At 58.1% G+C, this 229536-nt stretch carries 195 protein-coding genes, 1 tRNA gene and 3 pseudogenes (2 of these 199 cut by a window edge); 95 read left to right on the top strand and 104 right to left on the bottom strand.

Going from position 1 to position 229536, the window contains the following annotated elements; all coding sequences use genetic code 11:
* A protein-coding gene (locus ACUZ79_RS13945; RefSeq protein ID WP_449251953.1) for an outer membrane homotrimeric porin crosses the window boundary here: on the top strand, positions 1-347 show its end. 1198 nt of this gene lie to the left of the window's left edge; the window shows 347 of its 1545 coding nt (coding positions 1199-1545); the start codon falls outside the window, past its left edge; its stop codon occupies positions 345-347.
* A 526-nt stretch (positions 348-873) separates the two neighbouring features.
* Here the strand turns inward: ACUZ79_RS13945 and hcp are convergent.
* The 5 genes from hcp to ACUZ79_RS13920 all read right to left on the bottom strand — a co-directional run bounded on the left by hcp (position 874) and on the right by ACUZ79_RS13920 (position 6186).
* The gene (gene hcp, locus ACUZ79_RS13940) at positions 874-2499 is read right to left on the bottom strand and encodes a hydroxylamine reductase (RefSeq protein WP_240825010.1); all 1626 of its coding nucleotides are present in this window, start codon (positions 2497-2499) and stop codon (positions 874-876) included.
* 60 nt (positions 2500-2559) lie between these two features.
* Positions 2560-2913, bottom strand: coding sequence for a cupin domain-containing protein (locus ACUZ79_RS13935; protein WP_240824839.1), 354 nt, complete (start codon positions 2911-2913; stop codon positions 2560-2562).
* 164 nt (positions 2914-3077) lie between these two features.
* Positions 3078-3767, bottom strand: coding sequence for a Crp/Fnr family transcriptional regulator (locus ACUZ79_RS13930; RefSeq protein WP_240824840.1), 690 nt, complete (start codon positions 3765-3767; stop codon positions 3078-3080).
* 139 nt (positions 3768-3906) lie between these two features.
* The gene (locus ACUZ79_RS13925; RefSeq protein ID WP_449251952.1) at positions 3907-5703 is read right to left on the bottom strand and encodes a polysaccharide biosynthesis/export family protein; all 1797 of its coding nucleotides are present in this window, start codon (positions 5701-5703) and stop codon (positions 3907-3909) included.
* Between the two features lie 96 nt (positions 5704-5799).
* Positions 5800-6186 (bottom strand): DVU3141 family protein, encoded by a 387-nt coding sequence (locus ACUZ79_RS13920; protein WP_449251951.1) that lies wholly within the window; start codon positions 6184-6186, stop codon positions 5800-5802.
* A 307-nt stretch (positions 6187-6493) separates the two neighbouring features.
* On the opposite strand from ACUZ79_RS13920, the gene ACUZ79_RS13915 reads away from it, so the two are divergent.
* The 10 genes from ACUZ79_RS13915 to ACUZ79_RS13870 all read left to right on the top strand — a co-directional run bounded on the left by ACUZ79_RS13915 (position 6494) and on the right by ACUZ79_RS13870 (position 19117).
* Positions 6494-7519, top strand: coding sequence for a molybdopterin-binding protein (locus tag ACUZ79_RS13915; protein WP_449252181.1), 1026 nt, complete (start codon positions 6494-6496; stop codon positions 7517-7519).
* 76 nt (positions 7520-7595) lie between these two features.
* A complete protein-coding gene (locus ACUZ79_RS13910) occupies positions 7596-10322 on the top strand; it encodes a molybdopterin-dependent aldehyde oxidoreductase (protein WP_449251950.1) in 2727 nt (908 codons plus the stop codon).
* A gap of 257 nt (positions 10323-10579) precedes the next feature.
* A complete protein-coding gene (locus tag ACUZ79_RS13905; RefSeq protein WP_449251949.1) occupies positions 10580-13093 on the top strand; it encodes a pyridine nucleotide-disulfide oxidoreductase/dicluster-binding protein in 2514 nt (837 codons plus the stop codon).
* On the top strand, positions 13090-13305 hold the full coding sequence (locus tag ACUZ79_RS13900; protein WP_192113326.1) for a DVU_1557 family redox protein: 216 nt from the start codon (positions 13090-13092) through the stop codon (positions 13303-13305). The genes ACUZ79_RS13905 and ACUZ79_RS13900 overlap by 4 nt, the downstream gene beginning before the upstream one ends.
* On the top strand, positions 13302-14147 hold the full coding sequence (gene trsM / locus ACUZ79_RS13895; protein ID WP_449251948.1) for a DVU_1556 family methyltransferase: 846 nt from the start codon (positions 13302-13304) through the stop codon (positions 14145-14147). Before ACUZ79_RS13900 ends, trsM begins: the two co-directional genes overlap by 4 nt.
* Entirely contained in the window at positions 14144-14608 is a 465-nt protein-coding gene (locus ACUZ79_RS13890; protein ID WP_449251947.1) for a DVU_1555 family C-GCAxxG-C-C protein, read from the top strand. The genes trsM and ACUZ79_RS13890 overlap by 4 nt, the downstream gene beginning before the upstream one ends.
* On the top strand, positions 14605-16074 hold the full coding sequence (gene trsS / locus ACUZ79_RS13885) for a radical SAM (seleno)protein TrsS (RefSeq protein ID WP_449251946.1): 1470 nt from the start codon (positions 14605-14607) through the stop codon (positions 16072-16074). Before ACUZ79_RS13890 ends, trsS begins: the two co-directional genes overlap by 4 nt.
* Positions 16074-17210: a DVU_1553 family AMP-dependent CoA ligase gene (locus ACUZ79_RS13880; protein ID WP_449251945.1), complete on the top strand. Its 1137-nt coding sequence runs from the start codon at positions 16074-16076 to the stop codon at positions 17208-17210. The genes trsS and ACUZ79_RS13880 overlap by 1 nt, the downstream gene beginning before the upstream one ends.
* Before the next feature lie 87 nt (positions 17211-17297).
* Positions 17298-18545: a DVU_1551 family NTP transferase gene (locus ACUZ79_RS13875; protein ID WP_449251944.1), complete on the top strand. Its 1248-nt coding sequence runs from the start codon at positions 17298-17300 to the stop codon at positions 18543-18545.
* On the top strand, positions 18542-19117 hold the full coding sequence (locus ACUZ79_RS13870; protein WP_449251943.1) for a histidine phosphatase family protein: 576 nt from the start codon (positions 18542-18544) through the stop codon (positions 19115-19117). Before ACUZ79_RS13875 ends, ACUZ79_RS13870 begins: the two co-directional genes overlap by 4 nt.
* Positions 19118-19165: 48 nt before the next feature.
* On the opposite strand, the gene ACUZ79_RS13865 is transcribed toward ACUZ79_RS13870, so the two are convergent.
* From ACUZ79_RS13865 to guaA, 9 genes are all read right to left on the bottom strand, one after another.
* Complete coding sequence (locus tag ACUZ79_RS13865; protein ID WP_240824851.1) at positions 19166-19705, bottom strand: hypothetical protein; 540 nt, start codon at positions 19703-19705, stop codon at positions 19166-19168.
* Between the two features lie 33 nt (positions 19706-19738).
* Complete coding sequence (locus ACUZ79_RS13860; protein WP_240825011.1) at positions 19739-20077, bottom strand: SMR family transporter; 339 nt, start codon at positions 20075-20077, stop codon at positions 19739-19741.
* Positions 20077-20469: a DMT family transporter gene (locus ACUZ79_RS13855; protein WP_449251942.1), complete on the bottom strand. Its 393-nt coding sequence runs from the start codon at positions 20467-20469 to the stop codon at positions 20077-20079. The genes ACUZ79_RS13860 and ACUZ79_RS13855 overlap by 1 nt, the downstream gene beginning before the upstream one ends.
* Positions 20470-20906: 437 nt before the next feature.
* The gene (gene hisA, locus ACUZ79_RS13850; protein WP_449251941.1) at positions 20907-21638 is read right to left on the bottom strand and encodes a 1-(5-phosphoribosyl)-5-[(5-phosphoribosylamino)methylideneamino]imidazole-4-carboxamide isomerase; all 732 of its coding nucleotides are present in this window, start codon (positions 21636-21638) and stop codon (positions 20907-20909) included.
* On the bottom strand, positions 21635-22294 hold the full coding sequence (locus ACUZ79_RS13845) for a hypothetical protein (RefSeq protein ID WP_240824854.1): 660 nt from the start codon (positions 22292-22294) through the stop codon (positions 21635-21637). Before ACUZ79_RS13845 ends, hisA begins: the two co-directional genes overlap by 4 nt.
* Positions 22294-22893: an imidazoleglycerol-phosphate dehydratase gene (locus ACUZ79_RS13840; protein WP_276612889.1), complete on the bottom strand. Its 600-nt coding sequence runs from the start codon at positions 22891-22893 to the stop codon at positions 22294-22296. Before ACUZ79_RS13840 ends, ACUZ79_RS13845 begins: the two co-directional genes overlap by 1 nt.
* Entirely contained in the window at positions 22890-23696 is an 807-nt protein-coding gene (tatC, locus tag ACUZ79_RS13835) for a twin-arginine translocase subunit TatC (protein WP_449252180.1), read from the bottom strand. Before tatC ends, ACUZ79_RS13840 begins: the two co-directional genes overlap by 4 nt.
* Before the next feature lie 374 nt (positions 23697-24070).
* On the bottom strand, positions 24071-24763 hold the full coding sequence (tatB, locus tag ACUZ79_RS13830; RefSeq protein WP_449251940.1) for a Sec-independent protein translocase protein TatB: 693 nt from the start codon (positions 24761-24763) through the stop codon (positions 24071-24073).
* Positions 24764-24772: 9 nt separating this feature from the next.
* Positions 24773-26308, bottom strand: coding sequence for a glutamine-hydrolyzing GMP synthase (guaA, locus tag ACUZ79_RS13825; protein WP_240824857.1), 1536 nt, complete (start codon positions 26306-26308; stop codon positions 24773-24775).
* Between guaA and ACUZ79_RS13820 the strand changes: the two genes are divergently transcribed.
* Positions 26309-26491, top strand: a complete 183-nt coding sequence (locus tag ACUZ79_RS13820; RefSeq protein ID WP_449251939.1) for a hypothetical protein — start codon at positions 26309-26311, stop codon at positions 26489-26491.
* A 126-nt stretch (positions 26492-26617) separates the two neighbouring features.
* On the opposite strand, the gene guaB is transcribed toward ACUZ79_RS13820, so the two are convergent.
* Both guaB and ACUZ79_RS13810 read right to left on the bottom strand, forming a co-directional pair.
* Entirely contained in the window at positions 26618-28075 is a 1458-nt protein-coding gene (gene guaB, locus ACUZ79_RS13815) for an IMP dehydrogenase (RefSeq protein WP_240824858.1), read from the bottom strand.
* A gap of 155 nt (positions 28076-28230) precedes the next feature.
* On the bottom strand, positions 28231-28371 hold the full coding sequence (locus ACUZ79_RS13810; RefSeq protein WP_449251938.1) for a hypothetical protein: 141 nt from the start codon (positions 28369-28371) through the stop codon (positions 28231-28233).
* A gap of 397 nt (positions 28372-28768) precedes the next feature.
* Here ACUZ79_RS13810 and ffh point away from each other — a divergent pair, with 397 nt between their 5' ends.
* From ffh to mutM, 5 genes are all read left to right on the top strand, one after another.
* Positions 28769-30313, top strand: a complete 1545-nt coding sequence (gene ffh, locus ACUZ79_RS13805) for a signal recognition particle protein (RefSeq protein WP_192113408.1) — start codon at positions 28769-28771, stop codon at positions 30311-30313.
* Positions 30314-30437: 124 nt separating this feature from the next.
* Positions 30438-30677 carry a 30S ribosomal protein S16 gene (rpsP, locus tag ACUZ79_RS13800; RefSeq protein WP_192113338.1) on the top strand — a complete coding sequence of 80 codons (240 nt, stop codon included), beginning with the start codon at positions 30438-30440 and terminating at the stop codon, positions 30675-30677.
* 220 nt (positions 30678-30897) lie between these two features.
* Entirely contained in the window at positions 30898-31128 is a 231-nt protein-coding gene (locus tag ACUZ79_RS13795; protein ID WP_192113339.1) for a KH domain-containing protein, read from the top strand.
* 129 nt (positions 31129-31257) lie between these two features.
* A complete protein-coding gene (gene rimM / locus ACUZ79_RS13790) occupies positions 31258-31836 on the top strand; it encodes a ribosome maturation factor RimM (RefSeq protein ID WP_449251937.1) in 579 nt (192 codons plus the stop codon).
* A gap of 149 nt (positions 31837-31985) precedes the next feature.
* A complete protein-coding gene (gene mutM / locus ACUZ79_RS13785; protein WP_240824861.1) occupies positions 31986-32846 on the top strand; it encodes a bifunctional DNA-formamidopyrimidine glycosylase/DNA-(apurinic or apyrimidinic site) lyase in 861 nt (286 codons plus the stop codon).
* 60 nt (positions 32847-32906) lie between these two features.
* On the opposite strand, the gene pbpC is transcribed toward mutM, so the two are convergent.
* From pbpC to ACUZ79_RS13760, 5 genes are all read right to left on the bottom strand, one after another.
* Positions 32907-35294, bottom strand: coding sequence for a penicillin-binding protein 1C (gene pbpC / locus ACUZ79_RS13780; protein ID WP_449251936.1), 2388 nt, complete (start codon positions 35292-35294; stop codon positions 32907-32909).
* Positions 35278-41019: an alpha-2-macroglobulin gene (locus ACUZ79_RS13775; RefSeq protein WP_449251935.1), complete on the bottom strand. Its 5742-nt coding sequence runs from the start codon at positions 41017-41019 to the stop codon at positions 35278-35280. Before ACUZ79_RS13775 ends, pbpC begins: the two co-directional genes overlap by 17 nt.
* 328 nt (positions 41020-41347) lie before the next feature.
* Positions 41348-42268 carry a Ppx/GppA phosphatase family protein gene (locus ACUZ79_RS13770; RefSeq protein WP_449251934.1) on the bottom strand — a complete coding sequence of 307 codons (921 nt, stop codon included), beginning with the start codon at positions 42266-42268 and terminating at the stop codon, positions 41348-41350.
* Positions 42269-42623: 355 nt separating this feature from the next.
* A complete protein-coding gene (gene ppk1, locus ACUZ79_RS13765; protein WP_449251933.1) occupies positions 42624-44807 on the bottom strand; it encodes a polyphosphate kinase 1 in 2184 nt (727 codons plus the stop codon).
* A 212-nt stretch (positions 44808-45019) separates the two neighbouring features.
* Positions 45020-47110, bottom strand: coding sequence for a methyl-accepting chemotaxis protein (locus tag ACUZ79_RS13760; protein WP_449251932.1), 2091 nt, complete (start codon positions 47108-47110; stop codon positions 45020-45022).
* A 302-nt stretch (positions 47111-47412) separates the two neighbouring features.
* Here ACUZ79_RS13760 and ACUZ79_RS13755 point away from each other — a divergent pair, with 302 nt between their 5' ends.
* The 4 genes from ACUZ79_RS13755 (at position 47413) to ACUZ79_RS13740 (ending at position 51368) form a co-directional block, all read left to right on the top strand.
* Positions 47413-48678 carry an Nramp family divalent metal transporter gene (locus ACUZ79_RS13755; RefSeq protein ID WP_449251931.1) on the top strand — a complete coding sequence of 422 codons (1266 nt, stop codon included), beginning with the start codon at positions 47413-47415 and terminating at the stop codon, positions 48676-48678.
* 206 nt (positions 48679-48884) lie between these two features.
* Positions 48885-49901: an ABC transporter substrate-binding protein gene (locus tag ACUZ79_RS13750; RefSeq protein ID WP_449251930.1), complete on the top strand. Its 1017-nt coding sequence runs from the start codon at positions 48885-48887 to the stop codon at positions 49899-49901.
* A complete protein-coding gene (locus ACUZ79_RS13745) occupies positions 49889-50590 on the top strand; it encodes a GTP-binding protein (protein WP_022659565.1) in 702 nt (233 codons plus the stop codon). The genes ACUZ79_RS13750 and ACUZ79_RS13745 overlap by 13 nt, the downstream gene beginning before the upstream one ends.
* A complete protein-coding gene (locus ACUZ79_RS13740) occupies positions 50580-51368 on the top strand; it encodes an ATP-binding cassette domain-containing protein (RefSeq protein WP_449251929.1) in 789 nt (262 codons plus the stop codon). The genes ACUZ79_RS13745 and ACUZ79_RS13740 overlap by 11 nt, the downstream gene beginning before the upstream one ends.
* A gap of 170 nt (positions 51369-51538) precedes the next feature.
* Here ACUZ79_RS13740 and ACUZ79_RS13735 read toward each other — a convergent pair whose 3' ends face one another.
* The 11 genes from ACUZ79_RS13735 to nadC form a co-directional block, all read right to left on the bottom strand.
* Complete coding sequence (locus ACUZ79_RS13735; RefSeq protein WP_192113350.1) at positions 51539-51730, bottom strand: hypothetical protein; 192 nt, start codon at positions 51728-51730, stop codon at positions 51539-51541.
* A gap of 87 nt (positions 51731-51817) precedes the next feature.
* Positions 51818-52822 (bottom strand): hydrogenase expression/formation protein HypE, encoded by a 1005-nt coding sequence (gene hypE, locus ACUZ79_RS13730; protein ID WP_449251928.1) that lies wholly within the window; start codon positions 52820-52822, stop codon positions 51818-51820.
* Positions 52822-53913, bottom strand: a complete 1092-nt coding sequence (gene hypD / locus ACUZ79_RS13725; RefSeq protein WP_449251927.1) for a hydrogenase formation protein HypD — start codon at positions 53911-53913, stop codon at positions 52822-52824. Before hypD ends, hypE begins: the two co-directional genes overlap by 1 nt.
* A 345-nt stretch (positions 53914-54258) precedes the next feature.
* Positions 54259-55314 (bottom strand): N-acetyl-gamma-glutamyl-phosphate reductase, encoded by a 1056-nt coding sequence (gene argC, locus ACUZ79_RS13720; protein WP_449251926.1) that lies wholly within the window; start codon positions 55312-55314, stop codon positions 54259-54261.
* Positions 55315-55408: 94 nt separating this feature from the next.
* Positions 55409-55723, bottom strand: coding sequence for a DUF1844 domain-containing protein (locus tag ACUZ79_RS13715; protein ID WP_240824873.1), 315 nt, complete (start codon positions 55721-55723; stop codon positions 55409-55411).
* Positions 55724-55823: 100 nt separating this feature from the next.
* Complete coding sequence (locus ACUZ79_RS13710) at positions 55824-57008, bottom strand: pyridoxal-phosphate-dependent aminotransferase family protein (protein WP_240824874.1); 1185 nt, start codon at positions 57006-57008, stop codon at positions 55824-55826.
* Between the two features lie 15 nt (positions 57009-57023).
* On the bottom strand, positions 57024-58205 hold the full coding sequence (locus tag ACUZ79_RS13705; RefSeq protein ID WP_240824875.1) for a class I SAM-dependent rRNA methyltransferase: 1182 nt from the start codon (positions 58203-58205) through the stop codon (positions 57024-57026).
* 3 nt (positions 58206-58208) lie between these two features.
* Positions 58209-59759 carry a hypothetical protein gene (locus ACUZ79_RS13700; RefSeq protein WP_240824876.1) on the bottom strand — a complete coding sequence of 517 codons (1551 nt, stop codon included), beginning with the start codon at positions 59757-59759 and terminating at the stop codon, positions 58209-58211.
* A 124-nt stretch (positions 59760-59883) separates the two neighbouring features.
* Positions 59884-61482, bottom strand: a complete 1599-nt coding sequence (gene nadB, locus ACUZ79_RS13695) for an L-aspartate oxidase (protein WP_240824877.1) — start codon at positions 61480-61482, stop codon at positions 59884-59886.
* Between the two features lie 10 nt (positions 61483-61492).
* Positions 61493-62539 carry a quinolinate synthase NadA gene (nadA, locus tag ACUZ79_RS13690; protein ID WP_227118804.1) on the bottom strand — a complete coding sequence of 349 codons (1047 nt, stop codon included), beginning with the start codon at positions 62537-62539 and terminating at the stop codon, positions 61493-61495.
* A 188-nt stretch (positions 62540-62727) separates the two neighbouring features.
* Positions 62728-63600, bottom strand: coding sequence for a carboxylating nicotinate-nucleotide diphosphorylase (nadC, locus tag ACUZ79_RS13685; RefSeq protein WP_240825013.1), 873 nt, complete (start codon positions 63598-63600; stop codon positions 62728-62730).
* Between the two features lie 418 nt (positions 63601-64018).
* On the opposite strand from nadC, the gene mgtE reads away from it, so the two are divergent.
* The 9 genes from mgtE to ACUZ79_RS13640 all read left to right on the top strand — a co-directional run bounded on the left by mgtE (position 64019) and on the right by ACUZ79_RS13640 (position 74211).
* Positions 64019-65470 carry a magnesium transporter gene (gene mgtE, locus ACUZ79_RS13680; RefSeq protein ID WP_240824880.1) on the top strand — a complete coding sequence of 484 codons (1452 nt, stop codon included), beginning with the start codon at positions 64019-64021 and terminating at the stop codon, positions 65468-65470.
* Between the two features lie 234 nt (positions 65471-65704).
* Positions 65705-66391, top strand: a complete 687-nt coding sequence (locus ACUZ79_RS13675) for a response regulator (RefSeq protein ID WP_240824881.1) — start codon at positions 65705-65707, stop codon at positions 66389-66391.
* A 1358-nt stretch (positions 66392-67749) separates the two neighbouring features.
* A complete protein-coding gene (locus ACUZ79_RS13670) occupies positions 67750-68880 on the top strand; it encodes a sulfite exporter TauE/SafE family protein (protein WP_240824883.1) in 1131 nt (376 codons plus the stop codon).
* A 37-nt stretch (positions 68881-68917) separates the two neighbouring features.
* Positions 68918-69346 (top strand): DUF1634 domain-containing protein, encoded by a 429-nt coding sequence (locus tag ACUZ79_RS13665; protein WP_449251925.1) that lies wholly within the window; start codon positions 68918-68920, stop codon positions 69344-69346.
* A 92-nt stretch (positions 69347-69438) separates the two neighbouring features.
* Entirely contained in the window at positions 69439-71199 is a 1761-nt protein-coding gene (locus tag ACUZ79_RS13660) for a sensor histidine kinase (protein ID WP_449251924.1), read from the top strand.
* 1 nt (position 71200) lies between these two features.
* A complete protein-coding gene (locus ACUZ79_RS13655) occupies positions 71201-71596 on the top strand; it encodes a response regulator (protein ID WP_449251923.1) in 396 nt (131 codons plus the stop codon).
* Positions 71593-72258 carry a sensor histidine kinase gene (locus tag ACUZ79_RS13650; RefSeq protein WP_240824886.1) on the top strand — a complete coding sequence of 222 codons (666 nt, stop codon included), beginning with the start codon at positions 71593-71595 and terminating at the stop codon, positions 72256-72258. The genes ACUZ79_RS13655 and ACUZ79_RS13650 overlap by 4 nt, the downstream gene beginning before the upstream one ends.
* Positions 72259-72297: 39 nt before the next feature.
* Positions 72298-72771: a response regulator gene (locus ACUZ79_RS13645; RefSeq protein ID WP_192113365.1), complete on the top strand. Its 474-nt coding sequence runs from the start codon at positions 72298-72300 to the stop codon at positions 72769-72771.
* Positions 72772-72996: 225 nt separating this feature from the next.
* Positions 72997-74211, top strand: a complete 1215-nt coding sequence (locus tag ACUZ79_RS13640) for a response regulator (RefSeq protein ID WP_449251922.1) — start codon at positions 72997-72999, stop codon at positions 74209-74211.
* 257 nt (positions 74212-74468) lie between these two features.
* On the opposite strand, the gene ACUZ79_RS13635 is transcribed toward ACUZ79_RS13640, so the two are convergent.
* The 9 genes from ACUZ79_RS13635 to ACUZ79_RS13595 all read right to left on the bottom strand — a co-directional run bounded on the left by ACUZ79_RS13635 (position 74469) and on the right by ACUZ79_RS13595 (position 84676).
* Positions 74469-74864, bottom strand: coding sequence for a PaaI family thioesterase (locus tag ACUZ79_RS13635; RefSeq protein ID WP_449251921.1), 396 nt, complete (start codon positions 74862-74864; stop codon positions 74469-74471).
* Positions 74865-75073: 209 nt separating this feature from the next.
* Entirely contained in the window at positions 75074-75988 is a 915-nt protein-coding gene (locus ACUZ79_RS13630) for a Tim44 domain-containing protein (RefSeq protein ID WP_449251920.1), read from the bottom strand.
* A gap of 214 nt (positions 75989-76202) precedes the next feature.
* The gene (locus ACUZ79_RS13625; RefSeq protein WP_449251919.1) at positions 76203-76958 is read right to left on the bottom strand and encodes an NADH-quinone oxidoreductase subunit B family protein; all 756 of its coding nucleotides are present in this window, start codon (positions 76956-76958) and stop codon (positions 76203-76205) included.
* A 9-nt stretch (positions 76959-76967) separates the two neighbouring features.
* A complete protein-coding gene (locus ACUZ79_RS13620; RefSeq protein WP_449251918.1) occupies positions 76968-78515 on the bottom strand; it encodes a hydrogenase large subunit in 1548 nt (515 codons plus the stop codon).
* 59 nt (positions 78516-78574) lie between these two features.
* Positions 78575-80071 (bottom strand): proton-conducting transporter transmembrane domain-containing protein, encoded by a 1497-nt coding sequence (locus ACUZ79_RS13615; protein ID WP_449251917.1) that lies wholly within the window; start codon positions 80069-80071, stop codon positions 78575-78577.
* A gap of 9 nt (positions 80072-80080) precedes the next feature.
* Entirely contained in the window at positions 80081-80704 is a 624-nt protein-coding gene (locus ACUZ79_RS13610) for a hydrogenase-4 component E (protein ID WP_240824893.1), read from the bottom strand.
* Positions 80701-81648 (bottom strand): respiratory chain complex I subunit 1 family protein, encoded by a 948-nt coding sequence (locus ACUZ79_RS13605; RefSeq protein ID WP_240824894.1) that lies wholly within the window; start codon positions 81646-81648, stop codon positions 80701-80703. Before ACUZ79_RS13605 ends, ACUZ79_RS13610 begins: the two co-directional genes overlap by 4 nt.
* On the bottom strand, positions 81645-83705 hold the full coding sequence (locus ACUZ79_RS13600) for a proton-conducting transporter transmembrane domain-containing protein (RefSeq protein WP_449251916.1): 2061 nt from the start codon (positions 83703-83705) through the stop codon (positions 81645-81647). Before ACUZ79_RS13600 ends, ACUZ79_RS13605 begins: the two co-directional genes overlap by 4 nt.
* Before the next feature lie 14 nt (positions 83706-83719).
* Positions 83720-84676 carry a UDP-glucuronic acid decarboxylase family protein gene (locus ACUZ79_RS13595; protein WP_240824896.1) on the bottom strand — a complete coding sequence of 319 codons (957 nt, stop codon included), beginning with the start codon at positions 84674-84676 and terminating at the stop codon, positions 83720-83722.
* 168 nt (positions 84677-84844) lie between these two features.
* Here ACUZ79_RS13595 and ACUZ79_RS13590 point away from each other — a divergent pair, with 168 nt between their 5' ends.
* The 5 genes from ACUZ79_RS13590 (at position 84845) to gcvPB (ending at position 90492) form a co-directional block, all read left to right on the top strand.
* Positions 84845-85678 carry a TatD family hydrolase gene (locus ACUZ79_RS13590; protein ID WP_449251915.1) on the top strand — a complete coding sequence of 278 codons (834 nt, stop codon included), beginning with the start codon at positions 84845-84847 and terminating at the stop codon, positions 85676-85678.
* Positions 85679-85919: 241 nt separating this feature from the next.
* Entirely contained in the window at positions 85920-87002 is a 1083-nt protein-coding gene (gene gcvT / locus ACUZ79_RS13585; protein WP_449251914.1) for a glycine cleavage system aminomethyltransferase GcvT, read from the top strand.
* Between the two features lie 97 nt (positions 87003-87099).
* On the top strand, positions 87100-87486 hold the full coding sequence (gcvH, locus tag ACUZ79_RS13580; RefSeq protein WP_022659599.1) for a glycine cleavage system protein GcvH: 387 nt from the start codon (positions 87100-87102) through the stop codon (positions 87484-87486).
* 229 nt (positions 87487-87715) lie between these two features.
* Positions 87716-89047, top strand: coding sequence for an aminomethyl-transferring glycine dehydrogenase subunit GcvPA (gene gcvPA / locus ACUZ79_RS13575; protein ID WP_240824900.1), 1332 nt, complete (start codon positions 87716-87718; stop codon positions 89045-89047).
* The gene (gcvPB, locus tag ACUZ79_RS13570; RefSeq protein WP_449251913.1) at positions 89044-90492 is read left to right on the top strand and encodes an aminomethyl-transferring glycine dehydrogenase subunit GcvPB; all 1449 of its coding nucleotides are present in this window, start codon (positions 89044-89046) and stop codon (positions 90490-90492) included. Before gcvPA ends, gcvPB begins: the two co-directional genes overlap by 4 nt.
* A 1133-nt stretch (positions 90493-91625) precedes the next feature.
* On the opposite strand, the gene ACUZ79_RS13565 is transcribed toward gcvPB, so the two are convergent.
* The 6 genes from ACUZ79_RS13565 to ACUZ79_RS13540 all read right to left on the bottom strand — a co-directional run bounded on the left by ACUZ79_RS13565 (position 91626) and on the right by ACUZ79_RS13540 (position 97105).
* Entirely contained in the window at positions 91626-92774 is a 1149-nt protein-coding gene (locus ACUZ79_RS13565) for a tRNA-specific 2-thiouridylase (RefSeq protein WP_449251912.1), read from the bottom strand.
* Positions 92775-92913: 139 nt separating this feature from the next.
* Entirely contained in the window at positions 92914-93660 is a 747-nt protein-coding gene (locus ACUZ79_RS13560; RefSeq protein WP_276612890.1) for an amino acid ABC transporter ATP-binding protein, read from the bottom strand.
* Positions 93647-94447, bottom strand: a complete 801-nt coding sequence (locus tag ACUZ79_RS13555) for an amino acid ABC transporter permease (RefSeq protein ID WP_240824903.1) — start codon at positions 94445-94447, stop codon at positions 93647-93649. Before ACUZ79_RS13555 ends, ACUZ79_RS13560 begins: the two co-directional genes overlap by 14 nt.
* A gap of 174 nt (positions 94448-94621) precedes the next feature.
* A complete protein-coding gene (locus ACUZ79_RS13550; protein ID WP_240824904.1) occupies positions 94622-95365 on the bottom strand; it encodes a basic amino acid ABC transporter substrate-binding protein in 744 nt (247 codons plus the stop codon).
* Positions 95366-95429: 64 nt separating this feature from the next.
* A complete protein-coding gene (locus ACUZ79_RS13545) occupies positions 95430-96173 on the bottom strand; it encodes a basic amino acid ABC transporter substrate-binding protein (RefSeq protein ID WP_215648050.1) in 744 nt (247 codons plus the stop codon).
* A 248-nt stretch (positions 96174-96421) separates the two neighbouring features.
* Positions 96422-97105, bottom strand: a complete 684-nt coding sequence (locus ACUZ79_RS13540) for an NYN domain-containing protein (RefSeq protein WP_449251911.1) — start codon at positions 97103-97105, stop codon at positions 96422-96424.
* A 189-nt stretch (positions 97106-97294) separates the two neighbouring features.
* On the opposite strand from ACUZ79_RS13540, the gene ACUZ79_RS13535 reads away from it, so the two are divergent.
* Positions 97295-98605 carry an O-antigen ligase family protein gene (locus ACUZ79_RS13535; protein ID WP_240824907.1) on the top strand — a complete coding sequence of 437 codons (1311 nt, stop codon included), beginning with the start codon at positions 97295-97297 and terminating at the stop codon, positions 98603-98605.
* 84 nt (positions 98606-98689) lie between these two features.
* Here ACUZ79_RS13535 and ACUZ79_RS13530 read toward each other — a convergent pair whose 3' ends face one another.
* On the bottom strand, positions 98690-99484 hold the full coding sequence (locus tag ACUZ79_RS13530) for an FAD-dependent thymidylate synthase (protein ID WP_449251910.1): 795 nt from the start codon (positions 99482-99484) through the stop codon (positions 98690-98692).
* Positions 99485-99761: 277 nt separating this feature from the next.
* On the opposite strand from ACUZ79_RS13530, the gene trpB reads away from it, so the two are divergent.
* Positions 99762-100973, top strand: coding sequence for a tryptophan synthase subunit beta (gene trpB / locus ACUZ79_RS13525; RefSeq protein ID WP_449251909.1), 1212 nt, complete (start codon positions 99762-99764; stop codon positions 100971-100973).
* Positions 100974-101109: 136 nt separating this feature from the next.
* Positions 101110-102999: an excinuclease ABC subunit UvrC gene (gene uvrC / locus ACUZ79_RS13520; RefSeq protein WP_449251908.1), complete on the top strand. Its 1890-nt coding sequence runs from the start codon at positions 101110-101112 to the stop codon at positions 102997-102999.
* Positions 103000-103082: 83 nt separating this feature from the next.
* On the opposite strand, the gene ACUZ79_RS13515 is transcribed toward uvrC, so the two are convergent.
* A complete protein-coding gene (locus ACUZ79_RS13515; protein ID WP_449251907.1) occupies positions 103083-104051 on the bottom strand; it encodes an RsiV family protein in 969 nt (322 codons plus the stop codon).
* A gap of 103 nt (positions 104052-104154) precedes the next feature.
* Entirely contained in the window at positions 104155-105375 is a 1221-nt protein-coding gene (locus ACUZ79_RS13510; RefSeq protein WP_240824912.1) for a sodium:calcium antiporter, read from the bottom strand.
* Positions 105376-105730: 355 nt separating this feature from the next.
* Between ACUZ79_RS13510 and ACUZ79_RS13505 the strand changes: the two genes are divergently transcribed.
* The 4 genes from ACUZ79_RS13505 to ACUZ79_RS13490 all read left to right on the top strand — a co-directional run bounded on the left by ACUZ79_RS13505 (position 105731) and on the right by ACUZ79_RS13490 (position 111657).
* Positions 105731-107005 carry a YIP1 family protein gene (locus ACUZ79_RS13505; RefSeq protein ID WP_449251906.1) on the top strand — a complete coding sequence of 425 codons (1275 nt, stop codon included), beginning with the start codon at positions 105731-105733 and terminating at the stop codon, positions 107003-107005.
* 8 nt (positions 107006-107013) lie between these two features.
* The gene (locus tag ACUZ79_RS13500) at positions 107014-107358 is read left to right on the top strand and encodes a hypothetical protein (protein ID WP_449251905.1); all 345 of its coding nucleotides are present in this window, start codon (positions 107014-107016) and stop codon (positions 107356-107358) included.
* Entirely contained in the window at positions 107355-108131 is a 777-nt protein-coding gene (locus ACUZ79_RS13495; RefSeq protein ID WP_449251904.1) for a hypothetical protein, read from the top strand. Before ACUZ79_RS13500 ends, ACUZ79_RS13495 begins: the two co-directional genes overlap by 4 nt.
* A 526-nt stretch (positions 108132-108657) precedes the next feature.
* Positions 108658-111657, top strand: a complete 3000-nt coding sequence (locus ACUZ79_RS13490; RefSeq protein WP_449251903.1) for a hypothetical protein — start codon at positions 108658-108660, stop codon at positions 111655-111657.
* Positions 111658-112052: 395 nt separating this feature from the next.
* Here the strand turns inward: ACUZ79_RS13490 and ACUZ79_RS13485 are convergent, their stop codons facing one another.
* A complete protein-coding gene (locus ACUZ79_RS13485) occupies positions 112053-113093 on the bottom strand; it encodes an IS630 family transposase (RefSeq protein WP_209817615.1) in 1041 nt (346 codons plus the stop codon).
* A 237-nt stretch (positions 113094-113330) separates the two neighbouring features.
* Between ACUZ79_RS13485 and ACUZ79_RS13480 the strand changes: the two genes are divergently transcribed.
* Positions 113331-114530 (top strand): iron-containing alcohol dehydrogenase, encoded by a 1200-nt coding sequence (locus ACUZ79_RS13480; protein ID WP_192113392.1) that lies wholly within the window; start codon positions 113331-113333, stop codon positions 114528-114530.
* A gap of 279 nt (positions 114531-114809) precedes the next feature.
* On the opposite strand, the gene yedF is transcribed toward ACUZ79_RS13480, so the two are convergent.
* Positions 114810-115415 (bottom strand): sulfurtransferase-like selenium metabolism protein YedF, encoded by a 606-nt coding sequence (gene yedF / locus ACUZ79_RS13475; protein WP_449251902.1) that lies wholly within the window; start codon positions 115413-115415, stop codon positions 114810-114812.
* A 98-nt stretch (positions 115416-115513) separates the two neighbouring features.
* Here yedF and ACUZ79_RS13470 point away from each other — a divergent pair, with 98 nt between their 5' ends.
* Positions 115514-117181, top strand: a complete 1668-nt coding sequence (locus ACUZ79_RS13470) for a bacteriohemerythrin (RefSeq protein ID WP_449251901.1) — start codon at positions 115514-115516, stop codon at positions 117179-117181.
* A 242-nt stretch (positions 117182-117423) separates the two neighbouring features.
* Here ACUZ79_RS13470 and ACUZ79_RS13465 read toward each other — a convergent pair whose 3' ends face one another.
* Together ACUZ79_RS13465 and ACUZ79_RS13460 are read right to left on the bottom strand one after the other, a co-directional pair.
* Positions 117424-119178 (bottom strand): lysophospholipid acyltransferase family protein, encoded by a 1755-nt coding sequence (locus tag ACUZ79_RS13465; protein ID WP_449251900.1) that lies wholly within the window; start codon positions 119176-119178, stop codon positions 117424-117426.
* Between the two features lie 109 nt (positions 119179-119287).
* Positions 119288-119683 carry a TraR/DksA family transcriptional regulator gene (locus tag ACUZ79_RS13460; RefSeq protein WP_240824920.1) on the bottom strand — a complete coding sequence of 132 codons (396 nt, stop codon included), beginning with the start codon at positions 119681-119683 and terminating at the stop codon, positions 119288-119290.
* Between the two features lie 247 nt (positions 119684-119930).
* Here ACUZ79_RS13460 and ACUZ79_RS13455 point away from each other — a divergent pair, with 247 nt between their 5' ends.
* From ACUZ79_RS13455 to ACUZ79_RS13440, 4 genes are all read left to right on the top strand, one after another.
* The gene (locus tag ACUZ79_RS13455) at positions 119931-120602 is read left to right on the top strand and encodes a helix-turn-helix transcriptional regulator (protein ID WP_449251899.1); all 672 of its coding nucleotides are present in this window, start codon (positions 119931-119933) and stop codon (positions 120600-120602) included.
* A 163-nt stretch (positions 120603-120765) separates the two neighbouring features.
* On the top strand, positions 120766-121140 hold the full coding sequence (locus tag ACUZ79_RS13450; protein WP_449251898.1) for a RidA family protein: 375 nt from the start codon (positions 120766-120768) through the stop codon (positions 121138-121140).
* Positions 121141-121216: 76 nt separating this feature from the next.
* Complete coding sequence (locus tag ACUZ79_RS13445) at positions 121217-122401, top strand: dicarboxylate/amino acid:cation symporter (protein WP_449251897.1); 1185 nt, start codon at positions 121217-121219, stop codon at positions 122399-122401.
* A 47-nt stretch (positions 122402-122448) separates the two neighbouring features.
* A complete protein-coding gene (locus ACUZ79_RS13440; RefSeq protein WP_449251896.1) occupies positions 122449-123732 on the top strand; it encodes an L-cysteine desulfidase family protein in 1284 nt (427 codons plus the stop codon).
* Between the two features lie 242 nt (positions 123733-123974).
* Here the strand turns inward: ACUZ79_RS13440 and pdxT are convergent, their stop codons facing one another.
* A complete protein-coding gene (pdxT, locus tag ACUZ79_RS13435) occupies positions 123975-124553 on the bottom strand; it encodes a pyridoxal 5'-phosphate synthase glutaminase subunit PdxT (RefSeq protein WP_449251895.1) in 579 nt (192 codons plus the stop codon).
* Positions 124553-125434: a pyridoxal 5'-phosphate synthase lyase subunit PdxS gene (pdxS, locus tag ACUZ79_RS13430; RefSeq protein ID WP_192113958.1), complete on the bottom strand. Its 882-nt coding sequence runs from the start codon at positions 125432-125434 to the stop codon at positions 124553-124555. The genes pdxT and pdxS overlap by 1 nt, the downstream gene beginning before the upstream one ends.
* A gap of 227 nt (positions 125435-125661) precedes the next feature.
* Here pdxS and ACUZ79_RS13425 point away from each other — a divergent pair, with 227 nt between their 5' ends.
* From ACUZ79_RS13425 to ACUZ79_RS13390, 8 genes are all read left to right on the top strand, one after another.
* Positions 125662-126582: a hypothetical protein gene (locus ACUZ79_RS13425; protein WP_449251894.1), complete on the top strand. Its 921-nt coding sequence runs from the start codon at positions 125662-125664 to the stop codon at positions 126580-126582.
* Entirely contained in the window at positions 126579-127271 is a 693-nt protein-coding gene (locus ACUZ79_RS13420; RefSeq protein ID WP_240824925.1) for an HAD family hydrolase, read from the top strand. The genes ACUZ79_RS13425 and ACUZ79_RS13420 overlap by 4 nt, the downstream gene beginning before the upstream one ends.
* Before the next feature lie 47 nt (positions 127272-127318).
* Positions 127319-127621 carry a YggT family protein gene (locus ACUZ79_RS13415; protein WP_240824926.1) on the top strand — a complete coding sequence of 101 codons (303 nt, stop codon included), beginning with the start codon at positions 127319-127321 and terminating at the stop codon, positions 127619-127621.
* 211 nt (positions 127622-127832) lie between these two features.
* Positions 127833-128060: a DUF465 domain-containing protein gene (locus ACUZ79_RS13410; RefSeq protein ID WP_240824927.1), complete on the top strand. Its 228-nt coding sequence runs from the start codon at positions 127833-127835 to the stop codon at positions 128058-128060.
* Between the two features lie 25 nt (positions 128061-128085).
* A complete protein-coding gene (ilvB, locus tag ACUZ79_RS13405) occupies positions 128086-129777 on the top strand; it encodes a biosynthetic-type acetolactate synthase large subunit (RefSeq protein WP_449251893.1) in 1692 nt (563 codons plus the stop codon).
* Between the two features lie 11 nt (positions 129778-129788).
* The gene (ilvN, locus tag ACUZ79_RS13400; RefSeq protein ID WP_022659634.1) at positions 129789-130277 is read left to right on the top strand and encodes an acetolactate synthase small subunit; all 489 of its coding nucleotides are present in this window, start codon (positions 129789-129791) and stop codon (positions 130275-130277) included.
* A gap of 346 nt (positions 130278-130623) precedes the next feature.
* Positions 130624-131625 (top strand): ketol-acid reductoisomerase, encoded by a 1002-nt coding sequence (gene ilvC / locus ACUZ79_RS13395; protein ID WP_240824929.1) that lies wholly within the window; start codon positions 130624-130626, stop codon positions 131623-131625.
* Between the two features lie 555 nt (positions 131626-132180).
* Complete coding sequence (locus ACUZ79_RS13390; protein WP_449251892.1) at positions 132181-133980, top strand: methyl-accepting chemotaxis protein; 1800 nt, start codon at positions 132181-132183, stop codon at positions 133978-133980.
* A gap of 146 nt (positions 133981-134126) precedes the next feature.
* On the opposite strand, the gene pdxR is transcribed toward ACUZ79_RS13390, so the two are convergent.
* Positions 134127-135578, bottom strand: coding sequence for a MocR-like pyridoxine biosynthesis transcription factor PdxR (gene pdxR / locus ACUZ79_RS13385; RefSeq protein ID WP_449251891.1), 1452 nt, complete (start codon positions 135576-135578; stop codon positions 134127-134129).
* A 109-nt stretch (positions 135579-135687) separates the two neighbouring features.
* On the opposite strand from pdxR, the gene ACUZ79_RS13380 reads away from it, so the two are divergent.
* A complete protein-coding gene (locus ACUZ79_RS13380; RefSeq protein ID WP_449251890.1) occupies positions 135688-136695 on the top strand; it encodes a DMT family transporter in 1008 nt (335 codons plus the stop codon).
* 79 nt (positions 136696-136774) lie between these two features.
* Here the strand turns inward: ACUZ79_RS13380 and ACUZ79_RS13375 are convergent, their stop codons facing one another.
* The 3 genes from ACUZ79_RS13375 to ACUZ79_RS13365 all read right to left on the bottom strand — a co-directional run bounded on the left by ACUZ79_RS13375 (position 136775) and on the right by ACUZ79_RS13365 (position 142076).
* Positions 136775-138532 (bottom strand): HAMP domain-containing methyl-accepting chemotaxis protein, encoded by a 1758-nt coding sequence (locus ACUZ79_RS13375; protein ID WP_449251889.1) that lies wholly within the window; start codon positions 138530-138532, stop codon positions 136775-136777.
* A 384-nt stretch (positions 138533-138916) separates the two neighbouring features.
* Positions 138917-140674, bottom strand: a complete 1758-nt coding sequence (locus tag ACUZ79_RS13370) for a HAMP domain-containing methyl-accepting chemotaxis protein (protein ID WP_449251888.1) — start codon at positions 140672-140674, stop codon at positions 138917-138919.
* A gap of 412 nt (positions 140675-141086) precedes the next feature.
* A complete protein-coding gene (locus ACUZ79_RS13365; protein WP_449251887.1) occupies positions 141087-142076 on the bottom strand; it encodes an ABC transporter ATP-binding protein in 990 nt (329 codons plus the stop codon).
* Here ACUZ79_RS13365 and ACUZ79_RS13360 point away from each other — a divergent pair.
* Positions 142075-142401, top strand: a complete 327-nt coding sequence (locus tag ACUZ79_RS13360) for a hypothetical protein (RefSeq protein ID WP_449251886.1) — start codon at positions 142075-142077, stop codon at positions 142399-142401. The genes ACUZ79_RS13365 and ACUZ79_RS13360 overlap by 2 nt on opposite strands.
* A 650-nt stretch (positions 142402-143051) precedes the next feature.
* On the opposite strand, the gene ACUZ79_RS13355 is transcribed toward ACUZ79_RS13360, so the two are convergent.
* From ACUZ79_RS13355 to ACUZ79_RS13330, 6 genes are all read right to left on the bottom strand, one after another.
* The gene (locus ACUZ79_RS13355; RefSeq protein WP_449251885.1) at positions 143052-143897 is read right to left on the bottom strand and encodes an MlaA family lipoprotein; all 846 of its coding nucleotides are present in this window, start codon (positions 143895-143897) and stop codon (positions 143052-143054) included.
* Positions 143887-144531: a Tgt2/MlaC family protein gene (locus tag ACUZ79_RS13350; protein ID WP_240824938.1), complete on the bottom strand. Its 645-nt coding sequence runs from the start codon at positions 144529-144531 to the stop codon at positions 143887-143889. Before ACUZ79_RS13350 ends, ACUZ79_RS13355 begins: the two co-directional genes overlap by 11 nt.
* A gap of 2 nt (positions 144532-144533) precedes the next feature.
* Positions 144534-144986 (bottom strand): outer membrane lipid asymmetry maintenance protein MlaD, encoded by a 453-nt coding sequence (gene mlaD / locus ACUZ79_RS13345; protein WP_240824939.1) that lies wholly within the window; start codon positions 144984-144986, stop codon positions 144534-144536.
* A 146-nt stretch (positions 144987-145132) separates the two neighbouring features.
* A complete protein-coding gene (locus ACUZ79_RS13340) occupies positions 145133-145948 on the bottom strand; it encodes an ABC transporter ATP-binding protein (RefSeq protein WP_240824940.1) in 816 nt (271 codons plus the stop codon).
* Between the two features lie 374 nt (positions 145949-146322).
* On the bottom strand, positions 146323-147060 hold the full coding sequence (locus ACUZ79_RS13335) for a YebC/PmpR family DNA-binding transcriptional regulator (protein ID WP_240824941.1): 738 nt from the start codon (positions 147058-147060) through the stop codon (positions 146323-146325).
* Between the two features lie 30 nt (positions 147061-147090).
* On the bottom strand, positions 147091-147771 hold the full coding sequence (locus tag ACUZ79_RS13330) for an RlmE family RNA methyltransferase (RefSeq protein ID WP_240824942.1): 681 nt from the start codon (positions 147769-147771) through the stop codon (positions 147091-147093).
* Positions 147772-147952: 181 nt separating this feature from the next.
* On the opposite strand from ACUZ79_RS13330, the gene ACUZ79_RS13325 reads away from it, so the two are divergent.
* The 12 genes from ACUZ79_RS13325 (at position 147953) to ACUZ79_RS13270 (ending at position 161215) form a co-directional block, all read left to right on the top strand.
* On the top strand, positions 147953-148489 hold the full coding sequence (locus tag ACUZ79_RS13325; protein WP_449251884.1) for a superoxide dismutase family protein: 537 nt from the start codon (positions 147953-147955) through the stop codon (positions 148487-148489).
* Positions 148490-148746: 257 nt separating this feature from the next.
* Complete coding sequence (locus ACUZ79_RS13320) at positions 148747-150384, top strand: glycosyltransferase family protein (protein WP_449251883.1); 1638 nt, start codon at positions 148747-148749, stop codon at positions 150382-150384.
* Between the two features lie 98 nt (positions 150385-150482).
* Positions 150483-150558, top strand: a tRNA-Ala gene (locus tag ACUZ79_RS13315).
* Positions 150559-150793: 235 nt separating this feature from the next.
* On the top strand, positions 150794-152200 hold the full coding sequence (locus ACUZ79_RS13310) for a phosphomannomutase (protein WP_449251882.1): 1407 nt from the start codon (positions 150794-150796) through the stop codon (positions 152198-152200).
* Positions 152201-152360: 160 nt separating this feature from the next.
* Positions 152361-153776 (top strand): mannose-1-phosphate guanylyltransferase/mannose-6-phosphate isomerase, encoded by a 1416-nt coding sequence (locus tag ACUZ79_RS13305; protein WP_449251881.1) that lies wholly within the window; start codon positions 152361-152363, stop codon positions 153774-153776.
* 147 nt (positions 153777-153923) lie between these two features.
* Positions 153924-155072: a GDP-mannose 4,6-dehydratase gene (gene gmd, locus ACUZ79_RS13300; protein ID WP_449251880.1), complete on the top strand. Its 1149-nt coding sequence runs from the start codon at positions 153924-153926 to the stop codon at positions 155070-155072.
* A 3-nt stretch (positions 155073-155075) separates the two neighbouring features.
* Entirely contained in the window at positions 155076-156005 is a 930-nt protein-coding gene (locus tag ACUZ79_RS13295) for a GDP-L-fucose synthase family protein (protein ID WP_449251879.1), read from the top strand.
* A 497-nt stretch (positions 156006-156502) separates the two neighbouring features.
* Positions 156503-157318, top strand: coding sequence for an ABC transporter permease (locus tag ACUZ79_RS13290; protein WP_449251878.1), 816 nt, complete (start codon positions 156503-156505; stop codon positions 157316-157318).
* A 9-nt stretch (positions 157319-157327) separates the two neighbouring features.
* On the top strand, positions 157328-158575 hold the full coding sequence (locus tag ACUZ79_RS13285; protein ID WP_449251877.1) for an ABC transporter ATP-binding protein: 1248 nt from the start codon (positions 157328-157330) through the stop codon (positions 158573-158575).
* Between the two features lie 72 nt (positions 158576-158647).
* Positions 158648-159340 carry an FkbM family methyltransferase gene (locus ACUZ79_RS13280; protein WP_449251876.1) on the top strand — a complete coding sequence of 231 codons (693 nt, stop codon included), beginning with the start codon at positions 158648-158650 and terminating at the stop codon, positions 159338-159340.
* A gap of 6 nt (positions 159341-159346) precedes the next feature.
* On the top strand, positions 159347-160246 hold the full coding sequence (locus tag ACUZ79_RS13275) for an alpha-1,2-fucosyltransferase (RefSeq protein ID WP_449251875.1): 900 nt from the start codon (positions 159347-159349) through the stop codon (positions 160244-160246).
* Between the two features lie 3 nt (positions 160247-160249).
* Positions 160250-161215 carry a glycosyltransferase family 2 protein gene (locus ACUZ79_RS13270; RefSeq protein ID WP_449251874.1) on the top strand — a complete coding sequence of 322 codons (966 nt, stop codon included), beginning with the start codon at positions 160250-160252 and terminating at the stop codon, positions 161213-161215.
* 557 nt (positions 161216-161772) lie between these two features.
* Here the strand turns inward: ACUZ79_RS13270 and ACUZ79_RS13265 are convergent.
* Positions 161773-161865: pseudogene (locus tag ACUZ79_RS13265) on the bottom strand (IS1595 family transposase); the annotation flags it as partial.
* A gap of 59 nt (positions 161866-161924) precedes the next feature.
* On the opposite strand from ACUZ79_RS13265, the gene ACUZ79_RS13260 reads away from it, so the two are divergent.
* A complete protein-coding gene (locus tag ACUZ79_RS13260) occupies positions 161925-163160 on the top strand; it encodes an ISL3 family transposase (RefSeq protein WP_096152604.1) in 1236 nt (411 codons plus the stop codon).
* Between the two features lie 48 nt (positions 163161-163208).
* On the opposite strand, the pseudogene ACUZ79_RS13255 reads toward ACUZ79_RS13260, so the two are convergent.
* Positions 163209-163796: pseudogene (locus ACUZ79_RS13255) on the bottom strand (IS1595 family transposase); the annotation flags it as partial.
* 78 nt (positions 163797-163874) lie between these two features.
* Here ACUZ79_RS13255 and ACUZ79_RS13250 point away from each other — a divergent pair.
* The 8 genes and pseudogenes from ACUZ79_RS13250 to rfbC all read left to right on the top strand — a co-directional run bounded on the left by ACUZ79_RS13250 (position 163875) and on the right by rfbC (position 171923).
* Positions 163875-164813 (top strand): glycosyltransferase family 2 protein, encoded by a 939-nt coding sequence (locus ACUZ79_RS13250; RefSeq protein ID WP_449251873.1) that lies wholly within the window; start codon positions 163875-163877, stop codon positions 164811-164813.
* Positions 164810-165742 carry a glycosyltransferase family 2 protein gene (locus ACUZ79_RS13245; RefSeq protein ID WP_449251872.1) on the top strand — a complete coding sequence of 311 codons (933 nt, stop codon included), beginning with the start codon at positions 164810-164812 and terminating at the stop codon, positions 165740-165742. The genes ACUZ79_RS13250 and ACUZ79_RS13245 overlap by 4 nt, the downstream gene beginning before the upstream one ends.
* Positions 165735-166718: a glycosyltransferase family 10 domain-containing protein gene (locus tag ACUZ79_RS13240; protein ID WP_449251871.1), complete on the top strand. Its 984-nt coding sequence runs from the start codon at positions 165735-165737 to the stop codon at positions 166716-166718. The genes ACUZ79_RS13245 and ACUZ79_RS13240 overlap by 8 nt, the downstream gene beginning before the upstream one ends.
* Positions 166719-166813: 95 nt before the next feature.
* Complete coding sequence (locus ACUZ79_RS13235) at positions 166814-167656, top strand: glycosyltransferase family 2 protein (RefSeq protein WP_449251870.1); 843 nt, start codon at positions 166814-166816, stop codon at positions 167654-167656.
* A 420-nt stretch (positions 167657-168076) separates the two neighbouring features.
* On the top strand, positions 168077-169387 hold the full coding sequence (locus tag ACUZ79_RS13230) for a nucleotide sugar dehydrogenase (RefSeq protein WP_449251869.1): 1311 nt from the start codon (positions 168077-168079) through the stop codon (positions 169385-169387).
* Between the two features lie 13 nt (positions 169388-169400).
* A pseudogene (gene rfbB / locus ACUZ79_RS13225) lies at positions 169401-170479 on the top strand (dTDP-glucose 4,6-dehydratase).
* 14 nt (positions 170480-170493) lie between these two features.
* Entirely contained in the window at positions 170494-171387 is an 894-nt protein-coding gene (gene rfbA / locus ACUZ79_RS13220; protein ID WP_449251868.1) for a glucose-1-phosphate thymidylyltransferase RfbA, read from the top strand.
* Complete coding sequence (gene rfbC / locus ACUZ79_RS13215) at positions 171378-171923, top strand: dTDP-4-dehydrorhamnose 3,5-epimerase (RefSeq protein WP_233483177.1); 546 nt, start codon at positions 171378-171380, stop codon at positions 171921-171923. The genes rfbA and rfbC overlap by 10 nt, the downstream gene beginning before the upstream one ends.
* A 72-nt stretch (positions 171924-171995) precedes the next feature.
* On the opposite strand, the gene rfaD is transcribed toward rfbC, so the two are convergent.
* The gene (gene rfaD, locus ACUZ79_RS13210) at positions 171996-172979 is read right to left on the bottom strand and encodes an ADP-glyceromanno-heptose 6-epimerase (RefSeq protein ID WP_449251867.1); all 984 of its coding nucleotides are present in this window, start codon (positions 172977-172979) and stop codon (positions 171996-171998) included.
* A gap of 291 nt (positions 172980-173270) precedes the next feature.
* Between rfaD and ACUZ79_RS13205 the strand changes: the two genes are divergently transcribed.
* Genes ACUZ79_RS13205 through ACUZ79_RS13195 form a run of 3 tightly spaced genes read left to right on the top strand, consistent with a single transcriptional unit; the run spans position 173271 to position 178646 of the window.
* Complete coding sequence (locus ACUZ79_RS13205) at positions 173271-174746, top strand: transporter substrate-binding domain-containing protein (protein WP_449251866.1); 1476 nt, start codon at positions 173271-173273, stop codon at positions 174744-174746.
* 33 nt (positions 174747-174779) lie between these two features.
* Positions 174780-176015, top strand: coding sequence for an ISL3 family transposase (locus tag ACUZ79_RS13200; protein ID WP_096152604.1), 1236 nt, complete (start codon positions 174780-174782; stop codon positions 176013-176015).
* A 60-nt stretch (positions 176016-176075) separates the two neighbouring features.
* Complete coding sequence (locus tag ACUZ79_RS13195; protein WP_449251865.1) at positions 176076-178646, top strand: response regulator; 2571 nt, start codon at positions 176076-176078, stop codon at positions 178644-178646.
* A 90-nt stretch (positions 178647-178736) separates the two neighbouring features.
* Here ACUZ79_RS13195 and ACUZ79_RS13190 read toward each other — a convergent pair whose 3' ends face one another.
* Entirely contained in the window at positions 178737-179438 is a 702-nt protein-coding gene (locus ACUZ79_RS13190) for an LrgB family protein (RefSeq protein WP_449251864.1), read from the bottom strand.
* The gene (locus tag ACUZ79_RS13185) at positions 179426-179818 is read right to left on the bottom strand and encodes a CidA/LrgA family protein (protein WP_240824967.1); all 393 of its coding nucleotides are present in this window, start codon (positions 179816-179818) and stop codon (positions 179426-179428) included. The genes ACUZ79_RS13190 and ACUZ79_RS13185 overlap by 13 nt, the downstream gene beginning before the upstream one ends.
* Positions 179819-179992: 174 nt before the next feature.
* Between ACUZ79_RS13185 and ACUZ79_RS13180 the strand changes: the two genes are divergently transcribed.
* Positions 179993-180880: a LysR family transcriptional regulator gene (locus ACUZ79_RS13180; protein ID WP_449251863.1), complete on the top strand. Its 888-nt coding sequence runs from the start codon at positions 179993-179995 to the stop codon at positions 180878-180880.
* A 127-nt stretch (positions 180881-181007) separates the two neighbouring features.
* Here ACUZ79_RS13180 and ACUZ79_RS13175 read toward each other — a convergent pair whose 3' ends face one another.
* The 12 genes from ACUZ79_RS13175 to ACUZ79_RS13120 form a co-directional block, all read right to left on the bottom strand.
* Positions 181008-182927, bottom strand: coding sequence for a sensor domain-containing diguanylate cyclase (locus ACUZ79_RS13175; protein WP_449251862.1), 1920 nt, complete (start codon positions 182925-182927; stop codon positions 181008-181010).
* A gap of 311 nt (positions 182928-183238) precedes the next feature.
* On the bottom strand, positions 183239-183925 hold the full coding sequence (locus ACUZ79_RS13170) for a CBS and ACT domain-containing protein (protein ID WP_240824971.1): 687 nt from the start codon (positions 183923-183925) through the stop codon (positions 183239-183241).
* A 96-nt stretch (positions 183926-184021) separates the two neighbouring features.
* Positions 184022-184804, bottom strand: a complete 783-nt coding sequence (locus tag ACUZ79_RS13165; protein WP_449251861.1) for a fumarate reductase iron-sulfur subunit — start codon at positions 184802-184804, stop codon at positions 184022-184024.
* Between the two features lie 10 nt (positions 184805-184814).
* On the bottom strand, positions 184815-186671 hold the full coding sequence (locus tag ACUZ79_RS13160; protein ID WP_449251860.1) for a fumarate reductase flavoprotein subunit: 1857 nt from the start codon (positions 186669-186671) through the stop codon (positions 184815-184817).
* A gap of 9 nt (positions 186672-186680) precedes the next feature.
* Entirely contained in the window at positions 186681-187310 is a 630-nt protein-coding gene (locus ACUZ79_RS13155; protein ID WP_240824973.1) for a succinate dehydrogenase/fumarate reductase transmembrane subunit, read from the bottom strand.
* Positions 187311-187403: 93 nt separating this feature from the next.
* Positions 187404-187967 carry a Fe-S-containing hydro-lyase gene (locus ACUZ79_RS13150; RefSeq protein WP_240824974.1) on the bottom strand — a complete coding sequence of 188 codons (564 nt, stop codon included), beginning with the start codon at positions 187965-187967 and terminating at the stop codon, positions 187404-187406.
* Between the two features lie 9 nt (positions 187968-187976).
* Positions 187977-188822: a fumarate hydratase gene (locus ACUZ79_RS13145; protein WP_240824975.1), complete on the bottom strand. Its 846-nt coding sequence runs from the start codon at positions 188820-188822 to the stop codon at positions 187977-187979.
* Positions 188823-188859: 37 nt separating this feature from the next.
* Positions 188860-190212 (bottom strand): SLC13 family permease, encoded by a 1353-nt coding sequence (locus tag ACUZ79_RS13140; protein WP_240824976.1) that lies wholly within the window; start codon positions 190210-190212, stop codon positions 188860-188862.
* A 718-nt stretch (positions 190213-190930) separates the two neighbouring features.
* Positions 190931-191554, bottom strand: coding sequence for a flavodoxin family protein (locus ACUZ79_RS13135; protein WP_240824977.1), 624 nt, complete (start codon positions 191552-191554; stop codon positions 190931-190933).
* Between the two features lie 329 nt (positions 191555-191883).
* Complete coding sequence (locus ACUZ79_RS13130; RefSeq protein ID WP_449251859.1) at positions 191884-192753, bottom strand: WcbI family polysaccharide biosynthesis putative acetyltransferase; 870 nt, start codon at positions 192751-192753, stop codon at positions 191884-191886.
* 78 nt (positions 192754-192831) lie between these two features.
* Positions 192832-193245 (bottom strand): 6-carboxytetrahydropterin synthase QueD, encoded by a 414-nt coding sequence (gene queD, locus ACUZ79_RS13125; protein ID WP_449251858.1) that lies wholly within the window; start codon positions 193243-193245, stop codon positions 192832-192834.
* On the bottom strand, positions 193242-193409 hold the full coding sequence (locus tag ACUZ79_RS13120) for a hypothetical protein (RefSeq protein ID WP_022657287.1): 168 nt from the start codon (positions 193407-193409) through the stop codon (positions 193242-193244). Before ACUZ79_RS13120 ends, queD begins: the two co-directional genes overlap by 4 nt.
* Positions 193410-193563: 154 nt before the next feature.
* Here ACUZ79_RS13120 and ACUZ79_RS13115 point away from each other — a divergent pair, with 154 nt between their 5' ends.
* Entirely contained in the window at positions 193564-194622 is a 1059-nt protein-coding gene (locus tag ACUZ79_RS13115; protein ID WP_449251857.1) for a DUF1848 domain-containing protein, read from the top strand.
* Positions 194623-194701: 79 nt separating this feature from the next.
* Here ACUZ79_RS13115 and ACUZ79_RS13110 read toward each other — a convergent pair whose 3' ends face one another.
* From ACUZ79_RS13110 to rfbD, 7 genes are all read right to left on the bottom strand, one after another.
* Positions 194702-195652: a radical SAM protein gene (locus ACUZ79_RS13110; RefSeq protein ID WP_449251856.1), complete on the bottom strand. Its 951-nt coding sequence runs from the start codon at positions 195650-195652 to the stop codon at positions 194702-194704.
* 54 nt (positions 195653-195706) lie between these two features.
* Positions 195707-196870 (bottom strand): metallophosphoesterase, encoded by a 1164-nt coding sequence (locus tag ACUZ79_RS13105; protein ID WP_449251855.1) that lies wholly within the window; start codon positions 196868-196870, stop codon positions 195707-195709.
* 6 nt (positions 196871-196876) lie between these two features.
* The gene (gene dnaE / locus ACUZ79_RS13100) at positions 196877-200365 is read right to left on the bottom strand and encodes a DNA polymerase III subunit alpha (RefSeq protein WP_449251854.1); all 3489 of its coding nucleotides are present in this window, start codon (positions 200363-200365) and stop codon (positions 196877-196879) included.
* A gap of 193 nt (positions 200366-200558) precedes the next feature.
* Positions 200559-201056, bottom strand: a complete 498-nt coding sequence (locus ACUZ79_RS13095) for a hypothetical protein (protein WP_449251853.1) — start codon at positions 201054-201056, stop codon at positions 200559-200561.
* Entirely contained in the window at positions 201053-201847 is a 795-nt protein-coding gene (locus ACUZ79_RS13090; RefSeq protein ID WP_449251852.1) for an HD domain-containing protein, read from the bottom strand. Before ACUZ79_RS13090 ends, ACUZ79_RS13095 begins: the two co-directional genes overlap by 4 nt.
* A 64-nt stretch (positions 201848-201911) precedes the next feature.
* Complete coding sequence (locus ACUZ79_RS13085; protein ID WP_449251851.1) at positions 201912-203081, bottom strand: DUF3179 domain-containing protein; 1170 nt, start codon at positions 203079-203081, stop codon at positions 201912-201914.
* Positions 203078-203965, bottom strand: a complete 888-nt coding sequence (gene rfbD, locus ACUZ79_RS13080) for a dTDP-4-dehydrorhamnose reductase (protein WP_240824987.1) — start codon at positions 203963-203965, stop codon at positions 203078-203080. The genes ACUZ79_RS13085 and rfbD overlap by 4 nt, the downstream gene beginning before the upstream one ends.
* Before the next feature lie 196 nt (positions 203966-204161).
* Here rfbD and ACUZ79_RS13075 point away from each other — a divergent pair, with 196 nt between their 5' ends.
* Positions 204162-204953: a sirohydrochlorin cobaltochelatase gene (locus ACUZ79_RS13075; RefSeq protein ID WP_240824988.1), complete on the top strand. Its 792-nt coding sequence runs from the start codon at positions 204162-204164 to the stop codon at positions 204951-204953.
* Positions 204954-204956: 3 nt separating this feature from the next.
* On the top strand, positions 204957-205796 hold the full coding sequence (locus ACUZ79_RS13070) for a hypothetical protein (protein WP_449251850.1): 840 nt from the start codon (positions 204957-204959) through the stop codon (positions 205794-205796).
* Positions 205797-206118: 322 nt separating this feature from the next.
* On the opposite strand, the gene ACUZ79_RS13065 is transcribed toward ACUZ79_RS13070, so the two are convergent.
* The 7 genes from ACUZ79_RS13065 to mqnE all read right to left on the bottom strand — a co-directional run bounded on the left by ACUZ79_RS13065 (position 206119) and on the right by mqnE (position 214133).
* On the bottom strand, positions 206119-206814 hold the full coding sequence (locus tag ACUZ79_RS13065; RefSeq protein WP_449251849.1) for a Crp/Fnr family transcriptional regulator: 696 nt from the start codon (positions 206812-206814) through the stop codon (positions 206119-206121).
* A gap of 88 nt (positions 206815-206902) precedes the next feature.
* Complete coding sequence (locus ACUZ79_RS13060) at positions 206903-207232, bottom strand: 4Fe-4S dicluster domain-containing protein (protein WP_192113735.1); 330 nt, start codon at positions 207230-207232, stop codon at positions 206903-206905.
* Between the two features lie 15 nt (positions 207233-207247).
* Positions 207248-209020, bottom strand: a complete 1773-nt coding sequence (locus ACUZ79_RS13055) for an adenylyl-sulfate reductase subunit alpha (protein WP_240824991.1) — start codon at positions 209018-209020, stop codon at positions 207248-207250.
* Positions 209021-209050: 30 nt separating this feature from the next.
* On the bottom strand, positions 209051-210598 hold the full coding sequence (locus ACUZ79_RS13050; protein WP_240824992.1) for an SLC13 family permease: 1548 nt from the start codon (positions 210596-210598) through the stop codon (positions 209051-209053).
* 301 nt (positions 210599-210899) lie between these two features.
* Complete coding sequence (locus tag ACUZ79_RS13045; RefSeq protein ID WP_449251848.1) at positions 210900-211751, bottom strand: menaquinone biosynthetic enzyme MqnA/MqnD family protein; 852 nt, start codon at positions 211749-211751, stop codon at positions 210900-210902.
* A 115-nt stretch (positions 211752-211866) separates the two neighbouring features.
* Complete coding sequence (mqnC, locus tag ACUZ79_RS13040) at positions 211867-212997, bottom strand: cyclic dehypoxanthinyl futalosine synthase (protein ID WP_449251847.1); 1131 nt, start codon at positions 212995-212997, stop codon at positions 211867-211869.
* A complete protein-coding gene (gene mqnE / locus ACUZ79_RS13035) occupies positions 212994-214133 on the bottom strand; it encodes an aminofutalosine synthase MqnE (protein ID WP_240824994.1) in 1140 nt (379 codons plus the stop codon). Before mqnE ends, mqnC begins: the two co-directional genes overlap by 4 nt.
* A gap of 84 nt (positions 214134-214217) precedes the next feature.
* Here mqnE and ACUZ79_RS13030 point away from each other — a divergent pair, with 84 nt between their 5' ends.
* On the top strand, positions 214218-215063 hold the full coding sequence (locus ACUZ79_RS13030) for a 1,4-dihydroxy-6-naphthoate synthase (RefSeq protein WP_449251846.1): 846 nt from the start codon (positions 214218-214220) through the stop codon (positions 215061-215063).
* Between the two features lie 493 nt (positions 215064-215556).
* Positions 215557-216963 carry an MATE family efflux transporter gene (locus ACUZ79_RS13025; protein WP_449251845.1) on the top strand — a complete coding sequence of 469 codons (1407 nt, stop codon included), beginning with the start codon at positions 215557-215559 and terminating at the stop codon, positions 216961-216963.
* A 159-nt stretch (positions 216964-217122) separates the two neighbouring features.
* Here the strand turns inward: ACUZ79_RS13025 and ACUZ79_RS13020 are convergent, their stop codons facing one another.
* The 5 genes from ACUZ79_RS13020 to ACUZ79_RS13000 form a co-directional block, all read right to left on the bottom strand.
* Entirely contained in the window at positions 217123-218709 is a 1587-nt protein-coding gene (locus ACUZ79_RS13020) for a response regulator (protein ID WP_449251844.1), read from the bottom strand.
* Between the two features lie 229 nt (positions 218710-218938).
* The gene (locus tag ACUZ79_RS13015; protein ID WP_240824998.1) at positions 218939-219337 is read right to left on the bottom strand and encodes a hypothetical protein; all 399 of its coding nucleotides are present in this window, start codon (positions 219335-219337) and stop codon (positions 218939-218941) included.
* A gap of 337 nt (positions 219338-219674) precedes the next feature.
* A complete protein-coding gene (locus tag ACUZ79_RS13010) occupies positions 219675-220289 on the bottom strand; it encodes a bifunctional nuclease family protein (protein WP_240824999.1) in 615 nt (204 codons plus the stop codon).
* The gene (miaB, locus tag ACUZ79_RS13005) at positions 220283-221638 is read right to left on the bottom strand and encodes a tRNA (N6-isopentenyl adenosine(37)-C2)-methylthiotransferase MiaB (protein WP_449251843.1); all 1356 of its coding nucleotides are present in this window, start codon (positions 221636-221638) and stop codon (positions 220283-220285) included. Before miaB ends, ACUZ79_RS13010 begins: the two co-directional genes overlap by 7 nt.
* A gap of 9 nt (positions 221639-221647) precedes the next feature.
* Positions 221648-222022 (bottom strand): hypothetical protein, encoded by a 375-nt coding sequence (locus tag ACUZ79_RS13000; protein ID WP_240825001.1) that lies wholly within the window; start codon positions 222020-222022, stop codon positions 221648-221650.
* Between the two features lie 426 nt (positions 222023-222448).
* On the opposite strand from ACUZ79_RS13000, the gene ACUZ79_RS12995 reads away from it, so the two are divergent.
* Positions 222449-222985 (top strand): hypothetical protein, encoded by a 537-nt coding sequence (locus tag ACUZ79_RS12995; protein WP_240825017.1) that lies wholly within the window; start codon positions 222449-222451, stop codon positions 222983-222985.
* A 109-nt stretch (positions 222986-223094) separates the two neighbouring features.
* Here the strand turns inward: ACUZ79_RS12995 and ACUZ79_RS12990 are convergent, their stop codons facing one another.
* Positions 223095-223373 carry a DUF5334 domain-containing protein gene (locus ACUZ79_RS12990; RefSeq protein ID WP_022657260.1) on the bottom strand — a complete coding sequence of 93 codons (279 nt, stop codon included), beginning with the start codon at positions 223371-223373 and terminating at the stop codon, positions 223095-223097.
* Here ACUZ79_RS12990 and moaA point away from each other — a divergent pair.
* From moaA to ACUZ79_RS12960, 6 genes are all read left to right on the top strand, one after another.
* Positions 223372-224451: a GTP 3',8-cyclase MoaA gene (moaA, locus tag ACUZ79_RS12985; RefSeq protein WP_449251842.1), complete on the top strand. Its 1080-nt coding sequence runs from the start codon at positions 223372-223374 to the stop codon at positions 224449-224451. The two genes, ACUZ79_RS12990 and moaA, sit on opposite strands and share 2 nt — an antisense overlap.
* A gap of 95 nt (positions 224452-224546) precedes the next feature.
* Positions 224547-224972 carry an SRPBCC family protein gene (locus ACUZ79_RS12980; protein WP_240825003.1) on the top strand — a complete coding sequence of 142 codons (426 nt, stop codon included), beginning with the start codon at positions 224547-224549 and terminating at the stop codon, positions 224970-224972.
* On the top strand, positions 224939-225460 hold the full coding sequence (locus ACUZ79_RS12975; RefSeq protein ID WP_449251841.1) for a MarR family winged helix-turn-helix transcriptional regulator: 522 nt from the start codon (positions 224939-224941) through the stop codon (positions 225458-225460). The genes ACUZ79_RS12980 and ACUZ79_RS12975 overlap by 34 nt, the downstream gene beginning before the upstream one ends.
* Before the next feature lie 123 nt (positions 225461-225583).
* Positions 225584-226195 carry a Holliday junction branch migration protein RuvA gene (gene ruvA, locus ACUZ79_RS12970; protein ID WP_240825005.1) on the top strand — a complete coding sequence of 204 codons (612 nt, stop codon included), beginning with the start codon at positions 225584-225586 and terminating at the stop codon, positions 226193-226195.
* Positions 226195-227187: a Holliday junction branch migration DNA helicase RuvB gene (ruvB, locus tag ACUZ79_RS12965; RefSeq protein ID WP_449251840.1), complete on the top strand. Its 993-nt coding sequence runs from the start codon at positions 226195-226197 to the stop codon at positions 227185-227187. The genes ruvA and ruvB overlap by 1 nt, the downstream gene beginning before the upstream one ends.
* 207 nt (positions 227188-227394) lie before the next feature.
* Positions 227395-227772: an ACT domain-containing protein gene (locus tag ACUZ79_RS12960; RefSeq protein ID WP_240825007.1), complete on the top strand. Its 378-nt coding sequence runs from the start codon at positions 227395-227397 to the stop codon at positions 227770-227772.
* Between the two features lie 147 nt (positions 227773-227919).
* Here the strand turns inward: ACUZ79_RS12960 and ACUZ79_RS12955 are convergent, their stop codons facing one another.
* Positions 227920-229536: the 3' portion of a heavy metal translocating P-type ATPase gene (locus ACUZ79_RS12955; protein ID WP_449251839.1), read on the bottom strand. It continues 393 nt past the right edge of the window; the window shows 1617 of its 2010 coding nt (coding positions 394-2010); its start codon lies beyond the right edge, outside the window — the gene reads right to left on this strand; the stop codon is at positions 227920-227922.

Genomic DNA, 229536 nt, shown 5'->3' with positions numbered 1-229536 from the left:
ACATGAGCTTCGTTGAAAACCTGAAGCACACGCTGCGCTTGAACGTTATTGGTGGCACCAATAACACCAAGATGGCCAGCTACATCGTCCGTCAGGGTGGCTCCCCCGTCAGCGCTGCTGCCGGCATGGATCCCCTGTACATGACCACCAACGATACCGCCATGGAAATTGGCCTGACCAACTCCTACAAGATGTATGACAACTTCACCATCATGCTGGATGCGGCCTACATCGCCACCTGGCTTGACCAGTCCCGCTCTGTGTGGGGCAACAGCCGCATGAACGGCCGTAGCGACCAGGAACGTGATCCCTGGAACGTTAACGTGAGCTTCGTGTACTCCTTCTAAGAGTACCTAGCCTTATGATTAAAAGGGGAGCCTTCGGGTTCCCCTTTTTTGTTGCCCTGCGTCCAACATGCGTCTGTAAGCCCGCAGTGCTAGTCATGCGGGCTGTCTGCCACTCTTTGAGTCTACCTTGATCTTCTCGCGGTATCCCCCTGCAAAGTGATGCGCTGCATTTTTTCGGTATGGCATTCTATGGATTATGGGTGCTTGCAGCTTGAATGGATGATACCGCTCTGGACATCGTGCAACTGTGCTCAGCATTAATAAACGCCGTGCTCCCGGTAATGCCCCCACCGCATTTCCTCTAGTATTTGCACGCGAGCGGCATACGCCCTAACGTGAGGCATCCATGTTGCGTGTCATCATGCGGCGTCATCCCCGGTTGCTGTATTTGTTGAGGCACGATCACAGCCCCGGGGGCATCTGCCCCATCCGTATAATGCCAAAAGGGCGGCGCACCCATTACAAGTGCGCCGCCTTTTGTATGATGGGGGCGGCAGAGCAAGCTGCCGCCCCTTTGAACTGAGGATTACCCGAAGAAAGCCTTGAGGTCGTCCTGCGGGGTGCTGATGCCGCCGATGCCGAACTGTTCCACCAGCACCTTGGCCACGTTGGGCGAAAGGAAGGCAGGCAGCGTGGGTCCAAGGTGGATGTTCTTCACGCCAAGGGCGAGCAGGGCCAGCAGTACGATAACAGCCTTCTGCTCGTACCATGCAATGTTGTACACGATGGGCAGGTCGTTGATGTCGGCGAGGCCAAACACTTCCTTGAGCTTCAGGGCCACAACGGCCAGGGAGTAGGAGTCGTTGCACTGACCGGCGTCAAGCACGCGGGGGATGCCGCCGATATCGCCGAGGTCAAGCTTGTTGTAGCGGTATTTGGCGCAACCGGCAGTAAGGATGACGGTATCCTTGGGCAGGCCTTCGGCAAATTCGGTGTAGTAGGAGCGGCCCTTGGCGCGGCCATCGCAGCCAGCCATGACCACAAACTTCTTGATGGCGCCAGACTTCACTGCGTCAACGACCTTGTCGGCCAGGGCCAGCACCTGATTGTGCGCAAAGCCGCCCACAATCTCGCCGGTTTCAATTTCCGTGGGTGCGGGGCAGGTCTTGGCGTGGGCGATAATGGCCGAGAAGTCCTTGTGTTCGCCGATTTCACCGGGGATGTGCTTGCAGCCGGGGAAGCCCACAACACCTGTGGTGTACACGCGGTCTTTGTAGCTGTCCTTGGGCGGCACAAGGCAGTTGGTGGTCAGCAGGATGGGGCCGTTGAAGGTGTCAAATTCTTCCTTCTGCTTCCACCACGCATTACCGTAGTTGCCCTTGAAGTGGCTGAATTTTTTGAAAGCGGGGTAGTAGTGGGCGGGCAGCATTTCGGAGTGGGTGTACACGTCCACGCCTGTGCCCTCGGTCTGCTCAAGCAGCATCTGCAGGTCGCGCAGATCGTGGCCGGAAATCAGGATGCCGGGGTTGGTGCCCACGCCAATGTTGACCTTGGTGATTTCTGGGTTGCCGTAGGTGCCGGTGTTGGCGGCATCCAGCAGGGCCATAACACTCACGCCCTTGTTGCCGGTTTCAAGGGTCAGCGCCACAAGATCGGCCACGGAAAGGCTGTCGTCCAGAGTCTTGGCCAGAGCTTCTTGAAGGAAGTTGTCCACTGCAGGATCATGCTTGCCCAGCACATCGGCATGCTTGGCATAGGCGGCCATACCCTTGAGGCCAAAGGTAACAAGCCAGCGCAGGGAGCGAACATCGTCGTCGCTGGTGGCAAGAACGCCCACAGTGGCAGCCTTGGCAAGCATGGCGGCCTTGTCGTCCGCTTCCCACAGGGCGGCGTCGGCCATGCCGTCGCGCGAGCCAAGCTCGGCCATCAGGGCTTTCTTTGCAGCACAGGTTTTGCGCACGCGCTCGGCGAGCATGTCGTCGTCAAAGTTGGCATTGGTGATGGTGCAGAAAAGGTTGCCCACAACCATTCGGTCGATTTCGTGATTCACGGTCTTGCCCTGGGCGCGCAGCTTGGTGGCGACCTGCGCAAGGCCCTTGGTCACATATACCAGCACGTCCTGAAGGGCTGCTGTTTCGGGCTTCTTGCCGCATACGCCGATCTGGGTGCAGCCTTTGTTGCCCACGGTTTCCTGGCACTGATAGCAGAACATGGCGTTACTCATGAGATGTCTCCTGATACTCCGCAACGCGGAGGCTGGGGGGTGATCCGCCTACGCGGGGGTCTTGGGGGTAGGAAAAACAACGGTAAGCAGCATCTTGAAGCGCTCTTGCGCGTGTACAGAGTGCGGCTGGCCGGCGGGCATGATAATCACTTCGCCCGCCTGCACGGTATGTGACTGGCCACTGATGGTTACCTGCGCCGAGCCTTCGAGCACGAGAACCATGGCATCGCCCGTGGAGGTGTGGGCGCTGATTTCTTCGTTGGCGTCAAAGGCAAACAGGGTGATGCCCACAGAGGCGTTTTGGATAAGGGTCTTGCTGGCTATCTGGCCAGGCTGGCACTCGACCTGCGCGGCCAGGGGCAGCGCGGCGGCGAATTCAAGGTTCTTGAGAATGCGGTCCATGAGGCCCTCCTTGTGTTGACGATTCCGTTCTATCAAGGCTGGGACAATGGTTCTGTAACAAATGTTACGGATGCTCAAGAAAATGAAAATATTTGGGGCGCTGGATAAAAAGAGGGAAAGTATGCAATAGCCTGAAATTAATTATAAAAAAGAATAAATTTCAATCAGGCCGGGAAATATTCGCATAAAAAATTCAGTGAGGCTATGTCCGGTACGCGAATGCTTCTACCCTCCATTTGCAGAAGCCCCTCGTCGCGCATGGCGGCGAGCTCACGTGAAAGTGAGGGGCGGGTTACACCCAGAAAATCAGCCATCTGTTCACGGTTCATTGCCAGTGAAACCATGCCGTCAGGGCGGCGGTGTTCCAGCAGCAGGGCTGCAAGTTTGCGCCGCAAACTGCCTGAAGAAAGCAGTGAAATGCGGCGTGTGAGAAAAAAAGCCTTGTGCGCAAAAATGCCGAGCATGTTACGAATCATGCGTGAATGGACGGAGCAGGCCTTTTCGCAGGTGGCGTAGAAAAACCGGGCGGGTATGCCCAGTACGCGTACAGGCGTTTCCGCCAGGACGCTGCAGCCATAGCTTGGGCGGCCCAAAAAAACATGCACCTCGCCAAACAGGTCGCCCGGGGCGTCAACGCGCGCCATGACTGCGCGTCTGCCTTCGGTTGATTCCCGGCACACGTTCACCGCACCTTCCAGCAGCACATACAGCCTTTCCGGCGGGTCGGATTCTGCAAAAATCAACGCGCCTTTGCCGTGCTGTTCCTCAAATGCGCCACTGCATGCAAGGCACAAGCGCGCCTCCTGCCCGCTCATTCCAGAAAACAGGGGGGATGCTTCCAGGGCGCGTTCCATGTATTCCTCTTGTAGATTCTGCATACCTTGTAAAACCATACCCCATATCTCGTTTGTGATGCAACCGCACGTTTGCACTTTGCGCGCATGAAATAAAAAAAGGGGGCCAAAGCCCCCTTTTTGCCGAATTATATAAAACTTACAGCGAAGGCATGCCCAGCAGCAACCGGGCGGAAACCACCACCTGCATGATAACCTGAGTGATGTCCTTGACTGCCTGCATGTTCTTGGATTCCACCTTGGGCAGTATCATCACCTGATCGCCGGGCAGAATATCATCGCCGTTCTGCGACACCGAGCCGTTCTGGTGTAGCACAAGGACCTTGTCGTGGTCTGCGCGGTTGGTGTAACCGCCAGCCCCCTTGATGTAGTCGTCCACATCCTTCTTTTTGCCCCACAGCATGGCCTGCGGCATCATAACCTCGCCGCTCACCAGCACCACGTCGCTCTTGGGCGGGATCACAATGATATCGCCGTCTTCCAGCGAGAGGTCGGCTTTGTCCGGCCCGCCGTCAAGCACAACCACGCCTTCCGGTTCCACGCTCTTGGCCCGCTCCACAAATTTGGAGACCATCTCTGCCTCCTTGGCGCGGATGGCCGCTTCATCCGCGCTGGCAGAGGAAGCCGTAAGGGCTGTTTCTTCCAGCCTGCGCAGGGAATCCGCAATGGCTTTTTTCTGCCGGGCGGCAACGCTCTTGCGCTTGATGTACATGGCCTGAAGGTTGGCGCGACCAGGCTCAACGGCAATGAAGTTCTTCACTTCCTGCAGGCGGGCGCCGCGCCGAACGGGAAAACGCGAAGCCCCGCGCACTGCGCCCTGCACCTCAACCATCATGGTATTGCCGGGCGCATCTGCAATAAACTGCACCTGATCGCCGTCTTCAAGCATCAGGTTGCGCAGTTCCTTGAGCGGCAGATAGGTGCTGTAGGGCGCGCCGTTGCGTGTGCCGGAAAGGGCGATGTGCGAGGCGCTGTTCTGAGGTTCCGCCAGTTCAATCAGGGCCGTGCCCGTGGATTTGCCCTTGGGGAATTCAAATTTTGCAGAGGTGCGCACCGCTCCTATGGCCGTGATGGTGGGGCCTTTGTCGCCCACCACAAGCGTGTCGCCTTCCTGCACGCGCACAGCGGGCAACACGCCCTTGCGGGCAAAGGGGTAGAGGTCGAGGCTGGCAACAGCCTTGCCATCGCGCATGAGGCGGATGTCGCGATAACTGCCGCGCATGGGGTCAAGGCCCCCGGCTTTGTCCAGAAAGCTCAGCAAAGGGTCGCCGGGGGTGCCGGTATAACGTCCAGGCCTGGCAACGCCGCCTGTGACAAAAACAGCCACAGGCCGGGCATCCAGCGGTGCCGCGTAAATCTGCGCATCGGCGTGTCCGTTGGCGGCAAGTTTGCTGCGCAGGGCTTCGGTCAGCTTGTCGTAGCCAAGGCCCGCCACAGGTATGGCCCCCACTTCCGGTACGTCCAGATGTCCGTCGGCGGCCACAGTCAGGGTGCTGTCCACCTTGAGGTCGCCGCCCCACAGGCGCAGCACCACCCGGTCGCCCGGTGCGATGATGGAGGCATCCTTTGCGTCCTTGGCGGCGTCCTTGCTCTGCGAAAAATTGCCCTGAAACAGGTTGGCAGCGTAGGGCTGGGGTGCGTTTTCGGCCTTGACCGCAGTGGTCATGGCAAAAAAGATCATCAGAAAAGTAACAATAGTTCTGTGCGACATGGCAGTGTTGATGCAATGGATTCGGGCTTGCATGGCCCCCAGAGGTGGTTCCGCAAACAGGCTGTATGGCCCCAGGGTTCCGTGGTCAATATCCTCGTAACGCCTTGTATCTCCAGTGTCTGAAGACGCTGAGACATGCTCAGGGCGTGTCGGTTCAACAGGGCTGCGAGGCTGCAACTGCAACAAGGAAAGCGCACGGGCGTGGTATTCGCCGTGCGCTTCCATAAATAATCACATTTGCCCGGTTTAGCCAGAGGCAATGCACCCTTGATCGTTTTTTGCCAAAGGGCATGCTGGCAATACGCCGGAGTCTCAGCCTCGCTACTGTGAAAGACCCTGGCCCCACACGCGGGGGGCCATGTTCCAGCGGCCTTTGTCGTCCTTGCAGATGACAATAACTTCCGCTTCACGCTGGCCTGAAAGCACGGTGCCGCGTTTGCAGTCCTCGCCCTTGGCCGAGGTGAAAAGCTCGTCCAGGCTCACACGTACCCCCTTGCCAAAATCAGGGTCGTCAACAGTCGCGGTTTCTCCCACTGCGGAGACGATCATGAAGCCAGTGACAGGGCCGGGGGGTGTTTCCGGCTGGGCCGGGGACCCGCCGAAGCCGCACCCGCCGAGCAGCAGAGCCGTAAGAACCGCCAGACCGGAAAGGCCCAGGCGGCCTTTGCCGAGCAGAGCCATCGGCCAATGAGCTGAACGCGTTTGCATGGCATTTCCTTTTAATGGCTGCCGTATTCTGGGCAAATACAGCGGCTTTTTTCCTTCCCTCTCGCAAAGAAACGCGCGGCTGTCAATGCCTCACGCGCTTGCGACCTTGGTTGAGTCCTGCTCGCAGGGATAATAGTCACGCTTTTTGTAAAAAAGAGGAATTTATCTGTTGATACCATGGTAAGCCGGATGGTTAGCAAAAGCACAATTAATAAATAAGGAATTTTATTTTGCAATTTGTTGTAAGGGTGGTATTTTATGCACAATCTAGAAGTCAGCTTCGGGAGAGGTCATGTCCAAACTGGCAATGAAAACCATCCATGTGCATGACGCCGTGGGCAGTATTTTGTGTCACGACATCACCAGGATTATTCCTGGTGAAAGCAAAGGGCCTGTTTTTCGCAAAGGCCATGTTGTGCGGGAAGAAGACGTTGAGGTGCTGCTGCAGGTTGGCAAAGAGCATCTTTATGTTTTTGAATCCCTGCCCGGCATGGTTCACGAAAACGATGCCGCCGCGCGTGTTATTTCTGCCGTTTCCGGCGGCAACCTGACGTGCACGGAGCCCAAGGAAGGGCGTATCGACCTCAAGGTCGCCTGTGACGGGCTGCTGCGGGTGGATGTGCCTGTTCTCAACCGTATAAACAGCCTTGGCGAAATTTCTGTCGCAACTATCCACTCCATGCAGCACGTGACCAAGGGGCGCTCGGTAGCGGGAGCCCGCGTGGTGCCGTTGATGATTGAGGATGAAAAATTGCGGCAGCTAGAATCTTTCGTCGATGGGCCGGTCGTTGAAGTTCTGCCTCTGCGTCGCGCCAGGGTTGGCGTGGTCACAACAGGCAGCGAAGTATTTTACGGGCGCATTCAGGATGCCTTTGGCCCTGTGCTGCGCAAAAAGTTTGCCGCTCTTGGCAGCACGGTGGTGGGGCAGACCCTCACCAGCGACGAAGTGCCCATGACTGCCGGAGCAATCAGGGATTTTCTCGAACAGGGCGCTGACTTTATTGTGGTAACAGGCGGAATGTCTGTTGACCCGGACGACCGCACGCCAACTGCCATCCGCGCTTCCGGAGCGGAGGTGGTCAGCTATGGCGCGCCTGTGTATCCGGGGGCCATGTTCCTTCTGGCCTATGCCCAGGGGGCGGCAGGACGGGTGCCCGTGTTGGGGCTGCCCGGATGCGTCATGTACCACAAGGCCAGCATTTTTGATCTCGTTGTGCCGCGCCTGCTGGCCGGCATTGAGGTGACGGCTGCCGATGTGGCCGCATTGGGGCACGGGGGCTTTTGCTCCCAGTGTGAAGAATGCCGCTATCCTATCTGTCCGTTCGGGAAATAGGAGGCGGAAATCTGACCCCGGGCGCGGATTTACCGCGCAGGCATATACCTTTGTTCATCATTAAAAGGAGTCGCGCATGGAAACAAAAACCCTTGTGATTAACGGCATTCCCCGGCGCTTGCTGGCTAACCCCGACGATATGCTTGTGGACGTGCTGCGCGATCAGCTGCAGCTCACCAGTGTCAAAGTTGGCTGCGGCAAGGGCCAGTGCGGTGCCTGCACGGTGATCCTTGACGGCAAGGTTGTACGCGCCTGCGTGGTCAAAATGAGCCGCGTGGCGGAAAACGCCGCCGTAACCACGCTTGAAGGCGTGGGTACGCCCAGCAACCTGCATCCGCTCCAGCATTCCTGGATTTACCACGGCGCGGCCCAGTGCGGTTTCTGCACCCCCGGTTTCATCGTTTCGGCCAAGGCCCTGCTTGATTCCAATCCCAATCCCAGCCGTGAAGACGTGCGCGACTGGTTCCAGAAAAATCACAACGTCTGCCGCTGTACGGGCTACAAGCCCCTGGTGGACGCGGTCATGGACGCTGCCGCCCTCATGCGCGGTGATAAAACGCTGGACGACGTTACCTTCAAGATGCCTGCCGATGGCCGCATCTGGGGTTCCACCATGCCCCGTCCTTCTGCCGTCGCCAAGGTGACGGGCACTGCCGAATTCGGCGCGGACGCGGCGCACCGCCTGCCCGCCAACACCCTGCACCTCGCCATTGCCCAGGCCAAGGTATCTCATGCCAACATCAAGGGCATAGACACCTCTGAAGCCGAAAAAATGCCCGGCGTGTACAAGGTGCTGACCCACAAGGACGTGAAGGGCAGGAACCGCATCACCGGCCTGATCACCTTCCCCACCAACAAGGGCGATGGCTGGGAACGTCCTATCCTTAACGATACCAAAATCTTCCAGTACGGCGATGCGCTGGCCATTGTCTGCGCTGACTCCGAATGCAACGCCCGCGCTGCGGCTGAAAAGGTCAAGTTTGACCTTGAGCTGCTGCCCGAATACATGAGCGCCCCCGAGGCCATGGCCCCGGACGCCATCGAAATCCACCCCGGCACCCCCAACATCTACTACGACCAGCTTGAGGAAAAAGGCGCGGATACCGCTCCCTTCTTCAATGATCCGGCAAACGTCATCGCGGAAGGCGATTACTACACCCAGCGCCAGCCCCACCTGCCCATCGAACCCGATGTGGGCTACGGCTATGTGAACGACAAGGGCCAGGTGGTCATCCACTCCAAGTCCGTTGCCATTCATCTGCACGCGCTGATGATCGCCCCCGGCCTCGGCCTGGAATTCCCCAAGGATCTCGTGCTGGTGCAGAACACCACCGGCGGCACCTTTGGCTATAAGTTCAGCCCCACCATGGAAGCCCTTGTGGGCGTGGCCGTTATGGCTACGGGCCGTCCCTGCCACCTGCGTTACAACTACGAACAGCAGCAGAACTACACCGGCAAGCGTTCGCCCTTCTGGACGACCGTGCGTTTTGCCGCCAACAAGCAGGGCAAGATTCTTGCCATGGAAACGGACTGGAGCGTTGACCACGGCCCCTACTCCGAATTCGGCGATCTGCTCACCCTGCGCGGCGCGCAGTATATCGGCGCTGGTTACGGCATCGCCAACATTCGCGGCAAGGGCCGCACCGTTGCCACCAACCACTGCTGGGGTGCGGCTTTCCGCGGCTACGGCGCGCCGGAAACCGAATTCCCCTCCGAAGTGCTTATGGACGAACTGGCTGAAAAGCTGGGTATGGATCCCTTCGACATTCGCGAGCTGAACTGCTACCGCGAAGGCGATACCAACCCCTCGGGTCAGGTGCCTGAAGTCATGAGCCTGCCCGAAATGTTCCAGAAAATGCGCCCCTACTACGAAGAAGCCAAAAAGACCGTTAAGGCCAAGTCCACCGCCGAAGTCAAACGCGGCGTGGGTATTGCCCTTGGCGTGTATGGCGCGGGCCTTGACGGGCCGGACACCTCCGAAGCCTGGGCTGAACTGAACCCCGATGGCAGCGTCACTGTGGGCAACTCGTGGGAAGACCACGGCCAGGGCGCTGACTCCGGCACTCTGGGCACCGCCCATGAAGCACTGCGTCCCCTGGGCATCAAGCCTGAAAACATCCATCTGGTCATGAACGACACCAGCAAGACCCCCAATTCCGGTCCTGCTGGCGGTTCGCGCTCCCAGGTTGTCACTGGCAACGCCACACGCGTGGCCTGCGAAATGCTTATTGAAGGCATGCGCAAGCCCACCGGCGGCGGCTTCTTCACCTATGAGGAAATGAAGGCCGAAGGCCGCCCCGTGCACTATGACGGCAAGTGGTCTGCTCCGGCCAAGGACTGCGACGCCAAGGGCCAGGGCGAACCCTTTGCCTGCTACATGTACGGTCTGTTCCTTGCCGAAGTGGCCGTTGAGGTCGCAACCGGCAAGACCACGGTTGAAAAGCTTGTGTGCGTGGCTGACATCGGCACCCTGTGCAACAAGCTGGTGGTTGACGGCCAGATCTACGGCGGCATGGCGCAGGGCGTTGGCCTTGCCCTGACCGAAGACTACGAAGACCTGAAGAAGCACAGCACCCTTGCTGGCGCGGGCGTGCCCACCATCAAGATGATTCCTGACGACATGGAAATCGTCTATGTGCAGACCCCCCGCAAGGCTGGCCCCTTCGGCGCTTCCGGCGTGGGCGAAATGCCCCTCACCGCGCCGCATCCTGCCATCATCAACGCCATCTACAATGCTTGCGGCGCGCGCGTGCGCCACTTGCCCGCCCGCCCCGAAAAGGTGTTGGCGGCCATGCCCAAGTAGCGTAAGATTGCGGTAAACATCTGGAGACACTGGGGAGAATCCTGATTGAAAAGGGGTTCTCCCCATATCCCAGCCCCATGTTTATTCGTCAGGTTTACCGCGCGCCGGGCCATGAGCGCCGTAACGGTGTGCAATGTTTTTGCAGCGGGGCTTTCGGGGGTATCTCTGAAAGCTCCGTTTGTATTTTCGGCGGCAACCTGCGCCGCCTGCCCCTTGCAGCAGCGCCTGTCTGCACCAAGCCAGCGAGAACAATCGCCATGATGGATCAACAACGTCTGCACGAAATAGAGTTGCACTGCACACAGGAAAGCCCGCCCCGTTGTCGGGTGGCCTGTCCTTTTGATCTGGATGTGCGCGCCTTCATGGCCCGCATGGCTGAGGGCAAGCAGGGGGAGGCCCGCAAGGTGCTTGAGCGGCATTTGCCCCTGCCCGGCATCATTGCCCGCATTTGCGATCATCCCTGTGAAAACTCCTGTCTGCGGCAGGATCTGGGCGGCAGCCTCGCCATGCATGGGCTTGAACTTTCGTGCATGCTTGCGGTGGGTACGCAGACCCGTATGCTGCCTTTGCCGCCCAAAAAATTCCGCATGGCCGTCATGGGTGCCGGGCTTGCCGGGCTCACGGCAGCCTGGGATCTGTCGCGCAAGGCTTACCCCGTTACAGTCTTTCACTCTGGCGCGCCGGGTGAATTTTTGCTGGCAGCGCATCCCGCACTGGCGGCAGACAATACGGCGGGCATTGCCAAGGATTTTCTGGCCGAAGACATGGAAGCTCTTGGCCGCCAGAAGGTCAGTTTTACTCAGGCAACGCTTGATGCCGCGCTGCTGGAAAAGCTGGCGGCGGAGTATGACGCCGTACTGGTGGATGCTGATGCCGTGCAGCAGCTTGCCCCCGGTCTTGCACCAGACGAAGCGCTGGTGGAGGCGGAAACCCTGCTCTGGCGCGACAATATCTGCTGCGCTGGCTGGCGAAGCCGCACTCCCACAGGTCACGCTTTCGCCTCACCTTCGCGTCAGGCGGGGCAGGGGCGGCATGCCGCCCAGACAATGGAGCGCGTGACCAGCGGCGTTTCCCTCACAGCCGCGCGGGACAAATCTCAGGGGCCGCTGCACACCGATGTGACAGGTATTGCGCCCGTGCCGCGCGTGGAACCAGCCGCGCAGGCTGTTTGCGGCGATCCGCTCTATTCGGCGGAGGAATCCGCGCGCGAGGCGGAGCGCTGCCTGCAATGCCAGTGTATGATCTGTGTGCGCGAATGCGTATATTTGCAGAAATACAAGGGCTATCCGCGCCTCTACGCACGTCAGGTCAATAACAACGCGTCCATCGTCAAGGGCCTGCACACGGCCAATGCCCTCATCAATGGCTGCGCCCTGTGCGGTCAGTGCGAGGAGCTGTGCCCGGAGAATTTTTCCATGGCCGAGCTGTGCCTTTCCGCACGGGAAGACATGGTGGAACGCGGCTTTATGCCGCCCACGGCCCACGAGTTTGCGCTTGAGGATATGGAAAGCGCCTCCGGGCCGGAATGCGCCCTTGTGCTGCCGCCCTTGTCGCCAGACGCAGAATCCCAGGGCGCTGACGCGAGTCAGGCGGTGGGCGAGCAGTGGCTGTTCTTCCCCGGCTGTCAGTTGGCTGCGGCCCGCGTGGAACAAACGGCGGCGCTTTATGATCTGCTGTGCGAAAAATTTGGCAACGGCCTGAAATCCGGCGTGGGCATCATGCTTTCCTGCTGCGGCATCCCAGCGCGCTGGGCCGGAAGAACCACCCTGTTCAAGGAGCATACGGACAAACTGCGCACCGCCTGGGAGGGTCTAGGCAAGCCGCGCATTATGGCGGCCTGTTCTTCATGTATTACGGCCTTGCACGAGGCCCTGCCGGAAGCGCAGACTGTTTCCGTGTGGGAGGTGCTGGACAGCTTGCCGTTTGAGGCTCCCACTGCTGGTAATTCACTGCCCTCGGTTTTTTCCATTCAGGATCCCTGCACCGCCCGGCACGATGCGGCCTGGCTTGCCGCTGTGCGCAGCCTGGCTGACAAATGCGGGGCAAAAATTGAAGAACCGCGCCTTTCCGGCGCATCTACAGCCTGTTGCGGCTACGGCGGCCTTGTGTGGTGCGCCCAGCCGGAAACAGCGCGAGCCATGAGCGATCACCGGGCCGCCCAGCTTGAGCACCCCGGCCTTGCCTCGTGCATCATGTGCCGTGACCGCATGGCGGCCAGCGGCAAGGAGTGCTGGCATCTGCTTGATCTGTTGCTGCCAGCGTCAGGCAAGGCTCAGTCCGGCGCGGCTCAAGGGCCGGGCCTTTCGGCGCGTCGCGTCAACAGGGCTGCCTTGCGCCGCAAACTGCTGGAAAAATATGGCAGCGCCGCCGGGCAACAGGCCCTGCTTGCAGACACGCCCGAGCCGACCGGAAAGGGCAGGGTGCTGGTGGCGGCGGATGTGTTGGCGCGGCTGGAAGAGCGGCATATTCTGCTTTCAGACGTGGAAGGGGCCGTTGTGGGGGCCGAGGCCAGTGGGCACTGGTTCGAGAATCTGGATGACGGGCATCGTCTTGGCTCGTGGCGGCCCAGAAAGGTGACTTTCTGGGTGGAATACGAAGCGCAGGGCGAGGTCTTTGTCCTGCACGATGCGTGGTGCCACCGGATGGTGGTGCCGGGTTCCGGCGGTCAGGAAGCTGCGGATGTCATCAACAGCCACCAGTGCTGCACCGATGGGCAGCGCCCCAACATGTTGGGCGCGCAAAATGGCGGGCAGAGAGGTGAACAGTCATGAGCATGGGGCCAAACTACGGGCCGGACGGCGGCCAGTGGGTGTGCGGGCGTTGCCGCGTTGCCCTTGAGCAGGTGAAGGTTCCTGTTTTTTATCTCAACAGCGCCTTTGACGTGTTTTTGCCGCGCTGCCCCAAGTGCGGGCTGACGCAGGTGCCCAAATCTCTGGCCGAAGGCAAGATGCTTGAAGTGGAAGCTCTGCTGGAAGATAAATGAACGCACTGTGGGAAAGACCGGACTTTCGCCGCGCAGCTGGTGACGCATGGCGTCCCGGTGGCGTGGAACTGACGCGTCGAGCGCTTGCGTGGTGCGCTTCTGCGGGCCTGCTTGCGCCCGGCGGGCTGGTTCTTGACCTTGGCAGCGGGGCAGGGGCGACATTGCACCTGCTCACGCAGATGGGCTACCGTGCCGTGGGGCTGGACAAACACGCTGAGGCCGGACTTCCTGTGGATGCAGCCCCTTCTGCTGACGTCCGCATTGTGCAGGCCGATCTTGAGCGCCCGCCGCTGACCGCAGACTCCTGCGACTGCATAGTGTGCGAATGTGTTCTTTCCCTGTTGCACAATCCCCTTGCGGCCTTGCGTGCCGCCTGCCGCGCCCTGCGCCCCGGCGGGGTGATGGTGGTCAGCGACCTCATGTTGCGGCCAGGGTATGAACGCCCCGGCAGCACCGGCTGCTCTGGTGCAGGCTCTTCCCGCTCCAGTTGTTCCTGTTCCGGTCACGCAAGCGCAGTACAATCGAACTCGTCCCAATCCATCCCGCCGACAACAGCGACAGCTGAGCCACTCCCGGAAAAATACGCCGCACCGGGTTCATCGTGCCTTGCGGGTGCGCGGCCTGAATCTGCGTGGCGCGGGCTTGTGGAAGCGGCTGGCTTGCACCTGCTGCATTTTGAGGACAACAGCCGCGCTCTGGTGGAACTGGCCGCCCGCATGATCTGGTACAGCGACGACGCAACCCGGCCCGTTCAAGGGTGCAAGTGCGGGGGAACCGCCCCCGGCAAAAGCTGGCGCGCCTACGGATACGGCCTTTGGATTGCCCGAAAGGAGACCCCATGAATCCCATGATGATGGAATTATTGCCCCTGGTGCATCAGGGCTATTGTTGCAGCCAGTTGCTGCTCCTGCTCATGTTGCAGGCTCAGGACAGGCAGAACCCCGGCGTTGTGCGCGCCGCGCAGGGCCTGTGCCATGGTATCGGCCAATCGGACGGCCCCTGTGGCCTTTTGACCGGCGGGGCCTGCGCTCTTGCTCTGGTCGCGGGTAAGGGGGCGGAAGATGAAATCCCGCATCCCATGCTCACCCCCCTGCTCAATGACTACGCCACATGGTTTTATGACCGCACGGAAGCTTACGGCGGTCAGCGTTGCGGGCAGATTGCGGTTGGGCTCGGCGCGACTTCCGGTGCTGCGGGCGAGCAGCCAAATCCTGTGGCCTGCGGCGACTTGCTGGCGGAATGCTGGGGGAAAATCATGGAACTGGTTCAGAGTTACGAGCTGGATCTGACGGAAAAGGCATGACCTTACGCCGCACCCAGAGCCTTTGCCCCGTGTGTCTGCGCCGGGTAGAGGCCACCTATGAACGTTCGGTCAAGGATGCCCTTACGGTTGTGCTGCGCAAAACCTGCCCGGATCACGGCACGTTCAGTGTCCCCGTATGGCGAGAGGCCAAGCCCGGTGCGGTTGCCACGCCGCCCTTTGCAGCATGGTCGCGGCCCAAAAGCCCCTCCTACCCGACCAACCCGTATACGCCCATCCGCGATGGCTGCCCCTTTGACTGCGGCCTTTGCCCTGCCCACGCCCAACATTCCTGCACGGGCCTGTTTGAGGTCACCATGCGTTGCGACATGTCCTGCCCTGTGTGCTATGCTTCTGCTGGTTCTATGTCGAACCAATCTTCCGGCGAGGCGGCAGACGTTCCGTTCAGTGTGATTGCGGCGCAGATGGACACCCTCAAGGGAGCGTCCGGCCCCTGCAACGTGCAGATATCCGGCGGAGAGCCGACCATGCGCCATGACCTGCCGCAGATCATCACACTTGCGCGGCAACGCGGCTTTGGGCTGGTGCAGATCAATACTAACGGACTGCGTTTGTCGCGCGAGCAGGGCTATGCCCGCGTGCTGCGCGAGGCGGGGCTTGATTCTGTCTATCTGCAATGGGACGGCGTGTGCGAAAGCAGTTTTACAAGCCTTCGGGGCAGGGAATGCCTTGATTTCAAGCGCCGCGCCGTGCGCAACTGCGCAGAGGCTGGGCTTGGCGTGGTGCTGGTGGCAACTCTCGTACGAGGCGTCAACGATGGTGAACTCGGCGATCTGCTGCGCATGGCGTTGGAGCTTGGCCCGGCGGTGCGGGGGCTGCACATGCAGCCAGCAGCATTTTTTGGCCGCTACCCCTGGCGGCTGGAGGAAGCCCCGCGCCTGACCCTGCCCGAAGTCATGGCAGCACTGGCCCATCAGGCACCGGAAATGGTCAGCCCTAGCCACCTGCACCCGCCTGGATGTGAAAACGAGCTGTGTTCCTTCAGTGCCGTGTACCGTCGGGTGCAAAAAAACGGTGTACCTTCGCTGGAATGGCTGGCCGATGCGGGGCAGTCGTGCTGCTCACCTGCGCCGCAGTCTGCTGGAGCGGAAGTGCCGCCATCAGCGGAGGACGGCGCGCGCAAGGCCAAGCAGTTTGTGGCCCTGCACTGGAAGGGCGGCACCGACGGCGGGGAATCTGCCTGCGCCTGTGGGGGCGCATCTGGCTCTGACGCTGGCAGCGCAGGCAGCAAGGCCAGTGCGGACGGCTTCAGCCGATTTCTGGCTCAGGCTGGGGCAGAGCAGCGTTTCACACTTTCGGCCATGGCCTTTCAGGATGCCCTGAGCCTCGACCTTGACCGTGTACGCGGCTGCTGCATCCATGTGGTGCGGCCTGACGGGCGCATGATTCCGTTCTGCTTGCATAACCTCACTGCCAGCGATGGCACGCGCCTGTATGGTGACGCATAGTGACAGATACCGCGAATCAACCTTCCATAACGGGTTTCGGCTCCTGCCCGCTTGATCGCTGGCTGGCCCGCCAGTGCGGGGCACGTAGCGCCGGGGAACTGCCCGGCAAGCTGGTGATTACGCAAGCGGCCCTGCTGCGCAGCACCTTGCGACAGGCCGTGCATGGGGCGTTTTATGCCAGACATTTGCGGGAGTGCGATCTGGATATAACCAGTGTGGATGATCTGGAGCGCCTGCCCTTCACCACTGCGGAAGACCTGCGCAACTGGGGTGATTTTTTGTGCGTGTCGCAGGGGGATGTGCAGCGTATGGTCACGCTGCACACGTCAGGCACCACGGGGCAACCCAAGCGGCTTGCCTTTACTGATGCGGATTTGGCCCGCACGCGTGATTTTTTTTCCGTGGGCATGAGCCAGCTTGTGGGCGCAGGGCAGCGGCTGGCAGTGCTGTTGCCCGGTGCGGAACGGCCTGATGGCGTGGCCGACCTGTTGCGGCAGGCTTTGAGAGCGTCAGATGTAGAGGTGCTGGCCCCACCGCCGGAAGTTCACGCGATCCCAGCGGCAAATACAGGCACTTGCGCAGAGGCGGGCGGCGAGCAGGGCAAAGCTCTTGCCCAGTGGCTGGAGCAGACAAAGCCCCATTGCCTCGTGGCCGCGCCCGCGCAACTGGCCCTTTTGCTGAAACATTTCCCCGAACGGGGGCCGCAGGGGCTTGCGGGCATACTCACCAGCGCTGAGCCGCTGGACGATGCGCTTGGTCTGGCCTTGCGCCGGGCGTGGCAATGCGAGATTCTGGATCACTACGGCCTCACCGAAACCGCCTACGGTTGCGCGGTGGAATGCCCCGCACATCAGGGTTTTCACGTGCGCGAACTGGACGTTCTGATAGAAATAGTAGATATTTTAGGGCGTAAAGTATTGGCCCAAGGCGAGGAGGGCGAGGTCGTCATTACCACGCTTCAACGACAGGCCATGCCCTTGGTGCGATATCGAACTGGTGATGTGGCCTGTCTGCTGCCAGCCCCTTGCGCCTGCGGCAGCCCCTTGCGCAGGCTCGGCCCTGTGCGTGGCCGCATTGAACGCAAAAGCGGGCAGCCGCCGCGCATCGTGCGCCCGGCCAAGGGGCGGGGTGTTTAGCGTCTGATGCCATGCCCAACAATGGGTATTTGTATCTGGCTCCACACAGTGATTGTTTTCAGCGCAACAAAGCGAAGAAGAAAGCACATGAAACCAGCCGTTTTGATTCTTGCCGCAGGCATGGCCTCGCGCATGGGGGCAGCCAAGGCACTGCTTTCCCTGCCCTCGCTGCCAGAAGGCGGGCGCTGCTCCGCCCTGAGGGGGCTGGTCAGTCTGTATCGTGCCCTTGGTGTGGAAGATGTGGTGATCATCAGCGGCTTCCATGCCGAAATTGTGGAAGCAGAGGCTCTGGCGCTGGGGCTGACCCCAGTGCGCAATCCCGACCCGCAGCGGGGCATGTTTTCATCTGTGCAGACAGGCGTGGAAGCTCTGGTGAAGGGCGGTTTTAACGGGCAATTTTTTGTGCAGCCTGTGGATGTACCGCTGGTGCGGCCCCTGACCATCAAGGCATTGCTTGATGCCGCAGGGCAGGAAGAGGCCAACCAGGCGGCAGAGCTGGCTGTGAGCGGCAAGGCCGCGTCCATGCCGGTGCTTGTGCCGACATTTGACGGACAGGAGGGGCATCCTCCCCTGATTCCCATGGCTTTGGCTCCGCATATTCTGGCGCACCAGGGGCAAAACGGGCTGCGTGGGGCGCTGGAAGGCGCGCCTTTGCGGCAGGTGCCTGTGGCTGACGCCCTGATTCTGGAAGATATGGACACCCCAGACGACTATGCGCGCCTGCGCGTGCTGGCTAGTGAGCGGCATACTTTGTCGCCCGTTGAGGCGGAATGCTTGCTGCGTATGTGCAACGTGCCGGAAAAAGGCTTGCGTCACGCGCGGGCAGTGGGGGCTGTGGCCTGTTGCCTGGCCGAGGCTCTCGCGCACGTGCGTGAGGCCGCAGGCTATGATGCCGGGGTGGATCCCCGCCTGGCGCTGGCTGGTGGGTTGCTGCACGATATCTGCAAAGGCCAGCCCAGGCATGAGGCTGCTGCTGGGGAATTTTTACGGCGGCTGGAATTGCCGGAGATGGCGCGTCTGGTGCAGGATCACCGTGATCTGTCCTTGCCGGAGGACGAGCCGGTCACAGAGCGCGAGCTGGTCTATTTGGCCGACAAATACTGTTACGGCGGCAACTTTGTGCCTGTGCAGCGGCGCTTTGGCCTCAAACTGGAGGCTTATGCCCAGGATGCCCCGGCCTGCGAGGCCATCCGGGGGCGGCTTGGTCGCGTCAAGGCTTTGGAAGAGCGCATTGCCCGCGAAATAGGCAAAGAACCCGCCTTGGTGGCGGAACGCGCCCTTGTGCGTAATTGCAATGCTGCGCGCGGCAATGTTGCCCGGCGTGAGGTTGCATGAGCGGCATCTGGCTGGTGCGGCACGGCATGTTGCCGCCCAATCCGGAGCGGCGCATGGTCGGCGCGAGGGATATTCCTTTAAGTGATGCGGGCCGGGAGCAGATACGGCTTTTGGCGAAGCAGTTCATGCCAGCGGTGCAGGGCGCGCTTGGCGCGGTCATCTGCTCGGATCTTGACCGCTGCCGTGAGACTGCCGCCATCCTGATGGAGGCAGTGCCGCAGGGGCGGCCCCCCTTGCATGTGGAGCCCGGTTTGCGCGAGATTGATCTTGGCCTCTGGCAGGGCATGACCAAGGCGGAAATTGAGCGCGCATGGCCCGGCGCATATGCCGCACGCGGGCAGGATATGGCGCATTTTTGCCCCCCGCAGGGTGAAAGTTTCATGCAGGCCCAGCGCCGCGCTCTGGCGGCTGTGGCGCGCTGGCGCAGGCTTTACCCCGGTGCAACCCTGCTCATGGTTTCGCATGCGGGTATTCTGGGCAGCTTGCTGGCCCACTACCTTGCCCTGCCGCTCAGGGATGTGCTACGCATACCCCAATACTACGGCTGCCGCGCCTTTGTGCCGGAATGGTAGCCCGCCCACAGCCGCAACCTGTACGCGCTGGCAGCACTCCCTTTTGCCTCAGATCCAGGCCGTGGGATTGTACACGCGGATGTGCAGCTTGATGTAACGGTCTGTGAGCACCTCTGCGGGCAGATTCAGGGCGATATGCTCCTGCTCGTGCTGGCTGAATTTCGCCAGCCAGTCCGCCGCTTCGCGGCCCAGCTCAGCCATGCGTGCCAGCGGTGTAAAGAGCGACGCCGGGCAAATCTGATAAAGATACATCTCGCCCGCGTTCAGCACAAAAGGAAAAAGCCCGCAGGCCACAGGCCGTTCAGGCCGGGGCAGACGGCAACCCTGATTGGTGCACGAGCGGCAACCCCGGCCGTCCATAAAGGCCGTATCCTTGTTGAGCAGATAAAAGTCGTTGGCAAGGCCGGGGCGCAACTGCTCGGGCAGCAGGCCCATGGGAAAAAGCTCGTTGGAATCCTGCGGGCCGCAGCAATAGCGGCAATCGCGGCAATAGCCGTTTTGCAGCCATCCTTCGCGCCAGCTGACGGCACGGCGACGGGGAAAGACCTTCTGCCAGTGCGACAGGTAGTCCCAAAAACCTTTGCTCATACGTTCTCCTGAAAGCAACTATCCGGCCCTAAATCAGCTCGTGTGCAGCAACACCATGCCGCAGACAAGCAGGGCAATGCCCGCAAATGCGCTAGGGTTGAGCTTTTGGCGCAGCAGCAGCCATCCGCCAAGGGAAGTGCCAAGTACGCCAAAACCGCCCCACATGGCGTAAGCCACGGCCAAATCCATATGATGAACTGCCAGTGAAAGGCAATAGAAAGCCAGCCCCACCAGCGCAAGGGCCAGCAGGCCCACGGCGCGGCGGCGGAAGCTGTCGGAGCGCACGAGCAGCATATTGGCGGTCACGTCCAGGGCGGCAGCCAGCAAAACCAGCGGCAGGGCGGCGTTCTGGAACAGGCTTGAAATATCCATCATCTGTTCCCTCCTGCGGCCAGGCCGTTATTCACGGCGGACGCTTCTGCGCGCTGCTTGCGGGCTTCAGCCTTGTTGCTGGCCGTGGGGGAGTCCTCGCGGCTGGGCTTTGGTGCCCCGTGCGCGGTACCATAGTTGACCAGCAAAGCACCAGACAGCACGCAGGCCAGACCCAGCGCGCGTCGCAAGGTCAGGGCTTCGTTCAGAAAAAGCACGCTGCCCAGAGTGATGCAGGTCAGGCCCAACCCCTCCCAGAAGGCAAAGGTCACGCCAACGGGAATGCCCGTAACGGCCTTGGACAAAAAATAGTAGGACATAGCGATGGCCAGCCACATGACAACCAGCCCCAAAACCTGCGCGTGGGGAAAATCCCAGCTCTGCGCCAGCTTCATGACAAGTGTTCCGCCTACCTCCAGAAATACGGAGGCAAGGAGGCAGCACCAATGATACGGTTTTGATCTAAGCATAAAAATCTCTCGCAAAAAATAGAAAGATAATCCTTCAGCATAGAAGGACAACAATGGCTATGACCAGAGGAAGTAGCGAGAGATGCTAGAGCAGGGAACGCCAGTAGCGTTCTTCAGGAAAGCCCGAAACGCATGGGCGTAAAAGAGGCATAAAAGCAGAGTTGAAGTGTAACATGGATAGAACATAAGGCCGTGAGATTGGGGAGTCAAGGTTGCAGTATGCGCTGACTATTTCTGGGGCTGATGAATGCAGCCTTGTTCAGGCTGACTCATGATTGCACATTGCAGGCGTAACCGATCGAAAGTTCATCATAAAAAAGGCGGGCCATGCGGCCCGCCTTGTCTCTGCAATTATGTGCCGCTTATTGGGCGGCGATCCAGGCGTTGGCTTCCTCAAGGTTGAGCGTGCCCTCGTACAGCGCCCTGCCGCTCACAGCGCCAGCAAGGCTGGTGCTGCGGGTGAGGGGATAGAGCTTCTGCACATCTGCCAGCGTCGCCACTCCGCCCGCCGCGATGACAGGCACCGTGGAAAGGCGCGAAAGATGTTCCAGAGCGGCCACGTTGACGCCGCACTGCATGCCGTCGCGTTCAATATCCGTATAGATGATGAATGCAGCGCCATCGGCCAGCAGGCGGGGCAGAACCCCGTCAACGGTCAGGCCGGTATCGGCAACCCATCCACGTGTCTTGAGTTTGCCGCCATCTGCATCCAGCGAAACGCCAATGCGGCCAGGAAAGGCGCGGCACATCTCGGCAAAAAGCTCGGGCTGTTCAAGAGCCAGGGTGCCGATAATCAGGCGTGAAACGCCCGCGTCAAAATAGGCCTGGGCTGTTGCCATGTCGCGGATACCGCCGCCAAGCTGCACGGGAATGGACAGCTCGGTGCAGATACGGCGCACGATCTCGCGGCTTTTCGCCGCGCCGTCAAAGGCTCCGTCCAGATCAACCACGTGCAGCCATTGAGCGCCTCGCGCTTCCCAGGCTTTGGCGGCGTCTGTGGGGTCTTCGGCAAAGACGGTGCTTTCATGGGCGCGGCCCTGCTTGAGGCGCACGGCCTTACCGTCCTGAATGTCCACGGCGGGAAACAGAATCATAAACCCATATCCTTTACTGCTTTGCGCATGCCGTCTTCGGTCAGTTCTTCAGCCGTGACCCACTGGCCGCGCCGTTTGAAGAACGTACCGACGTTCATCAGATTGTCCACAAGGCCTTCCTGCCTTTCTTCAAAGACGGAGCGCGACATGATGGAGCCGTTGGCAATGTTGATGAGGAAAAACTCAACGCGCACATGGGCTGGCTCGGTAACACCGGCCGTGGAACCCTGGCGCTCGTGCCAGTCAAGAATCTGCGGCACCAGCAGCAGTTGCGCGCCCTGCTTCTTGCCATAGGCAATCCAGAGCGGCAGCGCCTGCGGCTGCTCGGAACTGTGGAAGCGCGTAAGATCCCTGGACAGATCAATAGCGTCAATATACTTGAACTGACGTTTGGAATCGGCGGTAAGCACATTGTGGAACCGACGGTCAAGCGAGGGAAGCTGCTCATCGGCAATGCGGCCCTGATTATCAGGGATACGCCCGGTAATAAGCTGGCTTGCGTTGATCGGCTGGGTAAAGGGCGCAACCGATATGACATATGAAGGCGAAATAACGCGGGGAACGTCCGCCGTGCTTGTGGGACGGCGGCTGCAGGCGCAGGCGATCAGCATGAGGCAGAGCGCGGGCAGCAACAGCATACGAAGTCGGGATTGCATCAATCAAGACCTCCCTTTGTGCTTCTGATGGTTGTGCCGTTTCGGCGCACTGCCTGAGCCAGGGCAAGCCCCAGCCCCTTGGCCGCCGATTCCAGCAGATGATGTCCGTTCTGGCCATAGCGGAATTCCACATGCAGATTGCAGCGCGCACTGCTTGCAAATGCCTTGTAAAATTCCCGCCAGAGGTCTTTTTCTTCTCCGGCCAGAACCGGGGGCAGCAGTTCGCCGCCGCGCCACTCAAGCCAGGGGCGGCCCGAGATATCAACGGTGGCTTCCGCCAGGGCTTCGTCCATGGGAACACGCCCATAGCCCACGCGGGCAATGCCCGCCCTGTCGCCAAGGGCTTCAAGCAGCGCCTTGCCGAGCAGCAGCCCCACGTCTTCTGTGGTGTGGTGGGCGTCCACTTCCATGTCGCCCTCGCACACCAGCCGCAAATCCATACCAGCCCAAAAAGCTGTCAGCGTCAACATATGGTCGAGCAGGCCAAAACCTGTTTTCACGTCCGTAATGCCCTGACCGTCAATGTTCAGTTCAAGCCGGATGTCGGTTTCGGCGCTTTTGCGCTCTTGCGTGGAGGTTCTGGGGGCGATGTCACTCATGGATTCTCCGAGGTATTTTCATCCTTGCCCGGTTTTGTCTCGGTCCCGGCGGTTTCGCCGTCTTCGCCTTCGGGCTTTTCGTCGGACTCGTCTTCTTTCGCAGGCTTTTTGCCAAAACCAGCCGCCACAAAGATGCTCACTTCATAAAGAACAAGCATGGGCGCGGCCATGAGCAACTGCGAAACCACATCGGGCGGTGAAAGAATTGCCGCCACGATGAAAATGGCCAGAATGGCATAACGCCGTACACGGCGCATAAGCTCCGCCGTGATAATGCCCATGCGCGCCAGAAAGAAGGCAAACAGCGGCATTTCAAACACAAGGCCAAAGGCAAGAATGAGCTTGAGCACAAAGCTCAGATAATCGCTGATCTTGGGCATGGTTACGATGGTGTCGGTGGCGTAGCTCATGAAGAAGGCAAATGCGTTGGGAAAAACCACAAAGTAGCAGAAGGCCCCGCCGCTGATAAAGAAGAAGGCCGACATGACGGCAACGGGTATGATGCTCCGTTTTTCTTCTTCATACAGACCGGGGGCGATGAAGGCCCATACCTGATAAAAAATTGCAGGGCTGCTCACAAACACGCCAGCCACAAAGGCAATGTGCATGCGGGTGAAAAAGCCTTCGGGCAGGGTGGTGTAGATGGCGTGCGAGCCGTCAGGCAGAACGCTCAGCAGGGGGGCCACAAGGGCGTCAAAAATGGGATCAACCACGGCCCAGCAGGCTATAAAGCCCACCATGACGGCGAGGCAGCAGCGAACCAGACGGCCGCGCAGCTCCGAGAGGTGATCCATGAGGCCCATGGGCCTGTCGTCAGCCTCTTCTTCCTCCACCTCGTCTTCCGGCGTGGCAGGAGGCGTGCTTTCGCTCTGGATGGGCAGATTTTCAGGCTCTGCCGCAGGGCTTTGCACTGCGCCAGCCGGGGGAACAGGGGGCAGAGGAGGCTGCCCGTCAGCCTGTGTTCCCGGCGTGGCTTCCGGTGCCGTTTCGGGCGCCGTTGCTGCGGTGGGTTCTTCCGAAGGTTCTGCCGCTGCTACAGGCGTATCCGCAGGGGCCGCCCCCTGAGGGGACGGGTCCGCTGCGTTTTGATTTGTCTTGTTGAGGTCGGAATGTTCCCCTGCGGTCTCAGGGGTAGACGGGGATGCGACCACCTCGGGGCTCAAGGGTTTATCCGCACTCATGCCTTGCCGCCATTGTCAGGGGTGGCGGCGGCCTGAGGCGCACCTGCGGGAGCGGAGGCCAGCTTGGCTTCTGCGGCTTCGGCCTCGGCCTTTGTTTTGGCAAGGGCTTCAGCCAACGGGCTGCCAGCGGGCGGTGCAACCGGAGCTGCCCCTTCGGCGGATGCTGCCGTGCCCGCAACAGGCTGGGTCTCGGCCTTGCCCTCTGCCGCGTGGGCTGCATCCGCAACCGGAGCGTCGGCAATCGGAGCTTCCGCTACAGTGGGCTTGGGGGCCTCGGGCTGAGCCGTTGCTGTCGAAGCCGTGGCTGTGGTCTGCCCTGCATCGGAGGCAGGCCGGGTGGCCGTGGCGTCAATTACCGCCTCTGAGGCAGGAATATTATCAGCTTGTGCCGTTGCGGCAGGCTGGGCCTCGGTTGCCGCTGCGGCAGCAGCGGCCATTTCGGCGGCGTGGGCTTCCTTGGCTGCGGCAGCAGCTTCTTTTGCCGCTCTGGCGGCTTCCTGCTTGCGCTTACGCTGTTCCTCTTCCTCGGCCTCAGCATTCAGCGTGCGCTGAAAGTCTGTGGACACTCGGCGGAACTCGCCCATGGCCTTGCCCAGCGTGCGCGACACGTTGGCAAGGCTTTTGGGGCCAAGTACAATGAGAGCCACCACAAGGATGACCAGAAGTTCAGTGCTTCCTATCCCGAACATGCTGCCCCCTTATTCCCACTCAATTGTGCTCGGCGGCTTGGAAGAAACGTCGTACACCACGCGGTTGACGCCCTTGACCTCGTTGATGATGCGGCTCGACATGCGCTCGATCAGTTCCGCAGGCAGGCGCGCCCAGTCAGCGGTCATGGCGTCCACGCTGTCGACCACGCGCAGGGCGATAACATGCTCATAGGTGCGGCCATCGCCCATAACGCCAACGGTCTTGAGCGGCAGCAGCACGGCAAAGCCCTGCCACACCTTGCGGTACCAGCCGGATTCGCGCAGTTCCTGCTGCACGATCCTGTCGGCCAGGCGCAGAATCTGGAGGCGTTCTTCGGTGATTTCGCCAAGCACGCGGATGGCAAGGCCGGGGCCGGGGAAGGGATGCCGCCACACGATGGAATCGGGCATGCCAAGCTCTGCGGCAACCTTGCGCACTTCGTCCTTGAAGAGTTCGCGCAGGGGTTCGATGAGCTTGAGCTTCATGGTATCGGGCAAGCCGCCAACGTTGTGGTGGCTCTTGATAACGGCGCTGGGGCCCTTGTGCGAGATGGACTCGATAACGTCAGGGTACAGGGTGCCCTGCGCCAGAAAGTCCACCTGCGGCAGCTTTTTGGATTCTTCGTCGAAAATCTCAATAAAGGTGTGACCGATGATCTTCCGCTTCTTTTCGGGATCATCCACGCCAGCAAGCTTGGAAAGAAAACGTTCCTGCGCCTGCACGAAGTCGAGGTTGAGGTCAAAGTGTTCGCGCAGGTAGCTGACCACTTCATCGCCTTCGCCAAGGCGCAGCAGACCGTTATCCACAAAGATGCAGTGCAGGCGCTTGCCGATGGCCTTGTTGAGCAGCACGGCCACCACAGTGGAGTCGATGCCGCCAGAAAGGGCGCAGACCACGTGGCGGTCGCCCACCTGCTCGGCCATTTCGGCAACCACGCGCTCCACAAATGAAGACATGGTCCAGTCGGGCTTGATGCCCGCAACCTTGAAGAGGAAGTTGCGCAGCATGCGCTCGCCGTCCACGCTGTGGTGCACTTCGGGGTGGAACTGCACGGCGTAGATTTTGCGGGCTTCGTCAGCCATGGCGGCCACATCCAGAGTGGGCGTGCGGCCCGTCACGGTAAAGCCTGGCGGCGGCGCAAGCACCTTGTCGCCATGGCTCATCCACACGCGGCTGGTGGATTCGATGCCTTCCCACAGGGCGCAGGGCGCGGTGAGGGTGAGGTCGGAGGGACCGTATTCGCGCGTGAGCGACTGGGCAAGCTGACCGCCAAGGTTCTGGGCCAGCAGCTGCATTCCGTAGCAGATGCCGAGTACCGGCACGCCAAGCTCAAGAAAACCGGGGTCAAGAACCGGGGCATCGGCTTCGCCCACGCTGGCCGGGCCACCGGAAAGGATGACGGCAGAAGGCTTCATTGCCGCCACCTGAGCGGCGGTGGTGATGCAGGAATGTATTTCGGAGTAAACCCCGGCTTCGCGCACGCGGCGCGCGATGAGCTGGGTGACCTGTGAGCCGTAGTCAATAATTATGACTTTGCTGGGCATATGTGTCCTCGCCTGGTGCTGGCCGTGGCCTGTTGCTGTGCGCCGCTACTGCGCGCCCGGTTAATCCTGCTCCTGATCGTTCGCCTGATCTTTGTCGATCTTTTGCCCGATGGTCGTGATGCCGGGGCCTGTGGGCAATCTGCGGCTTTGTGGCCGCAGCGCTTTCCGCTTGTGTTGCCTTAGGATTTTTTGTCCTCCGCCAAATAAGACGCGCCTGCTTTCCCGGTTGGTGCTTTAGCGGCACGTTGCCGGAAAAGCAGGCGAAATCTGATGCCGCAGAGGGCAAAAGACCGCTGGCAGCGGTTTTGCCTAGTTCTCGATGCGGTAGTTCGGCGCTTCCTTCGTGATAACAACATCGTGGACATGGCTTTCGCGCAGGCCCGCAGGTGAAATCTCACAGAAGGTGGTATTTTCAAAAAGGTCGTTCAGATTGTGCGCGCCCACATAGCCCATGCCGGAGCGCAGGCCGCCCATGAGCTGGTACACGGCTTCCATGACCGGGCCGCGATAAGGTACGCGACCAACAATGCCTTCAGGCACGAGCTTCTTGCTCTTTTCCTGGAAGTAACGGTCAGAGCTGCCATCCTTCATGGCGTCAATGGAACCCATGCCGCGATAAATCTTGTAGGTACGGCCCTGATACAGAATGGTTTCGCCGGGGCTTTCCTCGGTGCCGGCAAAGAGGGAGCCGATCATCACCGAGTGCGCGCCCACCACAAGGGCCTTGACGATATCACCGGAGAACTTGATGCCGCCGTCAGCAATGCAGCAACGGTCCATCTCGCGCGCGGCGCGGCTGCCGTCCATAACGGCGGTAACCTGGGGCACGCCCACGCCAGCCACAATGCGGGTGGTGCAGATGGAGCCGGGTCCGATGCCGATTTTGACGGAATCAGCGCCTGCTTCAAGAATGGCCTTGGCGCCTTCGTAGGTGGCGACGTTGCCTGCCACGAGCTGGCAGTTGGGGAACGCGCCCTTGACCATGCGGATGGCGTTGAGCACGTTGAGCGAATGGCCGTGGGCTGAGTCGAGCACCAGCACGTCCGCGCCAGCCTCGATCAGCTGTTCGGAACGGGATTCGCAGTCGCGCCCGATGCCGATGGCGGCACCCACGCGCAAGCGACCGTTGGAGTCTTTGCAGGCGTTGGGGTACTTCTGGACTTTGTCGATGTCCTTCATGGTGATGAGGCCGCGCAAGAGGCCTTCTTCGTCCACCACCAGAAGCTTTTCGATGCGGTGTTCGTGCAGGTGACGCTTGGACTCTTCAAGCGAGGTGCCCATGGGCACTGTCACGAGGTTGGTGCTGGTCATCACTTCAGAAACGCGCACTGCCGCGCCGTCCTGCACAAAGCGCACGTCGCGGTTGGTAAGAATGCCCACCAGGCGGCCATTCTCAACCACGGGCAAGCCCGACACACGGAAGTCGGACATGAGGTCCAGGGCTTCCTGCACTGTGTTGTTGGGCGAAATGGTCACAGGGTCAAGGATCATGCCGCTTTCGCTCTTCTTGACCTTTTCCACCTCAAGACGCTGCCGCGCAACAGGCATGTTCTTATGGATGATGCCGATGCCGCCCATGCGGGCCATGGAAATGGCCATGGCCGCTTCAGTCACGGTGTCCATGGCGGCGGAGAGCAGGGGGATGCGCAGGGGAATTTCGGGGGTGAGCCAGGTGGAGATGTCAACGGCGTCGGGGGTGATGTCCGAAAAGCCGGGGACTAGCAAAATGTCGTCGAAGGTCAGCGCCTTACCGCGATTGGTGAACATGACGTCCTCGTAATTGGCTGTGATAATTATGCAAATTATAATCCAAAAGACTATCCCCTTGTGCCCCATATGTCAATGATGGCAGCGCTCGCCAGCCCTTGTGTTTCAAGGGGCAGCGGGTACGCGGGATATTCCTGCCGGTGGCGGTTTCAGCGCTAAAGCATGAAGGCGTGCTTTACGTCCGGGCGGTGCATGTGCTGACTGCGCAAGGCCCGCAAGGTGGGGCGCGTCAGCAGGCAATAGTGTTTGCGCCGCTGGGTGAAGGTAAAGTCAGCGCGACCAGAAATCAGAGGCATGTCAGGGCGGTGCTGCGCCCTTGGGCTACTGGTTTTTGTGTCAATCCGCTTGTGTATGCCGCTGTTATGCCACAGTGTGGCGCGGCTCTTGGCATTGAATTGCGGCAGTGCGTGGCGCGCTGCTGTAGTCCAATGGGGTGCTGGCGGCGTACAGCTTTTAGCAAAAATTTGCAAGGGGCCCGCCGTGTGTTGTATGGTGCGGCTCAGCAGGCGGCCTTCTGAAAAGCCGGGCTTCGCGCGGGCATTCTGCGTCTAAGGCTTGACGTGGTGCATCAAACAGCCTATGAATCAGCACTTCGACCAATGCGCGGCTGCACTGTGTGAACAGCGGCTGGCGCAGGGCGGGCGCGAGAGCGCCGATTTTTTCGCCGCGAGGCTGCGGCGCAATGGGGACTTCATGTTCGAGAGCCTTTCCGACAGACTTTCAGGCGTATTCCGCACATTCAGCGGGCGCGGGCAGCTTACCGAAGAAAATGTGCAGGCTGGCCTGCGCGAGGTGCGCCTTGCCCTGCTTGAGGCGGACGTCAACTTCAAGGTCGTTAAAGACTTTGTGGAAAGCGTGCGCGAAAAGTGCCTGGGGCAAGAGGTGCTCAAGGGCGTGAGCCCTGCCCAGCAAGTCATCAAGATTGTTAACGATGAACTTGTGCAGCTGCTTGGCGGCGAAACCGCCGGGTTGAATCTGCAAGGGCGCGAACCTGCGGTCATCATGCTTGTGGGCTTGCAGGGCTCTGGTAAGACGACCTCTGCGGGCAAGATCGCCAATATTCTGCGCAAGCAGAAGCTGCGGCCCTATCTTGTGCCTGCCGACGTGTATCGCCCTGCGGCTATTGACCAGCTGACCGTGCTGTCCAAGCAGCTCGACATGCCTTGTTTCCCCTCCACGGTGGACATGAACCCCGTGGATATTGCCAAGGCCGCGCTTGAAAAAGCCCGCGAAGAGCAGGCCACCGTGCTGCTGATCGACACTGCGGGCCGCCTGCACGTGGACGAGCCGCTCATGCAGGAGCTGGCAGCCATCAAGCAGGCCGTGCAGCCGCAGGAAATTCTGTTTGTTGCCGACGCCATGACCGGTCAGGACGCCGTGACCGTGGCCGAAAGCTTTAACGAGCGCCTTGGCATCACCGGCGTGGTGCTCACTAAGATGGACGGCGATGCGCGCGGCGGCGCTGCTCTCTCCATCCGTTCTGTTACGGGCGCGCCTGTCAAGTTTGTGGGTATGGGCGAAAAACTGTCGGAGATGGAAGTCTTCCACCCCGACCGTATCGCTGGCCGCATCCTCGGCATGGGCGACGTGCTCACCCTGGTTGAAAAGGCGCAGAGCGCCATCAACGCAGAAGAAGCCGAAGAACTGGCCCTCAAGATGAAGAAGGCCAGCTTTGATCTTGAAGATTTCCGCACTCAGATGCGCCGTATCAAAAAGCTCGGTTCGCTCGACAGCATCCTTAAAATGATCCCCGGCATGGGCGGCCTGCGCGACAAGCTGGCCGAGGCCAGCGGGGCCATGCCTGAAAAGGAAATGGCGCGCACTGAGGCTATCATCAGTTCCATGACCATGGCTGAACGCCGCAATCCCGACATCCTCAACGGCAGCCGCAGGGCGCGCATAGCAAAGGGCGCAGGCGTTACTGTTGCCCAGGTTAACCAGCTTGTGCGCCAGTTTGAGCAGATGCGCCAGATGATGAAGGGCATGATGGGTGGCAAGGGCGCCAAAATGCCCGCAATGCCGCGCATGCGCGGCATGCCCCCTGGCATGAACCTGCCCAAGGGGCTTGGCGGTATGCCCAATCTTGGCGGCATGGGCGGAATGCCCGGCATGCCGGGGATGGGTGGAATGCCTGGAATGCCCGGTATGGAAGGTATGCCCGGCGCTCGCGCTGGCGCAACCAAGGCTGCGCCTAAAAAGCGCAAGAAAAAAGAGCGTCCCAAGCGCAAGAAAAAGTAACAATATTTACGGGGCAAGGAGCGCCGCCACGCGCGGCGATGAATCTCTTTGCGCCAGGGCTTCCCGCCCTTGCCCTTTCCCGGGCGCAACGCTAACATAACATCAATCAAAGGGAGTTGGACTCATGGCAGTAAAGTTGAAATTGACCCGCCTCGGCAGCAAAAAGCACCCCTTCTACCGTGTGGTGGCCGCGAATGACGAAACCCGTCGTGATGGCCGTCCGCTGGAATTCCTGGGCTACTACAACCCCATGGTCAATCCGGCTGAAGTGAAGCTTGATGCCGCAAAGATCAAGGAATGGCTGGGTCGTGGCGCTGAGCCCACCAATACCGTGCGCGCTCTTATCAAAGAGCACCTGGGCTAGTTTATTGGGCTTATCTTTGCGGCAACGCAGAGCCTACGGCAAATCTCTTTCAGGCATGCCCTGAAGGAGAACTTTGCTGTTGGCTGTTTTTTGGGAAAGCTCAGGCAATATCTGTCCCGGTTCATCAGAACCGGCGGTGGTCTGCAAGCAGGCCCCGTTTGAGCCGGGGGCGCGCTTGGCGCGCCCGAGGCCCACTGGCTGACCCCCACTGGAGGTACACATGAAGGCCCTGATAGAATACATTGCCAAATCCCTGGTGGATAATCCCGAAGAAGTGCAAGTCAGCGAAGTGGAAGGCGAGCAGACTACGGTTCTTGAGCTCAAGGTCGCCAAAGAGGACCTGGGCAAGGTTATCGGCAAGCAGGGGCGCACGGCCAGGGCCATGCGCACCATTCTGAGCGCCGCTTCCATCAAGTGCAAAAAACGCACAGTGCTGGAAATTCTGGAGTAGCGCCGCGTTCTTTCCATGCTTCTGCTTCCTGAGGGAAGCGGGGAATGGGAAAAACCCGGTTCCGCCTGCTGCAATGCCTGGCATTGCAGCTACGCCTCAGCCCGCCGGAAACCCGGCAGAACTGGAAGTATGACGGAAACCTGGATTCATATGGGTACGCTGGCGCGGCCCCACGGCATCAAAGGGGAGATCTGCATCGACTGGCATGCGGACTCCCCCTTGCTTTTGGATACCCCCCTCTGGCTACAGAAGGGCAAGGACGCGCCGCGCCGTGTCAAGATTGCGGCTGTGCGCAGCCACAAGGAGCGGCCCCTGCTCCTGCTTGAGGGTGTAGCTGACCGCACAGCGGCAGAAGCCCTGCGCGGCTGCAAGCTGTTTGTGCGGCGCGAGGATCTGCCGGAGCCTGATGACGGCGAGGTCTATCTGGAAGATCTGCTCGACTGCGACGTGGTCCTGCCGGACGGTGCCCGCATCGGCAGGCTCGACCATTTTGAGTACCCTGCGGGCCTTGAAATGTGGGTCATCATGACTGATGACGACAAGGAAGTTCTCTTCCCTGCGCGGCCTGAATTTATTGCGGGTTTTGATCTGGAAATTCCCGCTGTGGTCATTGACCCGCCCGAGGGGCTGCTGGATATTTATCTTGCCGAGAGCAAGGCCGAGAGCAAGGCAGAGAACAAGGCCGAGGGCGAGTCCGAAAACAGTTAAGGCACGCGCCGCAAGATTTTTGCCGCTGCTCTGGCGGGCAAGATTTGATCGTGCGGCATGAGCCGCACTGAAACGGGGGAGGAGCTTTCGGCGGAAGGTTCTTCCCCCGAAGTCATTGTACGCACCGCCAGCCACACACAGGAATGACCATGCCGGAATTGCCAGAAGTTGAAACGGTGGCGCGCACCCTGCGCCCCCATGTGGAAGGCTGCGTCATCATGGGCGCAACCCTGCTGCGCGATTCCAGCCTGCATCCTCTGAGCTTGCGGCCCGAAGATTTGCAGGGCTGCGTCATCACTGGCGTGGGCAGGCGCGGCAAACTGCTGCTGCTTGAGCTGGACGCCGCAAAAGCTGCCAGGGCAGACCTGCGCGGCGCAATCGGCCTGCGCCTTGCGCTGCACCTGCGCATGACCGGCCGCCTCATGACTTACCCCGCCCACACTGCGCCTGGCCCGCATACACGCTGCGTGTTTGACCTGAAAGATGCTCAAGGGCAAACGCGCCGTCTTTTTTTTGACGATGTGCGGGCCTTTGGCCTGCTGCTGGCAGGAACGCCGCAAACCATGCAGCAGTGGAGCTTCTGGCGGGAGCTTGGCCCCGAACCGCTGGAACTGACAGACGCCGCCTTTTCTGCCCGGCTTGACGGCAGAAATTCGGCCATCAAGGCGGTGTTGCTGGATCAGAAGGTCATTGCGGGCGTGGGCAATATCTATGCGGATGAAAGCCTGTTTGCCGCAGGCATCGACCCGCGCCGCAAGGCTGGCTCGCTCTCCGCAGCGCAGCGCAGCCGTTTGCTGCGTTGCCTCAAGGATGTGCTGGAACTTTCCATATCGCAGTGCGGCAGCTCCATACGCGATTACCGTGATGCCAACGGCAATGTGGGAGCTTTCCAGAACAGTTTTGCCGTCTATGGCCGCAACGGTCAGGCCTGCAAGGCCTGTGGGCGCGCACTTGAAAAAATCAAGGTGGCGGGCCGCGCCACGGTGTATTGCCCCCATTGCCAGAAGTAGCATTCAGCGGGCGGTTGCTTCTTGCCCCCGCAACACTCCCGAACGTCAAACTACCCGCCCCTAGGGAGCAGGTCTCACACGGATGTTCCGCCGTGTGGCCCGGCCCGCATCGTCCACCACCCTCACGCTCACATCGCCTGCAGTGGCCTGCCAGAGTAGCGGCTCGCCCGGTGCGGTGCTGCCCACATAGCTATCGTTGGCAAACCAGAAAAGTTCGTTCACACCTGCCTCGGCATGGGCCATAAAAACCATGCTGCCATTTTGCGCGTCAGCAGTGCGGCGGTACACAAGTCCGCTCTTGGGCTGAATGATGGTGGGCGGCTGACCGGAGATTTTTTGCTCGCGGCGGCACTGCTCCTCAAAAGGTGGTGGCGGCGGCTTGGGCATGCCCGCCCGGGCGAACATGCGGGCCAGATCGCTGGGCCAGAACTCCCATACGCGCTGCTCCGTGCGGCCATCCTGCGGGGCGCAGGCCCGAAGACCGCTGGCCTTGTCTATCAGGATGCTGCGGAACACGCCTGACGGCGCAACAGGTGATACTCCGGGGATGAACCATGTGAGCGTGGTTTCCGGACAGAGGGACGTATCTAGATCGCCCGTTGCCACGCAGACGCGCAATTTTTCTACATTGAGGCCGGGGGCCGGATCGCGGAAAGGGTCAGTCATGGGTTCCGCCGCCGTCAGCTCGCGGGCCATATCCATAAACAGCGGCGCGGCCACCATGCCGCCCACCAGCAGCGGATTGGCGGTATTGTTGAAATTGCCCACCCAAACGGCCAGCACGTAGGGGCCGAACTGCCCCACGGCCCAGGCATCCCGAAAGCCGTTGGACGTTCCGGTTTTAAGCCGCACGGGCAGCACAGCGCCGCCCTGCGAGCGGGCTATCTTGTCCGGGTCCGGCGCTTCAAGCATGGAGAGGGTCACAAAGGCCGCCTCCGGCGTCAGCAGGGGGAGGGCGGGTGCTGACGGCGCTTCGTCTGATAGAAAGCGCAGGGGCCGCCATACGCCCTTGTTGGCAAGCATGGCATACAGGCCCGCCAGTTCGCGCATGCTCACTTCCGCCCCGCCAAGCACCAGCGACAGGCCGTAGTGGTCTGCGCCATCGGCAAACTCCACCCCGGCGCGGCGCAAAAATTCGTACAGGCTCGGGCGGGTCAGTTTGGCTGCAAGGGTTATGGCGGGCACGTTGCGGCTGGCGCGCAGGGCTTCAGCCGCAGAAAGGGGGCCACGGAACGCGCCGTCATAATTTTCCGGATCATAGCCTGCAAAGCTGTGCGGCGTGTCTGCCATCAGGCTTTGCGGATGGATGAGGCCCTGCTCCAGCGCAAGAGCGTAGATCATGGGCTTGAGGGTGGAGCCGGGGGAGCGCCGCGCGCGCGTGCCGTCCACCTGTCCTTCGATGGATTTGTTGAAAAAGTCGGCGGATCCAGCCAGCGCGCGTACTTCCATGCTGGGCCAGTGCAGCAGCAGGGCCGCGCAGTTGGTGAGGCCGTAGGCACTGTGCCGCGCTGCAAAACGGGCAAGCTGGCGCTCTGTGCGGCGTTGGGCCGTGGTATCCAGCGTTGTGCGCAGTATGTCCGCGCCGGGGCGTTGCAGCAGCTCGGTGCTGAGATGTGGCGCGATGAAGGGCATGTCCTGCGGGCCGTAGACGCGCAGGGGAGCGGATTCCTTTTTGCCGAACCACGTTTCGTTGAGCCTGCGCACGGCCTGGCTGAAGGCCTTGTTGTCGCGGGCCGGTCTGCGGCGGGAGGGGTTTTGCGGCACCAGCATGAGGGCGGCGCTTTCCGCAGGGGCAAGCTGGGCGGCTGTTTTGTGAAAATAGCACACCGCCGCCGCGCCCAGACCCTCCACATTGCCGCCGTATGGCGCAAGGTTGAAATAGGCCTCGAGGATTTCTTCCTTGCTGTAGTGCCATTCCAGTTGCAGGGCCAGCAGCATCTGCCGCAGCTTGGCCCCCATTTTGCCGGTTTCCAGCCCATATGCCAGCCGGGCCACCTGCATGGTGATGGTGGAGCCGCCCATGCGGCGGCCTCCCGTCATGATGCCTGCGGCAGCACGGAAGAGCGAAAGGGGATTGATGCCGGGGTGATACCAGAAAAATCTGTCTTCGTAGCGCAAAACAGTATCCACGGCAGCAGGGGGAATATCCGCCAGCCGTGTGCGGATGCGGTATTTCTGATCGGCGGAAAGGCTGACCCGCATGATGCCGCCGCGTTTGTCCAGCACCATGCGCGAGAATTCCACACCCGCCAGCGGGTGCGGGCAGGGAGCAAAGGCCAGCCAGAGCAAAAGAGCCGCCAGCGGCAGAGCCAGCATGCCTGCGGCAAGTGCCAGACGCCTTCTGCGTCGCAACAGGGCGCAGAAGGCGTCTGGCATATGGGCAGCCCGGTTCCGCACAAGCGGCAAAGCCATACGGAACCGGGCCAGAAGCTTATTCGACAGTGACATTACCGCCGCCCGTGCGGGCGTTTACAGCCGGGTTGTACATGGCTTCAGCAGTGGCTGCGGGCAGCACAAAGCGCCCTCTGGAGGCCGCCCGCACCTTGTAGGTAAAGGTCTGGCGGTCGCCGTTCAGATCCACAAAGAAGATGCCCCTGTCCTCGCGGCGTTCATAGCGCACCAGCCCGTCCTGAGGCTGACTCTGCCCGATCTTTTCCAGCACGGGTTCAAAGCCGCCGGGCAGCAGATCCAGCAACACCACGTTGTTGATTTCTCCACTGGCCTGAACCGCCAGTTCAACCGTGATGACATCGCCAAGCCTGGCTGCGGTTATGGTCTCGCCCTTGGAGTCAAGGTAGCGTCGTTGCAGGCTGATGCCATTGGAAGCATCGCTCATGACCGCGCGGTCAAAACCTTCTGTGGTTACCAGCAGGCTGAGCAATGGCTCGCCCTGCGGCATTTCGACGCGGTAGCGGGTGCAGCCCGGCGCATCAAGAACAAGCGCTCCGCCAAGGGGCGACGCCTTGCCCTCCGCCGGGGTAAAGCCCTGCGCGTACTGCTGGCAGGTCAGGCTGAGGTTGTCCGCCTTGAGGGCGGTTGCTTCACCCATGACCAGCAGGGTCCTAGCCCCAAGGCCCATATCCACCGTGGTGGCGTTAGTGCTGAAGGCGCTGTCCAGCAAGTCGGCCATACGCAGATTTTTTTTCTTTTCCGGGAAGTGCCGCACCACCATGAGGGCATGCAGCGCCCGGACAGCGCCATTGCTCATGAATTCGTCATCGCAGCGGGTGAGTGCCGCAGGCATTCGCTGTTCGGCCCTGCGCCGCAGCCGCAGCATATCGTAGCTGTCCGCCAGAAAGGCGGCGGCTATGTCGTTTTCCCATCCCTTGAAGTTGTCCTTGAGCCACTGCTCGATGCGCTCCAGATCCTGAGTCATGATGCGGCCATCACGTTGCAGAATCCAGGCCCCGTAGAGCTTGACGCGGGCATCGGCCATGTCGGTGGGCGAGCGGCCCACAATGGATTCAAGGGTATCGAGCAGGTTGTGCGAAAGCCCCTCGGGCGTGACGGTTCCGCTGTCCCGCAGGGTCAGCAGAAAGTCCGCCGCGTAGGCGGTGACAAAGTCATTGGCTGTGCCGCCGGGCCACAGGCTTACGCCTTCATACTGGGTAAAGTTGCCCATGATGGCGCTCAATGCGGCGCTGATAACCTTGTTGCCGCGCTTGAGCATGGTCTCGGGGCTGATGTTGGGATTGCGCAATACCTCGTGCCGCGCCTCGGGCGAACCCAGCAGGGCGGCGTAGGGCATGGCTCGGCTGATGAGCTGCTCCGTGCAGCCGTAAGGGTAGGTGTCCAGCCGCGCAAGCAGCGAACGCAGGGCAAGCACGGGCATGGCGCCCACACTGGCCTGTCCCTGGGCCTCAAAAGGATACAGGTTGCGCTGCACGTCAACGCTTGTGGGGCCGCGCAGCGGGGTAACGCTCTCCGTGCGCAGACGCGGCATGGGCGGGCGTATGGATACAGTCTGTGTGCGGATAACGGGCTTGCCTGCCTTGACGTTGTCTGGCCCGGCTTTGTCTGCTTTGGGATTTTCAAGGCTTGCCGTAAAGCGCACGGCGGCTTCGCCAAGGATATCCTGCGCCCGCATGCGGAAGTTGATGGTTGCCTCGCCGTTTTCATCCACGGTCACGGTTTGGGGTGCGGGTTCCTGAGCAAAGGCCAGCCCGCCGGAGGCGCTTTCCATCTTCACGCGCACCCGCGCGCCGGGGCCGCTGCCTTCAATGGTGTTGGCCACAACCAGCGCGCCGTCAAACTCGTCGCCGGGGGCGGCTGCCAGCGGCAGCAAGGGCTTGAGAATGAGCGTGCCGCGCACTTCCATGGAAGCCTCTGTTCTGCCCGCCAGGGCGATGCCCTGTCTGGGTGCGGCGCTGCCCACGGCCATGATGCGGATTTTGCCGCTGGCGTACTGCGGCACGGTAAAGCGCACCTCAGTACCCTTGGCGTCCACTGGCACAATTTCCTGCCACAGGGCAAAGGGAGGCTCGCCCCTGCGTTTGAAAGGATTAAGGAAGCGCCCGCCGGGGCCGGACATGTCGCCGCCGAAACCGGGAATGCGCCCGCGCAGGCGCGCATGGTCGGGCATGAGCAGGTCAAATATCTGGGCGGTGCTCACATCCAGCGCCCGGTCACCTAAAAGGTCGCGCAGCGGGTCTGGCGTGGTAAAGCCCGTGAGTTGCAGCACGCCCTCATCCACGGCAAAAATCAGCGCGCGGCCCGGCACCCGGGAGGTAAGCCGCACGGTGACGGTATCGCCCGGCAAGGCCCGCGCCGGGGCGGTAAGGGCAAGGCCCAGATCGCGCTGGTCAATGCCCGCCATAAAGGGAGCCACGGCGACCACGTGCGGTTTCATGTAGATCACGTCCGAATCCAGCGAACGGGCGTAGGAAACGTTTACATAGCCTCGACCCTGGAAGTCATCGGGAATGCGGATTTCCTGCACGCTTTCGCCAGCCTGCGCCGTGAACCATGCCTGAGCCAGCACGTTTTCGCGCTCAATGGTGATGAGGCCCGCGCCCGCGTAGGGCGTGGAAATGCGCATTTTGATGGTGTCGCCGGGGGAGTACTGCTGCTTGTCGAGCTTGAGGCGCAGATCGCCCTTGGCAAGAGATTCCGTTGAAAGGGCCGAAGGCTGGGCAAGTCTGTCGCCAGCCACTGTGTAGGGGATGACCGCCAGTACGGCCCCGTCTGTCTGACGCACGGTGAGCAGAAAATCACCCGCATCAGTGGTGGGCAGTGGCAGGGAGAGGCCCTGCGTTCCGAAATCAAGAGTTTTGCGCGTCAGTTCCGTATCGACGGGCGTGGCGTCATAGCGGTATTCGCCCCTGGAATCCGTTACCAGGCTGTTGACATAGCGCCGGGCAGAAAACACGGCTTCGGCCTTGGCAAGGTTTACGGGCGCAAGGTCGTTGTTCAGCACCAGCAGGCGCAGGGATGCCTTGGCGTTTTGCGGGATGTAGTCAAGGTTGTTGACCTCGCCTTCGGGCTTGTAGCCAAGAGCCACCACCAGAGGCGAGAACAGCGCGTCAAGCTGGCGGGTAACGGCCCTGCCGCCCGCAGGCTCAAAGCCTTCTATCTGCACGGCCCCGCGCAGAGTACCGGCCTGCAACCTGCCCAGAGGCAGGGCAAAGGCGGCTATGCCCTTGCTGTCTGTAAATGCTGCGGGCAGTTCCAGAGACTGGCCTTCGCCCTCAAAGCCCGCAGGCTCATAGAATGTATAGTCTTCGTATCCTGCAAAGTGCAGGCGGCTTTTTTCCGTGCGCAGGGTCGCTTGAACGCGGTGATTGACCGCAGGTTCGCCATACAGATTGTCCAGCCGCGCCTGCGCTTCCATAGCCGGGGCCTCCTGCCCGGTGCGTATCCAGCCCTTGGGCGCTGCGGGCGTAAACGAGGCTGCAAGGGCCAGGGTGTCGGGCTGGAATTCTTCAACGCGTACGCGGGTGCTGCCCAACACGGGCGAAGCGCCGGATCGGGCAGTGTCGCCCGGCAGGCGCACATCAAGCTGGTACGAGCCAACGGCGGCATCCTCGGGGCAGGCCCAGTCAAAGGAATTCAGGCCGTCTTCGCCCACGGTAAAGGCGCGGCGCATGACCTCCGCCCCGGTGGGGCTGACAAGCACCGCCTCCAGCGGCAGACCGGCGGGCATGGGCTGCCAGTCAAACCGCCGCACAATGCAGCCAAAGTGCAGGGTCTCGCCCGGCAGGTAGATGCCGCGCTGGCTGAAAACCGAGGCGCTGAGGCCATCCGCCGAGGTGTGGCGGCCAGAAATGGCAAAGTTGCTGTAATCCACCATACGGGTGGCATCGTCCAGTGAGAGCCACGCCAGATCCTGCGGGCCAGCGTCTTTGGTCGCATCGGCGGTTTTTCCGGCTGCGGGGGCCAGAGCCACCACGGCCACCGGGCGTTTTTCGCGTTCAAGGCCATTGGCGGGCGGCAGGTCGGCGCGGCCCTGCGCGTTGGTGACGGCGCTTTGCAGCGGCAAACCGTTAAGACCCAGCAGGCGCACTTCCGCGCCCTGCACGGGCTGGCCAGTGCCCAGATGCTGCACAAAGACCGTGCGCGCTCCGTCTCCCGCCATTTTAACGGTCAGGCCCATATCTGTAACCAGCAGCAGGCGAGCAGCATAGGCAATGGATTTATCACCGCTGTATCCGGTCAGCTCTATGCGCATGAGCCCGTGCACCGGCTCCTTGCCGCCGCGCAGCAGCGGGGCCAGATCAAGCACGGGAAAGGAAGAAGCGCCTGCCTGTTCCTTGCGTACTTCAATGCGGCCTTCCACCACATCGCTCATGACGTCCATATCCGCCGTGGGGTATTCAAAGCCGGATTCTTTTGCGGCAAGGGCCAGAAAAGGATCGCGGACTCGCTCGGCGCGCCAGGCCACGGAGGTAAGACCTGTGGCGTAAATATCCAGTTTTTTCTGGCCGCTCAGGGTCAGCACGTTGCCGGGCTGCAAAAAGCCCACTTCGGTGCCGAGGGAGGGCACTGTCATGATAAAGCGGCGAACCTGCGCTGTTTCCGGCCCTGCGGTGGAGGGCAGGCCCTTGTCCACGGCTGCCAGCAGCCCGCGCCCGGCCTCTGCGGGAATGCGCAGCAAAATACGGTCTGCCGGTTCATCGGCGGCCTGCATCAGCTCCGGCTTGAGGCGCGCGCCGTTTTTAACGTCTTCAGGGCTGATGGCGGGCATTTTTGTCCAGTCAGCATCTTTCCCTGCCTCGGCGGTGAGCTTGCGGGGCAACTGGATAAGCTCAAGCTTGCGCAGCAGCTCTGTAGGCAGGACGCGCAGGGTGGTTTTGACCTCGAGCTGAAATTTTTTGTCCAGCTTGTCGTCATAGACGGGATTAATGGTAATTTTAGCCACATCCATCAGGCGGGCGCGCCCGGTGATGGAGAAGAGGGCCTCCACGCTCGGCGGAGCCTTGGCGTCCTTTTTGGGCGCAACGACCACGCATTTGCCCGAGCCTTCGGCAAATGCGGGCAAGCCCTTGATGCTGATGCGGGCGGCGGCGTTGTTTTCCGGCAGGGCTGTGACGGGCGCGGTGACGACCACCTCGTCGCGGCGTTCGTTCCACACAAGGCGGGGCGCGCCAAGGGCAAGGCCGCTTTTAGCATCGCTGGGGGCAATGCTAATGCGCCCATCCATATCCTGCGTGCCCACGGGCCAGATAAAGCGCAAGGGCACGGAAACGGCGTGCGCGCCCTTGGGCGAGGGATCAATCCAGAAGGTTTCCTTGCCCACGCGCACGGCCTGGGGCTGGGTGGCGTATACGGCCTGCCGCTTGAGAGAGAACCGTCCCGGTAAAGCCATTTTTTCCAGCGAAATGGTGTAGCGGGTATCAGGCGACAAGTGCTCCTTGGGGGTAAATTCCATGGTGGAGTCGTCAACCCAGCGCCACACGCCAGCCACGGGCGGGGTCATGCGCACGCCATCCACAACGCGTCCTTCCTCGCCAGCCGGGGAAGAGGCGCACTGGCGCGACCAATCCGCGCCGTATTCTTTCTTGCAGCGGGCTTCATCCACCTGAAAAGTTATGGAAAACCCTTCGCGGCGCAGCCAGTTGTCCTCCTGCGGATTGCTGGGGGCGGCAACCCGGTAGGCAGGCCCGGCCAGAGCCGGAGCGGCTTGCAGAAAAACAGCCAGAATTATGAGCAGGAAACGCAGTGGCGTTGTCGGCATGATTCCTCCGCAGTGCGGTAAAGGGCAGGAGCGAAAATCCGGTGCCCGCATGGCCCGGAGCGCTGCAAAACAGGTGGAATTATGAAGGAAGCGCCCGCTAACGCTACGCGTTAACAGGTGCTATGCTATGAATGCCGGATTCGGCACTATTTGTCTACGGCAGTCATGGAACAGGGACGGGGGCTGCTGATTTGCGCCGGGGGGAGGCGCAATCCGCAAAGGTTGAAGAAGTATATAGGGCCGTGGGACACGGTGGTCTGCACACACAAAAAATGTGCGGAATCCACAGCCTAGTGCCTTGAGGCCGTGCCCTGAGATGTGTGTCGGCCTAGTGCGCCAGCCCGGGGCAAGCCCGGTCTTCAAGGCTGTCCGCATTGAGCCACATGTGACGGATAATGCCATCCACAAGGCCTATCTTGGGTATGATGAGCTGCTTTGCACCCGACATGTCAACCACGCCGAGGAATATGTCCAGTGCCGGAACAATAACGTCCGCCCGGTAGGCGTTGAGGCCGTATTTTTCCATGCGGCCTTCCAGCGGCAAGGCCAGCAGATCCTTGTAGAGGGCGCGCAGTTCCGGCGCGCCAACGGGCTTGCCGTCCCGTTTTTCGAGCAGCTTTGAAACTTTGTTGATATTGCCCCCAGAGGCAATGACGCATTCCGGCGCGTAGGTTTCACCCAGTCTGCGCATTTCTGTGGCAAAGCGTTCTCGTTCCGCCGGGTTCACCGCATTGGCGAGAATGCGCACCGTGCCGAGCTGAAAGGAAAAAGCCTCTTGCAGCTTGCCATCGCGCAGGGCGACCACCTCTGTGCTGCCGCCGCCCACATCCACATACAGGGCGCTGCTCACATCGGTGTATCGGGCAAGGGCATTGGCGTTAAAAAGAATCTGCGCTTCTTCCAGCCCGCTGATGATATCTATGCGCAGGCCTGTTTTTTCGCGCACAAGATTCATGATGTCCTGCCCGTTGGCGGCATCACGCATGGCGCTGGTGGCGCAGATGCGGTAGTGGTCAACCCCGTAGGCCCGCATGATGTGGGCAACGCCGATCATGGCGTCCACAAAGGCGGCCTGCTTTTGTTCAGAGATGGCCCCGTAAAGGAAAACATCCGTCCCAAGGCGAATGGGAATGCGAAGATAGGCGTTTTTTTTGACTGGCTTGTCGGGGCTCAGCTCTTCAACATTGCTGATGAGAAAGCGTATGGCGTTGGAGCCCACGTCAATGGCGGCAAGCATGCTGGGTTTCACTCTGTCTCCTCTAGAGAGTTTAACACTTGAAATACTCGCTTACGGCAGACAAAGCCTGCCTGCTCGCATTTCGCGGCAAGGATTTTCAGAAAAATCCTTGCAGAGCAGTTAACTCGCTTCATTCGTAAACTGCGCTTGCGGCAGTGGGTGAAATGCCTTGCGGTAGTTACCGCCCGCCCTGAGGCGCGGTTCGGTAAGACTACACCAAGACCGCAGGAATATACACTGGTTTTTAGGGCGAGGGGTGCAGGAAAACCTGCGACTTCAGGGTTTCTTTACATTGGATGCCTGCATGTCGGCGTAGATTTTTTCAGCACCCACGCCAAACAGTCAGGCCCTTGAATGGCAAGCAGCCCTAAGTTTCAGCTAGTGCGCCAGCCGTGTCGTCGCGCGCGGGCTTTCGGTTCTTGGTTGCAGGTGACCGTGACTTTTTGGCCCGGCTTATTTCGGTCTGAGCGGCAGGCGCATCTGTTGCAGGGCGTGCGGCCATGCGGCTGTAATATTCGTGGAGCACCGTCTGCGAGCGGCAGGGGGCCACGGATTCGCCCTTGCTGTATTTGTTGACCCCAGTGCCGTCAAGAATGCGGGCCTTGACGTTGTCCGCCCACTGGATGTCAAAAATATCCCGCAGATTTTGGCGTAGGGCCGGGCAGTGGACAGGGGCCGCCACCTCCAGCCTGCGGTCAAGATTGCGGGGCATCCAGTCGGCGCTTGAGATATAGGCCAGCTCGCTGCCGTTGTTGCAAAAGAGCGCAATGCGCGCATGCTCGAGAAATTTGTCCACAATGCTGATAGCCCGGATGTTTTCGCTCAGATCCTGAACCTGCGGCTTGAGGCAGCAGGCGCTACGCACAATAAGGCGTATTTCCACCCCGGCCTTGCTGGCGCGGTAAAGCAGCCGGATCATGGATTCATCGGTGAGGCTGTTGAGTTTTACGTGGATATAGGCTTTTTTCCCGGCTTTGGCATTGCGTATTTCTCGCTCAATGGCGTTGGTGAAAAAGGCGCGCATGCACTGGGGGGCCGCCACCAGCTCCCGGCACGAAACAGGCTTGTGCGATGCATTGAGAAAATTGAAGATGGTGCGGGCGTCTTCCGCAAATCCGGGATTGGCGGACAGAAGGCCCATGTCGCTATACAGGCGGGCTGTGTCTTCGTTGAAGTTGCCGGTGCCGATATAGACATAACCTGTTTTTTTGCTGCCCTCGACGCGCTCAACAAGAATGACCTTGCTGTGCACCTTGAGGTCTTTGAGGCCGTGGATAACGCGCACTCCGCCCTGATGCAGCATGTCGATGCTTTTGACGTTGCGCTCTTCGTCAAAGCGGGCCATGAGCTCCACGCAGGCCGTAACCCGTTTGCCGTTCTGCGCTGCGTTTATAAGGGCATTGATGATGCGCGAATGGTCGGCAGTGCGGTACAGGGTGATGGAGATATCCGTCACCTTGGGGTCGATGGCCGCCTCGCACAGAAATTCCACCACATGATTGAATGTGTGGTAGGGAAAGTGCAGCAGAATATCCTTGCTGCGCACCACCTTGAGAATGCTGGAAAAGGGTTTGATATCCGGATGGGTGAGGGCGGGCATGACGGCGTTTTCCAGATCTGGCCGCACGCGCGGAAAGTTCATGAGGCTGCGCATCATATGGTAGCGCGCGCCGGGGTCAAGCTCGCTTTTCTTGAGGTTGAGCTTTGAGGCCAGCAGAAAAAGCAGGTCTTCGGGCATGGCGCTGTCGTAGATAAGGCGCACGGGGCGGCCCCGCAGGCGGTGCTCCAGCCCTTCTTCCATCTTTTCAATGAGGCTTTTGGACACGTCGTCGTCAAGGCTCAGTTCCGCATCGCGCATTACCTTGAAGGTGTACGCGGAGATGCGGTCGTAGTTGAACATGAAGAAAATATTGTTCAGGCACAGCCTGATGATGTCGTCCACAAAGATGATGTCGTGGCAGCCGGGCGACGAGGGCATTTCCACAAAGCGCGGGCAGGCCGCGTTGACGGGGATGCGCAATACCGCATAGCGGCATTTGCCGGGTGCCGCGTCTGATTCCATCTTGACGGCATGGTATATCTGGCTGTCCTGCAGAAAGGGCAGCCGGGCGGATTTGTTCAGAATAAGCGGCACCAGCTGCGGATAGACCACATTGCCGAAATAGCCACGGCAAAAGGCATCCTGCCCTTCGCTGAGTTCTGTTTCATCGCGCACGCGTATTCCTTCGTGCTCCATGGCGTCCAGCACTTCCTCGTAGGTTTCGCGAAAGGCCGTTTGCGCGGTGGCGGCCTTGTCGTTAACGCGCTGCAAGGCTTCATCCGGCGTCAAGCCGCCCATGAGCAGCGGCTTTATTTTGCTTTTGGAGCGGGTAAGGCGCACAAGGGAAGCCACGCGAACCTTGATGAATTCGTCCTGATTGCTGGAAAAAATACCCAGAAAGCGCAGCCGCTGCATAAGCGGCGTGGAGTGGTCGCGGGCTTCCTGCAATATTCGTTCGTTAAAACTGAGCCAGCTCAGTTCCCTGTTGTTCATAACAGCCGAAGGCTTCATTGTATGCTCCCGTGGCATTGGTAAAACGGCAGGGCAATAACTACCCTCGCTTACGTCTGTTATGTATGATGGATTTGTTACAATTGCGTGGCGCAAGCCCGTATTTGCCCATGCAGCGGGCCATGCTTGCCGTATTTGTCACGCGCAAATAAAAAGGGCGTCCGCCTGTGCATGGCGGACGCCCCGATGGGTGTTGTAATGCCTGGGTCGCGTTAGCCGCGCTTCATGTCGGCTACCAGCTTGCTCAGGGTGTTGGCCTGGGTTGCCAGATCCGCCACGGAGCCGGAAGCGGCGTTCATGGCGTGGGCTGTCTGCTCAGAGCGTTCATTGACCTCAAGAATGGACTTGTTGATCTCGTCGCTGCTTGCGGACTGTTCCTCGCTGGCAGTTGCGATGGCGCGCACCTGATCGGCAGTGGAAAGCGCGTTGTTGACGATTTCGCGCAGGGCTTCGCCCGACTTGTTAGCAAACGTTGTGGCGGTTTGCACCTGTTCAAGGGCGTTGTCCATGCTTTGCACGCTCTTGGATGTGCTTTGCTGGATGGCCGCAATGGCGTTGCCCACATCGTTGGTGGAAGCCATGGTCTTTTCCGCCAGTTTACGCACCTCATCGGCCACCACGGCAAAGCCGCGACCGGCCTCGCCAGCACGGGCCGCTTCAATGGCGGCGTTGAGGGCCAGCAGGTTGGTCTGGTCGGCTATGTCTGAAATAACGTTCATGATGCGGCTGATGGCCTGGGCATGCTCGTTGAGAGTACCCATGTCATCCTTGAGCGCCATGGAAACAGAGTGCACGCGGTCAATGCTTTGCAAGGCCTGCTGCACGATTTTTTCGCCGTTTTCGGCATTGGCTCTGGTCTGGTCAGACATGTCTGAAGCGGACGAGGCATTGCTCGCCACTTCGCGCACGGTGGCGTTCATCTGGTTCATGGCTGTGGCAGCATCGCCGAGGCGCAGGGCAGACTCGCTCGAAAGGTGGTTGGCCTGGCCGATGTGGGCTTCAAGCTCGTTGGACGCGGAGGATATGACCTTCACCACTTCTTCCAGTTGCATGGCGGCAGAGAGCATGCCCTCGCGGCGGGCGTTTTCCGCCTCTTTGCGGGCGGCCTCTGCCTGCTCTGTGGCGGCTTTTGCCAGGGCGGTCTGCTGTTCGGCCTCCTCGCCTTTCTGGCGGGCGGTGGTGATCATTTCCTGCAGATTGCTCACCATGTTCAGCAGGGCAGCGTGCAGCTCGGCCAGTTCGCCGTAGAATTGCCGGGCGTCAAGGTTCACGTTGAGATCGCCGGTGGCGACCTTGTCGGCCTCCTTGACAATAAGGCTCAAGGGCCGATTGATGGAGCGCGCTATGACCCAGGCGATCAGCAGCATGATCAGGGCCACGCTGAGGGTAATGATTACGCTGGCGCGCACGGCGGTGTTGGTGGCCGCAAGAATTTCTTCCTCAGACTGGAGCATGAGGATCTTCCAGCCATGCGGCGTGGTGAGCACATTGGCGCGTACTTCGTGTCCGTTCACAACGGTTTGCAGCATGCCGTCCTTGGCGCCAAACAGCTTTACAAGGCCGGGATCCTGTATGTCCTTGCCAATGATTTTGCCCGTCAGATCCTTGTTGCGCGGGTCGCAGAGGATGCGCCCCGTGTTTTCGAGCAGCATGAAGTAGCCGGTCTTGCCGAAATTGAGTTCGGCAAAGCGCTGCGACAGGCCGTTGAGCGAAACGTCGATGCCCAGAACGCCCGTAAAGTCGCCCCGGCGTGAAAACATTTTGTGCGTGATGCCCACCACAAGTTCACCAGTGATGGAAAGGTAGCTGTCGGCCAGGCCGACCTTTTGCGACGAAGCCGCGCGCTGCGTGTACCAGGGCCGCTTGCTGGTATTGTAGCCAGCGGGTACCTTGGTATTGTCGGCAGAGGTCGCGTAGCTTCCGTCAGTGTAGCCTGCGTAGGCTTCCACGTAATCTTCTGAGCCTTCGTCAAGCCGCACCAGCGGCTGAACCGTTTTGAAGGCATCTACCGAAAGATCGGCTCGACGAAAAACGTCCGCTTCTTTATTGTTGGAGAAGTTGGGGAAAAGACCCACAGCTTCAGCAATGTAAGGTTCCTGCGCCAGAAGGGCGACGTCGCGTTCCGCCCCGCTGATGAATGTTTCCACATAGTTGTTCATGAGGCGCAACTGGGTTGAGGAATTGGAAGTATAGCTTTCCTCGGCATTGTTGCGCATGGTCATGATCATAAAGGGCAGGGTGCCTGCTGCCATCACAATAATTGTAAAAAGGAATCCAAGAATAACGCGCAGTCTGATAGTCATAGCAAGGCTCCTGCTCAATCTGAAGTGGACATGCGTCCAGTCTGGCGGATCTGACGCTAACAAGATTATCGGCTTGTTTTCTGGAATCTTAATATCTGAAATACAAATGTAACATGAAAAAAACGATGGGGGCAGATGACACATACGTAGTACTCCCCGTGCGCGCAAGAGGGGCAGGCCGCACTTGCCTGCTGCCCATGAGTGCGTATACCGTCAGATTGCAATACGGCAGCATCCGGTGTGTCTGCACGGTCAGTCTGCGCACCGCCGGTTAATCAAAATTAAAGATCGGGAAGGTTTGCATGTGTGCAACAAGCTTTTGGAGCAAGTGCAATGTGTCGGGCATTGCCCACAAGGGCGAAGAGTTCCTTAAATTTGTAGGGCCGGGGCTGCTGGTGACAGTTGGATTTATCGACCCTGGCAACTGGGCCGCCAATCTGGCTGCCGGGGCGGAATACGGCTATTCCCTGCTGTGGATGGTGAGCCTTTCCACCTTTATGCTCATTGTATTGCAGCACAATGCGGCCCACCTGGGTATTGTGACGGGCAAATGCATGGCCGAGGCCATAACGGAGTATTTTCCCTGCACCCTTGGTCGGCTTGTGCTGTTCAGCGCCTTTGGCGCTTCGGTCATGACCAGCATGGCTGAAATTCTCGGCGGCGCCATTGCCCTGCGCATGCTCTTTTCCATCCCCCTGCCCATTGGCGCAACCCTCACGGCTCTGCTCGCTGGCGGCCTTTTGCTGTTCAATTCGTACAATAAGGTTGAAAAGTGGATCATCGGTTTTGTGTCGCTGATCGGCATCGCCTTTCTGTATGAATTGTGGCTGGTGCCCGCCGGATGGCTCCCCCAGGCTGCGGTGGGCTGGGTGATGCCAGCCTTTCCCGAAGGTTCCATGCTGGTGATCATGAGCGTGCTTGGCGCGGTGGTCATGCCGCACAATCTTTTTTTGCATTCCGAAATTATTCAGAGCCGTCAGTGGAATCTTGAGGGCGACGCCTTTATCAAAAAAAGGCTCGACTATGAATTTTTTGACACGCTCTTTGCCATGCTGGTGGGTTGGGCCATCAACAGCGCCATGATCATTCTGGCTGCTGCGGTGTTCTGGACAGCGGGGGAGCATGTGACGGAACTTGAACAGGCCCGCGACCTGCTCAAACCCCTGCTGGGCGACAGCGCCTCCGTGATTTTTGCCGTGGCCCTGCTGTTTGCCGGGGTGGCCTCGTCCGTCACATCGGGCATGGCGGGCGGCATCATGACCTCGGGCATGGCGGGCGAACCCTACAATACCAAGGACAAGCACAGCGTCATGGGCATTGTTGGCTCGCTGGGCTGCGGCCTTGTGCTCATCTGGCTGACCAGCGACCCCTTCAAGGGCTTGCTGCTTTCGCAGATGGCTCTTTCGGTACAGTTGCCCATCACCATGGTTTCGTTGGTGGCGCTGACATCGTCCCCCAAGGTCATGGGCAAATACGCCAACGGCAAGGGCACAAAGCTGCTGCTCTACACGCTCACGGGCATCGTGACCGTGCTGAACATCATGCTGCTCTTCAGCGCGCTGGATTAGCGACATTTCTGAACCAGCCCAAGCATGTACCTGTCAGCGGACACAATATTGTATTGCCGTGTGGCTATAGTACAATATTGTCTGGATCGTGGATGAAGGTGAAAGGTAAATTAACTTACATATCGGCATGTTGAACGAAATCTTTCATCGGCATGTTCCTTGCTGTACCCAGAGCGGTTCCCAAACTTTTTGCGGAAAGAGGCACCATGAAAAGGCTTGAACATCTCATGCAGGCATTGCAGCAGCAGGATGATACCCCCGTCATGGGCAAAACAGACCTGCTGCTCTATGCCCCCTGCCCGGTAAAGCTTGTGGTCAAGGAGCGCATAGAGGCCATTGCCGCTGCGGCAAATCCTCCCCTCACGGCGCATATACCTATGGGCTGCACGTCGGTTGATCCTTATGACCCGCTGTATATGGAATCAGACGTGAACAAGCTGCCCGCCGTTATCGCGTCCATTGGCTACGGCGACTTCTGGCGCGGCGAATTTGTGCGGCGTTTTGTCAACACGGGCGTATTTGAAAGCGTACAGCCCCGCGTACTGAATCCCCTGTATGCCGATGCCGGGCTGATTGACCCTGCCGGGGCCTATACCATCTATGGCGTGACCCCGTATATTTTTCTGGTAGACCACAAAAAGCTGGACGGCCTGCCAGCGCCGAAAAACTGGGCAGACCTCATGAACCCACGTTATCGCGGGCAGATTGTCATGTGCGGCGATGGCGACGACATGGCCGATGCCGTGCTGCTCAACCAGTACAAGGATTTTGGCGAACCGGGCGTCACCGGGCTTGCCGCCAACATTAAAAGCTTCATGCACTCCTCGCGCATGGCAAAGGTCTGCGGCACAGCCGCGCCGGATGCCGGGGGCATCTTTATCATCCCCCTGTTTTTTGCCGAGAGTACCAAGCTGCCGGAACACGTGGAAATTGTCTGGCCTGAGGACGGCGCAGCCGCAAGCCCCCTCTACCTGCTGGCAAAAAAGTCTGAAAAAGCCCGTCTGGCCCCGGTGCTGGATTTCTTTGCCAATGGCTTTGGCGGCATAGACAGCGCCGCATGGTTCATCCCTGTGGACGGTTCGCGCCCCTCGCAGTTGCCCGCAGGGGCCAAGCTCAAATGGGTGGGCTGGGATTTTGTGGAAAGCAACGATGTGAACAGTCTGCGCGATATTCTGGCCCTGAAGTTCCGGCGTTTGCAGGCGGGCACGGCATGCGTCTCATAACCGTGGCGGGGCCGCCCGCGTGCGGCAAGACCTCGCTGGTGGTAAGGGCTGGCGCGGCCCTGAAAGCGCGGGGCGCGACCTGCGCCGTCATCAAGTTTGATTGCCTGCAAACCCGCGACGACGAACTCTACGCGGCGGCGGATATTCCCGTTTCCGTGGCACTTTCCGGCGGGCTCTGCCCCGACCATTTTTTTGCCACCAATCTGGAAGAAGCCTTTGCCTGGGCCGCAGAAACCGGGGCCGACATCTGCATTATCGAAACTGCTGGCCTGTGCAACCGTTGCTCGCCACATCTGCGCGGAGCCTTGGCCCTGTGCGTCATCGACAACCTCATGGGCATTGACGCGCCGGAAAAAATCGGCCCCATGCTGCGGCTGGCAGATGTGGTGGCCGTGACCAAGGGGGATCTGGTTTCGCAGGCAGAGCGCGAGGTCTACCGCTACCGCATCCGGCAGATGAACCAGCGGGCGGTTATCCGCCACGTGAACGGCCTGACAGGGCAGGGTTGCGCGGAGCTTGCCGCCATCATGGCCATCGCGCCGGACATTGCCTCCGTTACCGACATGCGGCTGCGCTTCGCCATGCCCGCAGCCATCTGCTCCTATTGCCTGAGCGAAATGCGCATTGGCGCGCGCTACCAGAAGGGCAACGTCAAAAAGGCGGAATTTGGAGAGGGCCATGGAGCGTGAAAATATGGAACTGGCCCTGCGCAGTCTGAGCCTGACCCCTGGGCGCGACAAGGCAGGCCAGCCGGAAAAGACGCAGATTCACTTTCGGCCCGGTGAAATCACGGCCCTGTTGGGGCCAACGGGCGCTGGCAAGAGCCGCTTTTTGAGCGATATTGAGTCGCTGGCCGCAGGCGATACCCCAACTGGTCGCACCGTGCTGCTCAACGGCGCGGAACCCGATGAAGACACGCGCTTTGATCTGCAGGGGCGGCTGGTGGCCCAGCTGACCCAGAACATGAATTTTGTGCTGGATATGGGCGTGATGGATTTTTTGCGCACCCACGCCCTGAGCCGCGAGGTGCCAGACCCCGAAGCCGCTGCGGCCAGGGTTTTTGCCGCCGCCAACGAACTGGCTGGCGAATCCTTTGACGGGTGTACGCAGTTGACCCAGCTTTCCGGCGGACAATCGCGCGCCCTGATGATTGCGGATACAGCCCTGCTCAGCTGGTCGCCCTTGCTGCTCATTGACGAAATTGAAAACGCGGGGGTGGACAAGCGCAAGGCCCTTGATCTGCTGCTGGCATCGGACAAGATTATTGTCATGGCGACGCACGATCCCGTGCTGGCTTTGGCGGCAGACAGGCGGCTGGTGTTCGAGCAGGGGGCCGTGGCATCGGTGCTGGCGCGTACCCCGGCGGAAGACGCCCTGCTGGCCCGGCTGGAAGAGATGGAGCGGCACTGGTCTGACGTGCGCGAGGCCCTGCGCAAAGGGGCGGACATGTCGCCCTGGGTTCTTTAGCTGGTATTTTTTGCGGGGGAAAACGCCCCGCACCAATCGTCATATGCTTTACTTGCAGTTTTAACAGGCTCTGTCTGAAGCAGAACAAGGAGCAAAATGTGCAAGATATACAAAGGCAGAGGCCGTCCCATGGGACGGCCTCTGCCTTTGTATATCTTGTGAAACGAACGTTATTTTTTTTCAAACATCTCGATCTGGGCAACCACCATGCGGCTGAACACGGCGGCAATGCTCTCTGCATCCACAGTGGCGGAGCCGGAACCGGCAAAGGCTTCGGCCACCTTTTGCGCATTGCTCACCATGGTGGAAAAAATCTGCGGGGTCACATTGGCGTTCATGGCGCGTTGGTAGGTGGAATCCATATTTTTTCCTTTCAGGCGGGAGGCTCCCGCATTCAGTTGAAACAAAGAGAACCGTTTCAGGGGGCAAAAGAACCGTAGTGGCATGCCCTAACAGATGCGGGGCAACTGCGCGCCCTCCAGCATACCCAGCAGGCGGCGGCCCCCTATGAGGGTTTGCAGCGCCACCTGTGCCTTGCCTTCCGTTACCGTGCCGATGCGGGCGGCTTCCTTGCCGTAGGGCGAGCGGTGCATGGCCTCAAGGGCAGCTTCTGCGCTGCTTTCGGGCACAATGCAGATGCATTTGCCTTCGTTGGCAAGGTACAGCGGATCCATGCCGAGGAAGGAACAGCCGTTGCGCACGGCTTCGTGAACGGGAACGCTGGCCTCGTCAAGCAGGATGGACACCTGCGACTGCTCGGCGATTTCGTTGAGCGTGGTGGCAAGCCCGCCACGCGTGGGGTCGCGCAGCACGTGCACCTCGCCCACCGTGTTGATGATGTCTTCAATCATGTGGTTCAGCGGGGCGGAGTCCGAGGCTACGTCCGTAAGGAAGGACAGGCCCTCGCGGCTGCCCATGACCGTGAGGCCGTGGTCGCCCATGGCTCCGCTGACTAGCACCACATCGCCGGGCCGGGCATTATGGCCCGAGGGCGAGGGCGAGGCAAACACCTGCCCGATGCCTGTGGTATTGATGAAAATCTTGTCGCAAGCACCGCGCGGCACAACCTTGGTGTCGCCCGTCACAATGCTCACCCCGGCCTCGCGGGCTGCCGCGCCCATGTCGGCCACAACGCGCTCGAGGGTTTCGAGGGGCAGGCCTTCTTCAAGGATAAATCCGCAGCTCAGGTAGCGGGGCCGCGCGCCCAGCATTGCAACGTCGTTGACGGTGCCGTGCACAGCCAGACTGCCGATGCTGCCGCCTGCGAAAAACAGGGGCGTCACCGTGTAGGAATCGGTACTCATGGCCAGCGGGCCGGAAAGATCGGTCAAAAGCGCCGCATCGTCCATGCGTTCCAGCAGGGGATTGGCAAAATGGCGCATGAAGCACTGGGCAATAAGGCGCTGCGAGGCTCTGCCGCCGCTGCCAGCATCAAGAAGAAGGCACTCGTCCATTATCGCTCCGAATATTTAAAGTAGGCCGCGCAACTGCCCTCGGTGGAAACCATACAGGGGCCAACGGGGTTGGCTGGGGTGCAGCGCTTGCCGAAAAGCGGGCAGTCCGGCGGGGTAATGCGCCCCTTGAGCACATCTCCGCAGCGACAGCCGGGCAGGGGGGGGACGTCCGGCAAGGTGAGGTCAAGGCGCTTCATGGCGTCCATGCTCTCATATTCCGGGCGCAGGGCCAGGCCGCTCTGGGGTATGCGGCCTATGCCGCGCCACAGGGCGTCCGCAGGTTGGAAAAACTGTTCCAGCAGGGCGCGGGCGCGGGGGTTGCCCGTGTCGTCCACAGCGCGGGGATAGGCATTGACCACATCGGGCTTGCCGTCGCGCATCTGCTCGGCCATGAGGCAGAGAGCCAGCAGAATGTCGGCGGGCTGGAAGCCGCCCACGATGCCGGGAACATGAAAATCGCGCGCCAGAAAGGCGTAAGGCTCCAGCCCAAGAATGGTGGAAACGTGCCCCGGCAGCAAAAAGGCTTCCACGCCGCACTGGCTGTCTTGAAGCAGGATGCGCAGGGCAGGGGGCACAAGCTTGTGCAGGGAGAGAACGCAAAAGTTGTTCAGCCCGCGCTGCTGGGCGGTGAGCAGGGTGGCGGCCACGGTGGGGGCGGTGGTTTCAAAACCAATGCCCAGAAAAACCACTGTATCGCCGGGGTTGGCCGCCGCAAGGGTCAGAGCGTCCAGCGGCGAATAGACAATTTCAACCCGTGCGCCTTGGGCCTGAGCGTGTTTGAGGCTGCGTCCACCGGGGCCGGGCACGCGCAACAGATCGCCAAAAGTGGCTATGATGACGCGGTCACGGCCCGCAAGCTCAAGAAAGGCGGCAACTTCCGCATCGTGCGTGACGCATACGGGGCAGCCGGGGCCGGAAAGGTGCGTTACCGACTTGGGCAGGAGCGAGCGCAGGCCGCTCTGGAAGATGGCAACTGTATGGGTGCCGCACACTTCCATGAAGCGCATTGTGCGACCATCAAGGGCGCGGTTAAGGCGATCAAGAAGGCTGTGGCACAGTTGCGGATTCTGAAAGGCGGTTTCCAGTTGCATGGGCATTCCTTTTTTGCGGCCCGCAGGGGATCGGCGGGCAAAACTCTGGCGGCATTCTCCGGGGCAAAGGCTCGGCCATTACTGGCGGTTCCGGCAAGGAGAAAGGCTTTTTACCTGCTGCACACGCGCTGTATCCAGCAGGAATAAAAGCCTTTCTGCCGAGCCTTGAATGTAAAATGGTTGTGTGTATCAGGTCCATGATATGTTAACAATATGAGAAATTTTGTTCCCTGCCAAGGAAGTAAGCCTTTTTATGGAGAGAGTGTACTGCTTCGGTACTCGACCGGAATAAAAAGGCTTCCTGACGCAGGCAGGGGGCAACAGGGCCATATTGTTAATATATCATTAGGCCAGCGGGGCCAAAGTATTGAGGCCTGTTTCTACCGGCAGCCCGCACATGAGGTTGGCGTTGGCCATGGCCTGGCCGGATGCGCCCCTGCACAGGTTGTCGATGGCAGAAACGATGATGAGCCGCCCCGTACGGGGGTCTACCACAAGACCCAGGTCGCAGAACATGCTGCCGCGCACAAAACGCGTTTCCGGCAGCGCACCCTTGGGCAGAATGCGAACCCACGGGCTGTGTTCCCACGTGCGGGTAAAGGCCTCGCGCACTTCGTCCAAGCTTGTGGCGGGGTTTTTGAGCTTGGTATAGATGGTGGACAAAATGCCCCTGTTGGTGGGCAAAATGTGCGTGTTGAACGAAACCCGCATGTCGTGGCCCGCCAGCAGGCTGAGTTCCTGCTCGATTTCCGGCGTATGCCGGTGCGTGGGCAGACCGTAGGCACGGAAATTGTCGGAAATCTCGCAGAACAGCGTAGGCACTGCTGCCTTGCGGCCAGCGCCCGTGGCCCCGGATTTGGCGTCCACTACAATGTCATCGGTATGCACGAGGTCATTCTTGATGGCGGCGTACAGGCCCAGTATCACCGAGGTGGGGTAGCAACCTGGGTTGGCGATAAGTTTCGCACCCGCGATTTCAGCCGCATATAGTTCGGGCAGGCCGTACACGGCCTTGTGCAGCAGATCAGTGCATACGTGCTCGCGCTTGTACCATGTGGCATATGTTTCTGGGTCGCGCAGGCGAAAATCCGCCGAGAGGTCAACAACTTTCACCCCGGCGCGCAGCAGCATTTCAGCCATGTCCATGGCTGTGCCTGCGGGCACGGCAAGAAAGACCACATCGCACTGACGGGCGGCTTCCTGCGGGTCAAATACGCTGATGACCACATCCGCGCCGGGCATGTGGTTCAGAAAAGGATAGAAATCCCCCAGCCGTTTGCCGGATTCCGCCCGCGAACAGGCCATGGCAAGCCGCATGGAAGGATGGCTTACGAGAAGCCGCGTCAGTTCCATGCCCGCGTAGCCGGTAATGCCCACCAGACCCACATTGATTGTCTTCATGCCGCCGATCCTTTGGAAACTATGGTCGATAGTAGTGACGAAGCCGCGCCGCGCAGACGGCAGATTGCCGCTGGCCGTGCCGCACCGCAGAGCCTTAAGCTTTTTTTGACTGGCAGGCGCAGTCCGGGCCGCACTTCATCACGAACTTCATGCGCAGCTCGTAGAGGATGCTCTCCAGCAGCTTTCGCTCCTGTTCTTCCAGTCCATTTTCAGTTTTGGCGCGCAGCATTTCCAGTACATCAATGCTGTGCTTTGCCAGCGGCAGGTTTGTTTCCGTACCGCCGGTTTCGGGATTGGGCACCTCGCCCAGATGCACCAATGCCGATGACGCCAGCGAAATGATAAAGGTCGAAAACGTCACTTCCGGCATGGGGCCATCGGCCTTGCAGCCGCAGTTATTGTCACTCATGGCGACCTCGTGGCACGTAAACGGTTACGGTAACTGCAATTTGCGCCAAATGCCTGCGTCCAACATACAAGCTTTTACCGCCAGCGCAAGGGCTTGCGCCCTAGCTGTGGATCAGCGGCAGCGGCTCGCCTGGTTTGCCCGCCAGGGCCATGCGATAAGCTGCCAGCGCTTCTTCAAGATAGTCACGCGAGCCGCAGTGTCCACCCGCTTCAATGATGCCCCGGTTAAGGGCATGCAGCCCGGCCACCAGATCGGCCCAGTCCACCCAGCCCATATGGCCTATGCGCACCATGCGGCCCTTCATGTGATCCTGACCGCCAGCCATGCACACTCCGTAGTTGTCCATGGCGATGCGCAGCACCTCGGCGCCGTCAACGCCCGCAGGCAGCATGACGCTGGTGATGCCCCAGGCAAAGTGGGTTTTGGCGTAAAGCTCAAGGCCCATGGCGGCAACGCCTGCACGGGCCAGCATGGTCAGCGCCCACTGCTTGGCGTAAATGGCTTCAAGACCGTTTTCCAGCAGCATTTCAAGACTTTCGTCCAGGCCGACCACAAGGTTCACCGCAGAGGTGAACAATGTTTGCCCCTGAGCGATCTTGGCTCGTTCCTTGGGCAGGTTGAAATAGAAGCAGCCGGGCGTGACGCTTTCGGCCCTTTTCCATGCGCGGGGCGAGAGCGCCAGCAGCGCAAGGCCGGGGGGCAGCATGAGGCCTTTTTGCGAGCCGGTGACAAGGCAGTCAATACCCCACTGATCCATGGGGCAGGGCGCGAGGCTCACGGCAGAGATGCCGTCCACCAGCAGCAGAGTGTCGGTATCGCGGGTGATGCGCGCCACTGCTTCCACAGGGTGCAGTACGCCGGTGGAGGTTTCGGAGTGCTGGATAAGCACCGCCGCGATGCCCGGATCGGCCTTGAGGGCCGTTGCAACGGCCTGCGGGTCAACGGCTTCGCCCCACGGCACTTCAAGTGTGGTGACTTCAAGCCCGCGCGAAACCGCGATCTCGCGCCAGCGCTGACCAAACTTGCCGCCCTCGACCACCAGTACCCGCTGGCCGGGGGTAAACAGACTGTACACCGCCGCCGTCATGGCGCCTGTGCCGGAACAGGAAAGGGGCAGAACCACATCTGCGGTGCCGAACAGCACGCGCAGGCGCTCCTGAACCCGGCCCATCACGGCCTTGAATTCGCTTTTGCGGTGGTGGATCATGTCTTTGGCAAGCACAAGACGTACGCGCTCCGGCAGAGGCGTGGGGCCAGGGGTGAGCAGGCGGACTTTGTTCAGCATGTCAAATCCTTCTAGTTACGCGCCCACTTGGGCGATAAAGCACTTCAGATAGGCCGTTTCGGGCATGGCGGCGTGGATGGGATGATCCGGCCCCTGGCCCCCGGCAAAAAGAATACGGGCATGCAGTTTGCGCTTGGCGGCGGCCTGCGTCAAGCAAGCGCGCAAAGACTGCGTTTCAAGATGGTGCGAACAGGACGAGGTTGCAAGTATGCCCCCCGGCGCCAGCAGTTGCACGGCCAGATCATTGGCCTGCTTATAGGCCGCCAGGCCAAGGGCCGCGTCCTTGCGGCGCTTGATGAAGGCCGGGGGATCAAGGCTGATGGCCTGAAAGCGGCGGCCCTCGTCGCGCATCTGGCGCAGCAGGTCAAAGGCGTCGCCGCACAGGGTTTGGGCTTCGCAGCCGGGGGCGTTGGCTCGGGCGTTTTCTTCCGCAAAGGCGAGCGCCAGGGCCGAGGCGTCCACAAAGGTGACGGAGCGCGCCCCCGCAGCTGCTGCGGTAACGCCGAACCCGCCAACATAGCTGAAAATATCCAGCACGTCGGCATCCTTGGCATAGCGCGCCAGTTCCGCCCTGTTGGGGCGCTGGTCGTAAAACCAGCCGGTTTTCTGGCCTGTGGCGCAGGGCGCGAAAAAGCGGCAGCCGTTTTCCGGCACTTCCAGCCTTTCGGGCAACAGGCCTTCGCTCTCTTGCTCGCGGGAGAGGTTTTCAAGCCCGCGCGCGGCAAGGTCGTTGGCCCAGAGAATGGACGTGGGGCGCAGCAGCGTGTGCAGGGCAGCTGTGAGCGCCTCACGCCTTTGTTCCATGCCCGCAGTGGTGACCTGTACGGTCAGGTGGTCGCCGTAACGGTCAATGACCAGACCGGGCAAAAAATCGCCCTCGCCGTGGCAAAGCCTGTACCAGGGGCCGGGATAGAGGCGCTGGCGCAGGGCCAGTGCCGATTCCAGCCTTTGGGTCAGCAGGGCTTCGTCCAGTTCCACATCGGGCTTGCGGCTGTGCAGGCGGGCGCAGATAAGCGAAGCCGAGTTGACGCACACGCTGCCAAGGGGCGCGCCGCGCCAGTCGCACAGTGTCGCGGATTCACCGGGGGCAAAGTCGGTGAGCGGGCTTTGTTTTACGTCCACCTCATTGGCGAAAATCCAGAGATGCCCGGCGCGCAGACGCCGATCTTCATTTTTTTTGAGACAGAGTTTGCGCATATGTTACTTTCCCGCTGCTTCGGCGGGGGCGGATTTTTGGGAGGTTTGCGCCGCAAGGGCGTTGATCTGTTCTTCCAGCGTTTTCTGACCGGCGACAGAGGAGCATGTAAACAGCGCGCCGGGGTCGTTCAGAGCAGCCAGTATTTGCAGAATACCTATACGCTGGCCCTTGGCGCTGGCGGCTTCAAGCTGACCGGGGCGTTGCACAAAGGTCAGCAGGGCCTGACGTATGGCGTTGTTCTGCTGGGTGGGGGCAAGATCCAGCCCCTTGTCCAGAGTCTGGTGCAGCGCCGTGGCCGCCGCGCGCCCGTCGTGGGAAAGATTGAGCCCAACCCAGGCCAGCGCGCCGTGATCCTTCACGGCGAGGTGCAGATCGCTGAAGCTTTGCATCAGCAGGGCCTGTTCGCTGGTGCTGATGATTCCGGCATCGTACAGGGTGAACGAGCAGTCCACGTCCGCGAGGCCTTCGGCCTTGATGGACATTGTTTTTTTGTGCGAAGCGGTGCTCAGACCAAGGCTTTCAAAGGTCATGCTGGCCTTGAGCGCCGGCATGGCAAGGCCGGAAGCATCCTCAAGCAGGCTTTTGGAGGCCGCAAGGTCGCGGATAAAGCTGGTTGTGTGGCGCGGCGAGTTGGAAAGCCAGTCAAAACCCACGCTGCCAACAGTCACGCTGCCGTTTTCCACAGCAAAGGTCATGCCCGAGGCGCGCACCTGCCGCACAAGGGGCGGGTCAGCAGCCAGAATTTCTTCCACAACCGGGCCAAGGGCCTTAACTGCTGCGTCCATGTCGTTTTCGCTCATGGCGGCTGCGTCCATAAGGCGGTGCAGCAGGCCCAGCTCCGGCAGGGTGAGGCCGTTGGCTTCAAAGCTCGCCATGCGCATGCTCTCGTGCCCATCAAGGCGGCTCTGCATGTCTTCAATGCGCATATGCTCGACTGATGCGCCGTCCCATCCCTTGATCAGCGATTCTTTAATGGTCAGCTGGGCCAGACCTTCCTTGCCGGGAAGGCTGACGCTCAGAAAAAAGCTGTGCGCCTTGTCTGCGCCCATGAGGTAGGTGGCGGCCAGCGCGTCAATGGGTGCTCCGTCAAGAAAACGCCCCACCAGTTCACTCTGACTGCGCAGTTCGTCAATTTCTTCGCGCTGCACCGAGCCTCGGGCCTCGGGCGTGCGCAGGGCCAGATTGCGCAGCACGATGTTTTCGGCCACGGGCATCATGCCCACATCCTTCAGCACCATGGGCCGCAAAGGGGTGTAGGCCAGCAGCATGCGCATGGGAATGCGGAGCGAAACCTCCGCCACTTCATACGCAAGTGGCCCCTGGGGAGTTTCGCCGCGCAGGCGCAGGCCGTACAGGGTCAGGGTGCGCGACAAGGGCGAAAATTCCACCCTGTCCACTGCGGCCTGCGTGGATATGCCGTCGCCGGAGATCCCGATGCTCTGGATGCCCCTCTGCACCTGCCCCTCCACCAGAGGGCTCAGGCCGAAAAACAGACCCAGAAAACCCGCCGCGATCAGAATAACCACGGCGGCTGGCAAATATGCTTTTTTCATTCAGGTTTCTCCAGCTTCAAAACTTCAGCGGCAAAATTTCAAGTGCGGGCTTGCGCCGCGCACCGCAGGTATTCAGCCGATTTTGCTAAAATGTGTTCGGCAAGGGCCGTGGCCCACATGCACTTTAATCCACCCGGTGGTGGCAGCCAATACTTACCTTGTTGCGCAACGCGGCCTGCGTGATGATGTACGAGGTCTGCGAGCCGTGGAAAAGATCCACCAGTCGCCGCGATATACGCGTGCGCTTGTAAAAGTCGTGGATATGCCGCACAAGGTCGCGCATGTCTTCGAAGGCGCGGCGCAGGCGCGCCTCTGTCCGGGCAATGCCCACGTAATTCCACATGGTATTGCGGATGTTTGCCCAGTCCTGAGCCACAAGGGCCGGGTCGTCCCTGCGCTCATCGCCTTCGTGTTTCCAGTCTGGGATGGCGGCGGCAAGGGCCTTGGGCAGGCCGCTTTCGGCCACCACGCGGTGGGACAGATCCTTGCCGCTGCTCACGCCCCATACCAATGCCTCAAGCAGGGAGGTGCTGGCAAGACGGTTGGCCCCGTGCAGGCCGGTGCAGGCGCATTCTCCGATGGCGTATAGCCCGTGCAGCGAGGTGCGTCCATGCACATCGGTGAGTACGCCGCCGCAGAAATAGTGGGCCGCAGGCACCACGGGGATGGGCTCCTTGAGAATGTCGATGCCGGCCTCGCGGCATTTTTCGTATACGGTAGGAAAGCGCGTGGGCACGTCCTGCTCCACGCCGCTCACATCCAGATACAGGCAGGGCGCGCCGGTGTGCAGCATTTCGTCCATCATGGCCTGGGCCACCACGTCACGCGGGGCCAGGTCGCCCCTGGGGTCGTGGTCGAGCATGAAGGCGCGGCCCTTGCTGTCAAGCAGGCGCGCGCCCTCGCCGCGCATGGCCTCGGTAATGAGCGAGCGGCGGTTGCTGCGTTCTTCGTACAGCGCGGTTGGGTGGAACTGCATGAACTCGAGGTTGGCAAGATCAACGCCAGCGCGAAAGGCCATGGACATACCCGTGCCCACGCAGCCGGGCGCGTTGGTGGAGTGCAGGAAGACCTGCCCCACGCCGCCGGTGGCAAGCACAGTCCAGTCCGCGAGGATGGTTTCCGTTTCGCCGGTTTCTTCATTGAGCACGTACGCGCCAAGGCAGCGGTTGCGCACCTCGTAGCGGTACTGCGAGGCCTTGGCGTGGTGGTGGCTGGTCAGAAGGTCGATGGCGGCGCGGCGGTGCAGCCGTGTGATGCGCGGATGCGCCAGCACCTGGGCGGTGAGGCCCTCCATGATGGCCCTGCCCGAAAAGTCGGCGCAGTGCAGAATACGCTGGGTGGAATGCCCGCCCTCGCGCGTGAGGTTGAACGTGCCGTCCTCGTTGCGGTCAAAGGGCACCTGGGCGCGCTTGATGAGCACCTCATCCACGCACTGCGGGCCTTGCGCGCACAGAAAACTGACGGCCTTGTTGTAATTATAATTGTGCCCTGCAACCAGAATGTCCTTTTCCAGAGCTGGCGCGTCCGAGGGATGTTCTGGCGTGGGATTTGCCTGATAGATGATGCCGCCCTGGGCAAGTTCGGAGTTGCCGTCAGCCAGCCTGTCTCCGGCGTTGAGCAGGAGAACGTCGCAGCCAGAGTCGGCAAGGGTAAGTGCAGCGGTACATCCGGCAACGCCCGAGCCGATGATCAGCACGGGCACATGACGGCGAATAGAATTCACGGCGCAAACCTCAGTTACCGCAAGCTTCAAGCATGCGGGTTAGGGAGAGACGGGCGGGGGGGCAGAGGTTCTCCTCAATGTGCAGAGGCGAAGCTGCTCCGGCGGCTACGCTTTGCAGCGTGGCCAGAAGCTTCTTTTCCGTAACCTTGGCCATGTTGCCGCAAATGGCATGGCCCAGCGGCAGGATGCGGCATTGGCCCGCATGGCGTTCAGCCAGACGGTACACAAGGTTGTTCTCCGTGCCGACAATCAGGGTCGTGCCCGGTTCTTCGGCGGCTACGCGGGCCGCCTCCTTGATGAGATATGACGTGGAGCCTGCGCCATCGCAGGCTTCAATGACTTCCTGCCTGCATTCGGGGTGGGCGATGACGCGGCAGCCGGGGTATTCGGCGCGGATGGCCTCCACATCATCGGGTTCAAAACGCGCGTGGATGGCGCAACAGCCGGGCCAGAGCAGCAGCTTGCGGTCAAGGGGCTGGGTTTCTGGCTGTACCAGCCCCGCAGCGCCCACGCGCAGCACATGGCGTTCGTCCTGGCTGATGCCCAGAGTTTCGGCGGTATTGTTGCCCAAATGCCTGTCGGGCAGAAAGAGCACGCCATCGCCCTGATCCAGCGCCCAGCGCAGCATGATCCTGGCATTGGCAGATGTGCAGACCGCGCCGCCAAATTCGCCCACCACGGCCTTAAGGGCCAGATCTGTGTTGACATAAGCCAGCGGAATGATCTTGCGGCCTGTGGCTGCGAGCTGCTCCAGCACCTTGCGGGCCAGGGGGGCCGGGGTCATGCGCGACATGAGGCAGTCTGCGTCCAGACTGGGCAGATGCACGCTCTGGCCGGGCTTTGCCAGCAGGGCGGCGGATTCACCCATAAAATAGACGCCGCAAAAAACAATGTGGGCCGCGTCAATGCCGGGAACGCGGCGGGCCAGCTCCAGCGAATCGCCGGTGATGTCGCAGTGGCGCACCACGTTGTCGTTCTGGTAGTGGTGCCCCATTATACACAGATTCGCGCCGAGCTGTTTTTTCAGGGATGCGATTGCAGCGCTTGTGTCTTGCATGTCAGGTTCCTCAGCAGGCAGTATGAAAAAAGAAGTGGCAAATGCGGAAATTTGTTCCGGTGATGTCACTGTGTTGTCGCAATGTCGCCGTATGGTTGCCGCCGTGGGTCAGCGTGTTGTTTCCAAGGCTGGCGGTTTGCGGTGTGCGGAAGTATGGCAGCAGAACGCGGGCATGGCTGTTGCTGCGGCTACACTGCCAGCAGGGTCATGCTGAAATCTGCCGACACTGCGGAATGGGTCAGACGCCCCACAGAAATAAAATCGGGCCTGCGCGGCTCGGTGAGCGCAAGGGAGCGGATGGTATCCAGCCGCACGCCGCCGCTCACTTCGGTTTCGATGGAGCGGGGCACAAGGGCGAGAGCCTCGGAAAGGCGCTGGCCGTCCATGTTGTCCATCATGATGCGGTCAGCCTTGGCGGCTACTGCTTCGTACACGTGGTCAAGGGTGCGGCACTCCACCTCGATGGGCGGGCAGGGCGCGTACTGCGCCCGCAGTTTGGCAACCGCCGCCGTGATGGAGCCAGCGGCATCAATGTGGTTGTCTTTGAGCATGAGCATTTCTGTCAGGTTTTTGCGGTGGTTGTGCCCACCGCCAGCCTGAACGGCGTATTTTTCGACCCAGCGCAGACCCGGAGTGGTTTTGCGGGTATCGAGCAGATGTACGCCAGTGCCTTCCAGTTCACGCACGTAGCGGGCGGTGAGGTTGGCAATGCCCGAAAGATGGGTGATGAAGTTCAGAATGACGCGTTCGGCCTTGAGCATGGCCGTGGCTGGGGCCGTGATATGCGCAACCTCTGTCATGGAGGGCACGGCGGCGGCTTCCCTGACCAGCGCGCGCCATGTGAACGGCGCGCCGAGGCTTTTGAAAACAGCGCCGATAATCGGCAGGCCCACAACCAGGGTGTCTTCCTTGGCGCGGATAACGGCGTTCATGGAGGATTCTGGAGCGAAAAGCCCCAGAGCGGTCATTTCAGGGCCGTCTTCCTCAAGAGCGAGATCGATGGATTTTTGGAGTAGCCGCTGACCTTCGGGAGAGAAAAATGCGGCCCAGGGCGTGAACATTGCGCTTGTCCCCATTTCTTGCACGTGCTAAGTGGAAACTCGCCCGTCAGGGCGCGCTCCGCACACGCTGCAAGACTGTAAATATGGCCCGATTGCGGCGGTTGCCCAATACGGGTGTGGTGTAATAGATAGAATGCCCCGTGTTTCGCGTCAAGCTGCCGGGACTTCATGAGTTTTTTCACAAGCATGACGTGCTGGTGACAATCACACGTTTTTTGCTTAACAGTCGGCAGTGTTTTGCGGCTGGCTGTCGGGGATCGTAAAAAATTGCCCCGGATTGCCGTGCCGCCCATCGTGTGCGGTTTTGGAGGCTGCCATCGGCTGTTGCCCGTGGCGGAGCTTTGCCGCTCCTTGTTGCAGGGTTGCGCCTTGGGCGCGACCATTCCACTTTGGCTACAGACTGGATTAAAGGCGCGCCATGGCAGATCAGCACAACGACAAATTCCGTACCGATCCTGCGGAACAGCCCGGCAGCGCGCAGCCCACTGTAGTACCTCCCCATCCTTCATCTGAAAAAGACACCCTGCCCACGGGCGCGGCCTCTCTGCTGACTGCGGAGCGGCCCGATGCCCATGATCAAGATTTTGCCGCAGAATACGCCGATGCCGAATTCGTGCATCCGGCTGACATGGCGGACCATCTGGAGAATTTGAGTCTCGAAAAGCAGGTCAGCACCCTGAGTCGCATGTCCAAGGAGGACGCCGCCGAGGCGCTGGCCGAACTGGACGAGAACATGGCCGTGGACGTGCTGGAAAATCTGGACGACGACGTAGCCGCCCAGATTATCGCCGAGATGTCGCCTGACGACGCCGCCGACGTGCTGGACGAACTGGACGAGGATCACCGCGACGCCCTGCTGGAAAAGCTTGACCGCGAAGATTCGGAAGAATTGCGCAACCTGCTCAATTTTGACCCGGATTCTGCGGGCGGTGTCATGAACACCGAGCTTATTCTGCTGGAAAAGAATTTCACGGCAGACGAAGCTATCGCCCATATCCGCAGCGAAATGGAAGACAAGGAAAGCCCCTACTACGCCTATGTGGTGGACGAACATCAGGTACTTGTGGGCGTGCTTTCTCTGCGCGACCTCATGCTGGCGCGTCCCGGCACCATCGTGGGCGACGCGGTTTCGGGACAGAGCGTTGTCAGCGTCACCTACGATACGGACGAGCGCGAAGTGGCAAGCCTGCTCTCGCACTACAATTTTATGGCTATGCCCGTTGTGGACAACGAGGGGCATATCCTCGGCGTGGTCACCTATGACGACATCATGGACATCATGCACGAAGAAGCCAGCGCCGACATGCTGGGCATGGTGGGCGCCGACCCGGAAGAAAGCGTGGATACCCCCTGGCTTGAGAGTGTGCGCAAGCGCCTGCCCTGGCTGTTTGTGAACATGATAAATTCCGCCCTCTCGGCCTCTGTGGTCTACATGTTTGAGGGTTCTATCGCCCAGATGGCCGTGCTGGCCGTGCTCATGCCCATGGTGGCCAATCAGGCGGGCAATACGGGGCAGCAGGCTCTGGCGGTGATGATCCGCCAGTTGGCCACAGACCGTTTTGACCAGAAAAAAGCCTGGATGGCTGTGGTGCGCGAGGGCAAGATCGGCATTGTCACTGGCATGGCCATGGCTGTGGTGGCCTTTTTCGCTGCATGGTGGTTCACGGGCCTGCCCATGGTGGGCGGCGTCATGGGCGGGGCGCTCTTGTGCGACATGCTTTTGGGTGCTGTGGCTGGCGGTTCCATCCCGCTTATTTTTCGGGCGCTGGGGCGTGACCCCGCGCAGGCTTCAAGTATTTTTCTCACCACCATCACCGATGGCGCAGGCTTTTTTATCTTTTTGGGCCTGGCCTCTCTGTTCATTTTATAAAAAATTTGTCACCCTTGGTCTGTTTGAGGGATCATGCCCCTGCAACGGCGCGGCTGTTACAGGGCAACCTTGCGTTGCTCCGTGTGCTGCATCATAGCCGCTGCGGCTTTCTTGCCGCGCGGCCAGGGCATGGAGGCCTTCCGGCTTTGTCCCCCATTGCCGGATTAGACGCCAACAGCCGCCACAGGGGAAGCGGGCCGAAACATCAGCTGCGAGAGCCGCAAAGCCGTGCCAATGGGTGATATTCCGGGCGAGGTCTGCCGCATTTTGCTGGTGGACGATCACAAGCTGCTTATGGAGGGCGTGCGCAGTCTGCTCGCGCCTTACGGGCATCTGCGCGTTGTGGGCATGGCCCAGAACGGAGGCGAGGCTGTGGCTCTGGCGGCATCCCTGCAACCGCATTTGCTGGTGCTTGACCTTGGCATGCCCGGCATGAACGGTCTTGAAACAGGGCGCGCCGTGCTTGAGGTGCGGCCCCAGACGCGTATTTTGGTCTATACCGGGCATGAAGATCAGCGCTGGCTGCCGGAGCTTATTGATCTGGGCATTATGGGGCATGTGCGCAAGTCTGAATCGCCCGGTGTGCTGCTGCGCGCCATTGAAAGTGTGCGCGCGGGCGAGATTTATCTGAGTTTTTCTGATCCGGGCGGCCGTGTGGCGGCCATGCTGCGGCAGCGGCGCGAGGCTGCCGATACGGCGAATGCCGATGCCGGGGCTGATCTGGGGGCGCTTTCGCCCCGCGAGAAAGAGATTTTTCGTTTGCTCGCTGACGGCATGAGCGTCAAGAGCATAGCCGCAGAACTGTATATCAGCCCCAAGACGGTGGAAACCCACAAGTACAATCTGCTTACCAAGTTGCAGGCCGGGTCTGTGGGGGATTTGGTCAAGATTGCCATCCGGCACGGTCTTGTGAAGGTGTAGCGGAACGGCAGAAAGCAAAAAAGAAGGCCAGAAAGCAGGAATGCGGCAGTCCTGGGTGGGGGAGAGAGCCTGTCAGGCTGATTTACGCAAACCCGTCTTTTCCGCCCTGAATGCGTCAGCGCCGGAATTTTGATGCTCACGTACTTGAGTACGCTGCGCTCAAAATCCCGGCGCTTCCTTTTCAGACCGCAAAAACCGTATTTTGCAAATTCGCCCAACACCAGCCGTCGCCTTCGCATTCGCTCCGGCGAGTTTAAGGAAGGCAACACAACGACCAGCTTTTGATGGCGGGGCGGAGGGAGTCAGAAAAGGCAAGAAAAGCAGAAAAGCTGGGAGAAAAAGGCAAAAGTAGGGGGAGAGTTTTTGCGGGATGGGTGAGCCTGTCAGGCTGATTTACGCAAACCCGGCTTTTACACCCTGAATGCGTCAGCGCCGGAATTTTGATGCTCACGTACTTGAGTACGCTGCGCTCAAAATCCCGGCGCTTCCTTTTCAGACCGCAAAAACCGTATTTTGCAAATTCGCCCAACACCAGCCATCGCCTTCGCATTCGCTCCGGCGAGTATAAGGAAAGCAACTCCACGACCAGCTCCTGGTGGTGAATATATTTTTTGACTCGCAAATTTCCTGTCTGGTCATGGCTGAACGGGAATTGGTGTCGTTACAAGTAACTTGTGGTGATTTTAGAATGTTTAGTGTTACTGAGAAAAGTACAAATGCAAACCCGAAACGAGCAATTTAACCAGTGGTACTTGGCTGAATGCGGATATTGATCGAAGCGAAAGCGTCCTCTGGCATTAACGCGGCGCGGAGGGAGATCACCTGAGCGAGCGTGGCGAGCGAGGGAAGCTCCCGCAGCAAGAGACGCGTTGCCCTCGCCACGCTAAGGAAGTTGAAAGCCCTTCTTATGGGGGTGCTTCGGGGGGGATGCAAGGGGGGCCGAGAAGGGGGCGTAGCCCCATAACCGGCCCCGCCTTGCCGCGCGCCGCGCAGGCGTCCCAAGCTTCGCCGGAGGGCGAAATAGAGTGCCCGCAGGGCAGCAAATACTCACAACACCACGCCGGGGAGGCAAAATTGCGCGCCGCGCAGGCGTCCCAAACACCGCCGGGTGGCGGAATCACATGCCCGAAGGGCAGTAAACTGCTTAAGCCCCACGCGGGGAGGCAAACCCCGCGCCCGAAAGACCGCAAATTCCCCGCACGCCAACAGGCTAACTCTCTCCCCCTCCCCTCTGGGGAAATCCCTTAGTCATTTTTTCACAATTCAGGATTCTCCTGATAGTACCCAACCCCTTTCCAAACTACCTTGGGCTAACCGTAAATAAACTTGCGTCGGCAAAAGGCCGCAAGGGGGAAACAATGGCTTTTGATTTCCAAAGAACCTTGAAGAGCGGGGCTGAGAATTCTGTGATGAAGTTCATTCTGCTGCCCGTGGTACTGTGTCTGTGGCTTGCCTGCCCGATGTCGGCGCAGGCCGCTGAGGCCCTTCCGGCTGCTCAGGCCGCAGTAACGGCGCAGGCTGAAAATGCCGCTCCAATCCAGACCCAGTCTTTTGTGGCTGTGGCTGCCGCCGAAACCTCGGTGCAGGCTGCGCCCGCTGAAGCCGCTCCTGCTGCTTCGCAAGCGACTGAAGCGGTGGCCATAGACAACCATCCGTGGTGGTACTGGCCGCTGGCCCTGCTGTTCTTCTGTTTTATCCTTGGTGTGATCGCCGTCATGGCAGGTGTAGGCGGCGGCGTTTTGTTTGTGCCGCTGGTGAGCGGGTTTTTCCCCTTCCACCTCGACTTTGTGCGAGGCGCTGGCCTGTTGGTGGCCCTTGCGGGCGCGCTGGCCGCTGGCCCCGGTCTGTTGCGGCGTAACTTCGCCAACCTGCGTCTGGCTCTGCCTGTGGCGCTGATTGCCTCTGCCTGCGCCATCGTGGGCGCCATGCTCGGCCTGGCGCTGCCGACCCATATCATCCAGACCTGCCTTGGTGCGACCATCCTCGGTATTGCCGTGCTGTTGCTGCTTTCCAAAAATTCCGTGCGTCCGGTAGTGACCAAGCAGGATGCCATCGGTCTTGCGCTCGGCATGAACGGCGTTTTCCTTGAACCCAGCACCGGCGAAGTGGTGGAGTGGAAAACCCACCGCACCCTGGCTGGCCTACTGCTGTTCATCGCCATCGGCATCATGGCGGGCATGTTCGGCCTTGGCGCTGGCTGGGCCAACGTGCCTGTGCTCAACCTGCTCATGGGCGCGCCCCTCAAGGTGGCCGTGGGTACCTCCAAATTCCTGCTTTCCATTACCGACACGTCTGCCGCCTGGGTGTATCTGAACCAGGGTTGCGTTATCCCGCTGATGGCCGTTCCTTCCATCGTTGGCCTCATGCTGGGTTCTGTGGTGGGTGTGCGTCTGCTTGCCAAGGCCAAGCCCAAGTTCATCCGCTACATGGTTATTGGCGTGCTCTTCTTCTCCGGGGCCAAGGCCCTCATGAAGGGCCTCGGCTGGTAATCCGCATCGGATACGCTTGAACTGAAGGGAGAAAACAATGACCACTGATCTGAAGAACGACATAAAGGCCTCCCCCGCGCAACTGCGCTATGCAGACACCCTGTTCTACGGCGCGCTGCTGGGCTTTGTGGCAATGCTTGTTACTTACGCGCTCTATGTTTTTGGCGTGCTGACGCCGCAGATTCCTCTGGACCAAATGCCGTACCTGTGGACGCAGAACGCAGCAGCCTACCGCGCTGCGGGCAATATTCCTCAAGGTTGGGGCTGGCTTGCCCTTGTGGGTAAGGGCGATATATGCAATTTCATTGGTATCGCTTTTCTTGCGGCGCTCACCATCATCTGCTTTGTGCAGCTTGCGATCAGTCTTGTGCGCCAGAAGCAGTGGATTATGACGATTATTGCCGTGCTTGAAGTGTTGGTGCTCAGCCTTGCGGCTTCGGGCGTTCTGGTGGCTGGCGGCCATTAGTCGGGGTTTTGCCTTACGGGGCCGGGGAACGTGCCGCCGTGGAGCTGAACCGCACCAGCGGGCTTGACGGCGGCGCAGACCTTGGAGGGCACATGTTTGCCACGATAAAAAACTACTTTGCGCATCTGCTGGAAGTTCCGGAGGCTGTGTCTCCGGCCCGGTACCGCTCACTGCGGCGGCTGATGACAGTGCTCATGGTGGCCGTTTCGGTTACGCCGCTACTGCTGCTTTCGGCCATCAGCCACGTGCAGTACATGCGTACCCTTGAGCGCGAGCTTGAAAGCCCGGTGTACGCCCTGGCCCGCAAGTCGCAGGCGGCACTTGAACTGTACCTTGGTGAACGTGTTTCCACGGTGAGTTTTCTGGCTCACGCGTACACCTTCAAGGATTTACTGGACGAACGAACTCTCAACCGCGTGTTTCTGGCCCTTAAAAGTGAATATCAGGGCTTTGTGGATATGGGCCTGGTGGACGCGGACGGCCAGCAGGTTGGCTATGTGGGGCCTTACAAGCTCAAGGGCGTGGATTACGCGGGCAAGCCCTGGCTGCGCGATACCGAGATAAAGGGGCGCTACCTCAGCAACGCAATTCTGGGGTATCGCGGGTATCCGCACCTTGTCGTGGCAGTCCACAGGCTTGAAGAAAACGGCGTTTCATGGACGTTGCGCGTGGCCACAGATACCCTGCGCATCCAGCAGGTTGTGTCCACCGTTGGGCCGGAGCATGATACTGACGTGTTTCTTGTGGACACGGAAGGCGTGCTGCAAACGGATTCCAATCTTTTCGGCAAGGCGCTGGAAAAACTGCCCATGGATTTGCCCCCGGCCTCGCACGAAACAGTGGTGCGCCGCATTGCAGACCCCAAGGGCAGGCAGCTCATGGTGGCCTCGTGCACGCTGGCAGGCACGGATTTCATGCTGCTGGCCGTCAAGCCCACGGAAGACGCCATCCGCCCCTGGCTGGCCCTGCGCACGGAATTGCTGCTGGTCTTGTGCGGCGGCATTGCCCTGATCTTTATGGTTTCTAATCTGCTCATGCAGCAGCTTATAAACCGGTTGCAGGCCAGCGATGAACGCCGGGTCGCTGTTTTTGCCCAGATGGAGCACAACCAGAAGCTTTCGTCCATCGGGCGGCTGGCTGCGGGTGTGGCCCACGAGGTCAATAATCCGCTGGCCGTCATTTACGAAAAGGCGGGGCTTGCCCAGGATCTTTTGAGCATGGGCAAGGTGTGCGGCGACGGCAAGGACAAGGAAAGGCTTTGCGCACTGCTGGAAGGCATTGAAAGCACAGTGGAACGCGCGCGCGGCATTACCCACAGGCTATTGGGCTTTGCCCGCCGCATGGAAGCCAACCGTCAGGCCCTGCACATAGAAGAAGTTATTTCAGAAACCCTTGGTTTTCTTGAGCGCGAAGCCAAAAATCGGGGCGTTAAACTTGAAGCGGAACTGCCGCCCAACCTGCCGGAAATTGTGTCCGACAGAGGCCAGTTGCAGCAGGTGTTCCTCAATATCGTGGGCAACGCGCTGGACGCGCTGGCCGGTGGCGAGGGGAGCACGCAGACTCCGCAGGGCGAAGAGCGTTTTGTTAAAATCCGCTGTCAAAGCCAGAACGGGCAGATGCTGGTGAGTGTGCAGGACAACGGCAAGGGCATGTCGCCCGAAGTGCTCCGGCATATTTTTGAGCCGTTTTACTCCACAAAAAAAGACAAGGGAACCGGGCTCGGCATGTTCATCACCTACGGCATCGTGCGCAAGCTTGGCGGCGAAATTCACGTGCAAAGCGAAGAAGGGCGGGGCAGCACCATAAGCATCACCCTGCCGCTTACTCCGCCAGATGTCGCGGTGGAGGTGTAGAATGTCATTACGCATCCTTCTGGCTGACGATGAAAAAGAATTTGTCGATACCCTGGCAGAGCGTCTTTCGCTTCGCGGATTTGCTACCTATGTGGTTTATGACGGCATCAGCGCACTCCAGGCCGCCACGCCGGAAAAACCCGATGTTGTGGTGCTTGATCTCTTCATGCCCGGTTTGTCGGGTGATGAAGTGCTGCGCCGCCTCAAGGTTCTGTACCCGGATTTGCCGATTATCCTGCTGACAGGGCACGAGGCCGTGGACGACAACGGCACAAACCCCGTGGCGCAGGCCTTTGCCTGCCTCACCAAGCCGTTGAGCTTCAATGTTTTTCTGGAAACACTGCAAGCTGCAGTGCGTGAAGGCAAGGAATGCTCAGCCAGCGGAGGCAAGTCATGAATGAAAGTCAGTGCATGGCCCGCTTGCTGGCTTCCGCCGTTCACGACATGCGCAACGTGCTGGCAGTGATACGTGAATCTGCCGGGCTTGCGCAGGATCTGGCAACGCTGGCTGGCGGCAAGGCTGTTGCCGCGCCTGGGGCAGAGCGGCTTTCATCGGCATTGAGTGAAGTGCAGCGTTCCATCATCCAGGGGGCGGCCCTTTCCGAAGCCATGGACTTCATGGCTCAGGCTGGAGGCATGGAGCCCGGCGGTGCTGGCCCCTGCGATCTTGCGCGGGTGAGCCGCAGTTTCTGTCTGCTGGCGGCGCGTCAGGCGCGCGCGGCGCAGATACACCTGACCAGCGGCGAAACTGAAGAACCCGTGTGGGCCAATGTGCCACCTTTGGCTGTGCTGCGGTCGCTGCTTGAAGTGTTTGATCTCTGCGCCTCGGTGGGCGGGCAGGTGAACCTGCGCCTTACCGCCGGGCGGCGGCAGAAGGAAGAAGGCATTATTGTTGAGGCACTGGAAGGGGCCAACCGCGAAATGGCCCTGGCGGCCATGACGGGCAGCCCCATGCTGGACGGCATGCGCCCCGGTTGGCGCGCCGTGCTTATGCCCTGGCGGGATGCCGGGCCAAGATTTTTCCTTTCCATTTCGGCCTGCGATAGCGAAGGCGAATAACCGGCGCCGGCATGTTGCCGGGCCTTCAAGGAGTATTCCATGACCAAGGAAGACATCAAAATCCTTCTGGTGGACGATGAAAAGCAGTTTGTGGACACGCTGTCGGAGCGCCTTGCCATGCGCGGCTTTGAAGCGCGGGTGGCCTATGACGGCCCCGAGGCCCTCAAGGCTGTGGAGCAGCCCACCGACGTTATCGTGCTTGACCTGCGCATGCCCGGCATGGACGGCTTTGAAGTGCTGCGCAACGTCAAGAAGAGCAATCCGCAGGTTCAGGTCATCATTCTTACGGGCCACGGCGGCGACGCTGAAGAACAGACCGCCTATCGCATGGGTGCGTACAACTTCCTCAGAAAGCCCATGGACATTGACGAATTGCTCAACAGCATTCGCATGGCCTACCGCGACAAGCTTGAGAACGCCATGGTGGCTGTTTCTCTGGCCGAAGGCGGTGATTTTGACTCCGCACGTGATGTTATGAACGAAAAGGACGTGCTGGAAGAGCACGGTAAATAGGCGCTGGTACAGCTTTGGCCGGGGAGGGCCGGATGGAGCGCATCCGGCCTGCGGCAAGAGTGTTTCTGTACGAAATGCTCTTGAAGGGGCTTGTCCCCCAGTCCCTGCCATAAACAGGCGTTGGCTGGTCTTGCCCGCCGCAAGGCGGCTGGTTCAAGCGTTAATTGTCCTGAAGCAGTTTTCTGAAACTGTCAGGGCGGCAGCGGTTCGCCATAGGAGTTCGCCATGCGTGTGCTTGTTGTGGATGACGAACCTGCCTTTTCGGAGCCTTTGGCCGAGCGTCTGGCATTGCGCGGCTACGAAACCGCAACCGCGCAGGATGCCGATGCGGCCCTGGCCGAACTGGCGCGCGGCCCCCGCGACCTCATATTTCTTGATGTGGGGCTGCCGGGTATGGACGGCGTGGATCTGCTGAAAATTCTGCGCGAGCACTACCCGCAGACTGATGTGGTGATGCTTTCCGGCGCAGGAGATATGGGCAAGGCCGTGCAGGCAATGCGGCGCGGCGCGTTGAACTGGCTTTCAAAGCCCGTGGGCATGGACGGCATCCTTGCGGAATGCCGCAAAGCGGCGGAACGCGCAGGCGCACGGCAGGAAGCCGCACGTCTGGCCGAGGCAGCCCGCTGGCGCAGCCTTGGCCGGGTAGCGGAAGGTGTGGCCCATGAGGTCAACAACCCGCTGAATATCATGGTGCAGGCCGCTGGCCTGATCCGTGACTGTCTGGAAGAGCCGGAAGCCCAAGCCCTGCCCGATATCGGCGAAGTGCGTGAAGCTGTGGACACCATCAGGACGCAGAGCCTGCGGGTGCGCGAGATTACGCGCAAGCTGCTCATGGTGGGGCACGGGCTTGACCCCCGTGTGGGCGCTCTTGATGTGGCTGTGGATGTGGCTCAGGTGCTGCGCCTGCTGCACGAACGCATGGAAAGCGCCCATGTGCGCTGCGATGTGCAAGTGCCGCAGGGCGAGGGCGCGCCCCGCCCCTTGGGTTCCGCCCCGGAATTGCAGCAGATATGCCTGCACCTGCTGGAAAACGCGCTGGATGCTCTCAGTGATACTGAATCCGCATCAGGAGCGGCAGAGCGCCCCGGCGGTCTGATTATCCTGACTGCCAGCACCAGGCGCGATGCGCAGGGGCAGGATTGGTATGACCTTGTGGTGCGCGATAACGGCCCAGGCATCGCGCCCGACATCATGCCGCACATATTTGAACCCTTTTTCAGCACGCGCGCCCTGCAAAGCCCGGTTGCCGCACATGCATCCGGCGGCAAGACGCTTGGCCGTTACGTCGGCCTGGGGCTTGCGGTTGCACGGTCTCTGGCGCACGCCCGAGGCGGCGAGCTGACAGCCGCCAACGCGGCTGATGGCGGGGCGGAATTCTGCCTCAGCCTGCCCCTGGCGGAATCTTTGGGAGAACACCCAACGCCCAAGGCAGAAGCATAGGACTCTGAAATTTTTCATATTGCGCGCAAGGTTCGATCTCTGACGTTTGCGCCACGCATCACCTCCATGCGCCCCAAGCGTTTACGGTGGAAGCCCCTTGCCAAGGGTTCGGCAAGGGGCAATTCTTTTATTGCAGGCCAACATAAAGCCCCTGCCGGAGGACAACCTCCGGCAGGGGCTTTATGTTAATGTTGTTGCGGGCTTTGCTCTTGCCCGGTCTGAATAATGGGGCGGGGCTCGGCGTGATTAAGAAAAAACTAATCCGGCAGCAGCACGTCGGTCTGAAATCCGGCGGCAACGCACTTGGCAATAAGATCGCCTGAACCGTCGTAAATTTTTACGTCGTAATTCAGGATATGCTTGCCGTTGCGCACCACAAAGGCCTCCGCCGTGAGGGGGGAAACCCTGCCGGGGCGCAGGTATTCAATGGTGGTATTCAGGCTTACCACGCCGTAATCCTTGCCCGCATTGGCGGCAGAGCCAAAGGCCACATCGGCCAGGGCAAAGATGGCCCCGCCGTGGGCCATGCCCATGCCGTTTTTGTGGTTTTCGGTGATCGGCATGGTTACCTTGGCATATTCCGGTGTGGCGCTTTCAATGCTCATATCCAGATAGCGCACCAGCTTGTCGTGCTTTTCCACGTAGTTTTTCATTTCCATCTCCACACGTACCCCTTGCCCTGGCGTTTAGCGAGTCGGCTTTGTCTCAGGCACATGCCTTGTTGCCGCACCACCGCGCCAAAGTTGGCGTTTAAAAAACCTTGAGAATACGCATTCTCAAGGCTGTTTTGCTCTTGTGAAAAAGAACGGGCTGAAGGCCTCGGCTTTCAGCCCGTGTTACATCAAACAAATGCAGATATGGTTTATTCAACCTGCTGGATGCCGTCCAGCTTCCAGTTGCCGCCTGTCACAGGGCGCATAAAGTGCCACACTTCGCGCGCGGAAGACGGCGTCTGCTGTTCAGGGCTTTCACGCAGGAGCACGTCAAAGAACACCTGTGCGTACTGCTCCTGACCTTCATCGGTCACACCGAGCAGCTGGGCATTGACCAGCAGAATTTCTGTGGTGCTCGGCTTGGGATCGGCTTCCATCTGCTCGCGCACTGATTTCTGCACGGCCTCGGTGGTGAACTGCGCGATATCGTTCATGTCGCGCTTGTCCCAGGCCGTCTGCAAACGGGTGTATGCCATCTTGGCCCCGCGCAAGAATTCATCGGCATCAAAACCGGGAGGCATCGGAATCTGCGGGCCGGGGGCTTCAGCTTCGCCAGCGCCGCCCTGCCCACGCAGTGCGTCCCAGCCATTGCTCGCACTGTCATTACGCATCATGCCCGCTTCGGGCTGCGCGGCCTGTGCGTCTTGCGCGCCTGCGGATGCTTGCGCTGGCCTCTGTGAGCCGCGAAAGGCGGCAAAAAGCTTGAGGCCGAGGAAAATCATCAGGCCGATGAGCAGGATATCCATAAAACCGCCGCCAGCAAAGCCATGACCGCCCAAGAGCGAGCCTATGAGCGTACCGGCAAGCAGGCCGCCCATGAGGCCGCCCATACCGCCAAACATACCGCCAGGCCGCGCGGCAGGGGCCACTTGTGCCTGAGGCTGAGCGGCGCTGGGCTTATTCTGGAAAGTGGTCTGTGGACGGGGCGCAGGCGTGCTCATAAAGGGCTTGCTGCCAAACGACCCCCCGCCTCCAAGACGAGCGGCAAGTGCGTCATCAGACAGGGCGAACATAAGCGAACAGCAAAGCAGAACAAGAATCGTCAAAAAAGCTTTTATTTGCATGAACATCTCCCATAAGGGCGGTGTTGGTCATCTCCTTGAGTGGCGATATGACCGGATAGTACTTTCTGTACAAGCCTTATCTACTATAATCATTATGCAGATTAAGGCAAGTCTGGGTAAAACGCGGCAAGGGGCGCAATTTTTTGCTCTCTGCGGCGTGGGCGGAAAAGTATTTTTGCAGATTTGAAGTCAGCAAATTCGGCGGCTTGGGGGATTATTTTTGCAGCGAGGTCAGCCCGTCAAGAATTGTCCACGGATTAGGCGGGCAGCCGGGAATATACAGATCAACGGGCAGCAGTTCGCTCACGCCACGGTTGCACTGCTCGCTCTCGCGGAACAGCCCGCCGGAAATGGCGCAAGCCCCCACGGCAATGACAACGCGCGGCTGCGGAGTTGCCTTGAAGGTGTCAAGCAGGGCCAGCCGCATGTTTTCCGAAACCGGGCCAGTCACGGCAATACCGTCAGCATGGCGGGGCGAGGCCACAAAATCGATGCCAAAGCGCCCAAGGTCAAACACCAGAGTGGTGAGCACGTTGCTGTCGGCCTCGCAGGCGTTGCAGCCTGCGGCGCTGACCTGCCGCAGCTTGAGCGAGCGGCGGAACAGGGAAAACCGGGACGGCGTGGGCTGCTCTGCAAACGCCTGACCGGGAATTACCAGCAGGCCCTCGCGGGTAAAGGACGCCATGCGGTGCTGCCCGGTAAAGGTAAAGGCACCCTTGGGGCAGGCGGCACGGCATGCGCCGCAAAAGGTGCAGCGCCCCATGTCCAGCGTGGGAGTACTGTCTTCGGCACCAGCGGTGGGCAGCAGGGCACCAGCGGGACAGACCGCGTAGCAGGCGCGGCACGAGCCGCAGGAAACCTGTGCAAGCTCGGGCCGGCCCAGATACCGGGGCGAGAGCGAGGGCTGGAGTTTGGGGTAATCCAGCGTGCGGTATTTTTGGTGCAGGCGTTCCTTGATAATACGCAGCATGTCAAAGCCTCACAGATCGTGTCCGCAGTACGAGAGGTTGAAACTCTTGTTGCAGAGCGGGAAGTCGGAAATCTGGTTGCCGCGCAGGGCCATGGCAAGGCCTGACCAATTGTGGAACGAAGGATCGATGGCCTTGTAGGTCAAAAATCTGCCGTCAGGCCCGGTAACAGCCACGTGGCAGATTTCGCCGCGCCAGCCCTCAACCTGCGATACTGCGAGGGTATCGGGCGGAAGGGACGCAAGGGCCTCTGCGTCTGGCCGTTCCGCAAGGGGGGGCAGGTTGGCGAGGGTGGAAAGATCCGCCTCAAGCAGGCGCAGGGAATCGTCAATCTCCTTGCTGCGTACGAGGGTGCGGGCCAGAACATCGCCCGTGTTTTCAACACGCGGCGCGCAGTCCCTGGTGGGCAGGTCGGCAAGGGGAAAGTGGAAACGCGCGTCAATTTTGAGTCCGCAGGATCGCGCGGCCATGCCCACCAATCCGAGATTCTGGGCAGTTTCCCTGCTGACGTAGCCCGTGCCCGTGAGACGTTCAAGCACGCTTTCGGTGTGCAGCATCACGTCCACAGCGCCGCGCACATCGCGCCCTGCCGCCTTGATGCGTGCGAGCATGTCTGCGCAGCCTTCCGCGTCAAGATCATAGGCCGTGCCGCCGGGGCGCAGCAGCCCCCTGCCAAACCGGTTGCCGCACAGACAGGCTGTGGTGTTGAGAAAATCACCGCGAATGCGGCCATTCCATGAAGCTGTCGGCAAAAAGCCCGTATCCCCGGCAATGGCCCCAAGGTCGCCCGTGTGGTTGGCAAGTCGCTCAAGCTCAAGGCCCACCCGCCGCAGACGGTGAGCGCGCGGGCCGACCACGCAGCCCGCAAGGCGCTCAAGCAGTACGCAATGGGCCGTGGCATGGCCTATGGTTGTATCGCCTGCGGCGCATTCCAGCAGGGGCAGACAGCGGGCAAGAGGGCCGCGCACAAGCATACGCTCAAGCCCACGGTGTTGATAGCCCAAGGCAATTTCAAGGTTCAGCACATTTTCGCCATGACACTGAAAGCGGAAATGCCCCGGCTCAATAACCCCGGCATGTACGGGGCCAACGGCAACCTCATGAATTTCTTCGCCTTCAACCCTGTAGAAGGGATAGGGCTGGGCAGCCTGTCCGGGCGCTGCGGCAAGCGAGCCGCCTTCGGCCTGCGTTCTGGCATTGGCTTCGGCGGCGTCCGGGATGCGGCGCACACTTTTGAGCCAGGGATGGCCCTCGGGTCGTATGCCCCATTGTTCAAATATCTCGCGTTCAAACAGATGCGTCTGAGGCGTGGCGGGCGTCATGGAAGCATAGGATTGCAAGGGGGCGGTGCGCATGGCGGCCAGATAGTGCGAACTGTCCTGAGCCAGTACGCAGCACAATCCCGCAGGGGCGTTTTCGTCCGAAGATTCCGGCAGGCCGAACAGGGCCAGCAGACGCCAGCCTTCGGCAATGTAGCGGCGCACAAAAGCTCCCAGTTCTTCAACAGAAACAGGGGGCATGCCCGACAGCGGCACGGTATCGCGGTAATCGAATAGCATCGGCCCTCTCACCGTTGGCAGCGCAAAACCCGGTGGGTTTTGGCATCAGCCTTTGGCGCTTACGCGCCTATGAGCGCAGCGGCGCGGTTAAGAAAATTCCACAGCCAGTCAGGAATCCACAGGCCCAGAGTCAGCACGGTCAGCCCCAGCACCAGCGGCGGCAGGACGCTCAGCACTGGCTCGGTGTTTGCGGGCGGCAGATCCACGGGGCGGTTGCCCTGCACCATGCGCAGCACCGACACGGAAAGCCCGACAAAGATTATGGCCAGCAGCACCAGATACCCGGCGGAAAGCCAGGGCAGGTCTGCTGCCAGCATGCCCTTGAAGATGAGCAGCTCGCTGACAAAAAGCCCAAAGGGCGGCGATCCGGCTACAGCCAGAAATCCTGCTGTCCACAGTGCCGCCGTGGCGGGCATGGTCCAGCGCATGCCGTGTACGTCGTAGCTGGAATAGGTGTGGTAGCGGGCAAGGATGTTGCCAGAAAGCAGAAAGAGCATGCATTTTGTGAGTGAATGGCAGACCGCATGCAGCATTGCGCCGGGCACAGCCACACCGCCCACGCCTATGCCCAGAGCCAGAATGCCCATGTGCTCAACGCTGGAATAGGCCAGCATGCGCTTGTAGTGGCCTTGCCCCACAATAAAGATGGCGGCTGTCATGAGCGAAAGAATGCCGAAAAACATGAGCATGCCGCCCGAAAGCCCGCCAAGCCCTGCAGCCAGCATGATCTGGTGCCCGCGCAGCATGCCCAGCATGGCGCAGTTGAGCAATGCGCCAGAAAGCAGGGCCGAAACCAGCGAAGGAGCCTGACTGTGGGCATCGGGCAACCAGTTGTGCAGAGGGGCGAGGCCCATCTTGGTGCCGTAGCCCACCAGCAGAAAAACAAAGGCCGCCTTGAGCCACGTGGGTTCGGCAAGGCCCGCATTACGCACAAACCAGCCCACCTGATCCATGCCGTCAGCTGCGCCAGTGGCGCCTTCCGCACCGTGAAACGACACGGCGAGCAATATGTTGCCCAGCAGGGCCAGGGCAATGCCCACAGAGCATATGATCAGGTACTTCCAGGTGGCTTCCAGCGAACTCTTGTGACGGTGAAAATAAATGAGCTGGGCGCTTGAAAGCGTGGTCGCCTCAATGCCCACCCACTGCGCGCCCATGTGCGGCGTGATGGTCACAAGCGTCATGGCCCCGAGAAAAAAGCACAGACAGGCTGTGAAGCGGCGCTCCGGCGCATTGGTGAAGCGCCCGTGATCCAGAATGTTGGTGTGTTCGCCGATGCGTTCTTCTTCCCGCAGGTAATGCACGGCATAGAACGACGCGGTAAGAAACAGCACGCTCGCCAACATCAGAAACAGCACGCCCAGCGCGTCTGGGGCCAGCAGCCCGCCAAGCTCTGAAGGGGCTTCTCCGCGCGCGACCTTGACGGCAATCGCGGCGGCAAGGGCTGTGTGCGCCAGTGCCGTGAGCGGCAGGCCGAGTCGGCAGATGACGGCGCGGCCCCAGAGCAGCATGATGCAGCCTGCGCACAGGGGGATGAAAAGAAGTGCTGTCAGCATGCGCTCGTCCTAATCCCTGAGGCTGCGGAACCGCGCCACGTCAATGGAGGCGAAGGAATCGCTGATATGGTTGATGGCTATGCCCATAACAAACACGGCCACGAAAACGTCCAGCAGAAGGGCCAGCTCAAACCACACCGTGCCGCCTGTCATGAGCGGCACGCCCAGCAGAAAAATGCCGTTTTCCGCCACCAGATAGCCGATGACCTGTGTGATGGCCTTGATGCGTCCCACGATGAGGATAAAGCCGCAAAACAGCGTTGTCAGCCCTGTTGGCAGCAGCAGGGGCGGATAAAGGCCCAGCGGCATGACCAGCTTGCCGTCCAGCCAGATGGAAAACACGAGGCCGGCCATGCCAGCCAGCACGCCGAAGCCCACGCGGCGGGCCGGGCAGATCAGGGCATCGGCGGGCAGCCGTTTTTGGGTGCGCCACAGCAAACCGGGCAGCAGCGCGCCCTTGATCAGCAACACAGCCCCGGCCAGCAGGGCGTGATCAAGGCTCAGCAGCAGGGCTGCCAGCAAAACGCCCTGAAAGGCAGTCAGGCGCGTCATACCCGCAACGCGGCGCGTTCCGAGCAGCAGAAAATTGCTTAATACCAGAAGGAAAAGGCAGGACTGTAAAAGCGTGGTCATGGCAACCTCGCCTGGGTCAGAATAAGCGTGAGCATGCCCATGCCCGCTGCTGCGCCCAGCAGATAGGGCACGCGCTCCATGCGCAGGCGGGCCATGATGGATTCCACAATGCCCACAACCACGGCCAGCAGCAGTACAATGCCAAGACGCACGCCCAGTTGCTCCCACAAGGGCAGCGCGGGAGTGATGAGGCCCGCAATGAGCGCGGCGAAAAACCACAGCTTGAGGGCAGCACCGTAAAGTATCAGGGCCAGATTGGGGCCGGAATGGTCAAGCACCATGACCTCGTGGATCATGGTCAGTTCAAGGTGCGTGTTGGGGTCGTCCACCGGGATACGGCAGTTTTCCACCAGCAGCAGCACAAAAAAGATCACGGGCAGGAGCAGCAGCTCGCCCTTGCCTGTCAGCCATGCCCCGGCAGTCTGCCCGCCAAACATGGTGGAGAGGCTGAATGCTGTTTCGGTGCCGTGCCCAAGACCGAGGCACAGGCTGGTGAGCACCATGAGCGCCAGAAAAAGAACGGGTTCCGCAAGGGCGGAGAATGTGGCCTCGCGGCTCGCTCCCATGCCTTCAAATGCCGAGCCTGTATCCAGCGCGCCCAGCATGACGGCAAAGCGCCCCATGCCCAGCAGATAGGCGGCCAGCACAAAGTCGCCAGCAAAGGCCAGGGGCGAAACCGCGCCGCCAAGGGGCAGCAGGGCCAGCGCGCAGATTGCGCCTGCCAGGGATATGGAGGGGGCGGCGGCAAATATCCATGTGGATGTGCGGCTGATCACCTCGCCCTTGCGCAGCAGTTTGGCGATATCATAGTAGGTTTGTAGCACGGGCTTACCGTGGCGTCCGGCAAATTTGGCCTTGACCCGGTTGATGATGCCGGGCAGCAGGGGGGCCAGAATCAGGGACAGGGCAAACTGCGCAAGATAGACTGCAAGCTCGGCTTTCATGAGTGCAGCCCCCACACGAGCAGCGCCACCAGCGTGGCGAGAATATACAGAATATACAGGTGGATTTTGCCGTGCTGGATAACCTTGCAGGCATTGCACAGGTTTTCCACCGCCGTAAACAGCGGTGTAAACAGGCCGCTGCGCAAGCGATCGGGCGCGGTGACGTTCAGCTGCCCGCCCGTGGGGAACAGACCGTCATCCAGTTGCAGGCGTGTCTTGAGGCCCATGACCGGAGCAAATATTTTTGCCGTGGGTTCGGAGAAAGCCGCGTCCGTATACTGGATGCGGGCAGAGCCGCCCTGAAAGCCGCAGCCCCAGGTGGGCATGGATTCTACAGCGCGTTTTTTAAGCAGGCAGCGCCGAACAAAAAGGATAATCAGGGTCAGTCCAAGGCCGGCTCCGCCGATTTTTGCCACAGCTGCAAGGCTTGTATGCGCCTGTGTCAAGCCAGCCAAACCAGCCTTCTGAAATGCCGGAGGCAAGGGCAGGGCGCTTTGCGCCGCACCTGCTGCCAGATCAAAAAAACAGGGGGCAGCCAGACCGCCAGCCAGACACACGGCGGCGGGTAGGGCCAGGGGCCAGAGCGTGCGCCATGAAAGCGGGTGCACACTGGCGGCAAAGCCGGAACGCGGCTCGCCCAGAAAGGCGATGCCGTAGGCCTTGGCGTACAGGGCTGCCGCAAGGCCGCTGATGCAGGCAAGGCCCGCCAGTGCAAGCAGCAAACCCACTTGACGTTCCACGCCAAAAAGCGCTGGGCCGTCCAGCAGGGAAAGGCCCATCACGAGTTCGCCCGCAAATCCGTTAAAAGGCGGCAGACAGGCGATAGCCGCTGCGCCTATGGCAAAGGCCGCGCCAAGCAGGGGCAGACGTTTTTGAAGCCCGCCCAGATGCTGCATGCGCACGGTTCCTGTGGCGTGCAGCACTTCGCCTGCGCACAGGAAGAGCAGCCCCTTGAATGCAGAGTGGTTGAGCATGTGCAGCAGCGCGCCGGAAAATCCCAGAACAGCAATCCACGCATTGCCGCAGCTCTGGCCGATAAGCCCGGCACCCAGCCCCATGACCATCAGGCCCATGTTTTCCACGCTGGAATAGGCGAGCAGCCTTTTGAGGTTGCTTTGGGCCGTGGCCTTTAAAATTCCCATGAGGCCCGTGGCAAGGCCCAGCAACAGTAGTGCCCAGCCCCACCATTCAGGTGCCGCGCCCGCAGGGGCCAACATGCCCACGCTACGGATCATGCCGTAAAATCCAGCATTGATCATGGCCCCGGAGAGCAGGGCCGAAACATGGCTTGGCGCGGCAGGGTGCGCCTCGGGCAGCCATACGTGCAGGGGGGCAAGCCCAGCTTTGGCTCCAAAACCGACCAGAGCCAGCACAAACAGCACCGTGAGCAGGCCGGGGCCGGAATAGCCTTGCGCCTGTTCAAGCACCCGTGCAAGCACAGCCCCGCCTTGGAGGGCGTCAAGCGAGGTGTCGCCCGTGACCTGCCAGAGCAGGGTAAAGAAGGCCATGAGGGCCACAGCGCCCAGGTGGGCAGCCACAAGGTAGACCCAGGAGGCGTCGCGCACCTTGCTGTCGCCGTCATTGAAATCGATAAGAAAGAAAGGCGCCAGCGACATGATTTCCCACGCCAGCATGAACAGCACGGCATCGCGCGCGGTCATCACCAGGGCAAGGCCGATCAGGAGCATATGAAAAAAGAACCAGTGCGCCGCAAGGTTGTGGCGCGCTGGTTCTTCATGTCGTAGGGCAATGCCGCCAGAGGCGGCGCAAACAAAACCCAGACCAAACACTGGCAGCAAAAAAAGACGGCTCAGGGCATCCATGCCCAGGGCGCAGGAACCCACGGGCAAGGCCAGAGGCAGGCGCAGGCTCTCCTGCCCGGCCCAGGGGCCGGAAGCAAGAGCGCACAATCCGACAAAACAGCCCGCAAAGGCCCCGATAACGCCAGCCGCATTGGCCGCGCGTCCGGTTGCCTTTGAGGGCGGGCGCACGGCCAAGAGTGCGCACAGGGCGGCTGTTGCCGCCAATATGCCGATGGCCGTGATAAAAAGGAACATGACTGCCGGAATACCTACGCCAGGCCGTCTTTCAGCTGCTTTTCAAAGTAGGCGATGGTTTTAACCAAGCCTTCTTCAAGGGCTACCTTTGGTTCCCAGCCAAGCTTTTCGCGGGCCAGGGTGATGTCGGGCTTGCGCTGCTTGGGGTCGTCGCAGGGCAGGGGTTCGTAAGAAATCACGGACTTGCTGCCGATCATTTCCACGACCTTTTCCGCCAGTTCGCGAATGGTGAATTCGCCGGGGTTGCCCATGTTCATGGGGCCCACAAAATCATCGGGCGAGGCCATGAAGCGGATCATGCATTCCACAAGATCATCCACATAGCAGAAGGAGCGGGTCTGGGAGCCATCGCCGTAAATGGTGATGGGTTCGCCCTTGAGCGCCTGAATGATGAAGTTGGAGACCACGCGACCATCGTTGGGGTGCATCTTGGGCCCGTAGGTATTGAAGATGCGTCCCACCTTGATGGGCAGACCGCCTTGACGCCAGTAGGCAAAGAACAGTGCTTCGGCGCAGCGTTTGCCTTCATCGTAGCAGGAGCGGATGCCGTTGGGGTTCACATGGCCCCAATAGCTTTCCTGCTGCGGGTGTATCTCGGGGTCGCCGTACACTTCACTGGTGGACGCCTGATAAATGCGCGCGCCAAGTCTCTTGGCCAGACCCAGCATATTGATGGCGCCGTGAACGCAGGTCTTGATGGTCTGCACCGGGTCATGCTGATAATGGATGGGCGAGGCCGGGCAGGCCAGATTATAAATTTCATCCACCTCTACAAAGAGGGGAAATGTCACGTCGTGGCGGATAAGCTCAAACCTGCGGTTATCCATGAGCGCTTCCACGTTGGCGCGGGCGCTGGAAAAGAAATTGTCCACGCAGAGCACTTCGTGCCCTTCGTTGAGCAGGCGTTCGCACAGTTGCGAACCTAAAAACCCGGAACCGCCGGTGACAAGAATGCGTTTGCGGAGATGCATGATTCCCCCGAAAAGAGTATAAGAAACCAGTAAAAACTGGCAAATCCCCAAAAGCATAGCCCCATTGTCCGGGCATTGCAATGGTGACTGGGTGTAGGGGGTGCTGCCGAGGCTTGCCCCTTGCCTTTCGCCTCCCCCCGTTGCTATGTATCGGCCGCGAGGTAAACCATGTCGAAAAAATCAGCCGTCCGCATTGATCCCCTGACTCTGGCCCTGCCCCTTGCCGGGGTGGACAGCCACGCGCACCTTGATGGTCAGGAATTTGATGCGGATCGCGATGCCGTGCTTGAACGCGCCCGTGCGGCAGGTATTGCCCAGGTGGGCAACGTTTTTTTGGGACCGGAAGAGTATCATGTCCGCCGGGCCTATTTTGATGCTCACCCCGAGGTTTTTTTTCTTATGGGGGTACACCCCTGTGATGGGCAGAAGTGTACACAGGAGCGTCTTGCCACCATGCGCGCGGCCTTTGCCGCTGACCCCAGGCTCAAGGCCGTGGGCGAAATAGGGCTGGATTTTTACTGGCCTGATTGCCCGAAGGAAATCCAGTATCAGGCTCTGCGCGATCAGCTTGCCCTTGCCCGCGCCGTGGAGCGTCCGGTGGTCATTCACTGCCGCGATGCAGAAGAAGAAACGCTCATGACGCTGGAGGCCGAGGGCTTTGCCGGGTATCCGCTCTTGTGGCACTGTTTTGGTCAGGGGCCGGAAATTGCGCGGCGCATCTTGCGCAACGGCTGGCACATATCCATTCCCGGCCCTGTCACGTACAAGGCCAATGAGGCCCTGCGCGAGGCCGTGGCCCTTATCCCCGCCGACCGTATGCTGCTGGAAACCGACGCCCCCTATCTTGCACCTCTGCCGTGGCGCGGCAAACGCAACGAACCGTCCTATACGGTGTTTACCGTGCGGGCCATGGCCGAAGCGAGGGGAGAAAATCCCGAAGAACTCTGGCGTACCTGCGGCGACAATGCCCGCCGGTTTTTCGGTCTGCCAGCGCAGGAATGATGCGGTGCTGACCCCCGCCAGCCCTGCTCGCGCGGCTGGCCTCGCACGGGTCTGTTCTTGTGTCCACATGGCAGAAGTGATACCATGTCCAAAGCCGCTCGAAACGGTGGCTTGGTAATTTTTTTGATAGATATTTTCAGTGCTTTGTCCGGCCTGCCGCAGCGTATTGCTGCGGCAGGCCGCCCCGGCGCGTCCTCTATAGCGTCAGCGCAAGCTGTTTGCCCAACTTCAAGGAGATTCCATGTCGGATCTGCGTACCCCCCTCACTGCCTGGCACGAGGCGCATGGCGCAAAAATGGCCCCCTTTGCCGGGTGGCTCATGCCCATCCAGTATGAGGGTATTATTGTCGAGCATCAGCACACCCGCCAGCATGCAGGCCTTTTTGACATCTGCCACATGGGTGAGTTCCTTATTGAAGGCCCCGGCGCGGACGAAGCCCTGAGCAAGGCCGTGAGCCATAACCTCCAGACCCTTGCTCCCGGCAAGTGCCGCTACGGCTTTTTGCTCAACGAAAAGGGAGGCGTGCTGGACGACGGCATCATCTACCGCTTCGGCCCTGATTCCTTTATGGCCGTGGTCAACGCAGCCTGCGCCGCCAACGACTTTGCCGTGCTGCGCTCCCGCCTGCCCCAAAGCGTCAAGATGACCGATATTTCCGCAGAAACCGGCAAGATCGACCTTCAGGGGCCGGAATCCCTGGACGTGCTTGAAAAGTTGCTGGGTCAGAATTTTCATGATCTTGGCTACTTCGGCTTTCGCGAAACCACATGGCAGGGTACGCCCCTGCTGGTGAGCCGCACCGGCTACACCGGCGAGCTGGGCTATGAGCTGTACATTGACAGCTCCGTGACCGAGGCTTTCTGGAGCGCCCTGCTGGCTGATGAACGCGTCAAGCCCATAGGCCTTGGCGCACGCGATACCCTGCGCCTTGAGGCTGGTCTGCCCCTGTATGGGCACGATCTGGACGAGAATCACAGCCCCGCCGAGGCAGGCATGGGCCGCATGATGACCAGCACAGCCGATTATGTGGGCCGCCAAGGCGCGCAGAACATTGCCGAAGTGCTGGTGCCCCTGCGCATTGACGGCCGCCGCGCCGCCCGCCATGGCGATGTGATAGCCCTTGCTGACGGCACGGAAGTGGGCCACGTGACCAGCGGTTCGTTTGCGCCCTCGCTGGGTTATGTGATCGCCTTTGCCTGGGTCAAGGCCGCGCATGCCGGGGCCGAAAATTTTGTGGTTCGCGCCGCCAGAACGGAGCTGCCCGCCGCGCGGGTTGAAGCGCCGTTCTACACCGAAGGCACCGCGCGTAAAAAACTGGCCTGATACGGTCGTTGATCTCTGGGGGCCGCATCGCACGGTACATCCCGCAGAACAGCGTAATTTTTATAACGATTGAACCCAATTTTTCAGGAGTTTGCACATGGCTACCAATCCCGCCGATATTCTGTACAGCACCAGCCACGAATGGACCCGCATTGAAGGGGACGAGGCCGTCATCGGCATCACCAGCTTTGCCCAGGAATCCCTTGGCGATATCACCTACGTGGAACTGCCCCCTGTGGGCGATCAGCTTTCTGAAGATAAGGAATTCGGCTCTGTGGAATCGGTCAAGGCCGCAAGCGACCTGATTTCTCCCGTTTCGGGCGAAGTGATAGCCGTGAACGAAGCTCTGGAAAACACCCCCGAGCTTTGCAACAGCGATCCCTTTGGCGAAGGCTGGATTGTGCGCGTCAAGCTGGCCCACAAGCCCGGCGGCCTGCTGGACGCGGCGGCTTACGAAGCTCATTGCGCCACCGAAAAGCATTAATCCGTCATGCCGTGTGACATGGGTAGCGCAGTTTAACCACGTTACCCTTGTATGATTTGGGGCTGCCTGCGCGCTGGCAAACTTTTGCACCGAGTGTGTAACAGCCTGAAATTTTTTCTTTCGCACCGGCTGGAGCAGCGTCGTACAACGGCGGGTTCCAGCCGGAGTCCCTTTCACAGCGGCTGCCGTCGCACAAGCGGTACAACGTGTCCGGCGGCAAGGAGCTAGTATGCCATACATTCCTCATACGCCGGAAGAGTTGCATGAAATGCTCTCCGTAGTTGGCGTGCGCAGTCTGGATGAGCTTTTTTCCGACATCCCATCCAGCATGCGCCCCCAGAGCTTTGATCTGCCCAAGGGGCAGAGCGAAGCCGCCGTCTGCGGACACCTTGAAGAGCTGGCAGCCAAAAACTGCCCCGGTCATGTGTCCTTTCTCGGCGCGGGCTTTTATAATCACGACATCCCCAAGGCTGTGGACGCGCTCTCTGGCCGCAGCGAATTTTACACCGCCTACACGCCCTACCAGGCAGAATGCTCGCAGGGCACCCTGCAGGCCATTTTTGAATTCCAGACCGCCGTCAGCCGCCTGATGGAAATGGATTGCGGCAATGCCTCCGTGTATGACGGCGGCACCGCCATTTTTGAAGCCGCCATGATGGCCGTGCGCTCCACGCGCCGCCGCGTGCTGGTGGTGGACGAAGCCGTCAACCCCATCTGGCGCTCCATGCTGGAGGCCTATGTTTCCAGCCTTGATCTGGAAATCAAGACCGTCCCCCAGCAGAATGGTTGCAGCGATATGGACGCCCTCATGGCTGCCACCGACGCTACCTGCGCTGCCGTTATCGTGCAGAATCCCAACTTTTTCGGCGCGGTGGCGGACTACACGGCCCTGTTTGCCAAGGCCCGTTCCAACAAAGCCTTTGGCGTCATCTCCGTGTATCCGGTCATGCAGTCTGTGCTCAAAACCCCTGGTGAAATGGGGGCTGACGTGGCCGTGGCCGAAGGCCAGAGTCTTGGCATGAACCTCTCGTTCGGTGGCCCCTACCTCGGGCTCATGGCCTGCCGCAAGGAACACATCCGTCAGTTCCCCGGCCGCATTGTGGGCCGCACCACCGATGTGGACGGCAAAACCGGCTACGTGCTGACCCTGCAAGCCCGCGAGCAGCACATCCGCCGCGCCAAGGCTACCTCCAACATCTGCTCCAATCAGGCTCTCTGCGCCCTGCGCTCGCTCATCCACATGAGCCTGCTTGGCCCGCAGGGCCTCACCCGGGTTGCCGAAAACAACATGGCGCTTGCCCGCTACGCCGTTGAACGCCTTACCGGCCTCAAGGGCGTGGAACTGCTCAACAGCGCCCCTTACGGTTCGGAAGTGGCCCTACGCCTGCCCATGCCCGCTGCCGAAGTGGTCAAGGCCATGACGCCCAAGGGCGTCGTGCCCGGCTATCCGCTGGGCAAGCACTATCCCGGCATGGAAAACGTGCTGCTGCTCTCGTGCACCGAGGCCAACAACCGCACCCAGATAGACAAGCTGGCCGAAATCATGGGAGGTCTGTTGTGAAAACCATTTTCGCCAAATCCGTTTCTGGGCGCACTGCCTGCTGCCTGAACAGCGACGCCCCCAAGGCTGAGGCCATGTTGCCCGCAGACCTGCTGCGCAAAAAAGCTCCCCGTCTGCCCGAATGCTCGGAACTGGACGTGGTGCGCCACTTCACCCAGCTCTCGCAGCTCAACTACAGCGTGGACGCCAATTTTTATCCCCTTGGCTCCTGCACCATGAAGTACAACCCCAAGTTCATGGAATACGTGGCGGCGCTGCCGGGCTTTACCCACCTGCACCCCATGATGGCCCAGCTTGAAGGCGGGGCCGACTGCGCTCAGGGCGCGCTGCAATGCCTGTATGAAGCCGAAAATTTGCTCTGCGAACTCACGGGCATGAAGGCCTTCACCTTCCAGCCCATGGCCGGGGCCAACGGCGAGTTCACCGGCGTCAAGCTTATTGCCGCCTATCATAAGGCCAAGGGACGCAACCGTAAAAAGATGCTCATTCCCGATGCGGCCCACGGCACCAACCCTGCCTCCGCCGCCCTTGCAGGATTTGACACCATCAATATCGAATCGCGCGACGGCATGGTGGATCCCGAAGCCATCGTGGCGGCCATTGCCGAACACGGCGAAGATGTGGCGGGCCTTATGATGACCTGCCCCAACACCCTCGGCCTCATGGAAGTGCACCTGCCCCGCATCGTGGCGGAACTGCGCAAGGTCGATGCCCTGCTGTACTACGATGGCGCGAACATGAACGCCATCATGGGCAAGATGCGCATGGGCGATGTGGGCTTTGACGTGGTGCACCTCAACGTGCACAAAACCCTTGCTACCCCGCATGGCGGCGGCGGCCCCGGCGCTGGCCCTGTGGGTGTCACTGACCGTCTGCTGCCCTTTATGCCCGCCCCGCGCGTGGCAAAGCACCCTGATGGCCGTTTCTTCCTCGATTACAATCTGCCGCAGACCATCGGCCCCATCGGCCCCTTCTACGGCAGTTTTGGCGTGGTTATCAAAGCCCTGGCCTATATGCTTCGCCTCGGCGGCGAAGGGCTCACCCGCGCATCTGAATACGCGGTGCTCAACGCCAACTACCTCAAGAAAAAGCTTGAGAAAGTGCTGGAGATTCCCTTCAAGGATCGTTTCTGCGCGCACGAATTTGTGGCGTCCGCACCCGAGGGACTGCGTGCGCTGGATATCGCCAAGGCCCTGTTGCAACGCGGCATCCACGCGCCCACCATCTATTTCCCGCTCATCGTGCACGAGTGCCTCATGGCCGAACCCACGGAAACGGAAAGCAAGGAAACCCTGGACGGTTACGTGGAAGCCCTGCAGGAAATTATCCTCACGGGCAAGGCTGATCCCCAGTCTCTTCAGGAGCTGCCCACCAATCTGCCCGTGCGCCGTCTGGACGAAACCGCCGCTGCGCGTCAGATGGTGCTGACGGAAGATATGGGGTAGGTAAAAACTGATGGGGGCAGGGGCGCTTTTTGAAAAAAGCGCCCCTGCCCCCAAACCCCCATCCCCGCAAAAACTTTTATAACGGGCCTTGGCTGATGCTGAGGCCTGTTTTTTGTCGTTGCTGGTGGGGGATATTTGTAGCATTGCTACCCTTCGGGCACAGGGTTCAGCCTCCAGCGAAGTTTGGGACGCCTGCGAGGCGTGCGTTTTCGCCTTCCCGGCGTGGTGTTGCGAGTATTTGTCGCCCTGCGGGCACACCATTTCGCCCTCCGGCGAAGCTTGGGACGCCTGCGCGGCGCGCGTTTTCGCCTTCCCGCGTGGTGTTGCGAGTATTTGTCGCCCTGCGGGCACACCATTTCGCCCTCCGGCGAAGCTTGGGACGCCTGCGCGGCGCGCGGCAAGGCGGGGCCGGTTATGGGGCTGCGCCCCCTTCTCGGCCCCCCTTGCATCCCCCCCGAAGCACCCCCAAAGAGGAATCTTCAATTCCCTTCGCGTGGCGAGGGCAACGCGGCTGTAGCTGCGGGAGCTTCCTTCACTCGCTGCACTCGTTCAGGTGATCTCCCTCCGCGCCGCGTTAATGCCAGAGTACACATTCGCTTTGGATGATTTTCCGTTTCAGCTGGATAACATCAGTGACTGTGACGTTGCAGTGTTTTCTTTAAATCTGACAATCATTGGCACTTGGAGATCTCGGTTAGCCCTCAGTCCGGTATGCAAAGTATTTTCAGCGGGTCAAGGCAAATGTCGTCGAGATGTAGCTGAAGTGACAAAAGCGGGGTGAAATCGTTCGCTAGGTACGGGAGCAGATGACAATATCGAGTTTCATTCAGCTAGGGCAAGGCGGATAACTTGCGCGCAACTGGAACTCGGCACGTCATCAAAAGCTGGTCGTGAAGTCGCCTTCCTTAGACTCGCCGGAGCGTAGCGGAGGCGATGGTTGGTGTTGGGCGAATTTGCAAAATACGGTTTTTGCGGTCTGAAAAGGAAGCGCCGGGATTTTGAGCGCAGCGTACTCATGTACGTGAGCATCAAAATCCCGGCGCTGACGCATTCAGGCCGTAAAAGTCGGGTTTGCGTAAATCAGCCTGACAGGCTCACCCGCACTACCGTATGGGGAAATTCTTCTTCTTGCCCTATGCCATCTCCTCCACAACGCCAGCAGCCAGCACTCGGCCTTCTTCGTCATAAACCGCTGCCACCTGACCGGGCGCCGTGGGAAACTGAGGTTCAGCCAGCATAATGCGCAGACACGCATCCTCTACCTGCACTCTCGCCGGGCATGGCCGCTGCCGATGCCGCAGCCGTACAAGCAACCTGTCAGGCCAAAGATGCGGCGGCAATGCGATATTTGCTGGCCCTGTCACGCAGGTGCGTATGCCCAGCAAAGCACGCGGCCCGACCACAAGTGTGTTGGTGGCGCTGTCCTTGGTCAGCACAAAAAGCGGCTCCGTATGAGCGATGCCAAGGCCCTTGCGCTGCCCCTCCGTATAGCGCCACAGGCCTTTGTGCTGGGCAATTTCGCGCCTGTTGCCCGCAGCGTCCAGCAAGAGCACTGGCCCCGGCCCAGGCGCGATGGTGCCAGCTGCCTGCCAGTGCCGCTCCAAAAAGGGGCGATAGGCTTCTGCGGCAGACATGCCAGCCTGCGCTGTGGGCGGGGCAAAACAGATATCCTGGCTCTCGGACGGCAGGGGAACTGCCAGCCCTGCTGCCGCCACAATGGCGCGGGTCTGCTCCTTGTTCTGCCCGTAAAGCGGAAACAAGGCGCGGCTCAACCGTTGACGCGGCACAAGGCTGAGAAAATAGCTCTGATCCTTGGCGGCATCCGCAGCGGCGGCAAGCAGGGGATAGGCTTTGGAAGTTTCATCCTCGCCCACAGTTGTTGGCGCGTCTGGGGCGGGAACAAGGCGGGCGTAGTGTCCGGTGGCAAGCTTGTCCGCACCGAGAGCAAGGGCGGTGTCGAGCAGCACGCCAAACTTGATGGCCCGGTTGCAGTAGGCGCAGGGGTTGGGGGTGCGCCCCTGGGCATAGGCGGCGGCAAAGGGGGCCAGCACTTCGCGCTGAAAGGCTGCGCGCAGGTCGGCCACATGCAGAGGAACCCCTAGCGCGGCGCAGGCTTCGGCCAGCCCTGCGGGGGCGACAGTTGGGCCGTCTGGTAAAAAAAGACCGTGCAGGGCCAATACGCGAAAACCCGCATTGCGCAGCATGACCACTGCACACAGGCTGTCCACGCCGCCGCTCACGGCAACGGCTACAGTAGGGCTATGTGTATGGGGGGCGTTCATGGATTTGTTCACTCCCTTGCAGTTTTCGCCGTGGAGGGCGTAGCTGCTGACGCAGCGCGTAAGGGATGGCGGGAAAGAGGGAGGGGATACGACAGGAGGGACCCCTTGCGGGCAATGGCCCCTCCTGCCCAAAAGCGAACTACAGAATCTGGTTCAGGAACTGCCGCAGGCGCGGATGGCGGGGGGCAGTGAAAAGCATTTCGGGCTTGCCCATTTCCACAATCTGGCCCTGGTCCATAAAAATGAGGCGGTCAGCGACCGTGCGCGCAAAGCCCATTTCGTGGGTTACGCAAACCATTGTCATGCCTTCTTCTGCCAGCTTCACCATAACGTCCAGCACTTCGCCCACCATTTCGGGGTCAAGGGCTGATGTAGGCTCGTCAAAGAGCATGATGGAGGGCTGCATGGCCAGAGCGCGCGCAATGGCAACACGCTGCTGCTGCCCGCCCGAAAGCATGGCCGGGTACACATTGGCCTTGTCGCTGATGCCGACCTTTTTGAGAAGACTCAGGGCGCGGGCGTCAGCCTCCTCGCGCGAGAGCTTGCGCAGGTGGCGCGGGGCAAGAGTGAGGTTTTCCAGTACCGTCTTGTGCGGAAAAAGATTGAACTGCTGGAAAACCATGCCCAGATTCTGGCGCATCTCGTTGATGTTGTTCTCATCGCTCTGGATATCCTGCCCCTGAACAATAATGCTGCCCTGGTCGATCTGTTCCAGTCTGTTGATGGAACGCAGCAGGGTGGACTTGCCGGAGCCGGAAGGGCCGATAATGACCACACGTTCGCCGGGAGCAATATCCAGACTCACATCCTGCAAGGCAGGCAGCGAACCAAAGTACTTCCAGACGTGATTGATGGAGATAATGGGGGCGGCGCTATTTTCCGTCATAGTAGTTCAGCCTGGATTCCATGATGCTCACAGCCTTGGAGAGCACAAGAGTGATAATCAGATACATAATTGCCACTATGGTGTAGGTCTCAAAATACAGATATGTGGTGCCCACAAAGCTGCGCGCGCGTTGCATGATGTCCGGCACGGCCATGATGGATACAAGCGAGGTATCCTTGAGCATGGCGATACATTCGTTGCCCACGGGGGGCAGAATGGTGCGCATGGCCTGGGGCAGCACCACAAGGCGCATGGTCTGGTAGCGGTTGAAGCCCAGCGAGCGTGCGGCTTCAGTCTGGCCCTTGTTGATGGCCGTGATGCCCGCGCGGAACACTTCGCCCATGTAGGCGCCGTAGCAAAAACTGATGGCAACCACCGCAGAGGTCACGCCGCTCACCTGCACAAAGCGCGAGAGTGCGTAGTAGATGTAAAATATCTGCACAAGCAGGGGGATGCCGCGTATCACTTCCACATAGGTGGAGGCGATGAGATTTATGAGGCGGTTGTCCGAAATGCGACCAAGCCCTGTGAGCAGCCCCAGCGGCACCGCACAGCAGATGGAAAGCAGGGTGATCTTGAATGTGATCAGTATGCCGTCCGGCAGGTAAAGCAGAATGCGCAGGTATGGCTCGGGCCAGAGCGTACAGAGGGTAAACAGGGTGCCGAGCGCGCCCACCAGGGCGATAGACCATGCGTTTATCAGGCGCCATTCACGCGGGTCGGGGATGGACGCGCCATCCGTGACCATAATGATGTTGCCTTTGCTTCCATCTTTTTTATCGTGCATCGCAGTCCTTCATGACAAGGCGTTTGAGGCTGGCGGCAGGCAACGGGCTGGGCCGTCTCGAGATGCCGCAGGTTATAACGGGCTGGCCCTGTGGTGTAAGGCATTGCCCTGGTTTGTGCAATGGCTTCCGGGAGTTTTCCCGGAAGCCAGCAAAATATCGCAAAAAAAAGCAAGCTAGTTGGAAGCGCCCATCCATTTCTGGAGCAACTGGGCTTCCACGCCGGAAGCTTTCACGGCCTTGATGCCCTTGTTCAGCTTTTCCACCAGATCCGGGCGGCCCTTGCGCACGGTAAAGCCGTAGTATTCCTTTTCTTCGGTCTTGAAAGAAATGTTCAGCTTGCCGGCGGTGTCGGCCTTTTTGTTGACGTAGTAGAGCGCAACCGGGTCATCGCAGATAACGGCGTCAAGGCGTCCGCCCAACATGTCCTGAATGGCCAGGCCCACATCGTCGTATTCCTTGAGATCAACCGTCACGCCAGCCTTGCGGATAACGAACACGCCGGTGGTGCCGATCTGGCCGCCGACCTTCTTGCCCTTGAGGTCGGCCAGGGTCTTGATGCTCTTGCCAGCGGGCAGCACCACAGCCTGGGCCACTTCATAATAGGGATCAGAGAAGTCAAACTGCTTCTGACGTTCTTCAGTGATGGTGGTGGCGGAGGCTACGATGTCGTACTGTCCGGTGGCTACACCGCCGAAAATGCCGTCCCAGGCGATGTTGCGCACGTCAACTTCAAAGCCGGCAGCCTTGGCGACAGCTTTGATGAAGTCCACATCAAAACCTTCAGGCTGCTTGTTGGCATCCAGCATTTCCATGGGGGGCCAGGTGCAGTCGGTGGCCACAACAAATTTTTCAGCAGCCATAGCCTGGCCGCACAAAAGGGAAACGGCAACAAGGGCCAGCAACAGACGACGGATCATGTCCACTCCTTAAAATACGGCGGGGCGCCCAGGCCAAGCCCGAACGCCCCGCGAAAACGGAACGTTAGTTGGATTTACCAAGCCACTTTTCAGCAATTTTGCGGTCTTCGCCAGAAGCCTTCACAGCGGCAATGCCCTTGTTCAGCTTTTCCACCAGGTCCTTGCGGCCCTTGCGGACGGTGAAGCCATAGTATTCCTTTTCGTCGGCCTTGAACGAAATGTTCAGCTTGCCGGCGGTGTCAGGCTTTTTGTTCACATAGTACATGGCAACCGGATCGTCGCAGATAACGGCGTCAAGACGGCCGCCCACGAGGTCCTGAATGGCCAGGCCCACATCGTCATATTCCTTGATGTCCGCGTTGACATTGGCCTTGCGCATAACAAAGATGCCGGTGGTGCCGATCTGGCCGCCGACCTTCTTGCCCTTAAGGTCGGCCAGGGTCTTGATGCTCTTGCCAGCGGGCAGCACCACGGCCTGAACCACTTCATAGTAAGGAGCGGAGAAGTCAAACTGCTTTTCACGCTCGGGGGTAATGGTCACCGAGGAAGCCACGATGTCGTACTGTCCGGTGGCCACACCGCCAAAAATGCCGTCCCACGCGATATTGCGCACTTCAACCTCAAAGCCTGCGGCTTTGCCCATGGCGCGGAGGTAGTCGGTGGAGAAGCCTTCAGGCTGCTTGTTGGCGTCCAGCATTTCCATGGGGGGCCATGTGCAGTCGCTGGCAACAATGAATTTTTCGGCGGCGGCCGCCGGCCCGCAGAGCAGGGCAAGGGTAATCAGGGCAAGAATAACACGGCGAAACATAGGACCTCCTAACCAGGTTTTATGATTCAGGCCCGCCGCTGTATGCGTCATGGGGGACGCCTGCGCCGTAATCATGCGGCCGTAATCACTGAAAACGGCTACAGGCTGCGGCGGTCCGTGGTTCGCCGGTAAGCGCGGGGTGCACCAGTAGGGCGGGCTACCAACCAGAAAAGAGCGTCTCACTTTTTAGCGTTGGCGGCTCCCGGCGTCAAGCGCTCCGGGCTGTTGGACTGACAGTTTGCGGGTATTTACCACGCATTGCCGGGCGCTGGGCCTTCGTCTTCATCCTCAGGATTCTTTTCGGGGGCGGGCGGCGCGACAAGCGCGGTGCGGGCAATGGATGGTGCGGGCGCTACAGGAATGGGCTGGTCGTCCACATCATCGGCGCGCTCGTCGCGCAGGGCCTGCTGCAAAAACCAGTCTTCGCGGATGCGCCAGGATGCCGCAGCCGTATAGGCGGGCGAAGAATAGCCCACAGAAAGTACCAGGGTGCGGCGGGCATGTTCCTGCAGGCGGATGAGCAGGGGGGTAAAGTCCGCATCGCCGGAAAGAATGATGAATTCGTCAAAGTGGGTGGAGTGGGAAAGGTCGTCCATGCAGTCCATCACCAGATGGATATCGGTGCTGGTTTTGCCGCGTGTGGTCAGCGGCGGGCAGTCCACCACCTGAAATGCGCTGCGGATGAAGGGATTGCGGTATTCCTGATAGCGCTGGGGGTTGAGGTAACACACGCGTTTGAGGATGCGGCGGCGCACGCCTTCGCCGTACAGAATGCGCAGCGCATGGTTTTCAATCCAGCGCACCCACCGGTATGGAACAGAGCCAAAGGCCCTGGCAGCCTCGGGGTCAATTTCAAGAAAGCGGGTGTAAATATTGTCGAAGTCAACGTAAAGAGCACTGAATACTTCGTCAAAACCGGTAAATCTGGCCATAGTATACCTCAATGGTGAAATAATTTATCGCAAAAGTATATTTTGCCTGTTCCCCTAATGCAAGGACTTTACGGCTACTTGAATTTATGCCCGCCAACGGATACACCTTGCGCCATAATCTGTATCCAAACAAAGGGCGCATGAGCTGTGCTGAATATATATAATGAAGCAAAAAAACAGGGTTTGCACGTGCGGGAGCACCTGCTTTGCGCACTGCGCAATCCGTCTGATGTACAGTGGCATCGTTGCCTTTTCTGGTCGTTCTGGATTTCGCTGGCCTCCTTTCCCATAGGGTACGGTGCGCGTGAGGTCTTGCCAGTCATCTGCTTTATTTTTTTGTTGCTCTATTATCGCTACAACTGGGCAGAAAGTGTTTTGCACAGGCTTGATGCGCGTCCGTTTTTTTATTGCCTGTGGGCCATGATCGGTATTGGCGTGTTTTTTTCAGAACACATATGGACTTCACTTCTCCACGCGGGCACAGGCATTAACAAGGGTTTTATTCTGCCGTTCATCGGCATGGAATGCGTGCGGAGCGAAAAAGACCTGCGCCGCCTTGTGTGGGCCTGTGCGCTGGCCTGCTTCTGGGAAGGGCTGGACGGCCTGCATCAGGCGCTGACCGGCACGGATTTCATCATGGGCTATGCTCTTAATGCGGGCAGGCTCACGGGGAGCCTCGGCGATTACACTGTGGGCAACTACATAGCCCTGGCGCTCATCCCTGCCTTTTCCCTCTGGTTCATCTTGCGCCGTGCCCTCTCGCCTGCGGTTTCGGCCCTGCTGTGGTTCGCAACGCTTTGGCCCGCGTTTTTTCTGCTGATTGGCGCAAGCAGCCGTAGCGGCGCGCTGGCTGTGGCAGCTTCCTTTGGTTTGTGGGTGCTGCTGCGCGGGGGCCGTGGACGCTTCAAACTTGCCGTGGGCTCGCTGGGCATTCTGCTGGCGGTGCTCCTGCTGCAGGGGCGGGCCGGGCTGGGCGCGGTGGAGAGCGATGGCCGCTGGAGCCTGTGGCATCTGGCGTGGCAGGTGTTTTGTGAGCATCCCTGGCTGGGAGCCGGAGCGGGCCGTTATAACGAGGCCTTCCGCGCGCTCGGTCTTGCGCCTGAAAAAGACGTTATCACCATCAGCCATCCGCACAACCTTTATCTGGATATGCTGTACGCGCATGGTATTGTTGGCTTTGTGCTGGGTATGATTTTTCTGCTGGGCTTTATCTGGTGGGGCTACAAGCGTATACGCCCGCGCCTGCTGGCAGAGCTTGAAAGCAAAAGCCCCAGCATCTACTGGCGCTTGACTGCCTGGTTCTGGATCGGTTTTGGCGGTTGGCTTGTCAACGGCATCTTTGGACATGACTTTTACCGCATCTGGTGGTTGGGCCTTGCCATGAGCCACCTTGGGGTCATGATCGGGGCTGTGGTCAACGGTCTGGACGCCGCCCCGGAAGACCTGGCCGAGCAGGCGCGTCAGGATGAAGCCGTAGCGGTGGGCAAAACATTCTTTTAAGAGTCCCATACGAGCAAAAGAGAATGCGGTTCCACACACTGTATGTGGAACCGCATTCTCTTTTGCAAGCCTTTTGGGAAAGCCTTACTGATCGGTAAAGTCTTCAGCGCTGGTCTGCTGCCCGCCATGCGAGCGCAGCATTTCAAGCGCCTGCTCCTTGGTGAGCACGCGGCCCACGCACCGTGTGTGCTGGCGCTTGTTTTCAGGGCAATAGCCCATTTGCACGCAGCTTGGGCCAGCCCCTGCAAAGAGGTCGGGCGCGGCCTTGCGGCTGAGGCGCAGTATCTGCCACGCCAGATGGCGAATTTCGTGCTGTGCGTTGCGGCAGCAGCGGATGGCAAACCAGTCGAGCAGGGCGTGGGCGTTCATGCCGATGATGGCCTTGAATTCCGTGGCCTGTGGCTTCAGGTAGCGCAAGTCTTCTTCAGGCAGGCCCGCGTCAAGGCCAGCATCATACCACTGGCGTGAAATGTCAGCCAGATCGTGCCCGCTGAGGGTTGCCGTGTGCCCGTCGGGCAGGGTCACCTGCGCGGAAAATTCGGCAACGCTGCGCGGATACACCACGGAATAGCGGCGCTTGCCGCCCAGTTCCGCCCGCCCGGATTTGATGAGGTACGAGGCCAGCCGCTTGCGCACAAGCTGGGTTTCGGTAACGCGCGAATAGCCCTCGACGCCAAAGAGAAAAAAGTCGAACTCCAGCGCGGCCCTGTGGCCCGAATCGAGAATATTCTGCACTATCTGGCGCGAGTAAGGCGAGGCCACGATTTCTTCCAGATCGCGCTCACTGCGCACAAACCGGGCGGCGATATCCGTATAGATTTTTCCGCCGCCTGCCAGCAACACAACCTTGCCGTTGCCAGTGTATTTTTCGTCAAGCATGGATTTCCGCCTAATCTAATATGGGTCAGTACAACAGAGGCAGACTATAGGGCAAAGCGCCCCTGCGGGCAAGGTTGCGTACTGCACTACGCAAAACACGGAGATATCAAAAAAGGCCCGCCCTGAGCGGGTATTTGGGGCGGCATCTTGACATGGCGCGGGCAACACGCCAGAGTGACGGAGTTTTTTGAAATGCCGCCGCCGGATGGCCATTCATAGGCTGAAAACCGCGCAGGCCGCAGATATTGCAGAAACCCAGCATGAAGAAGGAGATCGCATGAGCCAGCATTCCGCCCCTTACGGCATTCCTGACAGCAAGGGCTTTTTTGGGGCCTACGGCGGGCAGTTCGTACCCGAGCCTCTCAAGGCCCGTCTGGACGAAGTGGCCGAAGCCATGAAGGCCGCCGAGGCGGATCCGTCCTTCCAGAAAGAGCTGGACTATCTTTGCTCCCACTACACAGGGCGGCCCAATCCGGTATTTCACTGCGCCAACCTGAGCCGTCACCTTGGCGGCGCGCAGATATGGCTCAAGCGTGAAGACCTCAACCATCTGGGCGCGCACAAGATCAACAATACCCTTGGACAGTGCCTGCTGGCAAAACGCATGGGCAAGAAGCGCGTTATCGCAGAAACCGGCGCAGGCCAGCACGGTGTCGCCACAGCGGCCACAGCAGCCCTGATGGGGCTGGAATGCACCATCTGCATGGGTGAAGTGGATATTGAGCGCCAGCACCTCAATGTTATCCGTATGGAGATGCTCGGCTCGCGCGTGGTGGCGGCCAAGAGTGGTCAGCGCACCCTCAAGGAAGCCGTGGACGAAGCCCTGGGCATGTGGATTGAAGATCCGGAAATGTTCTATGTGCTAGGCTCTGCCGTTGGCCCCCATCCATACCCTTATATGGTGCGTGTTTTTCAGTCGGTGGTTGGGCGCGAGGCCCGTGCCCAGATGCTGACCGAAACGGGCCGCCTGCCCGATGCCTGCCTTGGCTGCGTGGGCGGCGGTTCCAACGCCATCGGCCTGTTCGCGGGTTTTCTTGACGATACGGACGTGCGCCTTGTGGGCGTGGAACCCGGCGGTCGCGGCAACAGCTACGGCGAACATGCCGCATCCCTCTGCCTTGGCGAACCCGGTGTCATGCACGGTTTCAATTCCTATATGATCAAGGATCCTGCGGGCGAGGCGGGCGAAGTGTATTCCATTTCCGCCGGGCTTGATTACCCCTCAGTGGGGCCGGAACACGCACTGCTCAAGGATATGGGCCGCGCCGAATACGTCAGCGTGACAGACAAGGAAGCCCTGAACGCATTTTTTGCCCTTTCGCGGCATGAAGGCATCATTCCGGCGCTGGAATCTTCCCACGCGCTGGCCCACGCCATGAAGATGGCCCCCGCCATGCCTGTGGACGGCATTTTGCTGGTGAACCTCTCTGGCCGTGGCGACAAGGACGTGGCCCAGGTTGCCGAAATGATGCAGAAGGGCCTGATTTAGGGCAATTCTTAAAATTGCTCTGGCGGCTGTGTGAGCAGACGCCCGCCAGTTTTGCAGGAGGAGCGCGGGGGAAGGAAGCCTTTTGGCTTTTTCCCCCGCACTTGCTTTTTTTCTTTAACTCCCCATTCTTTTTGTCATGCAGAAGCCCGAATCATCCAGCATTCCCATTACTCCCGGTGTTTACCTGTACAAGGACGCCAAGGGCCGCATTATCTATGTGGGCAAGGCGCGCGTGCTGCGCCGCCGGGTGCTCTCCTATTTTCGGCCAGAGGGGCTGCCCGCCAAAACGCGGGCCATGCTTTCGCATGCCGAAAGCATTGAGTATCTGACCACCACCACGGAAAAAGAGGCCCTGCTGCTGGAAGCCAGTTGCATCAAAAAGCACAGGCCGCACTACAACATCGTGCTGCGCGACGACAAACAGTACGTGCTTTTTCGCATCAATCCCAAGCATCCCTTTCCCCGGCTGGAAATCGTGCGGCAGGCGCGGCGCGATGGCGCGCGTTATTTTGGCCCGTTCACATCCGCTCTGGCGGCGCGTGAAACGTGGAAGCTCATCCACCGCGCCTTTGCCCTGCGGCGCTGCACCGACAAGGCCATGAAAAACCGCGTGCGCCCCTGCCTGTATCATTTTATGGGGCAATGCCCGGCGCCCTGCATGGGCATGGTGACATCGCAGGAATACAACGAAAATGTGCGCAAGGTGACGGATCTGCTTCAGGGGCGTTCCGCCGAGCTGCTTGGCGGGCTACGCGCCGCCATGGAACAGGCCGCCGAAGAACTGGAATTTGAAAGGGCCGCCAGCCTGCGCGACCAGATCCGCGCAGTGGAAAGCACTGTTGAGCGGCAGGCCGCCGTGCTGCCCGGCGGCGGCGACATGGACGTGGTGGGCCTGTTCTCTGCGGACAAGGGTCTGGCGCTGGGGCTTATCTTTGTGCGTAACGGGGCGGTGACGGACGGGCGGGCTTTTTACTGGTCGGGCCTGACCTTTGAAGACGCGCCGGAGCTTTTGTGGTCGTTCATGGGGCAGTATTACAGTCAGGCCACGCCGCCCCCGCGTATCCTGCTGCCCTGGATTCCCGCCGATCAGGAAGAGGAGCCAGCAGAAGAAGGCGACAAGACAATTGACAGTAACGGACAGGCAGGCGAAAGCGGCGCATCAACCCGCGAAACTCTGGAGCAGACTCTTGCAGACCGCCGGGGCGGAGCCGTGCGCATTGTGCCGCCGCAGAATGCGGGCGACAACCAGCTCATAGACCTTGCGCAGGCAAACGCACGGGAGGAAGCCCGCCGTCAGGAACAGAAGACGGATCAGAACATTCTGGAGCGTCTGGCAAAGGCCCTGCACCTGCCCGGCCCGCCCATACGGATTGAATGCGTGGACGTGTCTCACACTGGCGGGCAACAGACCCGCGTGGGTATGGTTGTTTTTGAGGACGGCAAGCCCGAACGCTCGCAGTATCGGGCCTATGCCATGCCCGACAGCGGAGATGACTACGCAACCCTGTACGCCTGGGTGTCGCGTAGAATTGAGAGCGGCCCGCCGTGGCCGGATTTGCTGCTCATAGACGGTGGGCGCGGGCAGCTCGGCTCCGTGCAGCGCGCTCTGCGCGAGGCAGGGCAGGAAGATATGTTTGCCCTCGCGGCCATTGCCAAGGCCAGGGATGAGGAGGGCCATGCCGACCGCCGCGCAGGCAATGTAGCTGACAGAATTTTTGTGCCCAACCGCGCAAATCCGCTGCCCCTGCGCGAGGGCGGCCCGGAACTGCTGTTTTTGCAGAACGTGCGCGACAACACCCACCGCTTTGCCATTGGCCGACACCGCCGGGCGCGGCAAGGTGCTGCTTTGTCTGGCGAGCTGATGCGTCTGCCGGGCATCGGCCCTGCCACGGCGCGCCTGCTCTGGGACAACTTTGGCAGTGTTGAGGCCATGCGGGCCGCAGGGGTGGAGGATTTGTGCAAGATTCCCGGCATCGGCCCTGCCAAGGCCGCTCTGCTGCGCGAAAAGTTACGCGGTCTGGATTGATGGCCGCAGGCACTGACGACTGCTCACAAAAAAAGCCCCGGAAGGGGCTTTTTGCATATATGAGCGCGCTACGGCGAGGGGCGTTATTTGCCCCAGAGCAGCATCAGGGGATGCGCAGGCTGGAGTTCTTCAATGGGGATTTCCACCTTCTGCGCGCCAGCCATGCCAGGGGCCACCTGATAGGGCTGAAAGTTGATGCGTATGCCCGAGGGCGTCAGGGTCAGGCTGGCGAAGTTTTCCGGCACGGGATTAAGACCTGTTCGCAGGTACTGCTCCTGACGCATGCCGCCCAGACGCTGGAAAAGCTCCCTGCGCGACCATGCGGACATGATGGCAAGGGCCGCGTCCGGGTCTTCAAAAATATCCACCAGTCCAAGGCGTTGGCCTGTCAGCAGGCTGTAGTTCAGGGTCATGATGTCCAGATTGCCCTGTGCGCCGCCCGTGTAGGTCCAGACTTCAAAGGTGATGCTCAGCGCCTTGTCCGAAGGATGGCTTAGAGAATAGGAACACCACAGTTCAGGAACCGGGCGGTTTTCATCCGGGTACAGACCGGGAGAATTGAAGGTTTCTTCAAAGGCGTCGGCTATGCCCGTGGCCCATTCGCGGATATTGGCGTCAACAGAGCGGATGCCGACCGAGGGATAGCTGAGATTGATATCCGGCTTGTCTTCCCGGTTGGTGCGCACGATCTGGTGTTCAATGATGCCAGGGCGGCGCGAACCGGAAATGATGGCTGCCGCAGTCTTTTCATCCGCTTTTTCCACAGCTTTCAGCGCTGGTGCGGCATCTGTCGCGGCAGGGCTGTCTTTGTCCGCATTGGCCACTGGCTGGGGGATCTGGCCCGCACCCGCATTGGGGTCTGCAGCGGCCAGCGAAGTGGCAGGCGTGTTCGCGGAATCCTTGCGGGCCGGTATTATTTTAATGCCCTGAGCCGGAGTTTCAGCTTTTAGTGATCCCGTTGCCTGCACTTCGGGCAGGCGGGCGGCAAGGGCGGCTTGCGCGCATGCCAGCAGCGGCAAAAGCAGAAGCAGAAAAAAGACTAGGCGGGGCATATTCATCCATTGTAGCGGTCAGAAAAGTCTGACCGACGGGGTTTCGCGGCAAAGCCCGCATGTGCTGGCACAGGAACACATGCGGGCGGTAAATACAATAGCTTTAAACCTTGAATCCTTCACGCAGGCGCAGAAGGCCGCGCCAGTTTCTGAGCAGCAGCACTGCCGCCAGCACCAGATACACCTGCGCAAAGAAATAGTGCAGGCGTAAAGGATCGTGCGCAAGCCCCAGCAGGGCTTCAACCTGGGTGTCGTAGAGAGGCGAGAGCAACTGGGCTGCAAACAGAATGAACAGCCACAGGGCCTCGCGTACATGCAGGCGCAGATCCACCAGCAGGGCCACGGCAAAAAGGGACTGCCCGGCGGTCAGTAGTATTTCCTGAAACTGGTGAGTGTCAAGGTTTATGGAAGGTGAAAGCGAGCCGGATGACGCGGCGTAGACGCCGGGGATCATGCCCACAAGCAGGGTCCACTGGTTCAGTTTGGACGAAAGCAGGCTGCCCAGAGCCAGTGAAGCATTGCCCCGCGCGGCAAACATGAGGGCAATGATGAACTCGGGAGATTCAGAGGCAAGAGGCGCAAGCCATTGCACCAGCAAAAATTCGTTGATGCCCAGCAGTTTTCCGCTGGCAACCAGACTTTCGCTGAAGGGCTCGGCATTGCACAAAATGACCAGCGCCGAAAAAAGGAAAATAAGGATAACGCTGCGCAGGCGCACCTTTTTGGCAAAATGGGCCAGCAGGGCTGCGGGGCCTTCGGGTTCTTCCTCTTCCACGGGTCTGCGGGCGATAATGCAGATGTACCAGATATAGATACCCAGCAGCACTGCGCCGTCAACCCAGGTCAGCGAACCCTTGAGCGGAATAAACAGGGCGTAAATGGTTGCCAGGCCGAGAAAGAGTACGTCCGTGCGTTTGTCGTCCGGCAGGGACACCCCCGAATGGAACCGTCTGGCAAAAACAAGTACAATGGCCGACCAGCCTACGCCGATGAGCAGCCTGTTGGCCCCGGTCATGTTGGCAATGGCGTAGTGGGAGTACGCGCTTTCGGGGTGCTGGCCTGCCATCCAGGTAAAGTACATGTCCACGGCATATTCGGGCAGCACGGCGATAAAGGCCACCACAGCCACGGCTACAGCCTGCGGAATGTCCATCTGGGCCACTTCGCACGCCCAGGTGAGCAGAAAGGATGCGCCCAGAATGGCCATGCCCGAGAGCAGGGCCACCAGAAGCGGCGAAACGTCAGGGTGCAGAAAACGTAGCCCAATGCCTGGCAGGGTCATGCCCACGGCAATGATGTAGGGGCGCAGTGCGCGAATGGTCATGCTGTTCTCCTTAAAAAATAAAAAAGACCTTGGCGATGTAACGCCAAGGTCTCACTAATCGGCTGTACCGACGGCGACACCAGGCCTGAGGCCATGCTGTTGATGTCGCCCGGGTTTCAAGAACCCAGTTACTCCCCTTGAACTGCCAAAATAGACGTTGTTCACGGTGCTGTCAACAATTCCACCGGGCGCTCAGCGGCATGCAGCGCTGCATAGTCAGGGACACAGGCTTTGCTGTCCGAACCATGCGCCGCATTGTTGCAAGGGGGCAGGCGGCACTTGCCAGTATGGGTGCCTGCGGCTAAAGTGACGATGAATTATGTGCCGGCGTAGTCGGCCAGCCTAGGAGCTCTTTGTGAATATTACTTGCCCGCGTTGCGGCTTCAGCCGCGAATTGCCCGCCGATCGTCTGCCCTCCAAGGCAGTTATAGCTACATGCCCGCACTGCGCCTGCCGGTTCCGTCTGGTTCCCGGCGTTGGCGTCATGGATGTGCTGTCCGAACCGGAACACCCCATTGAAAATCCTGCACACAACGGTGATTCCCAAGTCGCCGCTGCGCGGCCTGAAAAGTTGGGTGCGGAACCGCATGGGCGGGGAGCCTGGCAGTCGGGCGATGATGATCCATTGCCCCCTGGGGCCATTGTTCCCGGTCATTCCGTGCAGAAACCTTCCTATTCGGATGACGAGCGGGACGCGAACCGTGAACCCGCGCAAAAGCCGCAGTCTGGCAGAAAATTCCCCCAGGCGGATGCTGGAGAAGAAAAGCATATAGGTAATCTGTGGGGGCTGCTGGGCGGCAAAAATATTTTTGGCCAGCGCGATGACAAAAGCAGTGAAAAGCGTGCTGGCGAAAGGGATGACGACAATCAGCAGAAACGTAATTCGCAGCGCGGACTTTTTGGCCCTGCTGACGATGATGCTGATGAAAGCCGTAACGCCAGCGCGGCCTATGCGCGTGAGTCTGCGCGTTTTGAAAACGACCACGACGCCAGTCAGGACGATGCTCAGCACGGCCCGGCCAATCCCTGGGATGCCGCGCCTGAACCTGATGGCTGGATACCCGCCTTTTATCACACCTGCATGCGGGTCATGTTTGGCGCACACAACTTTTTTGCCCATATGCGGGCTGAATCCTCGCAGGTGCGGCCGCTGGTGTTCTATCTGATCATCAGCGTGATTCAGGTTGTTATTGAAAGGGTCTGGTCGGGCATCTTTCTTTCGCTCATGGCACCCAGCGCCGCCTCTGACCCCGAGCTGGAAAAAATGCTCATCCTGCTTTCGCCCCAGCTCAGCCTGCCCATGACCATCCTGATCAAAACAGGCGTTTCTGTGGTGCAGCTCTATGTGCTGACGGCGCTGATGCATTTTACCTATGGCTTTATAACTGGCAAAAGGCCCGAATTCTCGCTGGTGTTTCAGGTGGCGGCCTATGCGGCGGCCCCCTCTTTGCTGTGCGTGGTGCCTTTGCTGGGTTCCATTGTTGGCTTTATCTGGATGGTTGCCTGCGTCCTTGTGGGTTGCCGCACGGTTCTTAATCTTACGTGGCCGCAGACCTTCATGGGTTTTGCCCCTGTTGTGCTGCTGCTCGCGCCGCTGTTGTTGCAGGTGATGAAGGCTGCCCAATTCTGAGGATTGCCATGGCCCGCTTTTGGCGAAAAATTGCGCTATTCTGGCATGAATTTCGCAATGGTCGTAAATATGGCGCAAGCATCAGGCCAGACACCATTCGCGCCAAGGCCGAAGACCTTGGGCATCTGGCGGAACTGGCCGGAAGAAGTATTGCGCTGACGGAAGCGGAATCGCTCCATCTGGCCCAGTTGGAGCGGGAAATGCGCAGCCTTGTGCAGATGACCCGCCAGACCTCGTTTTGCACCATCCCGGCAGAAAAACGCCGCGATCTGCACGACAGCCTGGCGCAGGCCAGGGAAAAGCTGCTCGATTCCATGCAAAACGCATGTCTGGCCTCGGAGAAAACGCAATGAACCATCTGTATACTCGGTTTTGCGGCTTGGGCGGCGCGGTGTCGCGCCAGCGCGGGCCACTTGCGCTGGTCGCAGCTACAGTTCTGGCAACGCTTTTGTTTACGCTTCTGGGCGGCTGCTCTTCGCCGCCGGACGACAGCCGCAGGTCTGTGAGCGTCACCGGCGACTTTGGCACGCCTTTTCAGTTGCAGATAAACAACTTTGTGCGGCGTCAGCCTCCTGCCATTTACGTGGCTCCGCAGATGGTTCTGGGGCGGCGACCCCGCGCCCTGTTCGTGCCTTTGCGTGCCACGCAGCAGATAGCCAATGCCGTGAGCTTCAGCGAGATGCTTTCACGGCAGATATGGCAGGTCTGGCTTTCGCTCAATGCCTTTCAGGCCCTTGAGTATGCGCCGCAGGGCGCGCCGTATGAACCCTCCCGCGCCATAGCTCTGGCCCGCCAGCGCGGTGCGGAAATGGTGGTCGGGGGGTACATCAATCACTACATGGACGGCGGCAGCACCGGCTCAAGCTCGCTTTCGTTGGCTATGGAAGTGTACGACGCGCGCTCCGGCACCTTGCTCTGGTCCATGGCGCAGGGTGGCCTGATGGAAGCCCGACAGGTGCACGATTTTTATCTTTTCTCCATCAGGGAGCGCAATCCCGGCGACCCCTCGGGCTTTATCGCCCGCTCGCTGGCGTGGGATATGGGCCGCGAGGTTCTGGCCTGGGTTGATCCTTCGTCCAAGGAAAAGTCGTTCTGGGATACGGTGTTTGGCACAAAGGCCTTTTAGGTGTAGAGTAATCCGTTGCCGTTTCTCACATGGCGCATGGTTGTACTTTTTTGAACTTTCTGTGGGGTGGGCAACTGTAGTTTCAGGTTTACCTTGTGGGCTGGTTTGTCGTACAAAGGCGGATACTGTCTGAAATATTGGAAGGATAAGCTTTGAGTCGCGGCTTTGACATTCTGGCTTTTGATCTTTTCGGCAAGGCTGTTTTGTCGCCGCCGATAAGCTTATAGCCCGTCATGCGGGTTTTGCCATCAAACAGGAGCGGGGTAGTGATGCCCCGCTCCTAACTTTTTGAGTGGTAAGGAAAAAGCTCTGTTTGACGAAGCCATTGTCACAGGGTAAGTAATAAGAAATACTAGGGCTGTTCACTCCGTCACAAGCAGGTTGCGCGCTGCTTCACCGCGCCGCATCCGTCTTGGGTTCGGCCTTTTGCCAGCAAAAGGCCGTGCAAATATGTGGGAACAGTTCCTTGCCGATCATTCCCCCAATGGATTTGGCTGAATGGGAAGCGGCAGAAAGGAGATCCGCCGTGTGCGCGAAGATGCAAGGTCTTTATTTTGACAAGCAGGACAGGGACATCCTGGCTCTGGTCAACCGTATTCTGGAATCCGACGGCAAACAGTCGGACACATTTCTTTTTGATCCCAGCCTGCATCCGCACGGCATCAAGGAACTGGTGGCCTCGCCTGTGTCGCGTATGGCGTATGCCGTCATAAACCTGCTGCGCAACCTTCAGGCGGGCCGTACACAGGCTCGCGACCGTCTGCTTGCCCTCAAGACCCTGTATGACGAAGTGCTCAACAGTGCCCACTCGGCCCTGCGGCGCAATACTGCGCGCGCCCTCATGCAGATCATGAAGAGCATGGTGCGCGCCCACGGCAACCAGCTTGAGCAGCTCAAGCTGGCGCACGACTTTCGCCGCACCGTGCAGGGTACGCCGCGCGTGGTGCGCCGCATGCTTGCGCGCTATCACCTGCCTGAAATGCCCGAAAGCTGGAATCAGCTTGCCTTTGACGACCATGTGTATGACGCCAACACCAAGGGGCGCAAAACCCCCACCCATCTGATCATGGACGCGTGGATCAAAGGGATGCGTTCCCTTACCGTGGCCTATGAATACTGGGTGCAGCCCGAGGCAGCGCGTGAAATTCTGCGTGCAGCGGAAATCACCGGTATCGGCGTGCGTATCGGCCTGGAATTTCATCTGCCTTTTTACGGGCGATTCATCAGCCTGTTCTGGATTCCCCGTGGCTTCAGCTCCAACGAGGATTTTCTGGAGTTTTTGCACAGCCCCAAGGTTGCCGAACTTATGAAGCGGGGCCGCGAGGTGCTGCGCTGGCGGCGTGAACGCGTGCTCGAAAGCCTTGCACTCTGGAACGAAATTCAGCGTCCACAGCTTGAAGCCCAGTGGGGAGTAACTGTGCCGGAACTGACCGGCGAGGGGTTTTCGCGGCATGTGGGCCGGGGGCAGGCCTCTGGCCTGCATCTTGCCGAGGCGCTGCATGCGCATGTGCAGCCATCGTTGCGTGAACGCGCAGCCCTGCTGCGCGAGAGCGATAGCGAGGAGGCCAGGGCCGAACTGGTTTTTCTGGATAACCTGAGCGCTGAATACATCGCCGACCACTGGCTTTCCCCCCTGGAACACCCGGAAATGCCCGACCTCAACAAACCCTGCGCGCACGGCGACCTGCCGCCGCTCATGCAGCTTTCTGTGGGTGATATTACCCGCGAACTTTCCGAACTGAACCCCGGCTACCGCCTTGTGCTGACCACCAAGGGGCTGAGCGTGGAAGACGTGGCGGAACTTTTGTGGGACAGCCGGGGCAGCATCAGCCATCTGGAAATTTTCAACATGCGCGGCTGGATGGAAGGCAAACACTCCTGCCTCAAGGCTATCAGCGAGTTGCAGCAAGCTCTCAATGAAGGGCTTGGCCCGCGTGTGAAGCAGATGATCCGCACGATGGTACGCCGCATGAGCACCCAGGACGAGGAGCGCGCGGCAAAGTTCCGCCATATTCTGCACAACGTGCCGAAATTGTGGGAGCACTATCGCAACAAGCCCCTTGGTTCACGCCTTGGCACAAGCTCGGTAAGCCGTGATTCTTATGGCATGGGTTTTGTGCTGCGCGAGACCCTGCCCGCCCGCAGCCGCAAATTTTACGCAAGGGATCAAAAGCAGCCGGATATTCCCGTGTGTTCGCCGGTTGAAGAATGCGTGCGTTACAGCAAACCCCGCAATCCTTCGCCCTGGCAAAAGGCCTTGCGCCTGTTGCGCCATCTGCCCGGCTGCCGCCATCTGGGTATGGAACGCCAGTCTGTCTGGAAGACCGCCAGCGTGGACTTTCGCATCTGCACCAAGGGCAACGTGCTCAACCTTGGCGGCTTGAGCCTTGCCTGCGGCAACGGCCTGCTGGGCAAAACCTGCGAAAAGGGCAGCAGCGAATCTCTGGGGCCAGCATATTTCAACAGCTTTGTGAGCAACTGCCTCAAGGTGCTCATGGGCTTCTGCCCGGCGTTTTTCTCCTTTATGTACACGCAGAACTGGTGGTTCCTCGCCTGGTGCGGCACCTTTATCTGGTTTGGCATCACCGGGTTCCGTAACGTGGTGCAAATGGTCATGGCCGCCAAGGGGGCGACGCGCTCCACGCTCATTCACTGGAAAGATCAGGTCAACGTGAGCCGCTTGTGCGATTCCCTCATGTTCACGGGTTTTTCGGTGCTACTGCTCGAAATGCTGGTGCGTGTGCTGCTGCTCGATAAAACACTTGGCATCACAGCGGCCCAGAATCCCTGGGTGGTGTTTGGCGTGCTCAGCCTCGTTAACGGCATTTATTTGTGCGCGCACAATGTGTTTCGCGGTTTTCCCAAAGAAACATCCATCGGCAATCTGTTCCGTAGCCTTCTGGCCATCCCCGTGTCGTCGCTGTACAACTGGGTGCTGTATCAGGTGGCCTTTCTGCTTGGGGTGGATAATCCGGCCATGTATCTTGTGCCGAGCGCTGCGGTTATTTCCAAGATGGCCTCGGATTCGGTTGCCGCTCTCATTGAAGGTTATGCGGACAGCCAGGTAAACCTGCGCATGCGCAGATGGGATTATCGCAGCAAGCTTGCCAATGTTTTTGACTGCTACACGCGGCTGGAATTGCTGTTTCCTGACGAAGACGCACTGATCAAGCTTGCGAAACCCGGCGGCCTGCAGGGCAGCGGCGGGGTGATGGGCAAGGAGCTTGAACGGGCTTTCATCATTAACGCCCTTGACCTCATGTATATATGGTTCTACCAGCCACGTGCGCAGGATGCATTCCGGCAGATTGCCAGAACCATGCCTGAGGCTGACCGCAATGTGCTTGCACGGGCGCAGCTTGTGCTGACGCGTGAGCGCGAGGTCAGCCAGATGCTGGTGGACGGATTGCTTGGACGTAATTTCTCCCGGCCACTGGCTTTTTACCTCGATAAGCGGAAAGAATATCTGAGGCGGTTAAGCCGCCTGTGCCGTCCGGGAAAGATGCGGGAGCCGGTAACCTTCTGAAACCGATCGCCGCCGATACCGGAAGGCCAGAGTAGGCAAAGGATAGCAAGGGAACAGGTATTGCCTGCTACGCGGGCATCATCTGAATAAAATCATACAGCGGGCGCGGCTTTTGCCTTTGCGCCGGGCACAGGGCGCTCCTGCCTGACAGGCAGCGCCAGTACACACCGGAAGTATGGGAACGACGCGGTTCCCGTCTTCAAACCACCGTTGCAGGTACGCTTGCTCCGGTGGTTTTTTGTTGTTGCGGCAAAAGTACAAGGTAAAACTGTTAGTGATCTGTTTTTTCACGTTTTTATTTTAAGCGAGTGCATTGTGTGGTCAATCAATCAAAGATGTGCTTGTGCAAAAAATAATTTTTTACTCTAGTGTTGCGTCCACGAAATTGATCCATATCAAGCGGTCAACGGTTTTCCCGTGTAGGTCCACTTGAATGGTTTGGCCCAGAGCTGGTTGTAGCTCTTGATGTAGTCCATGATCTGATCAACCAGTTCCTGTTTTGACTTCCAAATTCCGCCTCGAATCACGTCTCGGCTGAATATATTGAACCAGATTTCTATCTGATTCAGCCAGGAAGAATATGTTGGCGTAAAATGCAGCGTGATCCGCCTCTTGCCTGCCACCCAGTCTTTGATTTTCTGGTGCTTATGGACAGCCAAGTTGTCTACGATCACGTGCAGATGTCTGCCAGGATTCTTTCGATATAACTGCTTCAAAAACAAAAGAAATTCTTCATGGGTTGCGCTGTCAACACAGCGACCTGAGACGGCACCACTGTGGACAGCCAAGGCCGCCAACAGGCAGGTGGTGCCGTTTCTTTTGTACGTTGCCGTTAGCCTTCGGCTTGCGCCGGGCTTCATGGGTAACAAGGGCTGCGTCCTGTCCAGAGCCTGTATCTGAGATTTTTCGTCAACCGACAGAACCAGCGCGTTTTCCGGCGGATTCATGTAAAGCCCGACAATTGCCGCCTGCTTTTCTTCAAACTCGGGATCAGGACTTTTTCCACACCAATAGGCGGTCTTGTGCGGCTTGATGACAGCCTCAGACAAGATTTTCTGCACTGTGGACTTCCCGTGTCCCGTCACCTCCGCCAATTTGCGCACACTCCAACGAGTGCTCCCATCAGGCGGAGTGGTGCACGCCAGCGCAACTACGCTCACTCGCTCATCTGCTGAAATTTCTTGAGGTCTTCCACGGCCTTGCTTGTCTTTGAGCCCATCAAGGCCTTGCTCCAAGAAGCGTTTGCGCCATTTCAAGCAGCTTTGCCAGTTCAGTCCGGTTTTTTCAGCAATATTATGCAGGCTCAAACCTTCTGAGGCCAGCAAAATCACCTTCGCCCGCAAGGCAAGTCGTTGCTCTGTTTTTCCTGAACCAACCCACATCGTCAGCGTACTTGCTTGCTCCTGATTCAAATCGACCCGGACTCGTGCAGCCATAAACACCTCCTTGGATGGGAGGCATTATTATCTATTTATTTGAAGGACGCAACACTAGTTGCTTGTGCAAAAAGGAACATTTAAATGTGAAACTAAAAGGAAAAAAAGAACTAACTAAATGCTGTGTTATGCTTGCATTGGTTTTTTATATGGTATATTTTTTCCCACAGGAGTCTTTCATACATACGACAGAGCATTTCACACTGATATCGTTCTGTATAACAAAAGGAGTTACGAATGAGTACGGATCTTAAGAGCATGCATATGGGTCAGATCACCTCGTTCTTTATCCCCAACGTCACCCTGGTGGGCGAGGGATGTTCCAAAGAGATTCCTGCTCGATTGAAGAGCATCAATGGTGCGAAGCCGCTGGTTGTAACTGACCAGGGTATCGTCAATGCCGGTATCCTTAAAGTGATCACCGACATCCTTGATGCCGCCAAGATGAAGTATGCCATATACGATAAGACCATCCCGAACCCCACGGATAAAAACGTTGCAGAAGCTTTTGACCTGTACAAAAAGGAAAAGTGCGACAGCATCGTTACCCTTGGCGGCGGCAGCTCGCATGACTGCGGCAAGGGTGTAGGCTTTTTGGCTGGCAACGGTGGCAAGATTCATGACTATGAAGGCGTGGACAAGTCCAAAAAGCCCTTCCCCCCGTATGTTGCTGTTAATACCACCGCTGGCACCGCCTCTGAAATGACGCGTTTCTGCATTATCACCGACACCTCGCGCAAGGTGAAAATGGCCATTGTTGACTGGCGCTGTACCCCCAGCGTGGCCATTGACGATCCCGTCCTGATGATGGGCATGCCCCCGGCCCTGACCGCAGCCACCGGCATGGACGCCCTGACCCACGCCGTGGAAGCCTACGTTTCCACTGCCGCCACGCCCATGACCGATGCCTGCGCTGAAAAGGCCATGGAATACATCAACCGGTACCTGCGCCGCGCCGTTGCCAACGGCCGGGACAAGGAAGCCCGCGAAGGCATGTGCTATGCCCAGTATCTGGCTGGTATGGCCTTCAACAATGCCAGCCTCGGCCACGTGCACGCCATGGCTCACCAGCTTGGCGGCTTCTATGACCTGCCCCACGGCGAATGCAACGCCATTCTGCTGCCCCATGTGTGCGAATACAACCGCATCTCCAGCCGTCGCCGCTTTGGCCGCATTGCCCAGCTTCTGGGCGAACTCACCCAGGGCATCAGCGCAGACGAAGCCTCTCGCAAAGCCATCACCGCCATCAACATCCTGTCCAAGGACGTGGGCATCCCTGATGGCCTGATCGCCCTTGGCAAGAAATACGGCAAGGAAGTACGCGAAGCCGATATCCCCACAATGACCGCCAACGCCCAGAAGGACGCCTGCGGCCTTACCAACCCCCGCTCCATGACGGATGCGGCTGTGGCGGCTATCTACAAGGCGGCCCTGTAATACAGTGTCCTCCAGAATGTAGGCCGTTTGCCTGATCCCCCATTGCGGGGCAGGCCTTTGGCAGACATCGCGGTATGAAAAACGGCGCGGACTTTCCGCGCCGTTTTTCTTGCTCTTTGCGTTGTGCTCTATGCCAAGCCTCACGGCGCATTTTTGTTCCGCGTATCTGGCGGGGCATGAAATGAAAAACTGCGTGGCTTTGCCCCATAACAAAAAAGCGGCATGGAACCCATGCCGCTTTTTGCGTGTTAAGGCAGCCCATGCCCGAGGGGCAGCGGCTCAGGGACGGATGACTTTGTCTGCCAGGTCAAGGCTGGTGACAATATCAAGCATGTTTGAGGTGTCGCCCACTTGCTTGGCTTCCAGCAGACCAAAGTGCGCAAGGCAGGTGCCGCACACAAGCACAGAAACGCCATCGGCTGCCATTTTTTTCAGGGCATCCAACGCAGGGCCAGGCTGGGATGCAAGTTTAACGCCGCCGTTGATCAGTACAATACGCCACAGGCGAGGCCCGAGCTCCGGCAAGGTTGCCACAAAATTGCCCATGAGTTTGGCGCCCAGCCCGTCATCGCCACGGCCAATGGTCTCAGTGGTGATGAGCACCAGCGTCCGGTTGGTTTCACCCAGAGGGCGTGATGCTTCTTCGGCCTGCTGCGGAGCGGATGCCGCAGATTCACCAGCACTCGCCGTGATGCGCCAGCAGTCGGGGCCATCCTGGCTGGCAGCAACAGTAAAGCCGCGACCTTCCAGAAAGCGCCGCACGTTTTCTCGGGCAGGCTCGTTGTCCACCAGTACTTCCAGGGCATTTGCTCCTGCTGCCAGGGCATCGCGGGTGCGCATGACGGGCTGGGGGCAGGCCAGCCCTCTGCAATCAAATAGTTCCATGAATATCCTCCTGATCATGATATCTGCGATTTACAACTATTAGGGGTAAGGGTAGTTAGAAAAAAGCCGATAAGCAAGACAAACTAAGGTAGGCATATATGGGCATTGCGCTTCAGGTAGTAATCATTGCCGCTTTGGGCGGTTTGGCCGCTTTGGGTGGTATACAGGGTATGAGCTGGTTGGTGGTCGGCATTATTTTTGTCTGCGCCGGTGCAAACATCTGGCTCTGGCTGAGCGGGCGTTCCCGCGCTGCCCGTCTGGCGCAGTATCTGGACGCTCAGGCAGCAGCACCATCTGCTGATGGCGATGTGGAACAGCGGGCCATGCAGTGCATTGAAAGCCTGCGTGAAACGCTGAAAACCAAGGCGGACACTCAGGTTGTGGAATCCTTGCAGGCGCAGAACAGCGAACTCGCCAAGCAGCTCAAGGAATCTGAGGAACTTGTCGTAACCTTGCGCGGGCGGCGCGAAAAGGGCGTTATCGCCCTGCACAAGGCCCACTCGGTGTGCACCAGACTTTCTGGCGACATGCGCAAGCTTGCCAGCCTCATTACGGACGTGAACGGCGGCGTTGCCGTGCAGCGTGACAGGCTGGAGGAAACAGGCGCGGCAATGGAGCGCGTGGCCGATTCTGCCAGTCAGGCCTCCCTGCGTGTGCGTGAACTTTCCGAGAGCGCCCAGAATTCAAGCGCCAGCGCAGCCACGGGCGAGCAGGAAGTGGAAGGCGCTGTTGGCTCCATTGACAGTGTGCGTGACACCATCGTGCAACTCAAGGAAGCCATGGCTGGTCTGGGCGAAAAAGCCAGCAATATCGGTCAGGTCATGAGCGTCATCAACGAAGTGGCGGATCAGACCAATCTGCTGGCCCTCAACGCCGCCATTGAAGCGGCGCGCGCTGGCGAGGCCGGGCGCGGATTTGCCGTGGTGGCCGACGAGGTGCGCAAGCTGGCTGAAAAAACCATGGGTGCCACCAAGGAAGTCGAGGAGGCCGTAAAGGCCATTCAGGATGAAACACGGCGTAATGTGCAGACTGTGGACAAGGCCGCGCAACTGAGCGTGGACGCGGCAGACAAGGCCACCAATGCCGGTGATGTGATGCGTACTATTCTGCAAAGCATGGCGGATACCGCCGGGCACCTTGCCAGCATCGCTGCCGGTGCCGCCGAGCAGTCCGAGCAGAGCGCCGGAACCAGCGGAGCGCTGGAAGAAGTCCGAGATGTGGCAGAGAGCACCTCCAAAAACATGGAGATGTTTACTGCCTCGCTGCTGACGTTCCAGAGCGGCATGGAAGAGCTGGATATGATCGTCAATGCGCTTGTTGCAGGCGACTTTGATCAGGCCCTCTCCGACAAGTTCGTGGAGTGGACGCCCAAGCTTGAACTGCATGTGCCCCTGGTGGACAGAGAACACAAGCTGCTGGTGGAATACATCAACGAACTGCATCAGGCCATGACGCATAACAAGCCTGTGTCTGAAATGATCACGGTGCTCAAAAAGCTGCGCGATTACACGGCCACCCACTTTGGCGATGAAGAAAGGCTGTTCAATGTTCCCGCCTACAAGGCCGCAGCGGAGCATATGAAGATTCATAAAAAGTTTGTCGCCAAGCTGGATGAGGTGGAAGAGCAGTTGCGCATGGGCACCGCCACTGTGAGCATGGATCTGCTGACCTTCCTCAAGGATTGGCTGGTACAGCACATCATGGGCACAGACCCCACCTATTTGCCCTACCTCAAGCCTGAGGACAAGGAACCCGCTAAGCGGTAGTCATAAAATCAAAGATTTTTTATGCAAGCAAAGAAGCCCCGAAAGGGGCTTTTTGCTTGCGTGCGGAACCCTACAAAAAAGGGGCCGTCACGCCGGGCATGCGTGATTGCCCCTTTGCGCAGGTGGCGCTTCAGAACAATATTTTTTCCTGTCCCCTTTCTGAGCCTGGAATAAAGATAAAAATTCAGAGGGAGGGGACGAAAGGGGCACGCTTTCACAGAACATCCCGATGCAGGTCTGCCCTACGCGGGCCAGCTGCCCTCGCGAAGTCTGCGCATGCCTTCCTCTCCCACATAGCGGCGCAACTGCTTGTCAGGGGCATTGAGCAGATCCACCACCAGCAGGGCATCAAGGGTCCCAAAGGTTCTGTCTTCGTGAAAGGCGGCAATGCGCCCACCCAATTGCAGGTAGTGCTTAAAAAGGATGGGCAGGGTGCGCCCGCCCTCCATCTGCCGCACCAGCGCGTTGACGGACTTGTAATCAAGATGCTGGGCAAAGGGCAGTTCTTCCCGCAGCTTGCGGGGCTGTTTGCCGTGCACCAGACTTGCCAGAGGCGTATCCCAGTGGCGCAGGCGCAGGTGCCGCCAGAGCAGGTCTACCGATTGCGGGCGATAGTTGAGACCAATGCTGGCAGGGCCAAAGAGGGTACGCACGCCATTACGCAGGGCCATCTGCCCAATACCCTTCCATAGCAGAAGCAGGGGAGTGTAATCGCGCTGATATTCAGGGCAGACAAAGGCGCGTCCAAGCTCCAGCGCATTGCCGCATTGGTGGAAAAATTCCGGCTCGTACTCAAAAAGCGAGGCAGTGTAGAGGTGTTTTTTGTCATACTGCCATGTTCCTTCTGGTCGCACCACTCGTGCCCGGTATGAACCGGCAATATTTTTGCCTTCTTCGTCCAGAAGCAGCAGGTGTGAATATTGCGGGTCGTAGCGGTCTGTATCCCGCGCCTGCCCAGATCCTTCCCCCAGCGCGCGAAAGGCCTCTTCGCGTCTTCTGGTCAGTTCGTCCAGCAGCAGGGGAGATTCGTTGCCCTCAAGCAGATAGACGCCGTAGCGGCCTTCGCGGGCCAGCATGCGGTTTTCCGGCAGGGCGGCAAGGCTGACCATGATATCCATCTTGGCAGCGGCAGGGGCCAGGGGCAGGCAATTGGCTGCATGCCCGGCTGCACCGTGTTCAGAACCCAGGGCAGAGCGGCAAAGCCCCAAACAGTGGGTGCGCTGCTCGTGGTTCAGCCCGGTCAGAATTTCTGCGGGGATGGCCTCGCCCACGATCATGCGGGCGGTGCTTCCCCTTTGTCTGAACAAGGTATTGGGCAGCAGAACCTCGCCGACGTTTTCCTTGAGCGCTGTTGCAGCGATAAACAGGGCGTTCTGCCGTACGCCCATATGCAAGGGAACAAAATTCAGGCCGGGGATATCGGCATTGCGCCCGCCAAGCCTGCTGAGCAGGCGCGACCATGGCTGCTCAGCAATGCCGCGTCCCAATTGCCAGCGGGCCACGCGCCCGGAGGGGAAAATACCCAGTGCGCCGCCCCCCCGCAGATGGGTCATGGCTGCGCGCAACACTGCGGCGTTGGCGGCTGCGCCGCCAGAAAGATTCAGGGGCAACAGCATGGGGGCAAGTTGCGCCAGTTGGGGAATGCGCAGCAAGGCATCGCTGGCAAGAATTTTGAGATCGGGACGTGCCTTGCCGCAGAGCGCTGCAAGCATCAACCCTTCAAGCGCGCCGGAGGGGTGGTTGGCAAAAAGCACCACCGGTCCGTGGGCAGGAATGCGCTCCAGATCGCCGCGCAGGCATTCCGTACGGACATCCAGCGCAGTGAGGCAGGCGGTGGCAAAGGTTTGAGGGTCGCCGCACTGGGGCAGTGTGTCGGCCATTTTTTCCAACCGGGCGAAACCCGAAAGCTGACGGGCCAGGGCGCGGGCCAGCCGCCCGACGCTTCTGACCAGCGGGCGGCCAGGTGCAAGGGGTAAAATATCAGCATTGCCGGGCATGGGGATTCTCCTGTGCTTGGGCTGGGCATGCGCGTGGGCGCATACCCGGCTGGTTCCGTTTCCTGCGCGTGGCGGCGAGCCGGGCCGGGCGAGGGTACTTTTCGTATGTCTAACAGTATTCGGCGCACACTTCCTGAGGAAGCGGCGTGGCCTTCATCTGGATCATATTTGTGCGCAGATCGTTTTCAATGTTCTGCTGGCATTCGCAGCAGCGGGTCGCCCCTGGTGCGGCCATGAGGCGGGCTAGGGGAATCTCTTCGCCGCATTCTTCGCAGCGGCGGGGGCCGCCGTGCCGCAGGAGCGCCACAAGGCTCTGGAGTTCACGGATGCGCTGGGAGCTGCGGCGGGCGCTGCAATGGGCTATGTGGGCCGCCTCAAGGTGGCTGGCTGCGTCCAGTTCGTCCGCGCAGTGCTGAGCCTGAAAAACATCGCGCAGCAGGGTGAGACGGTGCATTTCTTCGTTCAGTTCGCCCTGAAGACGCTGCAAAGTGTGCAAATTGTCCATGTCTGCCTCCTCCGGAGATTTTCCGATGGTTGAACTGTTGCTCTTGGGGCATCATGAATGTGCTGGTTTGCGTTATGGTGACGCCCATGTGAACTTGTGCGTCATGTTGGCGGCAAAGTGGTGGAGGCGGGGCCTGTGCTTTCTGAACAGATGCAGCTCAAGGGAAGATTTGTTGACAGGGGGGTGTTTGTGCAATAATTTTCTCATGCATATAATTTATCATCACGATGTAGCCAAGGAGGAAGTTGTGTCCGAATATAGAAAGCCCTCAACATTAGAGCGGTTTATCCCTATTGTGGACTTTCTGGGCGCTTTTTTGGGTGCGGACTGTGAAGTTGTGCTGCACGATGCCACCAGGCCGGACAGCTCCGTGCTTGCGATAGCCAACAGCCATATAAGCGGACGCCGTGTGGGATCGCCCATTACGGATATGGCGTTGCGGCTTATCAAGGACGGTACCTGGATGACCGCGCCTTTTATTACGGGCTATAAAACGCAGAGCAAGGATGGTCGTCAGCTCCATTCGGCAACATATTTTATCCGTGAAGACGATGGTTCCTTGGCGGGGATGTTATGTCTCAACATGGATGCGGCCCCGCTGATTGAGGCGCGCGATCTGCTTGAGCGCTTCATATCGCGAGCGCGAATGGAAAAGCCCAGGTCAGATGTTGAAAATGGGCATCCTCTTGAAACATTCGCTGAATCGCTGGAAGACCTGACCAGCAGTATTATCCAGCAAGCAGTGAATGGCGCGGATATACCGCCGGATCGCATGACGGCAGATGAAAAAATAGCTATTGTACGCACCCTTAACGAAAAAGGCGTATTTTTGCTTAAAGGTGCGGTGGCGGTTGTGGCGCGCCATCTGGCAGCATCTGAGGCCACCGTTTACAGGTATCTGCAACGGGTTGCTTCCTGAAGTGTTTTCCGCACGCATGATTTTTTTCTATCATATTGACAAAAAATTATTATCAAGATAATTTTGTTTCACTGCGATAGCTGTGCTTGCAGGGCGTGTGGTCTCCTTAACGGGGCAGCGCATAACATATTGTTTTAACAACTTGTTAAGGAGAATCCGTCAAATGTCTCAGCGTATTGCAACGGAAAAGGCCCCAGCAGCCATTGGCCCGTACTCTCAGGGTATGGTCTGCGGCACCCTTCTTTTTACATCCGGTCAGATACCCGTTGATCCTTCCACCAAGGCTGTGCCCGACGATGTGGCTGCTCAGGCCCGGCAGTCGCTGGAAAATGTCAAGGCCGTTGTGGAAGCTGGCGGCAGCAGCATGGACCGCGTGGTAAAAACTACGGTGTTTCTGGCTGATATGGGTGATTTCGCCACTGTGAATCAGGTGTACTCCACCTATTTTGCAGAGCCTTTTCCTGCCCGGAGTTGCGTACAGGTTGCGGCCTTGCCTCTTGGCGTAAAGGTCGAGATTGAAGCAATCGCCGCCCTGTAGGCGTAAGTGGGCTTAGCTGTCTGAGCATCGGCGGCATGGGGCCGCTGAACGGTACTTCATCGTCAGGAGACACCACATGTCCAAGAGCAAGAACGAATTCGGTCTTATTCTCAAGCTGCTGGCAGGCATTGTCATTGGCGCACTGATCGGTTTTGCGGCCAATGAAAATGTCATGCAGGTTGTAATGTCTCTCAAGTATGTTCTGGGCCAGATAATCTTTTACACCGTGCCGCTCGTTATCATTGCGTTCATTGCGCCTGCCATTACCCGGCTTGGACAGAACGCCAGCCGCATGTTGATTGCGGCGCTGGTCATTGCTTATATTTCTTCAGTAGGCGCGGCCACCATGTCTTGTCTCGCCGGATACGCCATTATTCCCCATTTGTCCGTTCCCACGGCGGTGGCGGCCCTGCATCCTCTGCCCGATGTGCTCTTCAAGCTGGATATCCCCCCGGTCATGCCGGTCATGACAGCCTTGGTAACGGCTATTCTCATTGGCATAGCATCGCTGTGGACACGTGCTGAAATCATGGTGCGCCTGCTGGACGAGCTGGAATCCATCATGCTCAAGATCGTGAGCAACGTGGTCATTCCCCTGTTGCCGCTCTTTATTGCCGCCACCTTTGCCGGACTCGCCTACGAAGGTAGCCTCACGCGGCAGCTTCCCGTATTCTTGAAAGTTATCATTCTTGTGTTGCTCGGGCACTACATTTGGCTTGCCGTGCTGTACTCTATTGCCGGTATTGTGTCTGGTCGCAATCCCCTTGAGGTGCTGCGCCACTATGGCCCGGCCTACCTTACTGCTGTTGGCACCATGTCCAGCGCGGCGACGCTGCCAGTTTCCCTTTCCTGCGCATCGCGATCTTCCGTACTTTCCAAGGAAATGGTGGAGTTCGCCGTGCCGCTTGGGGCGACAATCCATCTCTGCGGCTCCGTGCTGACGGAAACTTTTTTTGCCATGACTATTTCCATGTTGCTGTATGGCTATTTGCCCAGCCCGGCGACAATGGCGGTGTTTATTGCCCTGTTTGGGGTGTTCGCCATCGGTGCTCCTGGCGTGCCTGGCGGTACAGTAATGGCTTCTCTTGGCATTGTGGTGAGTGTGCTTGGTTTTGATCCTGCCGGGGTGGCCTTGCTGCTCGCCATATTTGCCCTTCAGGATAGCTTTGGCACTGCCTGCAACGTTACCGGCGATGGCGCAATGGCCCTGATGCTGGAAGGCCTTTTCAACCGGTCAAAAGGCAAGGTCAGCCAAGCCTGAAAATCATGAATATAACAACCCCCTGCAATAAATGCGAGGAAGCATACATGCCCAATTCCCAATGGCCCAGTTTTATTGAACTGCTGCATAAGGAAGTAGTGCCCGCTCTAGGTTGCACAGAGCCAGTAGCCGTGGCGCTGGCTGCTGCCCATGCCGTTGAGGCTCTGGGTTGCCAGCCCGAGAACATAAAGGTGCTCGTTAGCGGTAATTTGCTGAAAAACGGCATGGGTGTTGGTGTGCCCGGCACCGGTGCCACGGGTATGAATATTGCCGCTGCTGTCGGGGCGATTGGCGGAAAGGCTGCGCGCGGGCTTGAAGTGCTGGCGGAGCTTACGCCCGAACAGGCCGAAGCGGGCCGCAATATGGTCGAAGCAGGCCGTGTCCATGTGGACATTGCCGAAGGCTCGCCCCTGCTGTATGCGGAAGTTCTTGTGGAAGGCGGGGGCCATACAGGCCGGGCTGTGCTTGAGCATGAGCACACCAACATTGTGCGTATTGAGCGCGATGGCAAGGTACTGTTCAGCCGTGAAGAGCCAGAGGGCGCGGCAACTGCAAAAAGTGACGAGTGGCCGCTGTCCATTGCCGCCATTCACGAGTTTGCCACGCAGGCACCTTTTGAAGACATCAGCTTTATTCTTGAAGCCGCAAGGCTCAACGAAGCGGTGGCTCTGGAAGGCCTGGCCCGGGAATACGGCCTGCAGGTAGGACGCACCATTGATGGCAATATCCGCAAACGTCTTATGTCCGACGATGTGACCACCCTGGCGGTCAAGCTGACGGCTGCCGCTTCCGATGCGCGCATGGACGGCGTGATGATGCCTGTGATGAGCAATTCCGGCAGCGGGAATCAGGGCATAACCTGCACCATGCCGGTGGTGGCCTTTGCCATGCGGCTGGAAGCAGGGGACGAGGCTCTGGCAAGGGCGCTGATTATGAGCCACCTTACCTCAATTCACGTCAAGCATCGTCTGGGGCGGCTTTCGGCTTTATGCGGCGCTACGGTTGCCAGCATGGCCTCCGCCTGCGGTATTGTAATGCTGCTTGGCGGCGGGATAGAGCAGATTGACCGTACCATCCGCAATATGGTGGGCAACGTGGCGGGCATGATCTGCGATGGCGCCAAGACCGGTTGCGCCATGAAGGTTGCTTCGGCGGTAGGCGCGGGCGTGCAATCTGCCATGCTGGCTATGGATGGCATGGGCGTAACCCGCAATGAAGGCATTGTTGAAGACGATATTGAACAATGCATTGCCAATCTGGCCCGGCTGGGCTGCGACGGTATGGCTCAGGCTGACCGCGTGGTGCTGGACATCATGGTGGCGAAAAGCTGAGTTTGCTGTAGCGGCATTCCCTCAGTAGCAAAAGGCCAGAACTGAGCTGCAAGGGTCCCTTCCTGTCGTTGCCTTTACCAGTAATGGATAAGGTGCGTGGAAGGGGCCTTTTTTGTGATGCGGTAAACCCACAATCTGTTCAATGAGTTCTGGCTGCTTTGCGGGCTTCTGTACGCAAAAGCCCGTCCCGCATTGCGGGACGGGCTTTATATCAGGCTTTGTCGGCAGATTGCCGCAGCGGCCTACTTGCCGCAGAAGGACAGAAAGTAGCTGTGCATGCGCGTGTCTGGCGTAAGCTCGGGGTGGAAGGACGTGGCCAGAATATTGTTCTGGCGCACGGCTACCGCCTGACCGTCAACCTCTGCCAGCACCTTTACACCCGCGCCCACGCCGATAATGACAGGAGCGCGAATGAAAACTGCCGGGAGGGGTTCTGCCCCGATCTCGGGTATGCTCAGATTGGTTTCAAAGCTGTCCACCTGCCTGCCAAAGGCGTTGCGTCGCACGGTGGCGTCAAGCACGCCCAGGCGGGGCTGATCCGAGTTTTCAATGTCGCGGCACAGCAGTATAAGCCCGGCGCAACTGCCATAAACGGGCATGCCGTCGAGTATGCGCTGGCGCAGGGGCTCAAGCATGTTCCATTCATTGAGCAGTTTGCCGATGGTGGTGCTTTCGCCGCCGGGAATGATCAGGGCATCAATGCCCTCAATATCCTTGAGCTGGCGCACCTCGCGGGCCGTTGCGCCAAGGCTGGCAACAGCGGCCACATGCTCGCGAAAGGCTCCCTGAAGAGCCAGAACGCCTACGCAAAGCTGCGACATTACCAACCCCGTTCCTGCATGCGTTCGGCAGAAGGAATGGTGGAAATTTCAATGCCCACCATGGGTTCGCCCAGATCGCGGGAGATTTCGGCCAGCATGGCGAAATCGTTGTAGTTGGTCACGGCCTGCACAATGGCCTTGGCGCGCTTGGCCGGGTCGCCGGACTTGAAGATGCCGGAGCCGACGAACACGCCGTCGCAGCCGAGGTGCATCATCATGGCGGCGTCAGCGGGGGTGGCAATGCCGCCAGCGGCAAAGTTCACCACGGGCAGGCGGCCTTCCTTGCGCACGGCGTAGCACACTTCAAGGGGAGCGCCGATTTCTTTGGCGTAGTTGGCAACTTCGGCTTCGGGCAGGCTGCACAGCTTGCGCACATCGTCCATAACCTGACGGCAGTGGCGCACGGCTTCAACCACGTTGCCTGTGCCGGGTTCACCCTTGGTGCGGATCATGGCTGCACCCTCGGCGATACGGCGCAGGGCTTCACCCAGATTGCGGCAGCCGCACACGAAAGGCACGGTAAAATCGCGCTTGTCGATATGGTACTTGTCGTCAGCGGGGGTGAGCACTTCACTTTCGTCAATATAGTCGGCGCCCATGGCTTCAAGGATACGGGCTTCAACAAAATGACCGATACGGGCCTTGGCCATGACGGGAATGCTCACCACTTCCATGATGCGCTTGACAATGGTGGGGTCGGCCATACGGGCCACGCCGCCTGCGGCGCGAATATCGGCAGGTACGCGTTCCAGGGCCATGACTGCGCAGGCTCCCGCTGCTTCGGCGATTTTAGCCTGTTCGGGAGTGGTGACGTCCATGATCACGCCGCCTTTGAGCATTTCAGCAAGGCCTGTCTTCAGGCGGATGGTGCCCTGTTCCATATCTTTCTACTCCTTCTGAGCCGGAGGCCGGCTGGTGATGATGTCTGCATGCCGCACATGCGGCGGCTTTGCTGGCGTGTATATATGTCAATAAGCCGCACCTGACAATATGATACCTGACATGCTCCGCTACAGGACAGCCGACGCAAAAAACTTCCGTCATTGGTCCATGCGGCTTGCGCTTCGGGCGTCCTCTGGCTATGCTTAAGGACTCAAAAGGAAGTATGATGACAGAAAGTTTCCCCATTCTTTTGCCATTGCTTCGCGGCCCACTGCCTTTGCACGCTTTTGAAGCGTCCGCTCAGTCCGGCCAGGCCCCAGCCGCCGGAAAAGGATCAGACCCACACTGGGCTGGCGCTTTGCGTCTGTGGCCCGGTTTGCCTGACGCGCCTGCCGAAGGTTTTTTTTGCCCGGATACCTATCCCTTTTCACCCCGCGAGGCCGTGGCCTGCCTTGGCGATCTGCAACAGATGGGCGATGCGGCCCTTTCCGGCCTGCCGGTTGGCGCAGCCGCCGCTGGCAACGCGCGCGCCGCGCGCCGCAGCTCAGAAATGGCCATGCTCTCCGGCCTTGAAAAATCTGATGGCGATGCCGCAGCCGCTCTGGCGGCAGAAGCGGCCCGCAAGGAGCTGCTTGCGCGCACTCAGGCGCAGAAGACCCTGCTCTGGGTCTGGCAGCAGGAGGAAAGCCTGGCTGATCTGGCGGAGCTGACAGCGAGTTTTGCCAAAAATGCGGGCAGCCTGACAGCTTCTCTGGGGGTTGACCCGGATGAAGATATGGCCGGGCTGACGCCGGATGCCCTTACGGGCGACCTGGTGCGCCTTGGTTCGCCCATTGCGCTTGATACTGGCCTTGTGCCGCCGTGGCGGCTGGTGATGGCCAACGCGCTCTATTTTGTGCCGCCCCATGCGCCCATTATTATTGAAGGGGCCATGCGTGAAGATGTGCTGGATATGCTGGAATTTGTCCCGGCCCCAGAACGTCAGGGCCTGCTTGGCGCGCCGGAGTCGGCCTCCGCAGGCGCACCGCTGCCCGTGGCGGTAGAAGCCCGCGCCCCGGGCTGGAAACTGCTTGGGCATACCCGCCCCACAGGGCAGCCGCCGCTTGACGCCGAGCGGGTGTGGATCACCTGGAGGGCCGGAGCATGAACAGCCAGCAGGCGCAGTCACTCACCGCGCAAGGTTTGTTCCCGCACGGCATTGCTGGCGTGATCTTTGACTGCGACGGCGTGATGATTGATTCGCGCGAGGCGAACAACATCTTTTACAATCGTGTTCTCGCCTGGTTTGGTCTGCCGCCCATGACCATTGAACAGGAAAACTACTGTTTCATGGCTACATCGCGTCAGGCATTGCTGCATATTGTGCCGCAGCCTCTGCACGGGCAGATCGACCATGTCATCCGCCACGAGGTTATTTACCAGCGCGATATTGTCCCCATGCTGCGCTTACAGCCCGGTTTTATGGACTTTATCGGCAATCTGCGGAGCAGGGGGGTGCGTATGGCCGTGCACACCAATCGAAAGCTCGATGGAATACAAACGGTTCTGGACATTTTTTCCCTGCCCTCCTATTTTAATCCTGTGGTCGCGGCGGATACAGCCGCACCCAAGCCTTCGCCCGAGGGTACGCGGCACATATGCGCCGCGTGGCAATGCCCTCCTCAGCAGGTGCTTTTTGTTGGCGACAGCGAGCACGACAAGGAGGCGGCCCGGGGGGCGGGCGTGATATTTGCCGCATTTAATGGCGGCCCGTTACGGGGAGAGATTACGGCGGCGGATTATCCCGGTCTGCACAATGCGCTGGCCGCAGTGCTGCCGCCTGTTTCAGGCCTGTAAGGCCTGGACCCGTTGCGAATATAAAAGAAAGCCACGCTGGAGGGCGCATGATTGTTGTTGCCAATACCATGAGCGCTATTGCCCTGGTGCTCGGGTCTCTGCTTAGTCTGTATTTCTGGATTGTCATTATCGCGGCTGTGCTCACGTGGGTGCGCCCCGATCCGTACAATCCTATTGTGCGCACCCTGCGCACGCTTACGGAGCCTGTGTTTTACCGTGTGCGCAAATGGTTGCCGTTCACCTATTCAAGCGGCATGGATTTTTCGCCTGTGGTGGTGCTGCTGGCCATTGAGCTGTTTAACAGAATTGTCATTACCTCGCTGGCCCAGTACGCGATGACGCTTCATTAAAAGAACTGGCACCGCCGGAGGACTGATTTTTTACACATGCTCCATGCGGATGTCTGAGAATCCGCGCCAGGAGAACAAGCCCATATAACCTGTAGCCGCGCTGCACAAAGCCACATCGGCGCAGCGGCACAGGCGGGCTGATCCCCTTGAGCAAAAGCCTCAGTTGATGCGCAGGCAAAAGCCTATGAACATCTAACAATGGAGATTTCTTATGGATCAGCAAGAACTGGAACTGCTGGAAAAGTACGCTGCCACTGATCCGGAGCTGAAATCCCTTTGGGAAGATCACGTGCTCTACGAAAAACAGGTGGAAAAGCTCGAAGGCAAGGCCTTTCGTTCGCCCACTGAAGAGCAGACGCTCAAGCAATTGAAAAAGCAGAAGCTCGAAGGAAAAACCCAGCTCATGGCCGTTCTTGATCGTCTGAAGAAACAAGGATAGCCGGGCTTTTTTTAAGGAGTCGGACATGGAATGTACTGGTGCGCAGATTCTCCTTGAGTCCATGAAGCGAGAGGGCGTGGATGTGCTGTTCGGTTATCCGGGCGGTGCGGTCATTGATATTTATGATGAACTACCGCGACATCCCGAGCTACGCCATGTGCTGGTACGGCACGAGCAAGGAGCTGTGCACGCGGCTGACGGCTATGCCCGTGCCTCGGGCAAGACCGGCGTATGCCTGGTCACCTCGGGGCCTGGAGCTACCAATACGGTCACGGGCATAGCCACAGCCTACTCTGATTCCATTCCTCTGGTGGTGTTCACCGGGCAGGTGCCCACCCAGCTGATCGGCAACGATGCCTTTCAGGAAGTGGATATCGTGGGCATCACCCGGCCCTGCACCAAACATAATTTCCTGGTCAAGGATATCAGTAAACTGGCGTTGACCATCCGTCAGGCCTTTTACCTTGCACGTTCGGGCCGCCCCGGCCCGGTGCTGGTGGACCTGCCCAAGGACGTCATGCAGAAGCGGGCTGAATTTGTCTGGCCTGAAGACGTCTACATGCGCAGCTACAACCCCACTTACAAGCCCAACCTGAACCAGTTGCGCCGCTCGGTGGAAGAACTGGCAAAGGCCGAGCGTCCGGTGATTCTGGCGGGCGGCGGGGTTATTCTGTCCAACGGTGCGGAGGCCCTTACCGGGCTTGCGCGCAAGCTGAACATCCCTGTTACCTGCACCCTCATGGGGCTTGGGTCTTTTCCGGCCACAGACCCCCTGTGGCTGGGCATGGTGGGCATGCACGGCACCTACGCGGCCAACCTTGCCATCAATAACTGCGATGTGCTGATGTGCGTGGGCGCGCGCTTTGACGACCGCGTTACCGGCAAGCTGGCGGCCTTTGCGCCCAAGGCCCGCATTGTGCACATCGACATTGACCCCACGTCCATTCGCAAGAATGTGGAGGTGCATGTGCCTGTGGTTGGCGATTGCCGCCTGGCGCTGGAAGGCATTGCCGAAATCTGCGATGCCAAGCTGGAAAACAAGGACTGGGCGGGTGAACATGCCGCCTGGATTGCCGCCGTGGCCGAGTGGAAGGCAAGCAAGCCCCTGTGTTACCAGTGCAACGGCAACATCAAACCGCAGTCGGTCATTGAAGCTCTTTACGACATCACCGGCGGCGATGCCATCATCGCCACCGAGGTGGGACAGCACCAGATGTGGGTGGCCCAGTTTTATTCGTTCACCAAGCCGCGCACCCTGCTGACCAGCGGTGGCCTCGGCACCATGGGCTACGGTTTTCCCGCTTCGGTGGGGGCGCAGTTTGCCTTTCCGGATAAAAAGGTCATTGCTGTGGCAGGCGACGCCTCGCTGCAGATGAACATTCAGGAGCTGGCAACCGTAGTGGCCAACAAGCTGCCTATCAAGGTCGTCATTCTGAACAACCGCTATCTGGGCATGGTGCGCCAGTGGCAGGAGCTCTTTTACAACAACAACTACAGTTCCACCAACATGGAAGCCCAGCCCGACTTTGTGAAGCTGGCCGAGGCCTACGGGGCCGAAGGCTATCGCATTGAAAAGGCTGATGACATGCGGGCCGTGCTTGAAAAGGCCCTTGCTTCGCCCAACCCTGCCTTTATTGACGTGGTAGTAGAGCGCGAAGAAAACGTGTACCCCATCGTGCCCGCTGGTGCGGCGCTTGATGAAATGTTGCTGGTGTAAGGGAGATGGCTATGCAACGACATGTGCTTTCCGTGCTGGTGGAAAACGAACCCGGTGTGCTTTCCCGCGTGGCTGGCCTGTTCAGCGGGCGCGGCTTCAATATCCATTCCCTCAATGTGGCTCCGGCTCTGGAAGAGGGCGTTTCGCACATGACCATCACCACCGATGGCGACAGTCTTATTCTGGAGCAGATCATGAAGCAGCTCCACAAGATTGTTTCGGTCATCAAGGTGGTGGATTTTGCGGATATTCCCGCTGTGGCACGCGAAATGATCTTTGTTAAGGTGCAGGCAGAAGGCCCCATGCGGGGCGAAATTCTGCGAACTGTTGAAATATTCCGCTGCAAGGTGGTTGATGTCAGCCCCAATGAAATGACCATTGAGGCCACTGGCGACCAGAACAAGCTGGACGCCATCATCAGCCTGTTGCAACGGTTTGGAATCAAGGAACTGGCGCGCACAGGCGCAGTTGCCATGCGTCGTTCCAAGAAAACGGATTAGGGTTCCGGGACGCGAAGGACAGCCTTTTGCCGGGGTGTTTGACACAAGACACCCCACGAGGCATGGCTGCCCCTGCGCGTAAAGAACCCGGTCGCGCGGCCATGCGCCGCGAGATTACAGGAGCGTTAGCCCGTGAGCGTGTCAATGGCCCACAAGGTCTCCTTGACAGCGCGCATGAGGTCGGGGTGGTGCGTATATCCATTCAAACCAGCCCGGGTCATTGGCAAAGCGTCCCACAGGCGGCCTTGCCCGCCGTATCCAGTCGGCCCCCCTCTGTCCTTGCCGCAAGGGCGGGAAGGAATGTATTTTTTTTGTCTAACCGTGAGTGATCTCAGAGGATGTTCAGATGAAAGTTTATTACGATCAGGATGCAGACCTTAATTGTTTGAAAAACAAGACCGTGGCCATCATCGGTTATGGCAGTCAGGGCCATGCCCATGCCCAGAATCTGCGTGATTCCGGCGTCAAGGTTGTGGTGGGTCAGCGCCCCGGCGGCGCCAACTACGAGTTGGCCAAGGAACACGGCTTCACCCCCGTGTCTGCTTCCGAGGCCGCCGCTCAGGCCGACCTGATCATGATTCTGCTGCCTGACGAAGTGCAGGCCGCCGTGTACGAAAACGACGTGAAGCCCCACCTGACCAAGGGCAAGGCCCTGTTGTTCGCCCACGGCTTCAACATCCATTTCAGCCAGATCCAGCCGCCCAAGGATGTGGACGTGTTCCTCATCGCCCCCAAGGGCCCCGGCCATCTGGTGCGCCGCACCTTCACTGAAGGCGGTGGCGTGCCCTGCCTCGTGGCCATTCATCAGGACGCCACCGGCGAAGCCCTCAAGATTGCTCTGGCCTATGCCAAGGGCATCGGCGGCGCTCGCTCCGGCGTTATTGAAACCTCCTTCCGTGAAGAAACGGAAACCGACCTCTTCGGTGAACAGGCCGTGCTTTGCGGCGGCGTTTCCGCCCTGATCAAGGCCGGTTTTGAAACCCTCGTGGAAGCCGGTTATCAGCCCGAAATGGCGTACTTTGAATGCATGCACGAAATGAAGCTCATCGTTGACCTCATGTACGAGGGCGGCCTTTCCCGCATGCGTTACTCCATCAGCAACACCGCTGAATACGGCGACTACGTCACCGGCCCCCGCCTGATCACCGAAACGGTGAAAAAGGAAATGAAGGGCGTGCTCAAGGACATCCAGAGCGGCGTGTTTGCGCGCAACTTCATTCTTGAAGCCCGCGCCAAGTACCCCATGTTCCTCACCACCCGCCGCAACGAATCTGAACACCAGATCGAAAAGGTGGGCAAGGAACTGCGCGGCATGATGTCCTGGCTCAAGAAGGACAAGAAAGACTAGTTCCGCTGTTTCAGCCGCAGGCTGAAAGCGTTTTGTTGGGGCTTTTCGCGGTATTTCCGTGAGAAGCCCCATTTTTTTATCCGCTGAAAAATAACAAAGCCGATGTCCTTCATGGAGCCTGCCCGTAGAGGATTGGGACGCAGCCGACATGATTCTAGGCTGACAGGGGATATTGCCATAGTAAATTGATCAATTTTATCGACTTCTGCATGTTGCAAAAATAGTTACTGTTTGCCACAATCAGGCCATACAGCTTGTATATAAAGTTGTTGTCTTCCATGCGCCGGAGCATCCTGCGGGCTGCCTCGGTGTGCCGTATTTTACGGGCATGGCCTTTCCGCTTTTGGTTTTATCATGTGTGCATTGCTTCCCGCCTTTGCCTTGCGACCGCCCATTTACGTAGCCAGTTACGCTGGTATGACCTGCTCTGGCATTGTGTCCGCGCTGTACTTTTTTGCGTTCCGCGCCCGCTGCAACAGCGCGTGCTTGCGCAGGAGGGTTGGTGCGGCTTTTCGGCGTGTCGGTTTGCACCTTGATTTTTCAGGAGATTAAGACGTGCTCAGAAATTTCAGCATCAGTCAGCGAATTATCTTTTTTGTCATCATCATGATCGCTCTGATTATTTCCATCGCGGGCCTGTCCGTGCGCATGACGGAAGGCGTCATTGCTGACGGCACGGCACTTGCCAAAGAAATGCTGCTCGACTCCCAAAGGGCGCGCATCAAGGATATCACGCACTCCCAGGCGCTTGGTCTGGCGGCCTTGACGCAAGGCCAGTCCGAGGCCGAGCAGTTGCGCATCATTGCGCAGTATGTGGACAGCGCCCGGTTTGAGGATGACAGCTCCGGGTATTTTTATGTGTACAAGGGCACGCTCAGCGCGGCCCATCCCTTGCAGAAGCAACTGATCGGCAAGGATCTGGCTTCAACCGCTGACAGCAGGGGCGTTCACTATGTTAGTGAACTGTACAAGGCCGCGCAGCGCGGCGGCGGGTTTGTGGATTTTGTGTTTCCAAAGCCCGGCTCTGGCGACGTGTTCAAGCTGGGCTATGCGGAAGCTATCGCGGGCACGCCCTTCTGGATTGGCACGGGCGTGTATATCGACAATGTGGACAAGGCCGAAAGTCGCCTCATCACCACCATGCGCTCCATCCTGCACAGCCAGCTGGCAATCTATGGCGGTGTTTTTTTGGCGATACTGTTGCTGGTGGTCTGCCCGCTTTCTTATGCTATGGTCGTGTCCATAACTCGCCCTCTTGCGGGCATAACCCGGCATGCTCGCGCCGTGGCGCAAGGCAATCTTGATGAAGAATTTGAAACAACAGGGCGCGATGAAGTGGCGACCCTGCAACAGGCCTTGAGCGCAATGGTTGTGAAGCTCAAGGAGTTTATCGGTCAGGCCGAGGAGCAGAGCCGTCTTGCTGGTAAGGCCGCCAGTGAAGCCCAGCAGGCGCAGGCGGAGGCTCTCGAAGCCGAGCTCAAGGCAAAGGACAAAGCCGCGGCCATGCTCCAGGCTGCGGAAAGGCTGGAGCGGGTTGCCCAGGCTGTGAGCACTGCCTCTACCCAGCTTTCGGCCCAGATAGAGCAGTCGGACAAAGGGGCTGTGCATTCCGCCCAGATGCTTGCAGAGGCCGCAACAGCCATGAACCAGATGAACGCCAGCGTGCAGGAGGTGGCGCTCAGCGCCGCAACCGCATCTGACGCGGCCAGCCAGACACGTGAGCGCGCTCTGAGCGGAGCGGGCATTGTGGAAAAGGCCGTGCAGAGCATTGGTCATGTGCACGAGGTCTCGTTGCGGCTCAGGGATGGCATGGCCGAGCTTAACGACCATTCACAGGCCATTACGCGCATCATGGGCGTTATTTCGGATATTGCCGACCAGACCAACCTGCTTGCGCTCAATGCCGCCATTGAAGCTGCCCGAGCGGGCGATGCCGGGCGCGGCTTTGCCGTGGTGGCGGATGAAGTGCGCAAGCTGGCGGAAAAAACCCTCGCCTCAACCCAGGATGTGGGCAACGCCATCAAGGCCATCCAGGAAAGCACGGCCAAGAGCGTTTCGGACATGGACAAGGCTGTGGGGCAAGTGGAGCAGGCCACGGATTTTGCCAATCAGTCGGGCAAGGCTCTGGAAGAAATCGTGGCTACTGTAGAAGCCACCGCCAACCAGGTGAACGCCATTGCCGAAGCCAGCGGGCAACAGTCTGCTGCCAGCGAAGAAATCAACCATTCAATTGATGATGCCACAAAGGTCGCCCACCAGACGGCGGAGGCCATGGACGAAGCCCAAAAGGCCGTGGCTGATCTGGCAGTTCAGACCAGGGGGCTGGCCGATCTGATTGTGGATATGAAAAACTAGGGGCTGTCTCATTGTAACACTGCGGGTCTCTGTGCGGTGCAAAACCGTGCAGAGGCCCTTTTGCATTCAGGGTGCGGAAGCCTTCTGGAAGTATTCTGCGGGTCGTCCTCTCTGGTCCTCCTGGTGCTGGCGGCTATTTGCTCCTCTCAATGCAGCCATTCCGCCCAGGCCGTTTTAAGCCGCGTCACGCAATCTGGTATGTCTTCAAGGCGAATTTTGCCAAACCCCAGAAACAGCGTGTCGGGCGGGCAGTCGGCCTTGTCCTGCCAGAACTGCATGGTGGGGTAGACCCGCACCCCCTGCTCCAGGGCTTTTTTTATGAGCAATTTCTGATCAATACCGGCAGAAAAACGCAAAAGAAAATACTGGCCCGTTCCGTTGCCTGTAATGCGCAGGCCCGATCCAAGACGGGAAAATTCCTGAATGAACAGCTCAAGGCGGTTTTTGAACACATGGCTCAGACGGCGGATATGCCTGTCGTACTGGCCGGTTTCGAGCAGGCGACCAATGATATACTGGTTCAGTACGGGGACGGTGCTGTTGTATTCGTCAAACATTTCGCGAAAAGCGGTGGCAAGCTGCGGCGGCAGAATCATGTACCCCATGCGGATGGAAGGGGATATGCCCTTGGAAAATGTGCCAAGATAGATGACCCGCGCTTCCGAATCTATGGACTGCAGCGAAGGAATGGGCTTGGAATAGTAGCGCATCTCGCTGTCAAAGTCGTCTTCAAGCACGTAGACGTTGTTGCTCTGCGCCCAGCGCAACAGGGCATGTCTGCGCCCGATGGGGAGCGTGACACCGGTGGGGAACTGGTGGGATGGCGTGGTATAGATGGCAAAGGCCTGCGGCCTGTGGGGCAGGTCGGCCACTTTCAGGCCGTTTTCATCCACGGGTACGGTCTCAATGGGCAGGTGGTTGTTGCGGAATACAGCGGCCGCCTTGTTGAAGCCGGGTTCTTCCATCAGAATTTTTTGCCCGTGCCGGGCTGCTATTTTGCACAGATATTCCAGCGACTGCTGCAAACCGCAGGTTATGACGATCTGGTCTTCCGTGCAGTTCACGCCGCGAATGCGTTTGAGGTAGGCCAGCAGGTTTTTGCGCAGGTAGGGTTCGCCCTGCATGACCTGCAAGGCAGAAATTTTTTCTTCTCTCTCCAGCATCTCAAGGCATTCAAAGGTGTATTTTTTCCAGAGGCTTTTGGGAAAAAGGTCAACCGTGTGGCTGCTGTTTGTCAGGTCGTAAACCAGGGGCTGCCCGTGAATCTGCGCCTGCCTTTGGGCATAAATTTCTGGCTGCGCGGGGCGCTGCGCAGGTTGTGGCGCTGTGTGCCCTGTTGGCGCGGCTGGGGCATCAATGATGGGAACATGCTGCACCACAAATCCTAGCCCCGTGCGGGCGGCTATATAGCCCTCCGCCACCAGTTGACTATAGGCATTGTCCACAGTATTGCGGCTGACCCCCAGCATGGATGCCAGCGTCCTGCTGCCGGTCAGGATCGTGCCCTCTGCAAGCGCGCCGCAGGCAATATCCTGCTTCAACTGGCTGTATATCTGCAAATACAGCGGCCCGGAGCCGTTCTTGCCCGTGCTGATCATGTCTGCCCCCAGGTGGCACCATAAAATATGTATCATGTGGCACTTTTGATGGTGCCATGCCCACTGTATCAAAGGGGGCAGCAAACACAATAAAAGGATGGGGGGCTCCATGTCCACGCAAGACGATACTGCGCCGCAGGGCGGAATGCGGCGGGGGAACGGCACAAAATATGTTCTGCTGGCGGTGCTGGCAGTGGCCTTTTTGGCCACCGGGGGTATCTTTGTGCGCCAGAGCGGTCTGTCGCCCATCAATACGGGCATGTACCGCATGCTTTTTTCTATCCCGCTGCTCTGGCCGTTGGCCTATGGCAGGCTTGGGCGGCTCAGCGGCAGGGATGTCGTCCTGCTGCTGTTATCCGGCCTGTTTCTGGCGGGCGATGTGGCCCTGTGGAACACGGCATTCAGCTATACAACGGTTGCCAATGCCAACCTGCTCACCAATCTGACGCCGTTCACGGTTATTCCGGTCTCATATTTTCTGTTTCACGAGCGGCTGCCGAAGCTGTTCATTCCCGGCGCGGCTGTTACCCTTGCCGGGGTGGTGCTATTGGTGGGGGGCAAGGCCAGCCCTGTGCCGGGCAACTATTTTGGTGATTTTCTGGCACTGGCTGCGGCCTTTTTTTACGCGGGATTTCTGCTCATTGCCTACCGCCTGCGCGACAGGATGGAAAGCAGCGTCATCATGCTTGGCAGCGCCGTTGGCGGGCTTGTGGGCCTGTTTTTTGCCTCGTGGGGTGTGGAGGGTTTGCAGATTCCGCGAAGTTGGGATGATCTGTGGCCCATACTGGCTCTTACGCTCTGCGTGCAGGTAATAGGGCATAACATGCTCACGCATTGTCAGGGCAAGCTCAGCGTCAATCTTTCTTCGGTGATATGCCTTTGCCAGCCTGCCATTGCAGCTGTGTACTCGTGGGCCATATTTTCAGAGAAATTGTCTGGGCTGGAAGTTATGGGCATAGGGGTTGTGCTGGTGGGCGTCTATATTGTCAAAAGGCAGTATACGCCAAGCAAGGATTGCGTTGCCGGGGCCGGACAAAAGGGCGCTGGCTGGCTGCCCCCTGTGATCGCCCGCTGGCTGGGCAGGCGGTGCAAGCCTGCCGTGGCGGAAGAGCCGTAGAAAAAAAAATATTTCGGGCCGATGGGGCTTTTCCGGCAGAGACTCGCATTGTCCTGACGGAACAGCCCCTTCTTTTGTGCTACTGTTGCATGCTGGACATGAGATCCATAAGATTTTGGGTCTGCCCTGCCAGTTCGGCCACGGCATCTGCCGCTTCGCGCATGGCGGCAGAGGTCTGACGCGACATTTCGCTTATCTGGGTTATGGCGCGGCTTACTTCATCGCTGGCGGCAGACTGCTGCTCGCTTGCGGCGGCAATGGCATTGACCTGGTCCGCCGTGCCCTCAACCGTGGCCACAATATCGGTCAGGGCCGCACCAGACTGGCTGGCGTAGGTATTGGCTTCTTCAATCTGCCTTGCGGCCTTGTCCACAGAATCCATGCTCTGGGTAGCGCTGGACTGGATGGCCTTGATGGCGTTGGCAACGTCATGGGTGGAGGCCATGGTTTTTTCCGCCAGTTTGCGCACTTCATCCGCCACCACGGCAAAACCGCGCCCGGCATCGCCAGCTCGGGCAGCTTCAATGGCGGCATTGAGCGCAAGCAGGTTGGTCTGGTCGGCTATGTCTGAAATAACGCCCATGATGCGGTTGATGTTTTGGGTGTGTCCGTGCAGTTGGGCCATGTCGTCCTTGAGTGTCATGGATGCCTGATGCACCTGATCAATGCTGCGCAGTGAACGCTTGACGATTTCTGAGCCGTTTTCCGCCTTGGCGCGGGTTTCTGTGGAGGCCTGCGAGGCAACGGACGCGTTGCGCGCCACTTCCTGCACAGTGGCATTCATCTGCTGCATGGCAGAGGCCGCCTCGCCCAGTCGGGCCGATGTCTCTTGCGCGCCTTTATCTGACTGTTCAATCTGCGCGGCCAGGCGCGCGGTGGCTGCACTCACTATCCGGGCCACCTCCTGAAGCCTGGCGGCGGCCATCCGCAGAGATTCGCTTTTGTTTTGGGCTTCTATATTGGCGGTTTCCGTCTGGCGCAATGCTTCGGTTGCCTTGGCGGATTGCTCCCGAGCCACCAGCGATTCGCGTTGAGCACTTTCGATGTGGGTTTTCAGCGCCAGCACCATGGCGACTATGGAAGCGTACACGCCGATGCTGTCGCTATTTGCGTCATGAATGTCGTAGTCTCCGGCGGCAACACGGCTTGCCACTGCCTGGAGTTCGCCGGGGTCTTTGCCAAGTTGATGCTTTATGGAGCGCGAAAGTGCAAGAGAAACGATGATGCTGAAAAATACGGCGGCAGCACTGAGCGCATATGCGCCTTTAACGGCGCTTTCGCCTGAGGCAACGGCATCGGCAGACACCTGTTTGCTGTCTGACTTGGTAAGTGCCATCAGTTCTTCATAGAGTGGCTCAATGCTGTTGAATAAGGGCGTGTATTTCTTTTCAAATATGTTTATTGCCTCTCCGCGTTCTTCACATTGCACAAATGCAAGGATTTCTTTGCGTACAGTGTTGAGCTTGCGAGAAATTGCATCAATTTTTTCTATCAGTTCCTTTGCCGCTGCATGATGCTGGTCTTCGGATTCACCCACAATGGAAAAATATCTATCATGATTTTCCCTGATTGAATCCATCGTGCTGGTGATGTTGGAGGAATAGCGTTCGATCTCTGCTGGCGATGTTTGTGAAATAAGCGCCAATACGTCAGAGCGAATAATCCAGAATTTCAGATGCATTTCCTGAAGTTCTATGAGCGATGGGAGTAACGATGTATCTATTTCAATGAATCTTTTATTCATTGCAGAAATGTTTTTGATCGACATGCCACTCATCGCAAGCAGAACAAGTGTAATGAAAAAGAATGATAATCCAAGTTTTACAATCAGTCGCATAAGCTTTCACCTCCTGGGTTTGTGCTACAGACACTTGCGATGAATGTATAACATATGCAAAGAGCGTGCTAAATTTTTTCAATGGCATGAAGGACAAAATATACAACAAAGCGGTGGTTTTTTTGAACCACCGCTTTGTACGTGCCATGCAGTGTGTGGGGGATGCCGTCGCAAGCTGGGATCAATCGTGATTCATGGCTTCTGCCAATTGCATGAGGTTGCTGGCCTGGGCGGAAAGGTTGGTTATGGCCTCTGCCGCCTCGCTCCTAAAGTATAATGGCAGTTGATCAGACTCCCAGGATGACACAGCAAACAAAAACGCCGACCCGGAGGTCGGCGTTTTTGCAACGAATGTTGCAGACATCCAGGGATGCCCTGAAAAAACTACTGGGCGCGCATCTGCGCAATAAGGCCCGAAAGCCCGTTGGCCTGGGCCGCCAGATCTTCCACAGCTTCAGTGGCTGCACGCATGGCAGAGGCTGTTTGACGGGACATGCCGTTGATCTGGTCAATAACGCTTGTGACCTGATCGCTGGCGGCAGACTGCTCCTCGCTGGCAGAAGAGATGGCGGTAACCTGATCAGAGGTGGATTCCACCATCACAACGATATCTGTCAGCGCTTGCCCGGATTGCTGGGCAAAATCATTGGCCTGCTCGATCTGAAGGGCAACGTTATCCACAGAATCCATGCTCTTTGCGGCACTGTCCTGAATGGCTGTGATGGCGTTGGCCACGTCATGCGTGGAATTCATTGTTTTTTCCGCCAGTTTGCGCACCTCATCAGCGACCACGGCAAAACCGCGCCCGGCATCGCCAGCTCGGGCGGCTTCAATAGCGGCATTAAGGGCAAGCAGGTTGGTCTGGTCGGCAATATCCGAAATAACGTTCATGATGCGGTTGATATTTTGCGTATGTTCCCGGAGCTGCGCCATATCGTTCTTGGTCGCCAGCGAAACATGGTGCACCTCGCTGATGCTGTGCAGGGAGCGCTTGACGATTTCCGCGCCTTGCTCGGCTTTTTGGCGCGTTTCCAGCGAGGCGGCATTGGCGGCTGCGGCGTTCTGCGCCACCTGAAGTACGGTTTTGTTCATCTGCTGAATGGCGCTGGCGGCCTCCGTCAGCCTGAGCGACGTTTCGCATGCTCCCTTGTCAGACTGCTCAATGTGCGCTGCCAGTCGCGTTGAAGCGTCGCTCACAACCTGCGCAACCTGCTGAAGACCCTCAGAAGCGGCGCTCATTGCTTCGGCTTTGCGCTGGGCTTCAACGCTTGCTGCCTCCGCCTGCCGCAGGGCTTCTTCTGCCCGCTGGGCGCTTTGCCTGGCATTTTCCGATTCCTGGTGCGCCCTTGCCATGTTTTCCTTAAGCGTCTGCGCCATGGAAACCATGTCTGCATACACGCCGGTTTTGGCACTGCCATCGTCAATATCGTAATCGCCGTTGGCAACCCGGCGGGCTATGACGGCCAGTTCGCCGGGGTCTTTGCCCAGTTGCCGCCCCACAGAACGCGTGAGCAGCCAGGTAATGCAGGTGCTGATGATAACGGCAGCCAGAGTGATGGCAATGGACATGTTGCGGGTTTTTTGCCCTGCATCGGTGGCGCTTTGGGCCGCAAGCTTGCTGCCTGTGATGTTCATATGTACGACTTTGCCATAGGTTTCGCCAAGTTCCTGAAACACTGGGCGGTATTTTTTGTCAAAGGCCACGTTTGCCACGCCGCGCCGTCCGTCCAGCACCCCCTTGATGATGCCTTCGCGCGCCTTGCTTTCCTGCAAGGAAAGGTCGGCAATGCGGGCCATAAGGGCCTTGCCTTCCTCACTATCCATGCCGGGGGTGGCGCTGCGCAGTTGCAGATAGGCAGCCTGATCACGTTGGATGGAATCCATGGAATCCTGAAGATTTTTTTCGTACTTGCGGATCTCGTCGGCGTAGGTTTGCGACATTATTGACGCAAGATCGGCGCGGAGCGAATTGAGCTGCACATTCATAGACTGGATGGCAGTGACAGAAGGCAGCCATGCCTCGTCAATCTCGCGCACCTTGCCGTTCATTTCGCCCACGTTGTGCATGGTGACGGCAGAAGACACCAGAATGACAGCGATGAGACTGCCGAAAGAGAGCACAAGTTTTGCGCCTAGTTTCATGTGAGGCATCCTCCACGTTCAGCTGAAACTGCCCTGTTTGCCCAGGGCAGCGCTGTTGACAGCATAGAGCAGATGAACTTGAACAAGTTTGTCTGTTCACGCGGATTCTGAAAATCCGCGCCACGAAATGCTCTGGTGGGCCGTAGGGGGGCGGCCCAGAAACTGACAGTCTGGCGGAATGCTTGAATACGCCGAAATTCAGAAGTCCGATTGCCAAACGTTGCCAGTAGGGGGCAACGCGATGGGGGGAGCAATCAGATGCGGCATGGCGCGGCAGCAGGAATGAGCCGGACAGAGCCACTGTCTGAATTTACGGAGAACTGGAAAATAAGTTTATAGCAGAGGCAATATATCTGCGCAAGGTGGTCTGCTGCAATGGCTGGGCGTGATGCTTGCCCGCGAGGGGCTATCGCTATAGCTGGCCGACCAGCCAGCAGGCCGTGCTGTGTGCGCCGCTGGCAGCTGTGGGCGGCATTTCGGCGGCGCAACGCGCAAGGGCTGACTTGCAGCGGGGGTGGAATGGACACCCCGTAGGCATCTTGGCAAGGGATGGAACTGTGCCTGGTATGGTTGGCAGGCGCTCAAGGCCGCGTGAACGGGCGCTGGGCGCAGCGTGCAGCAATCCTTGAGTGTAGGGATGGCGCGGGTCAGCGAACAGCTCCTGGGCCGGGGCGCATTCTACCAGACGCCCGGCGTACATAACGCCCACCGTATCCGCCATCTGGGCGGCTACGCCGAGATCGTGGGTAATCAGCAGTACGGCCATGCTGCGCTCGCGGCAGCGGGCCGCCAGCAGACGCAGAATCTGGCCCTGAATGGTAGCGTCCAGCGCAGTGGTTGGCTCATCAGCCAGCAGCAGGGCAGGTCTGCACGACAAAGCCATGGCGATCATGACGCGCTGACGCATGCCGCCCGAGAGCTGATGCGGGTAATCGTCATAGCGACTCTGCGGCGCGGGGATGCCCACTTCCGTCAGCAGCTCTATGGCAGCCTCCCGGGCTTTTGAGCGGTTCATGCCCTGATGCAGTCGCAAAGGTTCCGCCACCTGATCGCCAATTTTGAGCACCGGGTTGAGAGAGGTCATGGGCTCCTGAAAGATCATGCCCACCTGACGACCGCGCACGGAGCGCATTTCTTTTTCTGAAAGCTCAAGCAGATTCTGACCGTGCAGCAGAATACGCCCGTCAAGCACCGCGTTGGGCGGGGTGAGCTGCAAAATGGCTTTGGCCGTGAGACTTTTACCGCAGCCGGATTCACCAACGAGGCAAACTGTTTCGCCCTCATGCAGACAGATGTTTACGCTGCGCACGGCGGGCAGCGGGCCGTCTGCGGTTGCAAAGGTCACAGAGAGGTTTTCCAGTTGCAGCAGGGGGCTTGAGGCTTGGGTGGACGGATTGTTCATGGGCGGAGCCTACCAGAAGGTGCTGGCAAAAAAAAGTCTTGGGGCCTGGGGTGCTGCGGCAGAGGGGAAGGTAATGGAAGGCAGGACGGGAAAGAAAAGGCAAATAAGGGGAGATGTTTTTTGCGGGGTGGGTGAGCCTGTCAGGCTGATTTACGCAAACCCGACTTTTGCGCCCGGAATGCGTCAGCGCCGGGATTTTGATGCTCACGTACTTGAGTACGCTGCGCTCAAAATCCCGGCGCTTCCTTTTCAGGCCGCAAAACGCGTATTTTGCAAATTCGCCCAACACCAGCCATCGCCTTCGCATTCGCTCCGGCGAGTTTAAGGAAGGCAACACAACGACCAGCTCCTGATGGAGTACAAATTTTTCTGACTCGTAAGGTATTCCTTTGGTCATGGCTGAATGAAACTTGTCAGTATCACATGCACCTTGTCGAAGTGGTGCATGTCTTTGTTTGCTATCAGAATTTATCCACGCGTAGTGCTGCCAGAATATTCAGAGCAACTAAAAAGGTACAAGGCTCATTCTCTGGCAGCAATAAAATCAATGGTAGTTGGCTGAAGCGGAATTCCATTCGGAGCGGAAATGTTCTCTGGCATAAACGCGGCGCGGAGGGAGATCACCTGAGCGAGTGCAGCGAGCGAGGGAAGCTCCCGCAGCTATGGCCGCGTTGCCCTCGCCGGTTTGTGGAAGCTGAAAACTCAAGGGGGTGCTTCGGGGGGGATGCAAGGGGGGCCGAGAAGGGGGCGTAGCCCCATAACCGGCCCCGCCTTGCTGCGCGCCGCACAGGCGTCCCAAACCCCGCCGGAAGGCGGAAAATTGCGCCCGAAGGGCAGAAAAAAATAGTATCGTACAGATCGGCCGAAAACGCGCCGCATCTACGCCCAAAATATATCCCAAAACGTAAAAAGCCCCCGGCTCAGAAACTATATGGTTTCCGCCGGGGGCTTGCATTCTGGCTTACAGGGCAAGGTCTAGTGCAATACCTGCGCCTTGCGGAAGTTCACATAGGCCTCGCGCATGGCTATGTAGGGGTCAACAGCCACGGTGTTCAGGTCTTCATACAGGGGCAGCACATCTCCAAGGGCGTTGAACCGCAGGCCGCCGCCAATCCCAAGGCTCAATTCCGTGGGTTGCAGGTAGAACAGCGGGTCGGCAAACAGATCGCCAGCACGGCCTACAGTGTCGCGCGCGGAGCTTGGGCCAATGATGGGCCAGACAATATAGAAACCATGCCCAAGGCCCCAGCGTCCAAGAGTCTGACCAAAGTCTTCGCCTGTGGGATCAACGGGCACAATGGTTTTGTGTCCTTTTGCCACGTCGGCAAAGCCCGCGCTGGAAGTGGTGTTGATGACAAAACGCCCAAATTCCACCCCCGCTTCAAAAAAGCGGAACTGCAGAATGTTGTTCACAAAACGCACAGGGAACAGAAGGTTGGAAAAGAAATTTTTCAACCCGGAGCGCAACTGGTGCGGCGTAACTGCTTCCCATGCTGTGTAGGCGGGCTTGGCAACATAGAGAAAGAAAATATCATTGAAATGGAACCAGAACCTGTTCCACGGTTCAATGGGGTCGGAAATACTCTGGATCGGCTCATTGTCGTAGTCGTCCAGGGTACTGTCTGCATTCATTGTCCCGTAGGGCGTTACTGTGATGGCCCCAGGCTGCAGCTGGGGCGCTTTGCCGTACACAGTGGAGGGCGCAGGCGCCTGACTGGGGGCCGCACTGGCTGGCGCATGCCACAAGCAAAGCAGTGCGGCCAGCAGAAAGCCGGGCACATAGAGATGCCCTGGCAGTGTTGATGAGTAGTTACTGGCCATTGCCCTGCCGGACCTCCTGCGCCTTGGCCTTGACCTTGGCAATAAGCTGGTCAGGGCTGCCGGTGTTCAGAATGTCCTGAAACTGGGTGCGATAGTTTTTGACCAGGCTGATATTTTCAATCAGCACGTCATAAACAAGCCATGATCCGTTTTTGGGGAGCATGCGGTAAGCAACGGGGACTTTTTTCGAGTCCTTCATGGTGATGATTGTGCGCACTTCGGTGCGGTCGCCCTTGGGGGACGAAACCTCGCCAGTGTACACCACCTGCTCGCCATTGTATCCGTCAATCTTGCTCAGGTAGGTATTCAGGAGCAGTTCTGCAAAGGCATCGCTGAACTGCTGTTGCTGCGCCGGGCTGAATGTGCTCCAGCGCGGCCCCACCGTGCGCGAAGAAAATTCTTTGAAATCAAATATGTGCAGGACTTCATCTTCAATCTGCTGGCGCAGCGGGCCGCGCGTGGCAGGATTGACGTAGTCGGGGTTCTTGATGGAGCCGAGGATGCGGCTGATGGAAGTTTCCAGCGCCAGTTGTGCAGGAGAACTTGCACTGGCCGCGCCGGGCAACAGGGCAACTGTCAGCAGCGCAAGCAGAAAGCCTGCGGCTATATGGCGTGTGGTCGCATGAATGGTCATTGTTATTTGACTCCTCCGAAGGCGTACTTGCCGATGAGGGAACCGAGGTCAACGGCGGATTCCGTTTCAGTAATTGTGTCGCCAGCCGCAAGGACATGCTCCGAACCTCCGCGCGAAAGGCTGACATATTTGTCGCCAATGAGGCCACTGGTGCGGATGGAGGCGATGCTGTCTTCCGAAAGTTTCAGGTCTTTGTCGAGCCGCAGGCGCACCACTGCCTGATTGCGCACCGGGTCCGGGTCAAGACCAATGCTTACCACGCGTCCCACCGGCACCCCGGCCATTTCAATATCCGCCCCGACCCGCAGGCCGGAAACAGAATCAAAGTTGGCAGAAAGTTCAAAGCCCTGCTGGCTGAAAACTTCCATCTTGCCCAGCTTGATGGTCAGGTAGGCAACGCATACAAGGCCGAACAGGACAAAAAGGCCCACAGCGGTTTCACGAACAGTACTCATAAGGTTCAGGTAGCTCCACAGATAATTCGGCAATAAGATCAAATCTCAGTATAAGTGCGCCATGACAAAGTTTCAAGCCCTACTGTTGAGTAGGTAATCGCGAATCGCCAGGTTATCGCAATTTTTATTATACAGAGGCGCAGTTTTTATGATGCCAGCCAGCGGTCAAGGGCCTGCCGCACCGCCGGATCTGGCGCTTCGCCCATGGCGGCCTGCGTGTCGCCGGGTTCACGCAACAAAAATTGGCGCAGATATGGGTCATCGCTTGCTTCAAGCTCGGCCAGCGAACCGGAAAAAAGCGCGCGGCCTTCGCCCAGTACCAGAACATGGTCGGCAATGGCCCTCAGGCTGGCAAGGTCGTGGCTGACCACAACCACTGACATGTCGGTATATTGCTTGCGCATGGCAAGCAGCAGTTCGTCCATACGGGCAGCGGTGATGGGGTCAAGACCGGAGGTTGGCTCATCGCACAGCAGAATGCGCGGTTCGGCCACAATGGCCCGCGCAAGGCCCGCGCGTTTGCGCATGCCGCCGGAAAGCTGGTTGGGATAAAAATCGGCAAAATCCTCAAGACCCACCATGCGCAGCACGCGCAGGCCAGCCTCGCGGACAAGCTTCTTGGGGAGATTCAGATGCTCCGTGAGGGGCAGCGTGACGTTTTGCACCAGCGACAGAGCGCCCAGCAGCGCGCCGTCCTGAAACAGCACGCCCATGTTGCGGCGCATGCGCCGAAATTCTTTTTGCGGCAGGGCAAAGAGGTCTTTGTCGCCTATGAGCACATGGCCAGCCTGCGGGCGCGAAAGGCCGATGATATGGCGCAGCAGGGTGGACTTGCCACAGCCGGAACCGCCAAGAATTACAGAAACCTTGCCGCCCGGGAGCACCGCGTTGACATCGCGCAGAACCACATGCTCGCCGTAGCCCACGCTGAGATCCCGAAATTCAATGTCCCATGCCTGCATGAATACCGCCTGTCGCCTCTGATATGGATTATCGATTGGAGCAGATTATCATTGAAGGTATGTCTCTGCTCCGCACATTTTTTTGTAAAATTTCCGTTGAAAAATATTTGTCAGGCGACCCCGTATCGCTCGCAAGCAAGTATTTCAACGTGAGAATGCCTTGATGTCGAAGCGCCGCCAGCAGGTGGATGGCCTGCGGGCCTTCTGGCGCTTTTGCAGCATAACGCAGGGAGGCAGGAGGAACAAGTGCGGATGATGCGCCACGCTGCGGGCGCGGTTGGCGAGATTTTGCGAAGCTTGGCTGGCTGCGCGGGGGAATGACCCTTCTTACAAACGGGATTCTCCCCCGCCAGACAACTCAAAGTGAAAACGCGTTAGTCAGTGGGCATATCGTCGGGGAAGTCCGCGTTGGCATAGACATTCTGAACGTCGTCATTGTCGTCCAGCGCGTCCATGAGGCGCAGTACCTTCATGCCCACTTCGGCGCTCACAGCCACAAGATTCTGCGGAATCATGGCCAGTTCAGCTTCCTGCATGGCAATACCGGCTGCTTCCAGCGCATCACGCACCGAGGTGAAATCGGCCATGGCGGTGTGGATGGTCCACACGTCCTCATCGTCAATGACATCGTCTGCACCGGCTTCAAGAGCTGCTTCCATAATTTTGTCTTCGGGGTAGGCGGCCTTGTCCACGGCAATAACGCCCTTGCGGTCAAACATCCAGCCCACGCTGCCGTTTTCACCCATGGCCCCGCCATGCTTGGTGAAAAGGTGGCGAACTTCAGCCACGGTGCGGTTTTTGTTGTCAGTGGCAACTTCCACCATGATGGCGATGCCGTTGGGCCCGTAGCCTTCGTAGAAGGTTTCTGTCAGATCGCCGCCTGCGTCTTCACCCGTACCCTTGCGGATGGCAGCCTCAATCTTGTCCTTGGGCAGGTTGACGGCCTTGGCTGCGGCAATGGCCGCGCGCAGGCGGGAGTTGCCCACAGGGTCACCGCCGCCCTTGGCTGCGATGATGATTTCTTTGGCGGCCTTGGTGAAAATCTTGCCGCGCTTGGCGTCCTGGCGACCCTTACGGTGCTGGATATTGGCCCATTTACTGTGACCTGACATAAAACCTCCGAAACCTAGTGTAGAGTATGTTTATATACCCGGCGGCGCGTCGTCGGCAACTTCGTGTGAAGTTTCTCCGGCGGCTTCGCCCGGCACGTGCGCCGTTGGGGTAGCGCCCGCCTGGCCGCGAAAACCAAGGCCGACAAAAAATGTTTCCTTGCTTTCGGCCCGCGAGCTTTTGGGCTTGAACGATTTGACCGCATCAAAAGCCTTGCGCATGGGCGCGAGCAGCTCCTGAATATCTGGCCCCATAAAAATTTTGACCACAAAACTGCCGCCCTTTTTAAGGTGCAGACAGGCTACAGCCAATGCCTCAACCGTAAGCTCAAGCGAACGGGCCTGATCCGTAAAGCGCGTGCCCGTTGTGCGCGGGGCCATGTCGCTGATGACAACGTCAAATGGCCCCAGCTCCTTGAGTTTTGCTTCAAACTCGGCGGAGCGGTTGAACACGTCTTCCTGCATGAATGTGACCTGCGGCGGGAACACCGTTTCGGTGCTCTGAATGTCGCAGGCAAGCACAAGTCCACGCGTACCGACCTTTTCCGCCGCGCCCATGGACCACGATCCGGGGGCAGCGCCAAGGTCGAGAACCCGCTGGCCGGGGCGCAGCAGGTGGAACTTGGAGTCCAGCTCCTTGAGCTTGTAGACCGAGCGTGCGGGATAATTCTCGCGCTTGGCCTTCAGAAAATAATGATCTCGGTATTCTTTCATGGTAAATTCCAACAGGTGACCATACCCTTTTTTATTGCGCTCGCCAAGTGCGCAGTGCAGCCCTTCGTGACGAGCCGCGCAAAATCGCCGAACAGGTTGACCTCTGGGGTTTATCAGGATATTTTTTCAATAAGTTTCCAGAACCTTTGATCTCGCACACTATCACCAGTAAGGAGAGGCTATGAAACGGATTCTTTTGGCCGCTTGTCTTGCGGGTTGCGCGCTCGCATTTGGAGCGCAGACGGTACTGGCGGAAAGCATTAAAGTTCCTGTGAACAAGATCAGCAGTGAAGGCGTTGGAGAGGCCATCGGCTTTGTTGCTTTTGAGGATGATGGCAAGGGCGGTATGGATATCATGGTTGATATCGCTGGCATACCCCAGGGCGACCACGGCATGCACGTGCATGAAAATCCTTCGTGCGCACCCGCTGCCAAGGATGGCGCCAACGTGGCTGGCCTAGCCGCAGGGGGACATTATGATCCCACCCATGCAGGCAAACACGAAGGCCCAGGCAAGCATGGGCACAAGGGCGATCTGCCGCTTATCACCGCCGATGCGCAACAGAATGTGAAGGCCAAGTTGCATGTGACCGATCTGACCACATCTGACATCAAGGGCCGCTCGCTCATGATTCATGCTGGCGGCGACAATTATTCCGACCAGCCAGCTCCTCTTGGCGGCGGAGGCGCACGTATCGCCTGCGGCGTGATCAAGTAGGATTATGTTTTTTGCGTTCACGCGGCAAAAAATTTATCTGTTCGCGTGGATAGATCATGTCCTCCCTTGTGCGGGTCTTGCAGTTCTGGCAAGGGCGCGTCATTATCGGCGCAAAGTATTGCCAGCCACAGGGGAGAGCCTCCGACTGCCGTAACCGGCGCGGAGTTTGGGATTATTCTGCCCCGCTTGCTTGCCGCAGCGGGGCTTTTTGTTTGATAGGACAGTTTCGCAAGGATCCTGCATTGGTGGAGAGAAATATGGCCGACCAAGACAAACGCCCCCAGCGGGTTCGTTTGCCTGACTTTACGGGGCGGGGTGTGAGCCTGCCCGATGGCCCGGACGCCTGGACCTGCCGGGGTGAAGGCGATGCCGTGCTGCTGCTCGGGCTGGGGCCAAAATCAGGAGCAAACCTGCCGCAGGTTTTGCCCCAGCTTGCCAATGCCCCCGCCGTATACTGGCTGGAATCCCCGCAAGTGACCCGTGCCCTGGAGGCATGGAGGCTGGAGGCAGAAATTTTGCCGCGCGAACCGTTGCCCGCCCATTGGCGCGCGGTCACCGCAGAGCAGGCTGTGGCTCTGGCAGGGCAGTGTCATTGCTACATTTACTCGCCCGGCCTACGGCTTGATCCTGAATTTTGGGGGCCGTTGCTGGGCCGGGTGGATGCGGCCCTTGCGCTTCCTGCATCCGCTGCGCGGGCGAGTGCGTCCATAATGGCCGAGGGTGTTCGGGGGGCAGTTCTGTTGCCCGGCAATGATGGGCAACTGCTGCATCAGGAATTGTGCACGGCTCTTGCCGAATGCGGTTTCGGGCCGGTGGTGGACGCTCTGCCTCAGCCCGCGTCTGGCATGGGCGGAGCGCAGGCTGGCCGTGAGGATGATTTTTTGCCCCGCTGGCGCGATCTCTTGAAAGGGGGAAAGCCCGTATTTCTGCTTTCAGTAAACCTGCGCGGGTTGGATGCCGACGGGCGCGTTTTTGAGCTTTGCCGGGCCCTTGGGATTCCCGTTGCCCTGTGGTTTGTGGATAATCCCTGGCATATTTTGTCTGGTCTGCGGCTGCCCTGGTGGCGGGATGCCCATATTTTTGTGACGGATGCCGGTTTTGTTGATGGTCTTAGAGCGTATGGCGCAAGCCGGGTCTTTCATCTGCCCCTGGCTGTTGCGCCCCACATGTGGCGCGAGCTGCCGGATATTGCTCCATCCTCCGTTACAGTGGAGCCGCCCCTGTTCGTGGGGCGCTCCGCCTTTCCTGAAAAAGAGCGCTTTTTTGCTGCGGCCTGTGTGCCGCAGGCTTTGGAGGCTGATGCCGTGAGGCTGCTTGAGGCCAGCACCGGCCCGGGGGATGCGCCGCATTTTTTTTGGTGGCAGGACAAACTGGGAGGCACGCTGTGGCCTGGCTATGATGCGCGCCGTCCGGGCCTTGGGGCAGAGCGCTGCGCACAGGCCAACAGACGGCGCTGGCTCTTGACCGCAAGGGCGGGTTCGGTTGGCGGGCTGCGCGTCATCGGCGATGACGGCTGGAAATCCCTCTTGCCCAACACGGAAATACTGCCGCCAGTGGATTACTACACGGCACTGCCCGAAGTGTATGCGCGGGCCGAAGCCGTGCTGAACGTAACGAGCCTCCTGTTGCCGCAGAGCCTGAGCCAGCGCCATTTTGACGTCTGGGCCAGCGGCGGGTTGCTGCTCAGTGACGCCACATCCGGATTGGAAATCTTCCCTGCGGAATTGACCGAACCCATGACATTGCGCGGGCCCGACGACTTTATGGCCAGATGCGCATGGTTTCGGGTTCATCCGCAAGCCGCGCATGATCTGCGGCAGGCATGGCGTGGGAATCTGCGCGCTCACCACGGCTATAAGCAACGTATTCAGCTGATTATTGAAACACTTGTCTGAAAAGTGGCGAGGGCTGGATGCATAGCTGGACAGGAGAAAGGCTTGACAAGTCGTGCGCTTTTGCCTATTGCTCATTTCCTGCGTTAAGCTTTCCATGTGGGGAAGTAGCTCAGCTGGGAGAGCATCGCCTTCGCAAGGCGGGGGTCGAGGGTTCAAATCCCTTCTTCTCCACCACAATATCAAGGGGTTACGGATAATACCGTGGCCCCTTTTTTTATGCGTTGCACATCTGTAAAGACTTCGGGATGAACGGTTCGGCTTGTGTGCACAGCGGCCATTTTTCGTGTGGAATCTGTACGCGCCAAAATACATTGGCAATCGCGCTGCAAGTTGGATAAAAAGTATGCATTGCCCTTTTGGACTGGAATGGAAAGGGCAGTGCTTCAATAAAAAGCAGAAGAGGGACGTCATGGGCAATTCACTTTCATGCTTCAAAGCCTACGATATTCGGGGCCGCGTGCCGGGTGTTCTCAATGCGCCGCTGGCCCTTGCTCTCGGCAGGGCCGTTGTTGAAATCCTGGGTGCAAAAAGCGTTGTGATTGGCCGCGATGCCCGGCTTTCCGGCCCCGAATTGCGCGATGCGCTGGCCTTGGGCTTGCGTGAGGCCGGGGCGCAGGTGACGGACATAGGCATGTGCGGCACGGAAGAAATCTATTATGCCGCCGCCAACCAGCCCTTTGGCGCGGGCGTCATGATCACGGGCAGCCACAATCCGGCGGACGAGAACGGCTTCAAACTGGTGCGCGGCGGGGCCATACCCATCAGCGGCGATTCTGGCCTGTTTGCCCTGCGCGATCGCGTGGGGGCCATCCTTGCTGAGAACGGCGACACTGCCGAATCCCGTGAAGTACCCCCTCTGCACAATGCCTCGTTCCGGGCCGACTATGTGGCCTGGCTGCTTGAATACAGCGGTGCAGCACAGCTTGCGCCAACTGCTGGCCGCAAGCCCTTGAAGATTGTGGCTGATGCGGGTAATGGCTGCGCCGGACTGGTGTTGAAGGACCTGATGGCCTCGTTGCCCTTTGAATTTGTCTGCCGCCAGATGCAGCCGGACGGAACTTTTCCCGATGGCGTGCCCAACCCCTTGCTGCCGGAACGGCGAGCGGCCACAGCCGCTGCCGTGCGCGAATCTGGCGCGGATATGGGCGTTGCCTGGGACGGCGATTTTGACCGCTGTTTTTTTTATGACGCGGACGGTAATTTTATTGAAGGCTATTACTGCATAGGCCTGCTGGCGCAAGAGCTGCTGCGGCGTGTGCCTGGCGGCAAAGTGGTGCACGACACCAGAGTGTACTGGAACACCCGTGAGGTGGTGCAGACCGCAGGCGGGCAGCCCGTCATGGGCAAGACCGGCCACGCCTTCATGAAGGAACGCATGCGTGCCGAAGATGCCGTGTATGGCGGCGAGATGAGCGCGCATCACTATTTTCGCGATTTTGCCTATTGTGATTCGGGCATGCTGCCCTGGCTGCTGGTGGCCTCGTTGCTGCACCGTACTGGCAAACCTCTGGCAGAGCTTGTGGCAGAGCGCATGGCGGCCTATCCGTGCAGCGGTGAAATCAACCGAAGGGTGCAGGATGCCCCAGCCCTCATGCGGCTGGTGAGGGATCGTTATGCGCCTTCGGCTCTACACGAAGATAGCATGGACGGCGTTAATCTGGAATTCGCCGACTGGCGTTTCAATTTGCGCATGTCCAATACTGAACCCCTGCTGCGCCTGAATGTGGAGAGCAGGGGAAAACATTCGCTGATGGAAGAAAAAACGGCTGAAATACTAGCTTTTCTGGAAGAGCAGGGTGGGGCCGTGCCCGCCTGAGGTAGCCGTTGCGGTTCTGCCGCTTACAGACGGAGCAAGGCCCGATAGGCAAGATCGCAAGCTTGTTTGTGAACGCTTGACGCCGTAGTATGGAATCGTTTGCCCTGCTGGCAGTGTATCAGATTGGTGTTCCAACATTGACGCAATGGTGAGGAAATTCATGCAGAAAATTGCTCCTGTGATTCTGTGCGGCGGTAGTGGCACGCGTTTGTGGCCGCTCTCGCGCGAGACATACCCAAAGCAGTTTGTGGATCTGGGCGACGGGAAAACACTGTTCAAGGATACAGTGCTTCGGGCGCAGCATATGCCGGACAGCATGGAGCCTGTTATTGTGTGCAATGAGGCTCACCGCTTTTATGTGACCGCAGAGCTGTACGAATGCGGCGTGCATGGCAAAATCCTGCTGGAGCCCGCGCCGCGTAACACTGCTCCGGCTATTGCTCTGGCGGCCTTTGCCTTGAAGGAAGACGGCGCAGATCCGCTCATGCTGGTATTGCCCTCTGACCATGCCATTGGCGATGAAGGTGTCTTTTTTGAAGGCGTAAAGCGCGCGGCGGCCCTGGCGGAACAGGGGCGTATTGTCACCTTTGGCATAGCCCCCACTGGCCCGGAAACAGGCTTTGGCTACATCGAACAAGGCGAGGCCCTCGGAGCTAATGGATACAGGGTTGCCCGTTTTGTGGAAAAACCAGATGCGGAAAAAGCCACGGTCATGCTGGCCAGGGGCGGTTATTCGTGGAACAGCGGCATGTTTTTGCTGCGGGCTTCTGTATATCTGAAAGAGCTGGAGCGTTTTGCTCCCAAGATATACGCCGCCTGCAATGCCGCATGGAAGGGCCACAAGGATGATCAGGCCTTTTTCCGCCCGGACAGCGAGGCATTCCTTTCCTCCCCGTCTGATTCAATAGACTATGCGGTTATGGAGCAAACGGATCTGGCGGCTGTTGTGCCGCTTGGCGTCAGCTGGAGCGACCTTGGCTCATGGGAGGCCTTTTATCAGTTAGGGCAGCAGGATGACTCCGGCAACGTATGCTCTGGCGATGTCATGACCGAGGGTGCTGAAGATTGCTATTTTAACGCCACCCACAGGCTGCTGACGGCTATTGGTGTGAGCGGGCTTGTGGTGGTGGAAACACAGGATGCCGTGCTTGTTGCGCCGCGCGACCGCGTGCAGGACGTCAAAATGATTGTTGGCCGCCTGCAAAGCGCTCAGCGGCCCGAGTGCAGGCAGCACCCCCTGGTCTATCGGCCGTGGGGCAGCTATGAAACTCTTGTCATGGACGGGCGGTTTCAGGTCAAGCGCATCATTGTGAACCCCGGCGCGGAGCTTTCTTTGCAGATGCACCACCACCGCGCCGAGCACTGGGTTGTGGTGAGCGGCACTGCGGAGGTGACCAATGGTGATCTGGTTAAATTGTTCACGGAAAACCAGTCGACCTACATACCACTCGGCACCATGCATCGGTTAAAAAACCCGGGGGTTATCCCTCTGGTGCTTATCGAAATACAGTCCGGCTCCTATCTGGGTGAGGACGATATCGTGCGTTTTGCGGATGTGTACGGGCGGGAAGGGTAGCACTGCTGCCTGTATGGTTGCTGCACGACCGCTGTTTCGACCAGTGGACAATGGTAGCCTTGCAAGGTATTTTATCCGCCTCCTTGCTCACAGCTGGGAGTTTCAGCCCTTGTAGCTTCACCATTAAAACGATAATATACTGAAATTATGAAAAAGGCGCTTATAACCGGCATCACCGGACAGGATGGGGCTTACCTTGCGGAGTTTCTGTTGCAGAAGGGCTACGAAGTGCACGGCATTAAACGGCGCGCCTCGTTGTTCAACACTGACCGCATTGATCATCTGTATGAAGACCCTCATGCCAATCGGCGGCACTTTATTCTGCATTACGGCGATCTGAGCGACTCCAGCAATTTGGTGCGCCTGATGCAGGAAGTAAAGCCGGACGAAGTGTATAATCTGGCGGCGCAGAGCCACGTGCAGGTTTCATTTGAGTCTCCTGAATACACTGCGGATGTGGATGCCCTCGGAACCTTGCGTCTGCTTGAGGCCATTCGTATTGCCGGGCTTGCTGAGACCACCCGTTTTTATCAGGCCTCTACCTCTGAACTTTTCGGTCTGGTGCAGGAAGTGCCGCAAACGGAAAAAACACCGTTTTATCCTCGCTCTCCCTATGCCTGCGCCAAGCTTTACGCCTACTGGATTACGGTCAACTATCGCGAAGCTTACGGCATGTATGCCTGCAACGGTATCCTTTTCAACCACGAGTCGCCAATCCGTGGTGAAACCTTCGTGACGCGCAAGATCACCCGCGCTATGTCGCGTATGGTGCTTGGCTTGCAGGATTGCCTGTATCTCGGCAACATGGACGCCAAACGCGACTGGGGCCACGCACGCGATTACGTTGAAATGCAATGGCTTATGTTGCAGCAGGAAAAGCCTGATGATTTCGTGATCGCCACCGGACGGCAGTTTTCCGTGCGCGATTTTGTCAATGCCGCAGCCGCAGAACTTGGCGTCTGCCTCAGCTGGCAGGGCACTGGCGTGGAAGAAACCGGCACCGTAACAAGCGTTGATGTGAGCCGCTTGCAGCAGGTTGCTGGCAACCGTCAGGGGCTGGAATGCCATCTCAAGCCCGGCGATGTTATTGTACGCGTTGATCCCCGCTACTTCCGCCCCACAGAAGTGGAAACCCTGCTGGGCCAACCGACCAAGGCCAAGGAAAAGCTGGGATGGGAGCCGAAAACCTCCTTTGAAGACATGGTGGCCGAAATGGCTCGTGAAGACCTTGCCCTGAGCATGCGCGATGCCGTGTGCAAGGTGGCGGGATTTAAAACCTTCAGCCATAACGAGTAGGCCATGCGTAAGGATGCTTTGGTCTATGTGGCGGGTCACAGGGGGCTTGTAGGCAGTGCCCTGTGTCGTGCCTTGACGCGTTCCGGTTATGAGCGGCAGGTCACCCGCACACATGCGGAACTGGATCTGTGCGATCAGCCCGGAGTGCGAGCTTTTTTTGCCCAGCACAGGCCTGAAGTGGTGATCCTGGCCGCTGCCAAGGTGGGGGGCATCCACGCCAATGCCACATATCCTGCAGAATTCATTTACCAGAATCTGCAAATCCAGAACAACGTCATCGACAGTGCATACCGCAACGGCTGTAAAAAACTGTTGTTTCTCGGTTCATCGTGCATTTACCCCAAGCTGTGCCCGCAGCCCATCAAGGAAGAGTATCTGCTCACCGGGCCGCTGGAGCCAACCAACGATGCGTACGCTCTGGCTAAAATCTCGGGCATCAAGATGTGTCAGGCCTACCGCAAGCAGTATGGCTTTGACGCTATCAGCGCCATGCCTACCAATCTGTATGGCCCTGGAGACAACTATCATCCGGAAAACAGCCATGTAATCCCTGCGTTGATCCGCCGTTTTCATGAAGCAAAGGAAAGCGGAGCTGCCAAAGTGACCATTTGGGGTACTGGCAAGGCTTTGCGCGAATTTTTACACGTGGACGACATGGCGGAAGCCTGCGTGTTTTTGCTCGAGAACTATTCTGACTTTGAACACGTGAATGTGGGCTGCCAGCAGGAATGCACCATTATGGAAGTTGCCCGGCTTATTGCCAGGGTCGTGGGCTTTAACGGCGAAATTGATACGGATTCTGCCAAGCCGGACGGCACGCCACGCAAACTCATGGATTCGGGCAAGCTCTTTGGCATGGGCTGGAAACCTCGCGTTGGGCTTGAGGAAGGCCTGGGCGATGCGTACAGCGATTTTTTGCAAAACCAGCAGTAGGGGGATTCCTCTTCTGTCGGTGTAGTCCTTCAGTGTTCTTTTGGGATTGCGGAGTACGGGGCTTCCCCCCTGCCTGTGCGCAGAGCGGGCGACCTGCAGTATTCATTTTGCGGCCTAGGGAGTCAAGTATGCTGGCTGGAGCGGATTCGCCGATACTTTTGCCCTTTTGGTATACGTTTGCACTGTATAATGGGGTGCCAGTAACTTCTGCTGTAAGTTGCTAAGTGTCCTTCAGTTATAAACAGGCGGGGACAGCATATTTTATCGATGTAACATCCATGCGCTGAATATTTTATTTGAAATGCAAATATTTATGCGTATATATGTGAATTTCCCAAGAGATTCCTCCATTTTTTTGCTGATGCCCATAAAGAGGGTTGATAATGCGTTGTTGGAAACATGCAGAGGAGTTTGGCCGTTGATGGAGTGATTTATTGATTCCCGAGGCAAGAGTTAAATCAAAAAATATATAAAAAGCAGTACGCATTGGTATAGTCATGCAGCTGGTGTTGGAAGCAGGGCGCACTGAGCGCGAATACTGGAAGGATTTGTGGCGTTATCGTGAGCTGTTTTTCATTCTCACGTGGCGTGATGTGGCTGTGCAGTACAAACAGACGGTAGTTGGCATTTTGTGGGCGGTCTTGCGCCCATTTCTCACCATGCTGGCTTTTACCTTTGTGTTTGGCAAGGTTGCAAAGCTTCCGTCTGAGGGGGCGGCCCCATACGCTCTCATGGTTTTTGCAGCAATGCTGCCCTGGCAGCTATTCTCCACGGCTCTTGGCACTTCTGCCAATAGTCTTGTCACAAATGCCAACCTTGTTTCCAAGGTGTACTTTCCCCGCGTGCTGGTTCCTGCATCTTCCGTGGGGGTGGCGGTGGTGGATTTTGCCATTTCCTTCGTACTGCTTGGGCTGGTTATGGTCTGGTATCAGTATCTTCCGCCCGTACAGTTTTTTGCTGTTATTCCACTGACTCTTTTGGCTGGTTTGGTGGCTTTGGGCCCGGGGCTTATCCTTTGTTCTCTCAACGTAACCTACCGCGATTTTCGTATAATAGTGCCATTTATTACGCAATTTGGTCTGTATGTTTCCCCAGTGGGTTTTTCTTCTTCGGTTGTGCCGGAGCAGTGGCAACTGCTTTTTGAATGTAACCCCATGGTGGGAGTTATTGATGGCTTTCGCTGGGCAGTGCTGGGAACCGTTGACTTTCCTGGCCGGGCCTTGCTGATATCTTGTCTGTGTGCAGGCCTTTTTTTGTGGTGGGGCATACGCCTTTTCCGCAAGACTGAACGCAACTTTGCCGATGTGATTTAGGAGCTGGGAATGAAACCCATTATTTCGGTAGAAAACCTTGGCAAAAAGTATGTCATCCGGCATGAGGGTAATAATCCGTACAAGTCTTTGCGCGAGGAAATTTTTAAGCTCCCCCAAAAGATACTTTCTCGGCAGGAAGAAAAGGAGGAGTTTTGGGCGCTGAAAGACGTAAATTTTGACATCATGCCGGGCGACCGCGTGGGCATTATTGGTCGTAATGGCGCGGGCAAGTCCACCTTGCTCAAGCTTCTTTCACGCATCACAGAACCCAGCATAGGGCGCATCACCATGCGCGGGCGAGTGTCCAGCCTTTTGGAAGTGGGCACTGGCTTTCACCCGGAGTTGACGGGCCGCGAAAATATATATCTCAACGGGGCTATTCTGGGGATGACCCGCGCGGAAGTGCGCCGCAAGTTTGATGAAATAGTTGATTTTGCCGGGGTGGAAAAGTTCCTGGATACCCCCGTGAAGCGATATTCATCGGGCATGTATGTGCGCCTTGCCTTTGCAGTGGCCGCGCATCTTGAGCCTGAAATTCTCGTGGTTGACGAAGTGCTTGCCGTTGGTGATGCGGAATTCCAAAAAAAATGCCTCGGCAAGATGGAAGAAGTGAGCAAGGGGCAAGGCCGAACCGTGCTTTTTGTGAGTCATAACATGAATATGATCCGAAGTTTATGTAAGCGAGGACTGCTTTTGCGAGAAGGTGTTGTACAATGTGACGCTTACGACATAGCCAGTGTCACCAGTGTTTACCTACAGGGAGAAGGAAAATCGTCTTCATTTTGGAAAGCCGATTCACCTCGGAAGATAGACTGCCTTACTCCTCTTTCTATGAAAATAGTTGATGAAGATGGCATGATTGTTTCTTCTGTGCATGGCTCTCGGGATTCACTTTATCTCGTAATTGAATTTGAGCTGCATGAAATTGCAAGTTCTTTTACTATTGGTTGTGCTTGCTTTGACCAAGAAAAAAATGATTTTTTTTGGTCGTATACTACAGATGCCGCAGAAAAGATGTGGCCAAAATTGAAGTTGGGAAAAAATACTTTGAAAGCCAAATTACCTCAGGGGGTATTAAATAAGGGAACATATACTTTTCACCTGATGGCAAGTTACCATTTTATTAAGTGGATAATTGAACCCGGGCAAGGTCCATCAGTAAGTGTAGATATAGATGGCGGATATAGTGATTCTCCCTTTTGGCAGGTATCTCGGCCCAGTGTCATTGCTCCTACATTGGTATGGAATGCAACCTAAATTATGAATCGTAATGCGGCTATGTTCTCGTGACGATATCTTTATGAGTAAAAAAAATGAAGGAAAATTGCAGTGAATTTTAAGAAAGCGCTAAAAATGATTACACCATATGGTTTGGTACTCTTTTTCCAAAAATGCAAAAATTATAAGGTTGATAGAAATAGTGCTTTGTCTCAATGGCTTGTTGAACGAGGCGATGAAACATACAGGCTTGATTATCCATTTTTGAACCCCAATAGCACCGTGGTCGACTTGGGTGGATACAAAGGGGAATGGAGTAGAGATATCTACGCAAAATATAGCACGAATATTTTCATCTTTGAGCCTATTCCAAGCTACGCCGAGGCACTCAGAAAATTTTTCCAGAAGAATAATAAAGTAACTGTGCTAAATAAATGTGTGTGTCTGTCCTCTGGCATTGTGCAAATGGCAATTGCAGAAAACAGCAGCTCGGTATTTAAAGGAACTGGAGACCTCGTTGATGTTAAGGCGTGCAAAATTTCTGATTTTTTTACAGAATTTAATGTGGAATGCATTGATTTGTTAAAAATCAACGTAGAGGGTTCAGAATATGAAATTCTTGAAGACTTATTTGTATCTAATAAAATGCATCTTGTAAAAAATTTTCAAATACAGTTTCATAACTTTGTAGACGATGCGGATAAAAAAATTGAAAGAGCTAGAGAACTTTTATCAGAAACACATCAACAAGTTTGGAATTTTGAATTTGTTTGGGAAGGCTGGACTCTAAAAGGAAAAAGTTAAAATAACTTGAGTAACGATATGATTTGCATTTCAATTTGTGGTGGTCTTGGCAACCAGATGTTTCAATACGCGGCTGGTTTCGCCCTTGCATTTCGTCTTAACGCACGGCTTGTGCTAGACATCTCATGGTTTTCGAAAAAAAAAGGTGAAAATGAGACACCGCGAACCTTTGCGCTAGAACTTTTTCCTTTTATAAAAGAGCAAATTGCACAAGGTGCAATAGATTTGCGGCTAAATTCTGCACCACGTTCTTTGCTTGAACGAATAAAGAAAAATTTTTTCGCTAAGAGAGATGAATCCCCCAGAGTAACGGAGCGAGAAATTCCCAATTTAGAAATTTTTCGCAAATTAACGGCGCCACTAGAGTTAACCGGCTACTGGCAAAACGAAGCTTTCTTTCTCGATGTGGCCACTTTGGTTCGGCATTTTTTTACTTTTTCACCGCTTCAGAGCGCGGGCCAGTGTTTAGCAAATGACATCATTGCTCGTCCGAACTCAGTTTCCGTGCACGTGCGGCGTGGGGATTATGCCAATAATGCACACACCAATGCCGTACATGGATTGTGTTCTGATAAATATTATGCAGCTGCTATCAACCATATTAAGGTCCATGCGCCAGATTCCCATATCTATATTTTTAGCGATGATCCGGCTTGGGTGCGTGAGAACTTTGATCCACATGGATTGCCATTTACTGTGGTAGATCTGCACAGTGAAAATGAAGCTCATCATGATATGCATCTTATGTCACTTTGTCGGCATCACATTATTGCCAACTCATCTTTTTCTTGGTGGGGTGCATGGCTGACTATCAATACTGGTATAAAGATTGCCCCGAAGCAGTGGTTTGTTGACTCCTCAATGTCACATTTAGACCCTTGTCCCTCAAGCTGGCTCCGTATGTAGACTATGAAAAGATCTCCTGACATATCTGTTATTATGCCCGTTTATAATGGGGAAGAACACCTTGCGGAAGCCATTGACTCAATTCTTGCGCAGACTTTTTCTACTTTTGAATTTATCATCATTGATGATGCTTCTACAGATAGAACTCCCTGCATCCTTCGACAATATGCGGAAAAAGATTCGCGTATTCGTATTATAACTAATGAAATGAATAAAAAAATTGCGGTTAGCCTTAATTCTGGGATTGCTGAGGCTCGGTCGCCACTTGTCGCTCGTATGGATGCTGATGATTGGTCGGCCCCCGAGCGCCTAGAAAAGCAATTTACGTTTATGCAGGCAAAACCTGAAGTGGGCATATGTGGAACATGGCTTGAAACTTACGAGGCGGGAGATATATGGAAATGGCCCAGCACTGACGAAGGAATAAGGGCGCACATGCTGTTTAACTCGCCCATTGCGCACCCTACTGCCATGATACGTCGAGATCTTTTAGTGAATTTAGGCTGTTATGCATTGGATATGCCCCCTGCAGAAGACTATGATCTATGGGAAAGATTTTCACGGCTCAATGTCGTTTTTGCCAATATTCCCGAAGTATTGTTACATTACAGATGGTATCCCCAAAAAGACCGATCTGCTTATAAAGATGCTCAGGTCCGCCGTGCAGATGTTGTGCGGCTACGCCAAATACAAAGGCTTGGCCTTGAACCAGATGAGCGCGAGCGCCTCGCTCATAGTATGCTTTCCGGGGCACGAGAACCAACTTGTCTAGGTGATGTATGGTTGGTCACGCAATGGGTGAAAAAGCTGCTAGCGGCAAATGCACAAAAAGAAGTTTATGCCCTCGCTGTGCTAAGTGAACTTCTGCGCAACCTACAACGTGGGGTAGTGCGTCGTTTGCTACGGTGCAGATGTCATGCGTGCTGGCAAAAATATATGCCGGGTTGGTTGCAGCGCTCTTGCCTATAGGCTAAGGCATTGATTTGCAGCAGTTCGGCACACACCTTGTCGTTGCAACTGGAAAGCTCCGCTATCACTAGTGCAGTAGTATAGTTGATTTTGTCGGTATGGGCGGTATCTGAGCCTAGTTCGAACTGCTTGTATAAACACAGCGGGGAGGTGAGAGTTTGTTTCCTGTTGTGTTGACAGCAAGGAATATCTCTGTGTCTTTCCCATGTCAATTTATTAGAAGTTCATTGTTTGCAGGAAATCGATTCAATCTTGAGTTCAAGATTGGAGGTGGCTCCGATTAGTGGAGGTCAAGCATCATGGCCAGTCTGGCAATCGTGCCTGAAAAGTTTACACTTGGAGATTGCTCCTCTAATTTTTCAACAGACTAGCGTATTATCGCAGGAAAATTTAAGATAAGTAATATATTCTATGATCGGGTCGGTGTCGGGATCATTTTTTGCCCTTTTTGAACTAATTTCTGCATGATCCAAAAATTGTTACGCAAGCAACTCTTGCGCCGGAAGTTGGGGCCATACTTGATTCTTACTCATATATTAATAAAATTGGGGTCATGCCTAGCTGAGAGGTTTTTTTCTGAACATTCTGAGGACGTGTTTTTCAAGGTCCTCATTTCTGTGATTAAACCGGAATTCGCATTCTTTTAAATGGGCTCTTCCGGGTTTTCCGTGGGTAGCTGATCTGCTAATGTCCTTCCCGGAGGGCACCAATGAAGGATACGGACCTATATTTTCGGATTCTCGGGCTGACCGAGCCCTGGTTTGTTGAGGCTGTTGAACTGGACACGGCGGAAGGTCGGGTAGACATCCGCGTGGAGCATGGTCCTGGTGTTCGCTGGTTTTGCCCTACTTGTGGTCGAGAGCTGGCTTGCCGCGACCATGCCGAGCCTCGTGTCTGGCGCCATCTGGACACGTGCCAGTTCAAGACGTTCCTGCATGCTCGGATTCCCCGAGTGGACTGCCCCGAGCATGGCGTCCTTCAGGTCAACGTGCCTTGGGCCGAGTCCAAGGCACGTTTCACCATATTGATGGAGCGATTGATCATCGACGTGCTGACCGAGTGCGCCACCGTAACAGGAGCGCGGCGCATCCTGCGCATCACCTGGGACGAAGCATGGGGTGTCATGGAAAGGGCGGTGCGCCGGGGCCGGGAGCGCAAGCAATCGAATCCCTCGCGGTATCTTGGCGTTGACGAGAAGGCATTCCGCAAGGGGCACGACTATGTGACCGTGGTTTGTGATCTGATCGGCAGCACGGTGGAGTATGTGGCCGACGAGCGTAAGGCCGAAAGCCTTGAGGGGTACTACCTTCAGTTCACCAAGGCGCAGTTGGAGCGGATCAAGGCCGTGGCCATGGACATGTGGGAGCCCTATTTTAAAGCTACGCTCAAACATGTGCCGGACGCGGCGGGGAAAATCGTTCACGATCGGTTCCACGTCATGAAACACGTAGGCGAGGCTGTGGACCGGGTACGCAAGCAAGAGCACCGCGAACTCACAAGTCAGGATGACCATCGACTCAAGGGCACGAAATTCCTCTGGCTATACCGGGAGGAGAATCTGCCGGACAAACACCGGCCAGCCCTGGAGGCCTTGAAGACAGCGAACCTCAAGGTGGCCAAGGCCTGGGCCATGAAGGAAAGCCTGAACGACGTCTGGAAGTACCTGAGCACGGGATGGGCCAGACGTTTTGTGAAGCGATGGCTGGTCTGGGTGAACAGGTCAGATCTTGCCCCAATGCGCAAAGTGGGCGGACTGATTCAGAGACATCTTGAGAACATCCTGACCTTCTGCCGCCACAGGATCACCAACGGCGTGGCCGAGGGCCTCAACAGCAAGATCATGGCCATCAAGAGGAAGGCTTGCGGTTATAGGAACCGGGAGCATTTCAAGACAGCCATCTACTTCTTCTGTGGCGGTCTAAACCTCTACCCGGCCAGTTCCTGACAGGGGTTACCCACGGAAAACCCGGAAGAACCTTTAAATGAAAGTAAAATGTTTTGCCAACCCACTAAAGCGCACAAGGCGCGTTTTGGCGAAGGCCCAGAAGCTTTCAATGTCATTAATTATAGTGCTTACTGGCAATTTATTGTTGCCATGTTGCACTCTGAAGTGCTTAATACCCCAAGTCGACCAGAGCATCATAGTCGCGCCAGCCGTCAGAGTGGATAATACTTCCGAGTTCTCCCCGACCACGAATTATGCCCTGGAGCGTGGCCTTTGAGCAATCGGGAACAACTTCTGTGAGACTCCGTCATTTCGTTTGAAAAGGCCAAAAACAATAGTGTTTCCTCTGGCTCCACGACCTCGACGGTCCCTAGCTCGGCGAGCGCCGAAGTAGCTCGTCAACCTCAACTTCTCCCTTTACAGGAGATTCTGCCTCGCAGAAATGGGCAATGCGTACGCGAAATGCAGCCAAATACCTGTTACGGTATTTCGGTTAACATCTGCGATTTGCGCAATCTGCAAGGCATCCAGGTCAACGGCAAACAGTCTCACTATTTGCCGGATTTTAGTTTCTGAAATTTTTAAACGAATTGCATACTGTTTTTCATTGGTGCACCTAGCTTTGAAGCCAATCATGAATAGCTCAGCTAGGCAAGACCCTAAAATTTATATTTCGTGCATAGCATTAAGCTTTATAACGAAGACGAGAATAATATGTCTGAACCTAAGTTAACCATCGCAATTCCTACATATAATCGTTCAGGGATGTTGATGCGGGTGGTGGAATCTCTTTTTCGGCAATCTGCAACTGCTGACTGTTTTAGGTTAATGGTTGTGGATAACGCATCTACAGATGACACGCGGTGCAAATCGGAATATTTTGCAATAATGTTTCCTCATTTTGAGTACATTTTTGAAGAAAAAGCTGGCTCTAGCAATGCTAGAAATGCTGCTTTGTGCAATTGTAAAACACCTTGGATTGCTTTTTTAGATGATGATGCTTTGCCGGATTATATATATGTTGAAGAGTTGTTGAACGCCATTGATAGAAATGATTATGATGTTATTGCAGGTGGCATAAAACCCTGGAAGCTTCACCCGCTTCCTGTCTGGTTTTTGGATGAATACGAATCATTTCCAGCTGACCCTTATCGGGCTGCTGGCTTGTTGCTCAAAGACGAATATGCCTATGGCGGGAATATGGCTTTGAGGATGGAAAAAATTCTCGAAGTTGGTGAGTTTAATCCGGATTTTGGCGTTCGTGGTCGGGTTGTGCCTTTTGGCGAAGACACGGAACTGCAGATGCGCATCCGCAAAGCCGGGGGGCGCTTGTATTTGCTGCCATCGGCATCTGTGGCACATTGTGCTGTGCCTTCCAAGTACACAATTGTGAAGCAATGGCAAATACGTTTTCTTGCGGGCAAATCTACGCAAATTTTTAGTGAACTGCGAGGATGGCAGCAACTGGCAATTGTTTGTATAAAATTCCCATATAGATTTTTGTGTTCAGCGTGTCGCAGTATAAAAAAGTTACTGCAGGGAAAATATAGATGGCAAAATGCCGCTATTGATACTATTGGTGAAGTTTATTTTGTAACTGGTCTTTTTTGCGGATGGCTTTGGCTGCAAATGCACAAGGAGTGGCATCCATGAATGCTCCTCTCGTGTCTATCATTATGCCCGCCTATAATGTTGAGCGCTGGATAAGGCAGGCGCTTGACAGTGTATTGATGCAGACATTTTGTGATTGGGAATGCATCGTCATTAATGATGGTTCTTCTGATACAACTCCATTGATTGTTTCTTCTGTTGCTGATGCTCGAATCCGTCTGATTTCACAAGGGAATGGCGGGGTGGCTGTAGCCAGAAATAAAGGCCTGGAGGTTGCGCAGGGGCAATACATTGCTTTCTTGGATGCAGATGATGTGTGGCATCCTCAAGCTTTGGAGCATATGTGTTCGGCGTTGGATGCAAATCCATGCTACGATCTTTGCTGGGCTGACTTTGAGCGTTTTGACGATGAAAGCAATGCTAGATTGCCATTGCCTGGCACTAGGTTGTGGCATACTGGAAACGTTTGGGAAGATATGCTGGTCGACTGTTTTATGCAATTTGGGGCGCTTTGTGTGCGTGCGGAAGCTGTTAAAAATATATATTTTAATACGTCCCTAAAAATTTGTGAAGACAGAGATTGGCTTTTAAGGGTGCTGCGATCTCGGGCAGCTATTCATGTGCCCCATGTTGTACATTTTTACAGGCAAAGATCTGGTAGTGCGATACGTGATTATGGCAAATTTTTAGATGATGAAGAGTCTATGATCCGGGCTCATCTTGACAGTGGTGACGTTTCACCGCGCCTTGTGAGACGGGTTTCTTCAGCCTTGCAGTTTCACCGGGCAGTGCTTTTGTCCAGAATTCCTGGACGTATGGGAGAAGCCTTGCGAGCCTATGGCAGGGCGTTGATATTGGACCCACTGTATTGTGACAACTATCTAAAACCACTTCGTAAATTGTTTTTTATCGCTCGGCGCTTGCTTTGCGGAAAATCTTTCTCCCCCGTGAGCGGAGTTGCAAATGGATAAAATTTCTGTTGGTTTTTGTGATTTTTGGCATGGCTTTGACGTCACCGATAATTTTTTTCTCAATATTTTAAGAAAAAAATATGTAGTCGTAATCAACAACGATACTCCAGACTTTCTTTTTTGTTCAATTTTTGGTAAAAAATCGTTAAGCCTGTCGTGTACTAAAATTGTTTTTATGGGGGAAAATGCTACCCCAGATTTTAATATTTTTGATTATGCATTGGGATTCGATTGGATGAATTTTGAAGATAGATATTTTAGACTGCCACTTTACAGATTATATATGAATAAAGATGATGGTGTATGCCACGATGCTAATTTTTTTTCAGAAGAGGCTGCATCGAAAAAAAATTTTTGTAACTTTTTATATTCAAACAATAGGTGTGCGCATCCTTTGAGAGAACGTTTTTTTGACCAGCTTTCAGAATATAAAAGAGTTGATTCTGGTGGGAGTGTTCGTAATAATATTGGATATCGTATCGATGATAAGTTGGCTTGGCAACGCACTTACAAGTTTTCCATCGCTTTTGAAAATTCATTGAAACGTGGTTATTCAACTGAAAAGCTCTATGATGCTCTTCGTGCGCACACCGTGCCGATTTACTGGGGTAACCCTTTAGTTGGATTGGAATTTAATACTAAGCGTTTTATTAATGTTCACGAATACGCCATGTTGGACGATGTTGTGGAGCGGGTTCGAGAACTTGACAATGATCCGCAGCAATTTCTTAAGATCCTTTCTGAGCCATATTTTGTAAACGCCACACCGCCGATGCTGGATGATGATCCTGCGCTGGAAAATTTTTTGGTAAGCATCGTCGCTCAGGGGCCTGAAAAGAGTAAGAGGGTGACACGCGATGGATATTCACGTGATTATTATACTGGCTTGAGGGTAACAAGTATTCTTCAGTCCGGGGTTATGTCAGTAATTCGTGGTAAAAATTATTTGCAGAGAGCATTGAAAAAAATGAAATGATACTTGTGCAAAACTATAAAATAACATCGTGGTATGATCTTTCTTGCTGCATGTAGTTTGGATTACTGTAGCTATGTTGCATTACGGAGAACATAGTGCTTTTATCTCAAGATCTGTCTATGGCTCCGGCAATTGATTTGCTTGTGGCGACAGTTGGCCGGAGCAACGAACTTGACCGTCTGCTCACATCGCTCGAAGTACAGACATACAAGAATTTCCGTATACTTTTGGCTGACCAAAATCCTTCTGGCTACTTGGACGATATGCTTGCCCACCATCCCGGCTTGCCCATTATTCGCACGATGCTGCCCCCGCAGGGTGTTTCTGTGGCCCGCAATGTCTTGCTGGAGCTAGCCAGTGCAGACATCATTGTTTTTCCTGATGATGATTGCTGGTATGCGCCGGACACCCTGGAGCGCGTGTGTGAAACGTTTGCGGCCTATCCTTCTTGCGGAGCATTGCTGGGAGTGTGGACCTCATCACCCGGAGTTTATGCCTCAGGAGTGACCGAGGGAGTCGTCAGCCGGGCAGGGCTGTTCCAGCTTGCGGGAACATGCGTACAATTCTACCGCAGAGATGCCGTGATTGGTATCCGATTTGATCCTCTGCTTGGGCCGGGAACTGGCTTGCCCTACGGTTGCGGCGAAGATACAGACTACCTTTTGTACGCTTACGCCCGCACAGAGGTGCGCCGGTATGCGAAAATTCGAGTGTTTCATCCTTCGCCGAAAGAAATTCAGCCCTCGCCGCAAAAGGTGGCAAGCTATGCAGCCGGGCGCATGTATTTGCTGAAAAAGCACAAGTTTTCATGGCTGTTTGTGCTCTTCAATGTGTTGTACCCCCTCTGCGTGGCCCCCTTGGACGCCCTGCGGTATGGAAAAGCGCAGGGTGCCTATCGGTTCCGCATGTTCGTTGAGCGTCTGCGCAACTGGCATTAGCTGGTGAGGAATCGCTCCTAACCCGTCTGTGTAGCGTTTGTTTGTGGTGCTGGAGGCTGTTCATTTCTCTCTTTTCAATGCGCGGCCATTAGTGTAATTTTCTTTGCTGCATTGCCCATGTTTGGCTGCACAATATACAGAGCCGTTGAGTGTATGCAGGCTGCCATCCAGTGGTCAGCCCGAATATTACTCGCTGCTGTAGAGGCCCACATGACCAGGGCCGTCTAAACGGGATGATCTGAAAGGAAAGCATTCTTATTTTTTTGTGAAAAACAGGTGGTTATAGAGTGTTCAAAAGTGTTGCAGTGTTACCGCTCATACGGCATGTTGGGCAACTCTGCGATGCGGACTTTTTTACTTCACACAAGATTGCGTCTGTGGTTCCGTTAGAAGGAATCCAGTAGTATTGAGGACAATCAGATGGTTTCATTTGAAGACCTGTTGGCAAAGAAATCTTCCGTGGCAGTGGTTGGTCTGGGGTATGTTGGCTTGCCTCTGGCTGTTGCCCTTTCCCATCACTTTGATGTCATTGGCTTTGATATCAACGTGGCGCGGGTAGATGCACTCAACAAGGGGCAAGATGCCACCAATGAGGTTGACGATGCTTCCCTTGCCGCCAGCACGGCCCGTTTTACCAGCGATGCAGCCGAGCTTGCCAAGGCTGGCGTGATCATTGTGGCAGTGCCTACCCCGGTAGACAGCCACCGCCAGCCCGATCTTACGCCTGTGGTGGGTGCAAGCCGCACCGTTGGCCACCATATGCCCAAGGGCTGCGTGGTGTGCTATGAGTCTACGGTGTACCCTGGCGTTACCGAGGACGAATGCATCCCCCTGCTGGAAAAAGAATCCGGCATGCGCTTTCCTGCGGATTTTACCGTGGGGTATTCGCCCGAGCGCATAAATCCCGGCGACAAGGTTCACCGGCTTGAAACCATCCGCAAGGTTGTTTCCGGCTCAGACGCTCCTACCGCAGACCTGCTGGTTAAGGTCTATGGTGCGGTGGTGACGGCGGGCATCCACAGGGCCTCGTGCATCAAGGTGGCCGAGGCCGCCAAGGTTATTGAAAACACGCAGCGTGATATCAACATCGCCCTGATGAACGAACTGGCCCTTATTTTCAACCGCATGGGCATTGATACGCTGGAAGTGCTTGAAGCCGCAGGCAGCAAGTGGAACTTCCTGCCGTTCCGTCCAGGTCTTGTGGGTGGGCACTGCATTGGCGTGGATCCCTATTACCTGACCTACAAGGCCGAAGAAATCGGCTGCCACCCCGAGGTTATCCTTGCGGGCCGCCGCATCAACGATGGCATGGGCAAGTATGTGGCAGAAATTTGCGTCAAGCGCCTCATCAATGCGGACAAGCACGTCAAGGGCGCGCGCGTGGGCCTGCTGGGCTTTACGTTCAAGGAAAATGTGCCTGACATACGCAATACCCGCGTGGTGGATATCATCGCAGAGCTGAAGGAATACGGCATCACGGCTCTGGTGCATGATCCCGAAGCTGATGCTGCGGAAGCCCATCACGAATACGGGCAAACACTGTTGCCCCTGAGCGATCTCAAAAATCTGGATGTTCTTATCCTGGCCGTATCACACGAGAGTTTCCGCCAGCTTGATCATGCGGCCATACGCGCCATGTTTGCCAGCGATGCAGTCACTCTTATGGATATCAAGGGTTTCTGGAACAAGCAGGAAATGCTTGTTGCCGGGTTTGATCTCTGGAGGCTGTAATTTGAGCGAGCGCATGCCCTGTCAGCTGGTTACTGGTGGTTCGGGCTTTATCGGGTCCTGCTACGTTCTTCAGGCCCGGCGGCAGGGTGTGCGCGTCATCAACCTCGACAAGCTGACCTATGCGGGGAATCCTGCCAATCTTGCCGCGCTGAAAGACGATTCTGATTACGTCTTTGTGCGCGGCGACATTGGCAATGCCGAGCTGGTTGCCTGGCTGCTGGAAACCTTCCAGCCCGATGCCATCGTGAATTTTGCTGCGGAAAGCCACGTTGACCGTTCCATTATCGACCCCGATGCTTTTGTGCACACCAATGTGCTGGGTACGGCCACGCTGCTGAGAATGGCTGCCCAATGGTGGCGCGCGCTGCCTGCGGAGCGCGCTTCAGCCTTTCGTTTTCTGCACGTGTCCACCGATGAAGTCTATGGTGCGTTGCAACCGGGCGATCCGTCTTTTACAGAGGCGACCCCCTACAATCCAAACAGCCCATATTCTGCTTCCAAGGCCGCCAGCGACCACATGGCGCGCGCCTTTCACGAAACCTACGGTCTCCCGGTGCTGCTCACCAATTGTTCCAACAATTACGGGCCGCGCCAGTTCCCTGAAAAACTCATTCCCCTGATGATTTGCAATGCCCTTGATGGCAAACCTTTGCCTGTCTACGGCAAGGGGGCCAATATTCGCGACTGGCTGCATGTAGAGGACCATTGCGCTGCCATAGCCCGAGTGCTTGAAGCGGGCAGGGTGGGCGGTGTTACAACATCGGCGGGCATGCGGAAAAGACCAACCTTGAGGTTGTGCAGACCGTGTGCGCCATCCTTGACCAATTGGTTCCTTTGGCTCGCGGGCCTTATGCCGATCAAATCGAATATGTGGCCGACAGACCTGGGCATGATTTTCGGTACGCCATAGACTGCAGCCGAATAGAAGCGGAACTTGGCTGGAAGCCGACCCACAAGTTTGATTCCGGACTGCGTGAAACCGTTCGCTGGTATCTTGAAAATATTGCGTGGGTTGAAAATGTCCGCAGCGGCGCTTATAGGGAATGGATCGCGGCCAACTACGCCCATCGCACTTGCGGTGGGGCCAACTGAAAGAAGGGGGCGGCATGAACGGCTGGAAAGGCATTGTTCTTGCGGGAGGCTCTGGCTCGCGCCTGCACCCATTGACTCTGAGCGTGAGCAAGCAGCTCATGCCCATCTATGACAAACCCATGATTTACTACCCGTTGTCTATTCTGATGATGGCGGACATTCGGGATATCTGCTTTATTTCCACCCCTGAGCACCTGCCCCTTTACAAGGCTTTGCTGCACGACGGCTCGCAACTGGGCTGCAAGTTCAGCTACGTTGTGCAACCCCGCCCTGAGGGGTTGGCCCAGGCCTTTTTGTTGGCGGAAGATCATATTGCGGGGCATAATACCTGCCTGATTTTGGGTGATAATGTTTTCTTCGGTCATGGATTGCCAGCACTTACACACGCTGCCATGGCCCGCGAATCCGGAGCGACTATTTTTGGCTACCATGTGCGCGATCCTGAGCGTTACGGAGTGGTGGAATTTGACAATGCGCGGCAGGTAGTCAGCATTGAAGAAAAACCCGTCCTTCCAAAGTCCAACTTTGCGGTGACAGGCCTGTATTTTTATGACCAGAAGGTGCTGGATATCGCCCGCGCTGTGCGTCCCTCGGCCCGGGGCGAACTGGAAATCACAGATGTGAACAACGCCTACCTGCAACAGGGCGATCTGCATGTGGAGCTTATGGGGCGGGGCATTGCCTGGCTTGATACCGGCACGCATGATTCCCTCATGGATGCAGGGGCCTTTGTGCAGGCGGTAGAAAAACGCCAGGGGCTCAAGGTGGCCTGTCTGGAGGAAATAGCCTGGCGCAACGGCTATATTGATGCGGACGCCGTGCGCGCACTGGCAAAGCCCATGGCCAAGACCGGTTACGGGAAATATCTTCTTGAACTTGTGGATGCGGGGATTGGGCTGTGGAAGTAGTTCAGACGCCGATTGCCGGGGTGCTCTTGATCAAACCCAAGGTGTGGGGTGACCAGCGCGGCTATTTTGTGGAAACCTGGCAGCAGCAGCGCTACGAGGCGGCAGGCATTGATATGCCCTTTGTGCAGGATAACCATTCCATGTCCGCCCGTGGCACTCTGCGCGGCCTGCATTATCAGAAAACACGCCCTCAGGGCAAACTGGTTTATGCTTCGCTGGGCAGCGTATTTGATGTGGCTGTGGATATTCGGCGAGATTCACCCACGTTTGGCAAGTGGTTCGGCGTAGAGCTTTCGCAGCAGAACCAGTGGCAGATGTGGGTACAGCCCGGCCTTGCGCACGGATTTGTGGTAACGAGCGAAATCGCCCACTTCCACTACAAGTGCACAGATTACTACTGTCCAGAGGACGAAGCGGCCATCCGCTGGAACGACCCGACCTTGGGCGTTGTCTGGCCCGTGGACGAACCTCTGCTTTCCGCCAAGGATCAAACAGCTCCGTTGTGGGCTGAGGCCATGCAGGCCGCAGGCCGTTGAGCCTCTAAAGGCTGGCAGCGGCATACCCCCATCAGGCTTTTACCCGCTTGAGCGTGCGGCCGCTGCATTTAATCACGCGGGCATTTCAAGATAGGGATCGCTCTGGGCCATATAGTTGCCCACATAATCCGCAATGCCCTGTTCCAGCGACGCAAAGCTCATCGGGCAGTTTTTTTCCTGCATCCAGCTCATATCCGCCTGGGTGAAGTTTTGATATTTTCCGCGCAAGGCTTCCGGCATGTCCATATACTCAATCTGAGGTTCTTTGCCCAATGCGGCAAATATGGCACAAGCCAGATCGTTCCAGCTTCGAGCCTTGCCCGTGCCCGCATTGAGGATGCCGTTGGCTGTCGGGTTTTCAAGCAGCCAGAACATCAGCTCCACGCAATCCTTCACGTAGACAAAATCGCGCATCTGGCCGCCGTCGGCAAAATCCGGCGTGTTTGATCTGAAGAGCCGCAAACGCCCCGTAGTGCTGATTTCATGAAAGGCCTTGCAGGCGACGCTGCGCATGTCGCCCTTGTGGTATTCATTGGGGCCGTAGACGTTGAAAAACTTGAGGCTGACCACGCTCTCTGTAAGTTTGTTATCCAGCAGCCACAAATCAAAAAGGTGTTTGGAGTAGCCATACATGTTCAGGGGCTTGAGGCGTCTGGTCGTTTCTGGCCTGTCAGAGAAACCCTGTGAGCCATCCCCGTAGGAAGCGGCTGACCCGGCATTGATAAAGCGCGCTCCGTGTTCCAGGGCAAATCTGCACAGTTCCACAGTATAGGCCGTGTTGTTGGCCATCAGAAAGTCTGCGTCTTTTTCTGTGGTGGAAGAACAGGCCCCCATGTGCACGATTGCCTCTACCTTGCCGCCCAGCGTGTTGTCGCGCAGCATTTCCAGAAATTCAGACCTGTGTACATAGCGGGCATATCGCCGGTTGACGAGATTTTTCCACTTTTCCGTTGAACCGAGGTTATCCACCACCAGTATGTCAGTTATGCCTGCCTGGTTCAGCCGCCAGAGCATGGCGCTGCCGATAAAACCTGCGCCACCAGTGATAATATACATACAAACCTCATTGATCCAGCATGTGGGCTCCTTGCGGAGCAAGGCGTAGAACCCGCGTCTGCGCTATCGCGCGCACCGATCATATCCCTGTCGGGCCAGACGCGTCAAAGCGTGCTCCGGGGCCTGATCCGAGCAGATATTCATATGTGGTTGCGCGTATTTTTGCTCCTGCCACCCTTTTTGCAAAAAAAAATTTGGCGATGGCAATGGCAAGGGGAGAATATTGCAATGCGGCTGTTACTGCTATAAGAAATTAAGTATAACTCCTGCAAGAGAACCAGCGAGGTAGACATGGTCAAATTTTTCCACACCGCTTGCTGCTGCCTGCTTCTGCTGCTTCTCGCCTGTGCGAATCTTGCGCTGTGCGCGACGGATTCTTCCACGGCAGCCAGCGCTGACCCCATTACCATTGCCTGCATGAAGGATAACGAACCGCTGTCTTTTGTTTCAAAAACAGGAGAACCTGTTGGCCTGATGATTGATCTGTGGCGTCTGTGGGGCGAAAAAGTAGGCAGACCTGTGAAATTCATCATGGGCGACTGGCAGGATTCGCTTGATGCCCTCCATTCTGGGCGGGCCGACATCCACTTCAGCATGTACATCACTCCCGACAGGGCCCGCTGGGCAAAATTTGGCCCGGCCATTTCTCCCGGCATGGGGGGGCTTTTGCTCTCAACATCTGCCGGGCAAAAAATTACTGACCCAAGCCAGTTGGGGGATGCGACCATTGTTGTGCTTGAAGGCTCGTTGCAGGAAGATTACATGCGGGAGCACTTCCCCAAGGTTCAATTGGTGGTGGTGCGCAACGGGGCAGAAATGTTCATGTCGGTGGCCAATGGGCTGGCAGATGGCATTTCGAGCAACTTTCCTTCGGCTTATGGCACCATTGACCGGTTGGGCCTCAACAGCTTTTTTATGCCTCAGGCATTCCCCCTTTTTTCTCGCAACCTTCATCCGGCAGTGCTGCGTAACAGGGATGACCTTGCCCGGTTGATGGATGAAGGGCTTTCGCGCATATCCCGCGCTGAAATGGTGGCGCTTGAAGAAAGGTGGGTCCGTAATCCGGCGCACCGCGTTTGGGGCGACATGCCTCGCTCCCTGCTGCTCACCCCAGCGGAGAGGGAATGGCTGGCAAGCCATCAGACCCTGCGTGTTGCCCTGGAGGATGATTGGCATCCCATTGAATTTATGGACAGCGAGGGCACATACAACGGCATTGGTATGAACCTCATGCAGGTTGTGGGGCGATACCTTAATGTTGCCATACAGCCTGTTTCTTCCAATGTGCTGAAAGAAACCACAGGCCCCCGCCGGGCGGACGTGGAGCCTTTTCTGGAAGGGACGCCGCCAGAGGGTGGCCCCTGGTTGTTTACCAATCCTTTTTTGCAGCTGCCGCTGGCGGTTGCAACGCTTGACTCCGAGCGTTTGGTCACGAGCCCTGGCGACCTTGCCGGCAAAAGTGTGGCAGTGCATGATCACGCAGGTCTTGCAGGGTATTTGCGCGCCCAGTTGCCGCGATCAAAAATCGTGGAGGTCTCCAGCCTGACTGCGGGGCTTTCTGCGGTGCAGGGTGGGCAGTTCGACGCTATGGTGGGCATTGCACTTTCTGTGGAATACGCGGTGGTGAACAAAAACCTGCGCGATCTGCGCGTGGGCCTGCTGCCCCAGTTGCAGTATTCCGCCCGGGTAGCCGTACGCTCAGACTGGCCCCAGCTTGTCGAAATCATGAATAAAACACTGGGGCTCTTCCGGGTTTTCCGTGGGTAGCTGATCTGCTAATGTCCTTCCCGGAGGGCACCAATGAAGGATACGGACCTATATTTTCGGATTCTCGGGCTGACCGAGCCCTGGTTTGTTGAGGCTGTTGAACTGGACACGGCGGAAGGTCGGGTAGACATCCGCGTGGAGCATGGTCCTGGTGTTCGCTGGTTTTGCCCTACTTGTGGTCGAGAGCTGGCTTGCCGCGACCATGCCGAGCCTCGTGTCTGGCGCCATCTGGACACGTGCCAGTTCAAGACGTTCCTGCATGCTCGGATTCCCCGAGTGGACTGCCCCGAGCATGGCGTCCTTCAGGTCAACGTGCCTTGGGCCGAGTCCAAGGCACGTTTCACCATATTGATGGAGCGATTGATCATCGACGTGCTGACCGAGTGCGCCACCGTAACAGGAGCGCGGCGCATCCTGCGCATCACCTGGGACGAAGCATGGGGTGTCATGGAAAGGGCGGTGCGCCGGGGCCGGGAGCGCAAGCAATCGAATCCCTCGCGGTATCTTGGCGTTGACGAGAAGGCATTCCGCAAGGGGCACGACTATGTGACCGTGGTTTGTGATCTGATCGGCAGCACGGTGGAGTATGTGGCCGACGAGCGTAAGGCCGAAAGCCTTGAGGGGTACTACCTTCAGTTCACCAAGGCGCAGTTGGAGCGGATCAAGGCCGTGGCCATGGACATGTGGGAGCCCTATTTTAAAGCTACGCTCAAACATGTGCCGGACGCGGCGGGGAAAATCGTTCACGATCGGTTCCACGTCATGAAACACGTAGGCGAGGCTGTGGACCGGGTACGCAAGCAAGAGCACCGCGAACTCACAAGTCAGGATGACCATCGACTCAAGGGCACGAAATTCCTCTGGCTATACCGGGAGGAGAATCTGCCGGACAAACACCGGCCAGCCCTGGAGGCCTTGAAGACAGCGAACCTCAAGGTGGCCAAGGCCTGGGCCATGAAGGAAAGCCTGAACGACGTCTGGAAGTACCTGAGCACGGGATGGGCCAGACGTTTTGTGAAGCGATGGCTGGTCTGGGTGAACAGGTCAGATCTTGCCCCAATGCGCAAAGTGGGCGGACTGATTCAGAGACATCTTGAGAACATCCTGACCTTCTGCCGCCACAGGATCACCAACGGCGTGGCCGAGGGCCTCAACAGCAAGATCATGGCCATCAAGAGGAAGGCTTGCGGTTATAGGAACCGGGAGCATTTCAAGACAGCCATCTACTTCTTCTGTGGCGGTCTAAACCTCTACCCGGCCAGTTCCTGACAGGGGTTACCCACGGAAAACCCGGAAGAACCAACACTGGATAATATCCCCCATGAGCAGATGGCCGCGATCATAAAGCGCTGGGCCAATCTGCGTATTGAGCGCGCCATGAACTGGATGCTCGTCTTGCAGATCGGCGGGGTGGTGACAGTGTTTCTGGGCAGCCTGCTTGCGGTCATTTTGATCTGGAACCGCAAGCTCGCGCAGGAATCGGCAGAAAGGCAAAAAGCTCTGGAAGCGGCCAGAGCCAGTGCTTCAGCCCTGTGGCAGCGCAAGCAGCAATTGCGCAGCATTGTGGATAATCTGCCAAGTCTCATGATGCTTAAGGATTCGCAAGCCCGCTACATCATGGCGAACAAGTATTTTGAAACATTTACCGGCTATGCCGAATCCTACGTTGTGGGAAAGAACATAGCCGATCTGCTTTCCCCTGAACTTGCAGAACAGGGAATGCGCTTGGACAAACTGGTCATAGAAACCGGAAAAGTACATAAAACTGAAGAAGTCCGGTATGATGCAGTGGGAGAGGAACATGTCCTGGATGTTGTGCGCGTTCCGCTGTTTGAGCCGGACGGCACAGTTTACGGCATGGTCTACATGGGGACAGACGTGACAGAACGCCGGGCCGCAGAACAGGCGCTGCGCCGCGCCCAAATGGAAATGTCGCAGATATTCAATGCCGCTGGCAGCGCCATGCGGGTTATTGACCGCAGCCTGATAGTCAAGGAAGTCAACGATACCTACGTAAACTGCTTTGGCTATTCACGTGAAGAAATGGTGGGCCGCTGGTGCGGCGAATACCCCAGTGGATCAGATTGCGGCTCTGATTGTGTGGGCAAGCGCATTCTTAACGGTGAGCCTCGGGCTGCCATCCGTCAGCAGCGGCAAAAAAAAGACGGGACATGGGTATTTTGCGATCTGGTTGCCACGCCATTTCTTTCGCCTGATGGCGAGCTTCTCGGCATTATCGAAGATTGCCGGGATATTACCGACCTTGTGGAAAGCCAGCAGGCGGCGGAACAGGCCAGCAGGGCCAAGAGCGAATTTCTTGCCAATATGAGCCATGAAATCCGTACCCCCATGAATGCCGTTGTGGGACTTACTCATTTGACCCTGCGTACTTCTCTTAATGCAACGCAGCGTAATTATTTGAAAAATATAGACAGCTCCGCAAAATCCCTTTTGCGGATCATTGACGACATCCTTGATTTTTCCAAGATTGAAGCTGGTCGCATGGACATGGAATATCTGGACTTTAACCTGGAAGAAGTCCTTCTTGGTCTCTCAAGTCTGGATACAACCAAATCCGGCGGGAAAAATATTGAGCTCTTGTTGCGCATCGATCGGGAGGTCCCCTTGTTTTTCAAGGGCGATCCTTTGCGGCTGGGGCAGGTACTGGTCAATCTTGTGGGCAATGCCATCAAATTTACCCCTTCGGGCGAGGTTGTGGTGCGCGTTGCGCTTGAGGAGCAGAAAGACCAGAAGGCGCAGTTGCGTTTTACCGTCACAGACACAGGCATTGGCATGGGGCAAGAGCAGCTGGACAAGCTGTTCCAGGAGTTTACCCAGGGGGATTCATCCACAACACGGCGTTTTGGCGGCACCGGCCTTGGCCTTTCCATCAGCAAGCGGATTGTGGAGATGATGGGGGGCGAAATAGGCGCAGATAGCGAACTGGGCAAGGGCAGCACGTTTTACTTTACCGTCAATCTGGACTTGCAGGAAAATCCCCAGCGAAAGCCAGTCCCGGCCATGAAAAACCTTTCCGAGCGCAGGGTGCTTGTTGTGGACGATTCCTTCTCAAGCCGCGAAATTCTCCGGCAAGAGCTGGAAGATATGGGGCTGCGGTCGGGCACGGCTGACTGCGGCGATGCCGCGCTGGAAGAACTGGTGCGCGCCGCCGAAAGCGGCGACCCCTATGATCTGGTGCTGATGGACTGGAAGATGCCCGGCAATAACGGCATTCAGGTGGTGCGGCTGCTGCGCGGCTGCCGTGAGCTGCCCTACATTCCTACCGTCATCATGGTTACGGCCTATGGGCGGGAAGAAATCATGGAAGAGGCTCAGGCCGAGGGCATCAGCCATTTTCTCATCAAGCCTGTCAGCCCTTCACTCTTGCAACACGCCATTCTGGATGTTTTTGGGCAGCGGGTAGCTGATGAAGATGCATCCGGCTTGCCCCAGGAATTGCGCATCCCTGCCAAATACAGAGGCCGCAGGGTGCTGCTTGCCGAAGATAACGAGGTTAATCAGCTGGTGGCCAGAGAATTGCTGGAATCATCAGGCTTTGTTGTGGACATTGCCATTTCCGGTCTTGAAGCGCTGCAAAAGGCGGAAGGCACTGACTACGCAATGGTGTTTATGGATATCCATATGCCGCTGATGGACGGCATCGAAGCTGCAAAACTGCTACGCGCCCAGGCGCGCTATGCCCATACGCCGATCATTGCTCTCACAGCCGACAGCATGGTGGGCGATCGGGAAAAAAGCCTTGCAGCGGGTATGAACGACCACCTTGCAAAACCCATTGATCCCTACCGCCTGATTGAAGTGGCAGTGCAGTGGCTGGAATGGGGAGCAGATCAGATTGCCCAGGCTGGTAATTCAGGCCAATCCGGTCAGCCTGAATAAATCAGACAAACTGAAAATATTCTGTAAAAAGCTGATGCGGTCGGCAAGCCGACCGCATCACAAAAAAGTTTGATCTCGTAATCGCACTGGCTACATCAACGGCAGCCGCTGTACTATCCAGACTGCCACAGGCGCCAGAGCCGCAGTAAGAATACCTGCCAGAATCATGGCCAGACCGCCCATTGCTCCCTGTTCCTGCCCTTCCTGCAATGCAACGGCTGTTCCCTGAGCATGCGAAATTGTGCCCATGGTCAGCCCCCGTGCAAAGGGATCCTTGATGCGTATGACATTCAGCCCCCACAAACCCAAGAGGGAGCCGAGCGTACCGGTAGCCACCACAAAGGCCGCAGTCAGGGACGGGATGCCGCCATACATGGAGGCCACCTCAACGGCAAAGGGGATGGAAACCCCCTTGGGGAGAATGGAAATTACCACGTCGTCCGGCAGGCCGCCCAGTTTGGCAATAACCCCGGCAGAGAGCATTGCTGCAAAGGCCCCCGCACACACGCTTGCAAGAATGGGCAAGGCATTGCGGAGGAGCAGGTGGCGATAGCGGTACAAGGGCAGCGCAAGGCTGACCGTTGCTGGGCCAATGAGCAAGGTCATGATCTGTCGGGCTGGCTCATAGGTTTCATAGGGAACATCGCACAGCACCAGCACTGCGATGACTATGGCGGCGCTGCCAGCCACGATGTTGATGAGCGGATGCTTATAACGCATATACAGGCTGCGCACCAGCGCATATGCCAGCACGGTGCCCGCTGAGCACAAAAGTGTGTTTATGATCTGCATGGTGCTTCTTCCTCTTTCTTTTCAGGCGTAGCGCGGCGCAGGGCCCGGGCCATAAAGCCCACAATCACCAGCGGCAGGGCTGTACTGCCCACAATGGCAGCCGCAAGCACCCATCCGTAATCATAAAAAACGCTCCCCCATTGCATCAGCCCTACCGCAATGGGCACAAAAAAGAACACAAGATGCTTCAGCAGAAATTCCGCCGCCATGCTGATATGGCTTTCTTTCACAATACCGGTGAGCAGCAGAAAAAACAGTACGATTATGCCCAGCACGTTGCCGGGGATGGGAATTCCTGTCAGCCGTGTGAGTTGATCGCATCCCCAGAATATGGCTGTCAGAATTGCGGTCTGCCAAAGCAGCTTCCATGTTGCGCGCATAGGGTCTTCCTGATGTTCAAGGTTTCTGCCGCCTCCCGTTGCCGTTGGCAGAAATTTGGCAAGTGAGGGTTTTTCCTGCCAACGACAACGGGCGGCTTGCGGCATACGCTATGAGATGATAGCCATCATGGCAAATGAATAAAAATGAAATAAACAGTCACAAATGGTGAACAAATGGAAGTGTCAGACCTGCGCACGTTCATGGCCGTCATGGAAACCGGCAGCATAAGCCACGCCGCCAAGGCTTTACACCGGGTGCCCTCGGGCGTTACCGCCCGCATTATGCTGATGGAAGAAGAACTGGGCATCCAGCTGTTTTTGCGGGAGAAAAAGCGCTTGCTGCCCACGGCAAGGGGACAGACGCTTTACACCTATGCCCGCCGGATAACCGCTCTGATGGATGAAGCCGAGCTGTGCGTGAAGGGCATGGAACCGGGCGGCAGGTTACGCATTGGCGCACTGGAAAGTGCTGCTGCGGCGCGTTTGCCCGAAGTTCTGGCCCGTCTGCATGCGGAATATCCCAGCATCGAGCTCGAACTTGTAATAGGTACCAGCAGCTCCCTGTACGGGGATATTCTTGAAAACAGGCTCGATGCGGTATTTGTGGTTGATGCGCCCACAGATGAACGGCTGGAGAGGATGGAGGCCTTTACTGAGCGGCTGGTGCTGATTGCCACCAGGGAGCATCCACCCATCCATACGCCGGACGACATAGGGCGTAAGGCCGTGTTGGCTTTTCAGGGAGGGTGCGCCTACCGGAACAGGCTGGTGAACTGGTTTCGGGCCTACGGGTGGGAACCGCAGCATATCGTTGAGCTGGCTTCGTACCACGCCATTGTGGGGGGCGTTATTGCGGGCATGGGGGTTGGCGTGGTTCCGGCATCGGTTCTTGAGCTGTGCCGCACCAACGGCATGCTTTCCGTGCACGCGCTCGAACACCCCCTGTGCAATGCCGTAACCGAGCTTGTGTGGCGTAAGGGCATGGCCTCTGCCAACGTGGCGGCTGTTTGTCGCTGTCTCGCAAATTGTGAGCAAAAAACGGATGTTATTCCCGCAGGGTAGCTGTAGAGTCATCCACCCCTTGAGCATTGCCTCAAAATAGTCTGCGAACCGGCCAATGCATGTTGTCATCTGTGCAGTCTGAATTGCCCCCGAGCCGGCGTGTCTGCTGGGGGGGGGCAGTTCTGGCTTATGCCAAGGACGCGGTTTCAAAAAATGTATACGTGTCCTTGCCTTTCTGCTTTGCGCGGTACAGGGCGGCATCTGCACTTGCATACAGCTCGCTGAAGTTTTTGCCATGCAGGGGAAAGAGCGCCACGCCCATGCTTGCGGCAAGGTGGTGTTGTCCTGCGCCTCCATATGTGGTGTGGCGGATGCGATTGCAGAGTTCTTCAAGCTTTGTGGTCAATGCCTCACTGCTATGCTGGCACGTAAGAACAATAAATTCATCACCGCCGATGCGGCCCACCAGATCACCGGGCGCAAAGGCCGCCCTCAGACTCTGGGCAAATTCCTGAATGATCCTGTCGCCCGCAACATGGCCCAGCGAGTCGTTGAGCTCCTTGAAGTTGTCTATATCAAGCATAATCATGGCAAGGGCGCCAGCATCGCACGGTTGCTCCGTCAGGCGTCTGTCAATAAGCGCTTCTGTGGTCATTTTGTTGTAAAGACCCGTCAAGCCGTCCTTTTGGGCCATATCCTGAAGGCTGAGTTCCTGCCTTTTGTCGTGGTCAATGTTCTGGCGGCAAATGACAATGTGGATGGAGTCATTCTCCGCCCAGCGCAAGATATAGCCAGTTTCCCTGAACCAGATGTATTGGCCGTTGCTCTGCATGCACTGGAAATCGCAACTCAGCTTGTTGCGCTGCTCCTGCAGGGCTGCGCGTATGGATTCCGGGCTGAAGGTTTTCAGGTACAGGTTCACGTGCTCGGGCAGAATATGCTTTGCCACAATGGTTTGCAGCATGGTGCTGTATGATGTGTTTGGTTTGAGGCCCAACTGCTGCATAAACTTTTTGGTGCCCTCGCCGCAGGCAACATCGTTGGTTATGTCAAATTCAACAATGCTGTCATAAATATGCGACGTGGCATTTTGGAGTATGGCGTGGTATTTCAGTTCTTCAGCAATGGTGAGGGAGATTATCTTGTTTTTATATCTACGTATTATTGCTGTTACAATAAAAATGACAATTATCATTGTAAAACAAACAACAATAGCGCCGGTGTAGTATTTTGTTCTGATCTGTCTGATTATTTCAGAGGTGTTTTTGTCTGTAATGAGGAAAAGATCCGGGGCAGGAAGGTAGCGCGTGACAGCATAGCCATCTGTGCCATGACCAGAATACCACGTGTCTGAAATTTTTGTGCTGTTCTTCTTCAGGGTATTTTTTACTGCGGCAAAGGTTTGCGCGGAATAAATATCTTCGGCAGACCTGCCCTGCGCGGATGAAGATATCTGGATGGCCCCATCAGCGTTCACAAGGTAGGATTTAACCGCAAATTGCTGCTCATACTTGATAAGCATGGCCTGAATGGAGGTTACAGTAAAGCCAACACCCACTATGCCCACGGTTTCATTATTCTTGTTTTTAACGGCGCAGTTTACAAATACCGTGATGGTGTCGTGCGCAGCTTTGTCATTATCAATATTGAGTGAAAATTCCTGATTGCTTGCAATAAATTCCCGTACCCATTTGTTCTCAGGATTAGAATGGTCAACAATGCGGTCAACACCAGAAAAATTGTAGTAACGGTCTGTCTGCATGGAGACAAGAAAAACGGAGTCGTAATTGTATTTTTTCCTGTAGGCAGCAAGGTATTCCCTGATGTTCAGCGTATATGCCGGGTTTTTCAGGTTTTCTTTTTCCTGCGAAAGAAAATTGATCAAAAAACTGTCGTGCGCCATTGTCAGCGAAATATGTATGGATTGGGCAAAAATGGCGTCAATCTGATACATCATGCCTTCTGAAGCCAGGCGCGTCACGCTTTCCGCTTCTTTTTTCAGGGTGTCCACATTGGAACGGTAGCCTATTACAGACGTGACAGAAAAGCCGATAACAATAATCAGGCAGATTATGAAATTGGTTCGGAAGGCGTAGTTCTTATGCATGGAACGTCCTGAAGCGTGAAGGCAGATATGTCTGCAACGAGTGATAAGACGGGATCCGGATGTGCCGAAAATGCATGCGCCGATGCTGGACGGGCAAGGCCTTTGCCCTGTGCGGGGCATGGCCCCTCCCTGCAACACGGAATGCCGTTTTGTATATCGTATTGCAGAAAGGAAGCCAAGGCATCTGCTTGGAAATATGCCGATGGGTACAAGAAAAACCGCCACGGCGCAGCAGCCGTGGCGGCACGTATACAGCTTGTTCGCGAGGCCTGCCCCGCAGCCAGCGTTCCCAGAGCCGGGCAGGGTGATACTTAGCCCAGATTCACGTTGGACTTAAGGTAAAATTCGTCATCGCGCGCCCAGTAACGCAGTCCGGGATGGTCGCGGAACTGCTCAAGTGCCATATTTTGCGACATGGCATCGGGGCCCTTGAAGCGTATCTTGACCTGTCGCATGCCATCGTTTGAAGCCGACGACAATACAGAAATAATGCTCATGCCATGCGCCTTCAGCCTGTCGAGCAGTTCGCGCAGGGTTCCGGGCTGATAGGGGACTACAAAGCCCACCTCAACGCCGGGTTGTTCTGCGCCGCTTATGTCGAGCAATGCCTTGAACACATCCCAGCCGGTGATGATGCCCACCAGTTTTTCTTCGTCATTCACCACGGGCAGGCAGGCAACGTGCCTGTCGATCATCCTTTTGGCAGCTTGTTCAATAGTGCTTTTGTACGTGATGGTCACAGGATCGACCACCATGACATCCCTGACCTTGGTTTCGCTCATGATTTCCAGAAGCTCAATGATTTCGAGCCCAGTGGACTTGTTGGGAGCAAAACTGCGGACATCGGAAGACGAGATGAGCCCAACCACGACATTGTTGGCGTCAACCACAGGGAGTCGGTTTATTTTGTGTTCCTTGAACAGCTTCCGGCACTGGAGCAGGGTTGCGGTCGGCGGAATGGAAATTACCTTGGATTGCATCCAGTCGAGTATCAGCATGGCATCCTCCCTGATGGTAGTGCGAGGGTTGCCCCTCCCGTCTGGTGGGAATGGAATGGGCGGCTTACGCCAGCCCATTCCATGAGGCAAGCGTTGTTATTTGGAACAGCCGCATCCACAGCCCTGCAATTTGTTGCGTATAAACTCGGGCAAAATACCGCGCACAGATTCCATTGTCACCATGCGGCGCATGATGCCCAGTTGATCCTGAAGCGGCAGTTGCTTGGGGCAGACGTTGTCGCAGGCAAGTAACCCCATGCAGCCAAATACGCCGCTGTCATCGCCGATCAGGTCATAATAGTCCGCAGGGGTGCGGTTGTCGCGCGGGTCAATGTAGAAGCGTGCCATACGGTTGATGGCCGTTGCGCCAATAAAGTCCTCGCGCATGCGGGCCGTGCCGCAGGCCGCCACGCAGCAGCCGCACTCAATGCAGCGGTCAAGCTCGAATATCTGGGTGGCCAGCTCGTTGTCCATGCGCTCTTCTTGCGCCTTGGGGTCAAACTCTTTTGTGGTGTGTATCCACGATTCGATCTTGGCTCCCACATTGCGAAACCACGTACCCGTATCCACCGAGAGGTCGCCCAAAAGCTTGAACACCGGCAGGGGATGCAGGGTAATGTGGCTTGGCAGGTCGCTTGTCTGCGTGTGGCAGGCCAGACCGGGCCGCCCGTTGATGACCATGCCGCACGAACCGCAGATTCCGGCGCGGCAGCAAAAGTCAAACTGCAAGGAGGCGTCCTGCGTTTCGCGGATCATGTTCAGCGCAATAAACAGCGTCATGCTGTTGTGTTCTTCAAGCTGGAATGTCTGCATATGGGGATGCGAGAGCGGATCCAGCGGATTGTAACGGAATATTTCAAACGTCAGATTGCGTCCCATATGGCTCTCCTTACCCCTGTTGTGCGTACGGTACAATTTTTTCCGGGCTGATGTCGGCGGTTATGATCTTGCCGCCGCCGTATCCACGGTCGCCGGGGGGCAGAATATAGAACGGCGTTGCCGGTTCGTACTTGAGGGTGGGCAGGGTGTCGCCTTCCTTCCAGTAGGCCAGGGTACGGTTGAGCCATTCCTTGTCGTTGCGCTCGGGGTAATCCTCGCGGGCGTGCGCGCCACGGCTTTCTGTGCGCATCAGCGCGCCGTAGGCCGTGCACAGGGCCAGCTTGAGCATGCCCGGTACGCGCAGGGCCATGGAAAGCTCGGCATTGGGGCCGGGGATGTTGCCGCTGGCAAGGCGCATGTTCTTTGTGCGCTCCAGCAGTTCCTGCAACTTGGCAACGCCTGCTTCCAGATCCTTGCCGTTACGGAAAATACCCACATGCTCCATCATGATGTCCTGCATGGCGTTGCGCAGGGTGTAACAATCATCGCCGGTACCGCGCAGCAGGGCAGAGATGCGCTCCTTGACCTTGGTGGCGGCGTCCTTCATTGCCTGGGTGGAGAAAACAGTTTCGTAACCTTTGAGGAATTCCACCAGCTTTGCGCCAACAATGCGGCCAGAAACAATGGTCTCCGCCAGTGAGTTGCCGCCCAGACGGTTGAATCCGTGCATGTCCCAGCAGGCTGCTTCGCCAGCGGAGAAAAGTCCTTCAAGGCCGTAGGCGTGCCCGTCCTTGTTGATGCGTACGCCGCCCATGCTGTAGTGGTGGGTGGGCCGCACAGGTATAAGCTGGTGGATGGGGTTTACGCCCAGGAAGTGCGTTGAGATGTCGTACACTTCGCGCAGGTTTGTGGTGATGTGCTTTTCGCCCAGATGGCGAATATCCAGCCACAAGTGCTCGCCATAGGGGCTTTGTACGCCAAGGCCCTTGCGCATGTGCTCGGTCATGCGGCGCGACACCACGTCGCGGGAGGCAAGTTCGGCTTTTTCCGGCTCATAATCGGGCATAAAGCGGTATTCGTTCACGTCCAGCAGGGTGCCGCCGTCGCCACGGCAGCCTTCCGTGACCAGAATGTCCGTGGGCACGGTGCCTGTGGGGTGAAACTGCACGGCTTCCATATTGCCCAGCGGCACAACGCCTGTTTCAAGGGCCGTGATCTGGCCGCCGCCGTCACAGATGATGGCATTGGTGGTGGCCCGGTAAATGCGGCCATAACCGCCCGTGGCGATAAGCGTGCCCTTGGCGAAATAGCCCACCAGTTCGCCGGTGCGCAGATCGCGGGCAACGCAGCCCATGCAGCGCTGTCCATCATGAATCAGGGCCTCGGCCTGCATGCGGTCATGCACGTCAACGCCCAGTTGCAGCAGACGGTTATCAAGGGTGAACAGCACGGCGTGGCCTGTGCCGTCAGATGTATAACAGGTGCGCCACTTGGCGGTGCCGCCAAAGGCGCGGGAGTGGATCAGCCCCTCGTTTTCCTTTTTTTCCGTTGCCTGAAAGGGCTTGCCGCCCTTGTAGTAGGTGTGCTCGCCAGGCACAACGCGGCTCCAGGGCACGCCCATCCAGGCCATTTCGCGCATGGCGATGGGGCCTGTCTCTGCAAACAGGCGGGCCACTTCCTGATCGCAGCCCCAGTCGGAACCCTTGACCGTATCGTTGAAGTGCACCTCTGGGCAGTCGCCCTCGCCCATGATGGAGTTGCCCAGCGCCGCCTGCATGCCGCCCATGGCGGCTGACGAGTGCGACCGCTTGGGCGGCACCAGTGAAAGACAGATAACGCTGAAACCCGCCTGAGCCGCTTCCACGGCAACGCGTTCCCCGGCCAGGCCGGCGCCTATGCAAAGAACATCGCTTTCAAAAACTCGCATACGCACCCCCTATCCCAAGAACCACACGCGGGTCAGAGCCGCCGCGCCGAGCAGAAGATAACAGCCCATGACAATCCAGGTCCACTTGCGCCACGCCGGGCGCGTGGCCTTGACGCACACGCCGAACTTGACGGCCAGGCGGTACACGCCAATGCCCGTATGCAGAATGACGCAAGGCAGAAAGAACACGTAGAAGGCCAGCCAGCCGGCGTGCAGGCGTTTGGCGCTGCCCGCCACATTGATGGGCAGGTCGGTCATAACGCTGTACACATGGTAGAAAGCGCCTGCCAGAATAACGATGGCCGTAAAAACCTGCACCAGCCACAGCCACGTATCCACTTCCTTGAGGCCCTTGCTGTGCTGCACAAACACGCCAAGCTCATTGGCGCGGAAGGGCATTTTGCGGGCTGCAATGTAAAAATGGAACAGGATCAGCAGCATGATGACGGGTGCCGCCACCTGCGCGAGCATGGTTACTTCAAGCAACCATGCAATGCCGTTGGTCAGTGCGGGGCTAAGGACGACCGTCCCTTCCAGCACGAGATGGACGCACACAAAAAGCGCCAGCACCGCGCCAGAAGCCGCTTGCCAGAAATCAAGGCGGGTTCGGTCATCGACAGGGGATCTGCTCAAGGCCATACCAACTCCTTCATAAAGATATCAGGCATTATAAAACGGCGCGGCAGCCCGCGCCACGTTTCAGCACTCGGCATGCACAGGGGCGGCCGCAGGTCAGGATCGTCTGTACGGGGCCTGCCCTGTCTCGTAGTAATTGTCGCCCGTGCTGTCGATGACCACAATGGCAGGAAAATCCTCCACTTCCATGGCAGCCACGGCTTCCGGCCCAAGGTCTTCGTAAGCCAGCACTGTGTATTTTTTGATGCTGCGGGCGATGAGGGCGCCTGCGCCGCCCACGGCGGCAAGATACGGCACGCCATGCTTTTTCATGGCTTCCACCACTTCGGGCTTGCGGTAGCCCTTGCCGATCATGCCTTTCAGGCCTTGATCAAGCAGACGCGGGGTGTAGGCATCCATACGCCCCGAGGTGGTTGGCCCGGCAGCGCCGATCACTTCGCCGGGTTTGGCCGGGCTTGGCCCCACGTAATAGACCACTGCGCCCTTCAGATCCACGGGCAGGGGTTCGCCCCTGTCCAGAGTCTCTACAAGACGTTTGTGGGCCGCATCGCGCGCGGCAAGAATGGTGCCCGAAATCAGTACCCGGTCGCCCGCGCGCAGTGAACGCGCGGTGGCTTCGTCAAAAGGAGCGCGTATTTTTTTCATCTGGTTTTCCGACATGGGGGCCTCCTACAGCGTAACTTCGGCGTGGCGCGCCGCGTGGCAGTTGATGTTCACTGCCACAGGCAGGGAGGCAATGTGGGTGGGCGCCCATTCCACATGCACTTTCAGCGCCGTAGTCAGCCCGCCAAGGCCCTGAGGGCCAATGCCGGTCTTGTTGATAAGCTCAAGCAGTTCTTCTTCAAAGGCCGCGTAGCGCGGATCATGGTTGCGGCTTTCAAGGTCGCGGGCGGCGGCGCGCTTGGCGCAAATGGCGGCCATTTCCATGGTGCCGCCAAGGCCAACGCCCACCACCATGGGCGGACAGGAGTTAGGCCCTGCTGCCAGCACGGCATCCAGCACCACCTTACGCACGCCTTCAATACCGTCAGCGGGCACAAGCATTTTGACCACGCTCTTGTTTTCAGAACCTGCCCCCTTGGGGGCCAGGCGCAGGCGCAGAGAGTCTCCTGGCACAAGACGGGTGTGGATGACGGCAGGAGTGTTGTCGCGCGTATTTTTGCGTTCAAACAATGGCTCCGCCACACAGGATTTGCGCAGGTACCCGTCCACATAGCCCCGGCGCACGCCCTCATTGACGGCGTCTTCAAATGCGCCGCCCACAATGCGCACATCCTGCCCCACATCGGCAAAAATGACGGCAAGGCCGGTATCCTGACAAATGGGGATGCCATCGCTGGCCGCGATTGCCGCATTTTCCAGCAGTTGTTCAAGAATGTTTTTGCCCACGGGCGAGGGTTCCGCCTCATGCGCCTTATGCATGCCGTCCACCATATCCTGCGGCAGGCGGCAGCAGGCCCGCACTGCAAGGTCGGCAACGGCGCGCGCTATGTCCTCAACATTGATTTCCTTCATGTCTTCCTCTTTAATAAGTACGACTGCTGCTGGCCTATCAATGGAAAGGCCAGATCAGCGGGATAAGCAGCCAGCACATAATGAGCGAAATTAACTGCAAAGGCCAGCCAGCCTTGACGTAATCCATGAAGCTGTATCTGCCGGGGCCGAGCACGATGGTGTTGGGCGGGGTGGCAATGGGCGTCAGGAAGCAGCACGAGGCCGACATGGCAATGCCCATGGCGATGGGCAGGGGCGAAATGCCGCTGGCCATGGCGATGGGCAGAGCCAGCGGGGCCATCAGGGCCGCAGTGGCGGTATTGGACATGAAGTTGGTGATGGCGGCTGTGAGGGCGCAGCACACAAACATGAGCATCCACGGGTCATTGACCGTGCTCACCACGGCATTCGCCACGATGGCGGCTGCGCCGGATTTGTCCATGGCGGCAGACATGGAAAGCATGCCCGCGAACAGAAAAATTGTTGTCCAGTCAACGCTGCGGAAGGCTTCACGCATGGTCATGCAGCCTGTAATGACCATAAGGCAGGCGCCCAGAACGGCGGCGGTGGTCAGGGGCATGACTTCGCTGGCCATCATGGCGACCACAAAGGCGAAGATCAGCACGGAATGCCACATTTTGTTGTCGCGGCGTACCTTGGCATCAACTTCAATGTCGTCTTCGCCATCGAGTTGCATTCTTTCGGGCAGCAATTTGTGGCCCGCAATGGCATAGTAAAGCAAGCCCACAACCAGCAGAGGCATGCCGATAAGGCCGAATTCAAAAAAGCCAAAGGGGCTTTGCCCTGTCTGGGCCAGCATGGAGTTTATAATGCCGTTGGGCGGCGTGCCCACAAGGGTTACCGTGCCGCCCAGTGACGAGGCAAAGGCAACGGGCATAAGCACCTTGCCGGGGGCAAGCTTGGCCTTCATGCACATGCCAAGCACCATGGGCACGGCCACAACTGTGGTGCCGGTGTTTGAAAGCACGGTTGAGAGCAGGCCAATAGCCGCCATGGTGTATACGATCAGTTTAACCGGATTGCCTTTGGAAAGCTTGACGGCAAGGCCGCCTACCTTGTCTGCAAAGCCGGTAATAAACGTGGCTTCGCCCACAATGAACATGGCCATGAAGAGCACAACGGTGGGGTCGCCAAAGTAGCCAAAAGCAACCTTGGACGAAACCACATTTGTGAGCGAAAGAGCCACCGGCACAAGCAGGGCCGTGATGGGCAGGGGGACAATTTCCGTAAAAAACATCACTGCTGCAACCAGCAGGATGCCCAGGGTGATGTATGCCTTGGTGGGGTCTTCTGGTAGTTTGATGCCAAGACTGGAAGCTGCAAAGGCCTCATGTCCGGCAAAAAGAACAATCGCAAGCAGCATAAACGCCCATAGAGCTGGTCTTTTCATCCGCCAACCTCCTGCATCATGAAATTTACGGCGTCCCTGCGTGTTTTTTTGCGTTCATGGTATACAATTGCAGGGAAAATAAATGGATACCTGAAACAATGCCAGATATGAAAAATCGTGGCAACAATATTATGCTGAATGATTGATCAATCTTTATAATTTATTCAACGTATGCAGTATGAAAGATGGTAAAATTTTTTATATCAAGTAGTATGTAATAAAAATCACAAATACGCATGTTATGCGGTATGAATATTTATCGGTCATAAATATTGTAGTTGTTTGATCTTCATTAAATGTCTCTTTATATAAATTTTGTATCGCAATTTTTAATGAAGGTATGCTTTTTTGTGCAAGACACATATTCAGCGCGAACTAATCTGTATGGAAGCCCAAAGATAAAGCGCGAATGCGCGGACAAAGCTTTACCAGCCTTACTGGGGACATTGAGATTGCAGCCGCCAGTGTACAGCGCGTGTGAAAAATTCTGTCAGAACGCCTAGAAGGCTTATGCGCGGCGATCATCCAGACAAGATATGCTCTTGCATAAAGCAGGAGCATATAAAATGAACAGCCAGACAATAAAAAAGGCTGTCCGAAAATATTTTAGGACAGCCTTGCTCACTGATATTTGCCTGTTACTGTAGTTGTGCGTTTGCCCTGCAAACGGGTAAATATTGCAGGAATATCTGCACGGTATCTCACATAGTGTCTGGTTCTAGCGAATAAAGTTGGTGGGATCCCACGGTTCCGGGGTTGGGGTTGCCACGCCAGCGGCCTTGCCAGCGGCAATGCACTTGAGCAGCCACGCCATGTTGTCGCCAAGGGTGCGCATGATCTGCAAGCCTTCCTTGTCCTGCAATACCTGTTCCGGCGTATTGCCGTGCACGGCGTTCCAGTACTGGGAAGAAACCACGGGCATGCGGGCAATGGTAAAGTACTTGTTCAGCCGGTCAAAGGAGGCGCTGGCCCCGCCACGGCGGCAGCTCACCACGGCGGCAGCGGGCTTGAAGGCATAGTGGAGGGACTTGCCATAGAACATGCGGTCAAGAAAGGAGCACACGCCGCCATTGGGGCCGGCGTAGTAAACAGGAGAACCCACAACAAAGCCGTCTGCCTCGCGCAGCAGGTCAATGGCCTCGTTAACGTGGTCGGCATTGAACACGCAATGCCCTGTATCCTTGCACTTGCCGCAGCCAATACAGCACTGTATGGGCTTTGTGCCCAACTGGAGCATCTGCGTTTCAACGCCGTTTTTTTCAAGCTGCGCCGCAACCGTGGACAGTGCGGTAAAGGTGCAGCCCTTGGGATGCGGGCTGCCGTTGAGCATGAGTACCTTCATGAAAATCTCCTTTCGGGTCCAAATGGCCGCCCTCGCAGTGAGCGGAACGGCGAGGCCAGTGACCCCGTATGATTTTGTTGGTAAAAGCCAGCCAGATGTTGACGCTTGGGCGCGTCAGGTCAGCAGATGTCGGTCTGTGCAGGCTAGGCGAGTACTTGCAAGCCTGAGCGTAATTTCGTCCGTAATTTCTTGGCCTCCAACAGTACGCAATGCCCTTCACGTGTGCAAGCCACGCTGGAGTCTGCCTCCATTGGCCCTGTGTGTGCGCCGTCTGCCCGCGCCTCTGCACCAGCCTTGGCTCCTGAAGCAGCCATATCTGCAAGTCAAAATCAGCCTGTCATATCTTTTGCGACCAGCCTCAGGGCATCCGGCGAGAGGTTTTTCAGAAAGGTCAGAAAGTCGGGCACATTGCTTGCGCGGCAGGCCATGTAGCACAGGGTATATTCCCTGTGCGTGAGCAGGGAGTGGAAGATGGGCCAGCGTTTGTCTACACTGGCAAAGGGCAGGCCCAGCGCGCTCCCCACCGCAGGATGGATGGGCAGCCAGAAATCTTCAAGCGGGTGGACATATGCCCCGCGTGTGGATGGGGGCAGAACGCCAAGGCCCAACAGGCGCAACAGTCTGTCTGCCATGTGGAACAGCAGTTCACGGCCTGGGTGGTTGACCGTGATGAACATCTGTTGATCACGCCAGCGCTCGCGCAGCAGGGGCGCACAACGTATGGGGGCATCGGCCTCCTTGGCTTCCTCACGCGCAAGCGATTCTTCAGCCTGTGCGTTGAGCGTATCGGCATTGCCCAGCAGCGAGGCTGCGCCGCGCAGATAGAGGGTCAGCGCCTCTTGCGGTGTGACTTTTTGCAGCAGCGTCTCCAGCAGGCTGTCTGCAAAGTTGATGCGGTCATCGCGGGACCAGAAGGGCCAGTAACCCTTGAAAAACAGATTGGGAATCTCAATGGCCTTGCAGTGTTGCGGCAGGCGCGGCAGCATTTGTTCTGTGGAGAGGTCGCCCCATTTTGGCGCAAGGCGCTGGTAGAGAAAAAGCTCGCAGCGTTCAATATCGCTGTCTGCAATACTCTGCCGCGTGTAATTCACATACTGGCGGATATAAAACCGGCTGGCAAAGGCCGGAGTGTTTTCCAGCAGGGGCCGCAGGGCATCGCCCTGGCAGTTGGCGTGCAGAAGGCACAGAGCCTTGGTCATGCTGGTTCCGTCTGTCTTGGTGTGAAGGGGGCGTGTTCCTGGGGTGCGCCAACGTCCATCCCCATTCGCGTCCCTGAATCAGTCGTCCACTTCCATGTAGGTGGCGCTTTGCGCGGCTTTTTCAGATACTGTGACGCTGTAAAGCCGCACTTGCCGGGCCTGTGGGTCGTCATGTGCTGCCAGCAGCTCCGCCATGCCCCGCCAGATATGCCGGGCAAGATTTTCTGAAGAAGGATTCATGACGTCAAAGGGCGGCGTTTCGTTGAGCAGGCGGTGGTCGAGCGCGTCAAGCACTGTTTTAAGGCCGCTTTTGAGCGTTTTAAAATCAAGCAGCATTTCAGTATCCGGGGTTAGGCGCTGCCCCTGCACAGTCAGTTCCACCGCAAAATTGTGGCCGTGCATGCGTTCGCACTTGCCCTCATAATGCCGCAAGGCATGACCAGCAGAGAAATCGTCCCGCACGGTCAGCCGCCAGAAAGCGCCCTTTGTCATGACAGTATCCAGTAGACCACGAAGGCCGAAATAATGACAACAATGATCGCCAGCATGATGCGGGCGTTCTGGTTCCATTCAAAGCCTGGATGTGGATCATCCAGATCAGGGTCGCCAGTGGAGGGCGGCGTGAAGAGGCTTTGCATCCAGGAAAAGAAAGACATGAATTTCCAGTTTGTTACAGGTTATTGATTGTGCTTGCCCTTAAGCATAACAATTGCGCCGGATAAGTCAAAATACACGTCAGAGCCATGGTTTCAGGCAGGCCGCATGCCCCGTGCAGTTGACGAAGCCGCGCAGCCCTGAAACACTTTGGGCATGAAGTGGCCTACAGTACAGATAACCACCGCATCGGGGCAGGCAAGCGCCGTTGCTCCAGAGATCATTGCGGCCAGCCGGGCAACGGATATCCCGGCTTTTTACGCGCCCTGGTTTGTCAACAGGCTACGCGCCGGATACGCCCGCTGGATCAATCCCTTCAACGGGAGGACCCAGTTTGTGTCCTTTGCCAACACGCGGGTTGTCGTGTTCTGGAGCAAAAATCCGCTGCCTTTGCTGCCCTTGCTGCCGGAAGTGGAGGCGCGGGGCCTCGCCTGGTATCTGGAATTTACGCTCAATGATTATGAGGCTGAAGGCTGGGAACCCAATTTACCGCCGCTTGCCCAACGCATCGACACCTTTCGCCGTTTTGCGGATGCGGTGGGGCCGGAAAGGGTCGTGTGGCGCTTTGACCCCCTGATGCTGGCCGGGGAACTGGCGCAAAATCCTGACGGTTGCCATGTGCTGCTGGAAAAAATGGCCCGCATCGGCAGAGCCCTGAAAGGCTGTACCCGCAAGCTGGTGTTCAGTTTTGCCGATATTGCCGACTACCGCAAGGTGCGGGAAAATCTGCGCAGGGCGGGCCTTGCCTGGCGTGATTTTACGCAGGCGGAAATGCAGGCCGTGGCAGCGGGGGTGGCCGCTCTTGCTGCGGAAATGGGCGCGGAACCCTGCACCTGCGGTGAAAAGGGCGACCTCTCGGCATGGGGAATCAGCCATAACCGCTGCACAGACCCGGAACTTATCCTCAGGCTCACCAACAGACACCCGGACATGCTGCGCCTTTTTGGCATTGCGCCGCAGCGACAACTGGGCCTGCCTCTGGAAATGCCCTCAGGCGCAAACCTTGCCAGCACGCCGCATGAGTATCCGCGCGACACAGGCCAGCGTGCCGTGTGCCTGTGCGTACCCTGCAAGGATGTGGGCCAGTACGACACCTGCCCCCACGGCTGCGTGTACTGCTACGCCAATACCTCACCCGCCGTTGCGGCCCGGAATTTCCGGCGGCATGACCCGGAGGGGGAGAGCATTTTTGCAGAGCCGGAGAGGACAGCCTGACGACCGGCCTGACATTGGGCCTGATTCATCTACCTGATTCCTCTGGCTGATTTTGCGCGGGGCGCAGAGCCTGTGCGGGCTACTGAAAAAATTTGCCGCGTGCGCGGTCAATGCGTTCACGCAACGGTGCATCCACAAAAAACAGCTCGCAAGCAAGAGCCAGTTCCTGCGCCCGGTGCATAAAATACGCAGCTGCGGTAATGGAATGCTCACTGACCGCGCCAGCATTTACTTCCAGAAAATTGAAGGACAACTGTACCTTCGCTGCACCGAATCGGCGGCAGATCTGGAAAAACTGCTCCACGTCGGCGATCTTGTTATTTTGTTCAAAAATTATGTATTTGATATCAATTTGTTCTGGTGTGATTGCTGCAATAAAATACTTTTCCATCGAAGCCATCACATCATTCCACCAGTCGCCGCCCTTAACGCGGGCATAGGCTGCGGCGTTGCCGGAATCAAGACTGATGTTGATTTTGCCGCCGCCGCTGGAAAGCAATTCGTCAATCCAGGCAGAATGCCGCAGCGCATTGGTATGTACGTACTGAAAGTAGTCATGCTCGCGCAGCCAGCGGCCTGTGGCTTCAAAATCGGGCAACAGGGTGGATTCTCCCCCGCCCCAGCTTATGGCGCAGTTCTTTTCCAGTGCGTCCTGCTCATACAGACTCTGGATGGCAGGAAGAATGGCAATGGGGCGCGGGTGCTGCCCGGGCTTCCACAGGTCGCAGTAGATGCAACGGCAGTTGCAGATGTGCCTGTGATGATTCAGGGAAAGAACGGCAAATTGCAATTTGGGCACACAGACGGAATGCGAAAGAGGAACAAGATCGGGGCAGCCCGCGCATACCTGGGGATTCTGCTTCTGCACTTCCTGCGCAACGCTGCCCATATGGCGGGTATATGCCTCCATATCCACCGCGCCGCCTTCAAAAGAAAAACTCGGCACCACGATGTTGTGCGTATTGCAGCAGGGTTGCAAGGCCCTTTCTTCAAACACAAGTTCCCGAACAAACCTGGAGCAGAATAACATGCGGCCTCCTTCCGGAACCAGATGTCCGGGGTGTCGATCATCCCATGCCGATGGCTATGGAGCGGCATTGTCCGCAGAAGTAAAATGCACCGTAACCAGCAAGACCTCAGCGCGGCCTGTGGTACGCAGGGGCGGCCCCCATGTGCCAGTGCCTGCGCTGACGATAGAGTGGAAGTTGCCTTTTGTCAGCAGGCCCAGCGGGTTTTCGTATCTTAGTTCCGTCACAAAGTTAAAAGGCCAAAGTTGCCCGTTGTGCGTGTGACCCGACAGCATGAGCGCAGTGCCCGCCTGACGGGCTTCGTCAAGGGCGGCGGGCTGGTGATCCATGACCATAAGGGGCAGGCTGCGGTACTGTTCTGGCAGATCGGCCAAAATTTCCTCCATGCTGCCCCTCTGGATGCCGGTAAAACCGGGCTTGCTCAAATCATCCCTGCCAGCAAGCACGAAGCTGTTGTCCACCACCGCCCACTGGTCGCGCAGCACCTGCATACCCACAGCGCGCAGAAAATCCAGACTTTTGTCGATGGAACCAGAGATATACTCGTGGTTGCCCGGCACAGCCCAATGCCCAAGGCGCGGCTGGGCCACAGCAAGCGCTGCGGCGGTGGCTTCGGCATCCAGTTTTATGTGGTCGTCAATGATGTCGCCAACATAGAGGATTGCGTCCGGCTGCTCCGGGGCCAGTAGCTCTACTGCTCGGCTCAGCCGCCCTGCGGTGATGAGGCGGCCCAGATGCATATCGGTAATAACGCCCAGTTTCAGGGGCTTGTCCACGTAGGTGCTGGGTACTGGGCCTTGTGAGCGGACAGTGATGTCGTAGTGCCGCAACGCGGGAAATGCCGCGTTGAACCAGCTGCCCACGCCCAGCAGCAGGGGCAGGCCCATGACCAGCAGCACAGCGCCCCAGCGTGGGGTGACGGGCGGCAGTGCGCCAAACAAACGTGCGGCAAGGCCCCATATGTCGGCAAGCAGCACAAGCGCAAAGGCGTAGAAAGCCACGCCCATCCAGAATGCCCCTGCCCGAATCAGCCACACGTGGGCAAGGGTATCGCCATGCCCCTTGTAGAGCAGGGGGAAGGCCGCGCCCAGAGCGAGCACAAGGATGCAGAGCGCGATGCGCAGCCAGCCAGTGCCGGAAAGCGCGCGCCACAGCCACCAGGATATCCAGCCGTTAATAATGGCCAGGCCTATGCCTGTTACCAGAAAAAATCGGAACATATGGTTTTATGAAGCCCAAGCGGCAAGAGCTTTATCCAGATCCGGCCCGGGGCGTACTTTCAGAGTGTTGTCGAGGTGCAGAATGCACACGTGCCCATCAAGAAAAACCTGGGCATGCGCTTCTACCGGGCCGGGGAATTTTTCCAGAAGGTTGCGCAGAGCCAGCATGTCTTCGCGCCCAAGGCGGTGTTGCGGTATCTGCACGCATATGGGGGTGTCGCTTTGCCCGCAGGCTTCAGCCAGCGAGCGGGCGGTCTGGCCCAGCAGCTTGATTTCGCGCGGGCCTTCGTCTGCTTCTTCATCCATATCGCCATTGTCGCCGTTGTCGGTCTGGCTGTCGAGCCGCGCCACAAGGCAGATGGGCTGTTCAGAGCGCAAAAGATCGCGGCATTCGGCGTAAGGGCGGGGAAAAAACGTCACTTCAGCGTGGCCGGTGAGGTCTTCGATCCCCACAAAGGCCATGCGTTCGCCCTTGGACTTTGTCAGTACTTCCTTCACGCTGACAACCAGCGCCGCGCAGCGGATTTCCGCACCGGGGAACAGTTCCCGCGCGTCTTCCAGCGTGGTGAGTCCCAGGCGGCGGATCTCGCGCGAGAAGGGTTGCAACGGATGGCTGGTCAAAAAGAAGCCCAGGGCCTCCTTTTCTGCCCGCAGTTTGTCGTCGTCAGCCATTTCGGGCAACGAGGCTTCGGGGCAGTCCAGGCCGATACCGGGTTGGGGCGCGCTTTCCACCACCGGGGCCATGGAGAGCAGCGAAACCTGGTTGGATGTTTTGTCCTTGGCCTTTTTTTGCGCGCGGGCAACCACAATTTCAATGGCCGCCAGCATGGCGGCGCGGGGTACGCCAAAGCAGTCGCAGGCGCCGCCCTTGACGAGCGATTCAAGTACGCGCTTGGTGACTTTGCGCAGGTTTACCCGGCAGCACATGTCGAACAGCGAGGCAAATTCGCCGCCTTCGCCCCTGGCTTCCACAATTTCGCGTATGGCTTCATCGCCCACGTTCTTGATGCCGCCAAGGCCAAAGACCACCTTTCCGCCGTGGGCCGTAAATTCGCGCTGGCTCTGGTTTACCGAGGCCTGCACCACATTGATGTCCATGTCCTTGCAGCACGAGACATACTTGAGCAGCTTGTCCTGATTGCCCATTTCCGAGGTGAGCAGGGCGGCCATGAACTCGACCTTGTAGTGAACCTTGAGAAAGGCCGTGTAGTACGAAATAAGGGCATAGGCGGCGGAGTGCGACTTGTTGAAGCCGTATTCGGCGAACTTTTCCATCAAGTCGAAAATTTCGTTGGCCTTGTCCTTGTCGATGTTGTTCTTTTCCGCGCCGGTGACAAAGTTGACGCGTTCCTTGGCCATGGCCTCGGCTTTCTTTTTGCCCATGGCGCGGCGCAGCAGGTCGGCCCCGCCAAGCGTATAGCTGGCGATGATCTGGGCGATCTGCATGACCTGTTCCTGATAGACGATGACGCCGTAGGTATCGCGCAGGCATTCTGTAAGCGACTGGTGCGGATACACCACGGGCACCTGCCCGTGCTTGCGCTTGATGAATTCGTCCACCATGCCAGAACCGAGCGGGCCGGGCCGGTACAGGGCCAGCATGGCGATGACGTCTTCAAAGCACGAGGGCTTGAGCATGCGCAGATACTGCCGCATGCCCGAACTTTCCACCTGAAACACGCCGTCCGTGTCGCCACGGGCGTAAAGCTCGTAGGTTTCCGTATCCGTAAGCGGCAGGTTGTCGAGATCCGGCGGTTCATGCCCCTGAAGGGTGATGTTGTCCAGGGTGTCCTGAATCAGGGTCATGGTTTTCAGGCCAAGAAAGTCGAACTTCACCAGCCCGGCTTTTTCCGTCATGGGGCCGTCAAACTGGGTCACAAGTTCGCCGCGTTTGCCCTGATAGAGGGGGAGGTATTCCTCCATGGGCTTGTCTGAAACCACAAGCCCGGCGGCGTGGGTGGAGGCGTGGCGGGCCAGACCTTCAAGGCGGCGGGCCGTGTCCAGCAGGTGTTTGACCTTGGGGTCGGAGTGGTAAATGTTTTCCAGCTCCGGCTCTGCCTCCAGCGCCTTTTTGATGGTCATCTTGAGGTCGGCGGGCACCAGTTTGGCGATGCGGTCAGTTTCCGCAAAGCTCATGCCCAGGGCGCGGCCCACGTCGCGCACAACGCCCTTGGCCTTCATGGTGCCGAAGGTGGTGATCTGCGCCACCGAGCCTTCGCCGTAGGTTTCCACCATGTGCTTGATGACCTCGACGCGGCGGCGTTCGCAAAAGTCCACGTCGATATCGGGCAGGGAGACGCGTTCGTTGTTCAGAAAGCGTTCAAACAGCAGATTGTAGGGGATGGGATCAAGGTTGGTGATGCGCAAAGCCCACGCCACCAGCGAACCGGCGGCAGAACCGCGCCCCGGCCCCACGGGAACATTGTGGTTTTTTGCCCAGTTGATGAATTCCTGCACGATGAGGAAGTAACCGGGAAAACCCATTTCAAGGATAACGCGCAGTTCGTACTGCAAGCGGTCCCGGTAGAGCTGGACGTCTAGCGTGTCTCTGTCGGGGTGTTTTTCCAGCCGTTTTTCCAGCCCTTCTTCTGCCAGCCGCCGAAATTCGGAATCAAGGCTGGCCCCTTCCGGCAGCTTGTACACAGGGAAGTAGTGGTGGCCGAAGTCCAGCTCCACATTGCACTGCTCGGCAATGCGCATGGTGTTGGCCAGGGCTTCTGGCACGTGGGCAAAGGGCTTTTCCATCTCTTCGATGGATTTGTAGTACAGCTCATGGGTGCCAAAGCGCATGCGCTTGGGGTCGTCCATGGTGGTCTGCGTCTGAATGCAGAGCAGCACTTCGTGGGCTTCGGCATCGTCAGCGGTGAGATAGTGGCAGTCGTTGGTGGCAACCAGCGGCACGCCCGTGGTTTCCGCCAGTTCCAGCAGGGCGTTGTTGGCCTTGGTCTGCTCCGGCAGGCCGTTGGACTGCAACTCAAGATAAAAACGGTCGGGGTAGATATCGGCGTATTCCCGCGTGAGGCTCAGAGCCTTGTCCATGTCGTCCGCAAGAATGGCGCGGGGGATTTCGCCCGCAATGCAGGCCGAAAGGCAGACAAGGCCCTCGGAATACTTGCGCAGCAGGGGTTTATCCACTCGGGGTTTGTAATAAAAACCCTCAAGATAGCCCTGTGTGACCAGCTTGACCAGATTGTGGTACCCCGTGGTGTTCTGGGCCAGCAGAATCAGGTGGTTGCGGCGGCGCGCCAGAGGTGAATCCGTGCTTTTATCCTTGTGGTCGTGGCAGACGTAAACCTCGCACCCAAAGATAGGTTTGACGCCGTAATCCTTGCAACCCTGATAAAAATAGGCCGCGCCAAAGAGGTTGCCGTGGTCGGTGATGGCGCAGGCGGGCATGCCGAAATCCTTGGCGCGGGCGCACAGGTCCTTGATGCGGATGGCGCCGTCAAGCAGGCTGTATTCGGTATGGCAATGAAGATGGACAAAATCTGACATGAAAACTCCAGAAGCGGAAAAGGCGGGCGTTACCGGCGCAAATGCCTGACAGGCGAGCGCCTGCACAGGGTGCGGCAGCGCCAGAGCAGCTTATAGCACAGGCAGGGTGGCCCTTCAAGGCGGGGCCATGAGGCCAGAAATGCGGGTTTAGCCGCGAGGGTTCGCGAGGGGCCGCGTGGAAAGGTTCAAGATCTCAGGCGCGTTGCAAATGCAGCAAGGCCGCAGCGCCTGCAAAAATGGGGCGGCGCTCGTGCACCAGCGCATTGCATTGGTGCACAAGCCCCTCAATGCCGCCCCTTTGAATAAAACTTGCTTGAGGCGCCCCGTCTGCCGCCGCTGTTCTGCGTGCTTTTGTCAGCGCCATGAGGCCGCGCGCCGCCAGCGTTGCGGGCAGCTCAAGGTTGCGTTCCGCCAGCTTGAAATCAGCCACCAGAACTACTTCAGCGCTTTCAAGCGCGAGCCGCAGCAGGGCTTCTGCCTGCGCCGCAGGCAGATAAAACAGCGTAAAAGCCAAGCGCGCACAAGCCAGGGGCGCATGGCTGGCGCTTCGCAGTGTCAGCATATCTGGGTTGAGCGGAGCATGCGCGTACGCATCCGGCCACGGCACCCGCCGCGCCAGCGCCTCCTGCGGAAAATATGCAGGGCAGACAGGCAAAGCGTCAAGACTGGCTGTCATGCGCGCTGACGTCACTGCGCGCTCTCCAGAATATGCAGCAGGCAGTCGCGGGCTCCGGCCTGCGGAACGCCGTCCGGCATGCGATGCAGCAGATTTTGCGCATGCCCGTCCGCAATGAATTTACGGCGGCTCGAAGCAAAGTGCAGATCAAAAAACCATGTCCCAAGCAGCAGGCGAAAATCGTTGACGCAGCGCAGATCCACATAGGCCGCCACGCGCTTTTCGCGTACAGCCTTGAGAACCGCCTCGCTGGCGATGGTGGGGTCGTCCGGCTGTTGCAGCACCACCGTGGGATTATACGGGGCTGGGCCGCTCAAGTGTTCATCCATGACCCGCAGAATGTCCAGCTTGTCCGCGTCACGCACCACATTTGTGACCAGAGCGATATCCTCCGGCGTCCCCTTGGGCAGGGCAAAACGGTTGTGCATGCCCACAGCAGCCATGACCAGCTTGCGCATTTGCGGTGTCTCGCTGACGAGACGGTGTTCGGCCTTCAGAACCCGCACGCCCATCTGCCCGTGATTGCACGATTCCCTGTCCCTGAACGTGTGGTAGCGCAGGTACTGCTCAAACCGGCCCACGTCATGGTACAGTGCTGCCAGCAGGCAGGCCCGCGCAGTCTGAGGGGCAAAACCCTCGCCTTCAACGGTGTGCCGGGCATTTTCCAGCACTTCGAGGGAGTGCCGGAGTTTGAGATCCATGGGCGAGGCATCGCCCTGTTCCATGGCTGTTTTGGCGGCGGCATATGCAGTAAACCACGCCAGATGCAAGGATATGTCGGCGGATGCTGTGACAGTGCAGTTCATGGGAAATCAAATACGCTCTGGTTTTACGCAATGCAAATGGGCTGACCCCGCTTGGGCTGTGGGGTTATTCCCCCGGCGGAGCTGGCGAGAGCAGCTTTTCCGGCACCTCGCCGGGGCCGGGAATGACCAGTGTTTCCGGATTCATGCTGTACCATGCAAACCACATGGAATACGCGCCGTAAAACTGCGGCATGGACGCGCCCTTCATGTTGCCGTCAAGCGCCACGCCCGTGGCAGGATCCCACTGGCTGCGCGTGGTCAGATCCATGAGCTTGCCGTTTTGGGATATGAAGAGGAATGGCTCGGCCCATATCTGGCGGTTAAAAAGACGCACCACCTCAAGGCCCCGGTCATAAACTGCCAGAAGGGCATTGGGCCCCACAAAAAAATTCACGGCCCCTTTTTTGCGCACATAGCCTATGTCGATAGCCAAAAGGTATCCCTCATACTCAATGCACAGCATGGGCGTTTTGCGGGCAAAACGTTTGTCCATGCGTTCCACTGGATAAATGAGCCTGTCGTTATCGTAGTAGGTTCCCTTGCGCAGGTAGTTGCCGTAGGGATCGCGCCCGTAGGGCTTGTTGCCGTTAGGTTTGGCAAGCACCAAGGCATGCGGAAAGGTGCGCTTTGCCGCGCCCCAGGTTGTCCAGTATACGGGCACCATGGGGAGCCCTCGGCCCAGCAGGGGGCCGTCAAAGGCCATGCCTGTTTCCTGCAGCCAGAGACTGCCGGAATTGCGGTCAATCAGAACGCTGTTGCCGTCGTAGAGGCGGCCTTCCGTGTCAAAAATAAGGTTCAGGCCCCCCATGGAAGAATCGTAGGCCATGAAGGTGCCGGTGGTGGGACAGTAGGTGATGGCGTAGGCCTTGTCGTCCACGATTTCGTTGACAACCTGATGCCAGACCATGATGCGCTGCGGGTATACGCGCGCCCCCCCTTGCAGCATGGCGATGAACACCACCTCGTCATCGCTGAGGCTCAGGTTTGCATCCTGAATACGGTCGTAGCGCGGGCGGTACAGGGAAGGGATGGAGCCATATTTGACGCCAGTTTCAATCAGTTTGCCGTTGATGGCGGCAAGCTCCTGCAAGCTGCGCGGCCTGGCCTGAGCGTCATCGGCATTCCAGAGCGCCGCGAGAGTGAACAGCGCGAGGGCCGCCGTGATCAGGCAAAGCGCCCGCCATTCGGGCTGGCTGGCTGGAATCCGCGCCGGGCAAGGGCCTGGTATTGTCACTGCGTCCCGCCTTTGCTGGCGTGCGCGGGCAGATAGTCGCTGAAAACATAATCTCGTAGGGCCTGGGGCCACGGGCGAGGAGACTTGCCAAGAAAGGCGGCCAGCTTGCTGTTGTCCAGCACGGAAAACACAGGTCGGCGAGCTTTTTGAGGCCATTCCGCCGAATCAATGGGCACAACCCGGCACGGGGCACCTGCCAGAGAAACAGCCTCGCAAGCCAGATCACACCAGCTTGCCTGCCCGCCGTTCACCGCATGCCAGATACCAGTGGCCCTTTTTTCCGCCAGAGCGATGCTCCAGTGCGCCAGATCAAGGGTATAGGTGGGCGAGCCTGTCTGGTCATGCACCACGTTGATGGAGTCGCGGCGCTGGCAGGCTGCGAGGATGGTATCCACAAAATTTTTGCGACCTGGGCCAAAAAGCCATGCCGTGCGTATGACGCACGAGCGGTCAGGCAGTGTTTCCAGAACGGCCTTTTCGCCTTCAAGTTTGGTGCTGGCGTATACAGATGCCGGTTGGGGCGTATCTGTTTCTTTCCACGCGGTTTCGCCTGCACCGGAAAAAATGAAGTCCGTGCTGAACTGCACAAGAAATCCGGCCCCTTGCGCCTTGATACAGCGCGCAATGGAGGCGGGCAGGGCGCGGTTGAGCTGGCAGGCTTCGTCCTTGTGGTCTTCGGCATCATCAACAGCTGTCCATGCCACAGTGTTGAACACCACATCCGCCTGCGCCTCTGCAATGGCAGCTTGCAGAAAGGCCATGTCCAGCAGATTGCCGTTTTCACGGCCCAGTGTTGCGACTTCCCACTCGCGTGCTTTAAGCACTCGCGTCAGGGCCTGGCCCAGAAGGCCAGTTGCCCCCCCAAGTACCAGAGCTTTTGCCATGCGACCCCCAAGGTTTGCCCGCCAGCGCTGTGCTGGTGGTATCCAGGCCATTCTCCGGCACATTATCCCCGCATTGATGCCCGGGTCAATACAATACAGACAGGTCAACATCAATTTCATACGAAGCCGCTTGGGCATTGCCTGCCGCAAGCGCCGTTCTTGCTTCAAGGGCGCAAGTGACGTACAAAAAACCCCCATGAGACACGCTATTCTTCTGGTCGCCTTTGGCGCAAGCAGCCCGCAGGGGCAGAACGCCCTCAAAGGATTTGACGCCCTTGTGCGCCAGCGTTATCCCGGTATTCCGGTACGCTGGGCCTACACTTCGCTGCTCTTGCGCGAGCGCATGGCGCAGGCCCGCCAGAAGAGCGATTCAGTGTTCAAGGCGGTCTGCCGTCTTGGGCTTGAGCGGTTCGAGGCCGTGGCGGTGCAGCCCTTGCAGACCATACCCGGTCAGGAGCATGGTGATGTGCGCGCCATGGTTGAAGAGGCCGCCGAACACGAGCATCTGCTCTGCCGGGTTGGGGCGCCCCTGCTGGCCACAGCGGACGATGTGCGCGCGACGGCGCGGGCGCTGGTGCGGCATCTGCCCGCAGAGCGCAACGTGGATGAAGACGTGGTCTTTATGGGGCACGGCGCGGAACACGAGGCGGTTGCCCGCTATGTGGATCTGGCCAGCGCCGTGCACGAGCTTGACAGCCGCGTGCATGTGGGGGCCATGAACGGCGCTGTGACGCTTGAAAGTATTTTGCCCAATCTCGCTTCACGCCGGGTATGGCTTATGCCGCTTTTGTCGGTGGTGGGCCGCCATGCTCTGGAGGACATGGCGGGCGAGAACGGGCACAGTTGGCGCAGTCGCATTGAGGCCCAAGGGCACCAATGCCTGCCCGTGCTCATGGGGACGGCGGAATACGCCGATGTGGCTGAAATATGGCTGCGGCATCTTGAGGATGCCGTGCAATCCCTTGCCGCTGGCTGGGAGAAGAGGTGACGTATGCGCGGATTTTTGGCGGCTATACTGGTTTCAGGTTTGTTGGTGGGCGGGTGCGGCGCTATGGGCACGGGTGATACAGGCCCCAAAGAAAAGGTGAACCTTGCGGCTGGCGTGCAGAACGCCAAGGCCAATGCTTTTAACCCCTACTTGCGTACTTCCTTGCCCAACCTGCGCACAAACGATGCGGAGAGTCAGGCCATGCTGCAAAAAATGGGCGGGCGCGTTACGTCCATCGAGGGCGAGGCCGCCTATCGGCCCCAGTGGAAAAACGAGATCTATCCCGTATTTTTTGGCGAGCCCAAGGCTCCTCACGAAGTTCTGGTGCTGCTTGATTTTGCCTCGCCGCAGAGCGAGAAGGTCTGGCATGCCGTGGCTGAGGCCAGCCGCTCGGTTTCGCCCCAGCAGTGCAAGGTGGCGGTTTTTGCCAACAGCAAGGAATACTACGGAACCGACCTCATGGGCATGGGCATCTGGATTTCTTACTCCCGCCCCGGTCAGGGCATGGCCTACATGACCTACGCGCTCTCGCGCTGGAACGAGATCAAGGCTGCCCAGAAGAAAAAAGGACACGTTGTGGCCTTTAACAATGAATATGACGCCACGGCGGAATCCTCTGACTTCCCCATCCACTACAGCTACATGAGCAAGCTGCGGCCTCCGGTGAACCCCGCCGAGGAACTGGCCGTGGGCAAATACTGCTACAATGCGGGCAATGTGAACCTGTATCAGGCCCAGCAGATTGCCCAGTATTTTGGCATCAAGACCCTGCCTGCCGTGATTGTTGACGGCAATATGCTGTCGTCCGTCTCTGCCAGCAGCATTCTCAAGGCCATGGAATAGCCGCCTGACGCAAAACATTCGGACGGCCTTTGGCCTTTTGAAACTGCACGTATAATGCCGCAAAGCCCGCTCGAAAGAGCGGGCTTTGTTTTTACCTTTCACGGACGGCAAAATCCGTTGCAGGGGCAGAAACCGGAATGGAGTGGAATGAAGGGGCCGCAGACAGCCACATGGCAGGCACTGGGTGCAGCCCTTGTTCTGATTTACCATTTACCGGCAGGGCAGACTATAAGCTGCAAGATTATTGGACCTGCGGCAAGTTTTCTTCTGCGCAGAAGTGTTGGCTAGCGCGCCCGTAGCGCCGGAGTGCGTGGTGGCGCGGCTACAGCAGGTTGTGGTCGAGGCGGTAGATCATTTCAATGGGATTGAGCAGCACAATGCGCCTGCCCGAGCCAACAATAAGCCCTGCATTACGAAACTGCTGCAAGGTGGCGCTGACTGTGGGCTGGGTGGAGCCGACCATGGAGGCCAACTGTTCCTGGGGAATGCTCAGCGGGATTTCGCAGGGCTTGTTCCAGCCCTCAGTTGTGCGCAGGGTTTCGTAGGCCAGAGAAATGAGCAGGCTTGCCAGCCTGTTGGCAACGTCGCTGTTCTGGCGGCGCACCAGGTCGCCCATCTGGCGCAGTCTGCGCCCAAGCAGGGTAATGACGCTGCGCGCCAGCGGATAATGATCTTGAAGCATGCTTTCAAAATCCTGCCGGTTGATGGCGTACAGCACGGATGCGCTGGCAGTCTGCGCGCTTGCCTTGCGTGGGGAATTGTTCAGCACTTCTGAAATGCCGAATATTTCGCCCTTCATGCGCAACGAGAAGGTCATTTCCTTGCCTGCGCGGTCCATACAGAAGATGCGTATCAGGCCGGATTCTATATAAAAGCAGGAGTCTCCCGCGTCACCTTCAAGAAAGACCATCTCATTCTTGGACAGTTCAAGGCGCTGGGCGTTTTTTAAAAAGGCGCTCTTGGCCTCGTCAATGCCCTTGAAAAAGTCTTCCTTTTCCAGATGCCAGAATGTGTCCATGAATGCCCTTCCCTGTGTGATGCGCCAGCGTCCCGCCGTGCAAAGACGGCGGGACGCTGGTGACTATTTTCAATACTACTCTGCGCTATCAGGCCTTGTCCAGCCTGTTTACATAGCGGTAGGTCTGTTCCTGCCCGTTGATGTCGCGGCACTTCCAGATAATGAAGTTGGAGCCCATGATGGGGCGCAACGTGGCCTTGAAGTAGCCCAACTGGTAGGGCATCTTGATTTCAAGCGCGCCTGCAGGGCAGGCCTTGATGCAGGACATGCAGTCCCAGCAGTCGCGGGCGGCCCGCAAGTAGGCCTTGCCCGTGGCGGGGTTCAGAGCCATGAGATCGCCGGGGCAGATTTCTTCGCAATGGGTTTCTTCGCGCCCGTTACAGCCGTTGCATTTGTGCGTGTCGATTTTTGGCGGCATTGTCTTTCTCCTGACTTAGGGCTTGTACCTGTCGCCGGGCAGCAACTGCTCGTAGGGACGGGTAAAGGTTGTCATTTCTCCTGTGGCGGGATCGCGGCGCGACTCCACAAAGCAGTCAAAGTTTTCATCGTCGCGCTGGGGGTAGTCCGAGCGGGTCTGCCAGCCAGCCCAGCGGGTTTCCTTGCGGGCCTTGAGGTGGTGCACCACGGCTTCGGCCACGTCCACGCGATCCATGGTTTCGTTGGCCTGCATGAGGTCGTGCAGATCCTTGGCGCGCAGATGCTTGAACTGGCTTTGCAGAATCTTGATGTGCCGCAGGGCGTAATCAAGCTGCTGCTCGTTGACGCGATAAAACTGGCTGGAACCGCCAGCGTATTCATCCATAAGCCTTTGCAGACGTTCCTTCATTTCCAGCGGGCTTACGCCTTCTTCTTCGCGCGTGAGCAGGGGAGCGTACACGCGTTCCTTTTCCTGCGCGATCTGGGCGGCATCAAGCTCCGGCGCATCGGCAACGGCCATATATGCAAGAGCGCCGCGCGCGGCCAGTTTGCCCTCGGCGCAGCAGCCGCCCACAAACTTGTTGGGGTTGCCGCCTGCGGTTTCGCCCGCTGCAAACAGGCCGGGCAGGGTTGTCATGCGTTCCATGTCCACCCAATAGCCGCCGCCTGTGTGCCCGCCCATGATGTAGGGATCGGAACCGAAGATTTCGATGGGTTCCTTGGACGGATCCTGCCCACGGCTGGCGAGGAAGAGCACGAAGGAAGGACGCTCGTTGAGGTAGTCTTCCATCATGGCCTTGGTTTTTTCCGGGGTCATGTTGGTGGTGTCGCAGAAGCATGGGCCGCGACCAGCCAGCCATTCCTCCATGGGAGCGTTGGCGCGGATGTAGCGCGGGGCCGCATCGCCGCCAAGGCTTGCGTAGCGGCTCATGACGCGCTCGCCCAGGGAGTTGATGATGGGCGCGCCGTAACCCACGGAGATGGTATCCACCGGGCCGCAAAAATCTTTGGTGCGCGTGGCGACCCAGCGCTGCTCAAGACTGCTGAGTTCCGCGCCCTGGCGCAGGCCCATGGCGTAGCCGGAACCAACGCAGTAGGGGCACATCCAGATTTGCGAACCGCTGTCGGTGGAATCGGCGGTGTAGGACTTGTAAAGCGTGCCCGCGCCGCCGGTGCTCACCACAGTGGCCCGTGCGCGGAACACGTAGAACTTGCCGTCGCGCACGCCAAAGCCCGTGGCCCCTGTGCAGCGGCCATTGTGCACCAGCAGGCCCGTTGCCGCCACGCGGTTGTAGACATCCGCGCCGGTTTCAAGGGCTTTTTCTGCCATGATGGGCTTGAGCTGCTCGCCGTGGATGGAAATATCCCACTTGCCACGGTAGCGGATGTTGCCCTGCTCATCGCGGAGAATGGGCAAGCCCCAGCGCTCCAGGTCTTCAACGCATTCGTTGAGTTCCTGAGCGTTGGAGAGGGCCAGGTCTTCGCGCAGGGGGCCGCCGCCAACCTGCGAGCGGCTCCAGCGCACGAGGTCTTCGGGCGTCTTGTTGGGCGGAATATAGGTGTTGATGGCGTCCATGCCGGCAGAACACGCGCCGGAACGCATGATGTCGGCCTTTTCCACAATAACGATCTTGGCTGCGGGGTTGAGACGCGCGGTTTCCGTTGCCACAAAGCAACCGGCATTGCCGCCGCCGATGATCAACAGGTCGGCGGTTACCTCGACGGTTTCAATATCGTTCAGGCTGGTTGGCCGAAAATCGACCGCATGTGTTGTTTTTATGCGTGCCATAATGTCCTCTCGGGCAAAGGGTTGGGGCGATTAAAAAGGCCAGGCTGCGGCGGGGTTCCACACGGGCATGCCGAGCAGCGCGTACCAGGGGGCCATGACGCAGACGCCGTAGGCGATAGCGATAAGCACGGCCACAGAACCCACCTTGGCGTAGTCAGCTGTGGAGAAGGTTTCTGTGCTGTGCGCAATGACTGCGGCGGTAATCTGCGTGGGCAGCAGGTAGGCGAAGGTGTCGGTATCGCAAACCAGCAGGGTAAAGGCCACAGGGTGCAGCCCAAGCTTGGGCGCCATGGCAAATACCACCGGGGCAAGCATGGCCACGGCAGCCACGTTGGAGAGCATGCCAAGGCGGATAATGTGCGTGCCCACCATCATGGTCAGCACGGTCTGCCACCAGTTCATACCCACAACCATGCTGTGGATGTGGTCGGCAAGCCACTGTGCCACGCCAGCCTGGGTCATGGCGGTGGTCATGGTCATTGCGCCGCCCAGCAGCAAGAATGTGCCCCAGATGGTCTTTTGCTGCACGGCCTTCCATGAGCAGGGCATCATGCCGGGGGCAAACAGCACCATCATACCAACAAGACCGATAACGCCCAAAGGCTGGCGGTGCAGTTCATAAATAAAGCTGCCCTTGCCCGTCACAAACATGAATCCGACCAGCAGAAAAATGCCCAGCAGGGTTTTTTCCGCCATGCTCATGGGGCCAAGTTCTTTGTAGCTTTTTTCAATGGTGGCGGAGCCGCCCGCAATGGAAACGCAGTTGGTCTTGAAGTAGTAGCGCGTCCACCAGTTGGTCAGCACAAACATCCCCAGATACGGGAACTGCAGGAGCATCCAGTTGAGAAAGTTGATGTTGGTGAAGCCGTTTTTTTCAAAAATACCCACCAGAATCATGTTGGGCAGGTGGGCGGTCATGATGAACATGCCGCAGATCATGGAGCCGTAAACCAGAGACTGGATGACAAGGGCCTTTTTTGCGGCGCGTTCTTCGGGCGTATCACCCAGCAGATTGCAGATGCCCTGCACCACGGGCAGCAGGGTGGCGGCGCGGGCGTTTGCCGCAGGCACCAGAAAGCCCAGAACAATATTTACAAAAAACATGCCCCAGATAACCCGGCATACGGACGAAGCCTTGAAGCGGGCCAGAATGCCCAGAGCGATGCGGCGGTCAAGGCCAATGAGCTGCATGACCGCTGCCACCATAAAGGCAAACAGGCACAGCCAGATAACGTGGTCGGTGAATCCGGCAAAGATGGTAGCCATGGGCGGCTTGCCGTTGTTCCAGGGCAGAGCCTGGGTGATCAGCAGCATGGTGGGAATGGAAATACCAGTCACGCCTGCGGGCATGGCCTCGCTGACCCACATGATGCTGGCCCATACCACAATGCCGAGAACGGCCATGCCGTTGTGCGTCAGCCCGTCAAAAGCGGGAATCACAGTCCACAGCAGAAAAAACGCAACCCATGCCAGGGCAAAACCCGTGAAAGCGCGCAGGGGATTTTTGCCCCTATTACGAATATTTTCACAAAGATAGCCCAAAAAAGACCGCCCTGCGGCGGAAGAAACCTGAGTCATATACCTACCCCACGATAAAAGAGTGTCAGTACGCGCGTGGGCACTGACACTAGGTTAGTTTGCTCTTCCATTCCATGTGCTGGATGATAATTCGGAGAAAAATATTTTGGCCTGGCTGTAGGCTTTGCGGCAATTTTTAAGGCTGAGCATACCTCTGTGAATGATGGCAACTTACTGAATTACTATGTAAATACGGCAAAAAAATGGAGCAGCCCGCACCACGTGCTCCGGCTGCTCCATGCCGATTTTTTTGCCCTGCGCCCAAAATTTTTTTCAGATGAAAAATACCCGCAGCGAATAATTACAGTTTGAAAAACTCCAGAGCCGGAGCCTTGGGGATCATGCCCGCATCTGCCAGCATTTGATAAAAAAGGCTCAAGCCGCGCTGTTCTTCTTCGCCCAGTGTGTAAACAAGACCCTTGCTGTAGTAGAAGGCCAGCTCCTCGCGCGAGAGGGGGCAGCCATGGGCCGTGAGGTCGAGGATGACGTCCATGTGCTCAAGGCCCCAGTCGCGGCCCTGCCGCAGCAGCGCGCCGGGGTCGCTGGTAAAGAGTTTTGCCTCGGCGGCGGCGCGGCTGACCACCCACAGGCCAAAAATAAAGGGCAGGCCCGTCCAGTCGCGCCACGCCTCAGCCAGATCAAGACGGTGCGGATACTCGGGATGGTTGCGCAGGCGCAGGGCTTCATCGCCAATGGCCAGAAAGGCCACGGGCGGGTTTTTGCCGCGCAGGGCCGGGGTCACCTGCCCGGTGGTGAATGTGACGTTGAGCTTGAACCTGTCGCGCATGATGAGGCGCAGCAGGGCCACCGAGGTATGTGTTTCGCCGCTGATGAGGATTTCCTGCCCCTCAAGCTGGTCAAAGGGCACGCGTGAGAGCAGCAGTACGCTCATGACCGGGCCGTGGGAGCCTATGGAGAGGTCTTCCACAAGTTGGTAGCGCTCCGGGCGGCTGGCGTATTCAAAACACGAGCAGGACGAAACGTGCAGTTCGCCGCGCGCCATCATGGTGTTGAGCAGGGCTGGCGGGCCGGAAACAAGCTCGTAATCGTGGGGTAGAATACCGGCTTCAAGCGGGTGATAGATGGGCAGTACATTGAGATAGCCAATGCGGCCCATGCGCAGTACAGGGGGAGTTTTCTTTTGCTCGGTCATGGGGCGGAGTACCTTTTGCCAGGGGCAAAGCCGATGGGCGAAATTTGAATGTGCGGCCAAAACGCGTTTCCGGGGGCGAACCCCCGGAAACGTGGAATCAATTGTGCAAGGAGCTTTACGCTTCAGGCTGGGGAACCACGGGCGTGTAATCCATGGTGCGCTGCACAGGGGTAAAGCCCGCCGTGCGGATGACCTTGTGGATGTCGCTGCGGTTCATGTGGAAGGAAACCCCGGCTGCGGCCACCACGTTTTCTTCAATCATCAGCGAGCCGAAGTCGTTGGCGCCGTAGAACAGGGCCAGTTGGGCCACCTGCGGTCCCATGGTCACCCAAGAGGCCTGGATGTTGGCGATATTGTCCAGCACCAGACGCGAGACTGCCAGCAGGCGCAGGTAAGCGGGCGCGGGCAGCGGGTCGACATCGATGCGCGTGTGCGCTGGCTGGAATGTCCAGGGAATAAAGGCCGTGAAGCCATGGGTGCGGTCCTGCACCTCGCGCACGGCAAAGAGGTGATCCAGTCTGTGAGCGGGTTCTTCCTCATGGCCGAACATCATGGTTGCGGTGGTGCGCAGGCCCAGCTTGTGGGCTTCTTCCATAACGCCGAGCCACTGCTCGGCAGTGCATTTGTTGGGCGAAACCTGGGCGCGTACGCCCGTGTGCAGAATCTCCGCCCCGCCGCCGGGCAGAGATTGCAGGCCAGCTTCTTTCAGACGGCGCAGCACTTCCGTTACGGAAAGGCCGAATTTCTCGGCCCAGAAGAAAATCTCCGGCGGTGAAAAGGCGTGGATGTGCAGTTGCGGCCATGTGGCCCGCATCCAGCGCAGCAGGTCTTCGTACCACTCCAGCGGCAGGTCGGGGTGGTGTCCGCCCTGGAGCAGCACCTGGGTACCGCCGAGGGCAAGGGTTTCCTCGATTTTCTGCGCCATTTCCTCTCGGCTGATAATGTAGCCGCCGTCCTGATCTGGCGCGCGGAAAAAGGCGCAGAAGCGGCAGGCGCACACGCACACGTTGGAATAGTTGATGTTGCGGTCGCCCACGTAGGTGACAATGGGTTCCGGGTGCAGGCGCAGACGCATGGCGTGGGCCAGTTGAGCAAGCGTGTGCAGGCTGGCCTTGTAGTACAGGGCTTCGGCGGCGGCGCGGTCAAGGCGCTGACCACTGGCGGCGAGGGCTGCGGCCTGGCGCACGTCTTCAAATTCTGCGCCCGCTTCGTCAAAGGGGCTGTGCGCGGGGAAAAACGTACTCACTGGCGCGCCTCCGTGGATTCGTCGTTCAGTGTATTGAAGGTGGCGTTGCGCCGCACCGGGGTAAAGCCCGACTCGCGGATAAGGTGCTCAAGTTCCTCAATGGTCATGCCCTGAGCGGACTGCGCGCCCGCCATGTGACCGATGCGCTCTTCAATGATGGTGCCGTCCAGATCGTCCGCGCCGTACCACAGGGCCACGGGGGCCAGCTTGGGGGCCATCATGATCCAGTAGGCCTTAAGGTGGGGGATATTGTCGAGCATGAGGCGCGAAACAGCCACCGTGCGCAGCTGATCCAGCCCGCGCTGGGGGCCCACCTTGTCTTCCGGCAGCTTGAGTCGGCTATGATCCGTAAGGAAGGGCAGGGGGATAAAACAGGTAAAGCCGCCGCTTTTGTCCTGCTGCTCGCGCAGTCGGCAGAGGTGGTCGATACGATGTTCGTATGATTCGATATGCCCGAACAGCATTGTGCAGTTGGTGGCAATGCCGAGGCTGTGAGCCTCGCCCTGGATGCGCAGCCATGCCTTGGCATCAGCCTTGTGCGGGCAGATCTGCGGGCGCAGTTCTTCATCAAAAATTTCCGCGCCGCCGCCGGGCATCATCACAAGGCCCGCGTTCTGCAAGCGCTTGAGCACCTCAAGGGTGCTGATGCCTTCAAGGCGCGCAAAATGTTCAATCTCTACGGCCGTAAAGGCCTTGACCGGCAGGTTGGGGTTGAAGGCCCGCACCGCGCGGATCATGTCTTCAAACCAGGCAAGGGGGCGCGTGGGGTGGCAGCCGCCCACAATGTGCAGCTCGTCCAGATGCAGGGGGGTCGCGTCTGCGGCGCGCAGGCGGGCCAGCACGTCATCAAGGCTCATGGCAAACGCGCCCGGCTCGTCCTCCCTGTCGCGGCGGAAGGCGCAAAAGGTGCAGCCGTTGACGCACACATTGGTATAGTTGATCTGCCGATTGACCACATAAAAGGCCTTGTGGCCGTGCAAGCGGCAGCGCACGTGCAGCGCAAGAGCGCCTACGGCTGTAATATCGGGGCAGTTGAACAGTGTCAGCCCGTCTTCGGGCGAAAGCCGCTCCCCGGAGAGCACCTTTTCGCGGATAGACGAAAGGCCCAGTGCGGCGTAGTATGTTGCGTCTAGCATATCTGAATCCTGTGCATGGATTGGGGGCAAAATGCCGCTCGCAGATTAAGCCCCGCCGCCGCACACTGTCAACGTGAGGAAAAAATGTCTGCCTTGCCGCCGCCAAATCTGTCATTCGGTCTTTCGCCCTGCCCCAACGATACCTATATTTTTCATGCCATGCTGCACGGGCTGGTGCCTGTTCCCGCGCCTCTCACCCCGCATATGGCCGATGTGGAAGAACTGAACAACCTTGCCCGGCAAAAGGCGCTGGACGTCACCAAAATGTCGCTTGGCGCAACCACCGAGATCATGCAGGATTATGCCCTGATGTCTTCTGGCGCGGCGCTTGGCTGGGGCTGCGGCCCCCTTGTGGTGGCGCGCAAAAACCTCAAGCCCGAAGACTGGCGCAATGCCACGGTGGCGGTGCCCGGCCTGCTGACCACAGGCAACCTGCTGCTGACCCTGCACGGCGGTTTTCAGGGGCCGCGCAAGGAAATGTTGTTCAGCGACGTTATGTCTGCCGTGAGCAATGGCGAGGCTGATCTTGGTCTGATCATCCACGAGGGACGCTTTACCTACGCACGTCAAGGGCTTGTAAAACTGCTTGATCTGGGGCAGTGGTGGGAGGCGGAGTTTTCTCTGCCGCTGCCGCTGGGGGCCATTGCCGTGCGGCGCGACCTGCCCATACCCCTTGCCCGGCGCGTGCAGAATACCATTACTGCCAGCCTGGCTTACGCCAACGCGCACCCCGATGATTCGCGTGAATTTATCCGTTCGCATGCGCAGGAAATGGAAGAAAACGTCACCAGCGCCCACATCAAGACCTTTGTGACGGATTTCAGCCTTGATCTCGGCCCGGCAGGGCGTGCGGCCATTGAAACACTGGTGGGCCGGGCTGCGGATATCATGGGCAAGACCCTGCCTTCTGAAGGGCTGTTTTTGCGCTAGGGGCTGTTTCTAAATAATTCTTTTGGCCAACTGGCTGCGTCAAAAGGCCATTTTTTACTCCAGTCATGTACCGTAAGCGCTGCTGTCTTCGCGGCAGCCGTTGCCGAAGGGCCTACGGATGGCGACAGCGATTGCAACGATGAAACCGTGTCGTTACGCGTGCTGTCTTCAAGCGTAGTTTCCTGCGTCACAACGCTTGAAGCATCCGTAGCTTCCTTTGTCGCAACGGCTAAAGCGAGTACACTCCTTTCGTAAAAAAAAACTTTTTCCTTGCCCTTGGCACAAAATCATTTATTTAGAGACAACCCCTGAAGCAGGTTACGAATGAAATGAGTTAACTGCTATAGCCAGGCAGGGCAAACCCGGCCCGTAACTCTTTTGCCTCCCCAGGTTTCGCGCGTTGCGGCGCGGACGGAACACGTTTTACCCCGGACTCTTCCGGCTTGTTCTGGCGCTGGCTTTATGCCCGCCACGGATCACCTGCGAGAACCTTATGTTTGAAAAAATATTCTCCCTTTCAGAGGCCCGCCGTTTTTATGCGGTGGGGCTGCCCATCTTCATTGCCCAGCTTTCGCAAACGGGCATGACCTTTGCCGATACTGCCATGAGCGGGCTTTACAGCGCTCAGGCTCTGGCCGCTGTGGCCGTTGCGGGTTCCATATGGGCCCCTGTGGCCCTGCTTGGCATTGGCTGCCTGCTGGCGCTCTCTCCCTTAAGCGCGCAACTGGTGGGTTCCGGGCGGCCTGACCGTGCGGCGCATCTGCTGCGGCAGGGGCTGTGGCTTACTCTTGGCCTGAGCGTTGTGCTGGTGAGCTTTTATTACGCAGTCTCGTTCCATCTGGACCTTTTTGGCCTTGAGCCCGCGCTTGCAGACATGGCAGGGGCGTACCTGCGCGCCATCATGTGGGGTTTGCCGGGTTTCCTGCTTTTTGTGAACCTGCGCAGCTTTCTTGAGGGTTTTTCCCGCACTCGTCCCGCCATGGTCATAGGCCTGCTCGGGCTGGCGCTTAATGTTCCCTGCAACTACGTATTCATTTACGGCAAGTTCGGCTTACCGGAGCTTGGCGGGGTGGGCTGCGGCGTGGCCTCTGCCATCAGCTTCTGGTTTATGGGCCTGTGCATGCTGTATTATCTGCGCCGCGACCCGCAGTATAAATGCCTGGGGCCGTTGTTTGCGCCCTTGGTCCGTGGCGGCAGCGCAGAAGAGCCGCGCTTTGACGGGGCGCTGGTTTTGCGTGTGTTCCGCATTGGCTTTCCCGGCGCGCTGGCCCTGTTTTTCGAAGTTTCGCTCTTTGCCCTCAGCGCCATTTTGCTGGCCCCACTGGGGACGGTCATGGTGGCTGGTCATCAGATTGCCCTTAATTTTGGGGCGCTGGTGTTCATGGTCCCGCTTTCCATCAGCATGACGGCCACAATCCGCGTTGGCCGTTACCTTGGGGCGCAGCAGGCCGAGCGCGCCAAAATCGTGGCCCGCACGGCCTTGACCCTGAGCGTTGTTTTTGCGCTGCTCATTGCCACGCTTACCGTGCTGTTCCGTCATAGTATTGTGGCTATTTATACCCAGGATGCGGCGGTGGCCGCCCTGGCCATGCAACTCCTGCTTTATCAGGCCGCCTACCAGATTGTGGACGGCTTGCAGGTGACGGGCATCGGCATTCTGCGCGGGCACAATGATACGCAGATTATTTCTGCCATCTGCTTTGGGGCCTACTGGATTATCGGGCTGCCTCTGGGGTTTGCCCTGGCGCGTACAAACCTTCTGGTGCCCTCAATGGGAGCGGCGGGCTTTTGGATTGCCTACATTGTGGCCCTGGGATTCGGGGCGGCATGTTACCTCTGGCGGGTGCGGCATCTGCATTCGCTTACCACGGAAGACATGCTCCAGCGCGTGAAGCGTTAGGACGATGTCATAAAGTTATATATACCCTGTCCCTGTCAGAACGTTTTTTCTGCGGGCGGACTGGTGCGAGCGTAAAAAGAGGCGCAGACGGGCTTTGCCCGCCTGCGCCTCTTTCAATCACTGATTGCGTTGGCAGAGAAAATGAAAAGGACGTTTGCGCTATTTGCGGAAGGCCTGCTTCCAGGTAAATCTTACTATGGACATCATGTCCGTGAGGCTGCTTTTGCCGCCAAGCAGGCTTCCGGAGCTTTTGCCGCGCGCGAGGGGATCAAGCAGCGGCGGGATGGGGGTATTGCCAGAAATGGCAGGCTGCGCATCCTGCGCGGTGCGGGTGTTCTGCGTTGATTGGGCTGCGCCCTCATGCTCGCCCCACAAGGGGATAACTGGCGAGGAGGCACCCTGCCCGGCGCGCAGATTGCCTGCTCTGGCGGCGGAACCCTGCTGGGAGGGCATGTCCGGTTCGTCCTCGTCGGCAAGGGCAATGCCAACTTGCCCGCGTTGCCGCGCGCCAGCCAGAGGGACTGTGCCTGCGGGCTGAGCCTGATTTGTTTGCGTTTGATTTGTCTGCACATGGCCCATTTGCGCCTGACCCACCTGCATCAGAGGGTCATTTGCCCATTCTGCGGCTGCGCCTTCTGCGTCCCCGCGCTCCCTGGCGGCCTGACGGCCTGCCCGCCACTGGCGCTCGACCGCGTCCTCAATCTTTTTTGCCTCGGCCTCGCGGGTCAGGGTTTCAAGGGTGGTGCGGATTTCTGCGCTCAAGGCTTCGGCGTCAGCGCCCAGAGCCTGTTCAAGGCAGGCTTCCATGTTTTTCAGCATGTCGTCCGGGGTATCTGTTGCAAGGCATATCTGAGCCATGCGCTCGCTGATCTGCTCTCTGGGGGTAATTTCATACCCCTGAGCCAAAATTCCTGCTGCAAAATCAAAGTTGCCCTGGCGTATCTGCTGCAAGGCCTCGGACAAAAACGGGCTTCGCGCTGCGGGGTCTTCCTGAAGCATGCGGGCATAAACAGCGCGGGCGCGGTTCCACTGTCGCGCGCGCACGAAAGTGGCTGCCGCCAACGAAAGATAGTGGCGGTAGCGGGCCATGTCGCCCTTGCCCTTCCACGCTGCGGCCATGCCCAGCTCCGCCTTGCCCTGAATAAGCGCGCCGCGCATGGCCCGCTGGAAGGCATTGATGGCGCTGTTCCATTTGCGCTGTTCAAGGCACTGCATGCCCACGCGAAAATAGTCTTCGGGCTGGCGAATGGGCTTGAGCAGGATGCCGTAGGTGGCAACGGCTTCGTCAAAGGCCCTGGTGTCGGCAAGGTGGGCGGCTTTTTCCAGGTCATCAAGCGAAGAACGCGAGTTGGCCAGAAAATCAAGATGGGCCTTGAGCTGGCTAAAGGAGTAGGGCCTTGATATGAGGGCGCTTGCGCCGCAGCCGAGAGTGCGGAGCTGCTCCACCTCGCTGTCGTGAGGCAGAATCAGCAGTACGGGCATGTCGAGCAGCAGGGGGTGCAGACGCAGGATGGCGCAGAACTGTTCGCCGTCCATATCAGAAAGGCGCTGCGAGCAGATGACCACATCGGGCTTGAAAGAAGGGGGAAATTCGTCAAGGCCAGCCAGCATGCGGGCTGCCGCCACGCCGGAGGTCAGACCTTCAATGCGGTCAACCCCGACTTCGCGCAGTGCGCGTCTGTCCAGAGCGGCCATTGATTCGCTTTCGCTGAGAAGAAGAACATGGATCTGCCGTGGGCGGGTCATGCTTGTCCTTGTCGGAATAACCAGTTGAAAAGCTGCCGGCAGGAAGGGCAGGCAGTGGCTTCCGTAAATGCACTATACCCGCTGGAGCGGGCTTGCGCAAGAAAACTGGGGCTTGAAATTTGATGAATGCCTGTCGCGAATGAGCGTAAGCGCTTGTGCCTCCATAAAAAACACCTTGTCGCTGGTTGTGGCGGCAAGGTGTTTATGTGTCGTATCTGTCAGAACCAGCCTAATTGGCAAAGGGTATTATGCGCGCACGCTGCTGCACATCCTCGCTGGCGCAATATTCCGGCGGGCAGGAATGAACGGCGTGGCAGTATGGGCAGTGCAGCGTGCCATCTGCCCGTTCAAGGCGGATGAGACCGCCCTCGTTTTCGTAGCAGCGCGGGCAGAACGGCCCAAGATTTATATCCTTGGCCTTGAGCCAGTAGAGGCCGTTGCGGCGGAACAGGTTGCTGGCAAGCTCAACAACTTCTTCAAGTGTTTTCAGGCGGGTTTGCAACAGGTTGAGCTCATCGTGCAGGGCTATGCTGCGCGATTGCACTTCCATGAGCAGGCGGCGGGCCTGTTCGACATGCCCGGAGGCAAAAAGGTCGTTGATTTCTTTGAATAGTCGATAGTGCAGCATGGTTCGCTTCCCCATTGCTGCTAATAATCGGAGCAAGACGGTATATCTTTAGGGATCTGAAATCGGCTATTGGCGCGGGCTGAAAATTTTTATCCATGATTTTGGGCGGTTGGTGCAGCATTTTTTATTTAGAATATTTTTAGAGTTCAGGAAAACCCCTGAATCCTCCAGGGGCAGGCTTGGCCGCGCCCGTCCCGTCATGGCCGCAAGGACTGCCGTATTGCCTCTGAAAAGCGCTGTCTGCACGAAAAATGGGGAAAAACAGAAGATGCCCAAACCCACGCGCACATCCAAGCAATGCGGGTGTGGTAAAGATAAAGAGAATTGTTGCGGCTGGTTACATCTTGCGGCGTGAAATCGGATCAAGCGAACGCAGCATCTCGCGGTATCGGGTTTCTTCATCCGCAGAGAGGGAGGGGGGCAGCTCGCCGTGGCGCAGCAGGGCGCCGCCCAGCATATCCGCCTCTTTTTGGGCACCGACGCGGCGCACCATGTCGGTGGCGGCATCAGGAATCGGCGTGGTAACTTCCACGGCAGTGCTTTGTTCTGCCCGTTGCTGCTCCTCGGCAGAAAGGCGCAGTACTTCCTCTTCCACCAGAATGGGCGCCCCTGCGCGCATGGCCAGGGCAATGGCGTCCGAGGGGCGGCAGTCCACCCGCGTTCTGCCTTCCGGGCCGGAAAGCACAAGCACTGCGTAGAAGGTGCCTTCGCGCAGGTCGTTGATCTCCACGCGCCGCAGCTCGGCCTTGAAGGCTTTGAGCGTCATGAGAAAAAGGTCGTGCGTGAGCGGGCGGGGCAGGTTTTCGTTGTTGAGTACCAGAGAAATGGCCATGGCCTCCATGGCTCCCACCCAGACGGGCAGCACGGCATCGCCGCTGGCTTCGCGCAACACTACGATGGGTGTTTTGCTCTGCGGGTCGATGGTGAGGCCAAAAACGCGCATTTCTACCATGGTTCCCCCAATCGTTGGGCCATGAGGCTGTGTTTCTTGGCCTCAGTGATGCTCACCCGCACCATGTGGCCCGTGTGATCCACTTGCGGCGACAGCTCCACATGCACGGGCGCGCCGTAGGGGTCGCGTCCTTGCCAGCTTGGCTCCGGCCCCTGGCCTTCCTTGGGGCTGCGGTTTTCGATCAGCAGGGTGGTTTCGCCGCCCACCCGCTGCTGCAACCAGCGCGCGCCAAGTTCATCCTGAAGGGCCTGGAGGCGCAAAAGCCTGTCCTGGGCCACATCGGCGGGGATTTTGTCGGGGAAAAGCGAGGCCCGTGTTCCCGGCCTGTCCGAGTAACAAAAGGAGAAGCTGGACATGAAGTTGCTGGCGCGCATCATCTGCAACGTGTCCTGAAAATCCTGCTCGCTTTCACCAGGAAAGCCCACAATAAGATCGGTGGAGAGGGCCAGATCGGGCCGGGCTGCGCGCAGGCGTTCCACCAGATCAAGAAAGGCCCCGCTGTCGTAGCGGCGCTTCATGCGGGCCAGCACCGCGTCCGATCCTGCCTGCATGGGCAGGTGCAGGCGGGGGCAGAGTTGGGGCAGCTCCGCAAAGGCGGCGATATCTTCCGGCCCCATATCCTTGGGATGCGGGGTAACGTAGCGCAGACGCTCAAGGCCCGGCAGGGCGGCAACTTTGCGCAGCAGGGCCGCAAAGCTTGTGCCGTCGCCGCTTTTGTCCTGCCCGAATGCGTTGACGTTCTGCCCAAGCAGGGTGATTTCCCGCGCGCCGTTGTCGATCAGTGCCTTGCATTCATCAAGAATAGCCGTGCTGCTGCGCGATTTCTGGCGGCCCCGGGTAAAGGGCACAATGCAGTAGGCGCAGAAATTGTCGCAGCCCTGCATGATATTGGCGTAGGCCACGGAACCGCTGACCACACCGGGTTCGGTTGTGCCCTCGCGCTCCACGTACTGGCTTGTAAAATCAAGCAGGGAGAGGCGCTGGGCGGGATTTTCCAGCAGGCGCTCAATGGCCTGCGGGGCATTGCCTATGCCGTCGCTGCCCGCCACAAGGCGTACCTGGCTTTCTTTTTCAAAGATGCTTTCGCCAAGCTGCTGGGCCACGCATCCGGCCACGCACACCAGCACGGCGGGGTTGCCGCCCGAAACCTGACGGATGCGGCCAAGCGTACTCATAACCTTTTGCTCCGGCTTTTCACGCACGGAACAGGTATTGACCACCACCACCTGCGCGTCTTCAAGCGGCGCTTCAAAAAAACCGCGAGCGCCGAGCGCACGCCCCAGCCAGTGGGAGTCGTGCACATTCATCTGACAGCCAAAAGTGATGATATGGTAGGTCTTTTCAATCATGATCTTGTATTACTGCTCAATGTCCAGGTCTGCATCGTACATGCCATGTGCGCCTTCTTCTTCAAGGGCGGCCACGCGGTCTTCAAGCCAGTCAAGCACGGCGCGGGCCGTGTGGTAGTTGAGCAGCACGCGGCTGTGGATGCAGCGGTTCACTTCGCGCGCGTCCATCTCGCCGGGGGTCATTTCGTGGCCGATGGAGCCGTCGGGGGCGACCAGCTGCTCAGAGAAAGCGGGCAGGGCATCGCTTTCGTGATAAAAATTCATCTCGATCTCGCCCTGCGGATTTATGCCGCCCCAAACGCCGTGGGCTGTTTGCAGTCTTGCGTTTTCATCCATCTGATATTTATAGCGGATCTTTGCGGGGTGGTCACTGGGCTTGTTCATGCGGCATCCTTGTGGTGTGTGGTATCAGAAGCCTGGCCGCAGGCTGAGGCTCCGTTTGCAACGACATCAGCTGTGCGGCAATTGCATATGATAAAAAAGAGGCCCTGCCAAGTAAAGGCAACATGCTCTCCGCGCTGGGGACGGCATTGTTTTGTATGGATCATGCCCGGTCGGCCCGCTGCAAAAAATTTGGAGCGAAAGAATCAAATGACCGCAAAAGGCAGCGCCAGCCCCGCTCTGCGGCCCATGCAACAGCCTTGCTGCGGCAAACATGCTCTTGACGATGTGCCTTGCATGGATAGAATATCTGCTGCGGCTCATAAGCACGGTCAGGCGCGGCAGCGCGCGGGCTAATCAGGCATGAGCATCCAAGGAGAACAAGTGAGCGAGGCAAGCAGCAAACCGTATGAAATCCGGCGGCATGAAATGCAGCCCTACTTTGATCTGGAAGCCTTCATGTCCATGAGCAAGGAAACGCGCCTTGGCGGTGCGATTCTTGAGCGTCTTGTGGGCCTGTGGGGCGAATGGCTGCCGCAACTCAACGTCTGTGAGATTGCGGCTGGCAAAATTTCGTATCTGGCTGTCTGGCTGCCGGAAGAAGTGGAAAATTTTGTGGATGAAGCCTGGGGCAAATCTGCCTCTGACGGCTTTATGATCAACAATCTTGCCCAGTTTATGTGCATGGCTGCCGTGCAGGAGGCTCTGCCCCAGGTGGAAGATGCCGGTTGCGCGCCGTCGCCGCGCCCTACAGAAACGCTGCGTGAGGCGCTGGCCTCCTTGGGCATTGAATACCGCGAGGCGTTCGGCACTCTTACGCGCCGTTATGCTGTTGTGACGCACTATCCCTTCAAGGGCGGCTGCGAAATTTGCCATCTCCAGGCCCAGTGTCCCAAGGGGCAGGGTCAGGCTGAAAGCCCAAGCATTCTTTTGCCGGGGCATGAGGCCGATTCGGGCGATAACTAAGTGCTGGAACTGGCGGCTGTTTCTGAAAACGCCGTTTTTGCTCCCGGCTGCGCGCCGCAAAGCGCGATCAACAGTCCTCGGGGCACAAAATGCTTTTCGGCAACAGCCGCTAACGGCCTTCCATCACAAGGGTGCGGGCTACTCCGGCAGGAGTGCGCACCACAAGTTCCACAGTGCGGGCATTGCGGGCAACCGATTCAACGAGGCAGGTTTCCGTGGCGTCCTTATCGTAGTTGCGCACGTCCACCGTGTCGCCCTTGGAGGGAACACGGTCGGGGATCACCTCGACAAGGTCGGCGGAATCGGCGTCAAAGCCATCCCAGGCCAGCGCGGGTATGGTCATGCAAAGGCAGCCCAGCAGGGCGGCTCCGAATAGCAGGTGTTTCATGCAAGCATGTGTAAATCCATTTGCCCCTCTTGGCAACTGTGCCGCCCCTGGTGACGAACTCGCGTCATTGGCGCACCCTGCCCCTCTGTGCGATGGGCACGGCCGCGTGGTGCGGTATCTGCGCCTTTCTGTCACTGACCGCTGCAATCTGCGCTGCGCCTATTGCCGTAGCGAGATAAATCAGAAGTTCATTCCGCACCCCAAGGTCCTGCGCTATGAAGAAATGGCGCGCCTTGTGGGCATGATGGCCGCGCTGGGCGTTTCCAAGGTGCGGCTTACCGGGGGCGAACCCTTTGCCCGCAAGGGCTGCGACGAACTGCTGCATCTGCTGCATACGCGTTACCCCTCCCTTGATCTGCGCTTGACCACCAACGGCACCCTGCTTGAGCCGCACATTCCGCTGCTGCGCTCGGTGGGGGTGAGCGCCGTCAATCTTTCCCTCGACAGCTTTGACCGCGAAACCTTTGCCAGAGTGACCGGGCGCGACCTGCTGCCCGCTGTTCTCGCCTCGCTGGACGGGCTGCTGCAAGCGGGCATTCGCGTAAAAATCAACGCTGTCGCCATGCGCGGCGTCAATGACGGGCAGATGGACGATTTTGTTCATGCCGTGCGCACTATGCCCGTTGATCTGCGCTTTATCGAATTTATGCCCATGGGCAGCGGCACCCTCTGGGGGCCGGAGACGTTCTGGTCTGCCGCAGACATCCGGGCCGAAGCCGAGCGCCGTGTGCGCCTTGATCCCGTGCAGGACAGCAGCGCGGAGGCTGGCCCCGCCAAGATGTTTGCCGTGCAGGGGGGCAAGGGCCGCATGGGATTTATCACCGCTGTATCCTGCCATTTCTGCGGCACGTGCAACAGGCTGCGGCTTACGAGCGACGGCAACCTGCGCACATGCCTGTTTGACGACAGGGAATATCATTTGCGGGGGCTTCTGCGTCATCCGCGTTTTGATGACGAACATCTGGCCCGCGTGGTGCGCCTTGCCTGTGCGGACAAACCCATCGGTGCGGATCTGCTCAAGGCCCGCAAAAAAGGCTCCGCCGTGGCAGACAAGCAGATGGTGGGCATTGGCGGTTAACAGAGAGCTCCCCATTGGAAGATTATGATTGACTCTCGATATTAAGTATACTTATTATAAATACACTTATTAAACACAGCGCAAAGGAGTACGCCATGCTCAAGATGTCACTTGAATTGCCGGTAAACGCCACGCCGGATAATATTTGGAGAGTCTACAGCGAATTTTCACTTCGAAGACAATGGGAAACAGATTTGGAATCGTATGAGCTTGACGGGCCATTTGCCGAGGGTGTGGGCGGTACCATGCAGCTAGAAGGCATGCCGCCGATCCGATTTGTTTTTACAGAGGTGCAGACCAACAAGCGTTTTCGGGATGCCGTTGACCTTGGGGGTATAGGACGGCTAGAGTTCGGGCATGAAATTTCAGAGCGCGATGGGCGGCGCTTTGTGGAACATTCCATCTCGCTTCTGCCAAAATATTGTGAAATAACAAACGAAAATTATGCATTTTTCCAAAAAGTCACTGGGGATATGACGGATGTGTTATGGCGTTTGAAAATTCTGGCAGAAAGCCTGTAGTTTTTCCTTCACAGTTTCAGGGGGAGGCTGGAGCCTCCCCTGGGTTGCTTTTTATACGGGCATATAACCGCTGGCACGGTATTATCCGAAGAGCGCTCGCCAAGTGCGGCCTCACGCACCCTCAGTTCGTTTTTCTGGCCTGTACCGGCTATCTGGCGCAAAATGAGGAGTACGTGACCCAGAGCATGGTGGCAAACCTTGCCGACATGGATTTGATGACGATTTCACAGCTTGCGGTATTGTTGGAAAAAAAGGGGTTGATTCTGCGCACGACACACCCGCAGGACAGCCGCGCCAAGTCTGTGAGCCTTTCAGATGAGGGACAACGCCGGTTGAGCAACAGCCTGCCAACGGTCGAGGTTATAGATAGAGAATTTTTTGGGGTCCTTGGGAGTGGGCAGAAAGATTTTGCGCAGATGCTCCGTGTTCTTTCAGCCGTAACCGATGGGAACATCCCTGGTATTGAACCTGACGCTATTTCCAAATAAGGCAATTTCGGGTCAAAGTTCCACTGAGGGCGGCAGCGCCGCACACGGCAAGCGCCATTTGAAACCCTTCGCCTTTCAGTCTATGCTCTGGCTGTAGCAACCTTTACTTCTCGTAAGGAATCCATGATCGCCTATCTTGAAGGCCGCCTGGCCGAAATATGGGGCAATGCCTGCCTGATCGTCACCGAAGGGGGCGTGGGATACGAAGTGGCCCTGCCCGCCCACACGCTTGCCAGCCTGCCCGGCAGAGGGGAGCCCCTGGCGCTGTACACCAGCCTTGCAGTGCGTGAAGACGCGTTGGAACTTTTTGGTTTTGCCACCTTTGAAGAACGCCAGACCTTTGAAGTGCTGGTTTCCATCTCCAAGGTGGGCGCGCGCACGGCCCTTGGCATCCTTTCCATCTTCCGGCCCGATGACCTGCGCCGGGTTGTGTTTGAGGATGACGTGCTGGCCCTTACCCGCGTTTCGGGCATCGGCAAAAAAACCGCCGAGCATGTGTTTCTTGAGCTGAAATACAAGCTCAAGGTCGAGGACGCCCCGCAGGCGGCGGCGCTGACCACCGGGTCGCGGCCCGGTTCTGTATTCCGCGATGTGCTGGACGGTCTGGGCAACCTTGGCTACGAGCCGGACGAATGCGCGCCCCTAGTCAAAAAACTGCTGCATGAAGAGCCTGATCTAGATGTGACCGGCGCTCTGCGCGCCACCCTCAAGGCCCTTGCCAAGGGGAAGGTCTGATGACCGATCTTGCGAATCCGTGCGTTGCGGAGTGCACCACAGGCATTGACGAAAGCGTACGCCCGCACAGCCTTGACGACTTTATCGGGCAGGATGAACTGCGCGCCAATCTGCGCGTGTATCTGGGGGCTGCGCGCGAGCGCGGCAAGGCTCTGGATCACACGCTTTTTTACGGCAATCCAGGGCTTGGCAAAACCACGCTGGCGCAGATCATGGCCTCCGAGCTGGGGGTCAATCTTATCTGCACCTCAGGGCCGGTACTTGAGCGCAGCGGCGACCTTGCCGCCATCCTCACCAATCTGAACAGGCACGACATCCTTTTTGTGGATGAAATCCACCGCATGCCCATTGCCGTGGAAGAAGTGCTGTATCCCGCCATGGAAGATTTCAAGCTCGATCTGGTCATCGGGCAGGGGCCTGCGGCGCGCACGGTCAAGATAGACCTTGAACCCTTCACCCTTGTGGGGGCGACCACGCGCATGGGCTTGATTTCTTCGCCCCTGCGTGACCGATTCGGCATTGTGGCGCGGCTGGAATATTACAGTCCGGGCGACCTTGCCCGCGTGGTGCAGCGCACGGCGCGCATCCTGGGTGTGGAGGTCTCCACTGACGGCGCTGCGGAAATTGGCCGCCGTTCGCGCGGCACGCCCCGCATTGCAAACCGTCTGTTGCGCCGGGTACGCGACTTTGCCCTGGTGCACGGTGACGGGCTGGTGACTGGCGAGCAGGCTTCGGCGGCGCTCAAGCGCATGGACGTGGACGAGCTGGGGCTGGATCAGATGGACCGCAAGCTGCTGGAAGTGCTCATCAAACACTATGACGGCGGCCCGGTGGGCATCAAAACCCTGGCCGTTGCCTGTTCGGAAGAAGTGCGAACCATTGAAGATATTTACGAACCCTACCTTATCCAGTGCGGCTTTTTAAAGCGCACCCCGCGTGGGCGCATGGCGACAGCTTTGGCCTACAGGCACTTGAAAATGCTGCTTTCCTAGACCAGATTAACGTTGAAATGCTTCACATTTCAACGTTGTCATTCTGCTCAAAAATGCGATTTTCGGCAGAATCCACGCCACGTTGTGGCGCGCTGCACTCTCGTGCCGCGTTAGAGCATTTAACCTTTTTCAAAGTTGAAATGCTCTAGGTGTATGATCTGCCCGGCCAGTTTTTTACACCGAACTGAAAGAAAAGGCGGAGAAAGCATGCAGTTGCAAGTTATTGAAGGAAAATTCAGCGTCTGCAAGGTGGAAAACCTGCGCGCCGTCAATTTTCATGTGCCGTGGCTGTTTGTGGGCAAAACTGATGCGGAAATTTCGGTGGTCTGCCTGACTGTGGATGTTCCTCACGCCACACTGGCGCGGGAGGATGGCTGGCGCGCACTGCGCGTGGCGGGGCAGATGGATTTTGGCCTTACCGGTGTGATGGCGGGCTTGTCCACCGTGCTGGCCCAGGCGGGAATAAGCATTTTTGCCGTGTCCACCTTTGATACGGACTATATATTGATGAAGGCGGAAAAGCTTGCTCCGGCTATTGAAGCGCTGGAGGCGAGCGGCTACACCGTGGAGCGCGCTGCCCTGTAAAAGGTCGGTCGGCGCAAGCAGGATGCCGGATTTCGTTTTTGAGAAGATTTGCCCGCCAGTGGCGCAGAGGCGCAGCCCTGAACAGGACAGGGCCGAATATAAAAATCGGGGGAAGGGGCTTTGTGGCCTCTTCCCCCGATTTGCTTGCTACACGTCTATCTTGCCAGCGCGGGCCGCGTTGAGCACAGCCATGAGGGCCACGCCTACATCGGCAAACACGGCTTCCCAAAGGCCGGAAAGGCCCACGATGCCCAGCGCCATGAACAAGCCCTTAATGCCCAAGGCCATAACAATATTCTGCCACACAATGGTACGCGTGCGGCGCGCTATGCGCAGCAGTTCCGGCAGACGGGCCGGGTTGTCATCCAGAATGACCACGTCTGCAGTTTCAATGGCGGCTTCCGCGCCGAGGCCGCCCATGGCCACGCCCACCCCTGCCGTTGCCAGCACCGGGGCATCGTTGATGCCGTCACCCACAAAGATTGTGTTCTTTACCGGGCCAAGGGCTTCGAGCGCTCCGGCCTTGTCTTCGGGCAGCAGGTCTGCGCGCAGGGTGTCCAGCTTCAGGCGCTGGGCCACGGGGAGGGCCTGTTCTTCTCTGTCGCCCGTGAGCATGGCAATGTTCTGAATGCCCAGGCGGCGCAGTTCCTGAATAGCCTCCGGCGACTGCGGCTTGATACGGTCTGCCACCACCAGCGCGCCCAGCAGCTTGCCGCCCTTGGCGACCTGCACCACGCTGCCGGGCATGGTCACTTCCATGGGCGCAATGCCACGGCTTGTGAGCAGGGCAGCGTTGCCCGCAAGAAGTTCATGACCGTCAGCAGCGGCAGCCACACCCATGCCGGGGATTTCTTCCATGCCTGAGAGTGATGCATCATCAACCACAATGCCTTGCTTCTGTGCAGCGCGCATGACAGAGCGGGCAATTGGGTGGTTGGAGCGGCTCTCCGCCAGCGCGGCAGCGGTCAGAAGATCATTGGGAGCAACACCTTCGGCGGGCAGCACGGCGTTTACTTCAAACACGCCTTCGGTGAGGGTGCCGGTCTTGTCCAGCGCAGCCACGCGGATATCGCGCAGGTTGTCGAGCACAGCTCCGCCCTTGATAAGGATGCCCCGGCGAGAAGCCGCGCCAATGCCGCCAAAGTAGCCCAGCGGAATGGAAATAAGCAGGGCGCAGGGGCAGGAAATGACGAGCAGCACCAGAGCGCGGTAAATCCATTGAGAAAATGGGCCAAGCCCGAACAGGGGAGGCAGCACCGCCACCAGAAATGCAATACCCGTCACTGCTGGGGTGTACCAGCGGGCCATGCGGGTGATGAAGCGTTCCGTAGGGGCCTTGCGGGCTACGGCGTTTTCCACCATTTCCAGAATGCGGGCAATGGAGGAGTCGGCAAAGGCCGTTGTCACTTCAACGCGCAGGGCCGCATTCAGATTGATGGTGCCCGCGAGCACCTTGCTGTCGGGGGCAACGCGCTGGGGCACGGATTCGCCCGTAAGCGGGGAGGTGTCCACCTGCGAATCGCCTTCCAGCACTGTGCCGTCCAGCGGGATCTTTTCGCCGGGGCGCACAAGAATGTGACTGCCGGGGCCAAGGGCTTCGGGTTCCACATCTCGAGTGGCGCCGTTGTCCAGCATTTCGTGGGCAATGCTTGGCCGGGCGGCCAGCAGAGCCTTGACCGACCGACGAGAACGCCCGGCGGCGCGTTCCTGCACAAATTCACCCACGCAGTAAAACAGCATGACGCCCACGGCTTCAGGCAACTG

It is taken from the genome of Desulfovibrio faecalis, assembly GCF_053570625.1.
Note: the sequence above shows the minus strand (reverse complement) of the source record. Positions and strands in the feature narration are given on the sequence as shown.

What these genes read in the sequence shown, in the direction of transcription:
- miaB (WP_449251843.1), bottom strand. Translation starts at nt 221,638, where the DNA reads ATGATTGAAAAGACCTACCATATCATCACTTTTGGCTGTCAGATGAAT.
- ACUZ79_RS13205 (WP_449251866.1), top strand. Translation starts at nt 173,271, where the DNA reads ATGGTCAAATTTTTCCACACCGCTTGCTGCTGCCTGCTTCTGCTGCTT.
- ACUZ79_RS13660 (WP_449251924.1), top strand. Translation starts at nt 69,439, where the DNA reads ATGTTTGCCACGATAAAAAACTACTTTGCGCATCTGCTGGAAGTTCCG.
- ACUZ79_RS13655 (WP_449251923.1), top strand. Translation starts at nt 71,201, where the DNA reads ATGTCATTACGCATCCTTCTGGCTGACGATGAAAAAGAATTTGTCGAT.
- tatB (WP_449251940.1), bottom strand. Translation starts at nt 24,763, where the DNA reads ATGTTCGGGATAGGAAGCACTGAACTTCTGGTCATCCTTGTGGTGGCT.
- mqnE (WP_240824994.1), bottom strand. Translation starts at nt 214,133, where the DNA reads ATGCTAGACGCAACATACTACGCCGCACTGGGCCTTTCGTCTATCCGC.
- ACUZ79_RS13500 (WP_449251905.1), top strand. Translation starts at nt 107,014, where the DNA reads ATGGCCCGCTTTTGGCGAAAAATTGCGCTATTCTGGCATGAATTTCGC.
- guaA (WP_240824857.1), bottom strand. Translation starts at nt 26,308, where the DNA reads ATGCCCAGCAAAGTCATAATTATTGACTACGGCTCACAGGTCACCCAG.
- ACUZ79_RS12960 (WP_240825007.1), top strand. Translation starts at nt 227,395, where the DNA reads ATGCAGTTGCAAGTTATTGAAGGAAAATTCAGCGTCTGCAAGGTGGAA.
- ACUZ79_RS13590 (WP_449251915.1), top strand. Translation starts at nt 84,845, where the DNA reads ATGTCGAAAAAATCAGCCGTCCGCATTGATCCCCTGACTCTGGCCCTG.
- ACUZ79_RS13565 (WP_449251912.1), bottom strand. Translation starts at nt 92,774, where the DNA reads ATGAACGCCCCCCATACACATAGCCCTACTGTAGCCGTTGCCGTGAGC.
- ACUZ79_RS13370 (WP_449251888.1), bottom strand. Translation starts at nt 140,674, where the DNA reads ATGAAACTAGGCGCAAAACTTGTGCTCTCTTTCGGCAGTCTCATCGCT.
- ACUZ79_RS13740 (WP_449251929.1), top strand. Translation starts at nt 50,580, where the DNA reads ATGGAGCGTGAAAATATGGAACTGGCCCTGCGCAGTCTGAGCCTGACC.
- queD (WP_449251858.1), bottom strand. Translation starts at nt 193,245, where the DNA reads ATGACAAAGGGCGCTTTCTGGCGGCTGACCGTGCGGGACGATTTCTCT.
- ACUZ79_RS13910 (WP_449251950.1), top strand. Translation starts at nt 7,596, where the DNA reads ATGGAAACAAAAACCCTTGTGATTAACGGCATTCCCCGGCGCTTGCTG.
- ACUZ79_RS13615 (WP_449251917.1), bottom strand. Translation starts at nt 80,071, where the DNA reads ATGCTGACAGCACTTCTTTTCATCCCCCTGTGCGCAGGCTGCATCATG.
- ACUZ79_RS13070 (WP_449251850.1), top strand. Translation starts at nt 204,957, where the DNA reads ATGCGCGGATTTTTGGCGGCTATACTGGTTTCAGGTTTGTTGGTGGGC.
- ACUZ79_RS13350 (WP_240824938.1), bottom strand. Translation starts at nt 144,531, where the DNA reads ATGACCATTCATGCGACCACACGCCATATAGCCGCAGGCTTTCTGCTT.
- ACUZ79_RS12980 (WP_240825003.1), top strand. Translation starts at nt 224,547, where the DNA reads ATGCTCAAGATGTCACTTGAATTGCCGGTAAACGCCACGCCGGATAAT.
- ACUZ79_RS13515 (WP_449251907.1), bottom strand. Translation starts at nt 104,051, where the DNA reads ATGCCCCGCCTAGTCTTTTTTCTGCTTCTGCTTTTGCCGCTGCTGGCA.
- ACUZ79_RS13110 (WP_449251856.1), bottom strand. Translation starts at nt 195,652, where the DNA reads ATGTTATTCTGCTCCAGGTTTGTTCGGGAACTTGTGTTTGAAGAAAGG.
- ACUZ79_RS13415 (WP_240824926.1), top strand. Translation starts at nt 127,319, where the DNA reads ATGATTGTTGTTGCCAATACCATGAGCGCTATTGCCCTGGTGCTCGGG.
- ACUZ79_RS13340 (WP_240824940.1), bottom strand. Translation starts at nt 145,948, where the DNA reads ATGCAGGCATGGGACATTGAATTTCGGGATCTCAGCGTGGGCTACGGC.
- ACUZ79_RS13075 (WP_240824988.1), top strand. Translation starts at nt 204,162, where the DNA reads ATGAGACACGCTATTCTTCTGGTCGCCTTTGGCGCAAGCAGCCCGCAG.
- pdxS (WP_192113958.1), bottom strand. Translation starts at nt 125,434, where the DNA reads ATGGAACAGGGCACCATCCGCCTGAAGACAGGCCTTGCTGAAATGCTC.
- mutM (WP_240824861.1), top strand. Translation starts at nt 31,986, where the DNA reads ATGCCGGAATTGCCAGAAGTTGAAACGGTGGCGCGCACCCTGCGCCCC.
- ACUZ79_RS13130 (WP_449251859.1), bottom strand. Translation starts at nt 192,753, where the DNA reads ATGACCAAGGCTCTGTGCCTTCTGCACGCCAACTGCCAGGGCGATGCC.
- ACUZ79_RS13840 (WP_276612889.1), bottom strand. Translation starts at nt 22,893, where the DNA reads ATGAGTGACATCGCCCCCAGAACCTCCACGCAAGAGCGCAAAAGCGCC.
- ACUZ79_RS13635 (WP_449251921.1), bottom strand. Translation starts at nt 74,864, where the DNA reads ATGAAAAACTACGTGGAAAAGCACGACAAGCTGGTGCGCTATCTGGAT.
- ACUZ79_RS13550 (WP_240824904.1), bottom strand. Translation starts at nt 95,365, where the DNA reads ATGATCCGTCGTCTGTTGCTGGCCCTTGTTGCCGTTTCCCTTTTGTGC.
- gcvPA (WP_240824900.1), top strand. Translation starts at nt 87,716, where the DNA reads ATGCCATACATTCCTCATACGCCGGAAGAGTTGCATGAAATGCTCTCC.
- ACUZ79_RS13735 (WP_192113350.1), bottom strand. Translation starts at nt 51,730, where the DNA reads ATGGATTCCACCTACCAACGCGCCATGAACGCCAATGTGACCCCGCAG.
- ilvB (WP_449251893.1), top strand. Translation starts at nt 128,086, where the DNA reads ATGGAATGTACTGGTGCGCAGATTCTCCTTGAGTCCATGAAGCGAGAG.
- ACUZ79_RS13260 (WP_096152604.1), top strand. Translation starts at nt 161,925, where the DNA reads ATGAAGGATACGGACCTATATTTTCGGATTCTCGGGCTGACCGAGCCC.
- ACUZ79_RS13245 (WP_449251872.1), top strand. Translation starts at nt 164,810, where the DNA reads ATGAATGCTCCTCTCGTGTCTATCATTATGCCCGCCTATAATGTTGAG.
- ACUZ79_RS13250 (WP_449251873.1), top strand. Translation starts at nt 163,875, where the DNA reads ATGTCTGAACCTAAGTTAACCATCGCAATTCCTACATATAATCGTTCA.
- ACUZ79_RS13320 (WP_449251883.1), top strand. Translation starts at nt 148,747, where the DNA reads ATGGCCGACCAAGACAAACGCCCCCAGCGGGTTCGTTTGCCTGACTTT.
- nadC (WP_240825013.1), bottom strand. Translation starts at nt 63,600, where the DNA reads ATGTTCACGCCCTGGGCCGCATTTTTCTCTCCCGAAGGTCAGCGGCTA.
- ACUZ79_RS13920 (WP_449251951.1), bottom strand. Translation starts at nt 6,186, where the DNA reads ATGCAAACGCGTTCAGCTCATTGGCCGATGGCTCTGCTCGGCAAAGGC.
- ACUZ79_RS13640 (WP_449251922.1), top strand. Translation starts at nt 72,997, where the DNA reads ATGCGTGTGCTTGTTGTGGATGACGAACCTGCCTTTTCGGAGCCTTTG.
- ACUZ79_RS13310 (WP_449251882.1), top strand. Translation starts at nt 150,794, where the DNA reads ATGGGCAATTCACTTTCATGCTTCAAAGCCTACGATATTCGGGGCCGC.
- ACUZ79_RS13020 (WP_449251844.1), bottom strand. Translation starts at nt 218,709, where the DNA reads ATGACCCGCCCACGGCAGATCCATGTTCTTCTTCTCAGCGAAAGCGAA.
- rimM (WP_449251937.1), top strand. Translation starts at nt 31,258, where the DNA reads ATGACGGAAACCTGGATTCATATGGGTACGCTGGCGCGGCCCCACGGC.
- dnaE (WP_449251854.1), bottom strand. Translation starts at nt 200,365, where the DNA reads ATGTCAGATTTTGTCCATCTTCATTGCCATACCGAATACAGCCTGCTT.
- ACUZ79_RS13450 (WP_449251898.1), top strand. Translation starts at nt 120,766, where the DNA reads ATGTCTCAGCGTATTGCAACGGAAAAGGCCCCAGCAGCCATTGGCCCG.
- guaB (WP_240824858.1), bottom strand. Translation starts at nt 28,075, where the DNA reads ATGTTCACCAATCGCGGTAAGGCGCTGACCTTCGACGACATTTTGCTA.
- ACUZ79_RS13810 (WP_449251938.1), bottom strand. Translation starts at nt 28,371, where the DNA reads ATGCCTCTGATTTCTGGTCGCGCTGACTTTACCTTCACCCAGCGGCGC.
- mgtE (WP_240824880.1), top strand. Translation starts at nt 64,019, where the DNA reads ATGGCAGATCAGCACAACGACAAATTCCGTACCGATCCTGCGGAACAG.
- trsM (WP_449251948.1), top strand. Translation starts at nt 13,302, where the DNA reads ATGAACGCACTGTGGGAAAGACCGGACTTTCGCCGCGCAGCTGGTGAC.
- ACUZ79_RS13120 (WP_022657287.1), bottom strand. Translation starts at nt 193,409, where the DNA reads ATGTCTTTCTTTTCCTGGATGCAAAGCCTCTTCACGCCGCCCTCCACT.
- argC (WP_449251926.1), bottom strand. Translation starts at nt 55,314, where the DNA reads ATGAAGACAATCAATGTGGGTCTGGTGGGCATTACCGGCTACGCGGGC.
- ACUZ79_RS13630 (WP_449251920.1), bottom strand. Translation starts at nt 75,988, where the DNA reads ATGCAAATAAAAGCTTTTTTGACGATTCTTGTTCTGCTTTGCTGTTCG.
- ACUZ79_RS13605 (WP_240824894.1), bottom strand. Translation starts at nt 81,648, where the DNA reads ATGAAAGCCGAGCTTGCAGTCTATCTTGCGCAGTTTGCCCTGTCCCTG.
- ACUZ79_RS13270 (WP_449251874.1), top strand. Translation starts at nt 160,250, where the DNA reads ATGAAAAGATCTCCTGACATATCTGTTATTATGCCCGTTTATAATGGG.
- ACUZ79_RS13355 (WP_449251885.1), bottom strand. Translation starts at nt 143,897, where the DNA reads ATGGCCAGTAACTACTCATCAACACTGCCAGGGCATCTCTATGTGCCC.
- ruvB (WP_449251840.1), top strand. Translation starts at nt 226,195, where the DNA reads ATGACCGATCTTGCGAATCCGTGCGTTGCGGAGTGCACCACAGGCATT.
- ACUZ79_RS12995 (WP_240825017.1), top strand. Translation starts at nt 222,449, where the DNA reads ATGCAGCCCTACTTTGATCTGGAAGCCTTCATGTCCATGAGCAAGGAA.
- ACUZ79_RS13410 (WP_240824927.1), top strand. Translation starts at nt 127,833, where the DNA reads ATGGATCAGCAAGAACTGGAACTGCTGGAAAAGTACGCTGCCACTGAT.
- ACUZ79_RS13530 (WP_449251910.1), bottom strand. Translation starts at nt 99,484, where the DNA reads ATGCTTGACGAAAAATACACTGGCAACGGCAAGGTTGTGTTGCTGGCA.
- ACUZ79_RS13890 (WP_449251947.1), top strand. Translation starts at nt 14,144, where the DNA reads ATGAATCCCATGATGATGGAATTATTGCCCCTGGTGCATCAGGGCTAT.
- ACUZ79_RS13065 (WP_449251849.1), bottom strand. Translation starts at nt 206,814, where the DNA reads ATGGACACATTCTGGCATCTGGAAAAGGAAGACTTTTTCAAGGGCATT.
- ACUZ79_RS13160 (WP_449251860.1), bottom strand. Translation starts at nt 186,671, where the DNA reads ATGCGAGTTTTTGAAAGCGATGTTCTTTGCATAGGCGCCGGCCTGGCC.
- ACUZ79_RS13030 (WP_449251846.1), top strand. Translation starts at nt 214,218, where the DNA reads ATGTCTGCCTTGCCGCCGCCAAATCTGTCATTCGGTCTTTCGCCCTGC.
- ACUZ79_RS13595 (WP_240824896.1), bottom strand. Translation starts at nt 84,676, where the DNA reads ATGCATCTCCGCAAACGCATTCTTGTCACCGGCGGTTCCGGGTTTTTA.
- ACUZ79_RS13180 (WP_449251863.1), top strand. Translation starts at nt 179,993, where the DNA reads ATGGAAGTGTCAGACCTGCGCACGTTCATGGCCGTCATGGAAACCGGC.
- ACUZ79_RS13745 (WP_022659565.1), top strand. Translation starts at nt 49,889, where the DNA reads ATGCGTCTCATAACCGTGGCGGGGCCGCCCGCGTGCGGCAAGACCTCG.
- ACUZ79_RS13495 (WP_449251904.1), top strand. Translation starts at nt 107,355, where the DNA reads ATGAACCATCTGTATACTCGGTTTTGCGGCTTGGGCGGCGCGGTGTCG.
- ilvC (WP_240824929.1), top strand. Translation starts at nt 130,624, where the DNA reads ATGAAAGTTTATTACGATCAGGATGCAGACCTTAATTGTTTGAAAAAC.
- ACUZ79_RS13375 (WP_449251889.1), bottom strand. Translation starts at nt 138,532, where the DNA reads ATGCGACTGATTGTAAAACTTGGATTATCATTCTTTTTCATTACACTT.
- trpB (WP_449251909.1), top strand. Translation starts at nt 99,762, where the DNA reads ATGAGCCAGCATTCCGCCCCTTACGGCATTCCTGACAGCAAGGGCTTT.
- rfbD (WP_240824987.1), bottom strand. Translation starts at nt 203,965, where the DNA reads ATGGCAAAAGCTCTGGTACTTGGGGGGGCAACTGGCCTTCTGGGCCAG.
- ACUZ79_RS13025 (WP_449251845.1), top strand. Translation starts at nt 215,557, where the DNA reads ATGTTTGAAAAAATATTCTCCCTTTCAGAGGCCCGCCGTTTTTATGCG.
- ACUZ79_RS13700 (WP_240824876.1), bottom strand. Translation starts at nt 59,759, where the DNA reads ATGAAAAAAGCATATTTGCCAGCCGCCGTGGTTATTCTGATCGCGGCG.
- ACUZ79_RS13870 (WP_449251943.1), top strand. Translation starts at nt 18,542, where the DNA reads ATGAGCGGCATCTGGCTGGTGCGGCACGGCATGTTGCCGCCCAATCCG.
- ACUZ79_RS13295 (WP_449251879.1), top strand. Translation starts at nt 155,076, where the DNA reads ATGCGTAAGGATGCTTTGGTCTATGTGGCGGGTCACAGGGGGCTTGTA.
- uvrC (WP_449251908.1), top strand. Translation starts at nt 101,110, where the DNA reads ATGCAGAAGCCCGAATCATCCAGCATTCCCATTACTCCCGGTGTTTAC.
- ACUZ79_RS13915 (WP_449252181.1), top strand. Translation starts at nt 6,494, where the DNA reads ATGAAAACCATCCATGTGCATGACGCCGTGGGCAGTATTTTGTGTCAC.
- gcvH (WP_022659599.1), top strand. Translation starts at nt 87,100, where the DNA reads ATGGCTACCAATCCCGCCGATATTCTGTACAGCACCAGCCACGAATGG.
- ACUZ79_RS13440 (WP_449251896.1), top strand. Translation starts at nt 122,449, where the DNA reads ATGCCCAATTCCCAATGGCCCAGTTTTATTGAACTGCTGCATAAGGAA.
- pbpC (WP_449251936.1), bottom strand. Translation starts at nt 35,294, where the DNA reads ATGTCACTGTCGAATAAGCTTCTGGCCCGGTTCCGTATGGCTTTGCCG.
- ACUZ79_RS13675 (WP_240824881.1), top strand. Translation starts at nt 65,705, where the DNA reads ATGGGTGATATTCCGGGCGAGGTCTGCCGCATTTTGCTGGTGGACGAT.
- ACUZ79_RS13665 (WP_449251925.1), top strand. Translation starts at nt 68,918, where the DNA reads ATGACCACTGATCTGAAGAACGACATAAAGGCCTCCCCCGCGCAACTG.
- ACUZ79_RS13240 (WP_449251871.1), top strand. Translation starts at nt 165,735, where the DNA reads ATGGATAAAATTTCTGTTGGTTTTTGTGATTTTTGGCATGGCTTTGAC.
- gcvT (WP_449251914.1), top strand. Translation starts at nt 85,920, where the DNA reads ATGTCGGATCTGCGTACCCCCCTCACTGCCTGGCACGAGGCGCATGGC.
- ACUZ79_RS13860 (WP_240825011.1), bottom strand. Translation starts at nt 20,077, where the DNA reads ATGGATATTTCAAGCCTGTTCCAGAACGCCGCCCTGCCGCTGGTTTTG.
- ACUZ79_RS13710 (WP_240824874.1), bottom strand. Translation starts at nt 57,008, where the DNA reads ATGCTGAACAAAGTCCGCCTGCTCACCCCTGGCCCCACGCCTCTGCCG.
- ACUZ79_RS13650 (WP_240824886.1), top strand. Translation starts at nt 71,593, where the DNA reads ATGAATGAAAGTCAGTGCATGGCCCGCTTGCTGGCTTCCGCCGTTCAC.
- ACUZ79_RS13290 (WP_449251878.1), top strand. Translation starts at nt 156,503, where the DNA reads ATGCAGCTGGTGTTGGAAGCAGGGCGCACTGAGCGCGAATACTGGAAG.
- ACUZ79_RS13470 (WP_449251901.1), top strand. Translation starts at nt 115,514, where the DNA reads ATGGGCATTGCGCTTCAGGTAGTAATCATTGCCGCTTTGGGCGGTTTG.
- ACUZ79_RS13610 (WP_240824893.1), bottom strand. Translation starts at nt 80,704, where the DNA reads ATGACCACGCTTTTACAGTCCTGCCTTTTCCTTCTGGTATTAAGCAAT.
- ACUZ79_RS13465 (WP_449251900.1), bottom strand. Translation starts at nt 119,178, where the DNA reads ATGCCCGGCAATGCTGATATTTTACCCCTTGCACCTGGCCGCCCGCTG.
- pdxR (WP_449251891.1), bottom strand. Translation starts at nt 135,578, where the DNA reads ATGATCAGCACGGGCAAGAACGGCTCCGGGCCGCTGTATTTGCAGATA.
- ACUZ79_RS13480 (WP_192113392.1), top strand. Translation starts at nt 113,331, where the DNA reads ATGAGTACGGATCTTAAGAGCATGCATATGGGTCAGATCACCTCGTTC.
- hypD (WP_449251927.1), bottom strand. Translation starts at nt 53,913, where the DNA reads ATGCAACTGGAAACCGCCTTTCAGAATCCGCAACTGTGCCACAGCCTT.
- tatC (WP_449252180.1), bottom strand. Translation starts at nt 23,696, where the DNA reads ATGGGCCTCATGGATCACCTCTCGGAGCTGCGCGGCCGTCTGGTTCGC.
- ACUZ79_RS13055 (WP_240824991.1), bottom strand. Translation starts at nt 209,020, where the DNA reads ATGGCACGCATAAAAACAACACATGCGGTCGATTTTCGGCCAACCAGC.
- ACUZ79_RS13760 (WP_449251932.1), bottom strand. Translation starts at nt 47,110, where the DNA reads ATGACTATCAGACTGCGCGTTATTCTTGGATTCCTTTTTACAATTATT.
- ACUZ79_RS13175 (WP_449251862.1), bottom strand. Translation starts at nt 182,927, where the DNA reads ATGCATAAGAACTACGCCTTCCGAACCAATTTCATAATCTGCCTGATT.
- rpsP (WP_192113338.1), top strand. Translation starts at nt 30,438, where the DNA reads ATGGCAGTAAAGTTGAAATTGACCCGCCTCGGCAGCAAAAAGCACCCC.
- ACUZ79_RS13105 (WP_449251855.1), bottom strand. Translation starts at nt 196,870, where the DNA reads ATGTTCCGATTTTTTCTGGTAACAGGCATAGGCCTGGCCATTATTAAC.
- ACUZ79_RS13485 (WP_209817615.1), bottom strand. Translation starts at nt 113,093, where the DNA reads ATGGCTGCACGAGTCCGGGTCGATTTGAATCAGGAGCAAGCAAGTACG.
- ACUZ79_RS13845 (WP_240824854.1), bottom strand. Translation starts at nt 22,294, where the DNA reads ATGCAATCCCGACTTCGTATGCTGTTGCTGCCCGCGCTCTGCCTCATG.
- ACUZ79_RS13820 (WP_449251939.1), top strand. Translation starts at nt 26,309, where the DNA reads ATGTGTCCTCGCCTGGTGCTGGCCGTGGCCTGTTGCTGTGCGCCGCTA.
- ACUZ79_RS13060 (WP_192113735.1), bottom strand. Translation starts at nt 207,232, where the DNA reads ATGCCGCCAAAAATCGACACGCACAAATGCAACGGCTGTAACGGGCGC.
- ACUZ79_RS12975 (WP_449251841.1), top strand. Translation starts at nt 224,939, where the DNA reads ATGGCGTTTGAAAATTCTGGCAGAAAGCCTGTAGTTTTTCCTTCACAG.
- ACUZ79_RS13755 (WP_449251931.1), top strand. Translation starts at nt 47,413, where the DNA reads ATGTGTGCAACAAGCTTTTGGAGCAAGTGCAATGTGTCGGGCATTGCC.
- ACUZ79_RS13145 (WP_240824975.1), bottom strand. Translation starts at nt 188,822, where the DNA reads ATGAAGGAAATCAATGTTGAGGACATAGCGCGCGCCGTTGCCGACCTT.
- ACUZ79_RS13165 (WP_449251861.1), bottom strand. Translation starts at nt 184,804, where the DNA reads ATGGGACGCAATCTGACGTTTGAAATATTCCGTTACAATCCGCTGGAT.
- ACUZ79_RS13645 (WP_192113365.1), top strand. Translation starts at nt 72,298, where the DNA reads ATGACCAAGGAAGACATCAAAATCCTTCTGGTGGACGATGAAAAGCAG.
- ruvA (WP_240825005.1), top strand. Translation starts at nt 225,584, where the DNA reads ATGATCGCCTATCTTGAAGGCCGCCTGGCCGAAATATGGGGCAATGCC.
- ACUZ79_RS12990 (WP_022657260.1), bottom strand. Translation starts at nt 223,373, where the DNA reads ATGAAACACCTGCTATTCGGAGCCGCCCTGCTGGGCTGCCTTTGCATG.
- ACUZ79_RS13090 (WP_449251852.1), bottom strand. Translation starts at nt 201,847, where the DNA reads ATGAACTGCACTGTCACAGCATCCGCCGACATATCCTTGCATCTGGCG.
- ACUZ79_RS13905 (WP_449251949.1), top strand. Translation starts at nt 10,580, where the DNA reads ATGATGGATCAACAACGTCTGCACGAAATAGAGTTGCACTGCACACAG.
- pdxT (WP_449251895.1), bottom strand. Translation starts at nt 124,553, where the DNA reads ATGTCGCAGCTTTGCGTAGGCGTTCTGGCTCTTCAGGGAGCCTTTCGC.
- yedF (WP_449251902.1), bottom strand. Translation starts at nt 115,415, where the DNA reads ATGGAACTATTTGATTGCAGAGGGCTGGCCTGCCCCCAGCCCGTCATG.
- gmd (WP_449251880.1), top strand. Translation starts at nt 153,924, where the DNA reads ATGAAAAAGGCGCTTATAACCGGCATCACCGGACAGGATGGGGCTTAC.
- mlaD (WP_240824939.1), bottom strand. Translation starts at nt 144,986, where the DNA reads ATGAGTACTGTTCGTGAAACCGCTGTGGGCCTTTTTGTCCTGTTCGGC.
- ffh (WP_192113408.1), top strand. Translation starts at nt 28,769, where the DNA reads ATGTTCGAGAGCCTTTCCGACAGACTTTCAGGCGTATTCCGCACATTC.
- ACUZ79_RS13540 (WP_449251911.1), bottom strand. Translation starts at nt 97,105, where the DNA reads ATGGCCAGATTTACCGGTTTTGACGAAGTATTCAGTGCTCTTTACGTT.
- ACUZ79_RS13360 (WP_449251886.1), top strand. Translation starts at nt 142,075, where the DNA reads ATGGGCGGAGCCTACCAGAAGGTGCTGGCAAAAAAAAGTCTTGGGGCC.
- ilvN (WP_022659634.1), top strand. Translation starts at nt 129,789, where the DNA reads ATGCAACGACATGTGCTTTCCGTGCTGGTGGAAAACGAACCCGGTGTG.
- ACUZ79_RS13420 (WP_240824925.1), top strand. Translation starts at nt 126,579, where the DNA reads ATGAACAGCCAGCAGGCGCAGTCACTCACCGCGCAAGGTTTGTTCCCG.
- ACUZ79_RS13365 (WP_449251887.1), bottom strand. Translation starts at nt 142,076, where the DNA reads ATGAACAATCCGTCCACCCAAGCCTCAAGCCCCCTGCTGCAACTGGAA.
- ACUZ79_RS13010 (WP_240824999.1), bottom strand. Translation starts at nt 220,289, where the DNA reads ATGGTAGAAATGCGCGTTTTTGGCCTCACCATCGACCCGCAGAGCAAA.
- ACUZ79_RS13285 (WP_449251877.1), top strand. Translation starts at nt 157,328, where the DNA reads ATGAAACCCATTATTTCGGTAGAAAACCTTGGCAAAAAGTATGTCATC.
- ACUZ79_RS13445 (WP_449251897.1), top strand. Translation starts at nt 121,217, where the DNA reads ATGTCCAAGAGCAAGAACGAATTCGGTCTTATTCTCAAGCTGCTGGCA.
- ACUZ79_RS13625 (WP_449251919.1), bottom strand. Translation starts at nt 76,958, where the DNA reads ATGCTGCGTATTATCAAGGAACGCCTGCACCAAAAATACCGCACGCTG.
- nadA (WP_227118804.1), bottom strand. Translation starts at nt 62,539, where the DNA reads ATGCAAGACACAAGCGCTGCAATCGCATCCCTGAAAAAACAGCTCGGC.
- ACUZ79_RS13170 (WP_240824971.1), bottom strand. Translation starts at nt 183,925, where the DNA reads ATGCTGATACTCGACTGGATGCAATCCAAGGTAATTTCCATTCCGCCG.
- ACUZ79_RS13135 (WP_240824977.1), bottom strand. Translation starts at nt 191,554, where the DNA reads ATGAAGGTACTCATGCTCAACGGCAGCCCGCATCCCAAGGGCTGCACC.
- ACUZ79_RS13330 (WP_240824942.1), bottom strand. Translation starts at nt 147,771, where the DNA reads ATGAAAGAATACCGAGATCATTATTTTCTGAAGGCCAAGCGCGAGAAT.
- ACUZ79_RS13900 (WP_192113326.1), top strand. Translation starts at nt 13,090, where the DNA reads ATGAGCATGGGGCCAAACTACGGGCCGGACGGCGGCCAGTGGGTGTGC.
- ACUZ79_RS13140 (WP_240824976.1), bottom strand. Translation starts at nt 190,212, where the DNA reads ATGAAAAGACCAGCTCTATGGGCGTTTATGCTGCTTGCGATTGTTCTT.
- ACUZ79_RS13865 (WP_240824851.1), bottom strand. Translation starts at nt 19,705, where the DNA reads ATGAGCAAAGGTTTTTGGGACTACCTGTCGCACTGGCAGAAGGTCTTT.
- ACUZ79_RS13380 (WP_449251890.1), top strand. Translation starts at nt 135,688, where the DNA reads ATGTCCACGCAAGACGATACTGCGCCGCAGGGCGGAATGCGGCGGGGG.
- ACUZ79_RS13930 (WP_240824840.1), bottom strand. Translation starts at nt 3,767, where the DNA reads ATGGAACGCGCCCTGGAAGCATCCCCCCTGTTTTCTGGAATGAGCGGG.
- ACUZ79_RS13545 (WP_215648050.1), bottom strand. Translation starts at nt 96,173, where the DNA reads ATGTTTCGCCGTGTTATTCTTGCCCTGATTACCCTTGCCCTGCTCTGC.
- ACUZ79_RS13620 (WP_449251918.1), bottom strand. Translation starts at nt 78,515, where the DNA reads ATGCTATTCGATTACCGCGATACCGTGCCGCTGTCGGGCATGCCCCCT.
- ACUZ79_RS13200 (WP_096152604.1), top strand. Translation starts at nt 174,780, where the DNA reads ATGAAGGATACGGACCTATATTTTCGGATTCTCGGGCTGACCGAGCCC.
- ACUZ79_RS13925 (WP_449251952.1), bottom strand. Translation starts at nt 5,703, where the DNA reads ATGGAAGCGCACGGCGAATACCACGCCCGTGCGCTTTCCTTGTTGCAG.
- trsS (WP_449251946.1), top strand. Translation starts at nt 14,605, where the DNA reads ATGACCTTACGCCGCACCCAGAGCCTTTGCCCCGTGTGTCTGCGCCGG.
- ACUZ79_RS13190 (WP_449251864.1), bottom strand. Translation starts at nt 179,438, where the DNA reads ATGCAGATCATAAACACACTTTTGTGCTCAGCGGGCACCGTGCTGGCA.
- ACUZ79_RS13875 (WP_449251944.1), top strand. Translation starts at nt 17,298, where the DNA reads ATGAAACCAGCCGTTTTGATTCTTGCCGCAGGCATGGCCTCGCGCATG.
- ACUZ79_RS13305 (WP_449251881.1), top strand. Translation starts at nt 152,361, where the DNA reads ATGCAGAAAATTGCTCCTGTGATTCTGTGCGGCGGTAGTGGCACGCGT.
- ACUZ79_RS13150 (WP_240824974.1), bottom strand. Translation starts at nt 187,967, where the DNA reads ATGTCGGAAAACCAGATGAAAAAAATACGCGCTCCTTTTGACGAAGCC.
- ACUZ79_RS13750 (WP_449251930.1), top strand. Translation starts at nt 48,885, where the DNA reads ATGAAAAGGCTTGAACATCTCATGCAGGCATTGCAGCAGCAGGATGAT.
- rfaD (WP_449251867.1), bottom strand. Translation starts at nt 172,979, where the DNA reads ATGTATATTATCACTGGTGGCGCAGGTTTTATCGGCAGCGCCATGCTC.
- moaA (WP_449251842.1), top strand. Translation starts at nt 223,372, where the DNA reads ATGCAAGCATGTGTAAATCCATTTGCCCCTCTTGGCAACTGTGCCGCC.
- ACUZ79_RS13325 (WP_449251884.1), top strand. Translation starts at nt 147,953, where the DNA reads ATGAAACGGATTCTTTTGGCCGCTTGTCTTGCGGGTTGCGCGCTCGCA.
- rfbA (WP_449251868.1), top strand. Translation starts at nt 170,494, where the DNA reads ATGAACGGCTGGAAAGGCATTGTTCTTGCGGGAGGCTCTGGCTCGCGC.
- ACUZ79_RS13000 (WP_240825001.1), bottom strand. Translation starts at nt 222,022, where the DNA reads ATGAACAAGCCCAGTGACCACCCCGCAAAGATCCGCTATAAATATCAG.
- ACUZ79_RS13050 (WP_240824992.1), bottom strand. Translation starts at nt 210,598, where the DNA reads ATGACTCAGGTTTCTTCCGCCGCAGGGCGGTCTTTTTTGGGCTATCTT.
- ppk1 (WP_449251933.1), bottom strand. Translation starts at nt 44,807, where the DNA reads ATGAAGCCTTCGGCTGTTATGAACAACAGGGAACTGAGCTGGCTCAGT.
- ACUZ79_RS13560 (WP_276612890.1), bottom strand. Translation starts at nt 93,660, where the DNA reads ATGACGGAAAATAGCGCCGCCCCCATTATCTCCATCAATCACGTCTGG.
- ACUZ79_RS13460 (WP_240824920.1), bottom strand. Translation starts at nt 119,683, where the DNA reads ATGGACAATTTGCACACTTTGCAGCGTCTTCAGGGCGAACTGAACGAA.
- ACUZ79_RS13425 (WP_449251894.1), top strand. Translation starts at nt 125,662, where the DNA reads ATGACAGAAAGTTTCCCCATTCTTTTGCCATTGCTTCGCGGCCCACTG.
- ACUZ79_RS13600 (WP_449251916.1), bottom strand. Translation starts at nt 83,705, where the DNA reads ATGTTCCTTTTTATCACGGCCATCGGCATATTGGCGGCAACAGCCGCC.
- ACUZ79_RS13705 (WP_240824875.1), bottom strand. Translation starts at nt 58,205, where the DNA reads ATGCGCAAACTCTGTCTCAAAAAAAATGAAGATCGGCGTCTGCGCGCC.
- ACUZ79_RS13715 (WP_240824873.1), bottom strand. Translation starts at nt 55,723, where the DNA reads ATGAGTGACAATAACTGCGGCTGCAAGGCCGATGGCCCCATGCCGGAA.
- ACUZ79_RS13935 (WP_240824839.1), bottom strand. Translation starts at nt 2,913, where the DNA reads ATGGACCGCATTCTCAAGAACCTTGAATTCGCCGCCGCGCTGCCCCTG.
- ACUZ79_RS13510 (WP_240824912.1), bottom strand. Translation starts at nt 105,375, where the DNA reads ATGACCATTCGCGCACTGCGCCCCTACATCATTGCCGTGGGCATGACC.
- ACUZ79_RS13670 (WP_240824883.1), top strand. Translation starts at nt 67,750, where the DNA reads ATGGCTTTTGATTTCCAAAGAACCTTGAAGAGCGGGGCTGAGAATTCT.
- ACUZ79_RS13015 (WP_240824998.1), bottom strand. Translation starts at nt 219,337, where the DNA reads ATGCTGCACTATCGACTATTCAAAGAAATCAACGACCTTTTTGCCTCC.
- ACUZ79_RS13555 (WP_240824903.1), bottom strand. Translation starts at nt 94,447, where the DNA reads ATGCACGATAAAAAAGATGGAAGCAAAGGCAACATCATTATGGTCACG.
- hisA (WP_449251941.1), bottom strand. Translation starts at nt 21,638, where the DNA reads ATGATTCTGTTTCCCGCCGTGGACATTCAGGACGGTAAGGCCGTGCGC.
- ACUZ79_RS13115 (WP_449251857.1), top strand. Translation starts at nt 193,564, where the DNA reads ATGAAGTGGCCTACAGTACAGATAACCACCGCATCGGGGCAGGCAAGC.
- ACUZ79_RS13195 (WP_449251865.1), top strand. Translation starts at nt 176,076, where the DNA reads ATGGCCGCGATCATAAAGCGCTGGGCCAATCTGCGTATTGAGCGCGCC.
- ACUZ79_RS13795 (WP_192113339.1), top strand. Translation starts at nt 30,898, where the DNA reads ATGAAGGCCCTGATAGAATACATTGCCAAATCCCTGGTGGATAATCCC.
- ACUZ79_RS13230 (WP_449251869.1), top strand. Translation starts at nt 168,077, where the DNA reads ATGGTTTCATTTGAAGACCTGTTGGCAAAGAAATCTTCCGTGGCAGTG.
- ACUZ79_RS13045 (WP_449251848.1), bottom strand. Translation starts at nt 211,751, where the DNA reads ATGACCGAGCAAAAGAAAACTCCCCCTGTACTGCGCATGGGCCGCATT.
- ACUZ79_RS13155 (WP_240824973.1), bottom strand. Translation starts at nt 187,310, where the DNA reads ATGGCCTTGAGCAGATCCCCTGTCGATGACCGAACCCGCCTTGATTTC.
- ACUZ79_RS13775 (WP_449251935.1), bottom strand. Translation starts at nt 41,019, where the DNA reads ATGCCGACAACGCCACTGCGTTTCCTGCTCATAATTCTGGCTGTTTTT.
- hcp (WP_240825010.1), bottom strand. Translation starts at nt 2,499, where the DNA reads ATGTTCTGCTATCAGTGCCAGGAAACCGTGGGCAACAAAGGCTGCACC.
- ACUZ79_RS13185 (WP_240824967.1), bottom strand. Translation starts at nt 179,818, where the DNA reads ATGCGCGCAACATGGAAGCTGCTTTGGCAGACCGCAATTCTGACAGCC.
- hypE (WP_449251928.1), bottom strand. Translation starts at nt 52,822, where the DNA reads ATGGACGAGTGCCTTCTTCTTGATGCTGGCAGCGGCGGCAGAGCCTCG.
- ACUZ79_RS13855 (WP_449251942.1), bottom strand. Translation starts at nt 20,469, where the DNA reads ATGAAGCTGGCGCAGAGCTGGGATTTTCCCCACGCGCAGGTTTTGGGG.
- ACUZ79_RS13335 (WP_240824941.1), bottom strand. Translation starts at nt 147,060, where the DNA reads ATGTCAGGTCACAGTAAATGGGCCAATATCCAGCACCGTAAGGGTCGC.